The organism is Bacillus sp. MT(2024), from assembly GCF_036362845.1.
GTDB classification, from domain to species: domain Bacteria; phylum Bacillota; class Bacilli; order Bacillales; family Bacillaceae; genus Bacillus; species Bacillus velezensis.
In genome coordinates this window covers 1-230,686 of sequence record NZ_CP143632.1, presented here as the reverse complement: position 1 = coordinate 230,686, position 230,686 = coordinate 1, and the positions used below count along the sequence as shown (strand labels likewise).

At 45.8% G+C, this 230,686-nt stretch carries 210 protein-coding genes, 26 tRNA genes, 18 rRNA genes, 1 other RNA gene, 3 pseudogenes and 3 other annotated features; of the genes and pseudogenes, 29 read left to right on the top strand and 229 right to left on the bottom strand.

Annotated features, from left to right (window positions below):
* Window positions 1-85: 85 nt before the first annotated feature.
* A complete protein-coding gene (locus VP472_RS01290; RefSeq protein WP_063174902.1) occupies window positions 86-973 on the top strand; it encodes a glycerophosphodiester phosphodiesterase in 888 nt (295 codons plus the stop codon).
* 181 nt (window positions 974-1,154) lie between these two features.
* Here VP472_RS01290 and VP472_RS01285 read toward each other — a convergent pair whose 3' ends face one another.
* The 4 genes from VP472_RS01285 to VP472_RS01270 all read right to left on the bottom strand — a co-directional run bounded on the left by VP472_RS01285 (window position 1,155) and on the right by VP472_RS01270 (window position 5,513).
* The gene (locus VP472_RS01285) at window positions 1,155-1,403 is read right to left on the bottom strand and encodes a DUF2651 family protein (protein ID WP_077721735.1); all 249 of its coding nucleotides are present in this window, start codon (window positions 1,401-1,403) and stop codon (window positions 1,155-1,157) included.
* A 67-nt stretch (window positions 1,404-1,470) separates the two neighbouring features.
* Window positions 1,471-2,673, bottom strand: a complete 1,203-nt coding sequence (locus VP472_RS01280; protein WP_063174900.1) for a hypothetical protein — start codon at window positions 2,671-2,673, stop codon at window positions 1,471-1,473.
* Between the two features lie 61 nt (window positions 2,674-2,734).
* Window positions 2,735-3,478 (bottom strand): hypothetical protein, encoded by a 744-nt coding sequence (locus VP472_RS01275; RefSeq protein WP_070081304.1) that lies wholly within the window; start codon window positions 3,476-3,478, stop codon window positions 2,735-2,737.
* 415 nt (window positions 3,479-3,893) lie between these two features.
* Window positions 3,894-5,513 carry a glutamate/serine transporter AimA gene (locus VP472_RS01270; protein ID WP_063174899.1) on the bottom strand — a complete coding sequence of 540 codons (1,620 nt, stop codon included), beginning with the start codon at window positions 5,511-5,513 and terminating at the stop codon, window positions 3,894-3,896.
* Between the two features lie 185 nt (window positions 5,514-5,698).
* Here VP472_RS01270 and VP472_RS01265 point away from each other — a divergent pair, with 185 nt between their 5' ends.
* Window positions 5,699-5,959: a hypothetical protein gene (locus VP472_RS01265; RefSeq protein WP_003156732.1), complete on the top strand. Its 261-nt coding sequence runs from the start codon at window positions 5,699-5,701 to the stop codon at window positions 5,957-5,959.
* Between the two features lie 44 nt (window positions 5,960-6,003).
* On the opposite strand, the gene VP472_RS01260 is transcribed toward VP472_RS01265, so the two are convergent.
* From VP472_RS01260 to VP472_RS01205, 12 genes are all read right to left on the bottom strand, one after another.
* A complete protein-coding gene (locus VP472_RS01260) occupies window positions 6,004-6,702 on the bottom strand; it encodes a YqeB family protein (RefSeq protein WP_063174898.1) in 699 nt (232 codons plus the stop codon).
* A gap of 110 nt (window positions 6,703-6,812) precedes the next feature.
* Window positions 6,813-7,061, bottom strand: a complete 249-nt coding sequence (locus VP472_RS01255) for a sigma-G-dependent sporulation-specific acid-soluble spore protein CsgA (protein ID WP_146277436.1) — start codon at window positions 7,059-7,061, stop codon at window positions 6,813-6,815.
* An 80-nt stretch (window positions 7,062-7,141) separates the two neighbouring features.
* Window positions 7,142-7,618, bottom strand: a complete 477-nt coding sequence (locus VP472_RS01250) for a DUF4879 domain-containing protein (RefSeq protein ID WP_014304250.1) — start codon at window positions 7,616-7,618, stop codon at window positions 7,142-7,144.
* Between the two features lie 103 nt (window positions 7,619-7,721).
* Window positions 7,722-7,901, bottom strand: a complete 180-nt coding sequence (locus tag VP472_RS01245) for a hypothetical protein (RefSeq protein ID WP_003156739.1) — start codon at window positions 7,899-7,901, stop codon at window positions 7,722-7,724.
* Between the two features lie 13 nt (window positions 7,902-7,914).
* On the bottom strand, window positions 7,915-9,060 hold the full coding sequence (locus tag VP472_RS01240; protein ID WP_146276033.1) for an ABC transporter permease: 1,146 nt from the start codon (window positions 9,058-9,060) through the stop codon (window positions 7,915-7,917).
* Window positions 9,057-10,232, bottom strand: a complete 1,176-nt coding sequence (locus VP472_RS01235; RefSeq protein ID WP_146276031.1) for an ABC transporter permease — start codon at window positions 10,230-10,232, stop codon at window positions 9,057-9,059. The genes VP472_RS01240 and VP472_RS01235 overlap by 4 nt, the downstream gene beginning before the upstream one ends.
* Window positions 10,233-10,240: 8 nt before the next feature.
* Entirely contained in the window at window positions 10,241-11,176 is a 936-nt protein-coding gene (locus VP472_RS01230; protein WP_146276029.1) for an ABC transporter ATP-binding protein, read from the bottom strand.
* A 141-nt stretch (window positions 11,177-11,317) separates the two neighbouring features.
* The gene (locus VP472_RS01225) at window positions 11,318-11,962 is read right to left on the bottom strand and encodes a response regulator (protein WP_017419306.1); all 645 of its coding nucleotides are present in this window, start codon (window positions 11,960-11,962) and stop codon (window positions 11,318-11,320) included.
* 4 nt (window positions 11,963-11,966) lie between these two features.
* Entirely contained in the window at window positions 11,967-13,097 is a 1,131-nt protein-coding gene (locus tag VP472_RS01220) for a sensor histidine kinase (protein ID WP_070081299.1), read from the bottom strand.
* Between the two features lie 10 nt (window positions 13,098-13,107).
* Complete coding sequence (locus VP472_RS01215) at window positions 13,108-13,821, bottom strand: YjjG family noncanonical pyrimidine nucleotidase (protein WP_146276027.1); 714 nt, start codon at window positions 13,819-13,821, stop codon at window positions 13,108-13,110.
* A 92-nt stretch (window positions 13,822-13,913) separates the two neighbouring features.
* On the bottom strand, window positions 13,914-15,299 hold the full coding sequence (locus tag VP472_RS01210) for an amino acid permease (RefSeq protein ID WP_003156747.1): 1,386 nt from the start codon (window positions 15,297-15,299) through the stop codon (window positions 13,914-13,916).
* A 425-nt stretch (window positions 15,300-15,724) separates the two neighbouring features.
* Window positions 15,725-16,156, bottom strand: coding sequence for a MarR family winged helix-turn-helix transcriptional regulator (locus VP472_RS01205; protein WP_003156749.1), 432 nt, complete (start codon window positions 16,154-16,156; stop codon window positions 15,725-15,727).
* Between the two features lie 194 nt (window positions 16,157-16,350).
* Here VP472_RS01205 and VP472_RS01200 point away from each other — a divergent pair, with 194 nt between their 5' ends.
* The 3 genes from VP472_RS01200 (at window position 16,351) to VP472_RS01190 (ending at window position 18,373) form a co-directional block, all read left to right on the top strand.
* Entirely contained in the window at window positions 16,351-16,755 is a 405-nt protein-coding gene (locus tag VP472_RS01200; protein ID WP_070081296.1) for a CidA/LrgA family holin-like protein, read from the top strand.
* Entirely contained in the window at window positions 16,725-17,417 is a 693-nt protein-coding gene (locus VP472_RS01195) for an LrgB family protein (RefSeq protein ID WP_070081295.1), read from the top strand. The genes VP472_RS01200 and VP472_RS01195 overlap by 31 nt, the downstream gene beginning before the upstream one ends.
* A 110-nt stretch (window positions 17,418-17,527) precedes the next feature.
* Complete coding sequence (locus VP472_RS01190) at window positions 17,528-18,373, top strand: aldo/keto reductase (RefSeq protein WP_079890943.1); 846 nt, start codon at window positions 17,528-17,530, stop codon at window positions 18,371-18,373.
* A 52-nt stretch (window positions 18,374-18,425) separates the two neighbouring features.
* Here the strand turns inward: VP472_RS01190 and VP472_RS01185 are convergent, their stop codons facing one another.
* The gene (locus VP472_RS01185) at window positions 18,426-19,592 is read right to left on the bottom strand and encodes a DUF4885 family protein (protein ID WP_146276025.1); all 1,167 of its coding nucleotides are present in this window, start codon (window positions 19,590-19,592) and stop codon (window positions 18,426-18,428) included.
* Between the two features lie 135 nt (window positions 19,593-19,727).
* Here VP472_RS01185 and VP472_RS01180 point away from each other — a divergent pair.
* Window positions 19,728-20,608: pseudogene (locus VP472_RS01180) on the top strand (hypothetical protein).
* 114 nt (window positions 20,609-20,722) lie between these two features.
* On the opposite strand, the gene VP472_RS01175 reads toward VP472_RS01180, so the two are convergent.
* The 13 genes from VP472_RS01175 to VP472_RS01115 all read right to left on the bottom strand — a co-directional run bounded on the left by VP472_RS01175 (window position 20,723) and on the right by VP472_RS01115 (window position 30,511).
* Window positions 20,723-21,376, bottom strand: coding sequence for an ABC-2 transporter permease (locus VP472_RS01175; protein WP_146276023.1), 654 nt, complete (start codon window positions 21,374-21,376; stop codon window positions 20,723-20,725).
* Window positions 21,354-22,226 carry an ABC transporter ATP-binding protein gene (locus tag VP472_RS01170; protein WP_146276021.1) on the bottom strand — a complete coding sequence of 291 codons (873 nt, stop codon included), beginning with the start codon at window positions 22,224-22,226 and terminating at the stop codon, window positions 21,354-21,356. The genes VP472_RS01175 and VP472_RS01170 overlap by 23 nt, the downstream gene beginning before the upstream one ends.
* A gap of 423 nt (window positions 22,227-22,649) precedes the next feature.
* Window positions 22,650-24,452, bottom strand: a complete 1,803-nt coding sequence (gene glmS / locus VP472_RS01165; protein WP_003156758.1) for a glutamine--fructose-6-phosphate transaminase (isomerizing) — start codon at window positions 24,450-24,452, stop codon at window positions 22,650-22,652.
* A 431-nt stretch (window positions 24,453-24,883) separates the two neighbouring features.
* Window positions 24,884-26,230 carry a phosphoglucosamine mutase gene (gene glmM / locus VP472_RS01160; RefSeq protein ID WP_007408011.1) on the bottom strand — a complete coding sequence of 449 codons (1,347 nt, stop codon included), beginning with the start codon at window positions 26,228-26,230 and terminating at the stop codon, window positions 24,884-24,886.
* 17 nt (window positions 26,231-26,247) lie between these two features.
* Complete coding sequence (locus tag VP472_RS01155; RefSeq protein WP_003156761.1) at window positions 26,248-27,687, bottom strand: CdaA regulatory protein CdaR; 1,440 nt, start codon at window positions 27,685-27,687, stop codon at window positions 26,248-26,250.
* Window positions 27,680-28,501 carry a diadenylate cyclase CdaA gene (cdaA, locus tag VP472_RS01150; RefSeq protein WP_017419295.1) on the bottom strand — a complete coding sequence of 274 codons (822 nt, stop codon included), beginning with the start codon at window positions 28,499-28,501 and terminating at the stop codon, window positions 27,680-27,682. The genes VP472_RS01155 and cdaA overlap by 8 nt, the downstream gene beginning before the upstream one ends.
* Before the next feature lie 167 nt (window positions 28,502-28,668).
* A complete protein-coding gene (rsiW, locus tag VP472_RS01145) occupies window positions 28,669-29,295 on the bottom strand; it encodes an anti-sigma-W factor RsiW (RefSeq protein ID WP_065180897.1) in 627 nt (208 codons plus the stop codon).
* Between the two features lie 13 nt (window positions 29,296-29,308).
* Complete coding sequence (gene sigW / locus VP472_RS01140) at window positions 29,309-29,872, bottom strand: RNA polymerase sigma factor SigW (protein ID WP_003156766.1); 564 nt, start codon at window positions 29,870-29,872, stop codon at window positions 29,309-29,311.
* A gap of 230 nt (window positions 29,873-30,102) precedes the next feature.
* Window positions 30,103-30,174 (bottom strand) — tRNA-Gln (locus VP472_RS01135).
* 4 nt (window positions 30,175-30,178) lie between these two features.
* Window positions 30,179-30,263 (bottom strand) — tRNA-Tyr (locus VP472_RS01130).
* A gap of 19 nt (window positions 30,264-30,282) precedes the next feature.
* A tRNA-Thr gene (locus tag VP472_RS01125) sits at window positions 30,283-30,355 on the bottom strand.
* Between the two features lie 5 nt (window positions 30,356-30,360).
* A tRNA-Val gene (locus VP472_RS01120) sits at window positions 30,361-30,436 on the bottom strand.
* Between the two features lie 3 nt (window positions 30,437-30,439).
* A tRNA-Glu gene (locus tag VP472_RS01115) sits at window positions 30,440-30,511 on the bottom strand.
* Window positions 30,512-30,691: 180 nt separating this feature from the next.
* Between VP472_RS01115 and VP472_RS01110 the strand changes: the two genes are divergently transcribed.
* The 12 genes from VP472_RS01110 to VP472_RS01055 all read left to right on the top strand — a co-directional run bounded on the left by VP472_RS01110 (window position 30,692) and on the right by VP472_RS01055 (window position 44,251).
* Window positions 30,692-31,144, top strand: a complete 453-nt coding sequence (locus VP472_RS01110; protein WP_003156767.1) for a 2-thiouracil desulfurase family protein — start codon at window positions 30,692-30,694, stop codon at window positions 31,142-31,144.
* An 18-nt stretch (window positions 31,145-31,162) separates the two neighbouring features.
* A complete protein-coding gene (locus VP472_RS01105) occupies window positions 31,163-31,639 on the top strand; it encodes a GNAT family N-acetyltransferase (protein WP_014304238.1) in 477 nt (158 codons plus the stop codon).
* Window positions 31,640-31,738: 99 nt separating this feature from the next.
* Entirely contained in the window at window positions 31,739-32,668 is a 930-nt protein-coding gene (gene murQ / locus VP472_RS01100; protein ID WP_070081289.1) for an N-acetylmuramic acid 6-phosphate etherase, read from the top strand.
* Window positions 32,669-32,796: 128 nt separating this feature from the next.
* Entirely contained in the window at window positions 32,797-34,164 is a 1,368-nt protein-coding gene (locus VP472_RS01095) for a PTS transporter subunit EIIC (protein WP_003156771.1), read from the top strand.
* 18 nt (window positions 34,165-34,182) lie between these two features.
* Window positions 34,183-35,466, top strand: a complete 1,284-nt coding sequence (gene pbp4b / locus VP472_RS01090) for a penicillin binding protein PBP4B (protein WP_146276019.1) — start codon at window positions 34,183-34,185, stop codon at window positions 35,464-35,466.
* Between the two features lie 46 nt (window positions 35,467-35,512).
* Window positions 35,513-37,426 carry a glycoside hydrolase family 3 protein gene (locus tag VP472_RS01085; RefSeq protein WP_146276017.1) on the top strand — a complete coding sequence of 638 codons (1,914 nt, stop codon included), beginning with the start codon at window positions 35,513-35,515 and terminating at the stop codon, window positions 37,424-37,426.
* Between the two features lie 15 nt (window positions 37,427-37,441).
* Window positions 37,442-38,686 (top strand): exo-beta-N-acetylmuramidase NamZ family protein, encoded by a 1,245-nt coding sequence (locus tag VP472_RS01080; protein WP_146276015.1) that lies wholly within the window; start codon window positions 37,442-37,444, stop codon window positions 38,684-38,686.
* Window positions 38,687-38,823: 137 nt separating this feature from the next.
* Window positions 38,824-40,419, top strand: a complete 1,596-nt coding sequence (gene btr, locus VP472_RS01075; protein WP_146276013.1) for a bacillibactin transport transcriptional regulator Btr — start codon at window positions 38,824-38,826, stop codon at window positions 40,417-40,419.
* An 87-nt stretch (window positions 40,420-40,506) separates the two neighbouring features.
* Entirely contained in the window at window positions 40,507-41,463 is a 957-nt protein-coding gene (locus VP472_RS01070) for an ABC transporter substrate-binding protein (RefSeq protein ID WP_146276011.1), read from the top strand.
* Window positions 41,464-41,482: 19 nt separating this feature from the next.
* Window positions 41,483-42,490: a FecCD family ABC transporter permease gene (locus VP472_RS01065; protein WP_007609051.1), complete on the top strand. Its 1,008-nt coding sequence runs from the start codon at window positions 41,483-41,485 to the stop codon at window positions 42,488-42,490.
* Window position 42,491: 1 nt separating this feature from the next.
* The gene (gene feuC, locus VP472_RS01060) at window positions 42,492-43,502 is read left to right on the top strand and encodes an iron ABC transporter permease FeuC (RefSeq protein ID WP_032872817.1); all 1,011 of its coding nucleotides are present in this window, start codon (window positions 42,492-42,494) and stop codon (window positions 43,500-43,502) included.
* Window positions 43,499-44,251, top strand: coding sequence for an alpha/beta hydrolase (locus VP472_RS01055; protein ID WP_146276009.1), 753 nt, complete (start codon window positions 43,499-43,501; stop codon window positions 44,249-44,251). Before feuC ends, VP472_RS01055 begins: the two co-directional genes overlap by 4 nt.
* On the opposite strand, the gene VP472_RS01050 is transcribed toward VP472_RS01055, so the two are convergent.
* From VP472_RS01050 to VP472_RS01030, 5 genes are all read right to left on the bottom strand, one after another.
* Entirely contained in the window at window positions 44,240-45,181 is a 942-nt protein-coding gene (locus tag VP472_RS01050) for a bile acid:sodium symporter family protein (RefSeq protein WP_102421956.1), read from the bottom strand. The two genes, VP472_RS01055 and VP472_RS01050, sit on opposite strands and share 12 nt — an antisense overlap.
* Window positions 45,182-45,331: 150 nt before the next feature.
* A complete protein-coding gene (locus VP472_RS01045; RefSeq protein ID WP_024084805.1) occupies window positions 45,332-46,765 on the bottom strand; it encodes a SulP family inorganic anion transporter in 1,434 nt (477 codons plus the stop codon).
* 231 nt (window positions 46,766-46,996) lie between these two features.
* Window positions 46,997-48,043 carry a zinc-dependent alcohol dehydrogenase gene (locus VP472_RS01040; protein WP_003156784.1) on the bottom strand — a complete coding sequence of 349 codons (1,047 nt, stop codon included), beginning with the start codon at window positions 48,041-48,043 and terminating at the stop codon, window positions 46,997-46,999.
* Complete coding sequence (locus VP472_RS01035; RefSeq protein ID WP_128574938.1) at window positions 48,018-48,968, bottom strand: inositol monophosphatase family protein; 951 nt, start codon at window positions 48,966-48,968, stop codon at window positions 48,018-48,020. Before VP472_RS01035 ends, VP472_RS01040 begins: the two co-directional genes overlap by 26 nt.
* Window positions 48,965-50,233, bottom strand: a complete 1,269-nt coding sequence (locus tag VP472_RS01030) for an aspartate aminotransferase family protein (protein ID WP_039252950.1) — start codon at window positions 50,231-50,233, stop codon at window positions 48,965-48,967. The genes VP472_RS01035 and VP472_RS01030 overlap by 4 nt, the downstream gene beginning before the upstream one ends.
* A gap of 228 nt (window positions 50,234-50,461) precedes the next feature.
* Here VP472_RS01030 and VP472_RS01025 point away from each other — a divergent pair, with 228 nt between their 5' ends.
* Window positions 50,462-51,673, top strand: a complete 1,212-nt coding sequence (locus VP472_RS01025) for an MFS transporter (protein ID WP_192897770.1) — start codon at window positions 50,462-50,464, stop codon at window positions 51,671-51,673.
* 95 nt (window positions 51,674-51,768) lie between these two features.
* Here VP472_RS01025 and rrf (VP472_RS01020) read toward each other — a convergent pair.
* From rrf (VP472_RS01020) to VP472_RS00970, 11 genes are all read right to left on the bottom strand, one after another.
* Window positions 51,769-51,884 (bottom strand): 5S ribosomal RNA (gene rrf, locus VP472_RS01020).
* Between the two features lie 50 nt (window positions 51,885-51,934).
* Window positions 51,935-54,855 (bottom strand): 23S ribosomal RNA (locus VP472_RS01015).
* A 233-nt stretch (window positions 54,856-55,088) separates the two neighbouring features.
* Window positions 55,089-56,633 (bottom strand): 16S ribosomal RNA (locus VP472_RS01010).
* 300 nt (window positions 56,634-56,933) lie between these two features.
* Window positions 56,934-57,010: transfer RNA gene (locus VP472_RS01005), tRNA-Pro, on the bottom strand.
* Window positions 57,011-57,026: 16 nt separating this feature from the next.
* A tRNA-Arg gene (locus VP472_RS01000) sits at window positions 57,027-57,103 on the bottom strand.
* A 32-nt stretch (window positions 57,104-57,135) separates the two neighbouring features.
* Window positions 57,136-57,210 (bottom strand) — tRNA-Gly (locus VP472_RS00995).
* Window positions 57,211-57,505: 295 nt separating this feature from the next.
* A tRNA-Thr gene (locus tag VP472_RS00990) sits at window positions 57,506-57,578 on the bottom strand.
* 2 nt (window positions 57,579-57,580) lie between these two features.
* Window positions 57,581-57,655: transfer RNA gene (locus VP472_RS00985), tRNA-Asn, on the bottom strand.
* Window positions 57,656-57,700: 45 nt separating this feature from the next.
* Window positions 57,701-57,816 (bottom strand): 5S ribosomal RNA (gene rrf / locus VP472_RS00980).
* A gap of 50 nt (window positions 57,817-57,866) precedes the next feature.
* Window positions 57,867-60,783 (bottom strand): 23S ribosomal RNA (locus VP472_RS00975).
* 229 nt (window positions 60,784-61,012) lie between these two features.
* A 16S ribosomal RNA gene (locus VP472_RS00970) occupies window positions 61,013-62,555 on the bottom strand.
* Together the 16S, 23S and 5S rRNA genes with 5 tRNA genes alongside form the textbook arrangement of a ribosomal RNA operon.
* 334 nt (window positions 62,556-62,889) lie before the next feature.
* Here VP472_RS00970 and pdaB point away from each other — a divergent pair.
* Window positions 62,890-63,654, top strand: a complete 765-nt coding sequence (gene pdaB / locus VP472_RS00965) for a polysaccharide deacetylase family sporulation protein PdaB (protein ID WP_065180728.1) — start codon at window positions 62,890-62,892, stop codon at window positions 63,652-63,654.
* On the opposite strand, the gene kbaA is transcribed toward pdaB, so the two are convergent.
* The gene (gene kbaA, locus VP472_RS00960) at window positions 63,655-64,251 is read right to left on the bottom strand and encodes a KinB-signaling pathway activation protein (protein WP_094247297.1); all 597 of its coding nucleotides are present in this window, start codon (window positions 64,249-64,251) and stop codon (window positions 63,655-63,657) included.
* Window positions 64,252-64,358: 107 nt separating this feature from the next.
* Here kbaA and gerD point away from each other — a divergent pair, with 107 nt between their 5' ends.
* Window positions 64,359-64,916: a spore germination lipoprotein GerD gene (gene gerD, locus VP472_RS00955; RefSeq protein WP_007615280.1), complete on the top strand. Its 558-nt coding sequence runs from the start codon at window positions 64,359-64,361 to the stop codon at window positions 64,914-64,916.
* Between the two features lie 32 nt (window positions 64,917-64,948).
* On the opposite strand, the gene VP472_RS00950 is transcribed toward gerD, so the two are convergent.
* From VP472_RS00950 to VP472_RS00940, 3 genes are all read right to left on the bottom strand, one after another.
* Entirely contained in the window at window positions 64,949-66,001 is a 1,053-nt protein-coding gene (locus tag VP472_RS00950; protein ID WP_003156567.1) for an Mrp/NBP35 family ATP-binding protein, read from the bottom strand.
* Between the two features lie 79 nt (window positions 66,002-66,080).
* Complete coding sequence (cwlD, locus tag VP472_RS00945; RefSeq protein ID WP_070081277.1) at window positions 66,081-66,794, bottom strand: N-acetylmuramoyl-L-alanine amidase CwlD; 714 nt, start codon at window positions 66,792-66,794, stop codon at window positions 66,081-66,083.
* 60 nt (window positions 66,795-66,854) lie between these two features.
* A complete protein-coding gene (locus VP472_RS00940) occupies window positions 66,855-67,298 on the bottom strand; it encodes a DUF2521 family protein (RefSeq protein ID WP_061861089.1) in 444 nt (147 codons plus the stop codon).
* 130 nt (window positions 67,299-67,428) lie between these two features.
* On the opposite strand from VP472_RS00940, the gene VP472_RS00935 reads away from it, so the two are divergent.
* Window positions 67,429-67,902: a DinB family protein gene (locus tag VP472_RS00935; RefSeq protein WP_077721698.1), complete on the top strand. Its 474-nt coding sequence runs from the start codon at window positions 67,429-67,431 to the stop codon at window positions 67,900-67,902.
* 13 nt (window positions 67,903-67,915) lie between these two features.
* Here the strand turns inward: VP472_RS00935 and VP472_RS00930 are convergent, their stop codons facing one another.
* The 136 genes and pseudogenes from VP472_RS00930 to metG form a co-directional block, all read right to left on the bottom strand.
* Window positions 67,916-68,683: a class I SAM-dependent methyltransferase gene (locus tag VP472_RS00930; RefSeq protein ID WP_146276005.1), complete on the bottom strand. Its 768-nt coding sequence runs from the start codon at window positions 68,681-68,683 to the stop codon at window positions 67,916-67,918.
* A gap of 137 nt (window positions 68,684-68,820) precedes the next feature.
* Window positions 68,821-69,213, bottom strand: coding sequence for a 30S ribosomal protein S9 (gene rpsI, locus VP472_RS00925; RefSeq protein ID WP_003225846.1), 393 nt, complete (start codon window positions 69,211-69,213; stop codon window positions 68,821-68,823).
* 20 nt (window positions 69,214-69,233) lie between these two features.
* Window positions 69,234-69,671, bottom strand: coding sequence for a 50S ribosomal protein L13 (rplM, locus tag VP472_RS00920; RefSeq protein ID WP_003156556.1), 438 nt, complete (start codon window positions 69,669-69,671; stop codon window positions 69,234-69,236).
* A gap of 159 nt (window positions 69,672-69,830) precedes the next feature.
* On the bottom strand, window positions 69,831-70,574 hold the full coding sequence (gene truA, locus VP472_RS00915) for a tRNA pseudouridine(38-40) synthase TruA (RefSeq protein WP_070081274.1): 744 nt from the start codon (window positions 70,572-70,574) through the stop codon (window positions 69,831-69,833).
* Between the two features lie 12 nt (window positions 70,575-70,586).
* Window positions 70,587-71,384 carry an energy-coupling factor transporter transmembrane component T family protein gene (locus VP472_RS00910; RefSeq protein WP_014304219.1) on the bottom strand — a complete coding sequence of 266 codons (798 nt, stop codon included), beginning with the start codon at window positions 71,382-71,384 and terminating at the stop codon, window positions 70,587-70,589.
* On the bottom strand, window positions 71,381-72,250 hold the full coding sequence (locus VP472_RS00905) for an energy-coupling factor ABC transporter ATP-binding protein (RefSeq protein ID WP_014416754.1): 870 nt from the start codon (window positions 72,248-72,250) through the stop codon (window positions 71,381-71,383). The genes VP472_RS00910 and VP472_RS00905 overlap by 4 nt, the downstream gene beginning before the upstream one ends.
* Complete coding sequence (locus VP472_RS00900; RefSeq protein ID WP_007615256.1) at window positions 72,226-73,071, bottom strand: energy-coupling factor ABC transporter ATP-binding protein; 846 nt, start codon at window positions 73,069-73,071, stop codon at window positions 72,226-72,228. The genes VP472_RS00905 and VP472_RS00900 overlap by 25 nt, the downstream gene beginning before the upstream one ends.
* Before the next feature lie 131 nt (window positions 73,072-73,202).
* Entirely contained in the window at window positions 73,203-73,565 is a 363-nt protein-coding gene (gene rplQ / locus VP472_RS00895) for a 50S ribosomal protein L17 (protein WP_003156550.1), read from the bottom strand.
* A gap of 77 nt (window positions 73,566-73,642) precedes the next feature.
* A complete protein-coding gene (locus tag VP472_RS00890) occupies window positions 73,643-74,587 on the bottom strand; it encodes a DNA-directed RNA polymerase subunit alpha (RefSeq protein WP_003156549.1) in 945 nt (314 codons plus the stop codon).
* Window positions 74,588-74,763: 176 nt separating this feature from the next.
* The gene (rpsK, locus tag VP472_RS00885; protein ID WP_003156547.1) at window positions 74,764-75,159 is read right to left on the bottom strand and encodes a 30S ribosomal protein S11; all 396 of its coding nucleotides are present in this window, start codon (window positions 75,157-75,159) and stop codon (window positions 74,764-74,766) included.
* A 20-nt stretch (window positions 75,160-75,179) separates the two neighbouring features.
* Window positions 75,180-75,545 carry a 30S ribosomal protein S13 gene (rpsM, locus tag VP472_RS00880; RefSeq protein WP_003156545.1) on the bottom strand — a complete coding sequence of 122 codons (366 nt, stop codon included), beginning with the start codon at window positions 75,543-75,545 and terminating at the stop codon, window positions 75,180-75,182.
* A gap of 22 nt (window positions 75,546-75,567) precedes the next feature.
* A complete protein-coding gene (rpmJ, locus tag VP472_RS00875; RefSeq protein ID WP_003156543.1) occupies window positions 75,568-75,681 on the bottom strand; it encodes a 50S ribosomal protein L36 in 114 nt (37 codons plus the stop codon).
* 33 nt (window positions 75,682-75,714) lie between these two features.
* Window positions 75,715-75,933, bottom strand: coding sequence for a translation initiation factor IF-1 (gene infA, locus VP472_RS00870; RefSeq protein ID WP_003156508.1), 219 nt, complete (start codon window positions 75,931-75,933; stop codon window positions 75,715-75,717).
* Window positions 75,911-76,193: pseudogene (locus VP472_RS00865) on the bottom strand (KOW domain-containing RNA-binding protein). The gene infA and the pseudogene VP472_RS00865 overlap by 23 nt, the downstream one beginning before the upstream one ends.
* Before the next feature lie 64 nt (window positions 76,194-76,257).
* A complete protein-coding gene (map, locus tag VP472_RS00860) occupies window positions 76,258-77,004 on the bottom strand; it encodes a type I methionyl aminopeptidase (RefSeq protein WP_003156505.1) in 747 nt (248 codons plus the stop codon).
* Window positions 77,001-77,654, bottom strand: coding sequence for an adenylate kinase (locus VP472_RS00855; protein ID WP_007410407.1), 654 nt, complete (start codon window positions 77,652-77,654; stop codon window positions 77,001-77,003). The genes map and VP472_RS00855 overlap by 4 nt, the downstream gene beginning before the upstream one ends.
* Before the next feature lie 51 nt (window positions 77,655-77,705).
* Window positions 77,706-79,001, bottom strand: coding sequence for a preprotein translocase subunit SecY (gene secY, locus VP472_RS00850; RefSeq protein ID WP_003156501.1), 1,296 nt, complete (start codon window positions 78,999-79,001; stop codon window positions 77,706-77,708).
* Between the two features lies 1 nt (window position 79,002).
* Window positions 79,003-79,443, bottom strand: a complete 441-nt coding sequence (gene rplO, locus VP472_RS00845; RefSeq protein WP_003156499.1) for a 50S ribosomal protein L15 — start codon at window positions 79,441-79,443, stop codon at window positions 79,003-79,005.
* A gap of 30 nt (window positions 79,444-79,473) precedes the next feature.
* Window positions 79,474-79,653, bottom strand: a complete 180-nt coding sequence (rpmD, locus tag VP472_RS00840; protein ID WP_003156497.1) for a 50S ribosomal protein L30 — start codon at window positions 79,651-79,653, stop codon at window positions 79,474-79,476.
* 13 nt (window positions 79,654-79,666) lie between these two features.
* Window positions 79,667-80,167 (bottom strand): 30S ribosomal protein S5, encoded by a 501-nt coding sequence (gene rpsE, locus VP472_RS00835; protein WP_003328273.1) that lies wholly within the window; start codon window positions 80,165-80,167, stop codon window positions 79,667-79,669.
* Window positions 80,168-80,191: 24 nt separating this feature from the next.
* A complete protein-coding gene (rplR, locus tag VP472_RS00830; RefSeq protein WP_003156492.1) occupies window positions 80,192-80,554 on the bottom strand; it encodes a 50S ribosomal protein L18 in 363 nt (120 codons plus the stop codon).
* A 34-nt stretch (window positions 80,555-80,588) separates the two neighbouring features.
* A complete protein-coding gene (gene rplF / locus VP472_RS00825; protein ID WP_003156490.1) occupies window positions 80,589-81,128 on the bottom strand; it encodes a 50S ribosomal protein L6 in 540 nt (179 codons plus the stop codon).
* 30 nt (window positions 81,129-81,158) lie between these two features.
* On the bottom strand, window positions 81,159-81,557 hold the full coding sequence (rpsH, locus tag VP472_RS00820; RefSeq protein ID WP_003156489.1) for a 30S ribosomal protein S8: 399 nt from the start codon (window positions 81,555-81,557) through the stop codon (window positions 81,159-81,161).
* Between the two features lie 31 nt (window positions 81,558-81,588).
* Window positions 81,589-81,774 (bottom strand): 30S ribosomal protein S14, encoded by a 186-nt coding sequence (gene rpsN / locus VP472_RS00815; protein WP_003156488.1) that lies wholly within the window; start codon window positions 81,772-81,774, stop codon window positions 81,589-81,591.
* A 22-nt stretch (window positions 81,775-81,796) separates the two neighbouring features.
* A complete protein-coding gene (gene rplE, locus VP472_RS00810) occupies window positions 81,797-82,336 on the bottom strand; it encodes a 50S ribosomal protein L5 (protein WP_003156487.1) in 540 nt (179 codons plus the stop codon).
* A gap of 26 nt (window positions 82,337-82,362) precedes the next feature.
* Window positions 82,363-82,674 (bottom strand): 50S ribosomal protein L24, encoded by a 312-nt coding sequence (rplX, locus tag VP472_RS00805; RefSeq protein WP_003156486.1) that lies wholly within the window; start codon window positions 82,672-82,674, stop codon window positions 82,363-82,365.
* A 36-nt stretch (window positions 82,675-82,710) separates the two neighbouring features.
* A complete protein-coding gene (gene rplN / locus VP472_RS00800) occupies window positions 82,711-83,079 on the bottom strand; it encodes a 50S ribosomal protein L14 (RefSeq protein ID WP_007410404.1) in 369 nt (122 codons plus the stop codon).
* Between the two features lie 40 nt (window positions 83,080-83,119).
* Window positions 83,120-83,383 carry a 30S ribosomal protein S17 gene (gene rpsQ, locus VP472_RS00795; RefSeq protein ID WP_003156484.1) on the bottom strand — a complete coding sequence of 88 codons (264 nt, stop codon included), beginning with the start codon at window positions 83,381-83,383 and terminating at the stop codon, window positions 83,120-83,122.
* A 22-nt stretch (window positions 83,384-83,405) separates the two neighbouring features.
* Entirely contained in the window at window positions 83,406-83,606 is a 201-nt protein-coding gene (gene rpmC, locus VP472_RS00790; RefSeq protein WP_003156482.1) for a 50S ribosomal protein L29, read from the bottom strand.
* Window positions 83,596-84,030, bottom strand: coding sequence for a 50S ribosomal protein L16 (rplP, locus tag VP472_RS00785; protein ID WP_003156478.1), 435 nt, complete (start codon window positions 84,028-84,030; stop codon window positions 83,596-83,598). The genes rpmC and rplP overlap by 11 nt, the downstream gene beginning before the upstream one ends.
* A 1-nt stretch (window position 84,031) precedes the next feature.
* Window positions 84,032-84,688 carry a 30S ribosomal protein S3 gene (gene rpsC, locus VP472_RS00780; protein ID WP_003156476.1) on the bottom strand — a complete coding sequence of 219 codons (657 nt, stop codon included), beginning with the start codon at window positions 84,686-84,688 and terminating at the stop codon, window positions 84,032-84,034.
* Between the two features lie 3 nt (window positions 84,689-84,691).
* Window positions 84,692-85,033 (bottom strand): 50S ribosomal protein L22, encoded by a 342-nt coding sequence (rplV, locus tag VP472_RS00775; RefSeq protein WP_003156475.1) that lies wholly within the window; start codon window positions 85,031-85,033, stop codon window positions 84,692-84,694.
* Between the two features lie 16 nt (window positions 85,034-85,049).
* A complete protein-coding gene (rpsS, locus tag VP472_RS00770) occupies window positions 85,050-85,328 on the bottom strand; it encodes a 30S ribosomal protein S19 (RefSeq protein ID WP_003156472.1) in 279 nt (92 codons plus the stop codon).
* A gap of 57 nt (window positions 85,329-85,385) precedes the next feature.
* Window positions 85,386-86,219: a 50S ribosomal protein L2 gene (gene rplB / locus VP472_RS00765; RefSeq protein ID WP_003156470.1), complete on the bottom strand. Its 834-nt coding sequence runs from the start codon at window positions 86,217-86,219 to the stop codon at window positions 85,386-85,388.
* A gap of 31 nt (window positions 86,220-86,250) precedes the next feature.
* Window positions 86,251-86,538, bottom strand: a complete 288-nt coding sequence (gene rplW, locus VP472_RS00760; RefSeq protein WP_003156467.1) for a 50S ribosomal protein L23 — start codon at window positions 86,536-86,538, stop codon at window positions 86,251-86,253.
* Window positions 86,538-87,161 (bottom strand): 50S ribosomal protein L4, encoded by a 624-nt coding sequence (gene rplD, locus VP472_RS00755; RefSeq protein WP_146276003.1) that lies wholly within the window; start codon window positions 87,159-87,161, stop codon window positions 86,538-86,540. Before rplD ends, rplW begins: the two co-directional genes overlap by 1 nt.
* 27 nt (window positions 87,162-87,188) lie before the next feature.
* Window positions 87,189-87,818, bottom strand: coding sequence for a 50S ribosomal protein L3 (gene rplC, locus VP472_RS00750; RefSeq protein WP_003156465.1), 630 nt, complete (start codon window positions 87,816-87,818; stop codon window positions 87,189-87,191).
* A 39-nt stretch (window positions 87,819-87,857) separates the two neighbouring features.
* Window positions 87,858-88,166 carry a 30S ribosomal protein S10 gene (gene rpsJ, locus VP472_RS00745; RefSeq protein WP_003156464.1) on the bottom strand — a complete coding sequence of 103 codons (309 nt, stop codon included), beginning with the start codon at window positions 88,164-88,166 and terminating at the stop codon, window positions 87,858-87,860.
* A 248-nt stretch (window positions 88,167-88,414) separates the two neighbouring features.
* On the bottom strand, window positions 88,415-89,380 hold the full coding sequence (locus tag VP472_RS00740; protein WP_146276001.1) for an alpha/beta fold hydrolase: 966 nt from the start codon (window positions 89,378-89,380) through the stop codon (window positions 88,415-88,417).
* Window positions 89,381-89,483: 103 nt separating this feature from the next.
* On the bottom strand, window positions 89,484-90,674 hold the full coding sequence (gene tuf, locus VP472_RS00735; RefSeq protein ID WP_003156451.1) for an elongation factor Tu: 1,191 nt from the start codon (window positions 90,672-90,674) through the stop codon (window positions 89,484-89,486).
* 119 nt (window positions 90,675-90,793) lie between these two features.
* Entirely contained in the window at window positions 90,794-92,872 is a 2,079-nt protein-coding gene (gene fusA / locus VP472_RS00730) for an elongation factor G (protein ID WP_007410399.1), read from the bottom strand.
* Between the two features lie 52 nt (window positions 92,873-92,924).
* On the bottom strand, window positions 92,925-93,395 hold the full coding sequence (gene rpsG / locus VP472_RS00725; protein WP_003156447.1) for a 30S ribosomal protein S7: 471 nt from the start codon (window positions 93,393-93,395) through the stop codon (window positions 92,925-92,927).
* A gap of 40 nt (window positions 93,396-93,435) precedes the next feature.
* On the bottom strand, window positions 93,436-93,852 hold the full coding sequence (gene rpsL / locus VP472_RS00720) for a 30S ribosomal protein S12 (RefSeq protein WP_003156445.1): 417 nt from the start codon (window positions 93,850-93,852) through the stop codon (window positions 93,436-93,438).
* A 115-nt stretch (window positions 93,853-93,967) separates the two neighbouring features.
* Window positions 93,968-94,216, bottom strand: coding sequence for a 50S ribosomal protein L7ae-like protein (locus VP472_RS00715; protein ID WP_003156443.1), 249 nt, complete (start codon window positions 94,214-94,216; stop codon window positions 93,968-93,970).
* A 168-nt stretch (window positions 94,217-94,384) separates the two neighbouring features.
* Window positions 94,385-97,984: a DNA-directed RNA polymerase subunit beta' gene (gene rpoC, locus VP472_RS00710; protein WP_016935905.1), complete on the bottom strand. Its 3,600-nt coding sequence runs from the start codon at window positions 97,982-97,984 to the stop codon at window positions 94,385-94,387.
* A 62-nt stretch (window positions 97,985-98,046) separates the two neighbouring features.
* On the bottom strand, window positions 98,047-101,628 hold the full coding sequence (gene rpoB, locus VP472_RS00705) for a DNA-directed RNA polymerase subunit beta (protein ID WP_003156440.1): 3,582 nt from the start codon (window positions 101,626-101,628) through the stop codon (window positions 98,047-98,049).
* Between the two features lie 244 nt (window positions 101,629-101,872).
* Window positions 101,873-102,478 (bottom strand): class I SAM-dependent methyltransferase, encoded by a 606-nt coding sequence (locus VP472_RS00700; protein WP_015388780.1) that lies wholly within the window; start codon window positions 102,476-102,478, stop codon window positions 101,873-101,875.
* A 91-nt stretch (window positions 102,479-102,569) separates the two neighbouring features.
* Window positions 102,570-102,941, bottom strand: coding sequence for a 50S ribosomal protein L7/L12 (gene rplL, locus VP472_RS00695; protein WP_003156436.1), 372 nt, complete (start codon window positions 102,939-102,941; stop codon window positions 102,570-102,572).
* Between the two features lie 41 nt (window positions 102,942-102,982).
* The gene (gene rplJ, locus VP472_RS00690) at window positions 102,983-103,483 is read right to left on the bottom strand and encodes a 50S ribosomal protein L10 (RefSeq protein ID WP_003156433.1); all 501 of its coding nucleotides are present in this window, start codon (window positions 103,481-103,483) and stop codon (window positions 102,983-102,985) included.
* 63 nt (window positions 103,484-103,546) lie between these two features.
* Window positions 103,547-103,689: a sequence feature (ribosomal protein L10 leader region), on the bottom strand.
* A 48-nt stretch (window positions 103,690-103,737) separates the two neighbouring features.
* Window positions 103,738-104,436: a 50S ribosomal protein L1 gene (gene rplA, locus VP472_RS00685; RefSeq protein ID WP_003156431.1), complete on the bottom strand. Its 699-nt coding sequence runs from the start codon at window positions 104,434-104,436 to the stop codon at window positions 103,738-103,740.
* Between the two features lie 94 nt (window positions 104,437-104,530).
* The gene (gene rplK, locus VP472_RS00680; protein ID WP_003156430.1) at window positions 104,531-104,956 is read right to left on the bottom strand and encodes a 50S ribosomal protein L11; all 426 of its coding nucleotides are present in this window, start codon (window positions 104,954-104,956) and stop codon (window positions 104,531-104,533) included.
* Window positions 104,957-105,123: 167 nt separating this feature from the next.
* Window positions 105,124-105,657 carry a transcription termination/antitermination protein NusG gene (gene nusG / locus VP472_RS00675; protein WP_003156423.1) on the bottom strand — a complete coding sequence of 178 codons (534 nt, stop codon included), beginning with the start codon at window positions 105,655-105,657 and terminating at the stop codon, window positions 105,124-105,126.
* 164 nt (window positions 105,658-105,821) lie between these two features.
* Window positions 105,822-106,001, bottom strand: a complete 180-nt coding sequence (gene secE, locus VP472_RS00670) for a preprotein translocase subunit SecE (RefSeq protein ID WP_003156422.1) — start codon at window positions 105,999-106,001, stop codon at window positions 105,822-105,824.
* Between the two features lie 32 nt (window positions 106,002-106,033).
* Window positions 106,034-106,183, bottom strand: a complete 150-nt coding sequence (rpmG, locus tag VP472_RS00665) for a 50S ribosomal protein L33 (protein ID WP_003156421.1) — start codon at window positions 106,181-106,183, stop codon at window positions 106,034-106,036.
* An 85-nt stretch (window positions 106,184-106,268) separates the two neighbouring features.
* Window positions 106,269-106,925, bottom strand: a complete 657-nt coding sequence (gene sigH / locus VP472_RS00660) for an RNA polymerase sporulation sigma factor SigH (protein ID WP_003156415.1) — start codon at window positions 106,923-106,925, stop codon at window positions 106,269-106,271.
* 62 nt (window positions 106,926-106,987) lie between these two features.
* On the bottom strand, window positions 106,988-107,500 hold the full coding sequence (rae1, locus tag VP472_RS00655) for a ribosome-dependent mRNA decay endonuclease Rae1/YacP (RefSeq protein WP_003156414.1): 513 nt from the start codon (window positions 107,498-107,500) through the stop codon (window positions 106,988-106,990).
* Between the two features lie 6 nt (window positions 107,501-107,506).
* Window positions 107,507-108,256, bottom strand: coding sequence for a 23S rRNA (guanosine(2251)-2'-O)-methyltransferase RlmB (gene rlmB, locus VP472_RS00650; protein ID WP_003156413.1), 750 nt, complete (start codon window positions 108,254-108,256; stop codon window positions 107,507-107,509).
* Complete coding sequence (locus tag VP472_RS00645; protein ID WP_003156412.1) at window positions 108,240-108,671, bottom strand: Mini-ribonuclease 3; 432 nt, start codon at window positions 108,669-108,671, stop codon at window positions 108,240-108,242. The genes rlmB and VP472_RS00645 overlap by 17 nt, the downstream gene beginning before the upstream one ends.
* A 4-nt stretch (window positions 108,672-108,675) precedes the next feature.
* The gene (cysS, locus tag VP472_RS00640; protein WP_003156411.1) at window positions 108,676-110,076 is read right to left on the bottom strand and encodes a cysteine--tRNA ligase; all 1,401 of its coding nucleotides are present in this window, start codon (window positions 110,074-110,076) and stop codon (window positions 108,676-108,678) included.
* Window positions 110,073-110,726, bottom strand: coding sequence for a serine O-acetyltransferase (gene cysE / locus VP472_RS00635; protein WP_003156410.1), 654 nt, complete (start codon window positions 110,724-110,726; stop codon window positions 110,073-110,075). The genes cysS and cysE overlap by 4 nt, the downstream gene beginning before the upstream one ends.
* Window positions 110,727-110,801: 75 nt before the next feature.
* Window positions 110,802-111,035, bottom strand: a binding site (T-box leader).
* Window positions 111,036-111,037: 2 nt separating this feature from the next.
* On the bottom strand, window positions 111,038-112,489 hold the full coding sequence (gene gltX, locus VP472_RS00630) for a glutamate--tRNA ligase (protein WP_015388783.1): 1,452 nt from the start codon (window positions 112,487-112,489) through the stop codon (window positions 111,038-111,040).
* A 91-nt stretch (window positions 112,490-112,580) separates the two neighbouring features.
* Window positions 112,581-113,057: a 2-C-methyl-D-erythritol 2,4-cyclodiphosphate synthase gene (gene ispF, locus VP472_RS00625; protein WP_146275999.1), complete on the bottom strand. Its 477-nt coding sequence runs from the start codon at window positions 113,055-113,057 to the stop codon at window positions 112,581-112,583.
* A complete protein-coding gene (gene ispD, locus VP472_RS00620; RefSeq protein ID WP_146275997.1) occupies window positions 113,050-113,748 on the bottom strand; it encodes a 2-C-methyl-D-erythritol 4-phosphate cytidylyltransferase in 699 nt (232 codons plus the stop codon). Before ispD ends, ispF begins: the two co-directional genes overlap by 8 nt.
* Window positions 113,749-113,760: 12 nt before the next feature.
* Window positions 113,761-114,861 (bottom strand): PIN/TRAM domain-containing protein, encoded by a 1,101-nt coding sequence (locus VP472_RS00615; RefSeq protein WP_003156403.1) that lies wholly within the window; start codon window positions 114,859-114,861, stop codon window positions 113,761-113,763.
* Window positions 114,862-114,974: 113 nt separating this feature from the next.
* Window positions 114,975-116,057, bottom strand: coding sequence for a DNA integrity scanning diadenylate cyclase DisA (gene disA, locus VP472_RS00610; protein WP_003156401.1), 1,083 nt, complete (start codon window positions 116,055-116,057; stop codon window positions 114,975-114,977).
* 3 nt (window positions 116,058-116,060) lie between these two features.
* Entirely contained in the window at window positions 116,061-117,440 is a 1,380-nt protein-coding gene (gene radA / locus VP472_RS00605) for a DNA repair protein RadA (RefSeq protein ID WP_014416742.1), read from the bottom strand.
* Window positions 117,441-117,557: 117 nt separating this feature from the next.
* Complete coding sequence (locus VP472_RS00600) at window positions 117,558-118,595, bottom strand: S8 family serine peptidase (RefSeq protein WP_052587033.1); 1,038 nt, start codon at window positions 118,593-118,595, stop codon at window positions 117,558-117,560.
* Between the two features lie 5 nt (window positions 118,596-118,600).
* The gene (locus tag VP472_RS00595; RefSeq protein WP_102421958.1) at window positions 118,601-120,319 is read right to left on the bottom strand and encodes an ABC transporter ATP-binding protein; all 1,719 of its coding nucleotides are present in this window, start codon (window positions 120,317-120,319) and stop codon (window positions 118,601-118,603) included.
* A 47-nt stretch (window positions 120,320-120,366) separates the two neighbouring features.
* Window positions 120,367-123,408 (bottom strand): type 2 lanthipeptide synthetase LanM family protein, encoded by a 3,042-nt coding sequence (locus VP472_RS00590; RefSeq protein ID WP_102421957.1) that lies wholly within the window; start codon window positions 123,406-123,408, stop codon window positions 120,367-120,369.
* Between the two features lie 56 nt (window positions 123,409-123,464).
* Window positions 123,465-123,701, bottom strand: a complete 237-nt coding sequence (locus tag VP472_RS00585) for a mersacidin/lichenicidin family type 2 lantibiotic (RefSeq protein ID WP_052587026.1) — start codon at window positions 123,699-123,701, stop codon at window positions 123,465-123,467.
* A 250-nt stretch (window positions 123,702-123,951) separates the two neighbouring features.
* Entirely contained in the window at window positions 123,952-126,390 is a 2,439-nt protein-coding gene (gene clpC / locus VP472_RS00580; RefSeq protein ID WP_052587023.1) for an ATP-dependent protease ATP-binding subunit ClpC, read from the bottom strand.
* A pseudogene (locus VP472_RS00575) lies at window positions 126,387-127,478 on the bottom strand (protein arginine kinase). Before VP472_RS00575 ends, clpC begins: the two are co-directional and overlap by 4 nt.
* Window positions 127,478-128,035 (bottom strand): protein-arginine kinase activator protein McsA, encoded by a 558-nt coding sequence (locus VP472_RS00570; RefSeq protein ID WP_003156397.1) that lies wholly within the window; start codon window positions 128,033-128,035, stop codon window positions 127,478-127,480. The pseudogene VP472_RS00575 and the gene VP472_RS00570 overlap by 1 nt, the downstream one beginning before the upstream one ends.
* 13 nt (window positions 128,036-128,048) lie before the next feature.
* Window positions 128,049-128,513 carry a transcriptional regulator CtsR gene (ctsR, locus tag VP472_RS00565; protein WP_016935919.1) on the bottom strand — a complete coding sequence of 155 codons (465 nt, stop codon included), beginning with the start codon at window positions 128,511-128,513 and terminating at the stop codon, window positions 128,049-128,051.
* A 227-nt stretch (window positions 128,514-128,740) separates the two neighbouring features.
* Window positions 128,741-128,856, bottom strand: a 5S ribosomal RNA gene (gene rrf, locus VP472_RS00560).
* Window positions 128,857-128,906: 50 nt separating this feature from the next.
* Window positions 128,907-131,833: ribosomal RNA gene (locus VP472_RS00555) — 23S ribosomal RNA — on the bottom strand.
* Window positions 131,834-132,066: 233 nt separating this feature from the next.
* A 16S ribosomal RNA gene (locus VP472_RS00550) occupies window positions 132,067-133,612 on the bottom strand.
* Window positions 133,613-133,777: 165 nt separating this feature from the next.
* A tRNA-Ala gene (locus VP472_RS00545) sits at window positions 133,778-133,853 on the bottom strand.
* A 4-nt stretch (window positions 133,854-133,857) separates the two neighbouring features.
* A tRNA-Pro gene (locus VP472_RS00540) sits at window positions 133,858-133,934 on the bottom strand.
* Between the two features lie 16 nt (window positions 133,935-133,950).
* A tRNA-Arg gene (locus tag VP472_RS00535) sits at window positions 133,951-134,027 on the bottom strand.
* 11 nt (window positions 134,028-134,038) lie between these two features.
* Window positions 134,039-134,124: transfer RNA gene (locus VP472_RS00530), tRNA-Leu, on the bottom strand.
* A 14-nt stretch (window positions 134,125-134,138) separates the two neighbouring features.
* Window positions 134,139-134,213: transfer RNA gene (locus VP472_RS00525), tRNA-Gly, on the bottom strand.
* A 24-nt stretch (window positions 134,214-134,237) separates the two neighbouring features.
* Window positions 134,238-134,319 (bottom strand) — tRNA-Leu (locus VP472_RS00520).
* A gap of 6 nt (window positions 134,320-134,325) precedes the next feature.
* Window positions 134,326-134,401, bottom strand: a tRNA-Lys gene (locus tag VP472_RS00515).
* Window positions 134,402-134,437: 36 nt separating this feature from the next.
* Window positions 134,438-134,513: transfer RNA gene (locus tag VP472_RS00510), tRNA-Thr, on the bottom strand.
* Between the two features lie 5 nt (window positions 134,514-134,518).
* Window positions 134,519-134,594, bottom strand: a tRNA-Val gene (locus tag VP472_RS00505).
* 23 nt (window positions 134,595-134,617) lie between these two features.
* Window positions 134,618-134,733: ribosomal RNA gene (gene rrf, locus VP472_RS00500) — 5S ribosomal RNA — on the bottom strand.
* A 50-nt stretch (window positions 134,734-134,783) separates the two neighbouring features.
* Window positions 134,784-137,701 (bottom strand): 23S ribosomal RNA (locus VP472_RS00495).
* 233 nt (window positions 137,702-137,934) lie between these two features.
* Window positions 137,935-139,485, bottom strand: a 16S ribosomal RNA gene (locus VP472_RS00490).
* A gap of 392 nt (window positions 139,486-139,877) precedes the next feature.
* Window positions 139,878-141,377 carry a lysine--tRNA ligase gene (gene lysS / locus VP472_RS00485; RefSeq protein ID WP_014416740.1) on the bottom strand — a complete coding sequence of 500 codons (1,500 nt, stop codon included), beginning with the start codon at window positions 141,375-141,377 and terminating at the stop codon, window positions 139,878-139,880.
* 89 nt (window positions 141,378-141,466) lie between these two features.
* Window positions 141,467-142,468 carry a tRNA dihydrouridine synthase DusB gene (dusB, locus tag VP472_RS00480; protein ID WP_014304210.1) on the bottom strand — a complete coding sequence of 334 codons (1,002 nt, stop codon included), beginning with the start codon at window positions 142,466-142,468 and terminating at the stop codon, window positions 141,467-141,469.
* Between the two features lie 21 nt (window positions 142,469-142,489).
* Window positions 142,490-142,699: a helix-turn-helix domain-containing protein gene (locus VP472_RS00475; protein ID WP_003150668.1), complete on the bottom strand. Its 210-nt coding sequence runs from the start codon at window positions 142,697-142,699 to the stop codon at window positions 142,490-142,492.
* A complete protein-coding gene (gene folK, locus VP472_RS00470) occupies window positions 142,651-143,154 on the bottom strand; it encodes a 2-amino-4-hydroxy-6-hydroxymethyldihydropteridine diphosphokinase (protein WP_025854071.1) in 504 nt (167 codons plus the stop codon). Before folK ends, VP472_RS00475 begins: the two co-directional genes overlap by 49 nt.
* Window positions 143,151-143,513 (bottom strand): dihydroneopterin aldolase, encoded by a 363-nt coding sequence (folB, locus tag VP472_RS00465; protein WP_003150671.1) that lies wholly within the window; start codon window positions 143,511-143,513, stop codon window positions 143,151-143,153. Before folB ends, folK begins: the two co-directional genes overlap by 4 nt.
* A complete protein-coding gene (folP, locus tag VP472_RS00460; protein WP_007409946.1) occupies window positions 143,506-144,363 on the bottom strand; it encodes a dihydropteroate synthase in 858 nt (285 codons plus the stop codon). Before folP ends, folB begins: the two co-directional genes overlap by 8 nt.
* On the bottom strand, window positions 144,344-145,228 hold the full coding sequence (pabC, locus tag VP472_RS00455) for an aminodeoxychorismate lyase (protein ID WP_146275994.1): 885 nt from the start codon (window positions 145,226-145,228) through the stop codon (window positions 144,344-144,346). Before pabC ends, folP begins: the two co-directional genes overlap by 20 nt.
* On the bottom strand, window positions 145,225-145,812 hold the full coding sequence (gene pabA, locus VP472_RS00450; RefSeq protein ID WP_146275992.1) for an aminodeoxychorismate/anthranilate synthase component II: 588 nt from the start codon (window positions 145,810-145,812) through the stop codon (window positions 145,225-145,227). Before pabA ends, pabC begins: the two co-directional genes overlap by 4 nt.
* Before the next feature lie 6 nt (window positions 145,813-145,818).
* A complete protein-coding gene (pabB, locus tag VP472_RS00445) occupies window positions 145,819-147,240 on the bottom strand; it encodes an aminodeoxychorismate synthase, component I (RefSeq protein WP_032872212.1) in 1,422 nt (473 codons plus the stop codon).
* Window positions 147,241-147,407: 167 nt separating this feature from the next.
* Window positions 147,408-148,334 (bottom strand): cysteine synthase A, encoded by a 927-nt coding sequence (gene cysK / locus VP472_RS00440; RefSeq protein WP_004264603.1) that lies wholly within the window; start codon window positions 148,332-148,334, stop codon window positions 147,408-147,410.
* A gap of 75 nt (window positions 148,335-148,409) precedes the next feature.
* Window positions 148,410-149,300, bottom strand: a complete 891-nt coding sequence (locus VP472_RS00435; RefSeq protein WP_060561971.1) for a peptidyl-prolyl cis-trans isomerase — start codon at window positions 149,298-149,300, stop codon at window positions 148,410-148,412.
* A gap of 45 nt (window positions 149,301-149,345) precedes the next feature.
* Window positions 149,346-150,221: an Hsp33 family molecular chaperone HslO gene (gene hslO, locus VP472_RS00430; protein ID WP_004264606.1), complete on the bottom strand. Its 876-nt coding sequence runs from the start codon at window positions 150,219-150,221 to the stop codon at window positions 149,346-149,348.
* 10 nt (window positions 150,222-150,231) lie between these two features.
* Complete coding sequence (locus VP472_RS00425; RefSeq protein ID WP_013350777.1) at window positions 150,232-151,008, bottom strand: type III pantothenate kinase; 777 nt, start codon at window positions 151,006-151,008, stop codon at window positions 150,232-150,234.
* Between the two features lie 148 nt (window positions 151,009-151,156).
* Window positions 151,157-153,076, bottom strand: coding sequence for an ATP-dependent zinc metalloprotease FtsH (gene ftsH, locus VP472_RS00420; protein WP_060561972.1), 1,920 nt, complete (start codon window positions 153,074-153,076; stop codon window positions 151,157-151,159).
* 97 nt (window positions 153,077-153,173) lie between these two features.
* Window positions 153,174-153,713 carry a hypoxanthine phosphoribosyltransferase gene (gene hpt / locus VP472_RS00415; RefSeq protein ID WP_004264611.1) on the bottom strand — a complete coding sequence of 180 codons (540 nt, stop codon included), beginning with the start codon at window positions 153,711-153,713 and terminating at the stop codon, window positions 153,174-153,176.
* Window positions 153,710-155,128, bottom strand: a complete 1,419-nt coding sequence (gene tilS / locus VP472_RS00410) for a tRNA lysidine(34) synthetase TilS (protein ID WP_070082679.1) — start codon at window positions 155,126-155,128, stop codon at window positions 153,710-153,712. The genes hpt and tilS overlap by 4 nt, the downstream gene beginning before the upstream one ends.
* A gap of 104 nt (window positions 155,129-155,232) precedes the next feature.
* Window positions 155,233-156,234: a protein kinase domain-containing protein gene (locus tag VP472_RS00405; RefSeq protein WP_070081267.1), complete on the bottom strand. Its 1,002-nt coding sequence runs from the start codon at window positions 156,232-156,234 to the stop codon at window positions 155,233-155,235.
* Window positions 156,200-156,937: a vWA domain-containing protein gene (locus VP472_RS00400; protein WP_004264624.1), complete on the bottom strand. Its 738-nt coding sequence runs from the start codon at window positions 156,935-156,937 to the stop codon at window positions 156,200-156,202. Before VP472_RS00400 ends, VP472_RS00405 begins: the two co-directional genes overlap by 35 nt.
* 67 nt (window positions 156,938-157,004) lie before the next feature.
* Window positions 157,005-159,494, bottom strand: coding sequence for a stage II sporulation protein E (gene spoIIE, locus VP472_RS00395; RefSeq protein ID WP_004264625.1), 2,490 nt, complete (start codon window positions 159,492-159,494; stop codon window positions 157,005-157,007).
* Between the two features lie 209 nt (window positions 159,495-159,703).
* Window positions 159,704-159,775 (bottom strand) — tRNA-Glu (locus VP472_RS00390).
* A gap of 9 nt (window positions 159,776-159,784) precedes the next feature.
* Window positions 159,785-159,861, bottom strand: a tRNA-Met gene (locus tag VP472_RS00385).
* A gap of 157 nt (window positions 159,862-160,018) precedes the next feature.
* Entirely contained in the window at window positions 160,019-160,405 is a 387-nt protein-coding gene (locus VP472_RS00380; protein ID WP_004264630.1) for a S1 domain-containing RNA-binding protein, read from the bottom strand.
* Window positions 160,406-160,485: 80 nt separating this feature from the next.
* On the bottom strand, window positions 160,486-160,863 hold the full coding sequence (gene divIC, locus VP472_RS00375; protein ID WP_016936533.1) for a cell division protein DivIC: 378 nt from the start codon (window positions 160,861-160,863) through the stop codon (window positions 160,486-160,488).
* Between the two features lie 17 nt (window positions 160,864-160,880).
* Window positions 160,881-161,516, bottom strand: a complete 636-nt coding sequence (gene yabQ, locus VP472_RS00370; RefSeq protein WP_004264635.1) for a spore cortex biosynthesis protein YabQ — start codon at window positions 161,514-161,516, stop codon at window positions 160,881-160,883.
* Window positions 161,513-161,815 carry a sporulation protein YabP gene (yabP, locus tag VP472_RS00365; protein ID WP_004264638.1) on the bottom strand — a complete coding sequence of 101 codons (303 nt, stop codon included), beginning with the start codon at window positions 161,813-161,815 and terminating at the stop codon, window positions 161,513-161,515. Before yabP ends, yabQ begins: the two co-directional genes overlap by 4 nt.
* Window positions 161,816-161,893: 78 nt before the next feature.
* The gene (locus tag VP472_RS00360) at window positions 161,894-162,154 is read right to left on the bottom strand and encodes an RNA-binding S4 domain-containing protein (protein ID WP_004264639.1); all 261 of its coding nucleotides are present in this window, start codon (window positions 162,152-162,154) and stop codon (window positions 161,894-161,896) included.
* A 1-nt stretch (window position 162,155) separates the two neighbouring features.
* Window positions 162,156-163,631: a bifunctional methyltransferase/pyrophosphohydrolase YabN gene (mazG, locus tag VP472_RS00355; protein ID WP_077721690.1), complete on the bottom strand. Its 1,476-nt coding sequence runs from the start codon at window positions 163,629-163,631 to the stop codon at window positions 162,156-162,158.
* Window positions 163,621-165,201, bottom strand: a complete 1,581-nt coding sequence (locus tag VP472_RS00350; RefSeq protein ID WP_146275988.1) for a putative polysaccharide biosynthesis protein — start codon at window positions 165,199-165,201, stop codon at window positions 163,621-163,623. The genes mazG and VP472_RS00350 overlap by 11 nt, the downstream gene beginning before the upstream one ends.
* 168 nt (window positions 165,202-165,369) lie before the next feature.
* Window positions 165,370-165,906, bottom strand: a complete 537-nt coding sequence (gene spoVT / locus VP472_RS00345) for a stage V sporulation protein T (RefSeq protein WP_015416660.1) — start codon at window positions 165,904-165,906, stop codon at window positions 165,370-165,372.
* 136 nt (window positions 165,907-166,042) lie between these two features.
* The gene (gene mfd, locus VP472_RS00340; RefSeq protein ID WP_071392212.1) at window positions 166,043-169,576 is read right to left on the bottom strand and encodes a transcription-repair coupling factor; all 3,534 of its coding nucleotides are present in this window, start codon (window positions 169,574-169,576) and stop codon (window positions 166,043-166,045) included.
* Between the two features lie 69 nt (window positions 169,577-169,645).
* A complete protein-coding gene (locus VP472_RS00335) occupies window positions 169,646-169,876 on the bottom strand; it encodes an anti-sigma-F factor Fin (protein WP_004264650.1) in 231 nt (76 codons plus the stop codon).
* A gap of 61 nt (window positions 169,877-169,937) precedes the next feature.
* On the bottom strand, window positions 169,938-170,504 hold the full coding sequence (pth, locus tag VP472_RS00330; protein WP_004264652.1) for an aminoacyl-tRNA hydrolase: 567 nt from the start codon (window positions 170,502-170,504) through the stop codon (window positions 169,938-169,940).
* Between the two features lie 84 nt (window positions 170,505-170,588).
* On the bottom strand, window positions 170,589-171,197 hold the full coding sequence (locus VP472_RS00325; RefSeq protein WP_004264654.1) for a 50S ribosomal protein L25/general stress protein Ctc: 609 nt from the start codon (window positions 171,195-171,197) through the stop codon (window positions 170,589-170,591).
* Between the two features lie 84 nt (window positions 171,198-171,281).
* A complete protein-coding gene (locus tag VP472_RS00320; RefSeq protein WP_004264656.1) occupies window positions 171,282-172,235 on the bottom strand; it encodes a ribose-phosphate diphosphokinase in 954 nt (317 codons plus the stop codon).
* Window positions 172,236-172,256: 21 nt separating this feature from the next.
* Window positions 172,257-173,627 carry a bifunctional UDP-N-acetylglucosamine diphosphorylase/glucosamine-1-phosphate N-acetyltransferase GlmU gene (gene glmU, locus VP472_RS00315; protein WP_070081261.1) on the bottom strand — a complete coding sequence of 457 codons (1,371 nt, stop codon included), beginning with the start codon at window positions 173,625-173,627 and terminating at the stop codon, window positions 172,257-172,259.
* A gap of 191 nt (window positions 173,628-173,818) precedes the next feature.
* Window positions 173,819-174,112: a septation regulator SpoVG gene (gene spoVG / locus VP472_RS00310; RefSeq protein ID WP_004264660.1), complete on the bottom strand. Its 294-nt coding sequence runs from the start codon at window positions 174,110-174,112 to the stop codon at window positions 173,819-173,821.
* A gap of 194 nt (window positions 174,113-174,306) precedes the next feature.
* Complete coding sequence (gene ridA / locus VP472_RS00305) at window positions 174,307-174,687, bottom strand: 2-iminobutanoate/2-iminopropanoate deaminase (protein ID WP_004264663.1); 381 nt, start codon at window positions 174,685-174,687, stop codon at window positions 174,307-174,309.
* Window positions 174,684-175,541, bottom strand: a complete 858-nt coding sequence (gene purR, locus VP472_RS00300; protein ID WP_004264666.1) for a pur operon repressor — start codon at window positions 175,539-175,541, stop codon at window positions 174,684-174,686. Before purR ends, ridA begins: the two co-directional genes overlap by 4 nt.
* 55 nt (window positions 175,542-175,596) lie before the next feature.
* Complete coding sequence (gene ispE / locus VP472_RS00295) at window positions 175,597-176,466, bottom strand: 4-(cytidine 5'-diphospho)-2-C-methyl-D-erythritol kinase (RefSeq protein WP_004264668.1); 870 nt, start codon at window positions 176,464-176,466, stop codon at window positions 175,597-175,599.
* A gap of 143 nt (window positions 176,467-176,609) precedes the next feature.
* On the bottom strand, window positions 176,610-176,798 hold the full coding sequence (locus tag VP472_RS00290; protein ID WP_011996172.1) for a small, acid-soluble spore protein, alpha/beta type: 189 nt from the start codon (window positions 176,796-176,798) through the stop codon (window positions 176,610-176,612).
* A 162-nt stretch (window positions 176,799-176,960) separates the two neighbouring features.
* Window positions 176,961-177,221 (bottom strand): biofilm formation stimulator Veg, encoded by a 261-nt coding sequence (gene veg / locus VP472_RS00285; RefSeq protein WP_003218330.1) that lies wholly within the window; start codon window positions 177,219-177,221, stop codon window positions 176,961-176,963.
* 211 nt (window positions 177,222-177,432) lie between these two features.
* A complete protein-coding gene (gene yabG / locus VP472_RS00280) occupies window positions 177,433-178,308 on the bottom strand; it encodes a sporulation peptidase YabG (protein WP_070081260.1) in 876 nt (291 codons plus the stop codon).
* Between the two features lie 172 nt (window positions 178,309-178,480).
* Window positions 178,481-179,362 carry a 16S rRNA (adenine(1518)-N(6)/adenine(1519)-N(6))-dimethyltransferase RsmA gene (gene rsmA, locus VP472_RS00275; RefSeq protein ID WP_004264694.1) on the bottom strand — a complete coding sequence of 294 codons (882 nt, stop codon included), beginning with the start codon at window positions 179,360-179,362 and terminating at the stop codon, window positions 178,481-178,483.
* A complete protein-coding gene (gene rnmV / locus VP472_RS00270) occupies window positions 179,352-179,915 on the bottom strand; it encodes a ribonuclease M5 (protein WP_004264696.1) in 564 nt (187 codons plus the stop codon). Before rnmV ends, rsmA begins: the two co-directional genes overlap by 11 nt.
* A gap of 134 nt (window positions 179,916-180,049) precedes the next feature.
* Window positions 180,050-181,375: a resuscitation-promoting factor gene (locus VP472_RS00265; protein ID WP_088005470.1), complete on the bottom strand. Its 1,326-nt coding sequence runs from the start codon at window positions 181,373-181,375 to the stop codon at window positions 180,050-180,052.
* Window positions 181,376-181,509: 134 nt separating this feature from the next.
* Window positions 181,510-182,277 carry a TatD family hydrolase gene (locus VP472_RS00260; protein WP_032868379.1) on the bottom strand — a complete coding sequence of 256 codons (768 nt, stop codon included), beginning with the start codon at window positions 182,275-182,277 and terminating at the stop codon, window positions 181,510-181,512.
* 75 nt (window positions 182,278-182,352) lie between these two features.
* Window positions 182,353-184,344 carry a methionine--tRNA ligase gene (gene metG / locus VP472_RS00255; protein ID WP_053573816.1) on the bottom strand — a complete coding sequence of 664 codons (1,992 nt, stop codon included), beginning with the start codon at window positions 184,342-184,344 and terminating at the stop codon, window positions 182,353-182,355.
* Between the two features lie 482 nt (window positions 184,345-184,826).
* Here metG and abrB point away from each other — a divergent pair, with 482 nt between their 5' ends.
* On the top strand, window positions 184,827-185,117 hold the full coding sequence (gene abrB, locus VP472_RS00250; protein WP_169510469.1) for a transition state genes transcriptional regulator AbrB: 291 nt from the start codon (window positions 184,827-184,829) through the stop codon (window positions 185,115-185,117).
* Window positions 185,118-185,166: 49 nt separating this feature from the next.
* On the opposite strand, the gene rsmI is transcribed toward abrB, so the two are convergent.
* From rsmI to tadA, 25 genes are all read right to left on the bottom strand, one after another.
* Window positions 185,167-186,048 (bottom strand): 16S rRNA (cytidine(1402)-2'-O)-methyltransferase, encoded by an 882-nt coding sequence (gene rsmI, locus VP472_RS00245; protein WP_070081259.1) that lies wholly within the window; start codon window positions 186,046-186,048, stop codon window positions 185,167-185,169.
* Window positions 186,023-186,322: a GIY-YIG nuclease family protein gene (locus tag VP472_RS00240; protein WP_007409921.1), complete on the bottom strand. Its 300-nt coding sequence runs from the start codon at window positions 186,320-186,322 to the stop codon at window positions 186,023-186,025. Before VP472_RS00240 ends, rsmI begins: the two co-directional genes overlap by 26 nt.
* Window positions 186,309-187,052: a tRNA1(Val) (adenine(37)-N6)-methyltransferase gene (locus VP472_RS00235; protein ID WP_004264717.1), complete on the bottom strand. Its 744-nt coding sequence runs from the start codon at window positions 187,050-187,052 to the stop codon at window positions 186,309-186,311. The genes VP472_RS00240 and VP472_RS00235 overlap by 14 nt, the downstream gene beginning before the upstream one ends.
* 60 nt (window positions 187,053-187,112) lie before the next feature.
* Entirely contained in the window at window positions 187,113-187,472 is a 360-nt protein-coding gene (gene yabA / locus VP472_RS00230; protein WP_004264720.1) for a replication initiation-control protein YabA, read from the bottom strand.
* A gap of 14 nt (window positions 187,473-187,486) precedes the next feature.
* Window positions 187,487-188,314: a competence/sporulation regulator complex protein RicT gene (gene ricT / locus VP472_RS00225; protein ID WP_004264723.1), complete on the bottom strand. Its 828-nt coding sequence runs from the start codon at window positions 188,312-188,314 to the stop codon at window positions 187,487-187,489.
* 2 nt (window positions 188,315-188,316) lie between these two features.
* A complete protein-coding gene (gene holB / locus VP472_RS00220) occupies window positions 188,317-189,306 on the bottom strand; it encodes a DNA polymerase III subunit delta' (RefSeq protein ID WP_128574753.1) in 990 nt (329 codons plus the stop codon).
* A gap of 11 nt (window positions 189,307-189,317) precedes the next feature.
* A complete protein-coding gene (locus VP472_RS00215; protein WP_004264730.1) occupies window positions 189,318-189,758 on the bottom strand; it encodes a YaaR family protein in 441 nt (146 codons plus the stop codon).
* Window positions 189,759-189,770: 12 nt separating this feature from the next.
* Complete coding sequence (darA, locus tag VP472_RS00210) at window positions 189,771-190,100, bottom strand: cyclic di-AMP receptor DarA (protein WP_004264734.1); 330 nt, start codon at window positions 190,098-190,100, stop codon at window positions 189,771-189,773.
* A 70-nt stretch (window positions 190,101-190,170) separates the two neighbouring features.
* Window positions 190,171-190,809 (bottom strand): dTMP kinase, encoded by a 639-nt coding sequence (tmk, locus tag VP472_RS00205; protein ID WP_102422420.1) that lies wholly within the window; start codon window positions 190,807-190,809, stop codon window positions 190,171-190,173.
* Window positions 190,806-192,239 carry an aminotransferase class I/II-fold pyridoxal phosphate-dependent enzyme gene (locus VP472_RS00200; protein ID WP_095318603.1) on the bottom strand — a complete coding sequence of 478 codons (1,434 nt, stop codon included), beginning with the start codon at window positions 192,237-192,239 and terminating at the stop codon, window positions 190,806-190,808. The genes tmk and VP472_RS00200 overlap by 4 nt, the downstream gene beginning before the upstream one ends.
* Before the next feature lie 77 nt (window positions 192,240-192,316).
* Entirely contained in the window at window positions 192,317-193,435 is a 1,119-nt protein-coding gene (locus VP472_RS00195) for a toxic anion resistance protein (RefSeq protein WP_070081256.1), read from the bottom strand.
* A 15-nt stretch (window positions 193,436-193,450) separates the two neighbouring features.
* Window positions 193,451-194,065 carry a 5-bromo-4-chloroindolyl phosphate hydrolysis family protein gene (locus VP472_RS00190; protein ID WP_070081255.1) on the bottom strand — a complete coding sequence of 205 codons (615 nt, stop codon included), beginning with the start codon at window positions 194,063-194,065 and terminating at the stop codon, window positions 193,451-193,453.
* Between the two features lie 148 nt (window positions 194,066-194,213).
* Window positions 194,214-194,408 (bottom strand): sigma factor G inhibitor Gin, encoded by a 195-nt coding sequence (locus VP472_RS00185; RefSeq protein ID WP_004264749.1) that lies wholly within the window; start codon window positions 194,406-194,408, stop codon window positions 194,214-194,216.
* Between the two features lie 174 nt (window positions 194,409-194,582).
* Window positions 194,583-194,698, bottom strand: a 5S ribosomal RNA gene (gene rrf, locus VP472_RS00180).
* Window positions 194,699-194,748: 50 nt separating this feature from the next.
* Window positions 194,749-197,663: ribosomal RNA gene (locus tag VP472_RS00175) — 23S ribosomal RNA — on the bottom strand.
* 82 nt (window positions 197,664-197,745) lie between these two features.
* A tRNA-Ala gene (locus VP472_RS00170) sits at window positions 197,746-197,821 on the bottom strand.
* A 14-nt stretch (window positions 197,822-197,835) separates the two neighbouring features.
* A tRNA-Ile gene (locus VP472_RS00165) sits at window positions 197,836-197,912 on the bottom strand.
* Between the two features lie 100 nt (window positions 197,913-198,012).
* Window positions 198,013-199,556 (bottom strand): 16S ribosomal RNA (locus tag VP472_RS00160).
* A gap of 313 nt (window positions 199,557-199,869) precedes the next feature.
* Complete coding sequence (locus VP472_RS00155; RefSeq protein WP_003150686.1) at window positions 199,870-200,133, bottom strand: pro-sigmaK processing inhibitor BofA family protein; 264 nt, start codon at window positions 200,131-200,133, stop codon at window positions 199,870-199,872.
* A gap of 60 nt (window positions 200,134-200,193) precedes the next feature.
* Window positions 200,194-200,418 carry a YaaL family protein gene (locus VP472_RS00150; protein WP_007408755.1) on the bottom strand — a complete coding sequence of 75 codons (225 nt, stop codon included), beginning with the start codon at window positions 200,416-200,418 and terminating at the stop codon, window positions 200,194-200,196.
* An 18-nt stretch (window positions 200,419-200,436) separates the two neighbouring features.
* Window positions 200,437-201,033 (bottom strand): recombination protein RecR, encoded by a 597-nt coding sequence (gene recR / locus VP472_RS00145; RefSeq protein ID WP_003150697.1) that lies wholly within the window; start codon window positions 201,031-201,033, stop codon window positions 200,437-200,439.
* A gap of 14 nt (window positions 201,034-201,047) precedes the next feature.
* Entirely contained in the window at window positions 201,048-201,371 is a 324-nt protein-coding gene (locus VP472_RS00140; protein ID WP_003150700.1) for a YbaB/EbfC family nucleoid-associated protein, read from the bottom strand.
* 24 nt (window positions 201,372-201,395) lie between these two features.
* Window positions 201,396-203,087 carry a DNA polymerase III subunit gamma/tau gene (dnaX, locus tag VP472_RS00135; protein WP_003150701.1) on the bottom strand — a complete coding sequence of 564 codons (1,692 nt, stop codon included), beginning with the start codon at window positions 203,085-203,087 and terminating at the stop codon, window positions 201,396-201,398.
* Between the two features lie 133 nt (window positions 203,088-203,220).
* An RNA gene (ffs, locus tag VP472_RS00130) (signal recognition particle sRNA large type) lies at window positions 203,221-203,485 on the bottom strand.
* A gap of 84 nt (window positions 203,486-203,569) precedes the next feature.
* Window positions 203,570-204,052, bottom strand: coding sequence for a tRNA adenosine(34) deaminase TadA (gene tadA, locus VP472_RS00125; protein WP_003150702.1), 483 nt, complete (start codon window positions 204,050-204,052; stop codon window positions 203,570-203,572).
* Window positions 204,053-204,134: 82 nt separating this feature from the next.
* Here tadA and VP472_RS00120 point away from each other — a divergent pair, with 82 nt between their 5' ends.
* The 4 genes from VP472_RS00120 (at window position 204,135) to dck (ending at window position 207,410) form a co-directional block, all read left to right on the top strand.
* On the top strand, window positions 204,135-204,686 hold the full coding sequence (locus VP472_RS00120; RefSeq protein ID WP_014304186.1) for a cysteine hydrolase family protein: 552 nt from the start codon (window positions 204,135-204,137) through the stop codon (window positions 204,684-204,686).
* A 71-nt stretch (window positions 204,687-204,757) separates the two neighbouring features.
* Window positions 204,758-206,041, top strand: coding sequence for a glycoside hydrolase family 18 protein (locus VP472_RS00115; RefSeq protein WP_032858525.1), 1,284 nt, complete (start codon window positions 204,758-204,760; stop codon window positions 206,039-206,041).
* A 95-nt stretch (window positions 206,042-206,136) separates the two neighbouring features.
* Window positions 206,137-206,760 carry a deoxyguanosine kinase gene (gene dgk / locus VP472_RS00110; RefSeq protein ID WP_003150705.1) on the top strand — a complete coding sequence of 208 codons (624 nt, stop codon included), beginning with the start codon at window positions 206,137-206,139 and terminating at the stop codon, window positions 206,758-206,760.
* Window positions 206,757-207,410 carry a deoxyadenosine/deoxycytidine kinase gene (gene dck, locus VP472_RS00105; protein ID WP_015388792.1) on the top strand — a complete coding sequence of 218 codons (654 nt, stop codon included), beginning with the start codon at window positions 206,757-206,759 and terminating at the stop codon, window positions 207,408-207,410. The genes dgk and dck overlap by 4 nt, the downstream gene beginning before the upstream one ends.
* Before the next feature lie 130 nt (window positions 207,411-207,540).
* On the opposite strand, the gene VP472_RS00100 is transcribed toward dck, so the two are convergent.
* Window positions 207,541-207,633: transfer RNA gene (locus VP472_RS00100), tRNA-Ser, on the bottom strand.
* Between the two features lie 217 nt (window positions 207,634-207,850).
* On the opposite strand from VP472_RS00100, the gene VP472_RS00095 reads away from it, so the two are divergent.
* Window positions 207,851-208,996, top strand: coding sequence for a glycerate kinase (locus VP472_RS00095; RefSeq protein ID WP_146275986.1), 1,146 nt, complete (start codon window positions 207,851-207,853; stop codon window positions 208,994-208,996).
* A gap of 11 nt (window positions 208,997-209,007) precedes the next feature.
* Here the strand turns inward: VP472_RS00095 and serS are convergent, their stop codons facing one another.
* The 5 genes from serS to guaB all read right to left on the bottom strand — a co-directional run bounded on the left by serS (window position 209,008) and on the right by guaB (window position 215,249).
* The gene (gene serS / locus VP472_RS00090; RefSeq protein WP_003150709.1) at window positions 209,008-210,285 is read right to left on the bottom strand and encodes a serine--tRNA ligase; all 1,278 of its coding nucleotides are present in this window, start codon (window positions 210,283-210,285) and stop codon (window positions 209,008-209,010) included.
* Between the two features lie 54 nt (window positions 210,286-210,339).
* Window positions 210,340-210,552: a binding site (T-box leader), on the bottom strand.
* 52 nt (window positions 210,553-210,604) lie between these two features.
* Window positions 210,605-211,195: a pyridoxal 5'-phosphate synthase glutaminase subunit PdxT gene (gene pdxT / locus VP472_RS00085; protein ID WP_007615126.1), complete on the bottom strand. Its 591-nt coding sequence runs from the start codon at window positions 211,193-211,195 to the stop codon at window positions 210,605-210,607.
* Between the two features lie 21 nt (window positions 211,196-211,216).
* Window positions 211,217-212,101, bottom strand: a complete 885-nt coding sequence (gene pdxS / locus VP472_RS00080) for a pyridoxal 5'-phosphate synthase lyase subunit PdxS (RefSeq protein ID WP_003150714.1) — start codon at window positions 212,099-212,101, stop codon at window positions 211,217-211,219.
* Between the two features lie 197 nt (window positions 212,102-212,298).
* Window positions 212,299-213,630 carry a D-alanyl-D-alanine carboxypeptidase gene (gene dacA, locus VP472_RS00075; RefSeq protein ID WP_128574452.1) on the bottom strand — a complete coding sequence of 444 codons (1,332 nt, stop codon included), beginning with the start codon at window positions 213,628-213,630 and terminating at the stop codon, window positions 212,299-212,301.
* Between the two features lie 152 nt (window positions 213,631-213,782).
* On the bottom strand, window positions 213,783-215,249 hold the full coding sequence (guaB, locus tag VP472_RS00070) for an IMP dehydrogenase (RefSeq protein ID WP_003150717.1): 1,467 nt from the start codon (window positions 215,247-215,249) through the stop codon (window positions 213,783-213,785).
* Between the two features lie 120 nt (window positions 215,250-215,369).
* Here guaB and VP472_RS00065 point away from each other — a divergent pair, with 120 nt between their 5' ends.
* Window positions 215,370-216,320 (top strand): YaaC family protein, encoded by a 951-nt coding sequence (locus tag VP472_RS00065; RefSeq protein WP_146277434.1) that lies wholly within the window; start codon window positions 215,370-215,372, stop codon window positions 216,318-216,320.
* 44 nt (window positions 216,321-216,364) lie between these two features.
* On the opposite strand, the gene rrf (VP472_RS00060) is transcribed toward VP472_RS00065, so the two are convergent.
* The 12 genes from rrf (VP472_RS00060) to dnaA all read right to left on the bottom strand — a co-directional run bounded on the left by rrf (VP472_RS00060) (window position 216,365) and on the right by dnaA (window position 230,686).
* Window positions 216,365-216,480, bottom strand: a 5S ribosomal RNA gene (rrf, locus tag VP472_RS00060).
* 50 nt (window positions 216,481-216,530) lie between these two features.
* Window positions 216,531-219,441 (bottom strand): 23S ribosomal RNA (locus VP472_RS00055).
* 82 nt (window positions 219,442-219,523) lie between these two features.
* Window positions 219,524-219,599 (bottom strand) — tRNA-Ala (locus VP472_RS00050).
* 14 nt (window positions 219,600-219,613) lie between these two features.
* Window positions 219,614-219,690 (bottom strand) — tRNA-Ile (locus VP472_RS00045).
* Window positions 219,691-219,790: 100 nt separating this feature from the next.
* Window positions 219,791-221,333, bottom strand: a 16S ribosomal RNA gene (locus VP472_RS00040).
* Between the two features lie 299 nt (window positions 221,334-221,632).
* On the bottom strand, window positions 221,633-224,092 hold the full coding sequence (gene gyrA, locus VP472_RS00035; RefSeq protein WP_004392898.1) for a DNA gyrase subunit A: 2,460 nt from the start codon (window positions 224,090-224,092) through the stop codon (window positions 221,633-221,635).
* A 215-nt stretch (window positions 224,093-224,307) separates the two neighbouring features.
* On the bottom strand, window positions 224,308-226,224 hold the full coding sequence (gyrB, locus tag VP472_RS00030) for a DNA topoisomerase (ATP-hydrolyzing) subunit B (RefSeq protein ID WP_004392900.1): 1,917 nt from the start codon (window positions 226,222-226,224) through the stop codon (window positions 224,308-224,310).
* A gap of 59 nt (window positions 226,225-226,283) precedes the next feature.
* A complete protein-coding gene (gene remB, locus VP472_RS00025; protein ID WP_004392908.1) occupies window positions 226,284-226,529 on the bottom strand; it encodes an extracellular matrix regulator RemB in 246 nt (81 codons plus the stop codon).
* 17 nt (window positions 226,530-226,546) lie between these two features.
* Window positions 226,547-227,659, bottom strand: coding sequence for a DNA replication/repair protein RecF (gene recF / locus VP472_RS00020; protein ID WP_094247314.1), 1,113 nt, complete (start codon window positions 227,657-227,659; stop codon window positions 226,547-226,549).
* A 15-nt stretch (window positions 227,660-227,674) separates the two neighbouring features.
* Entirely contained in the window at window positions 227,675-227,890 is a 216-nt protein-coding gene (rlbA, locus tag VP472_RS00015; protein ID WP_004392910.1) for a ribosome maturation protein RlbA, read from the bottom strand.
* A gap of 134 nt (window positions 227,891-228,024) precedes the next feature.
* Complete coding sequence (gene dnaN, locus VP472_RS00010; RefSeq protein WP_007409909.1) at window positions 228,025-229,161, bottom strand: DNA polymerase III subunit beta; 1,137 nt, start codon at window positions 229,159-229,161, stop codon at window positions 228,025-228,027.
* Between the two features lie 184 nt (window positions 229,162-229,345).
* Window positions 229,346-230,686 (bottom strand): chromosomal replication initiator protein DnaA, encoded by a 1,341-nt coding sequence (gene dnaA / locus VP472_RS00005; RefSeq protein WP_004392913.1) that lies wholly within the window; start codon window positions 230,684-230,686, stop codon window positions 229,346-229,348.

The window sequence follows — 230,686 nt, the reverse complement described above, 5'->3', positions numbered from 1 at the left end:
TAAAAGATTAATATTTTTGCAGTACAGCATTTACAACGATTTTCTACGCTAGAGACAGATATTGATTTTTAAGGGGGAAGAAAACATGCGGAAACATAAGTTGTTTGCTTTGGTATTGCTTTCATTCGGTTTATTGTCATTCATCGTCACGCCTGTATCGGCGGCGGGAAAAGGAAACCTCTTGTCTCCTGACAGAATTTTAACCATTGCCCATCGCGGTGCTTCGGGGTATGTCCCGGAGCACACGATCCTTTCTTATGAAACTGCGCAAAAAATGAAGGCTGACTATATTGAGCTGGATTTACAAATGACAAAAGACGGCAAGCTGATCGTCATGCATGATGAAAAGCTGGACCGCACCACAAACGGACAAGGCTGGGTGAAGGATCATACATTAGCCGAGATTCAAAAGCTCGACGCCGGTTCTTGGTTCAATAAGGCCTATCCGGAAAAAGCAAAACCGCAATACGCCGGACTTCGCGTTCCCACACTTGATGACGTGTTAAAACGGTTCGGCAGACATGCAAACTATTATATTGAAACAAAGGCGCCTGAAACATATCCGGGTATGGAAGAAAAACTGATCGCTTCACTGAAAAAATATAAATTGGCAGGAAAGCATGCGAAACTTGGACAAGTGATCATTCAGTCTTTCAGCAGGGACAGCCTTCTGAAAATCAAACAGCTCGATCCGAAACTTCCCGCCGTCCAATTGCTTGAAGCGGAACAGATGACGTCAATGACTGACGCAGATTTAACGGACATCAAAACATATGCCGTCGGAATCGGACCGGATTACAAAGCGCTGAACGCTCAAAACGTCCGGAACATACGCAGCCACGGCCTACTGCTTCACCCTTACACCGTGAACAGCGAGACGGACATGCGCCGTCTGCTGAATTGGGGCGTAACCGGTGTGTTTACCAACTATGCGGATATATTCCAAAAGGTCAAAAAAGAATACAAATCATAAAGCCAGCATGGGTTCGGAGATAATGCCGAACCCATGTTTTTTTGCCCGATAATACAAACGCCATCATGGGTTATGTAACGGGCGGAGCATATTAGTAAAGCTTAAATTCACCTTTATATTAATTAAAGGTATCACTGTAATTGTGAATTACCTGTGATACCTTACAAACAAAAGGATTTAATTATTTATTTCTATTATCTATTTTCTTTCTTATACTATTTGTAATATATGATAATATTATTGATACTAAACCATAGACAACAACCCATCCCCAGAAAGATAGATTAAAAACAGTAAACATTAGTATGACAGAAACAACTATGCTGACAAGCGGCATTATATACACTTTTTTGAAAATATACGTGAATATAATCGATAAGACAATAATAGAAAGTGGTAAAATACCAAAAGCAATATCTAGCTCATCCATTATTATTCTCCTTTGTGAATTTAATTTCCCCTTAAGTATACTCACTCAGCTGTCTAGCCATTTATATCTAATCACTCCATACTTCTTTGTTTTTCTTAATCATAAAAAAGTCATATTCAGAAACATGGGTATTGTTAATAATTTTTTCAAGTCCTCTGATAGGAGTAGATTTTAATTTTTTTCCGTTTTTATAAGAGTAAGAATTAATCACATATTTCCCGCCCTTGCTTATTTCTAACAAGAAAATTTCAGACTCGTCAAAATAAGTGAATTTTGCTTGGTTTTCAAATTTTGTTGACCTATGTAATGGGAGTTTTTTCTTCGGCTTCATACTTTTCAGATCGAAAGTATAAAGTATTGAATTAGCTGCCAAATGATATAAAGTGTCATTTTTTACAAAAAAGTTATTAGTGGAAAGAGGAATAGCCAGCTGAGAAATTTCATCAGGGATATGATAACTGCCTAAAGGATATGCACCTTTAAACTTATTATGCTTTAAATCAATTTTTGCTACTTTGAATTGTACTTTGTTTGATTTATCCGTTTGGTTATATAGTATAAAAAAGGCTGAGCTTTTTTTAACTATTATCTGTGAATAAACACTCCAATTTTCTTCATTTAATATAGGAATTGTTGTTCCTTTCCCAACTGTAACTTTATCTTTATCTATTTTAATACCCTGAAAAGTCGGTGTTTTGATTGAAGAATCTTCATTTATCACGTAAATATATTCACCGTCATTACCGGTACTTGTATAGAAACCCGGAATAACTTTTTCATGAAATCCACTGCTGTTACCCCATCTGATTAAACTATTATAATGGTTTTCACCGACTCCTTGATTATTCAAAAAATAAAAGATATTTTCTTTTATTAAATGGCCTGATGATTGCCCATAACTTGTATGTACTTGATGCTGCATCGGGAATTTTTTAAAGTTATCGCCTATCATATAAACTTCTTTTTTGTCCTGTCTAACTATGTTTTTTTCATCTTGTGCAATGGTTCCAACTTCAATAGCATCTCCTTTTACAGCTGTTGCTTTTCCTTTTTCATCAATATATACAGTATAACTCCCATCTTTAGGGTAATCTATTGTAGCTGAATAATATATAGCTGCAATTTTATCATTCAAGAAATTCTTTTCTTTTTCTGTTTCAGTTTGTTTAACATCAGAAACTGTATTAGTATATTTAAAAGTTCCGATACATATAAATATACCTATTAATACTATGACCGCAATTATTATTAACCACTTAATCTTGTTCAAATATAATCTCACTCCTTAAAATAATATGACTCCCTAAATAAACTTAGGGAGTGAAAATAATTCATCTAATTGTTTTAATAGTTTTTGTATAACCGGAATCTCTGATGTCTCTAGGGTAGACGCCCAGTCCTTTATCCTTATCCATATCTATGCCAGCCTTCAGCTTAAAAGCTGACCATAATAGTTTTGAACAGTTTTTATCACCATAATGACTTGATTTTCTATTTGTTGCAAAATTATATGAATAACCATCCTTCCCAACCCTGCTATAACCCCAATTTACTGAATTATTTTTTTTAGAACTAGAAACTTTTACATTTTGAATTACAGCGTTTTTTTCGACCTTACGTTTCGAGGATGCTATTGCACGAACACCTTTTTTAGGAACCGATTCGACAATTTGATTTCCCTTATAGTACATACCAACATGTCCATGTGGAAGCCCAAAAGTAGATGCAGGTGTATAGTAAACATTACCTTTGGAGCTTGATCCTATAATTTTTGGCCCGCTATTCTTGCCCATTGTGCTCATTCTATTACTTTTATCTTCTTCTTTATCTAGCTTTTCTTGCTTCTTTAATTCTGTTTTAATTTCCTCTAAGATTTCATTAGATGTTTTATTATCTTGTTTAACTAGATCATTAACGGATTCAATTAATTCTTTTTTCGCCAGATTCGGATTCATTTTCAATATGTAGTTTACTGTTTCTGAATTATACGAGTCCACAGCCTTAACACTCGTAAAACTTCCAAACACTAAGGGAGTAACGATGCATAACGTTGCAAAAAATTTTCGCGTTTTCATACTTATTACCTCGTGCTATTTGTTTATTATCCTATATTTTAATTTATTATACAATTATTGTAATCTAAACTTACGTACTGTATTTTTTCTGTGGTTAATTATTTGTTTTGTCTCTAAAACTTTGACTTTAGAGTACAGGAAAAAGGATGAAGCATGGAGAAGAAGAAACATAAAAGATTAATAGTTGCCCAACATATATTTTACATTCATTGTTTAGTATGGAAGGCAGTTATTGATAAGGCGGAGAAATCATGAAAAAAAAGAATACTGGCCTTGGTTTTCGTCGTTAGGCTTGCTCTCAATCATCGTCAGCCTGTATCGAGCGAGCATGGGTTCGGGGATGATGCCGAACCCATGTTTTTTTGCCCGATAAAAAAACCTTGCGGGAACGTTACCGCAAGGTTTTTATCAATCATTATTCTTTTCCGGCGGCGGCTTCCGCCTGTCCGCCTTTTAATTGATCGTTGATTGCTTTGGCGTCTTTCAAATACTCAGTCTTGAATCCGCTCTTCAGCGCCCACGCATAGAAGGCAAGGGCAACGATTGCGATCAGCCCCATATCCCATCCGTACGGAATGATGTTCAGACCGCCGAATTTTTCACTTCCGAGCCATGAAATGACCATCATGCTGAGCAGATAGACAACCATCCAGACGCCGCCTTTAAAGTTTCTGCGGAATCCTTTCCACTTCACTTTCGCTTGGTAGTAGAAATAAATCGGAAGGCCGATCAAAATGATAAACAGCACCTGCCCTGTTAACGGCCAGCGCGCCCAATACAGCACGAGAGACGCGAACACGAAGCCGAGCGGTGCAACCACGCTGAGGCCTTTCAGACGGAGAGGCCTGTACAAATCCGCCGCCGTCCGCCGCAGCGTCATCACCGTCACTGGACCCGTGATATAAGAAATCAGCGTCGCAACGGAAATGATTTCAGCAAGCACGCCCCATCCTCTGAATAAAAATAGAAAGATAAACGATACGATCAGGTTGAAAATCATCGCTTGGCGCGGCACGCCGTACAGCGGATGAAGCTTTCCGAAAATGCTCGGCATATATTTATTTTTTTCCATGCCGTAAATCATGCGGGACGTCGTAGCGGTATAAGTGATACCCGTTCCCGACGGAGATACGAACGCATCCGCATAAAGAATAATGACAAGCCAATTGATATTCAATGCGATCGCCAAATCGGCAAATGGAGAGTTAAAGTTCAGGTGACTCCAGCCGTGAACGATCATGGAAGGTTCAACCGCACCGATAAATGCGATTTGCAATAGGACGTAAATGACGGTTGCGACCAACAGCGAACCGACAACCGCAATCGGAATCGATTTGCCGGGATTTTTTGCTTCTCCGGCCATGTTAATCGGGCTTTGAAACCCGTTAAACGCAAATACGATACCTGATGTGGCCACCGCCGTCAGCACGCTCGCCCAGCCGTTCGGCGCAATGCTTGAACCGGATGTGAAGTTTCCGCCGTGAAAACCGGTAAACAGCAGCGCTCCGATTGTCAGCCCCGGAATAATAATTTTAAAGATGGTAATCAATGAATTCGCTTTTGAAAACAAGTTAACTGTCCAATAATTCAGTAAAAAGTAAATAATCAGCAATACGGATGCGAAGCCGAGCCCCTCTCCCGTAAGTGTGCCGTTGTGAACGAGATTGCTTGTCCACTTTGCCCAGTCCCACGGCCATGAGCTCATATATTGAACAGACGCAACCGCCTCCACCGGAATAACGGAAACAATCGCAATCCAGTTTGCCCATCCTGCGATAAATCCAATAAATGATCCATGAGAATATTGAGTATATTTTACCATTCCCCCGGCTTCCGGGAACATTGAACCCAATTCACTGTAAGAAAGTGCGATAAACAAAATTACGATCATACCGATAATCCAGGAAATAATTGCGGCAGGTCCCGCAATCTGAGCCGCCCGCCACGCCCCGAATAACCAACCGGAGCCAATCATCGACCCAAGTCCGACCATCATGAGTGCAAACGTTCCCATTCTGCGATGTAATTGATTCATAAAGTTAACACCTTTCAATTAAAATATGACTCCAGCGCTATCATATATTTATAATATTATTCTGAAAATAGTTTTGTCAATCTTTATCGCATTAAAGCGGCAAGCCAAAATTAACCTTCCGATGTTTAAACAGCCGTTAAGCGGGAATAACTACTGCAAGCCAGAAATAGAAAGGAGTTTTTATCGTGAAACAAAAACTGCTCATTTCAGGACTTGCCGTGTCGACTGTCGGAGTGACTTCCTACCTGCTCAAAGATAAATCAAACCGCCAAAAGGTGATGAACTTTATCCGCAATATGAAAACATCGCTCTCCGGGAAGCAGGATATTGAATCATTCCCCGTCAACAAAGCAGGCAATCCGCATCCCGAAGATATTGAAGACAACAAAATGGTATCCGAAGGCTCCATGTACCCGGTTCAATATTATGATGACAAGAAGAAATAATCTGTTCCCGGGCTGCCCGGCCGTATCAAACGGCGGCAGCTTTTTTATGCAGACGGCGTTTTATAGATCCGCCAATATTGGCGCGATCCTTTCTCCCGCACAGTAATGCCCAGTTTGGATATTTCCGCTTTCAGCTCTTTCGCATCTGCCTTTTCCTCCTCTTTCAGCGCCTTTTCTCTCGCTTTTAAAAGAGCATTTGCCCCAGGCTCCAAATCCGGCGTGTCCGGCACCCACCGTTTGTATTCTTCTTTAAAAGGATCTTCCGTCCCCAGCCAGACATACCCATGCGCGCGAAACGCATCAGCCGCTTTTTCAACCGCCGGCTCAAGCTTCTCCCGAAAAAGCTCCTGTCCTTCAGTGCCTAATAAGACAAGATACTTCCCATCCGTAAACACACCGGAAATGCTGTCTTTCGAAAACACGCTTTCTTCATTATATATGGTTAAGGACACCTCGCTGTCCGTCACGACTGCGACAAGACTTTCTTTAAAAGCTGCCTGCGTCAGCCACACTCCCCCAATTAAGCCGATAACGGCAGTTGCAGCCGCAGCCTTCCATCCGTGAAAGGAAGCGATTATTTCCAGCGGCCCGTGAAAAGGCAGCCAATCCAATGTTACGGCCCACTTCGCAATGACCGGCAGAAACCATCCGATGACCAGCCCTAATAATGGCGGCACCAGAAAAACCAAAGCTTTTTCAACCGATGACAACTCAAGAACCGTCTGTTTTTTTATTTCGTTCATGATTCTCCTCCGTCTGTGTTTTTCACAACTATCCATTATACAAAGGGTTGGATGATTCTGTAAACTGTTTCCGAAACAATAAAAAAGCCTCCCGGCCGCCGGGAGGCTTTTTAAAACAGGAGCTCATATACTTCATTCAATTCCATCGTGCGCTTCTCATCCTGCTCGTTCTCAGCATATTTGATTTCCTTTTCAAGCACCTGATTCAGCGCATCCATTTCCAGATCATTTAGATCTTTCACGAACTCGCCTTCATTTGCATAATGCTTCACCTGAAGCTTTTTATAAATCCCCCGGCACACATCATGCTCCAAGTGGTTCGAAAGCGACTCATGCAAATATCCGAGTGTCCTGTCCATCATGTAAGCCCTCCCTTTTCTTTAGGAATAGCTTCCCGGAAAGAGAGAAAAACTATACATGAAAGCACCGGGCGGCTGTTTTAACTCTGTACCTGAATGGAGAAAAATCCGCTGCTTAACGGCGTGTACGGCCCGTTCAGTCCCGTTGCGGAGAAAGAGAACGTTCCTGAACTGACATAAGAAAGAGGAACGCTGTAATATTTAATATAGCCTGTAACGATATTGCCGTTTTTCGTATATTCATCTTCCAGCGCTTTTGACGTAAGATTTGTAATATTCGTTCCGTTGTTAAACGCCTGAATCGTGTTATTGTTCGGATACCCTTGGAAATATACGGCTAAATAACCCGTTGTCCCCTTCATCGGTTTTGATGCGCTGATTTGGTTCGGCCCGATATTTTCCCATTGGTAATTCTGACCGTCAGACGTCACACCGATAATACGGATTTGTGTTAAAGCAGGAGCCGGCGCCGCAGACGCTGACGGAGCCCACAACCCGCTCACAAGCAACAAAGCAGCGGCGGCCGCGGCAAATAGCATAACGAGTCTCTTTTTCATGTTTCTTCCTCCTCTTAATCTTTTCGTAGAATCCTATACTATTTTACATGATTCCCAAGGAAAAAGATTACATTTTATAAAAGAGTCCGGAATATTTTGTGAACTAGATATGAAACGCTCTGGAAACGCCATTGATTATGAGAAAGATGCCGCAGATTCTTAACACGACTCTTGAACTTCTGTCATCCTTACCGAAAAAGGTTTTTCCGAGCCAGCCGATCCATACGTTCATTGCGGCTCCAGCGAGCACTTCTATGATTCCGATGATTTCTGCCATATACAAAGCAGCCATCCTCCTAACTGTGTTTTTTCATATTACGGTTTATCAAATAGAGTGATAAAACCAATGACGCTGCACCGGCGGCAAGAAACAGGCTCAGCGGCACTATCTGCATGCTGTCTCCGCCATTGTTTTGAAACGCGCCGATCGCCCATTTTTCAGGGGTAAACAATGACAGCATCCGCATGTACTCCGGAGCCGTGTCTAATGTGAAGAAAGCCCCTCCCAATAAACCCGTGACAGCTATAAAAACGGAAGCAAGCGACGTGAATTGCTTTTGGCTTTTCATGAACGGTATCACGGCCATCGTTACAGCAGTCAGCGCAAACGAGCAGGCCGCAAGCACCGCTCCAGCAGCAAAAACATGATCAGCAAAACGGATGTGCAGCATGAATGTTCCGGCAGCGAGAATCACGATAATATGGAGAAGTCCGAAAAGATACGCCGCCGCAAACTTAGAGATGGCATATGCCGTATAGGAAACGGGCGTGCTCAGCAATCTGTCGTATGTATGATTTTCTTGTTCATCTATAAATGATCGCAGGCTTTGGACTGCAACGAACCAGATAAACATCACTAAAAATCCGATGAGTCTGTCAGCCGCCTGCCCGCCTGCATAAACGTGATGGCGGTCAACGGTGACGGCGGAATGACCCTGAATATCCTTCAAGAGATTAGCTGCCGCCTGCTTCCCATCGGTGTGCAGCGTACGGGATATCACTTTTGCATCGCGGACTATTTTTTTCAGCGCGCCCGCCTGCTGCGCAATCAGCTGCTCTGTCAAAACAGCATCACCCTTTTCTTCATTCTGAATAAATGAAACGTTCAATTCATCTCCGGAAAATAATGTCTCTTCAAAATGAGAGCCGATCAGCAATCCAAAGGATATATCCTGATGATTAACCTTTGTTTTTAATACGTCCTCCGTGACCTTCGTGACTTTTATATGGCCGGCTGTCTGAATCATTTTCATAATAAATTGCGCTGAATAGGCGCTCTGATCCTCATCAGCTACATATACTTCCTTCTGCTGACTGCCTTCCGCAGAAAAGGAAAAGAAATATGTGAGAAGGAGCGGAGCGGAAATCGTCGCAAAGATGGCAGCCCGATTTTGCAGCATCAGTTTCAGCTGATGTCTGATCATGAATAACAGCTGCATCATGAAACAGCCTCCTTCCGTTTAAACACCCAGACGGTCAAACATAAAAACACGGCGCCGATGGCAGCAAGCTCTGCCAAATCCGCCGCAATACCGCTCAGACCGGCATGCTGCGTGACACTGATATAGCTGTTGATCGCTTTGCCGTTCGGTATCAGCTCCTGCACGATTTTCAAACTGTCAGGCAAGCCGTCTTTTGCGATAAAACTTCCGCCTAAAAAACTGAAGCCATACAGAATAGGAGCCGCCATGCTTGAGACGGTCTCGTGGTTTTTTGCAGTAACCCCCCAAAGGAGCACAATACTGCCGATCGCAAATGAATAAACGATCGTCACCAGCAATACTTCAAACAAATTGCCCCATTTTACCTGATATAAGATGCTGCTTGCGATGATGACAGCAGCCATTTGCATCAGGATGGCAAACATGATTCCCAAAAGCTTACCCGCCACGTATTGGATACGTAAAACAGGCATTGATTTGATTCTGAATAACGTGTGCTGCTGTCTCTCTTCCACTATCCCGTGAATGAGCGCAAACGCGGTCATAATGGAGAACATGACGACCATTGCGATTGAATAATACTGCATCGCATCAATCGGAGCCGCGTGATTGCCTGCGGACTGTTTCGGAATGGTGACAGCCTGTCCACGTTCACCCGAAAGGCCGCTGACATCTCTCTTTGACAGATGTCCCGACTGCTTCAGCACCGCTTTTTCTTCGCTGAATTCCGCTTTTACTCTGGTGACAAACGAATCGGCCATCATTTCCACAATGTCTCCGTTTACAGAGCCTTGTTGGTCCGAGATGACTTTGATACTTGTTTTTTCATTGTGTTCCGCCGCTTTTGCAAAGCCTTTCGGCACGTATACAAAAACGGAGACTTTGCCGCTTTCGACCAGCTGTTTCCCTTCTTGATAACTGCCTATATCTTTTACACGGATGCGATCATTTTGGTTCAGCACGTCATTCTTTAATTGGTCACCCAAAGAACTCTCCGCGTGATCCGCATTATAAAACGCGGTCTGAAATGGCTTCACTTTCGAATCGCCGTGAAAAACCGTTCCTAAAATGAAAATCATCAGCACCGGAAACAGAAGCAGTTTTATATAGAAAGACTTTGCGCCGGCCAATAACCGAAAATCTAATAAGATCAGCCTGAATAATATTTTCATGACGCCCCCTATGAATCCCGCAGCGTTTTGCCGGTGAGCCGGAGGAAAATGCTTTCCAGATTGGCTTCCTCGAAATGAATGCCCTTAATGGTGATACCGGTTTTCCTGATATCATCCGCAATATCAAGGATATTGCGATCTGCCGCAGAGACGAGCATCGTAATGGTCTGCCGGCTGACAGCAGCCTCGGCAACACCGGGAATGCGGCGGATTTTTTTAACGGCATCATCATTCAGCCCCTCTGCATTCACGGTCAGGGTATCAGAGGCTTTGGCTGACTGCTTCAATTCGTCTTTCGTCCCGCAGGCAATGATTGAGCCGTGATCCATGATCGCCGCTTTTTCACAGAGGTATTCGACCTCTTCCATGTAATGGCTCGTGTAGATGACGGTCATCCCTTTTTCTTGATTTAACGTCTTCACGGTTTCAAGAATGTGGTGTCTGGATTGCGGATCAATTCCGACGGTCGGTTCATCTAAAATGAATAGTTTCGGTTCATTCATTAGCGCAGCACCGATATTCACCCGTCTTTTCATGCCGCCCGAAAACTCAGATATCCTTTGATTTCGCTGTTCCTGTAATTCGATGATGTCCAGCACTTCATCAACCCGTTTACAAAGTTCCTTACCGGAAAGTCCGTACAGACTTCCAAAAAAAGCCAAATTATCCTTTGCGCTTAACGCTTGATATAAAGCGATTTCCTGCGGGACGACTCCCATCACTTTTTTTATGGCCGCAGGGTGCTCCTGCAATGAGGCTCCGTCAATACAGATTGTTCCGCCCGTCGGCGGGAGCACGGTGCTGATCATCGACACCGTTGTTGATTTACCGGCGCCGTTTGGCCCCAGCAGACCGAATATCTCTCCTTTTTCGATGCGCAGTGATATATGATTGACAGCGGTAAAATCGCCGTACTTTTTTGTCAAATCCGTTAATTCGAGCATTCGTGCAGCACTCCTTGTGTCATGTCTGCACTTATTCTACTCTTGGCGATCCTTGTTTTCTATTCACTTTCGTACTCGATATGGGTATTACTTTCGTCATATGTTTAGTGATAAAAAGGGAGAGAGGAGGGTGAAGCGGGGTTATAGCAATTTTTGCAAATATAAGGTAAGCTCGGTTCTGTTTGACACTTCAAGTTTATCGAGGATTCTGGATACATAGTTTTTCACAGTGCCTTCAGTCAGAAATAAGTCTGCGGCAATGCGTTTATTGCTTTTGCCTTCCATAATGTGTTTCGCCACATCAAGCTCTCTCGGCGTGAGAATCTCCTTCAGCTTTGACCGCGGCTCTTCCTGCACCGCAGGGATCTCCAAATTGTTCAGCGCTTTTACGACGGAAACCGTGATTTTGGGATTCAGCATCATCTTCCCTTCATAAACGGCTTGAAGGGAGGCGGTAATTTCATCTGAATCAGCATCCTTCAAGAGATAGCCGTCGGCTCCGCTTTTCAGCCCGGCAAAAATATAGTGATCATCTTCAAACGTTGTCAGAATGATGACTTTTACGGAAGGATATCGCACTTTTACCGCTTTTGTCGTTTCGATTCCGTCCATACCGGGCATTCTGATATCCATCAAAATCACATCGGTTTCGGTTTGAGAAAGCAGCCGGAGTACCTCTTCGCCGCAAGAAGCCTCTCCCGATATTTGAATTCCTTCGTGAAGACTCAGAATCATTTTCAGCCCCTCTCTCACAATGGACTGGTCGTCTGCAATCATGACATTCACTTGATTATTCCTCCTTGCATGGAATCCTTATTTTCACGTCAAAACCCGTTTCCTTCCCGGAAGAGAAAACAGCCTCTCCGCCAAGTGCGGCCGCTCTTTTCTCAATTCCTTTCAGACCATTTGATTTTATGATCGTTCCGCAGGCTGAGCCGTTATTATGAATATGCGCCAATATCATGTTTCGGTTTTTTTGAATCCGGACAGAAACATATGAAGCATGTCCATGCTTTATCGCATTCGTAATCGTTTCCTGAACGGATTGATAAAGACAATGCTTCACATCCGGCTGTTCCGCTTCTATGGCCGCGTCCGTCTCCAGCTCGAAGCGAATGCCTCCCGCCTCTTGAAAATGACTGAAAATGTCACGGAGCTCTTGCTCAAACGCCCGCCCGGACAAAGAGCCCTGCAGCAGCGTAACCGCCTGGCGAAGCTTTAAAATGGATTCTTTCGTAAGATCATGCGCCTTATGAATGATCTGCTTCACTTTGTCCGGCTGATGCCCGGCTTTCTTCCCGGCAAATTCTAAATTCATTTTCAGAGCAGCCAGATAATGACCGAGCGAATCATGCAGCTCCTGCGCAATTCTTGTTCTTTCTTTCGTAACGGCCAGTTCCTCAATCCGGTCTGAATATTCCTTCAGTGTGTCATTAGCGGTTTTCAGCTCTCGGTTCAGCAATTCTACCTTCGACTTCTCCTGCAGGTTTTTCCGATATAAATAAATCACCGCAAACATGATGAAGTAAGGGAGCACGATATCACTGACACCCGCTCCGGAGGCGTATAAAGCTGCGGCAAATGCGGCGGCATTCATCGTTAACAAAACAGCCGGAATCTGCTGATCAGTAATAAGCACCTCCGCCAATAAAAGCACCATTACGGCCTGTGTCCCCACACTATAGACATTGTACAAAAGAACTCCCGCGATAACGTTGCTCAGGAGAAAAGAGCCTTGATATACAGCAGGCCTTCTCTTCATATATAGCGGCCGCAGGCAGTCATTAGCCGTCAGCATCATCACGAGCACAGACAAAAAAACCTTCAGCTCCCCCCGGCCGGGAGGAAGCTGAAGAATCGCATGAAAGATTGATAGTAATGCAAAACCCCTGATCAGTAACTTCGTATGTGCAATCTTCATCGTATTCTCCTTACAGATGAGCGGCGGTTTTTCGCTCCACGTTCAGCACATCATACAGCTCATCAAGCGAATGAATTTCATACGTCGGGATGATCCCGGACTCATTTGCTTTCTTTCCGGGATTAAACCAGCACGTATCCATTCCCGCCATCTGACCGCCTTTTATGTCCGCGCTCAATGAATCGCCGATAATAAGCCCGTGCCCGGCAGAAAAACCGGGAATTCTCGCAAATACATAATCAAAGTATTCCTTCATCGGCTTTTGAAAACCCGTGTCCTCAGATACAAACACATCTTTAAAAAACGGATACAGACCGGAGTCGCCCAGCCGCTTATATTGTGATCTTGAGACGCCGTTCGTCACGATGTATAAATCAAATAAAGGACTCAGCCGTTCAATCAGCTCATAAGCTCCGTCTATCATCTGGTGCCCTTCTTCTAAGTATTGGCGGTACGCCTGATTCATCAGCACGCCGTCGGCTTCAAGGCCGTATTCTTTAAACAAAAGGGCAAACCGTGTATTCACCACTTCATCGCGGGTCATTTCCCCCTCTTCAAACGCCTTCCACAGCCCTTGATTTAACGCTTTATAACGGGCTTCCACCTCTGCCGTCAGCTCCAGCTTTGAACCTTGGAACAATTTTTGAAGAGCATCGGTTTCTGAAGCGGTAAAATCCAGCAGCGTATTGTCTATATCAAATAATAACGTACGGTAATGACTCATCGATGTTTCCCCCGGTTCTGCTTTTTTTAACCAGTATACCACTCGCGGACAAGCCGAAAAAGACACCCCTGTAAGAGAGGTGTCTTTTTGAATTATACAGCGTCTTCTATTTTCGATTTTTCACCAGGCATGCGCTTGCCGATACCGAACGCATAATAGCTGACCGTCACAATCGCCAGGAAAATCACCCCGACAACCAAAGAAATCCGCGTATCTTTGTTAAACCACATGCCGATCAATACCATGAGTAAGAAAGCGATCGTCAAATAGTTTGTAAACGGCGCAAAAGGCATTTTAAACGGATGCTTATCAAGCTCAGCGCCCTTCGCTCTTCTGAAACCGAGATGGCTGATTAAAATGACGAACCACGGAATCATTCCCGGCAGCACACTCGCGCTGTACACATAAACAAAAATTTTCGGAGGCGCGATGTAGTTCAGCACGACACCGATCACAAGTCCGATTAATACCGCAAGCGTACCGAATATCGGCACACCGCTCGAAGAAACTTTCTTAAAGAATTTCGGCGCCTGTCCGTTCACGCCTAACGTATAAAGCATACGTCCCGCACTGAATATCCCGCTGTTGCATCCGGACATCGCAGCGGTAATCACCACAAAGTTAATCAGACCGGCCGCCGCCGTAATCCCGACTTTCGCAAATGTCGAAACAAACGGACTGCCGAGTGAGTGAAGCTCATTCCACGGATATACGGTAACGATTACGAAAATCGCACCGATGTAGAAAATTAAAATCCGCCAGATAATACTCTGAATCGCGCTTCGCAGCGTTTTTTGCGGGTCCTTCGCTTCCCCTGCCGTAATTCCGATCAGCTCGACCCCTTGATAGGCCGCAACAACCAAAGACAAAGCAAAGAAAAATCCTGAAAAACCATTTGTAAAGAAACCGCCGTGCGACCATAAATTAGATAATCCGATCGCATGCCCTCCGTTACCGAAACCGAAGAAAATAATTCCGATTCCGGCCACAATCATCAGAATAATGGTGACGATTTTGATCATGGCAAACCAAAATTCAAACTCACCGAAAGATTTTACTGAAATTAAATTCGCCGCACCGAGAATGGCCATGGCGATAATGCCGGGAATCCATGCCGGCAGATCAGGAAACCAATATTTCATATACGAACCGACGGCGATAATTTCAGACATCCCGACGATCACCCATTGAAACCAGTTGCTCCACGCCGTCATATAGCCGGCTAACGGATGTATATACTTATGGCCGAATGTCGCAAACGACCCTGTACTCGGCTCTACATAGAGCATTTCGCCCATCGCACGCATGATAAAAAAGATAAAGATACCCGAGATCGCATAAGCCAGCAGGACAGACGGCCCGGTCCATCCGATCGTGCTGGATGACCCCATGAATAAACCGACACCGATCGTGCCGCCCAGCGCAATCATCTGTATATGACGCGCGCCTAAGCCTCTCTTTAATTCTTTGTTTGCCACTTCGCTTCCTCCTCTTAACAGCTCTGATATATGTGAAATAATGAAGCAGAAGGTGCACCTGTTGACCCTAACTCAATCTTCATTTCCCGCAATATTAGAAACATTCTATCTTCCTATCGTTATATAATCTCCAATTTCCTTATTCCATCATAATAAATTTTCGTGGAAAATACAATTGTTTTTTTCAGGCAAACACCTTACACTCTGGACCACCGGAGTAAAAATAAAGCGCTTTCATTTTCATTGAATTATGAATATTGAGATAATAAATGCCGCAGCCTCCGAGAAACATTATTTCCCAGGAGAAACGTTTTCCGCCCCCTATTCAATATTATTTTTGCTAAGCAGAATGGCGTAAAACCTTACTCTGTTCCATTCTCCCTTGTATACGCCATAATCCTGCTTAACCCGGCAAAAATCATGCATTAATCGATAAATGCCTCATTCAGCCGCAGCAAAAGCCGGCCGAACATTTCTTTTTCATCGCCGGACCAATCGTCAAGCATACGATGATACCGCTCAAGGCGCATCTTTTTATCAGCTTTTAACCTCTGTTTGCCAAGCTTCGTAATCGCAAACAGACTGACCCGCCCGTCAGAAGGATCAGAAAAACGCTGGATCAGCTCTTTCGACTCCAAGGCCGCTGCCTGGCGTGACAATGTAGAAATATCCAGCTTAAATGATTCGGCCAATTCCTTCACACGCGCAGGCCCGAATTCATCCAGCTGCCGTAGTAACAAATACGCAGCCCTTTCCAGATGTCCGATTTTACGGTCGGAGTTATCAAGATAAACAGCTCTCCTGATAAAAGTGGTGAGCTCATATTCAATTAATTCAATCGGATCTTGTTTTGACAAACGCCTCACTCCTTACATTGACAACAGCAACATTAGTTGTATAATACAAACATATGCACATTTACTCAGAAAACATATAGAAATATTTTGCATACATATATTTGTATAGTACAAATATATGTGCCAAAAGTAAAGAAACTTATAGAAACATCAAGAAAGGGGGAAGCTGCTCTTCTCCAAAGAACAGCATTGTCGTGAAAGTCATACGCATCATCTTGCAAATCATTATTTTATTCGCATTTTCCTTTATCGGGGGAACCGTTCAGCAGTTCTTTCACCTGCCCATTCCCGGAAGCATCATCGGTTTGATCCTGCTGATCATATGTTTATCGGTTAAGATCATTCCCGTCAAAATGATTGAAGACGGAGCCGGATTTTTGCTGTCTTTTCTTCCGCTCTTATTCATTCCGGCCATGACGGGCGTCATCAATTACCCGTCACTGTTTTCCGCCAGCGGGGCTGCTCTGTTTCTGATCATCGTGCTGAGCACCATCGTCACAATGATCGCCGCAGGATACGCGAGCCAGCTGTTAGAGCACAAAGCCAATCAGAGAAAGGAGAAAAAGAAGTGCAGCAAGCATGTATCGCAATCGTTATAATTTTGTTCACGGCCGCCGCCTATCTGGCTATGGTGAGATTATATGTGCGCTTTCCATATCCCTTTCTCATACCGGTTTTGACCACTACGATTTTCATTATCGCCGTGCTGCTTGTTTTTCATATTCCGTATAAAGCGTATATGATCGGCGGACAATGGATCAATTCACTGCTCGGACCCGCCGTGGTGGCTTTGGCATACCCGCTTTATAAGCAGCGCCGGGTGTTAATCAAGTATATGTTTCCGATCATCGGCGGCGTGTTGGCCGGTTTATTCTCCGGAATGGTCAGCGGCCTGCTATTTGCAGAGCTGTTCGGCATCAGCCGGAGTTTGATTTTGTCAATTATCCCAAAATCAATTACGACGCCTGTCGCCATACAGATTGCGTCCGGTATCGGCGGTGTCCCTTCCATGACAGTCGTGTTCGTCATGATCGCAGGGTTTTCCGGCGTTATCTTAGGACCGCTGCTTCTCAAGTGGATCCGCATCCGCAGCTCACTCGGGAAAGGAATTGCATTCGGGAGCGCTTCCCATGCGCTCGGCACCTCAAAAGCAATGGAGTACGGAGAATTAACGGTCTCCATGAGTTCTGTTTCCATGACGCTCTGCGCCGTGTTAGGGTCGGTCTTCGGCCCCGTTGTAGCATGGATGTTTCAAATTTAAAGCCGGCGGTTCTCCGTCAGCTTTTTTCATGTGCGGATCATCTCATTTCCTTCCATTATTATGTTTCATTTGTAAGAATAATGGTAAAGTAGAAAACAAGGAGGGATTTAATGATGACTGGGACAATTCCGCAAAAGAAACTGCTGGATGGGACAAGCATTCCCGCGATCGGCTTCGGTACATACGCTCTTAATGGAAACAATGGCGTTCATGCCATTACCAGCGCCATTGATATCGGCTACCGTCTGATTGACACCGCTTATAACTATGAAAATGAAGGGACGGTCGGAGAAGCCATCCGCAGAAGTTCTGTTCCGAGAGAACAGCTATACGTGACGTCCAAGCTGCCCGGGCGCTACCATGACTATGACAAAGCTGTACAAACCATCCAAGAATCTTTATACCGCGCCGGTCTGGACTACTATGACCTGTATCTCGTCCATTGGCCGAATCCGAAACAAGACCGCTACACGGAAGCATGGCAGGCACTGATTGATGCGAAAAAATGGGGCCTGATCCGATCCATCGGCGTCTGCAATTTCCTGCCTGAGCATATCGAACGGCTCGAACGTGAAACCGGCGTAAAGCCAGGCATCAACCAAATTGAACTGCATCCCGCTTTTAATCAGCAGCAGCAGCGCCAATGGCACGAAGAACAGGGTATCGTGACAGAATCATGGAGTCCGTTATCCCGCGCCGGTGAAGTATTAAACGATCAAAAACTCGGACAGATTGCGGACAAATACGGCAAAACCATTTCTCAAGTCATTTTGCGCTGGCATATCCAGCTGGGCGCCATCCCGATTCCAAAATCAGCATCGCCCGAGCGCCAGCTTGAAAACATCTCTGTTTTTGATTTCTCCCTTGATGAAAACGACATGAACATCATCGACTCGCTTACCCGCCCCGACGGACGCATAAACGGCCAAGACCCGGCGGAGTATGAGGAGTTTTAAGAAAACACATAAAGAAAAGCTGACGGCATCATTCGTCAGCTTTTTTCTCATTTTATATACGCACACCCAGCTCCCGTTTCCATTCAGAAAGCCAATCTGTATCCCCAGATCCGTATTGCCTGCTTTGACCGGCATCACGCAGAGATCCGTTTTTATACTCAATGGACAGCACCAAATCAGGAATGGCGTCATAACCCGTTCTCGCAAGCTTCGTGAGCGCCTGTCCGTAATGGGCGGCCGCTTCTGCCGCCGTATGTTTCAGCAAAGGATCGTGCTGCAGCGCTTCCTTATAGACGTCTAAAAGGTCACGGCCGTCTTCTGTGACGTACTTTCCGTCCACGATCTGCAAGTCTTTCAGATGATAGCCGGTCACCTCATACATTTCCCGAACGACTTGATATTTCTCATATGTTTCCGGCGTAAACTGCGAGGAGTCATCACTCCGGCTGCGAATGATGTGCGCAAACAGCTCTTTGCTGTTTTCCCCGGAGTTTAAGACGGCTTCAATCTGCTGAGTGAGCTCTTTATCGTCAATCCCGCTCACTTTTAACAGATAATCAATCGGTGATATCGTAAATGTAAGATTCGCACCCTCCGGAATCTGAATATGATTCCGATGAAAAAGCACACCGATTTGCTGATTGACCTGCCCTCTCTGAAACATCTTTTCATTTTCTCCTTGAATCTCTCCGTTGAGCGTTTCACCCCGAAACGCCGCATCACGGAAATCATAGCTCTGGGCTTTCCCCTTAAACAGCCATTCCGTTTCATTATGATAAGCAGCCTGACGCTCCGATTCTGATAAATCACTTCTGAAATAAGGTGAATCGGCACGCTGGTATTTGTCCTTAATATAATGCAAAGGATCTGGTTTTCGTTTATTGATTTCATTGATACGGCTGTATTTCTCATCAAGAATCTTGCTCGCAATATCACTCTCAGACTCATACCGATTATTAGCGTCTATTACCGTCTCATTCCCATTATCCGTAATCGTTTTCTGATTTGCGGATTGATATAAACGGGACAGACTGCTCCCTTTCTCAGTGACACCGCTCCTTGAATAATTCACCTGGCTGAGATCGCGGGTGCCGCTTGCCTGAATCAATAAGCTGTCCGGCCCTTTTGCCGCATCTTTCACATTTGTTTTGGAAGAATACCGCTGAAGCGCTTGCTGAGCCATTATTTGATTTTTTATATAACGAGCGTTTAGGCGCATGTTTTTAACCTCCGCTTGAGATAATGTTCTAGTGTTTGTATCGGCTGTTTTCCAGTTGATTTTAACCTAAAATAACAAATGTTTACATTATGGGGGTTTTTTATGTATGATGTAGTCAAAAAGGGGGATTTTTCCATGAAAAAGTATATATCTATACTATTTGTCAGTGCAATCGTATTATCAGGCGTATTGTTTGCACCTTCAGCCTCTGCCTCTGCGTCTCAAAAGAACTCATCACAAATAAGCGCTATTACAGGAAATCACTCATTTGAAACTGCCAATCCGGTAGGCTACTGGAAATATAAAAATATTGATACAGCCATATTGCCGGAAGGGGAAAAAGAATCGTACTTCACTTTCACGGCAAATAAGGGAGAAAGACTCTATGTCAGGAGCTCAACAAGAAGTGAATACAAGGGAATGAGCATTGAAATTTATAATAAAAATAAAGTGCTGGTCAGTAAAGGCACAGAAGTGATAAACCCTGATACGCCGCTTCCTTTTATCTATGCCCTTACAGATGCGAAAGAGAATAACGAGATGTTCTACGTGAAAATGTCCCGCGGCTCATACACTGATGATATATACTTTACACTCTCCATTTACGATCGAATCAAAGCTGGAAGCGAGACCTTCGCATTCAGCGGCGCAGCTGAAAATAAAGGAAATACAAGCCTCAGTCCGAACGGATCAGATTCAACCGTTCTCAGGCTCGACTTAACCAAACAGACAAGCATTCCAAAAGACGCCATAGTGAAAAGAATCGGCACCGCCGCGACTCAAATACCAAGTCAAGGAAACACAAGACACTGCATAATGTCAGAAGAAAATAAAGTGTGGCACCGCGCACTCGCAAACAGCTCCACTCAAGGAAATTACGATATCACACTGGAAGATAACCTCTCAGTCTCAAGCATCTGGAATTTTAAATACAACACACTCGCAACAGCAAAATCGGCTATGAAAAATGTGAAATTGAAGATGATTATGAGTACGATATGACAACGCAGTTTTAATTAGAAGAACTGCCGCCCATTGTGCGGGCGGCTGTCTCCTTGGAGTTAAAGTGAATTTATGAGCCCGTGCCATGCCTTATCCTGTTGTCACAGCATAAAACATTAAACACGCTGCTAAAATTCTTTTTTATGATATATAGCTGCGGCGATGAAAAATGAAATGATATATAAGATAACGCCGATCATGAGATATATAATCGGGACATATAAAGAAGGATTTATGTGCAAAAATGACAGCGGTACTTGTTCTGCTACATACCCAACGACACTTTGCAATCCAAAGGTAGTAAAAAGTCCCCCCATTGCCCCTCCAATCACGATAGCATCGGATTTTTCCGGGCCTATCATGTAGAGAAGAGGATAAACGATTGCACCGGCAAAGAGAACGATGAACGTTCCAAAAGAGACAATATTAAATATGCCGTCAATTGGTTCATCAGAACCCAGGCTGTATACAACGAAAATACCATAAGATATTACAGCTCCGATCACAACAATCAAAAGATAAAAGAAATAGTGACTTTGAACAATATTTGTTCTGCTGACCGGTAAAGTCAGGACATACCTGTCATAGCCAGACTTGCTCTCATACTTTATAACCTCAAGTGCGGGCATAACGACAAACAAAATAATCAGCATAGCAACAAAACGATGCATTGAAGCATCCCCAAAATAAAAAATGACTGCTGATACCAATATGGCCAACCCTGTGTATGCAAAGAAACTCCGATAAACCAAGTAATAGTTAGTCAGTAACAGACCTCTCAATGTTTTCACTCCTCGTTAAAAAGACGCTGATTTCTTCTATGGAAATGGTGTTGGCCGTTACGCCATTCGGCAACTTCTGTTGATCCGATACAAGCACACTCCAATAAGATCCATGATTCCTTTTTGCTAGAACGATATCTTCGTCAAGCTCAGCCAATTGGCCTTCATCAACATCTATAACGGTATAGCTTTCAAGAACCTTATCTTTCTCTTCATTTAATAAAATTTCGCCATCTTTCATCATAATGATATGGCTGGCTATCTTCTCGACATCAGTCATAATGTGCGATGAAAGTAAAATACCGCCGTTGCTTTTACTCACAAAGCTTTTTAATTCATTTAACAGATCATCTCTTGAAGAAGGATCAAGCCCTCCCGTTGCTTCATCCAGAAGTAATAATTTTGCATGATGCGACAAAGCAACAGCTACGGATAACTTCATTGACATGCCGCGCGAGAATGTATTCACTTTTTTGTCCATAGGTAAAGAGAAAGAATGAACCAACCGGTAAAAATGATCTTGGTCCCAAGCGTCGAATAGTTTCTTAAATACATGGTTCAGCTGCTTTATCGTAAGGTGCGCGGGCAGATTCATCGCATCAAATACGACCCCAATATCTTCTTTAAACTTTATATGTTTATCCAGATTCTCCTCACCAAAGATTTTCACTTTTCCTCTATCTTGAGAGATTAACCCTAATATCGTTTTAAATGTTGTTGATTTGCCTGCGCCGTTATCACCGATAAAACCGACAATTGATCCGGCAGGCACATTGAATGTAACATCCTTTAAAACAGCTTTATGACCAAAAGATTTGCTGATGTTTCTGATTTCTAAAAGATTTGACATCATTCCACTCCTATCATTGTTGTCAGGACTTTTTTAAGAATTGAACCGGATTATTGCAAAAATGTTGTGATTTTCATATCTAGTCTAGGTATTCATAATGGATCAGGAGCCGACAAATACAAAAGGGATTTTAAAGTCTTTTTTAATCATAATTTGGAAGTGTAATCGATTGATTACATTTATATAATGGATATTCATGATGAAAATTACTGGAGGTGATTACTTTTCGATGAGACATACACAAAAATGATTTACTAATGATTACATTTATGGATGTTAACCGGAATGCATCTCGTATTATAAAGCAGGTGTTATTCCTTTTCAATATATAAAAGGGGATTTCTTTACAATCGCAAAGAGTATGTATTTCTCATTTCCGCATTAAAAAACCCCTCTGGCTAATAACCAAAGGGGTTAAATATATTATTCCACCGTAACACTCTTCGCAAGGTTGCGCGGTTTATCAACGTCACAGCCGCGGTGCAGTGCAGCGTAGTAAGCGATCAGCTGCAATGGCACAACAGATACCAACGGGGCAAGCGCAGGGTTGACTTCCGGCAGGATGAATCTGTCGTCTGCGTCTTCTAAGCCTTTCAGCGAGATGATGCAAGTGTTGGCGCCGCGGGCTGCGACTTCCTTCACGTTTCCGCGGATGCTCAGGTTGACGTGTTCTTGTGTCGCAAGCGCAAAGACCGGTGTTCCTTCTTCAATGAGAGCGATTGTTCCATGCTTCAGCTCGCCGCCGGCGAAGCCTTCCGCCTGGATGTAAGAAATCTCTTTCAGCTTCAGGGCGCCTTCGACACATACGAAGTAGTCAAGGCCGCGGCCGATGAAGAAAGCGTTTCTTGAAACAGTCAGGTACTCACGCGCGATCATTTCCATTTCGTCCTTCTGGTCGCAGAGGGCTTCCATGGCGTTTGCCGCGATACCTAATTCTTTGACTAAATCAAAACCGATATCAACGCCGTTGCGTTCTGCTGCAACGGACGCAAGGATCGCGAGGACGGCAATCTGAGCCGTATACGCTTTTGTTGATGCCACGGCGATCTCAGGGCCTGCGTGCAGAAGCAATGTGTAATCCGCTTCACGGGAAAGCGTTGATCCCGGAACGTTTGTAATCGTCAGCGCTTTGTGACCCAGCGCTTTGACTTGAACAAGCACGGCACGGCTGTCCGCTGTTTCTCCGCTTTGAGAAAGGAAGATAAAGAGCGGCTTCTTAGACAGAAGCGGCATGTTGTAAGAGAATTCACTCGCTACATGCACTTCAACCGGTACGTTTGCCCACATTTCAATATATTGTTTCCCGACAAGACCGGCGTGGTAGCTCGTTCCGCAAGCCACGATATAAATGCGGTCCGCTTCCGCCACGGCGTCAGCGACATCGCCCGCCACGGCCAGTCTGCCGTTTTCGTCCTGATACGTTTGGATGATTTTGCGCATAACAAGCGGCTGCTCATCCGTTTCTTTTAACATGTAGTGAGGGTATGTGCCTTTTTCGATATCACTGGCGTCAAGCTCAGCGATATAAGACGCACGTGTCATGACTTCACCGTCAAGGTTTTTAATCACGGCTTCGTCTTTTGTCACGATCACCATTTCTTTGTCCAAAAGCTCAACGTATTCATTCGTTACTTGAAGCATAGCCATCGCGTCAGATGCCACGACGTTAAACGTATCTCCAAGACCGATTAACAGAGGGCTTTTGTTTTTTGCAACGTAAATGGTGTCTGTGTTTTCACCGTCAAATAATGCAATTGCGTAAGAGCCTTTTAACAGAGTCAGTGTTTTACGGAACGCTTCTTCTGTGCTGAGTCCTCCCGCCACAAATTGCTCAATCATTTGAACGACTACTTCAGTGTCCGTGTCGCTTTTCAGTTCAACGTTTTCAAGATACTCGCGCTTCAGCTGAACATAGTTCTCGATCACACCGTTATGAACAAGTGTAAAGCGGCCGAGTGCGCTTTGATGCGGGTGAGCGTTCAGGAAGCTTGGTTCGCCGTGAGTCGCCCAGCGTGTATGGCCGATTCCCGCTTGAGATTCAACCGTGTGATCCACCACTTCACGAAGGTCGGCGATGCGGCCTTTTTCTTTGTACACATGCACGCCCTGCTCATTCGCCACAGCGATACCGGCAGAGTCATAGCCGCGGTACTCCAGCTTCTCTAATCCTTTTAACAAAATCTCTTTCGCATCAAGCTGACCGATGTAACCTACAATTCCACACATATTTTCTTCCTCCTAAAGGTGTAAAAGGAGACGAAGAAAGTCAAATTACAAGGGGACTTTCAATCGTCCCCTCCCACATGTTTTTTTGGAAGATCATGTGATTTCTCTTTGTTCGGAGAGTCGCCCCTCCGGTTTGAAGAAATCCTTACGGCTGTGATCTAAATGAATCAGCCGGGAGGCATCCGCCGAAAATTCGATAACCTCCATCCTCGTCAACTAAGCCGTTTTTCGGGCGCTTAGTTCGGGCGCTGTAATTATAAAAGATGCAAACAATCCCGCCTTTCCTGCAAGTGAAAAACAAAGGCTGAACAAGCTTGATTTTACAGCATGTGCCAAGGACGGTCAATTATTTTTTGCCGCCCCGGCATCATGTTTACTATCATTTTATGCTGATCGCACTTGTCTTGTTCGCTCTCTGCTTATAAACTTCGCTACTCCGCTCCCATTTCTGTCCGCACGACATCCACGATTTTTGTGACATATTCGTCACAAAGCTCTTTTGTTCTCGCTTCCGCCATCACGCGTACGAGCGGTTCGGTGCCTGACGGGCGCACTAAAATCCGGCCGTCTCCGTTCATTTCTTTTTCCACTTCAGAAATAACGGCCTTCACCTTAGCGTTTTCTTCTACCTTATATTTATCCGTCACTTTCACGTTCACTAAGAGCTGCGGGAATTTTTTCATTTCATCCGCAAGTTCTGAAAGGGTTTTGCCGGACGCCTTCAGCGTATTCACAAGCATGATCGCGGACAAGAGACCGTCGCCGGTAGTGTTGTAATCAAGGAAAATAAGGTGCCCTGACTGCTCGCCGCCGACATTATAGCCGTCTTTTTTCATCGCTTCTACGACATAGCGGTCGCCGACTGCCGTTTGAACGCTTTTGATTTCTTCTTTTTCAAGCGCTTTGTAGAAACCGAGGTTGCTCATCACGGTCGATACGACGGTATCATCCTTCAGACGGCCTTCTGATTTCAAATACTTCGCGCATATGTACATAATCTGATCGCCGTCGACGATGTTTCCTTTTTCATCAACGGCAATGAGGCGGTCGCCGTCTCCGTCAAACGCAAGGCCGATATCGGCGTTTTTTTCTTTGACGAAAGCACTCAGCGCTTCCGGGTGTGTAGAACCGACGCCATCATTAATGTTTAATCCGTTCGGAGACGTCCCCATTGTAGATACGTCAGCATCGAGATCGGCAAAAAGGTGCGTCGCAATGGAAGATGTCGCACCATGGGCGCAGTCAAGCGCTACATGAATGCCCGTAAAATCTTCGTCCGCCGTCTGCTTTAAAAATTGCAGATACTTTTGAACGCCTTCAAAATAATCGTTCACAAGCCCGAGGTCCGCGCCTGTCGGTCTCGGCAGCTTATCTTCCGGTTCATCCATGAGACGTTCAATCTCGGCCTCCTGCTCATCAGAAAGCTTAAAGCCATCCCCTCCGAAAAATTTAATTCCGTTATCCTGTACGGGGTTGTGAGAAGCGGAGATCATGACGCCCGCCTCAGCATCCATGGCTTTCGTTAAATAGGATACCCCCGGCGTAGAAATAACGCCGAGGCGCATCACTTCAGCTCCGATCGATAAAAGTCCGGCGACAAGGGCTCCCTCCAGCATATGTCCGGAGATACGTGTATCACGGCCGATCAGCACTTTCGGGCGCTGCTTATCTTTGGTCAGGACATAACCGCCAAAACGCCCCACTTTAAAGGCCAGCTCTGGCGTAAGCTCGCTGTTGGCAACACCTCTTACACCATCTGTTCCAAAATACTTGCCCATTTTGTATCGCTCCTTTTTCATTCTGTTGAAGAAGAATCAGCGCTTGATCCGTCTTCATCCTGGTCTTGATTTTGATCCTGGTTTTGACTTTTATTCTGATCGCTGTCAGTGTCGTCTTCCCGGTTCTTGCTCTTGTCTTTGTCTGCGTCTCCGCTTGTGCCGTTCTTATTGCCGGAATCAGCGGAGCCGCCGTCATTTTTATTTGAACTTGTGTTTTTCTTAGAAGTCAGCTTGATCTTAACCGTGTCTTTTGACAGGGACCATGTGACGTTTTGCGGGCCGTTTACTTCAAGCTTTACAGAGTGCTCTCCGTCATCCAAGTCCGAGACATTGGCATACAGTTCAATGTCCGACTTTTTCAGCGCCTTAATGTTGGCGGGAGAGCCTTTGGCCGTAATATTTATCGCCTGCGATTCAGGGTCGAGAAACTCAATCTGCTGTGAGCCTCCCAGTCCGACCGTCTTGATTGCGACATTGTCAAAATCCTTTTTGTCTTCACTGTCCACTTTAACATGAAGCGTGATTTTTTCCGGTGATACCTTAGTGACACCCTTAGGAAGCGGGATATCGGCATTGATATCGGTATCTTTATCAATTTTGCCTAAATCAAGAGATACGCCGTCAATAAATTCAAGTGAATCCAACACATCCTGCGGGCCGTAAACCGTCACCTCACTCGGGTTCGAGTCAATGCTCGCAACGCTCACCCCGTCCGGAAGACTTCCCTTCCTTTCAATTTTGAAAGGAAGCTTTTTACTCGGACTGGCTACGGGAACCGTCACTTTAATGACTGACGGTTCAACATCAACAGGAAGTGCGTTGCCGTCTTTGTCATAGACGGTCACCTTCACTTCCTTTTCAATGGTCTCATTTGCATTTTCAAGGTTAACAGATGCTTTGACAAGTGAAATGTTATCAATCACATTTTTCGACCCTGTAATCTGCACGTTTTTCGGGCTGATAATCGGCTGCTGAGGGGTATATCCCTTTTTCATTTTGCTTTTATTGTAGTATTCAACTTCCACGGGAAAACTCTCAGCTGTTTTTTCCTGAATCGTAACCGTCGTGACTGACGGGTTAATGGAGATCGTCAGTCCGTCCGATACGTTTTTCGCCTTCAATTCGACCTTATGAGTCCCGGTCTTCAGCTTATTCATATCGGCGTATATCTCAAAATTCTTCGTCTGTCTCGCCTTTTTCACCGCGCTTGTCGAGCCTTTAATCGTGACATTTACGGTCTGGGGCACACCGGTGACGACATAGTTCGCTTCATCATAGTATGCTTTTACAGGAATATCAGTAAGCGTAGCCTCGTCAGTCGTTGATGTCGGAAAAAAGGATTCCCCCGGCTTTTTCGGAGTCGGCGCCTGGTTGTTGTTAACCGCAACGTAAAGCAGCAGCGCCAAGAGCAATGCAATGATCTTTACAGCCCAGCGGTTGTTTAAGAATTTATCCATTTTTCTTGCCCCTCCAGTACCAGCGGTTAGAAGAAGTATCTCTGGCGTTCTTCTTAAACTCGGCTTCAAGCATTTCTTTCAGTTCTTCTTCCGTCAATTCTCTGTGAAGGTCTCCGTTTTTGGCCACACTGATGGCGCCCGTCTCTTCAGATACAATAATGGTTAAGCTGTCCGTCACTTCACTGATGCCGACAGCCGCTCTGTGACGTGTCCCCAGCTCCTTTGAAATAAACGGGCTTTCAGAAAGCGGCAGATAACAGGCTGCCGCCGCAATCTCGTTATTTTTCATAATGACCGCTCCATCATGCAGCGGTGTATTCGGGATGAAGATATTAATCAAAAGCTCCGAGCTGACCTGCGCATTAAGCGGGATGCCCGTCTCAATATAATCGCCCATTCCCGTATCGCGCTCAATGGCGATGAGTGCGCCGATGCGGCGTTTCGCCATGTAGCTGATCGATTTTGTAATCGCTTCAATTGTCTTATGCTGCGCTTCCTCCACGGGGGTTCCGCTCCTGGAAAAGAACCGACCCCGTCCGAGCTGTTCAAGCGCCCGTCTCAGCTCAGGCTGGAATATAATGATGATCGCTAAAAATCCCCATGTTATCGCTTGGTCCATCAGCCACTGAAGCGTGCTGAGTCCCAAATATGAACTGGCCATCCGGACCAATACGATGACGACGATTCCTTTTAAAAGCTGAACCGCCTTCGTCCCGCGTATGACCATGATTAATTTATATATCACATACCAAACAAGGAGAATATCAACGGCATTGCCGAGGTATTGCAAAAATGGGATGTCCTCAAAAGCCATTTCCTCGTCCTCCAAGAATTCAGTCATTTCGTTTTTTCCGTTATGAATTGTGCTGCATGAGCAATATGTACATCATATAGCGTGCTCATTATACCACATTTTGATTTCTCAAGTGAAATGGGCCAGCACGGCGATGCATAAAAAAAAGAGTAAAGCGATTATACGCTTTACTCATCTTCATTCGGATCCAAAGCGCTCACGACGCCCTGGCCCGCCGATTTCAGTTCATACCAGACCCAGTCAAACAATTGGTTAATCTCTTCAATCTGCCCGGTGACTTGTCCGGCTGAGGCCATGTATTTTTCTCCGTTGACGACGGTCACATTGCCGTCGACTTTTCCTTCAATGAACAGCTTGCCGTTTTTTACTGTGACATCGCCCTTTACGGTCTCGCCTTCAGGGACGGTGACCGTGTGATTCTGCACGATAAGGTTCGGCTGTTTGGACACACTGAAATTGTGGTCATTATGCCAGCTGTTGAAAAAACCGCCGCCCATTAAAATCACAAAAACCGCTGCGGCTGCAATCATCGGATGAGTTTTGATCCATCGTTTTACAGAAGCGCGTTTTTTCTCTTTTGGAAGATTCGCCATAACTTTGGCAGTAAAATCAGCAGGGGCCGTGACATGCGATGTGCTTCGGACGAGTGCTACGGATTTCTCCATTTCATGAAAATGCCGTTTGCAATTCCCGCATGACTGCAAATGTTGTTTTAATACGTTTTCATCTTCAGGAAGGATATCTCCATCAAGATGCTTATGCATAAGCTGCACAATCTGTTCAGGACAGCTCATTTCATCACCCCACTTAAAGATCCCTCAATTGTTTTCTAAGAGCCTCTCTGCCTCTGTGTATCCTTGTCTTGACGGTGCCGACAGGGATATTCAGAATCTCCCCGATTTCAATTAAAGAGAGTTCGTCAATATACTTTAATACAATAACTGTTCTGTACTTGTCCGGCAGCTTTAAAATCTTTTTCTGAATTGTGTCCGACAGCTCCAATGACAATACGGCGTCTTCAGGGAGAACCCCGTCTGCGGCGATCTGCGAATACATCGTCAGACCTTCTGCTCCCGCTACTTCTGCGTCCAGATAGTAATCAGGCTTTTTCTTGCGGATGCGGTCAATGGTCAGGTTGGTCGCAATTCTGTAAAGCCACGTTGAAAACTTTCTGTTGATATCGAAACTGTCGATATTGACATACGCTCTGATAAAAGCTTCCTGCGCAATATCTTCCGCTTCGTGAACATTGCCGAGCATGCGGTAGCAAAGCTGGTAAATCTTATCTTTATAAAGGTCAACGATTTCTGCAAACGCATTTTGATCGCCTTTTTTGACTTGCTTGATTCTTTTTTTAATCAGGTTTTCCATGTTTTATCTTACCTCTGCCCTTCACCGGTCTGTATCTATACGTTGATTGTTTTAAAAGGTTTCATTTTTTTTATTACATTTATTTTACCAAATTTCAGGCAGGGTGTAGATGGAAAATACAGAATATACTGCCTTAACAGCAGCTTAAAAATAGTATATCTGATGAACAATCAAAAATCGAAACAAAATGCTGATAAAAAAAGACACCTTTATGCAAAAGGTGTCTGATACTGGGCTAGCTGGATTCGAACCAACGCATGACGGAGTCAAAGTCCGTTGCCTTACCGCTTGGCTATAGCCCAAAAATGGTGGAGGGGGGCAGATTCGAACTGCCGAACCCTGAGGGAGCGGATTTACAGTCCGCCGCGTTTAGCCACTTCGCTACCCCTCCGTATTTTTTTGGAAAACAGTGCCGGCCAGAGGACTTGAACCCCCAACCTACTGATTACAAGTCAGTTGCTCTACCAATTGAGCTAGGCCGGCAAATATGGTGGAGGATGACGGGCTCGAACCGCCGACCCTCTGCTTGTAAGGCAGATGCTCTCCCAGCTGAGCTAATCCTCCATATGACCCGTACGGGATTCGAACCCGTGTTACCGCCGTGAAAGGGCGGTGTCTTAACCGCTTGACCAACGGGCCGTTGTGTCCGCGTCGATCTGACAAAAGTTATTATATACAGGTTGCACCCCATTTGTAAAGAGAAAAAATATTTTTTTTATTTTCAAACTTTTTTACCCGTTTTTTAACTGAAAAACTCATCCCTCCTCTCTTATTTCATTTATGATGAAAGTATCAAAATATTGAAGGGAATGGACACAGATGATCTTAGTCAGCTCTTGTCTCGGCGGTATCGAATGCAGATATAACGGCTCTCACGCCGCTTCGGAAAAAATCCGCAGACTCGTAGAAGAAAAGAAAGCTGTTATGGTCTGCCCCGAACTTTTGGGCGGCTTCACCACTCCCCGCGAACCGGCGGAAATCATCGGCGGCACGGGTGAAGACGTGCTGAACGGAACGGCAAGAATCGTAACGGCATCAGGCGAAGACGTTACAGCTTTATATATGGACGGCGCGGAAAAAACGTTAGCATACGCAAAAGAAATAGGCGCCGCAACGGTCATCCTTAAAGAAAACAGTCCGTCCTGCGGCAGCAGCTTTATCTATGACGGCACTTTCTCAGGAAAAAAAATACTCGGAGACGGCATCACTTCCGCTCTTTTAAAACGGGCAGGCTGCCGTGTTCTATCAGAAGATGAATTGGATCAATTATAAAAAAGGAGAGTAGATATCATGGATGTAGCCCTGTCCTTTTATAAACCGGAGCATGCAGACGGGCTGAACGGGTTTGTGCTGAGTGAAGAAGATAAAAAGTTCACAGCTCTGCCGATAGATGTCCTGCCGCAGGCGCTTGTCATCCGGGATCGCTACCCGACAGTCATTTTAAAAGAAGACCGTCCCGTCGGTTTTTTTATTTTACATACCTCAAAAGAAACCATTGCCCCGTATTCGAACAATGTGTCTGCCATTTTGCTGAGTGCGCTGTCATTACATGCGCCGCATCAGGGAAAAGGTTATGCCAAACAAGCGATGCTGCAGCTCCCCGCTTTTGTCGCAAATTATTTTCCTTGGTGTGATGAAATCGTGCTTGCTGTAAACCATCGCAATCAACGTGCAAAGAACCTGTACCGGTCTTCCGGTTTTATTGACAAAGGGCGGCGCAGGATCGGCCCGATCGGTGAACAGCACATTCTGCATCATTTTTTGTGAAAGCGCTTGATTATTCATCTCATCCCTGCCGATTTTTCTTGAAACATCTATTCAGAAGCCCATATACTTCAAGTATTAACGACTTGGGAGGGTACAATCATGACAGACCGACTTAACATTCACAGATTGACCACAGAAACCAGAAACCCGCAGACCGCTTCAATCCATCAGGCAGACACGATGGAAATTCTCCGCATCATTAACGAAGAGGATTTCAAAGTGGCTGAAGCCGTTCAGCAGGTGCTGCCCGATATTCAGATTGCCGTTCAATTCGCCCATCAGTCCTTACGGCGAAACGGCAGGCTGATTTATGCGGGAGCGGGCACAAGCGGCAGACTCGGTGTACTGGATGCGGTTGAATGCCCGCCTACATACAGCGTAAGCCCCGACACCGTCATCGGTCTGATGGCCGGAGGGGCAGACGCCTTTTTGCAAGCGGCTGAAGGTATAGAAGACAGCGAGGAAACCGGCGCTCTCGATCTCAAAACGATCGGGCTTACCGCAGAAGACACCGTGATCGCCATCGCGGCAAGCGGGCGCACGCCGTATGCGGCCGGTGCACTGAAATATGCAAAAACAATCGGCGCCAAAACCGTCGCGCTCACATGCAATAAGAACTCATTGATCAGCACCTTTGCCGATCACAGCATTGAAGTCATTGTCGGCCCCGAAGTGATTACAGGGTCAACACGAATGAAAGCCGCGACGGCACATAAAATGATTCTGAACATGATTTCCACGGCCGTGATGATTAAAAGCGGCAAAGTGTACGAAAATTTAATGGTGGACGTTCATGTCAGCAACGAAAAATTGAAAGAACGCGCAATCGGCATTATCCAAAGCATCACTGGCGTTCCGTACGACAAGGCAAAAGAAACGCTTGAGGCCGCAGGCAGCCATGTCAAAACGGCAATCGTCATGCTGAAGACGAATTCGGACGAAACACACGCGAAGGCACTGCTCAAAGAATCAGAAGGATTCATTGATAAAGCCATTGAACAGCACGTTTCAAGAGAAAAAGAACGCTGATCGTTCTTTGGTGAAAAATAATGTGCTTTTACGAGCCCGCGCCGTTTTCATGTTCGGCGCAGGCGCTTTTAGGACGCGTTTCAGGCATAGCTCCCCGGGAAAAATCGTACGGAAAAAGGAGGATCTCCATGAGCAAAGAGGCATTTTATCAGTCACTGGCCAAAGATATCCTGGACAATTGCGGCGGTTCATCGAATATTTCAGGCTTTACCCACTGTATGACACGCCTGAGGATTACACCTTTAGATCGGGACAAAACGGATATTGAGGCGCTGAAACGGCTTGACGGGGTAATAGGCGTCGTCGAAGCTGAAACACTGCAGATCATTCTCGGCACGGGTGTCGTCAATCATGTCGCCGACGCTTTCGCAAAACTTATGCCATCCGGAAAAAACATTGATTTAAAAGAAGCCGCCTCACGGAAAAAAGCCGATCTCAACAGAAAAAACACCACACCCATCAAATTGTTTCTGAGAAAAATATCAAGCATCTTCATTCCCCTTATTCCCGCACTCATTGCATCAGGTTTAATCACCGGTATTACGAAAGCCGTCATTCAGGCCGGCTGGCTCCCGAAAGAATCTCAAATCGCACTTATTTTAACGGTTATCGGTTCAGGCTTGTTCGCTTACCTCGGCGTCCTTGTCGGCATCAATGCGGCGAAGGAATTCGGCGGGACACCCGCGATGGGCGGCCTTGCGGGCATATTGATCCTTAACCCTGAGATCGCCAATATCAGTTTGTTCGGAGAGAATCTGCTCCCTGGCAGGGGAGGATTAATCGGCGTTCTTTTCGCTGCGGTTTTTATCGCTTATACCGAACGGTTTATCAGAAAGTACGTCCATCAATCCATCGACATTATCGTCACGCCTACATTGTCTTTACTTATCACCGGGCTGGTGACATATGTCGTTTTTATCCCTGCAGGCGGTTTTATTTCTGATCTGATTACATCAGGTTTATTGTCGCTGCTGAATGTCGGGGGAGTGCTCTCAGGGTTTGTACTGGGAGCCGCCTTCCTGCCGCTTGTCGTCACCGGCCTGCATCAGGGCTTGACTCCCGTACATTTGGAATTAATCCGATCAATCGGAGATGACCCGCTTCTTCCGATTCTCGCGATGGGAGGCGCGGGTCAAGTAGGCGCGGCCTTCGCCATCTTTATGAAAACAAAAAAAGCCTCATTAAAAAGAGCGATCGGCGGCGGACTTCCATCCGGTCTGCTCGGAATCGGGGAGCCGCTTATCTTCGGCGTCACGCTCCCGCTCGGCCGGCCGTTTTTGACGGCGTGTTTAGGGGCGGGAATCGGCGGCGCTTTTCAAGCCCATTTTCAAGTGGCTACTTTTTCAATCGGTGTCTCCGGCCTTCCGCTCTCGTTTCTCGTACAGCCGGCTCAAATCGTTTTGTATATCATCGGTCTCTTCATCTCTTACGCGGCGGGCTTTGTCTTCACTTATGCGTTCGGATTTAAGGATGACATGGCTGCTGAATTTGAATAAACCGGGAGGGATCAGAATATGAAAACACTGACAGCCGCCATACTCACAATGGTCATGAGCCTCTCTTTTCTGCCGCAGCACAAAGCCGAAGCCCAATCCAAATTATACGACGCAGCAAAGCTCAGAAAGGTTGATCAAATGATTGAAAAAGACATCGCAGCAGGATTCCCCGGAGCCGTCCTCGTCGTCGTAAAGGACGGACGGGTGATCAAAAAGAAAGCATACGGCTACAGCAAAAAATATGACGGGAACACCCTTTTATCCCGTCCGAAAAAAATGAAAACATCAACCATGTTTGATTTAGCTTCCAATACAAAAATGTACGCGGCCAATTTTGCACTACAGCGACTCGTCAGCCAGGGAAAGCTTGATGTGTATCAAAAAGTCTCGGCTTACCTTCCTGATTTCAAAGACAGAAAAAGCGATCCGATTCAAGGAAAAGACCGCATACGCGTCATCGATGTGCTCCAGCATCAATCCGGTCTGCCGGCAAGCTTTTATTTCTATCAGCCGGACACCGCAGGCCCTTTATATTCACAAGAACGGGATAAAACGATCCGTTTTCTCAACCAAATCCCGCTTGAATACAAGCCGGGAACAAAACACGTATACAGCGATATCGGTTACATGCTTCTCGGCTGCATCATTGAAAACATAACCGGAAAAACCCTTGATACCTATGCGGAACAAGAACTGTACAAACCGCTGAAACTGACGCACACACTGTTCAATCCGCTGCAAAAAGGTTTTAAAGAAAAAGCATTCGCAGCTACTGAACGTTTAGGCAACACACGTGACGGAGTCATCCATTTCCCTCACATCAGGACGTATACGCTGCAGGGGGAGGTTCACGATGAAAAAGCATTTTACTCAATGGGAGGGGTGTCCGGTCACGCCGGGCTGTTTTCCAGAGCTGATGATATGGCCGTCCTTCTTCAAGTCATGCTGAACGGCGGCAGTTATAACCACGTTTCTCTCTTCAATAAAAGAACGGCCGATTTGTTCACAACGGCGGCATCCTCTGATCCGACTTTCGCTCTCGGCTGGCGGAAAAACGGCAGCCCGGATATGGAGTGGATGTTCGGACCTTATGCAAGCAGGCAGGCATACGGCCATACGGGATGGACCGGCACCATCACGATTATTGATCCCGCTTATAAGCTGGGGATCGCACTTTTGACCAATAAAAAGCATTCCCCCGTCGTCAGCCCCGGTGAAAACCCGAATGTTTTTGAAGGGGATCTTTTCCCGACCGGAAGCTACGGCAGCGTCATAAAAGCGATTTATGAAGCCATTGAATGACAACCCATGTCTTTTGTCCAAACTATGACGGCAGGAGGGCACCATTATGAAACTTTTCATCTCAGCTGTATTACTGTTGTTTATTGTTTTCGGCACGCATCACGCATCGACAAAACCGGATATTCCGTCACAGGCGGAACAAGCGGTATCCCGTATGACATTAGATGAAAAATTAGGGCAGATGCTCATGCCTGATTTTCGTAATTGGCAAAAAAAGGGGCAGTCATCACCTGAGGCTCTTACCCAAATGAATGACGAAGTCGCAAGGCTTATTCAAAAGTACCGGTTCGGCGGCGTTATCTTATTTGCAGAAAATCTAAAAAATACTGAGCAAACGGTACGCCTGACAGATGCCTTTCAAAAGGCGAGCCCTGACATTCCGCTATTATTAAGCATTGATCAGGAGGGCGGCATCGTAACTAGACTTGGTGAGGGCACTCATTTCCCAGGCAATATGGCGCTCGGGGCTGCTAGAAAAACAGCCTACGCGTCCCAGACCGGCGCCATTATCGGGAAAGAACTGAAAGCACTGGGCATTAATACGAATTTCGCTCCCGTTCTCGATATCAATAATAATCCTGGAAACCCTGTCATCGGCGTCAGGTCGTTCAGTTCAGACCGTGATCTGACAGCTTCACTCGGCCTTGCCTCAATGAAGGCTCAGCAAAAGCAGAATGTCGCTGCCGCCGTCAAACATTTCCCGGGACACGGCGACACGGATGTCGATAGCCACTACGGTCTTCCGCTTGTCACCCACAATCAAGAAAGGCTGCGTCAAATTGAACTTTATCCGTTCCGGCAGGCCATTCAGGCCGGAGCTGATATGATCATGACAGCCCATGTGCAATTTCCCGCTTTTGACGATACAACCTATAAAAGCAAGCTGGACGGTTCAGACATCCTCGTACCCGCCACACTCTCGAAAAAAGTGATGACTCATCTTCTCCGTGAGGAAATGGGATTTAACGGCGTCATCGTTACGGATGCATTAAATATGAAAGCCATTGCCGATCATTTCGGCCAGGAAGAGGCGGTCGTCATGGCAGTAAAAGCAGGAGTCGATATTGCCCTGATGCCGGCCCAAGTGACATCGCTGCAAACAGAAAACCGCTTTGCCCGGGTTCATTCCGCTTTAAAACAGGCGGTACAAAAAGGGGAAATTCCGCTGCAGCAAATTAACAAATCAGTTGAACGCATCATTTCCCTGAAAATAAAACGAGGGATATATCCCGCACCGAAAGAGACAAATCTGAAAAAGAAGATTGCAAAAGCAAAGAAAACCGTCGGCAGTAAAAATCACCTAAAAACTGAAAAACAAATCGCGGAAAGATCCGTCACCGTCTTACAAAACAAAAACCGCACGCTCCCATTCAAACCGAAAAAGAACAGCCGCGTTCTCATTGCCGCTCCTTATGAAGATCAAACAGTGGCAATGGAACAAACCATTCAGCAGCTCATCAAGAAGAAAAAAATCCGGCCGGTAACCATCAGTAAAATGAACTTCGCCGAGCGCACATTTCATGATGAACACAAAAAGCTGGTATCCGACGCGGATTACGTGATTACAGGCTCCTATGTCGTGAAAAATGACCCTGTCGTAAACGACGGCGTGATTGACGATTCCGTCACAGATCCCGGCAAGTGGACGACTGCATTTCCGCGCGCCGTCATGAAAGCCGCACAATCGAACCAAAAACCCTTTGTGCTGATGAGCCTGCGTAATCCTTACGACGCCGCGAATTTTGAAGAAGCTGAAGCCCTTATCGCAGTCTACGGTTTTAAAGGATATACAGACGGACAATTCCTCCAGCCAAACATTCCGGCAGGCATTGAAGCGATATTCGGACAGACAGCACCGCAAGGCAGGCTGCCCGCTGACATTCCTTCCGTCACGCATCCGGGAACGACACTGTATCCTTATGGTTTCGGTATCAATCTGAAGACCGGAAAACCGCTTTAAACAGGAGGGCTGATTATGAAAACACATACGGCTGCACTTCTCGCCGGACTTGTCGTCATCAGTGCTATGACGGCAGTCTCGGCGGCTTCTGACAGAAACCTTCATACCGCCAAGAAACCAAGCATCCAAACAGGCATCGACCGCCTGCTGAAAGATTATAAACAGGAACTGAAGGGAAAAAGGGTCGGGCTGATCACCAACCCGACCGGTGTGAACGCATCATTGAAAAGCAGCGTTGACGTGCTGTATGAGGCGCCAGACATCCATTTGACGGCATTATTCGGACCGGAGCACGGTGTCCGCGGCGACGCTCAGGCCGGAGACAAAGTCACATCCTATATAGACGAAAAAACAGGACTTCCCGTCTACAGCCTATACGGGGAAACGAGGAAACCGACGCCTGACATGCTGAAAGATACAGATGTGCTGATTTTCGATATTCAGGATGTCGGAACGCGGTACTACACGTACATTTATACAATGGCCTATGCCATGGAAGCGGCCAAAGAAAAAGGCATTCCTTTTTATGTCTTGGACCGGCCGAATCCGCAAGGCGGACGAAATCCGGACGGCCCGGTTCTTGAACCGGATTACGCTTCATTTGTCGGACTGTATCCGATCCCGCTGAAGCACGGCATGACGATCGGTGAGCTTGCTCTTTTATTCAATAAAGAGTTTCATATTGGCGCCGACCTCACCGTCGTAAAAATGAAGCGCTGGAAGCGGACGATGACGATTGAAGATACCGGTCTGCCGTTCGTCCTCCCTTCGCCTAATATCCCGACCCCGGACAGCATATTCGCATATTCGGCGACAGGACTAATCGAAGGCACAAACGTATCGGAAGGAAGGGGCACGACAAAGCCGTTTGAACTTATCGGCGCGCCTTATATGAAAAGCACCGGGCTCGAAGAACGCCTGAACAGTCTCAAGCTTCCGGGCGTCACCTTCAGAGCCGCTTCATTTATCCCCAGCTTCTCCAAACACCAGGGCAAGCTGTGCCACGGCGTACAAGTCTACGTAACAAACAGAAACACATTTGAAGCGGCAAGAACAGGGCTCTCCATTCTGAAAACCATGCATGACTTATATCCGAATGACTTTTCATTCTTGCCGACAGGCTCTTTTGACAAGCTGATCGGTAACGGCTGGGTACGCAAAAAAATAGAAAAAGGCGCTTCCATTGAAGACATCACCGGCACATATCAACGCCGGCTGGACCAATTCAAAACTCTAAGAAAACAATACCTCATATACTGACAACATTCGTGTTACACGTGTAACATTTTGTCGCATTTCACATTTCCGCTTTTTATAGGAAAACATTCATTTATTTGGTACAATTCAATTGATAACAGTTATCATTTAAATGAATGTTTCCTAAAAGGTGGTTTCTCATGAAAAACACATTATTCTTTCAGCCCATTGATATCATCTCCGTAAAAAAAACAGCCGACCTTCTGTCAGAGCACCAGCTCACTGATTCCCCCGTATTGATCTTTCATGTGAAAGGCGAGGGACAAATTGATATCGGCACAGACAGCTTTCCGCTGCAGAAGGAAACGCTCTACATCTGTCCTTGTGATGAGACATTCAATATTGCCCCTATATCGTCAGGCGGCATCCATTTGTATATCGTCAGACTCCGTGTTTTCTCCTATTCCTCAGATGATGAAGCGATGCTTCCGGATAACGGGGAAGACATCTTCCACGGACTTCAGCAAATGAATTTACAAACGATTGATCATTTGACAAGCCGGCTTCAATCACTTTCTGAAAACGTGCGATCGGCGGATGGATTGCAGAAAATGAAATATACAGCCGACTTTCAGCAGCTGATGTACGACCTTTATGCCGCAAAAGTATGCCATCAAAATAATACGAAAGCGGCGATCGAACAGACAAAACAATTCATACATGCTCAGTCCGACACAAAAATCACGCTCACCCAGCTCGCTCATATGGCGGGAATCAGTCCCAAGCATTACAGTGAAACCTTTAAAAAACTATACGGACAGAGCGTAACTGAATATATCACAGACATCCGCATAACCAATGCGAAAAAACTGATGGCCAAGGCAAGCTGCAAACTGCGGGAAATCGCTCATCAAATCGGCTACCAGGACGAATTTTATTTCAGCCGCATCTTTAAAAAACATACCGGCAGCTCACCTACAAGCTATATGAAAAAAAGGCGCACAAAAATGGCCGCGTACGGAAAAGAAACGATGGGGCATCTGATTCCTCTGCATCACGTGCCTTACGCTGCGGCGCTGCACCCGAAATGGACGGCCTATTATTACAAACAATTCTCTTCCGATATTCCGGTTCACCTGAGCGCTTACCGCTATAATGCAAATTGGGAAGAGAACCTGCACACGCTGTCTCAAGCTGCCCCGGACATCATTTTCAGTCTCGATTCTGTCAGTGAAGAAGAAAAACAGCGCCTGAATGACATCACTGAAGTTTTTTATCTTCCGGCTCAAGAGAATTGGAGAGACCAGTTTCTTCGCACTGCCGCATATCTGAATGAAGAGCAGGAAGCGCGGCACTGGCTTAATACTTATCAAAGTCTCGCCCATTCAGCGAAAGATGCTCTTAAACACGTGCGGCATCAGCGGTTCTTATTTGTCCGTGTATATAAAGAAAATATGTACATCGCCCATAACAACAGTATTGAGGAAGTCTTCTTCGGTGATTTAGACTTTGCCTCCGCAAAACCGGAATCTTTTGCTCCTGACGAAAAGATTTCCTTGGAAATGCTGGCGGATTGCCAGGCTGACTGCATCATGCTTTTCACTTGTAAAGAACCGGAAACGCTTCGCTATTTTCAGCGGATTCAGCAGACCGGGATATGGCAGAACCTTAGTGCCGTCAGCAATAAACGCGTGTTTCCCATTTCATCTGACCCGTGGATTGAATATTCTCCAAGCGGACATCAGCGGATGATCGAGCAAAGCATTTCCATTTTATCCGAAGATCGTCCATGGTAATGCCGGAAATTATCCATGGTCTTATCCCTGTTCATTCTCTATAATTCCAATTGATAATAGTTATCAATTGAACAGGAGGAACAATAGATGAAGAAATTGGCATTCGCTTTCATGATTTTGCTTTTGGCTTTCACGGCCGCGGCTTGCGGAAGCTCAGAAACATCTGATACAGCAAGTAAAGGAAAGGACGCTTCTTCAGATAAAAAGAAAATCGAATATCTCGGAAAAACATATGAAGTCAAAGCGCCGACTGACAAAATCGCCATTACAGGCAGCGTAGAATCAATGGAAGACGCCAAATTGCTTGACGTTCATCCGGCAGGAGCAATTTCTTTCTCCGGCAAATTCCCGGAACTGTTTAAAGATATTACAGATAAATCCGTATCAACGGGAGAAAAAATGCAGCCGAATATGGAAAAAATTCTTGAGCTGCAGCCGGACGTCATTCTGGCATCAACCAAATTCCCGGAAAAAACGTTGAAAAAATTGAGCGGCACCGCTGAAACCATCCCTGTCTCTCATATCTCATCAAACTGGAAAGAAAACATGATGCTGCTCGCCCAGCTTACAGATAAAGAGAAAAAAGCGAAAAAAATTATCGCAGATTACGAACAGGAGCTGAAAAAGACAAAAACAAAGATCAACAGCAAAGCGAAACAGTCAAACGCGCTGGTCATCAGAATCAGACAAGGCAATATCTATATTTATCCTGAACAAGTTTATTTCAACTCCACGCTTTACGGTGATTTAGGCCTGAAGGCGCCGGACGAAGTCAAAGCGGCGAAAGCGCAGGAGCTGATTTCTCTTGAAAAATTAAGCGAAATGAACCCCGACCATATATTCGTACAATTTTCTGATGATGAAAACGCAGATAAGCCGGATGCTTTGAAGGACTTAGAGAAAAATCCGATTTGGAAGAGCCTGACGGCAGTCAAAAAAGACCATGTATACGTCAATACGATCGATCCATTAGCCCAAGGCGGTACCGCTTGGAGTAAAATCCGCTTCTTACAGGTTGCGGCTGACAAATTGACTCAAGACTAATAAAGAGTAGGTTTTTCACATGTATGCAAAACGGCGGACACACATTATTATCATCGCTTCACCGATTGCCATTGTTCTGTCACTGCTGCTTTCCGTTTTATACGGTGCAAAGCAGCTTGACTTCCATACCGTGTTCTCCGCATTGCTGCACTTTAATCCGGAGAATACCGACCATCAGATCATATGGCATTCAAGAATCCCGAGGGCTGCCGGCGCTATGTTTATCGGCGCCGCCCTTGCTGTTTCCGGAGCGCTCATGCAGGGAATCACACGGAACTATCTGGCCTCGCCTTCGATCATGGGTGTGTCGGACGGCTCCGCTTTTATCATCACCCTTTGCATGGTATTGCTCCCTCAATCGACATCCATTGAAATGATCATATACTCGTTTATCGGTTCCGCATTCGGCGCGGCTCTTGTTTTCGGGCTGGCCTCCATTCTTCCCGGCGGTTTTACCCCTGTGCAGCTTGCCATTATCGGAACGGTAACCAGTATGCTTCTCAGCAGTCTGTCGGCTGCGCTTTCGATTTATTTTCAAATTTCGCAGGATCTCAGTTTTTGGTACAGTGCGAGACTGCATCAAATGAACCCTGATTTTTTGAAACTGGCCGTCCCATTTTTTGCGATCGGAATCATCACGGCCATGATTCTCAGCAAAAAGGTCACTGCCGTATCATTAGGAGACGACATTTCAAAAAGTCTGGGACAGCAGAAAAGAACCATCAAACTCATGGCGATGGCAGCCGTTGTCATATTGACCGGAAGCTCGGTGGCGCTCGCCGGAAAAATTGCCTTTGTCGGTTTGGTCGTTCCGCACATCACACGTTTTCTCGTCGGATCGGACTACAGCAGGCTGATCCCATGCGCGTGCATCATCGGCGGCGTCTTCCTGACCCTTTGCGATCTTGCCAGCCGATTCATCAATTACCCGTTTGAGACGCCTATTGAAGTCGTCACTTCTATCATCGGTGTTCCTTTCTTTCTTTATTTGATTAAAAGAAAAGGAGGGGATCAGCGTGGTGCGTAAAATGGCCGGAATTTATATCATTCTGATTGCTCTCATATTGCTCGTAAGCTATTTCAGCATGACAAGCGGTTCTTTTTCCGCAAAGCCGGGTGAACTGCTCAGTACGCTTTTCCGCATCCATCCGAATCCGCAATATGACATTTTGCTGTTTCAGCTGAGGCTGCCGCGCATAGTCATGGCTGCTGCCATCGGACTCGGATTGGGGATAGCCGGAGCCGTTATTCAGGCCATTACCAAAAACGGTCTTGCCGATCCCGGTATTTTGGGCATTAATGCAGGAGCCGGAGCGGGAATCGTCACGTTTATGCTTCTGTTTCAGGGACAATCTGAAGCGACGGCACTTGCCTCTGCGATGGGTATGCCTGTCTTCGGCCTCATCGGAGGATTGATGGCGGCCGTGCTGATCTATATTTTCGCCTGGCACCGGGGGCATCTGGAATCGGGCAGAATTATTCTCGTCGGAATCGCCATGAATTCCGGATTCAGCGCGCTGTCTTTATTTCTATCATTAAAAATGGACCCGCAGGATTATGAGATGGCGATGGTTTGGAAAAACGGCAGCATCTGGTCGGCAAACTGGATGACCATTACGGCAATCCTTCCGTGGCTGATCTTGTTCATTCCTCTTCTTATGGCGAAAACGTCATTGCTGGATACCATTCGTTTCGATGAGGACACGGTGAAAAGCCTCGGTGTTTCAACCAATAAAGAAAAAACCATTTTACTCATTGCCTGCATCGCTTTGATCAGCGCATGTGTAACCGCAGCGGGCAGCATGGCATTTGTCGGACTGATCGCGCCCCATATTTCCCGCAGGCTCGCCGGCATTGAGCACAGATACTCATTACCGGTCAGCGGACTGGTCGGTATGCTCCTCGTCATATCCGCCGACTTTGCGGGCAAATTGTTCTTTCAGCCTTCAGAAGTGCCGGCGGGAATTATTCTTGCGATTCTCGGCGTTCCTTATTTCTTTTTTCTTCTGTTTAAGCAAAAGAAGGGGCTGGACGCATGAGAGGCACCCTTACAGAACACCGGATAAACGGAAGGGAATGCACTGTGTATCTTCCTCCGTCCTATTCGGTTCAAACGGGGGCTTTACCCTGTGTGTACGTACTTGACGGAGGATCTTTGTTTTTAGAACAGATAGATAAGCTTGAATTCCAATTTGCAGACGGAACACTTTCCGAATTGATTTTCATCGGCATCAAACCGGCTGACAGACTCGATGAGTACACACCGTGGCCCGCGCCTTCCCTGAGCCCTGCGTTTCATGATTTCGGCGGCAAAGGGAGGCTCTTTCTTGAGGAGCTGACAAATGTCATCATTCCAACTGTTGAAGATATGCATCACATTTCTGCACATTCGGAAACGAGAGGACTGATCGGCGCGTCATTAGGCGGACTGTTTTCGATATACGCGATGCTGCAAAAGCCTGAAATATTCGGCAGAATCGGCTGTATTTCCGGTTCCTTCTGGTATGAAAAATCAGCAGATTATGTCCGCTCCGCACCTTTGCGGCCGGCACGGCGGCGTATCTATATGTCTGTCGGCAGCCGTGAAGCAGAGCAAAAATGTAACATCCAAAACACCATGATCGGACAAAATAAAGGCGTGTACAAAAGCCTGAGGCAAAAAGGCTTTTCTCAATCTCAGCTCTCATTTACGATCGAAGAGGGTGCCGTGCACCATCAAGAAGCGTTCAAACGACAATTCAATTCAGCACTAAGCTGGCTGTACGGAAAAAACCGCTCACGTGACTGAGCGGTTTTTTTCATACTTGATCACGACCGGCTTAAGTTCAAAGCGTCTCAGCAAATAGCCGAACAAAGCGGCAAGGATTTGCTGAAAGAGCATCCCGATGACGACCGGAACCGCCACTTGAGACGGAAAAAAAGACACGGCGAGAACAGCTCCGGCGCTGATATTGCGCATGCCCCCCGTATAAATCAGAGACACGATTTCATCCTGGCTCCGCTTCATCAGTCTTCCGATCAGCCAAGCCACGGCATAACCCGTCATGGCAATAAAAAATACCATGCCAGCGATGCCCGCAAATTTGATATCCACATGCGTGACATACGGCGCGATTTCCGAACTGTTAATGGCAATGACAATCATCAGACAGATTTTTGAAAAAGGAGACAATGACCGGCTTATCGCCTGAGTCCTTACCGGCGGGGAAAACTGGTTGACCATCATCCCTGCGATGGACGGAATCACCACCATCTCCGCCAGCCCTTTCATCATGCCCCACACATCCATCTGAACATTCGCCCCGGCCAGGACAGACAGGCTTAACGGTACGATAAAAGGAGAAAGTACGGTATCAACCAGGATAATAGACAGCGTCAATCCGACATTTCCCTTATACATCGCAGCCCAAATCAAACTCGTAATTCCGGTCGGGATCACCACACCCATAATCAGCCCCGTCACAGTTAAAGGGTCACCGCTGAAAATCAGATGGCCGCTTCCCCATGCAAAAACAGGCATGAAAATATGCAGAACAAACAATGCCATGATCATCGGGAGCGGCTTCTCGATACTGCGCTTCAGCGATTGAAAATTGGCACTCAGACTGCCCGTAAATGTAATAAATGCAAATATCCACGGCACAGCGCCGGCCATCCAGCTGATATGCTGAGATAACAGCACACCCGCCGCCACACTTGACGGAGTCAAAAGCGGCATGATTCTCCCCAACACTTGGTTCAACTTCTGAAGCCACATCATATGCAAGTCTCCTATATACGGTTTTCAAGTCTCATTCATTATAACAATGCACATCGCCAAATTTAACCGAAAAAAAGCCCGGATATATTCATCCGGACTTCACAAATTCTATGCCATTTGCTTCATTAAATCTCGGCTTTTCTGATTTAATCCCTTTAATTCAGCCTCAATTCCGTATTCTTTACATTTGGCGACAATCTTCTCAAGAGCCGCCGCTCCCGAATCATCCCACACATGGGCATCGGTCAAATCGATGATAATCCGTTTCACGTCTTCATCATAAACGATGGCATTCATCAGTTCAGACACGGAAGCAAAAAAGATTTGTCCCGTGACCTTATAAGTTCTGACATCTTTCTGTTCGGAATGTGACACAATCTTCAGCTTAGAAATTTTCGCCGTAAAAAAGATTGCACTTAGCAGCACACCCGCGAAAACACCCTTCGATAAATCATTTGTCAGAACGACTGTCACGACGGTAATCACCATAACGATCGAATCAGTAAGGGGCGCTTTCCGCAAACCTTTAATCGATGACCAGTCAAACGTGCCGATGGACACCATAACCATCACGGCCACGAGCGCAGCCATCGGAATTTTCACGACGATACCGCTTAATACAGCAATTAAAAACATTAAAAACGCTCCGGCCGTAAAAGCCGACAACCGGCCGCGACCGCCGGCTTTGGTATTAATGACAGACTGGCCGATCATGGCGCATCCGGCCATGCCTCCGAAAAATCCGTTCACAATATTGGCGATGCCTTGTCCGCGGCTTTCTTTGTTCTTATCACTATCCGTATCCGTCATTTCGTCAATGATCTGGGCCGTCAGCAACGACTCAAGCAATCCGACGAATGCAAGCGCCAGTGAATACGGGAAAATAATCCGCAATGTCTCAAACGTCCACGGAACATCCGGTATCAAGAAATGCGGAAGTGAACTTGTAATCCCGCCCATATCACCGACCGTGCGGACATCCGCATGGAAGACCACCGCAATGATCGTCATGACAATAATCGCCACCAGCGGAGACGGCACAGCCGTCGTAACCTTCGGCAAAAGATATATGATAGCCAGTGATCCGGCAAGCATGGCGTACATGACCCATGAAGCTCCTTTGAACTGCGGCAGCTGCGCAGAAAAAATCAAGATCGCCAAAGCATTCACAAATCCGATCATGACCGAACGCGGAATAAATTTCATCAATTTCGCTATCTTACTGACACCAAGAATAAATTGAATAATACCTGTCAAAATGGTTGCCGCAAACAAATACTGCAGCCCGTAATCAGCCACCAATGTCACCATGACAACCGCCATTGAACCCGTAGCGGCTGAAATCATTCCCGGTCTGCCGCCGAAGATAGAAATAATAATCGCGATACAAAATGATGCATAAAGCCCGACCATCGGATCGACACCTGCAATAATTGAAAATCCGATCGCCTCAGGGATCAGAGCGAGAGCAACCAGAATACCGGCCAGAATGTCTTTACGGACATTTCCGAACCATTGCTGCTGTAACGTATAATCTTTCAAATGATAACGACTCCTTTTCACTATAAAAATCCGCACCTTATCAGTTGGAAACATTGATTTTTATCTGGGGAATATGAGGCAAGCTTACGGGGAAAAAGGGGACACGCTCAGAGTATAATGTCGTTGAGGAAAGGAATGGTTAACAAAGAGTATCATATTAAACTTTAAAGAAATGTGCAAGACCGTATAAATAAGAAAAGAAAACGGCTCTCACTGGAGCCGTTTCCGCTTTTATAAAAGTTCCGGATCAGACACAAGAATCGTTTTTATTGCGCTGATATCCTTTCTTTCTTTTGTCACCGGGTCGATGCCCATGAGATGATCAATGGCTTCTTCATAATTCTTCAGTTCCGTCTTTTCCGTAATAAAATCATAGAGCTGCGGAAGGTCGGACGCGCATGCTAACGCAGCCTCCATGATCTGACGGGCTTCACCTGTGCCCACAATCGTTACGCCGTTTGACAGCAGCTGGTACGGCCTGACTGTCATCTCATACGTATCATCAAAGCCCATCGGCACGATTCTGCCTCCCTTTTCAATAAAAGGATAAGCCCAATCAAGCTGATTGCCGATCGCGTCAAAAATCACATCAAATTTTCTTCCTTGATTAATCCGTTTCACTTCATCCACGGTTAATGCTTCAGGGTGGTAGACATAATCCGATATCCGGCTCGCCGCCTCGCTTCGGAAACTGCCTATTTCAGTCGCAACCGTCAATCGCGCCAGTTTTTTCACCATCATTTGCACAAGCAGTCCGATCGGTCCGGACCCCAAAACCAAGACCGAGTCCTCCGGCTGAATCGAAGCTTTGTCCACAACATTCAGCACACAGGAGAGAGGCTCAACCAATGTGGCCCGCTCCCATTCCATTGAATCCGGAATTCTGTACATGAACCTGTCTTCTCCCACGTAATATTCCGCAAACGTTCCGTGCGCCCCGATTCCGAGCTGCCAATCCTCGAAGGTTTCGCAATAACACGTCAGCCCTCTCCGGCAATAATGACATTTCCCGCAAAACTGCGTAGGATCTATCACGACGCGGTCTCCGACTTTTACATTTGTCACGTCCGGTCCGATTTCCACGACCGCTCCCACCGATTCATGCCCCATAATCATATGATGGGTTGCATTCATTTTTCCTTTCAGCACATTTAAATCCGTTCCGCATATACCGGTGCCGAAAATTTTCACTTTCACATCATTGGATTTCCGAATTTGAGGCTCGTCCACCTCTTGATATTCAAGCTTATCATTAGGAGTCCAGACCAGCGCCTTCATATTTCTCTTCCTTTCTGCCCCAGCGGATTTGGTCTAACAATGTTTGATGAAGCTCCTTCGTTGATGCCGCAATACATGATTGCTGGTTCTGATAACTTAAATCTGTCAGAAGCGTTTCGTCCAAAGACCGGCCGTATGCATCCGTAATGACCACTCCCGCTTTCTTCGCCAAAAAGACGCTTGCGGCAATATCATAAGGAAACAAATGCAGCACCTGTCCGTTCCCAACCTGCTGAAAATCTGAAAGCAGCTTCGGATCATCTTTCAGCAGACGATTGCCGATATCCACATAAGCATCCATCTGCCCCGTGATAATTCGTGAAATCGAATAAGAAGCGCTGTTGAAAACAAAAACCCCGCCATTATTAGCCGATTGGTCAATCAGATGGCCGTATGCGTCCGTCATCAGCTTCGCCGGATGCCCGTTAAATTCAAGGCTCCAAAACATATTCTTAATATCCCGCACTCCGCTCAAATTCGGCAAATCTCCCTGATACCCCTCAAATTGAATGACATCGCTGTAAATATCACCGTACATATAAGAGCCCGATTTCAATTCAAGCAAAAAAGCAAATTCGATATCCTTAATCTTTGCGTTTGGCTTATATGAAGCAAGCGCAATCGAAATACACGACATTTCAAGCCCCGCGGCGGCCGGGCGCGTTCCGTCTATCGGATCTACAATTAAAATATATTGCGGATCTTCTCCAATCAGCTTCAGGCCGCCATCCTCCGTGTAAAAAGCAACCGGATGGCCCTTTTCTTGAATATAATCCAGCACCGCCTCCTCAGCAGCGGCGTCTATGTTAAATTGGGCGTCGCCTCCCGGAGAATAGCCGTTTACGAGCCGGTTTTTCAGCGTGCCTTTTTGATTTTTCACCTTATGATAAACAAATTGTCCAAGCTCAATGATATAGTCTCTCACTTGATTTCCTCCAATAGCTTGCGAAGTCTGTAGCAGAGCACTTCGGCTTCACTAAGTGTAATGGTTAAAGGCGGACGGATTTTAAATACATTTCCGAACCCGTAACGGGATGTCCGGAGAATCAGCCCGTAATCCATTGCCCGTTTTGCAATATAATTGGTCAGCTCCACATCCGGTTCATTGTTCTCTTTTACAATCTCCACACCGATCATAAGACCGACGCCTCTTACCTCAGAAATAAAAGCGAACTCCTCTTTCATCGTTTCTAAGCGATCCATAATATAATGACCGACCGTCGTTACATTTTCCAAAAATCCCGGACGCTGCATGATATCTATGGTTTTACACGCGGCAGCGGCGGCCATCACATTTGAGCCGTACGTGAAGGAGTGCGTATACCCCGGAAGCCCGGTATACTTGTCCTCCGTCAGAGTGGCGGCGACTTGGAAGCCTGTGCCCCCGAGCCCTTTTGCTACCGTCATCATATTAGGTTTCACATCGAAGTGGTCCGCGGCAAACATTTTGCCCGTCCGTCCGAACCCGGTCTGAATTTCATCAAAAATCAGGGCGATATCGTGTTCATCACAAAGCTGTCTCAGCTGTTTAAAATACTCTTTAGGCGGAACGACGTTTCCACCGTTTCCGGATATCGGTTCAATAATCATGGCGGCAATTTTTCCATTGCTCGCATACTCAATAAAATCATTAATTCTTTCTACGCACAGCATACCGCATGAATCAGGTTTCTGATTATAAAAACAGCGGCTGCAATACGGATCAGGGACTTGAAGGCCAAAAGAAATTTGCGGCGGGAAAGGTTCTTTTCTGAATGAGTTGCCGGACAAAGCGGAAGTCATATACGTTTGTCCGAGGTGGCTTCGAAATAAGGAGATGACATCGGTTTTTCCGGAGTAATACTGAGCCATTTTAATAGCTCCTTCATTTGCACCGGAACCGCTGCTGACTTTAGGGTGTACTTTTGTGAGATTATCGGGGGCGATTTCTACTAGTTTTTCTGCCAGTTTATTTACAGCGTCTGTTTGAAAAGATGATGTCACATGGATCAGCTTATCGGCTTGTTCTTTAACCGTATCAATGACTTCTTTGTTACCGTATCCTAAATTCAAGTTAAATGTGGCAGAAGCGCAATCAATGTACTCATTCCCCTCTTGATCGTACAGGTAAATCCCTTCTCCGCGCTCCATTACTACATCGTCAACACTGTAATACAAGCTGTCTGGATTCGTGATTTCCTTCGTTCCCACAAATACCACCCCTATGAAATTATTAGAATTTCGCTTTTTATCGTATTAATTATTGAAAATAATGTCAACGATCTTTCTTGTAAAAAATGTTAACAATTTGTTAACGTTACCATAAGGGATGTATGAGAAAAAGTTATGTGATATAGTAACAATACTTGGATTTTTTGTAAAAACGTCATGTCATACGAGTAGAGAGAAATATTATTTTACCAATAAGGAGATAAAATGATGAAAACTCGTCTGCTGTGGATAAGCTGTTTTTCTTATGGATCGATTGCTTTTACACTTGTTATTCTGGGAGCCGTACTGCCTGAGTTACTCACACATTATTCACAAAGCTACAGTAATGGCGGTGTATTGGTATTCTCTCAGTTCATGGGCTTTCTCATCGGTGTCATCGGAATGCCTTACATGGTGAAAAAGCTTGGGCGCAAAAACGTCGTTATCTTTGGCATGGCACTCATCAGCTGTGAAATGTTCATCACCTTCCTGCCGCCCTGGCCGCTGCTCTTTCTTCTCGTCAACATCGCGGGGCTTGGCGCCGGATTGGTGGAATCCTGTGTAGGCACGATCATCCTCACCGCTATTAAAGAAAGACAGGCTGTGGCCATGAGCAAGATGGAAGTGGCCTACGGATTAGGCGCGCTTTTCATGCCTCTGCTCTCAGGCTTTCTTATCAACAACCACATGTGGACAATTGCTTTTTTAGTATTAGGGTTATCCAGTTTTGCACTTTTAATCGCATGGAAGCAGATGAGTTTCGGCAGTATTGATCAGCTTCTCATCCGAAAAGAGGTCTCTTCCGATGACACTAAAAAAGAAAGCACCGGTTATCAGTCACACGGATTGCTTTTTATTACCTTGGCGGGGGCTTACTTCTTCTTTTACGGCGGCAGTGAAGTTTCAATTGTACATTTTATCCCCTCCATTTTCGCTGAGAAATGGGATATCCCCAACTCTTTGGCAACGATAACAGTTACAGTGTATTGGACGGGGATGATCATCGGAAGGTTATTAACAGGCCCGGTATCAGAAAAGCTGACATATCACCGTTATCTTCGTCTCATAAGCATTGGCGGTCTGGCTGCACTTACCGTATTGGCACTAAGTAAAAACGTATGGTTCGGCTTTGCCCTTTGCTTCTTTTTAGGGCTGTTCATGGCAGGCATGTTTGCAATAGCCCTAATCATCACGAATCATTTTTATCCCGGAAAGACAGAAACGACTACCAGTATTCTGCTCGCTTCAAACGGATTAGGAGGTTCACTCCTTCCGATCGCCGTCGGCTGGAGCTTAGATGAATATCCCGCACAAACTGCATTCTGGCTGTTTACTGCACTGATGGTCCTTATGCTGCTGATTGTGTTCAGTTTAAGAATACTCGAGACAATAAAATCAAACAATCTTCAAAATCACAACAGCAAAGCAAAATCAATGTAAACAAAAAAGCTAATGCCTTTCAAAGGCATTAGCTTTTTATATCTATGTGATCTTTCATATAAAAAAACCAGTTCATCATGAACTGGTTTAAGACAGCTTGGCGGCGTCCTACTCTCACAGGGGGAAACCCCCGACTACCATCGGCGCTGAAGAGCTTAACTTCCGTGTTCGGCATGGGAACGGGTGTGACCTCTTCGCTATCGCCACCAAACCATTGAGAGTGTTCTCTCAAAACTAGATAACAGTAAGCATACATTCAAATTGGTTAAGTCCTCGATCGATTAGTATCTGTCAGCTCCATGTGTCGCCACACTTCCACCTCAGACCTATCAACCTGATCATCTTTCAGGGATCTTACTTCCTTGCGGAATGGGAAATCTCATCTTGAGGGGGGCTTCATGCTTAGATGCTTTCAGCACTTATCCCGTCCGCACATAGCTACCCAGCGATGCCCTTGGCAGAACAACTGGTACACCAGCGGTGCGTCCATCCCGGTCCTCTCGTACTAAGGACAGCTCCTCTCAAATTTCCTGCGCCCGCGACGGATAGGGACCGAACTGTCTCACGACGTTCTGAACCCAGCTCGCGTACCGCTTTAATGGGCGAACAGCCCAACCCTTGGGACCGACTACAGCCCCAGGATGCGATGAGCCGACATCGAGGTGCCAAACCTCCCCGTCGATGTGGACTCTTGGGGGAGATAAGCCTGTTATCCCCGGGGTAGCTTTTATCCGTTGAGCGATGGCCCTTCCATGCGGAACCACCGGATCACTAAGCCCGACTTTCGTCCCTGCTCGACTTGTAGGTCTCGCAGTCAAGCTCCCTTGTGCCTTTACACTCTGCGAATGATTTCCAACCATTCTGAGGGAACCTTTGGGCGCCTCCGTTACCTTTTAGGAGGCGACCGCCCCAGTCAAACTGCCCACCTGACACTGTCTCCCCGCCCGATAAGGGCGGCGGGTTAGAAGGTCAATACAGCCAGGGTAGTATCCCACCGATGCCTCCACCGAAGCTGGCGCTCCGGTTTCCAAGGCTCCTACCTATCCTGTACAAGCTGTACCAACATTCAATATCAGGCTGCAGTAAAGCTCCACGGGGTCTTTCCGTCCTGTCGCGGGTAACCTGCATCTTCACAGGTACTATAATTTCACCGAGTCTCTCGTTGAGACAGTGCCCAGATCGTTGCGCCTTTCGTGCGGGTCGGAACTTACCCGACAAGGAATTTCGCTACCTTAGGACCGTTATAGTTACGGCCGCCGTTTACTGGGGCTTCAATTCGCACCTTCGCTTACGCTAAGCGCTCCTCTTAACCTTCCAGCACCGGGCAGGCGTCAGCCCTATACTTCGCCTTACGGCTTCGCAGAGACCTGTGTTTTTGCTAAACAGTCGCCTGGGCCTATTCACTGCGGCTCTCTCGGGCTTGCACCCTAACAGAGCACCCCTTCTCCCGAAGTTACGGGGTCATTTTGCCGAGTTCCTTAACGAGAGTTCTCTCGATCACCTTAGGATTCTCTCCTCGCCTACCTGTGTCGGTTTGCGGTACGGGCACCTCTCACCTCGCTAGAGGCTTTTCTTGGCAGTGTGGAATCAGGAACTTCGCTACTATAATTCGCTCGCCATCACAGCTCAGCCTTCACGGGAAACGGATTTGCCTATTTCCCAGCCTAACTGCTTGGACGCGGATATCCAATACCGCGCTTACCCTATCCTCCTGCGTCCCCCCATTGCTCAAATGGTGAGGAGGTGGTACAGGAATATCAACCTGTTATCCATCGCCTACGCCTTTCGGCCTCGGCTTAGGTCCCGACTAACCCTGAGCGGACGAGCCTTCCTCAGGAAACCTTAGGCATTCGGTGGAGGGATTCTCACCCTCTTTCGCTACTCATACCGGCATTCTCACTTCTAAGCGCTCCACAAGTCCTTCCGGTCTTGCTTCACAGCCCTTAGAACGCTCTCCTACCACTGTTCGAAGAACAGTCCGCGCTTCGGTGATACGTTTAGCCCCGGTACATTTTCGGCGCAGAGTCACTCGACCAGTGAGCTATTACGCACTCTTTAAATGGTGGTGCTTCTAAGCCAACATCCTGGTTGTCTAAGCAACTCCACATCCTTTTCCACTTAACGTATACTTTGGGACCTTAGCTGGCGGTCTGGGCTGTTTCCCTTTCGACTACGGATCTTATCACTCGCAGTCTGACTCCCAAGGATAAGTCATCGGCATTCGGAGTTTGACTGAATTCGGTAACCCGGTAGGGGCCCCTAGTCCAATCAGTGCTCTACCTCCGAGACTCTTACCTTGAGGCTAGCCCTAAAGCTATTTCGGAGAGAACCAGCTATCTCCAGGTTCGATTGGCATTTCACCCTACCACACCTCATCCCCGCACTTTTCAACGTGCGTGGGTTCGGCCTCCATTCAGTGTTACCTGAACTTCACCCTGGACATGGGTAGATCACCTGGTTTCGGGTCTACGACCACGTACTCAATTCGCCCTATTCAGACTCGCTTTCGCTGCGGCTCCGCATCTTCTGCTTAACCTTGCACGGGATCGTAACTCGCCGGTTCATTCTACAAAAGGCACGCCATCACCCGTTAACGGGCTCTGACTACTTGTAGGCACACGGTTTCAGGATCTCTTTCACTCCCCTTCCGGGGTGCTTTTCACCTTTCCCTCACGGTACTGGTTCACTATCGGTCACTAGGGAGTATTTAGCCTTGGGAGATGGTCCTCCCGGATTCCGACGGAATTTCACGTGTTCCGCCGTACTCAGGATCCACTCAGGAGAGAACGAAGTTTTGACTACAGGGCTGTTACCTCCTATGGCGGGCCTTTCCAGACCTCTTCATCTACCTCGTTCCTTTGTAACTCCATACAGAGTGTCCTACAACCCCAAGAGGCAAGCCTCTTGGTTTGGGCTGGTCCCGTTTCGCTCGCCGCTACTCAGGGAATCGCATTTGCTTTCTCTTCCTCCGGGTACTTAGATGTTTCAGTTCCCCGGGTCTGCCTTCTCATATCCTATGTATTCAGATATGGATACCACTCCATTACAGTGGTGGGTTTCCCCATTCGGAAATCTCCGGATCAAAGCTTGCTTACAGCTCCCCGAAGCATATCGGTGTTCGTCCCGTCCTTCATCGGCTCCTAGTGCCAAGGCATCCACCGTGCGCCCTTTCTAACTTAACCGTTAAAAAGAATCACTACGTGATATCTTGCATTACTAATTGAATGTGAATTACTTCTGTTATCTAGTTTTCAAAGAACAACGCATAGGACATGCTAACACATGCGTTGCCACAGGAAGTGGCGCATTTAGCAGGTGTTCCTATGTTTTGAAGGAATGATCCTTCAAAACTAAACAAGACAGGGAACGTTCTGTTTATAAGACCCAAGGTCTTATATTCCGTTAAAATCCTTAGAAAGGAGGTGATCCAGCCGCACCTTCCGATACGGCTACCTTGTTACGACTTCACCCCAATCATCTGTCCCACCTTCGGCGGCTGGCTCCATAAAGGTTACCTCACCGACTTCGGGTGTTACAAACTCTCGTGGTGTGACGGGCGGTGTGTACAAGGCCCGGAACGTATTCACCGCGGCATGCTGATCCGCGATTACTAGCGATTCCAGCTTCACGCAGTCGAGTTGCAGACTGCGATCCGAACTGAGAACAGATTTGTGGGATTGGCTTAACCTCGCGGTTTCGCTGCCCTTTGTTCTGTCCATTGTAGCACGTGTGTAGCCCAGGTCATAAGGGGCATGATGATTTGACGTCATCCCCACCTTCCTCCGGTTTGTCACCGGCAGTCACCTTAGAGTGCCCAACTGAATGCTGGCAACTAAGATCAAGGGTTGCGCTCGTTGCGGGACTTAACCCAACATCTCACGACACGAGCTGACGACAACCATGCACCACCTGTCACTCTGCCCCCGAAGGGGACGTCCTATCTCTAGGATTGTCAGAGGATGTCAAGACCTGGTAAGGTTCTTCGCGTTGCTTCGAATTAAACCACATGCTCCACCGCTTGTGCGGGCCCCGTCAATTCCTTTGAGTTTCAGTCTTGCGACCGTACTCCCCAGGCGGAGTGCTTAATGCGTTAGCTGCGGCACTAAGGGGCGGAAACCCCTAACACTTAGCACTCATCGTTTACGGCGTGGACTACCAGGGTATCTAATCCTGTTCGCTCCCCACGCTTTCGCTCCTCAGCGTCAGTTACAGACCAGAGAGTCGCCTTCGCCACTGGTGTTCCTCCACATCTCTACGCATTTCACCGCTACACGTGGAATTCCACTCTCCTCTTCTGCACTCAAGTTCCCCAGTTTCCAATGACCCTCCCGGTTGAGCCGGGGCTTTCACATCAGACTTAAGAAACCGCCTGCGAGCCCTTTACGCCCAATAATTCCGGACAACGCTTGCCACCTACGTATTACCGCGGCTGCTGGCACGTAGTTAGCCGTGGCTTTCTGGTTAGGTACCGTCAAGGTGCCGCCCTATTTGAACGGCACTTGTTCTTCCCTAACAACAGAGCTTTACGATCCGAAAACCTTCATCACTCACGCGGCGTTGCTCCGTCAGACTTTCGTCCATTGCGGAAGATTCCCTACTGCTGCCTCCCGTAGGAGTCTGGGCCGTGTCTCAGTCCCAGTGTGGCCGATCACCCTCTCAGGTCGGCTACGCATCGTCGCCTTGGTGAGCCGTTACCTCACCAACTAGCTAATGCGCCGCGGGTCCATCTGTAAGTGGTAGCCGAAGCCACCTTTTATGTCTGAACCATGCGGTTCAAACAACCATCCGGTATTAGCCCCGGTTTCCCGGAGTTATCCCAGTCTTACAGGCAGGTTACCCACGTGTTACTCACCCGTCCGCCGCTAACATCAGGGAGCAAGCTCCCATCTGTCCGCTCGACTTGCATGTATTAGGCACGCCGCCAGCGTTCGTCCTGAGCCAGGATCAAACTCTCCGATAAAGTAGTTTGACTGACTACGCACATCGCTGTGCGATTTATTTAAAACTTTGAATTAACAGGTACGTTTTGTCTTGTTTAGTTTTCAAAGATCATTACCGCTTGTTGAAGCAGCTTTATTATCTTACCACCCAGCTTCTTTTATGTCAACAACTTTTTTAAGTTGTTTCCGAAGCTTTTTGTTGTTGTCTGCTGTCCATCAGCGACGTTTAATAATATACCACGGTGCTTCTCTATAAATCAAGCATTTTTTTAAAAAAGAGAAAAAAAGAAAACCAGTATATTATCTTTAAAGCTTGAGAATGGTCGGGAAGACAGGATTCGAACCTGCGACCCCATGGTCCCAAACCATGTGCTCTACCAAGCTGAGCTACTTCCCGATTTTTTAAAATATTATGGCGCGCCCGAGAGGAGTCGAACCCCTAACCTTTTGATCCGTAGTCAAACGCTCTATCCAATTGAGCTACGGGCGCAATTAATTTCACAATATCCCGTTGGGATAAAATGGAGCGGAAGACGGGATTCGAACCCGCGACCCCCACCTTGGCAAGGTGGTGTTCTACCACTGAACTACTTCCGCAAGTAAAAATGTAATGCATGGCCAGAATACAGCCTCAGATGGCGGTAAACCGTATTGTTATTTATACTGTTCATTATGACAAAAGTAATTATATCAAGGTTTTGATAAAAGTCAATACCGTTTAACAATTAATTATGTTAATCTCTTTTGCATCATTGAAGAAAGGCTTCATCAGAAGACGCGCTAAATACCTATACCTTAACTGGTACAATCAGCAACAGATTTTTACTGAACTAAACAAAAAATAACAGTTCCATAACATTCGGAAACTGCTTCAGATCAACGTATTTAGATAAGCTTCCAAGCGGGCTCGAACCGCTGACCTCTTCCTTACCATGGAAGTGCTCTACCTGCTGAGCTATGGAAGCAATGGCTCCGCAGGTAGGACTCGAACCTACGACCGATCGGTTAACAGCCGATAGCTCTACCACTGAGCTACTGCGGAATATTATAAGCTTCATAAACAAAAACATGGTAGATAAAATAAAAAGCTTGGCGGCGTCCTACTCTCACAGGGGGAAACCCCCGACTACCATCGGCGCTGAAGAGCTTAACTTCCGTGTTCGGCATGGGAACGGGTGTGACCTCTTCGCTATCGCCACCAAACCATTGAGAGTGTTCTCTCAAAACTAGATAACAGTAAGCATACATTCAAATTGGTTAAGTCCTCGATCGATTAGTATCTGTCAGCTCCATGTGTCGCCACACTTCCACCTCAGACCTATCAACCTGATCATCTTTCAGGGATCTTACTTCCTTGCGGAATGGGAAATCTCATCTTGAGGGGGGCTTCATGCTTAGATGCTTTCAGCACTTATCCCGTCCGCACATAGCTACCCAGCGATGCCCTTGGCAGAACAACTGGTACACCAGCGGTGCGTCCATCCCGGTCCTCTCGTACTAAGGACAGCTCCTCTCAAATTTCCTGCGCCCGCGACGGATAGGGACCGAACTGTCTCACGACGTTCTGAACCCAGCTCGCGTACCGCTTTAATGGGCGAACAGCCCAACCCTTGGGACCGACTACAGCCCCAGGATGCGATGAGCCGACATCGAGGTGCCAAACCTCCCCGTCGATGTGGACTCTTGGGGGAGATAAGCCTGTTATCCCCGGGGTAGCTTTTATCCGTTGAGCGATGGCCCTTCCATGCGGAACCACCGGATCACTAAGCCCGACTTTCGTCCCTGCTCGACTTGTAGGTCTCGCAGTCAAGCTCCCTTGTGCCTTTACACTCTGCGAATGATTTCCAACCATTCTGAGGGAACCTTTGGGCGCCTCCGTTACCTTTTAGGAGGCGACCGCCCCAGTCAAACTGCCCACCTGACACTGTCTCCCCGCCCGATAAGGGCGGCGGGTTAGAAGGTCAATACAGCCAGGGTAGTATCCCACCGATGCCTCCACCGAAGCTGGCGCTCCGGTTTCCAAGGCTCCTACCTATCCTGTACAAGCTGTACCAACATTCAATATCAGGTGCAGTAAAGCTCCACGGGGTCTTTCCGTCCTGTCGCGGGTAACCTGCATCTTCACAGGTACTATAATTTCACCGAGTCTCTCGTTGAGACAGTGCCCAGATCGTTGCGCCTTTCGTGCGGGTCGGAACTTACCCGACAAGGAATTTCGCTACCTTAGGACCGTTATAGTTACGGCCGCCGTTTACTGGGGCTTCAATTCGCACCTTCGCTTACGCTAAGCGCTCCTCTTAACCTTCCAGCACCGGGCAGGCGTCAGCCCTATACTTCGCCTTACGGCTTCGCAGAGACCTGTGTTTTGCTAAACAGTCGCCTGGGCCTATTCACTGCGGCTCTCTCGGGCTTGCACCCTAACAGAGCACCCCTCTCCCGAAGTTACGGGGTCATTTTGCCGAGTTCCTTAACGAGAGTTCTCTCGATCACCTTAGGATTCTCTCCTCGCCTACCTGTGTCGGTTTGCGGTACGGGCACCTCTCACCTCGCTAGAGGCTTTTCTTGGCAGTGTGGAATCAGGAACTTCGCTACTATAATTCGCTCGCCATCACAGCTCAGCCTTCACGGGAAACGGATTTGCCTATTTCCCAGCCTAACTGCTTGGACGCGGATATCCAATACCGCGCTTACCCTATCCTCCTGCGTCCCCCCATTGCTCAAATGGTGAGGAGGTGGTACAGGAATATCAACCTGTTATCCATCGCCTACGCCTTTCGGCCTCGGCTTAGGTCCCGACTAACCCTGAGCGGACGAGCCTTCCTCAGGAAACCTTAGGCATTCGGTGGAGGGGATTCTCACCCCTCTTTCGCTACTCATACCGGCATTCTCACTTCTAAGCGCTCCACAAGTCCTTCCGGTCTTGCTTCACAGCCCTTAGAACGCTCTCCTACCACTGTTCGAAGAACAGTCCGCAGCTTCGGTGATACGTTTAGCCCCGGTACATTTTCGGCGCAGAGTCACTCGACCAGTGAGCTATTACGCACTCTTTAAATGGTGGCGCTTCTAAGCCAACATCCTGGTTGTCTAAGCAACTCCACATCCTTTTCCACTTAACGTATACTTTGGGACCTTAGCTGGCGGTCTGGGCTGTTTCCCTTTCGACTACGGATCTTATCACTCGCAGTCTGACTCCCAAGGATAAGTCATCGGCATTCGGAGTTTGACTGAATTCGGTAACCCGGTAGGGGCCCCTAGTCCAATCAGTGCTCTACCTCCGAGACTCTTACCTTGAGGCTAGCCCTAAAGCTATTTCGGAGAGAACCAGCTATCTCCAGGTTCGATTGGCATTTCACCCCTACCCACCTCATCCCCGCACTTTTCAACGTGCGTGGGTTCGAGCCTCCATTCAGTGTTACCTGAACTTCACCCTGGACATGGGTAGATCACCTGGTTTCGGGTCTACGACCACGTACTCAATTCGCCCTATTCAGACTCGCTTTCGCTGCGGCTCCGCATCTTCTGCTTAACCTTGCACGGGATCGTAACTCGCCGGTTCATTCTACAAAAGGCACGCCATCACCCGTTAACGGGCTCTGACTACTTGTAGGCACACGGTTTCAGGATCTCTTTCACCCCTTCCGGGGTGCTTTTCACCTTTCCCTCACGGTACTGGTTCACTATCGGTCACTAGGGAGTATTTAGCCTTGGGAGATGGTCCTCCCGGATTCCGACGGAATTTCACGTGTTCCGCCGTACTCAGGATCCACTCAGGAGAGAACGAAGTTTTGACTACAGGGCTGTTACCTCCTATGGCGGGCCTTTCCAGACCTCTTCATCTACCTCGTTCCTTTGTAACTCCATACAGAGTGTCCTACAACCCCAAGAGGCAAGCCTCTTGGTTTGGGCTGGTCCCGTTTCGCTCGCCGCTACTCAGGGAATCGCATTTGCTTTCTCTTCCTCCGGGTACTTAGATGTTTCAGTTCCCGGGTCTGCCTTCTCATATCCTATGTATTCAGATATGGATACCACTCCATTACAGTGGTGGGTTTCCATTCGGAAATCTCCGGATCAAAGCTTGCTTACAGCTCCCCGAAGCATATCGGTGTTCGTCCCGTCCTTCATCGGCTCCTAGTGCCAAGGCATCCACCGTGCGCCCTTTCTAACTTAACCGTTAAAAAGAATCACTACGTGATATCTTGCATTACTAATTGAATGTGAATTACTTCTGTTATCTAGTTTTCAAAGAACAACGCATAGGACATGCTAACACATGCGTTGCCACAGGAAGTGGCGCATTTAGTGTTCCTATGTTTTGAAGGAATGATCCTTCAAAACTAAACAAGACAGGGAACGTTCTGTTTATAAGACCCAAGGTCTTATATTCCGTTAAAATCCTTAGAAAGGAGGTGATCCAGCCGCACCTTCCGATACGGCTACCTTGTTACGACTTCACCCCAATCATCTGTCCCACCTTCGGCGGCTGGCTCCATAAAGGTTACCTCACCGACTTCGGGTGTTACAAACTCTCGTGGTGTGACGGGCGGTGTGTACAAGGCCCGGAACGTATTCACCGCGGCATGCTGATCCGCGATTACTAGCGATTCCAGCTTCACGCAGTCGAGTTGCAGACTGCGATCCGAACTGAGAACAGATTTGTGGGATTGGCTTAACCTCGCGGTTTCGCTGCCCTTTGTTCTGTCCATTGTAGCACGTGTGTAGCCCAGGTCATAAGGGGCATGATGATTTGACGTCATCCCCACCTTCCTCCGGTTTGTCACCGGCAGTCACCTTAGAGTGCCCAACTGAATGCTGGCAACTAAGATCAAGGGTTGCGCTCGTTGCGGGACTTAACCCAACATCTCACGACACGAGCTGACGACAACCATGCACCACCTGTCACTCTGCCCCCGAAGGGGACGTCCTATCTCTAGGATTGTCAGAGGATGTCAAGACCTGGTAAGGTTCTTCGCGTTGCTTCGAATTAAACCACATGCTCCACCGCTTGTGCGGGCCCCGTCAATTCCTTTGAGTTTCAGTCTTGCGACCGTACTCCCCAGGCGGAGTGCTTAATGCGTTAGCTGCAGCACTAAGGGCGGAAACCCCTAACACTTAGCACTCATCGTTTACGGCGTGGACTACCAGGGTATCTAATCCTGTTCGCTCCCCACGCTTTCGCTCCTCAGCGTCAGTTACAGACCAGAGAGTCGCCTTCGCCACTGGTGTTCCTCCACATCTCTACGCATTTCACCGCTACACGTGGAATTCCACTCTCCTCTTCTGCACTCAAGTTCCCCAGTTTCCAATGACCCTCCCGGTTGAGCCGGGGCTTTCACATCAGACTTAAGAAACCGCCTGCGAGCCCTTTACGCCCAATAATTCCGGACAACGCTTGCCACCTACGTATTACCGCGGCTGCTGGCACGTAGTTAGCCGTGGCTTTCTGGTTAGGTACCGTCAAGGTGCCGCCCTATTTGAACGGCACTTGTTCTTCCCTAACAACAGAGCTTTACGATCCGAAAACCTTCATCACTCACGCGGCGTTGCTCCGTCAGACTTTCGTCCATTGCGGAAGATTCCTACTGCTGCCTCCCGTAGGAGTCTGGGCCGTGTCTCAGTCCCAGTGTGGCCGATCACCCTCTCAGGTCGGCTACGCATCGTCGCCTTGGTGAGCCGTTACCTCACCAACTAGCTAATGCGCCGCGGGTCCATCTGTAAGTGGTAGCCGAAGCCACCTTTTATGTCTGAACCATGCGGTTCAAACAACCATCCGGTATTAGCCCCGGTTTCCCGGAGTTATCCCAGTCTTACAGGCAGGTTACCCACGTGTTACTCACCCGTCCGCCGCTAACATCAGGGAGCAAGCTCCCATCTGTCCGCTCGACTTGCATGTATTAGGCACGCCGCCAGCGTTCGTCCTGAGCCAGGATCAAACTCTCCGATAAAGTAGTTTGACTGACTACGCACATCGCTGTGCGATTTATTTAAAAATTAACAGGTACGTTTTGTCTTGTTTAGTTTTCAAAGATCATTACCGCTTGTTGAAGCAGCTTTATTATCTTACCACCCAGCTTCTTTTATGTCAACAACTTTTTTTAAGTTGTTTCCGAAGCTTTTTGTTGTTGTCTGCTGTCCATCAGCGACGTTTAATAATATACCATGCATCGGCTGAATTTAGCAAGTATTTTTTTCGTTTTTTTTGAAACGTATTTCGTTATATTCATCTCCGCCGCGGCATACGATGTAATCAAGCATGGACAAGATAAGGAGGCGTCATCAGTGAACCACTTCTACGTGTGGCACATCAGAAGGATAAAACAGCTGCTTATTATTATCATTGCCGCATTTGCAGCAGCCAGCTTTTTTTATATACAGAGAGCCGTCCCCCTTCCTGTATTTTTAACTGATAGCGGCCCGAAGGCTATTTCAAAAGGGGAAACGAAAGCGGGCGAAGTCGCATTAACATTCGATATCAGCTGGGGCGACGAAAAAGCGGTTCCGATTCTGAACGCGCTAAAAGCAAACGGTATTAAAAACGCCACTTTTTTTCTGTCAGCTTCTTGGGCGGAACGGCACCCGGACACAGTTGAACGTATGGTAAAAGACGGACATCAAATCGGCAGCATGGGATATGCGTATAAGAATTATACCAACCTAGAGGACAATGAAATAAAAAAAGACATCCTCCGGGCCCAGACCGCATTTAAAAAGCTGGGTGTGAAGAATGTTCATTTACTCCGCCCGCCGACCGGACAATTTAATAAAAAGGTTCTTACCATTGCACAGCAGTACCGCTATTCAGTTGTTCATTACAGCGTTAACTCGCAGGATTGGACAAATCCCGGTCCTGATAAAATCATTGAAAATGTAAACAGTCATATAAAAGGCGGCGACATTGTCCTGCTGCACGCCTCTGATTCAGCAACACAGACCGAAGAAGCGCTCCCCGCCATCATTCACAATTTAAAGCAAAAAGGACTGAAAAACGTGACAGTCGGCGACCTGATCGCAAATACTGACGTCAAGTCATCAGAAGTGAAATAACTACCTCTGGGCAAACTTCGGCAGCATTAACAGCTGAAACGCATTGCAGCCCATCAGCGGAATCAGCATCAAATAAAGCCAGTCCTCATTATTCACTCTTAGCGCAGGAACCCATTCAAGCGCTGTAATAACGACCATTAAAAATAATGATGAAACGAACGTATTTTTTGAGGACTGCTTTTGTTTTATATACGCCGTCAACAGGCCGACGGCAAGCAGAGCCAGCGGCAGCCAGACAAACCCCGCAATCGAGTCATCCCGCTTACCGAAAAACAAAAATCTGACGTACATTAAATCAAAAGCGACAAACAGAATGATAAACAGCTGAAGCAGATTCCAAAGCGAGTTTGATCTGAGAATTTCAAGGGCAAACCGGTGCACTGTCAGAAAAACGAAGAATCCCATCTGGCTGATCACACTGAAAATCATGCCTACCCCGATAAACCAGATCAGAACAGAGAAAATCTGACCGGCCTCAAAATTCAGAAAGAACCCCTTGTACTCCCCCCACTTCAGTGCAAATCCCACGACGCTTGTAATAAGAGCGCCCACAGCTAAAATCGAAAAGAAAAATCGAACAAGCCCGCGGCTTTTCATCTCTTATTCATCCCCCTGACAATCGCGTTCAGCGATATTTTGTTATGTATAAATCCATTCCGATGAATCATATTAAAAATAAGTACAAGTAAGGAAGGAGCTTATGCATGTCAAAAGCCAAAACGCTATTGATAAGCTGTTTTGTTGTATTATCTGTAACAGCTTGTGCTCCAAAAGACCAAGCAGCGGATATGGATTATGACCAGACTAAAAAAATGGTTGTTGATATATTAAAGACAGATGATGGAAAAAAAGCAATTAAGGAAATATTAAATGATGATGCGATGAATGAGGCATTGGTGATTGATCAAAATGCCATTAAAGGCACAATAGAGAAAACCCTCACCTCTAAAAAAGGGGCGGAGTTCTGGAAAACCATCTTTGAAGACTCAAAGTTCGCCGAGAGCTTTGCAAAAACGCTTCAGCCCGAGCACGAAAAAATCATAAAAAAACTGATGAAAGACCCTGATTATCAGAAAAGTTTTATGCAGATCATGCAGGACCCCGGCATGGATAAAAAATACTATGAGCTGGTGAAAAGCCAAAAGTTCCGCAGTTACTTAGAAGATGTAATTACAGAGACACTTTCCAGCCCGCTTTTCAAAAAGCAATTCGAGGATGAATTGAAAAAAGCGGCTTCAAGCTCTGAAAAAGAAAGCCAATAAAAGGCCGGGCCGTGTTGATCCCGGCCCCTTTTTTATTCAGCTGTTTTTTCAATGACTTTCTGGGCGATTCCCATATAAATTTCCCCGATCGGATGACTTCTGTCATAGACAGAAGGCGCAAACTGGTCCTTGTCCCAATCAGGCTGTTTTAAAGGAATTCTGCCAAGCAGCGGCACCTGCAATTCCTCTGCAAGCTTGTCTCCCCCGCCTTGACCGAACACATATTCTCTCTCGCCGGTTTTTGCACTTTCATAATAAGCCATATTTTCAATGACCCCTACAACTTCATGATCGGTCTTAATCGCCATAGAACCCGCTCTCGCCGCTACAAATGCGGCTGTAGGGTGCGGCGTTGATACGATAATCTCTTTGCAGCTCGGAAGCATCGTGTGTACATCGAGCGCCACATCACCCGTGCCGGGCGGCAGATCGAGAACGATATAGTCAACCTCTCCCCAGTCAACCTCATGGAAGAAGTTATTCAGCATCTTGCCCAGCATCGGCCCTCTCCACACAACCGGAGCGTTTTCTTCGACGAAAAAGCCCATCGACATAACCTTTACTCCAAATCTTTCGACAGGAAGCAGTTTTTCTCCTTCAACTGTCGGGCGAACTGTAATACCCATCATGTCCGGCACGCTGAATCCGTATATATCCGCGTCGATCAAGCCGACTTTTTTGCCGAGCCGCGCAAGAGAAATGGCCAGGTTGACGGAAACCGTTGATTTGCCGACACCGCCTTTTCCGCTTGCCACCGCAAGAAAGACCGGCGGATGTTTCCTATTCAGCAGAGTTTCGCTTTCAGCAGCAGGCCGGCTGAATTTCGCCAATGTTTCTTCCGGCAGCTCTTCAAACCGCAGTCCGACAGTTTCCGCACCCGCTTCTTTCAAAACGGATACGATTTCCTGCTGAATGCCCATCTGTTCAGCCGTCCCCGTTTTTGCCAATGCAATTTTTACACTGACATGCCGTTTTTCCGGCTTGACCTTTACTTCTTTAATGGCATCCAATTCTCCCAGCGGTCTATGAAGAAAAGGTTCGCGCATGTTTCCGACTATATTTCTTACTTCATCTTCTCTTATCATCGAACCCTCACCCTTTGTGTATTCGTTTACAAATGGTATTATACCATATATTAAACGCAGAATCGGCGAAAAACCCTCCTTACTCGGGAGGGTCTCCTTTCTCTGTGAAATATCTCAATACGCCCTTATACACGGAAGAAGCGATTTTGTCCTGATATTTAGGCTGGCCGAGCCTTTTCGCTTCCGCGGGATTGGACAGAAATCCGATTTCCACCAGCGCGCCCGGTTTGGTTACATTCTGCATTAAGTAAATGCCGTGTATCCGTTTTGCCTTTCTCGTTGTATTCTCCAAATTGATTCTCAATTCGTCCTGTATATATTTGGCCACTTTTTCATTCTCTTCGTATTTTCCATAGTAGAAGCTTTGGGCGCCGCTCCATCTCGGTGACGGTATGGCGTTCAGATGAATGCTGATATAAAGCTCCGCCTCTGAACGGTTGATGATCTCCACGCGCTTTCTCAGATCTTCCGCTTTGCGTCGGCTGTAGCCTCTCGTCCCTTCAGGAGCTAAATCAGTATCCGTCTCCCGCGTCATAATAACCAAAGCTCCCTGCTCCTGCAAATAGTCTCTGACCCTGGAGGCCACTTCGAGAGTAATGTCCTTTTCAAGGTGACTGCCTCCCGTGGCGCCTCCGTCCGGCCCGCCGTGTCCCGGATCGAGATAGATGATTTTCCCGCTCAGCGGCAGGCTCCACGGCCGCCAGGAATCATCATTATGGAATTGAAACCGGAATAAACACAATAATATGATAAAGCCAAGTAAAAAACCGAGCCATTTCAGCTTTTTTGTCATAGCTTTCCCTCCCGCTTGTCCCCGTTATTAATAAGTATGGGACAAGGGAGGAAATTATGATTACCTCATGCGGAGCTTACATTGTTTTTCCCTTTGCAGAAATCCTTCCGTCCACCAGCTGTTGATAAACCGGCAGGACGCTTCATAGATTTCTTTTTGTTCAACGGAAGAATATTGCTCATGCGTCCAATTGCAAAGATATTCAAAAAAATCGGCCGTCAGTTCTTCCTCTTCTTCAGCCGAACGGGCGTTTGCCCTCTGCAAAGACTCACCATAATAGCCAAAGACGCCGAACCTGCCGCCTAATAAATACGCTTCAATTGCAAAATCTATGCATCCTTCACTCAGAATGCCGTTTTCGTCTTGAAGAAAGGGAAACAAAGGGGTAAGACATGCTTTTACGGACTGAATGATCTGCGTCAGTGACAGCTCCTTTAGTAAACTCTTCTCAAGCTCAAAATCCTTCTGCCGTTTCACGTCTGAAAAAGATAATACTTCTGCCATTGCCAGCCACGCTCCTTTTTACTGTTATTTTGAAAGGAAAAGGGAAAAAGCATGCTTTGTTGATAGTGGAAATCCTCCCAAATGAAGGAGTTTCATGTTAACTGGAAGAATAAAGAGCTGAGGTGACGTGATGAAAAAGCTGTTTCAATACAATTGGACGGTGCGTGACGAGTGGTTTATGATATGTGAAAAGCTGAGCCGGGAGGAACTGACGAAAACCCGGACGGGCGGAATGGAGAGCATCTTGCGGACTTTATTTCATATCATTGATGTCGAGATCAGCTGGGCTCGTGCCATTTTAGGTAAAGATGATGTTTTACCCGCTGAGTCTGGCTATACGAGCATTCAGGATCTCAGAAAGCTGTCTGAACAGTATCGGGAGGATGTCATTCATGCGGTCTCCCGCAAAGGGGCGGATCTTGTTAAGCCGGACTGGATGGACCAAACCTTTCCTAAAGAAGATATTCTCCGCCACATCCTTGCGCATGAGATTCACCATATGGGACAACTGTCGGTTTGGGCCAGAGAAATTGGAATAGAACCGGTTTCGGCTAATGTGATCAGCCGTCCGCAGGAAAAAGCCGCAAAAAAACAGCACCTCTGACGGGATGCCGTTTTTATATTTTAATGCTTCTTGTTACGGAGTATGTATTAATGTATTCATCCAGCACGAGGCCGCCTTTGTCCTCGTAAAAACCGGCAACCATAAAGCCTGCGTCAATCTGACCTTTAATTTGATCCTCCAGCGTATGGCCGAATTCAAGCGCTTCATGATTATCAATAAGTTCCTTTACCTTTTTCTTACTCAGATCTTTTTCATCCGAAAACGGAATGGAATACTTTACTTTTAGTACGCCTTCCTGCTCTAAATCCATATCAAATAAGAACACGACGGGATTTACAAAACCGGAGACTAAAGACCCGCCTTTTTTCAATACGCGATGAGCTTCTTTCCATACCGGAAGAACCGTATCAACAAAGCAATTCGATACCGGGTGCACGATAAAATCAAATGTCTCATCATCAAAACAGCTCAGATCATTCATGCTGCCTTTGACAGTCCGAAGCGTAAGATCGTCCCGCCCGGCAACCATTCTGTCTTGCGCAAGCTGTTTTTCCGAATTGTCAAAGATGGTGACGTCCGCTCCTGCAGCAGCAAGGACCGGCCCTTGCTGTCCTCCTCCTGAAGCAAGACAAAGAACCTTCAGACCGTCTATGGGCGGAAACCAATCCGCCGGCACATCTTTTCCGGGGGTCATTCTGATGCTCCAATTGCCTTTTTTTGCTTCACCAATCGTATGAGAATCAACCGCAACCGTCCATTCATTGCCTGTTTCGACTTTTTTATCCCATGCCTTGCTGTTATGTATGACTAACTTATTCATTATAACTGCGCTCCTTATTGGTAATGAATAGAGTATAACAAACAATTCTAGAAAAACATCGGATAACCTCTTCGATATGAGAAAAAAATACAAAAAAACCACAACCAAGAAGTTGTGGTTTTTGCAATCCAAAACGATTAACGTTTTGAGAACTGAGGTGCACGACGAGCGCCTTTAAGACCGTATTTTTTACGTTCTTTCATACGAGCGTCACGAGTCAGAAGACCAGCACGTTTAAGTGTTGCACGGTATTCTGGATCTGCTTCAAGCAAAGCACGAGCGATACCGTGACGGATTGCTCCAGCTTGACCAGATAAGCCGCCTCCATGTACGTTTACTAAAACATCATAAGTACCAGCTGTTTCAGTTAAAGTTAATGGTTGTTTGATATCTTCGATTAGAGCCGGAGATGGAATGTGCTCGCTGATTTCACGATTATTAACGACGATACGACCTTCTCCTGGAACTAAGCGCACACGCGCTACAGAACTTTTACGACGGCCAGTACCGTAATATTGAACCTGTGCCAAATTGGTAACCTCCTTTTTAATTAACCGCGAAGTTCGTAAACTTCAGGTTTTTGTGCTTCATGTGGATGCTCAGAACCACGGTATACGTTCAATTTCTTGAACATTTGACGACCTAGAGAACCTTTTGGAAGCATGCCTTTGATAGCAAGCTCAAGCATTTTCTCAGGGTAGTTTGTACGCATTTCAAGAGCTGTTCTTGATTTCAGACCGCCTGGGTGCATTGTGTGACGGTAGTAGATTTTATCAGTTAACTTTTTACCAGTTAACTCGATTTTTTCAGCGTTGATGATGATCACATGATCTCCAGTATCAACGTGCGGTGTGTAAGTCGGTTTGTGTTTCCCGCGAAGGATAGATGCAACTTCTGTAGAAAGACGTCCTAAAGTCTTGCCTGCTGCATCAACAACTAACCACTTGCGTTCAATAGTACTTGCGTTAGCCATAGGTGTTGTACGCATTTAATTCCCTCCTAAATGATCTGTCATTTTTTCATAAACTTCTGTTACGTTCTATTTCACAACACAATAAGTTCCGGGGCTTATCGTGGGGTTGAAATACATACCATATGATATCTTATAACTTTATGCAGACTCTGTCAAGAAAATGTTACACCTGGTTTAGTTGTCATAGCAAACGCTCCATAAATACAGCCCGTGCCCCGGTGCGGTGCGCCCCGCGGCTTCGCGATCCTTCGCTTTGAGCATTGCTTTTACATCATCGGGAGAAAATTTTCCAGCTCCTGTATCCAATAACGTTCCGGCAATGATTCTGACCATATTATAGAGAAAACCGTTTCCGGTGATCCTCATCTGCAGGCCGTCTCCGGTCTCAGTCCAATCCAGCTCGTAAATCGTTCTGACCTTATCCTGAACCGCGGTATCAGCCGCGCAAAAGCTTGTGAAATCATGTGTCCCGATGAGGTGCCTTGAAGCTTCCCTCATTTTCTGCACATTAAGCTGATATGCAAAATGGTAAGCGTAATGTCGTTTAAATACGTCCGGGTGTTTCTCCGTATATACAAAGTAGCGATATTCCTTTTGGACCGCGCTAAATCGTGCATGGAACCCATCATCCGCAATCTCTGCTGTTTTGACGGCAATATCATCAGGCAGCAGGGCATTGAGCGCAAACGGCCATTTCTCAGCCGGGATGGACAGCGGCGTATCAAAATGAATGACCTGCCCGGCAGCATGAACATCGCTGTCCGTGCGGCCCGATGAGATAACAGGCACCCTGCCATCCGTTTTGTGGATGACGGCCAGCGCTTTTTCCAATTCACTTTGAACGGTCCGCTTTCCAGGCTGAACCTGATATCCGTTAAATAAATGCCCGTCATAAGCAATGGTACATTTCACTCTCATTCAGCAGCACCTCTAACTTCTTAAGAAAAACAATAACACGGCTAATACGATGATGAGCAGAATGGCTCCGGTATCCTTTCCGGTCCAGACGAGCTTTCTGTATTTCGTTCTCCCCTCACCGCCCTGGTAGCCTCTCGCCTCCATGGCGACCGCAAGCTCTTCCGCGCGTTTAAAGGCGCTGACAAACAGCGGGACAAGCAGCGGAACAACCGCTTTGATTCTGTCTTTCACCGGGCCGCTTGTAAAGTCCGCACCCCTCGCCATTTGCGCCTTCATGATTTTATCTGTCTCTTCCATCAATGTCGGGATAAATCGTAATGATATCGACATCATCAATGCGAGTTCGTGTACAGGCAGCTTCACCTTTTTAAAAGGATTCAAGAGCTGCTCCATTCCATCCGTTATTTCAATCGGCGTTGTTGTCAGCGTCAGCAGCGTTGTCATAAAGATAAGGTAAACGAAACGGAGGGAGATAAAAATCCCCTGTATAAGTCCGCCCTCATACACTTTAAACCAGCCAAGCTGAAAAATGACAGATCCTTCATGCGTCATGAAAATGTGTAATAAAAAGGTAAACGCCACAATCCAGATAATCGGCTTAAGTCCCTTCAGCAAAAAGCTGAACGGCACTCGTGTTAAGGCGATCACCCCGAATGTAAACAAACCGAGCAAAGCGTACGTCTGTACGTTGTTTGCCAAAAAAACGATACATACAAAAAGAAAGATGCTGACAAGTTTTGTTCGCGGGTCCAATCGGTGAATAAGCGATGATCCGGGAACATACTTTCCGATAATCATGCTGTCCATCATTGGTCCTTTTCCTCCTGAAAGAAAGCCTTAATTTCACTGGCGGCATCCTGCAGGGTCAGCATGGGTTTCTCATACTTGACTCCGAGAGCCTTCTCAAGCCGTCTCTGAAACTTCACCGACTCAGGAAGATCCAGTCCCATTTCGGCCATCTCTTCACCTTTTACAAACAAGTCACGCGGACTTCCCGTCGCTTTAATGGTTCCTTTGTGCATGACGATCATTTCGTCAGCATAGCGGGCGGCGTCCTCCATGCTGTGGGTGACGAGAACGGTAGTCAGGTTTCCCCGCTGATGAAGCGCATAGAACATGTCCATAATGTCCTGGCGCCCTCTCGGATCAAGACCGGCCGTCGGTTCATCCAAAACCAGCACTTCCGGCTCCATCGCGAGAACGCCGGCAATCGCCACTCTGCGCATCTGGCCGCCGCTGAGCTCGAACGGTGAACGATCCAAAATGTCTTCCGGAAGGCCCACAAGCCCCAGCATTTCTTTTGCTTTCCGTTCAGCATCTTCTTTTTTTACACCGAAATTCATCGGTCCGAATGCGATGTCTTTCAGCACAGTCTCTTCAAACAGCTGATGTTCGGGAAATTGGAAAACGATTCCGACTTTTTTTCGCAAAGTCTTAAGGTCTTTATTTTTTTTACCGGCTGCCAGAATCGTGCTCCCGAGCTCAAGCTGTCCTTTAGTCGGTTTCAGCAAACCGTTTAAATGCTGCAGGAGCGTCGATTTGCCCGACCCTGTATGCCCGATGACGGCAACGTAGCTGCCCTCTTTTATCACGGCATTGATATCATACAGAGCAAGCCGTTCAAACGGTGTCTTCATTTGATAGCGGTGTTCTACATCTTTGATTTTAATGTCCACAGCTCATTCACCAGCCCTTCCTGAGTCAGATGGTTTTTCGTTAACGCCAGTCCGCTTTCTTTCAAAAGCAGGCTGAGCTGGAATGAGAAAGGCAAATCAAGACCGATGCGAACCAAGTCTTCATTTAATTTAAAAATCTCTTCAGGCGTGCCCTCTGCATATTTCCTGCCGCCGTTCATCACAATGATCCTGTCCGCCCTTGCGGCTTCTTCCAGGTCATGTGTTATCGAAATGACGGTGGCCATGCCCTGATCTTTTAAGCGTCTGACAGTATCAAGGACTTCTTCTCTCCCAATCGGGTCAAGCATGGATGTCGCTTCATCCAAAATCATAATATCAGGACGCGCGGCAATAATTCCCGCGATCGCCACTCTTTGTTTTTGACCTCCGGAGAGATGGTGCGGCTCTTGATCAAGAAAATCCTGCATATTGACTTGTGTGACAGCCCAATCTACTCTCTCAATCATTTCTTCGCGCGGAACACCATTGTTTTCTAAACCAAAAGCCACATCATCGCGAACAGTCGTTCCGACAAATTGGTTATCGGGATTCTGAAAGACCATCCCTATTTTTTTTCGCACATCCCACACGGTATCCTCAGTCAGCTTGATGCCGCCGACTTCAATTTCTCCGGCCTCAGGCAAAATCAGCCCGTTCAGCGCTCTGGCCAAAGTCGACTTCCCTGAACCGTTGTGGCCTACGATAGCAAGCCATTCTCCTTCGTATACCTCCAGACTCACACCGTCCAGCGCCGGTCTTTCTGCATCTTTGCGGTAACGGAATAGAATGTCTTTTACGGATATAAGCTGTTTTTGATCCACGGGCGCCTGACCTCCTCTCAGCTATAGCTCTGCTTTTCTGTCTCATGATAAAAAGTTCTGATATCTAAAAAAAGGGCATAGATCCAGTTAGAAACTGTCCCGCCCTTCTTTAGATACACAAAAATATGTGATTAAACCAATTCGATGATTGCCATTGGTGCACCGTCACCACGGCGAGGACCAAGCTTCATAATACGTGTGTATCCGCCTTGGCGCTCCTCGTAACGAGTTGCAATGTCAGAGAATAATTTTTGAAGTGCATCTTGGTTATTTTCTTCATTAGCAACCTCGTTGCGAATGTATGCAGCAGCTTGACGACGAGCATGCAAGTCACCGCGCTTACCAAGAGTGATCATCTTTTCAACAACAGAGCGAAGTTCTTTCGCACGTGTTTCAGTTGTTTCAATTCTTTCGTTGATGATCAAATCTGTTGTAAGATCACGAAGCATAGCTTTACGCTGTGAACTCGTACGTCCTAGTTTTCTGTATGACATGTGATGTCCCCTCCTTTAATGGAATGCTGTTTCTAATTAAAAAACACACGAAAATCCTAGTTCACATGGAAACTAGATCAATCGTCTTTGCGAAGGCCGAGTCCAAGTTCTTCAAGTTTCGCTTTCACTTCTTCAAGTGATTTGCGTCCCAGGTTGCGAACTTTCATCATATCTTCTTCCGTCTTGTTCGCAAGTTCTTGAACCGTGTTAATGCCCGCACGCTTCAAGCAGTTGTAAGAACGGACAGAAAGATCAAGTTCCTCAATCGTCATTTCAAGAACTTTTTCTTTTTGGTCCTCTTCTTTTTCAACCATGATTTCAGCATGCTGAGCTTCGTCAGTTAAACCGACGAATATATTAAGGTGTTCAGTTAAAATCTTTGAACCGAGAGCAATTGCTTCCTTCGGTCCAGTGCTTCCGTCAGTCCAAACATCAAGTGTAAGTTTGTCATAGTTTGCAACCTGGCCTACACGAGTGTTTTCTACCTGATAAGATAAACGAGAAACTGGCGTAAAGATTGAATCGATCGGAATCACGCCGATTGGCTGATCGTCTCTTTTGTTCGAATCAGCAGGTGTATACCCACGTCCTCTTTGTGCAGTAAGGCGAACTCGGAAACTCGCATTCTCACCAAGAGTCGCGATATGAAGATCCGGATTAAGGATTTCAACATCGCTGTCGTGTGTAATATCAGCTGCTGTGACAGTTCCTTCGCCCTGTACATCAATTTCAAGCGTCTTCTCTTCATCAGAGTAGATTTTCAATGCAAGCTTTTTAATGTGCAAGATTATCGTTGTAACATCTTCCACAACGCCTTCGATTGTCGAGAATTCGTGCAGTACACCATCTATCTGGATCGATGTTACAGCGGCACCAGGGAGTGAGGATAAGAGGATACGACGTAAGGAGTTACCCAGAGTTGTACCATATCCACGCTCAAGCGGCTCTACGACAAACTTACCAAATTTGGCATCGTCGCTGATTTCAACCGTTTCGATTTTTGGTTTTTCAATCTCGATCATTACTTAAAACCCTCCTTCAAAACGTCGAAACCTCGAATAGAATCATATGAGATTCCATCCGAAATTCCCCATTGTTTAGTCCCGTATGTGCTCAGGCAACGAGTCGGTGCATTCGTTTCATAAATAACTGTATCATAACCCATTATTGACAGGGACACAAAATCTATACAAACAAATTACACGCGGCGACGTTTTGGTGGACGGCATCCATTATGAGGAACAGGAGTTACGTCTCTGATAGCTGTAACTTCAAGTCCGGCAGCTTGTAAAGCACGGATTGCAGCTTCACGGCCAGAACCTGGTCCTTTAACAGTTACTTCAAGAGTTTTAAGTCCGTGTTCGATTGAACCTTTAGCAGCTGTTTCAGCAGCCATTTGCGCAGCAAAAGGAGTCGATTTACGAGAACCTCTGAATCCTAGAGCTCCGGCACTTGACCAAGAAATAGCATTACCATGAGTATCAGTGATCGTAACGATCGTGTTGTTGAAAGTTGAACGAATATGAGCGATTCCTGACTCAATATTCTTTTTCACGCGACGTTTACGCGTGTTTTGTTTACGAGCAGCAGCCATTGTTTAGGTACCTCCCTTACTTATTTTTTCTTGTTAGCTACAGTACGACGCGGACCTTTACGAGTACGCGCATTGTTTTTAGAGTTTTGTCCGCGAACAGGCAAACCTCTGCGATGGCGGATTCCGCGGTAGCTTCCGATTTCGATCAGACGCTTGATGTTAAGAGAAACTTCACGGCGAAGGTCACCTTCTACTTTCAGTTTGTCAATAACATCACGGATTTTACCAAGTTCTTCTTCAGTAAGATCACGCACACGAGTATCTTCAGAAACACCAGCCTCTTTCAAGACTTGCTGAGCCGTTGTGCGGCCAATTCCGAAGACATATGTTAAAGAAATAACAACACGTTTGTCACGTGGGATATCTACACCAGCAATACGAGCCATTCTCTGGGCACCTCCTTATTAATTATCCTTGTTTTTGTTTATGCTTTGGATTTTCACAGATCACCATTACTTTTCCTTTTCTGCGAATAACTTTACATTTCTCGCAGATTGGTTTAACTGATGGTCTCACTTTCATGTGTTTCCAACCTCCTTCAGTTTCCGGAGTGCTTTATTTGTAACGGTACGTAATCCTGCCACGAGTTAAGTCATATGGAGATAATTCTACCGTAACTTTGTCTCCAGGTAAAATGCGAATGAAGTGCATGCGGATTTTACCAGATACGTGAGCCAAAACCGTATGGCCATTTTCGAGTTCAACTTTGAACATCGCGTTTGGCAGAGTTTCGACTATCGTACCTTCCACTTCAATTACATCGTCTTTCGCCATTCAAGTGTTCTCCCTTCTTCAAATCAGTAACTTGCTCTCTGACAAATTTCAAAAGAGAAAATCTCAGTTATCCGTTTGTCACACGCCCTGTTTCGTTTATACTGTTCTGAACTTCCGGAGATACGCAATCATAAAGGGTGAATGATTGATATTCTTTTTCTAAGGAGAATGAAATGTACGCTTTTCTCCGTCTGCTTTAGTACATGATGATGAATCGTCATTCCGATAACAGCAGCTAGCCGGTTTTTCCTCCGACCAATTGTAAACCTACAATCTGCCCAGGTGCGGAATGAAAAACATGTGTCACGGAATTCATTTCATCATCTAGACTTTTGTCAGTATATCAAAACCCGTTTCCGTAATCGCAATCGTATGTTCAAAATGAGCACACTTTTTCCCATCTACCGTTACAACCGTCCAGTTATCAGCCAATGTTTTCACATATCGGCTGCCAGCGTTAACCATCGGTTCTATAGCGAGAACCATACCAGGCTTCAGCCTAGGTCCTTTGTTTGGCGGACCGTAATGAGGAATTTGCGGATCCTCATGCAAGTCTTGACCAACACCATGTCCGACATACTCCCTAACAACTGAAAACTGCTCATTTTCGACATACGTTTGTATTGCGTGGGAAATATTCGACAAACGTTCACCTGGTTTTGCTTCCTTCAAGCCTTTATATAAAGACTCCTCTGTCACTTCCAGCAGTCGTTTATCATCATCACTGATGTTTCCTACCGGATATGTCCAAGCAGAGTCACCATGATAACCATTTAATTTAGCACCGATATCAATGCTGATAATGTCACCGTCACGCAAAACCCTTTTACCGGGAATTCCGTGAACGAGTTCTTCATTAACTGATACACAGATGCTCCCGCGAAACCCATTATACCCCTTAAAAGATGGGATTGCACCCTGCTTCTCAATAAAACGTTCGGCAATTTGATCCAATTCTTTTGTCGAGATTCCTGGTTTAATGTGCTTTTTCATCTCTTCATGAGTCAAAGCCACGATTCGCCCTGCCTCCCGCATGATGCTAAGCTCACGAGGGGTCTTACAGATAATCATTTGCTCAATCCTCCAAGAAGCTCTTTCACATCTTTGTACACGTCGTTAATGTCCTGCTGGCCATTGACGTTGACAAGATACCCTTTCTCAGAATAAAAATCGAGTAAAGGCTGAGTCTGCTTCATGTTGACCTCAAGCCGTTTTGAGACGGTTTCCTCATTATCATCTGCCCGTTGATAAAGGTCTCCTCCGTCTTTATCACAAACACCCGGCGTTTTCGGCGGATTGAAAACCAAATGATAGGTTGTGCCGCAAACACTGCAAATTCTGCGTCCAGTCAAACGTTCCATTAAAGAGTCTTTGTCTACTTTAATGTTAATGACATAATCAATCGGCTTGCCGTATTCCTCAAGAATGTTTTCAAGAGCTTCAGCCTGAGCGACTGTTCGCGGAAATCCGTCCAGAAGAAAACCTCTTTCACAATCATCTTTGCCTAGTCTTTCTTTGACAATGCCGATTGTGACTTCGTCCGGTACGAGCTCGCCTTTATCAATATAAGACTTTGCTTCGAGTCCGAGTGGTGTTTCTTCTTTCATAGCAGCACGGAACATATCTCCCGTTGAGATATGAGGTATCCCATAATCCTCAACAATTCGTTCTCCCTGTGTGCCTTTACCGGCTCCAGGAAGTCCCATTAAGACTAAGTTCATTCGGATTTCCCCCGTCCTCTCTTATTTAGAGGAATGGTTAAAACCAGTCCTCTAATTTTTCATAAATCCTCGGTAATTACGTTTCACTAACTGGCTCTCCAGCTGCTTCATTGTCTCCAAGGCTACCCCGACGACAATTAACAATGATGTTCCGCCAATCTGTGCACTTTGAGGCAATCCAGCGAATTGAATGAAAAAGATAGGAAGAATGGAAATCACGGCTAAGAATATAGAACCCACAAACGTAAGTCGATACAAAATGCTCGTAATTCTATCTTGAGTCATTTTCCCTGGACGAACCCCCGGGATATAGCCACCCTGTTTTTTAAGGTTATCAGCCATTTGTTCAGGGTTTACCTGCACAAAAGCATAGAAGTACGTAAAGGCGATAATTAATGCGACATAAACCGTCATGCCCACCGGATGTGTATTGTCAAAGTTGGCTTGAATCCACTTTGTCACATCGTTTTCTCCGAAAAATGACGCGATAGTACGCGGCGTAATAAGGAACGCAACCGCAAAGATTACCGGAATAACCCCTGCCGGATTCACTTTAAGCGGAAGGTGAGTTGACTGGCCTCCGCCAACAGGTGAACGACCTTGCCCTTTTGCATATTGAATCGCGATTTTGCGTACGGCCTGCTGAATGAAAATAACACCAACAATAACGGCCAAAATCGCAATCACCAGTAAAGCGATTTTTACAATATGAATAAACAGCTGATCGCTGCTGCCGACAAATTGAGTCTCATAAATCTGCCCAACAGTTTTCGGAATACTAGCCACAATCCCCGCGAAGATGATGATCGAAATTCCGTTACCTACTCCATTGGAAGTAATTTGTTCTCCCAGCCACATTAAAAAAGCAGTTCCTCCAGTGAGTACTAAAGCAATAATCAGATATGTCGATATGCCGGATTTTTCAATCAGCATACCGTTTGCCAGGTTGTTAAACCCGTAAGACATACCTAATGCCTGGATAAAACCAAGCACAATCGTAAAATATCTCGTGAACTGAGCTAATTTACGGCGGCCGACTTCACCTTGCTTAGACCACTCGGTAAACTTCGGCACAACATCCATCTGAAGCAGCTGAATGATGATCGAAGCAGTGATGTAAGGTGTAATTCCCATCGCAAAAATGGAGAACTGATAAAGCGCACCGCCGCCAAATGTGTTAAGGAGATCAAAAACCCCCATCGAACTTTGTGTCTGCAACGCCTGAGCATTTACATATGGCACAGGGATAAACGCACCTATGCGAAAGACGATAAGCATGAGTAATGTAAAAATGATTTTATTCCGAATATCACTCACACGCATAAAGTTGGAGATTGTCTTAAACAAGTTAGATCACCTCAGCTGTACCGCCAGCAGCTTCAACAGCTTCTTTCGCAGAAGCAGAGAATTTATTGGCTTTTACAGTTAATTTTTTCTCTAATTTACCGTTGCCAAGAATCTTTACTCCTGCATTAAGTTTGCTAATAACACCAGTCTCAAGAAGAAGTTCAGGAGTGACTTCCGTTCCTTCCGCAAAACCGTTCAATTTGTCTACGTTCACAATAGCGTATTCCTTACGGTTGATGTTTGTAAAACCGCGCTTAGGAAGACGTTGGAATAAAGGCATTTGTCCCCCCTCGAATCCAGGGCGTACACCGCCGCCAGAACGAGCGTTTTGACCTTTGTGACCTTTACCAGCTGTTTTACCGTTACCAGAACCAATACCACGACCTACGCGATTGCGTACTTTACGTGAACCTTCTGAAGGCTTTAATTCATGAAGTTTCATTAGGACACCTCCTTAGCCTATAATTTATTTTTATTGTTCTTTAACAGAAACTAGATGAGATACTTTATTAATCATACCGCGGATCGCAGCGTTATCTTCATGAACGACAGTTTGGTTTGTTTTCTTTAAACCAAGTGTTCTTACAGTAACGCGCTGATCTTCCGGGCGACCGATTACACTGCGTTTGAGGGTAATTTCTAATTTAGCCATTAATGTTCCCTCCTTATCCTAACAGTTCTTCTACAGATTTTCCACGAAGCTTCGCAACGTCTTCGGCACGTTTAAGCTCACTTAAACCTTGAAGTGTTGCACGGATCATGTTGATCGGTGTGTTAGAACCTAAAGACTTAGAAAGGATATCAGCAACGCCAGCAAGCTCAAGTACCGCACGTACAGGGCCTCCAGCGATAACTCCAGTACCTTCAGAAGCAGGTTTCAACAAGATATTGCCTGCACCGAAACGTCCGATGATTTCGTGTGGAATCGTAGTTCCAACCATTGGTACTTCAATCAAATTCTTTTTCGCATCTTCAACAGCTTTGCGGATTGCTTCAGGTACTTCTTGTGCTTTACCAGTACCGAAACCTACGTGACCGTTTTTGTCACCGACAACGACTAGAGCTGCGAAACGGAAACGACGACCACCTTTAACAACTTTCGCTACGCGGTTAACCGTAACTAAGCGTTCTTCTAACTCTAATTTGCTTGGGTCAATACGACGCATAATCATGTGTCCCTCCTTTTTTTATTAAAATTTCAGTCCGGCTTCACGAGCTGCATCGGCCAGAGCTTTTACACGTCCATGGTATAAGTATCCGCCGCGGTCAAATACTACGTCAGAAACACCTTTCTCAGAAGCGCGTTTCGCAACGAGTTCACCGACTTTAGCAGCAGCAGCGCTGTCACCAGTGCTTTCCACGTTCAAATCTTTATCGAGAGTAGAGGCACTAGCAAGTGTAACACCATTTACATCATCGATGATTTGAGCATAAATGTGTTTGTTTGAACGGAACACATTCAGACGAGGTCTTTCAGCTGTGCCTGAAAGTTTAGCACGAACACGGGCATGTCTTTTTTGACGAGCAGCATTTTTGCTAGTTTTCGTAATCATCCTTAGGTCACTCCTTTCTTCACTTTAAGCGGTCTTACTTAGCAGATTTACCTTCTTTACGGCGAACAACTTCACCTTCGTAGCGGATTCCTTTACCTTTGTAAGGCTCTGGAGAACGTACAGCGCGGATGTTAGCAGCGATAGCTCCTACACGCTCTTTGTCTGTACCTTTTACAACTACTTTAGTTTGAGAAGGAACTTCGATTTCGATGCCCTCTTCAGGAACGATCTCAACAGGGTGAGAGTATCCAACGTTTAAAACAAGTTTGTTTCCGGATTTAGCCGCACGATAACCGACACCGACTAATTCCAAACCTCTTTCAAATCCTTTAGATACGCCTTCAACCATGTTTCCAAGCAGACTGCGAGTCGTACCATGCAGCGCACGGTGCTCTTTGTGATCAGAAGGACGAGTAACTGTAAGCACGTTGTCCTCAATTTTGATTTCCATATCAGGATGGAAAGTACGAGTTAATTCTCCTTTTGGTCCTTTTACAGCTACAGTGTTGCCTTCGTTCAGCGTTACTGTAACTCCAGAAGGGATCTCAAGCAGTTTTTTACCTACACGAGACATACTAAAACACCTCCATTCTTGTTAAACTTCTTACCAAACGTATGCTAGAACTTCTCCACCAGCTTGTTTTGCACGGGCTTCTTTGTCCGTTAAAACACCTTGTGATGTAGAAATAATCGCGATTCCAAGACCGTTAAGTACGCGAGGTACTTCATTTGATTTAGCGTATACACGCAAACCTGGTTTGCTGATTCTTTTAAGACCAGTGATAACGCGCTCGTTGTTTTGTCCGTATTTCAAGAAAACGCGGATGATACCTTGTTTGCTGTCTTCTACGAACTCAACGTCACGAATGAAACCTTCACGCTTTAAAATGTCAGCAATTTCTCTTTTCAATTTAGAAGCAGGAATTTCAAGCTTCTCATGACGTACCATGTTTGCATTGCGAATACGAGTCAGCATATCTGCAATTGGATCTGTCATAACCATTATATAATTACCTCCTTCCCATTCTTGGGGATTACCAGCTGGCTTTTTTCACGCCAGGAATTTGTCCTTTATATGCAAGCTCACGGAAACAAATACGGCAAAGTTTAAATTTACGAATGACTGAGTGCGGACGTCCGCAGCGTTCACAGCGAGTGTACTCTTGCACTTTAAACTTTGGTGTACGTTGTTGTTTCGCAATCATTGACTTTTTAGCCACGATTTCGCCTCCCTTTCATTGATTATTTCTGGAACGGCATACCTACTTGAGTTAATAGCTCACGAGCCTCTTCGTCAGAGTTAGCAGTCGTTACGATAACGATGTCCATTCCGCGAACCTTTGTTACTTTATCGTAGTCAATTTCAGGGAAGATTAACTGTTCTTTGATACCAAGAGTGTAGTTTCCGCGACCGTCGAAAGATTTCTTAGAAATCCCGCGGAAGTCACGTACACGCGGTAAAGATACAGAAATAAGTTTATCAAGGAAATCATACATGCGCTCTCCGCGAAGAGTTACTTTCGCACCGATAGGCATTCCCTCACGAAGACGGAATCCAGCAATTGATTTCTTCGCACGAGTAACGACAGGTTTTTGACCTGCGATAAACGTTAATTCTTCAACAGCACTGTCGATTGCTTTTGCGTTTTGAACAGCATCACCGACACCCATGTTGATTACGATTTTTTCGATTTTTGGCACCTGCATAACAGAGTCGTAGTTGAACTTCGTCATTAAAGCAGGTGAAATTTCTTTATTGTACTTTTCTTTAAGGCGGTTCATGAGATAGACCTCCCTTCCTTTAAATACTATTTATCTAAGACTTGCCCAGATTTTTTTGCAACACGAACTTTTTTGCCATCTTCCACTTTGTATCCTACGCGAGTCACTTCACCTGTTTTAGGATCGAGCGGCATAACGTTTGATACATGAATTGGCGCCTCTTGATTAGAAATACCGCCTTGAGGGTTTGCTTGAGTTGGTTTAGAGTGCTTCTTCACCATGTTTACGCCCTCAACTAGAACGCGGTCCTTTTTAGGGAAAGCAGCAAGGATCGTACCTTGTTTGCCTTTATCTTTACCAGAGATAACCATTACTTTATCGCCTTTTTTCACATGCATCCTGATCGCACCTCCTTGAGTAAGGCATTTATTTCATTAGATAACTTCTGGAGCCAGAGAAACAATTTTCATGAAGTTGTTTTCACGTAATTCACGGGCAACCGGTCCGAAGATACGAGTTCCACGCGGGCTCTTGTCGTCACGGATGATAACACATGCATTCTCATCGAAGCTGATGTATGATCCGTCAGTTCTGCGTGCTCCGCTTTTTGTGCGAACGATAACAGCTCTTACGACTTCACCTTTTTTGACAACGCCTCCTGGTGTTGCTTGTTTAACCGTGCAAACAATTACATCACCAATGTTAGCCGTTTTACGTCCAGAACCGCCAAGAACTTTAATAGTAAGTACCTCACGCGCACCGGAGTTGTCAGCAACTTTTAAACGAGTCTCTTGTTGAATCATTATTTGTTACCTCCCTTCGGAAAAAGAATTCCGAACTTTATTAGATAATAACAGCTTCTTCGACAACTTCTACTAGACGAAAACGCTTAGTTGCAGATAATGGACGAGTTTCCATGATCTTTACGATGTCTCCGATTTTAGCTTGGTTATTTTCATCATGTGCTTTGAATTTCTTTGAGTATTTTACGCGTTTACCGTAAATAGGATCCTTTTTGTATGTTTCAACAACAACAGTGATGGTTTTATCCATTTTGTCAGAAACAACACGGCCTTGGTAAACTTTGCGTTGGTTACGTTCGCTCATGCTCACGACCTCCCCTCAGTGATTATTTGTTGGCAGCAATTTCTCTTTCACGAATCACAGTTTTCATGCGCGCGATAGCTTTGCGCACTTCACGAATGCGAGCAGTATTTTCAAGTTGTCCTGTCGCTAATTGAAAGCGAAGATTGAAAAGTTCTTCTTTAAGAGACTTTACTTTTTGTTCAATTTCAGCAGTGGTAAGGTCACGAATTTCATTAGCTTTCATTTGATTCACCACCAATTTCTTCACGTTTTACGAACTTCGTTTTAATTGGCAATTTGTGAGATGCAAGACGAAGAGCTTCACGAGCTACCTCTTCAGACACACCAGAAATTTCAAATAAAACTTTGCCCGGTTTTACAACAGCTACCCAGCCTTCAGGAGCCCCTTTACCGGAACCCATCCGTACCTCAAGCGGTTTAGCAGTGTAAGGTTTTGAAGGGAAAATTTTGATCCAAACTTTACCGCCACGTTTCATGTAACGAGTCATCGCAATACGTGCAGCTTCGATTTGGCGGTTCGTGATCCAAGAAGCTTCAAGAGCCTGGATACCGTACTCACCAAAATGTACTTCAGTACCGCCTTTAGCGCGACCGCGCATTTTTCCGCGATGCTCTCTGCGATATTTAACGCGTTTTGGTAATAACATATTATTTTCCTCCTTCCTCAGTTTTCTTCTTAGTAGGAAGAACCTCTCCACGATAGATCCAGACTTTTACACCAAGCTTACCGTAAGTTGTGTCAGCTTCAGATGTTGCATAGTCGATGTCAGCACGTAAAGTGTGCAATGGAACAGTTCCTTCACTGTAGTATTCAGAACGAGCGATATCAGCTCCGCCAAGACGGCCGGAAACCATTGTTTTCACACCTTGTGCTCCAGCACGCATAGTGCGTTGGATTTGTTGTTTCTGCGCACGGCGGAAAGAAATACGGTTTTCTAGTTGACGAGCGATGTTGTCAGCTACAAGCTGAGCATCAAGATCTGCTCTTTTGATTTCAAGAATGTTAATGTGTACACGCTTGCCAGTAAGGCTGTTAAGGGCTTTACGAAGTGCTTCAACTTCAGATCCGCCTTTACCGATTACCATACCAGGCTTAGCAGTGTGGATCGTAATGTTAACGCGGTTTGCTGCACGCTCGATTTCTACTTTAGAAACAGAAGCGTCAGAAAGGCGTTTGCTAATGAATTCACGAATTTTTAAATCTTCGTGCAGGAAGTCAGCGTAATCTTTACCAGCGTACCACTTAGATTCCCAATCACGAATGACTCCGATACGAAGACCGACTGGATTTACCTTTTGACCCACTACTTATCCCTCCTTCTTTTCTGATACAACGATTGTAATGTGGCTCGTACGTTTGTTGATTTGGCTCGCACGTCCCATAGCACGCGGGCGGAATCTTTTTAACGTTGGGCCTTCGTCAACAAATGCCTGAGAAATAACCAGATTGTTAGCGTCCATCTCGTAGTTGTGCTCAGCATTTGCGATAGCAGATTTTAAAACTTTTTCGATGATCGGAGAAGCAGCTCTCGGAGTTAGGTTCAAGATAGATACTGCTTCGCCTACTTGCTTACCTCGAATCAGGTCCATTACTAGACGTGCTTTACGAGGAGCAATACGGACTGTTCTTGCAACAGCTTTAGCTTGCATTTAAAAGCCTCCTCTCTTAGCGTCTTGTTTTTTTATCGTCACTGGCGTGGCCTTTGTAAGTACGAGTCGGTGCGAATTCGCCCAACTTGTGGCCTACCATGTCTTCAGAAATGAATACAGGCACGTGTTTACGTCCGTCATATACTGCGATAGTGTGACCGATAAATTGTGGGAAAATAGTTGAACGGCGAGACCAAGTTTTTACAACTTGTTTCTTGTCCGTTTCATTTAATTTCTCGATTTTTGTCATCAAGTGTCCATCGACAAATGGTCCTTTTTTCAAGCTGCGAGCCATTTTGGAACCTCCCTTCGTGATTGCACTACGGTCCGAAATGAACCGTAGACAACCCCGTTATTTATTTTTACGACGACGTACGATAAATTTATCAGATTTGTTCTTTTTCTTACGTGTCTTGAATCCAAGAGTCGGTTTGCCCCAAGGAGACATTGGTGATTTACGTCCGATTGGCGCGCGACCTTCACCACCACCGTGCGGGTGATCGTTAGGGTTCATTACAGAACCGCGGACTGTAGGGCGGATGCCTTTCCAGCGAGAGCGTCCTGCTTTACCAACGTTGATAAGTTCGTGCTGCTCGTTACCTACTTGACCGATAGAAGCGCGGCAAGCAGAAAGGATCATGCGAACTTCACCAGAGTTAAGACGTACAAGAACGTATTTGCCTTCTTTACCAAGAACCTGAGCAGATGTACCAGCTGAACGTACAAGCTGTCCGCCTTTACCAGGTTTTAATTCAATGTTATGCACAACTGTACCAACAGGGATGTTGATAAGGGGAAGTGCGTTACCTACTTTGATGTCAGCTTCAGGGCCGGACATGATTTCAGTACCTACTTGAATTCCTTTTGGAGCAAGAATGTAACGTTTTTCTCCGTCTACATAGTTGATTAGTGCAATGTTAGCTGAACGGTTTGGATCGTACTCAACTGTAGCAACGCGTCCAGGTATACCATCTTTATCGCGTTTGAAGTCGATAACACGGTATTGGCGTTTGTGTCCGCCACCTTGGTGACGTACAGTCAATTTACCTTGGTTGTTACGTCCGCCTTTTTTGTGAAGGGGCGCAAGCAAGGATTTTTCCGGCTGGTCAGTCGTGATTTCAGCAAAATCTGAAGTTGTCATGCCACGACGTCCGTTAGAGGTCGGTTTATACTTTTTAATCGCCATTTTGAATTTCCCTCCTTCTTTTTACAGATAATTAAGCTTCAAAAATTTCGATTTCTTTGCTGTCTGCAGTAAGTTTTACGATCGCTTTTCTGCGACGGCTAGTCATACCAGTATAGCGGCCGACACGTTTTGATTTCCCTTTGTAGTTCATGATGTTGACTTTGTCAACTTTCACTCCAAAGATACTTTCAACTGCATCTTTCACTTCTGTTTTATTAGCTCTTACATCAACTTCAAAAGTATATTTTTTTTCAGTCATTAAATCAGCAGAACGTTCAGTAATGACGGGGCGCTTAAGAACATCACGAGGATCTTTCATTATGCAAGCACCTCCTCTACTTTTTCAACCGCAGCTTTTGTAATCAGAAGCTTCTCGTGGTTGACAACGTCTAACACGTTGATTCCGTTAGCTTGAACAACTGAAACTCCAGGGATGTTGCGTGCAGAAAGAGATACTGCTTCGTTTGCATCCGCAGTTACGATTAAAGCTTTTTTCTCAACAGATAATCCTTTAAGGACAGCTGCCATTTCTTTTGTTTTAACCGTATCAAGAGTAAGATCTTCAAGAACAATAATGTTGTTGTCGTTCACTTTAGAAGACAATACTGATTTGATTGCCAAGCGGCGAACTTTTTTAGGTAATTTGTAAGAATAGCTGCGTGGTGTTGGGCCGAATACGACACCACCTCCGCGCCATTGCGGTGAACGGATTGAACCTTGACGGGCACGACCTGTACCTTTTTGACGCCATGGTTTGCGACCTCCGCCGCGTACTTCAGAACGATTTTTTACTTTGTGAGATCCTTGACGTAAGGAAGCTCTTTGCATAAGAATAGCGTCGAATACTACGCTCTCATTTGGCTCAATTCCAAATACAGAAGCGTTTAATTCGATATCACCAGCAGTAGAACCGTTTTGGTTGTATAATGCTACTTTTGGCATGATCAATTTCCTCCTTTCCTAAGAGACTTATTTAGATTTAACAGCACTTTTAACAGTGATTAAAGCTTTTCTCGCACCAGGTACGTTACCTTTAATCAAAAGAAGATTGCGCTCAGCATCTACTTTTACGACTTCAAGGTTTTGGACAGTGATTTGATCTCCGCCCATGCGTCCAGGTAATAGTTTACCTTTGAATACACGGTTAGGATCTACAGGTCCCATTGAACCAGGACGACGGTGGTAGCGTGAACCGTGAGACATAGGTCCGCGAGATTGTCCGTGGCGCTTGATTGCACCTTGGAAACCTTTACCTTTAGATACTCCTGTTACATCTACGATTTCTCCTGCAGAGAAAATTTCAACCTTGACTTCCTGACCAATTTCATACGCATCCATATCCACGCCGCGTAATTCTTTAACGAAGCGCTTAGGAGCAGTTTCCGCTTTTGCAACGTGTCCTTTTTCCGGTTTGTTTGAAAGCTTTTCGCGCTTATCGTCAAAACCAAGCTGGATCGCTTCATAGCCATCATTTTCAGCTGTTTTCTTTTGAAGAACAACGTTTGGAGCTGCTTCAATAACAGTTACCGGGATAAGATCACCGTTCTCTGCGAATACTTGCGTCATACCAATTTTTCTTCCTAAGATTCCTTTGGTCATTCGTCACACCTCCTATTAAGATCATTCTATATTTTAGAATTAAAGTTTGATTTCGATATCGACACCAGATGGTAAGTCTAATCGCATGAGAGCATCAACAGTTTGTGGTGTTGGGTTCACAATGTCGATTAAACGTTTATGTGTACGCATTTCAAATTGCTCACGAGAATCTTTGTATTTGTGCACCGCACGAAGGATTGTGTAAACTGATTTTTCAGTTGGCAACGGAATCGGACCAGATACGCTGGCACCAGAACGTTTTGCCGTTTCAACAATCTTCTCTGCAGATTGATCAAGGATTCTATGATCATATGCTTTTAAACGAATACGAATTTTTTGTTTTGCCATTATTTTCCCTCCTTTTCGCCTACATCACGTTAGACAGTTCTCCGTGAGAAAAACCTGATCACCTTGCCATGGCAAAGCGGCCGGGTGTGTCAGCAACCTCTCACTTCATCGCAGTCAAAGACCAACATACACTATTATACAGAAAATAGACGCATGTTGCAAGGTTTATTTAAAGAACCTTGTGGTTTTCACACTTTGATTATTATACAGGTGATACCATGATTAATCAAGGATATGACTGTTTTCTTTCAGAGATGGAACGATGCGAACCGGCTGACAACTTCGGCAAAACGATCCGGTTCCTCCAAGTGAGGCGAATGGGCTGAGTTCTCAAACCAATGCCATTCTTTATACGGCGCATCAACCTTCTGATAATATTCATAAGACGTCGTCCCCGGAACCGTCAAATCGTATCTCCCTGACATAAAACAGCACGGTATTACAATAGAAGAAACTGATTCCCCTGCATCAAAGGAAATGAGATCCTCCCACAGGTGTTTCAGGCTGAACATTTGTCCCCGCGCGGCTAAGAAGCTCCCCCTCACACCGTACGGTTCACCAAACAGCATTCGCCCCCCTGCTTTAAGAGCGCCGATCGGATGATGGGTAAAGCCCCCTCCCCTCATCTCGATACAAAGCAGAAACAACGTTCGCTGCAGCTGTTTCTCCCATGGAGGTGCTCCGATAAAGCTCAGCGTCTTTTCCAGCAGGATATGTTTGTGTTGCCTGCTCCATTCCATCATCAGCCGGTAGGCTTCCGTTTCTTCCTTTTGAATATTAACCACCTGACTGATACCGATATACGCATAATACAAATCAGGTTTTTCTTGAAGAACATGAAGCGCCAGAACTGAGCCCCACGAATAGCCGGCGATATATATTTTTTGCCTGCTGAATTGCTTGCATAAGCGTTCGGTCAGCTGAATGGTGTCAGCTGTCAGCTGATCCAAAGTCATAGATGAACCCGGAATTTCCTTTGAATAAGAGAGACCCGCCCCTCTCTGATCCCAGTTCACAACGGTGAAATGCTTTTCCAGCTTATTTTGGTATTTTCTCGCATAGCCGATTTGAGGCGTGCCGGGACCGCCGTGCAAAAACAAAAGCAGCGGATTACTCCTGTCATCACCATTAATCATAATGGTTTGTTCACTGCCATTAATCAGCAATTGCTGAAGCATTGAAATACGATTGGTTTTCTTGAAGTTATCGTCCATCGGTCTTCTCCTAAAATTTGTATACGTTCTATTATACATGGAATCAGCGGGGAAACAAAAAAACGAGGCCCCATAAGGGACCCCGCATTAATGAACGAGTCGATTACTCAGTGATTGTAGAAACAACGCCTGAACCAACTGTACGTCCGCCTTCACGAATAGAGAAACGAGTTCCTTCTTCGATAGCGATTGTAGAGATAAGTTCAACGATCATTTCAGTGTTATCTCCAGGCATAACCATTTCTACGCCTTCTGGAAGATTGATGATACCAGTTACGTCAGTTGTACGGAAGTAGAACTGAGGACGGTAGTTAGAGAAGAATGGAGTATGACGTCCACCCTCTTCTTTAGAAAGAACGTAAACTTCAGCTTTGAATTTGCTGTGTGGAGTGATTGTACCTGGTTTAGCAAGTACTTGTCCACGTTGGATGTCTTCACGAGCTACACCGCGAAGAAGTGCACCGATGTTGTCTCCAGCTTCAGCGTAGTCAAGAAGCTTACGGAACATTTCAACACCTGTAACAGTTGTTTTGCTGTTTTCTTCTTGAAGACCGATGATTTCAACTTCGTCACCGACTTTAACTTGTCCGCGTTCTACACGGCCAGTAGCAACTGTACCACGACCAGTGATTGAGAATACGTCCTCAACTGGCATCATGAATGGTTTTTCAGTGTCGCGTTCTGGAGTTGGGATGTACTCATCAACTGCAGCCATAAGTTCAAGAATTTTTTCTTCGTACTCAGCATCGCCTTCAAGAGCTTTAAGAGCAGAACCTTTAACAACTGGTACATCATCACCAGGGAAGTCGTATTCGCTAAGAAGATCGCGAACTTCCATTTCAACAAGCTCAAGAAGCTCTTCGTCGTCTACCATGTCGCATTTGTTAAGGAATACTACGATGTATGGTACACCAACGTTTTTAGAAAGAAGGATGTGCTCACGAGTTTGCGGCATTGGACCATCAGCAGCAGATACTACAAGGATAGCTCCGTCCATTTGCGCAGCACCAGTGATCATGTTTTTAACATAGTCAGCGTGTCCTGGGCAGTCAACGTGTGCATAGTGACGAGTGTCAGTTTCGTACTCAACGTGTGCAGTAGAGATTGTGATACCGCGCTCACGTTCTTCTGGAGCACCATCAATTTGATCGTACGCCATAGCTGTACCTTTACCAGATTTCTTATGAAGTACTGTTGAGATAGCAGCAGTTAATGTTGTTTTACCATGGTCAACGTGTCCAATTGTACCGATATTGGCATGTGATTTGGAACGGTCGAATTTTTCTTTAGCCATTCTAAAATCCTCCTTAAGAGCTTTTAATTAGTAATGTATAGAGTGATAGAAAGTGAAAGCAAGCTCTCACTTCCTCATCTTACAATAGTAGTTATACTTGAGTTAAGTGGCAAAATCAATTATTCGCCTTTATTTTTTTTGATAATTTCTTCAGCGATGCTCTTCGGCACTTCTTCGTAGTGATCCATGAACATTGTGAACGTACCGCGTCCTTGCGTGTTAGAACGAAGGGCAGTAGCGTAACCGAACATTTCAGCAAGAGGTACCATCGCACGCACAACTTGAGCGTTACCGCGAGCTTCCATACCTTCTACGCGTCCGCGACGAGAAGTAACATCACCCATGATGTCTCCCATGTATTCTTCAGGAATAACAACTTCAACTTTCATGATTGGTTCAAGAAGAACTGGGTTACATTTGCTGACTGCATTTTTCAATGCCATAGAAGCAGCGACTTTAAACGCCATTTCGTTTGAGTCAACATCATGGTAAGATCCATCAAAAAGTTTCGCCTTGATGTCGATTAGCGGGAATCCGGCTAGGACACCATTTTCAAGAGAGTCTTCAAGACCTGCTTGTACGGCTGGGATGTATTCACGAGGAACAACACCACCGACGATTGCGTTTTCGAATTCAAAGCCAGCGCCTTCTTCGTTCGGTTCAAATTCGATCCAAACGTGACCGAACTGACCGCGTCCGCCTGATTGACGTACGAATTTACCTTCAACTTTTGCACCGGTACGGAATGTCTCACGGTACGCAACTTGAGGAGCACCAACGTTAGCTTCAACTTTGAACTCACGCTTCATACGATCAACAATGATATCAAGGTGAAGCTCACCCATACCAGAGATGATTGTTTGACCCGTTTCAGGGTTTGTTTGTGTACGGAATGTAGGATCTTCTTCAGCAAGTTTCGCTAAAGCGATACCCATTTTATCTTGGTCAGCTTTTGATTTAGGCTCAATCGCTACGTCGATAACAGGCTCTGGGAATTCCATTGATTCAAGGATTACAAGATCCTTTTCATCACATAGAGTATCTCCAGTAGAAGTATCTTTTAGACCTACAGCAGCTGCGATGTCTCCAGCGTAAACAGTAGAGATCTCTTCACGGCTGTTAGCGTGCATTTGAAGGATACGTCCTACGCGCTCACGCTTGCCTTTTGTAGAGTTCTTTACATATGAACCGGAATCAAGTGTACCGGAATATACGCGGAAGAATGTCAGCTTACCGACATAAGGGTCAGTCATAACTTTAAATGCAAGTGCAGAGAACGGCTCTTCATCAGAAGAATGACGAACGATCTCTTCATCTGTGTCAGGACGTACACCTTTGATTGCAGCAACATCAGTTGGCGCAGGAAGGTAGTCAAGAACAGCATCAAGTACAAGCTGAACACCTTTGTTTTTGAAAGCAGAACCAACAAGTACAGGGTAGAATTCAACATTCAGTGTACCTTTACGGATAGCAGCTTTCAGTTCAGGGATAGTGATTTCTTCACCTTCAAGGTACTTTTCCATAAGCTCTTCATCAAGCTCAGCTACAGCTTCAATCAGGCTGCTGCGAAGCTCTTCAGCTTGCTCTTTGTACTCTTCAGGGATTTCTTTCGCATCTGAACGAGTTCCAAGGTCATCTTCGTAGAAATACGCAACGTTTTCTACTAAGTCGATGATACCTTCGAAGTTGTCTTCAGCGCCGATCGGCAATTGAATTGCGTGAGCGTTAGCTTGAAGACGGTCTCTTAAAGTGCCTACAGAGTAAAGGAAGTCTGCGCCGATTTTGTCCATTTTGTTGACAAATACAACACGCGGTACTCCGTAAGTTGTTGCTTGGCGCCATACTGTTTCTGTCTGAGGCTCAACACCTGATTGAGCATCAAGTACGGCAACCGCACCATCAAGTACACGGAGTGAACGTTCAACTTCAACTGTGAAGTCTACGTGTCCCGGTGTATCGATGATGTTTACACGGTAACCTTTCCACTGTGCAGTCGTTGCTGCAGAAGTGATTGTGATACCGCGTTCTTGTTCCTGCTCCATCCAGTCCATTTGCGAAGCACCTTCGTGAGTTTCGCCAATTTTGTGGATACGGCCTGTGTAGAACAAGATCCGTTCTGTAGTAGTCGTTTTACCGGCATCGATGTGAGCCATGATCCCGATATTACGAGTTTTTTCTAAGGAGAACTCTCTTGCCATTGGGTAATTTCTCCTTCCTTATTAGGGAATTATTATTTTGATTATATGAATCCTACCAGCGGTAGTGAGCAAATGCTTTGTTCGCTTCTGCCATCTTGTGAGTGTCTTCACGTTTCTTAACGGCAGCACCAGTGTTGTTAGCTGCATCAAGAATTTCGTTAGCCAGGCGCTCTTCCATTGTTTTTTCTCCGCGAAGACGCGCATAGTTAACCAACCAGCGAAGACCAAGAGTTGTACGGCGTTCAGGACGAACTTCTACAGGCACTTGGTAGTTAGCTCCACCTACACGGCGTGCTTTTACTTCAAGTACAGGCATGATGTTTTTCAATGCTTGTTCGAAAACCTCCATTGCATCATTGCCAGTGCGTTCTTTAATGATATCGAATGACTTGTATAGGATTGTTTGAGATTTACCTTTTTTACCGTCGATCATCATTTTGTTGATCAGGCGGGATACCAGCTTAGAGTTGTAAAGCGGATCAGGTAAAACATCTCTTTTTGCTACAGGACCTTTACGTGGCATCTGAATATCCTCCCTTCATAGTTTTAATGATTTATTATTATTACTTTGCTTTAGGACGTTTTGTACCGTATTTAGAACGGCCTTGCGCACGGTTTTCAACTCCGGCAGTATCAAGCGCGCCACGAACGATGTGGTAGCGTACCCCCGGTAAGTCTTTTACACGTCCGCCGCGGATCAGTACAACGCTGTGCTCTTGCAGGTTGTGACCGATACCAGGAATGTAGGCAGTAACCTCGATTCCGTTAGTCAAACGAACACGAGCATATTTACGAAGTGCTGAGTTCGGTTTTTTCGGTGTCATTGTACCCACACGAGTACATACCCCGCGTTTTTGTGGAGAAGATACGTTAGTGTGCTCTTTTTTAAAGCTGTTGTATCCTTTGTTTAGTGCAGGTGACTTAGAGTTTTCAACTTTGCTCACGCGTCCCTTGCGAATTAGCTGATTAATTGTAGGCATGTTGTGTTCCTCCCTTCATTACGTTTTATAACCCACATACCCAGGTGGTTCATCATTAGGCAAAAAACAATGTCTTTACACAAGATTGATATCTTATATAAAAACAAAAAGTACGCTATAACATAATGGCAACAGCTGCTGCTCCCACTTCAATTCCGCAGGCTTTGCCGAGCTTTTTCATGGAATCCACCATACAGACAGCGGTATTTTGGTTCTTTGCAAGCTGGATAACGCCAGCCGTAAGAACTGAATCCGCATCTTTTGCCACGACGACTTCCTTCACTGAACCTCGTTTTAGAGCTTTCACTGTTTGCTTCGTACCAATAATAATTGATTTGGCCTGTGATACTTTATCATAAGACATAAACATATCCTCCAAAGTAACAGGTTTTATTTCGAGCACCTTGGTTATATTATCACTCTGCGGGACGGATGTCAACAACGTATGACATTTTTTAGTGCAGTCCCCCGCCAGAATAATTGTAATACTGAGGAAAAGCTGTCGAAACAGCCTTTCCTGCAGCAGTTTCTGTTATTCAGCCGGAACCATATCTTCTGAAGGCTGAACGTTTGAAACAGGTTTTACTTTTCTGTAATTCATCATACCGGTACCGGCCGGAACCAGTTTACCGATGATAACATTCTCTTTCAGGCCGAGAAGTTCATCGCGCTTGCCTTTAATCGCAGCATCTGTAAGAACGCGTGTTGTTTCCTGGAATGATGCGGCAGACAAGAATGAATCCGTCTCGAGTGAAGCTTTCGTGATACCGAGAAGGACAGGACGGCCTGTAGCAGGTCGATTGCCTTCAAGCAGCACTTTTTTGTTCGCTTCTGTAAATTGGTGAATATCAAGCAATGTGCCAGGGAGAACATCAGTATCTCCGGCATCGATTACACGGACTTTGCGAAGCATTTGGCGAACCATTACTTCTACGTGTTTATCGCCGATTTCAACCCCCTGCATACGGTAAACCTTCTGAACCTCATGCAGAAGATATTCCTGAACCGTTGTCAGGTCAGTGACTTTAAGAAGTTCTTTCGGATCGATTGAACCTTCTGTCAGCACTTGACCGCGGGTAATCTGATCACCCTCAGCCACTTTCAGGCGTGAGTTGTAAGGTGCCGTGTATGAACGGGTCTCAACAGCGCCCTGAACAACAATCTCCTGCTGTTTGTCGCGGACTTCATTGATTTCGGCAATTGTACCGTCAATCTCAGAAATCGTCGCTTGACCTTTAGGATTACGCGCTTCGAAAAGCTCTTGGATACGCGGAAGACCTTGTGTAATATCGTCTCCGGCAACCCCGCCTGTGTGGAACGTACGCATCGTTAACTGTGTTCCAGGCTCACCGATAGATTGAGCGGCGATAATACCTACTGCTTCGCCGACTTCAACATCAGTTCCGGTTGCAAGGTTACGTCCGTAGCATCTTTTACATACACCATGAGGAGTGTTACATGTGAACGCGGAACGGATCCACACTTCTTCGATTCCGGCTTCAACGATTTCCAGCGCTTTATCTTCATCGATCAATTCATTTTCGTTAATGAGCACAGCACCCGTTTCAGGATGTTTGATCTGTTTTCTGGCGAAACGTCCGATCAGACGCTCTTCCAGACGCTCGATGATTTCCGTGCCTTCTTTGAGCGGTTTTGCAAGAATACCGCGGTCTGTTCCGCAATCTGTTTCACGAATGATAACATCCTGCGCAACATCAACAAGACGGCGTGTAAGGTAACCTGAGTCAGCAGTTTTCAGGGCGGTATCGGCAAGACCTTTACGCGCACCGTGAGTGGAGATAAAGTACTCCAATACCGTCAGACCTTCACGGAAACTTGATTTAATCGGCAATTCAATGATTCGTCCAGCCGGGTTGGCCATCAGACCGCGCATACCCGCAAGCTGCGTAAAGTTAGATGCGTTACCACGGGCTCCTGAATCACTCATCATGTAGATCGGGTTGACTTCGTCTAATGATTTCATCAGTTTGCCTTGGATAACATCTTTCGCTGAACTCCAAATTGAAATGACTCTTTCATATCGTTCTTCTTCGGTGATTAAACCGCGTCTGAACTGTTTCAAGACATTATCAACTTTGCTTTGTGCCTCTTCGAGGATTTCCTGCTTATCATCGAGAACGACGATATCAGAAACCCCTACCGTGATACCGGCTTTCGTTGAATATCTGAAACCGAGGTTTTTCATGCGGTCAAGCATCTTAGACGTTTCCGTGATATGGAATCGTTTAAAGATTTCCGCGATGATTTTACCCAAAATACCTTTTTTAAACGGTGCGTTGATCGGCTGCTCTGCAATCACAGCTTTTACGTCAGCACCTTTATCTAAGAAGAAACGGTCAGGTGTCTTCTCTTCAATGTTGCTCTTCGTAGGTTCATTCATGTAAGGGAATGACTCAGGAAGAATTTCATTGAAGACCAACTTACCGACTGTAGTAATTAACAGTTTTGAACGCTGCTCATCCGTAAATGTCACATTCTTCAGGGAGTTCGCTGCAACAGCTACTCTCGTATGAAGGTGAACATAACCGTTTTGATAAGCAAGAAGCGCTTCGTCCGTATTTTTGAAGACCATACCCTCGCCGACTGCTCCGGCACGCTCAAGTGTCAGGTAGTAGTTTCCTAATACCATATCCTGAGACGGCGTAACAACCGGTTTACCATCTTTAGGGTTCAAGATGTTTTGGGCCGCAAGCATCAGAATGCGGGCCTCAGCTTGAGCCTCAGCTGATAAAGGTACGTGAACCGCCATTTGGTCACCGTCAAAGTCAGCGTTATAAGCCGTACATACTAACGGGTGAAGACGGATGGCGCGTCCTTCAACGAGCGTAGGTTCAAAAGCCTGGATACCTAATCTGTGAAGCGTAGGGGCACGGTTCAGTAAGACCGGATGCTCCTTAATGACAGATTCAAGTACATCCCATACTTCTGGCTGCACACGTTCGATTTTGCGTTTTGCGCTCTTGATGTTGTGAGCAAGGCCTTTTTCAACAAGCTCTTTCATGACGAAAGGCTTGAAGAGCTCAAGCGCCATTTCCTTCGGCAAACCGCACTGATACATTTTCAGATGCGGGCCTACGACGATAACGGAACGGCCTGAGTAGTCTACACGTTTACCGAGAAGGTTCTGACGGAAACGCCCTTGTTTCCCTTTCAGCATGTGAGAAAGAGATTTAAGCGGACGGTTACCCGGTCCGGTAACCGGACGGCCGCGGCGTCCGTTGTCAATCAGAGCGTCGACTGCTTCCTGAAGCATACGTTTTTCGTTCTGAACGATGATGCTTGGCGCGCCGAGGTCTAACAGACGTTTTAAACGGTTATTACGGTTGATGACACGACGGTAAAGGTCGTTCAGGTCAGACGTTGCGAAACGTCCGCCGTCAAGCTGAACCATCGGTCTTAATTCAGGCGGAATAACCGGAAGCACGTCAAGGATCATCCAAGACGGCTTGTTTCCTGAATTACGGAAGGCTTCAAGCACTTCAAGGCGTTTGATCGCACGTGTACGGCGCTGTCCTTGAGAAGTCTTCAGCTCTTCTTTTAACATATCAACTTCTTTGACAAGGTCGATGTCCTGCAGAAGTTTATTAATGGCTTCCGCACCCATAGAGGCTTGGAATTTGTTTCCGTACTTATCCAGATACGCACGGTATTCCTTTTCAGATAAAAGCTGTTTCTTTTCGAGCGGTGTATTGGCCGGGTCAGTTACGACGTAAGAAGCAAAGTAAATAACTTCTTCCAGCGCACGCGGTGACATATCCAATACAAGACCCATACGGCTCGGAATACCTTTGAAATACCAAATGTGAGAAACCGGGGCAGCCAGTTCAATATGCCCCATTCTCTCACGACGGACTTTAGCCCGCGTTACTTCAACTCCGCAACGGTCACAAACTACGCCTTTATAACGAACCCGCTTGTACTTGCCGCAATGACATTCCCAGTCCTTAGTCGGTCCGAAAATGCGTTCGCAGAACAGGCCGTCCTTTTCAGGTTTCAACGTACGATAGTTTATCGTTTCAGGCTTTTTCACTTCACCAAAAGACCATGAACGGATTTTATCCGGTGAAGCAAGACCGATGTTCATATACTCAAAATTGTTCACATCTAGCAAGGGGCCTACCTCCCTTTTTATCTTCGGATTAACCGATGTCACTTGCCTTTATCAATCAGAGACTATTCTTTCGTTACTGCGTCACGTTCAACGTCTGGAGATGCTGTTTCTTCCGGCGCTTCATCACCTGATAATGCAAGGCCGTCAGCCTGTTTCGCATCTTCCTCGTCTTCTAGATCTCTCATTTCTATTTCTTCTTCATCGCCTGAGAGGATTTTTACGTCCATACCTAAGCTTTGAAGCTCTTTGATCAATACTTTGAATGATTCCGGAACACCAGGCTCTGGAACATTGTCGCCTTTGACGATGGCTTCATATGTTTTCACACGTCCGACCACGTCATCGGACTTCACAGTCAGGATTTCTTGAAGCGTGTAAGCTGCGCCGTAAGCTTCAAGCGCCCAAACCTCCATCTCACCGAAACGCTGTCCGCCGAATTGGGCTTTACCGCCGAGAGGCTGCTGCGTAACAAGTGAGTAAGGACCTGTAGAACGGGCATGAAGTTTATCATCAACCATGTGTGCCAGTTTGATCATGTACATGATTCCGACAGATACACGGTTGTCGAACGGTTCTCCCGTACGGCCGTCATAAAGAACTGTTTTAGCGTCTCTTGACATGCCTGCTTCTTCAAGTGTTTCCCACACATCTTCTTCACGCGCGCCGTCAAATACAGGTGACGCGATGTGAATGCCGAGGTAGCGGGCAGCCATACCCATGTGAAGTTCTAATACCTGACCGATATTCATACGTGATGGTACACCCAGCGGGTTAAGCATGATATCGATCGGCGTGCCGTCAGGAAGGTAAGGCATATCTTCTTCAGGAAGAATCTTCGAGATAACCCCTTTGTTTCCGTGACGTCCGGCCATTTTATCACCTTCAGAAATCTTACGTTTCTGAACGATATATACGCGTACAAGCTGGTTCACTCCCGGAGGAAGTTCGTCGCCGTCTTCACGGTTGAAGACTTTTACGTCGTGGATAATTCCGCCGCCGCCGTGAGGCACACGGAGAGAAGTATCACGGACCTCACGCGCTTTTTCTCCAAAGATCGCATGAAGAAGGCGTTCTTCAGCCGTAAGCTCAGTTACACCTTTAGGCGTTACTTTACCTACGAGAAGGTCTCCGTCGTTGACTTCCGCACCGATACGGATAATTCCGCGGTCATCAAGGTTGCGAAGCGCGTCTTCCCCTACGTTTGGAATATCGCGGGTGATCTCTTCCGGTCCAAGCTTTGTATCACGTGCTTCTGATTCATATTCTTCAATGTGAATAGATGTGTATACATCATCTTTCACAAGGCGTTCACTCATGATGATGGCATCCTCATAGTTGTAACCGTCCCATGTCATGAAGCCGACCATTACGTTGCGGCCGAGAGCAAGTTCACCAAGCTCCATTGAAGGTCCGTCAGCAAGGATTTCTCCTTTGACTACTTCATCGCCGACACTGACGATCGGACGCTGGTTGTAGCACGTACCTTGGTTGGAGCGGACAAATTTCAGCAAGCTGTACTTATCCAGGTTGCCTTTTACTTTTTGGCCGTCAATTTCTTCATAGCGGCGCACCCATACGTTTTTCGCTTCCACCCGTTCTACGATACCAGGGTGTTTACAAATAACGGCTGCACCGGAGTCTTTACCGGATACGTATTCCATACCCGTTCCGACGATCGGAGCTTCCGGCTGCATCAAAGGCACAGCCTGACGCTGCATGTTCGCTCCCATGAGGGCGCGGTTCGAGTCATCGTTTTCCAAGAACGGAATACATGCTGTCGCAGCAGATACAACCTGTTTAGGAGATACGTCCATGTAATCCACGCGGTTGCGGGCTACAACGGTGTTTTCCCCTCTGAAACGCGCTACGATGCTGTCATCCAAGAAAGAACCGTCATCGCTCAGCTTAGCATTCGCTTGGGCTACGACATAGTTATCCTCTTCATCAGCAGTCAGGTAGTCGATTCTAGGCGTTACTTTTCCTGTTTCAGGATCAACGCGGCGGTATGGCGTCTCAATGAAACCAAAGCGGTTTACTTTCGCAAATGATGACAATGAGTTGATCAAACCGATGTTAGGGCCCTCAGGCGTTTCAATCGGACACATACGGCCGTAGTGAGAGTAGTGAACGTCACGTACTTCCATACCTGCGCGCTCACGTGTCAAACCGCCCGGTCCGAGAGCTGACAGACGGCGTTTGTGCGTCAATTCAGCAAGCGGGTTCGTCTGATCCATGAATTGAGAAAGCTGTGAGCTTCCGAAGAACTCTTTAATAGACGCAATAACAGGTCTGATGTTAATCAGCTGCTGCGGCGTAATTGTATTCGTGTCTTGAATAGACATTCTTTCACGTACGACACGTTCCATCCGGCTTAAACCGATACGGAATTGGTTTTGCAGGAGCTCACCTACAGAACGCAGACGGCGGTTTCCGAGATGGTCGATATCATCAGTGTCGCCCACTCCGTGCAGGAGGTTGAAGAAGTAGCTGATAGAAGAAATAATATCAGCAGGCGTAATGTTTTTAATCGCCTCTTCGATGTAAGCATTGCCGATCACATTGATCGTCTGCTCTCCTTCTGCATCAGTAGGAGCATAGATTTTAATGGATTGAAGCATCACTTCATCCTCGACAACGCCGCCGTTAGGATAAAGCTTTCTGAAGCCGATTCCATTTTCTAAGTATGGCAGTACTTTATCAAGTGTTCTTCTGTCAAGAATCTGCCCTTTTTCAGCGAGAATTTCACCGGTTTCCGGATCCACCAGTGTTTCTGCAAGGCGCTGGTTAAACAGGCGGTTCTTGATATGAAGCTTTTTATTAATTTTATAGCGTCCTACATTCGCAAGGTCGTATCGCTTCGGATCGAAGAAACGGGAATCCAGCAAGCTTTTTGCGTTTTCTACTGTAGGCGGCTCTCCGGGACGAAGGCGCTCATAGATTTCAAGAAGCGCTTTGTCACTGTTTTCGGTGTTGTCCTTATCCAGTGTATTGCGGAGATATTCGTTCTCACCAATGAGATCGAGAATCTCTTGGTCGGAACCGAAGCCGAGAGCACGCAAAAGAACCGTAACCGGCAACTTACGTGTGCGATCAATGCGGACATACACAACATCTTTCGCATCAGTTTCGTATTCTAACCATGCGCCACGGTTTGGAATGACAGTCGCGGTAAAACCTTTTTTACCGTTTTTGTCTACTTTACCACTGAAATATACACTTGGAGACCGAACAAGCTGAGATACGATAACACGTTCTGCACCGTTGATGATAAAAGTGCCGGTATCTGTCATAATAGGGAAATCACCCATGAAGACATCCTGGTCTTTTACCTCTCCAGTTTCTTTGTTAATTAAACGAACCTTCACTCTTAGCGGAGCTGAGTAAGTCACATCACGTTCTTTTGACTCTTCAACGGGATACTTAGGATCTCCTAAACTGTAGTCAATGAACTCTAGAGAGAGGTTACCAGTGAAATCCTCAATTGGTGATATGTCTTGAAACATCTCTCTAAGACCCTCATCAAGAAACCACTGATAAGAAGAGGTTTGAATTTCAATGAGATTTGGTAATTCTAACACTTCGCTAATGCGAGCATAGCTTCTGCGCTGGCGGTGTCGTCCATACTGAACTAGTTGACCTGTCAACTGATTCACCCCTCAAATCATGCGTATTATATGTGTAATAAGCATCTCTTACGATAAAGAAATACTTTTACAAGACAAAAGAAAAAAGGGTTTCTAATTAAGAAAACCACATCCAAAAACAAATACCGATTTTATTAGCATTTCCATGTTTGTATAATTTATACATGCACTATGATTATTTGAGCATATCATGCAAAATATATACATTGGCATTTTACAATATTAACATAGCTGAAAATTCAAGTCAAACTTTTTTTGCTTTTATGATATAATAGCCTTTCTTTTTTTGAACTACAGAAACTTCGTCAAAAAGCTCCTTCAGTTTTTCAATGGCAGAAGGCCCGCCCTGTTTTTTCTGTATAACGATCCACAATTCACCTGAAGCCCTTAAATGCTCAGCGCTTTTTTCAAAAATGGCATGGACAACTTTTTTTCCGGCGCGGATTGGGGGGTTTGTAATAATAGAAGCAAATGTTTGAGCAGAATCTATATTTGAAAATAAATCACTCTGATAAATCCGAACGTTTTTTATTCCGTTTTTTTCTGCATTTTCATTTGACAGCTCTACGGCTCTTTCATTCACGTCAATCATGTGCACGGTCCGGTCTGTAAATGCACCGGCGAGCGACAGACCGATCGGGCCGTAACCGCAGCCTGCATCCAGGAAGTCACCATCGATCTCCGGCTCTTCAAACGCTTCAATTAAGACACGCGAACCGAAATCAACTTCCTTTTTCGAGAAAACGCCGCTGTCACTTGTGAATGTATAAGATCTGTTCCGCAGTGTAAATGACCATGTCTGTTTATCGCTTTTAACTGAAGGTTTTTCTGAATAATAGTGTTCACTCATTATTAGAACCTCCTTTTTTAATTGCACTTAAAGAAAAGCAAAGAAAAAGCCCGCCTCATAAAAGCGAGCTTCCCCTACAGGCAAGTGAAGATTACTTAACTTCTACAGAAGCGCCAACTTCTTCAAGTTTAGCTTTAAGCTCTTCAGCTTCTTCTTTCGCAATACCTTCTTTAAGTGGTTTTGGAGTGTTGTCAACAAGTTCTTTAGCTTCTTTCAAGCCAAGACCAGTGATTTCACGAACAACTTTGATAACTTTGATTTTCTGAGAACCTGCACCAGCAAGGATAAGGTCGAATTCGCTTTGCTCTTCAGCAGCGCCGCCAGCAGCAGCTCCGCCAGCTACAGCTACAGGAGCAGCAGCAGTTACGCCAAATTCTTCTTCGATTGCTTTTACTAGGTCGTTCAATTCAAGTACAGTTGCTTCTTTAACGGAAGCAATGATTTCTTCGATATTTAAAGCCATTTGAAATTCCTCCATTTGTTTTATTTTAGGGTAAAATCAGATTAAGCGCCTTGTTCTTCCTTTTGGTCTGCAACTGCTTTAGCTGCTAGTGCAAGGTTGCGAACTGGAGCTTGAAGTACGCTAAGCAACATAGAAAGTAAGCCATCGCGTGAAGGAAGTTCAGCAAGAGCTTTCACTTCTTCAACAGAAGATACTTTTCCTTCGATAACGCCCGCTTTGATTTCCAGAGCTTCGTGATTTTTCGCGAACTCGTTAAGAACTTTTGCCGGAGCGACAACATCTTCAGTACTGAATGCGATCGCATTCGGTCCAGTTAAGACATCATTCAAACCATCAAGTTCAGCTTGTTCAACCGCACGGCGAGTCATTGTGTTTTTGTACACTTTGAACTCTACGTTAGCTTCGCGAAGCTGTTTACGGAGTTCAGTTACTTCAGAAACGTTAAGTCCGCGGTAGTCAACGATGATCGTTGATTTGCTTTCTTTCAGTTTAGAAGCAATCTCTTCAACAACAACTTTTTTTGTATCAATTGCGCTGCTCATGGTTACACCTCCTGTAGATTTTGTGTAACACTTATACCGCTAGGTGATCACGACTGTGACGACGATTTCATATAAAAAGCCTCCATGTGGACATGGAGGCTGTATATACAAGCATACGTAACGTAATAGCTGTGATATATATACACCTCGGCAGGATATTAAGCCTCAACGGCCCCTGCTGTCTACGGTATAAATGACATATTATATTTTACAACATTTTGAATCATATCAGAATGCTGATCTAAAGTCAAATATTATTTTACGTTGAAAGTAGAAGCGTCTACTTTGACACCAGGGCCCATAGTAGAAGTAACGGCAACGTTTTTCACGTAAACACCTTTAGCCGCAGCCGGTTTTGCTTTCAGGATTGTATCATACATTGTTGTGAAGTTCTCAACAAGTTTTTCATCCTCGAAAGAAACTTTTCCGATCGGAACATGGATGTTACCAGCTTTGTCAACGCGGTATTCTACTTTACCAGCTTTGATTTCGCCGATTGCTTTTTCTACTTCGAATGTAACAGTTCCTGTTTTAGGGTTTGGCATAAGACCTTTTGGTCCAAGCACACGACCGATTTTACCGACTTCACCCATCATGTCAGGAGTCGCAACGATTACATCGAATTCGAACCAGCCTTGCTGGATTTTCGCGATGTAATCAGAATCGCCGACGTAGTCTGCACCGGCAGCTTCAGCTTCTTTTGCTTTTTCGCCTTTAGCGAATACAAGCACGCGCTGAGTTTTACCAGTTCCGTTAGGAAGTACAACTGCACCGCGGATTTGCTGATCGTTTTTACGAGGGTCAACCCCTAAACGAAAAGCAACTTCAACTGTAGCGTCGAATTTAGCTGTGTTTGTTTTTTTAGTAAGCGCCACTGCTTCAGCGACGTCGTAAGCTTTCGCACGGTCTACAAGCTTCGCAGCTTCAACGTACTTTTTACCTTTTTTAGCCATTTTAAAATTTCCTCCTTATGTGGTTATAGCGGAATAACCTCCCACGAATAAGGGTTGCGAACTTGTGAAAACTCGCAACCCGACAAGAAACAAATTAATCCTCGATAACGATACCCATACTGCGGGCAGTACCTTCAACCATGCGCATTGCCGCTTCAACGTCTGCTGCGTTTAAGTCAGGCATTTTCGTTTCAGCGATTTCGCGAACCTTATCGCGCTTAACGGTTGCCACTTTATTACGGTTTGGTTCACCAGAACCAGACTCAATTCCAGCTGCTTTTTTAAGTAATACTGCAGCAGGCGGAGTTTTTGTAATAAATGTAAATGAACGGTCTTCGTAAACCGAAATTTCAACAGGAATGATTAAACCAGCTTGGTCAGCTGTACGAGCGTTAAACTCCTTACAGAATCCCATGATATTTACACCGGCTTGACCTAGTGCAGGTCCAACTGGCGGCGCTGGGTTAGCTTTTCCAGCAGGAATTTGCAATTTTACAACTTTTACTACTTTTTTAGCCACGAGACACACCTCCTTAAGTCCGTGATGTGGTAATAGGGTAAACCCTCCCACTCAAGGTTTCATTCTTTATATGAATGACGAAATATCAAGCTAGCTGCCTTGGATTAGTCCAAGACGTACCTTTGCTATATTATCATTAATATATAGCAATTTCAAGTTTTTTCACATTACAATTTGTCGATCTGGGTAAATTCCAGCTCAACCGGCGTTTCACGGCCGAACATGTTAACGAATACTTTCACTTTGCTCTTATCATAATCAATCTCTTCAATTGATCCTGTAAAGTTGGCGAAAGGTCCGTCTATGACTTTGACTGTCTCATTCAATTCAAAATCAATGTCGGTTTTCCGCTCATCCATGCCCATGCGTTTTAAGATGGTTTCCGCTTCGCCAGGAAGAAGCGGAGTCGGCTTTGAGCCTGAACCGGCTGATCCGACGAATCCGGTAACGCCCGGCGTGTTGCGGACCACATACCAGGAATCATCAGTCATGACGATTTCAACAAGCACATAACCCGGGAACACTTTCTTTTTGACTACTTTTTTCTTGCCGTTCTTAATATCAGTCTCTTCCTCTTCAGGGACGACAACGCGGAAAATTTTATCCTGCATTCCCATTGATTCCACACGTTTTTCAAGGTTCGCTTTTACTTTGTTTTCATAACCGGAATACGTATGAACAACATACCAATTCTTTTCCATTCTATCAGGACTCTGCAGTCCTTCCCTCCCCGCATTTAAAAATGAAGTGTAAAACAAAAAATAGGCTCAGAGCCTATGAATCCTTTTTTCAACACAATAAAAAACCCGCTGAACGGGTTTTGGCAAACGATATTATGATCTATTATAGCACGTATTGCTGATCATTATTCAACTATTAAACGAATTAATTGAGAAATTCCTGTATCAAGGAGGGCAAAAAAGATAACAAAAAAGATAACCGTTGAAATCACCGTGATCGTATAGCGCGTTAACTCTTTGCCTTTAGGCCAGCTAACCTTTTTCATTTCTTTCCCAACATCTTTAAAGAAACTCATCATGCGCATGTAAAAGACCTCCACAATTTAAAAAGCGAACACTATTTTGTTTCTAAATGAGCTGTATGTGAATTGCAAGTGCTGCAGTACTTCTTAACTTCTAACCGCTCAGCCGCTGATGCAGAGCTTTTCATTGTCGTATAATTACGATTTCCGCATGTTTTGCATGCCAGCGTAATCTTTTTTCTCATGTCGTTACACCTTTTCCTAAACAATCATTTATCTTAATAAAATAGCACAGTCAGAAAAATTCTGTCAATATGACACAGAAACCTGCTACAGACTGATTTCTCTTATTTCCAAATACTTTTCAAGCTTGCGCTTTACGCGCTGCAGGGCATTATCGATTGATTTTACGTGTCGGTTTAAGTCATCTGAAATTTCCTGGTAACTTCTTCCGTCCAAGTACAGAACAAGCACCTTTCTCTCCAGATCGCTCAGCAGTTCTCCCATTTTCATTTCGATATCATCAAATTCTTCCTGATTAATAATCATCTCTTCAGGATTTAACGTTTTAGCGCCTGAAATGACATCAAGCAGTGTTCTGTCGGATTCTTCATCAAAAATAGGTTTGTCTAAAGAAACATAGGAATTTAAAGGAATGTGTTTCTGACGGGTAGCTGTCTTTATTGCGGTAATAATCTGGCGGGTAATGCATAATTCTGCAAAAGCTTTAAATGAAGTAAGCTTGTCCTCTCTAAAGTCTCGGATAGACTTATATAAGCCTATCATCCCTTCCTGTACAATATCTTCTCTGTCGGCCCCTATTAAAAAATAAGACCTTGCTTTCGCCCGTACAAAATTACGGTACTTCGTAATCAAGTAATCTAACGCATCACTGTCCCCAACATGAACCTTTTCAATGACCTGCTCGTCCTCCAACTGGCAAAATTGCACTTTGTTGAACTTTCCCTTGCTGTTCTGTAGATTCACTGCGATCCCCCCGGCGCACGTAGATAGAAATATTATACATTAATGGGCGAAAAAGCGTCAACCTAATCCAGACCGCCTCGGCGCCACTTTTCAAACGTTTTCAAAACCTCTTCGGACAGCTCGATTTTACCCGGCGGTTTTTCAGAAGTGATCTTTGAAACCCGCCTTTGAATCCGCCGTTCTATCGTATCCACTTCCCTCAGAAGCTCCCGGGCGGATTTGCGGAGAGCCCCTTGTCCGAAAATCGCCCACTGCTCCGTATAATCGGAGGTTGCGACATGAATCTGTGTCGCAATATTATTCAGCGCCTGGGCAAGCTTCTCGATCCGCTCATCCGCCGTCTCATTCTCCCGTGTAAAAATCACTTCGACTCTGTGATTCGTTTGTTTTTTCTCTATGCCTTTTACCAGATGTGCGTCAAACACCACAATGACTCTGATTCCCGTGTAGGACTGATATTCCGCCATCTTCTGGATCAGTACATCTCTCGCTTCTTCAAAACTGTTCGCTTTTAAATCCTTTAGCTGCGGCCAAGCTCCAATCATGTTGTATCCGTCTACTAACAGGATGTCCATCTGTCTTCATTCCCCTAAAGGATTGCGCTTCCGGTAGACTTCATACATGAGAAGGCCGGCCGCTACCGACGCATTCAGAGACGTGACTTTTCCGGCCATCGGAAGTTTAATGAGAAAATCACATTTCTCTTTCACAAGCCGGCCCATTCCTCTGCCTTCGCTTCCGATAACGAGCGCCAAAGGCATCTTGCCGTCCATAGAGCGGTAGTCTTCCCGGGCGGATGCATCCGTTCCGACGACCCAAATCCCCCGCTCCTTCATTTCATCAAGTGTCCGGGCAAGGTTGGTCACCTTCACGACGGGAATGTGTTCAATCGCACCGGTCGAAGCTTTTGCGACCGTCGACGTCAGTCCGACCGCTCTGCGTTTCGGAATCACAATGCCGTGTGCACCGACAGCGTCAGCCGTTCTCATGATGGAACCGAGATTATGAGGGTCTTCCAGCTCGTCCAATATGAGAAAGAAAGGCTGTTCGTTTCTCTCTTCCGCTCTTTTATATAATTCGTCTAATTGTGCATATTCATATGCCGCCACCTGGGCGACAACACCCTGATGCTGCCCCTCCACCATCTGATCAAGTTTTTTCCTCGGTACAAATTGAATGGTGACGCCGCGCTTTTTAGCAAGCTCCATAACTTGCTGCGCCTGTCCTTTTACTGTGTTTTCCGCCATCCATAACTTATACAGCTTGCGATCTGACTTTAACGTCTCAATCACAGCGTTTTTTCCTATGACGTAATCATGTTGCTGACTCATTTGTTTTCCTCCCTGACGTCCCGACTTGTATAGCCTCAGCAATCAGCTGATTCAGTCTTTCTTCTCTTTTCTCAAGAAAAAGGTATCCGAGTAAAGCCTCAAAAGCTGTACTATGGCGGTACGTCTGTACATCTGTGTTTTTAGGCGTCGTCCCTGATTTCGCGTTTCTGCCTCTTCTCAGCACGGCTTCCTCTTCCTCCGTGAAAAAGGATTCGTCCTGAAGGCGGAACAATATGTCTGCCTGTGATTTTGCCGATACAATCCGGCTCGCCTTCTTATGAAGGTCATTCGGTTTCGTAAAGCCCTGCTTAAGCAGGTGATGCCGGACGTATATTTCAAAAATGGCATCACCCATATAAGCGAGCGCAAGACCGTTTAACTGCTTTGAATCTTTGATTTGTTCAAATTGAAGCATCCGCTTATTCTCCCCGCTTCCAGCGAGTTCCCTGGGCCGTATCTTCAAGAATGATATTCATGCTTTTCAGCTGATCGCGAATCTGGTCTGACAAAGCAAAATCGCGATTGCGGCGGGCTTCATTTCTCTTCTCAATCAACTCTTCAATCTCTTCGTCGACAAGCTCTTCTTCGCCGAGCGTAAGTCCGAGAACAGATCCGATTCTGTCAAACATGCTGATAAAGGCTTTAATCACGTGATCCGCCGTATTGTCTTCCTGCATGTAGTAATTGGCGAGCTTCGCCAGATCAAACCAAACGGAAATCGCATTCGCCGTATTAAAATCATCATCCATTGCTTCTTCAAACGCAGTGCGGTGCTCTTCGATTTTAGCGAGCCATTCCTCATCATTGTCAGTCAGATTCGTGCTGCTAATCAAACGATGGTTTAAATTACTGTATGCCGTCTTCAGGCGGTTAAACGCGTTTTTTGTTTTCTCAAGCAGCTCTTCCGAATAGTTGATCGGGTGGCGGTAATGAACGGACAGCATGAAAAATCTCAAAAGCTGCGGGTCATATTGCTTAATGATATCGTGCACCAAAACAAAGTTGCCGAGCGATTTTGACATTTTCTCATTATCGATATTGATATATCCGTTATGAAGCCAGTATTTTGCGAATGTCTTGCCTGTTAATGCTTCAGATTGCGCGATTTCGTTTTCATGGTGCGGGAATGTCAGGTCCTGACCGCCGGCGTGAATATCGATTTCGTCACCCAAATACTTTTTCACCATTGCGGAGCATTCAATATGCCAGCCCGGGCGGCCTTTTCCCCAAGGGCTATCCCATGAAATTTCTCCGTCCTTAGCAGCTTTCCAAAGCGCAAAGTCCAGCGCATCCTCTTTCTTCTCGCCGACACGGATACGCGCGCCTGATCTGAGTTCATCAATTGATTGCTGAGATAGCTTGCCGTAGCCTTCGAAGGCCCTTGTTTTGAAATAGACGTCGCCTTCTGATTCATAAGCGTAACCTTTTTTAATCAGCTCGCTGACAAATTCAATAATGGCGTCCATGTTTTCCATGACCCGGGGGTGAAGATCCGCTTTCCGGCATCCGAGGGCGCCCACGTCTTCAAAATACGCTTTAATGAACCGTTCAGAAACGGTCGGGACGTCCTCGCCGAGCTCGTTGGCCGCCTTAATCAGTTTGTCGTCAACATCGGTGAAATTCGATACGTATTGAACATCGTATCCTTTATACTCCAAATAGTTGCGTACGGTATCATACACAATCGCCGGACGGGCGTTTCCGATATGAATATAGTTGTATACAGTCGGTCCGCACACGTACATTTTTACTTTGCCTTCCTCAAGAGGAACGAATGTTTCTTTTTTCCGTGTCAATGTATTATAAAGTGTAATGGTCATTTTTGGTTGATCCTTTCTTTTTTATCTTCCAGTTCAGCCTGCAGTTCAAAAATCTGCTGCTCCAATGCTCTAAACCGGTCAGCAACCGGATCGGGCAAGTCTTGGTGATTGAGATCGCGTTTGATTTTTCTTCCGTTCTGAATGACGACTTTCCCCGGTATGCCGACAACGGTCGAAAAGTCGGGAACATCACGAAGCACAACGGAGCCGGCCCCTACTTTAGAACCCTGCCCGACCGTAATAGAGCCGAGCACCTTCGCTCCGGTTGCAATTAAAGCATCATCTTTTATGGTCGGATGCCGCTTTCCCTTTTCTTTTCCCGTCCCACCAAGAGTGACACCTTGGAATACCGTCACGTTATTGCCGATTTCACATGTTTCCCCTATGACGACCCCCATACCGTGATCAATGAAAAACCTTCTCCCGATGGTCGCGCCGGGATGGATTTCAATTCCGGTAAAGAAACGGGCAATCTGTGATATCAGGCGCGCCAGGAAGAAAAATCTCCGTTTATATAAAGCATGTGCAATCCGATGCGCCCATATAGCATGTAAACCAGAATAAGTTAAAACAACTTCGAAATAGCTTCTTGCTGCCGGATCTTGATCGAACACTGTATCTATGTCTTCTTTTAGCATTTTAAAAAACACATGCTTCCCCCCATTCTCTCCCCGCTCCAGTCTGTTTTTCCGCCTATAAAAAAAAGCGCCTCTGCATGTAAACATGACAGAGACGCTTTTACCGCGCGGTTCCACTCTGTTTGAAAAACAAGTCACTGTTTTCCCAACTTAAAAGCCGGTAACGGCGGCGGCCGCCTTTAAATACTGATTTCCGCAGAAATGTTCTTCAAAGGTCTTAAGGGCGCACTTCTAAAACATGACGCATGAATCTCTCTCAGCCGACGAAGATTCTTTCTGTAATGGTCATTGTTTTATACTCTTCCCTGTCAACAATCGTATATTTAAATGCTTTTCAGGCGTCTGACGGCTGTTTCTCTGCCGATCAGCTCAATGGCCTGCGGAAGCTCCGGACCGTGTGTCTGACCGGTAACCGCTACACGAATCGGCATGAACAGCTTTTTGCCTTTATGGCCTGTTTCTTTCTGAACAGCTTTGATTGAGGCTTTGATCAGCTCAGGCGTAAATTCTTCAAGCTCTTCAAGCTTCGCAGCAAATACGCTGAGCACTTCAGGCACCTGTTCTTCTTCCAGAACGGCTTTTGCCTCTTGATTATACTCGATCTCATCTTTAAAGAACAAATCAGTCAGCTCGACAATTTCAGCGCCGTAGCTCAATTGCTCATGGTAAAGAGAGATTAATTTACGAACCCATTCCTGTTCTTCGGCAGAAAGCTCAGTGCCGACTTTTCCTGCTTTTTGCAGGTGCGGCAGGGTCAGCTCAACCACTTGATCAAGATCCAGCGCTTTGACGTATTGGTTGTTGACCCATTTCAGTTTATGCATATCAAACAGAGCCGGTGACTTAGACAAACGATTTACATCAAAAATTTCAATGAATTGTTCTCTTGTGAAAAGCTCTTCTTCACCGACGGGAGACCAGCCGAGAAGTCCGATAAAGTTAAACAGCGCTTCAGGCAGGTAACCCAGCTCATCATACTGCTCAATAAACTGGATAATTGATTCATCACGTTTACTTAATTTTTTGCGGCTTTCGTTTACGATAAGCGTCATATGTCCGAAGACAGGAATATCCCAGCCGAATGCCTGGAAAATCATGATCTGTTTCGGTGTATTTGAAATGTGATCCTCACCGCGGAGCACGTGCGTCATTTTCATTAAGTAATCGTCAATCGCGACAGCAAAGTTATACGTCGGTGTTCCGTCTTTTTTGACGATGACAAAGTCGCCGATGCCGTCTGATTCAAAAGAAATCTCGCCTTTTACGATATCGTTAAATGCGATGATTTTCCCTTCCGGCACGCGGAAACGGATGCTCGGCTGTCTGCCTTCGGCTAAAAACTGCTCCTGCTCTTCCTGAGTCAGGTTTCTGTGTTTGCCGGAATAGCGCGGCATTTCCCCGCGGGCGATTTGCTCTTCACGTTCTTTCTCAAGTTCTTCTTCCGTACAGAAACATTTATAAGCTAGCCCTTTTTCAAGAAGCTCTTCATAGTACTCTTTGTAAATGTCGTTACGCTCAGACTGGCGGTACGGGCCGTATTCTCCGCCGACATCCACACTTTCATCCCAGTCCATGCCGAGCCATTTCAAATAGTTGAGCTGGCTTTGCTCTCCGCCTTCAATATTTCGCTTTTTGTCCGTATCCTCAATCCGGATAATAAACTTTCCGCCTTGGCTGCGGGCAAATAAATAGTTAAAAAGCGCCGTTCTGGCGTTACCGATATGCAAATGTCCGGTCGGACTCGGTGCATAACGAACGCGTACTTCATTTCCCATGTTCAAATACTTCCTTTCATCTCGTCTGTAGCCTCTAGCCGAATATATGTATCTATTCTACCACCAAATAGACCCGGCATCAAAACAATGATCAGGCTTTTTGGATCAGAACGGTTGCCTGAGCGGCAATTCCTTCGGCTCTTCCGGTAAACCCGAGCTTTTCGGTCGTCGTCGCTTTTACGTTTACTTGAGAGACGTCCGCCTCAAGGCCTTCAGCTATCCGTTTTCTCATAGCATCAATATGCGGCGCCATTTTCGGCTTTTGCGCAATAATCGTGCAGTCTATATTTCCGAGTACGTACCCTTTTTCTTTTACAATGTTCCAGACATGCTGAAGCAGCTTAAAAGAATCCGCATCCTTGAATTCCAGATCAGTATCCGGGAAATGTTTGCCGATATCTCCTTCACCTGCCGCTCCGAGACACGCGTCTGCGACTGTATGCAGCAATACATCAGCATCTGAATGTCCGAGCAGCCCCTTTTCATAAGGAATTTCAATTCCGCCGATGATGAGAGGACGGCCTTCCGTTAATTGATGCACATCAAATCCTTGTCCGATTCTAAACATTATGATTCCCACTTTCCGCTTTCATGATTGCTTCCGCAAATATCAGGTCATCCGGCGTTGTCAGCTTAATATTGGTATAGCTGCCTTCAACGATACTCACCTGATATCCATCAAGACGCTCGACGAGGCTGGCGTCATCCGTACCTAAGAAGCCTTTGTTTTCCGCTTCCATATGCGCCGTCTTCAATAAAGAAAGACGAAAAGCTTGCGGCGTTTGAACGGCCCACAAGCTTGAACGGTCAAAGGTCTCCGCAACCCGGGAGCCTTCCGCCCGTTTTATCGTGTCTTTCACAGGAACAGCCAGGACAGCCGCTCCTGCCTCCTCTGCTGTTTCAACGAGCTTATCGATATGCTGATGTGTGACAAACGGGCGCGCTCCGTCATGAACAAGGACGACCGATTCCTTATCAATCACTTTCAGTCCTTCGTATACACTGTGCTGACGCTCCGCACCTCCGGTAACAAGCTCAACTTCCGTCTGAATCGGAAATTGGGCCAGCAGCTGGCGAAAATCTTCCCGTTCACTCTCGTTTATCACCAGGATTATTTTCTGACAGGGTGCGTGGCTTTCAAAAACCCGCAGTGTGTGCATAATAACAGGCGCACCTTTTAAGCTGATGAACAGCTTATTTTTCCCGGCTTTCATCCGTTTTCCTTGTCCGGCAGCCGGAATAACGACAACATACTCCATATGAACTCCCTCTTAAAGAGCTTTCTCAAGCAGCTTGGGCTTGGCAAAAATCATTCGTCCCGCCGCTGTCTGCAGTACGCTGGTTACGAGCACATCAATATGTTTCCCTATATAATTGCGGCCTTCTTCCACAACAATCATCGTGCCGTCATCCAAGTAAGCCACACCTTGATTATGCTCTTTCCCGTCCTTAATCACCTGCACATTCATCTCTTCGCCCGGAAGCACAACCGGCTTCACCGCGTTTGCAAGGTCATTAATATTCAGTACTGCAACCTTTTGAAGCTCGCATACTTTATTTAAATTAAAATCATTCGTCACAACGACACCGGATGTCAGCTTCGCAAGTTTGACAAGCTTGCTGTCAACCTCCTGAATGTCTTCGAAGTCGCCTTCATAAATTTCAACCGTAATATCCAGTTCCTTTTGAATGCGATTCAAGATATCCAGTCCGCGGCGTCCTCTGTTACGTTTTAAAACATCTGAAGAATCAGCGATATGCTGTAATTCCTCCAGCACAAATTGAGGAATGACAATGACGCCTTCTAAAAAGCCCGTCTGACAAATATCTGCAATTCTCCCATCAATAATAACACTTGTATCCAAGATTTTCAGCCTTTTATCCTGTTCTTCCTGCTCCTCATCAGCACTTCCCTTTTTCTTCTGCATTCTTGCAGAAATGGAGAAAAGACTGATCAGTTCATCCTTTTTCTTAAATCCGACTTGGAAGCCCAGATAACCGAGAAAGAAAGCCAGAAAGACCGGAATGATGGTGCTGAATATACGGTACGGAATATTGTCCAGCGGAATCACGTTTACAATGAGATATGCGATGATAAGTCCAAAAACCAATCCGAGACTCCCGAATAACAGATCCGGCACCGGAGCTCTCAGCAAAGAATCTTCAATCCATTTTACCCAATTAATCACATATTCTGTCGTCCATATACTGATGAGAAAAAAGATAATAGCACCAATTGCAGCAGACGTATATGCGTTTGTTATTAAAGGTATGTCCTGTATATTTGACAGCACAAACAATTCAGGTATTAAAAAGATACCGACAACGCCGCCCACAATAATGAAGAACGCCTGAACTATTCGTTTTAACATACCTCCACCTCCTTTTAAGTAGCATTTTTTCAGCAGACTGTCAGAGCCTACAAATTCAGAATAAACAAAAACTAACAATAATATACCCGGATTCCGACAGGTTTAAGCGATACTTAAAGCTGTCTATCTATATAGTGTTTTTCCTGAAGGCGTTTTAAGCCTTTTTTGATTTTTTGGGCGCGCACTTCGCCGATACCCTCGACATCATCAAGCTCTTCTACAGTGGCTTCCGTTATGCTTGGCAAAAATCCGAACGCCTCAACCACATTTTCAACAATCGGCATCGGCAGACGCGGAATTTTGTTCAGCAGCCTGTATCCTCTCGGGAGCACATAATCATCAAGATTCGTAGAAGCCGGATATCCAAGCAGTTTAAACAGAATGGAATCATCAAGCAGATCATAGCTGGACATATCCTGAAGCTCTTTTAACAGCACGAACGGATCTTTGATTTTTTCTTTGACATAGTCTTTGATGAAAAGTGCCGCCTCTTCTTCCATGTCCGTAATCAGTTCAATCACCTGCAGACGGATTAAGTGTCCTTCCGTTCCGAGTTCTTTAATATACATATTGATTTCATTTTTTATTCGAAGCACCATTTCATACCGATGCATGACAGACAGCACGTCACTGAATGTCACAAGCTCCTCAAACTCTAATGCGTTTAAAGCCGTAATCGTTTTGTCTAAAATGGTTTTATACTTCTCGAGCGTTTGAATCGCCTGATTTGCCTTTGTTAAAATAAAACCTATGTCCTTTAGTGTGTACTTCATGCTGTCCTGATATAACGTAATGACATTTCTGCGCTCAGAAATGGCGATGACGAGACAGCCGGTCTGCTTCGCCACCCGTTCCGCCGTACGGTGCCTCATTCCCGTTTCTGAAGAAGAAATGGTCGCCTCCGGCATAAGCTGCGTATTCGCATAAAGAATTTTCTGGCCGGAATCACTTAAAATAATGGCACCGTCCATTTTGGCCAGCTCGTATAAGTGAGCGGGCGCAAATGATGTATTAATATGAAAACCGCCATCCACGACTTGCTTTACCTTATCATTGTATCCGACAACAATCAGGCCGCCTGTATTTGCCCGAAGTACATTCTCTATCCCGGCTCTGAGCGGGGTGCCCGGTGCAACGAACTGCAGAATTGCAGACAGGTCAAGCTCTTGTTTCGCCCCTTTTTTCTCTTTTTCCATCTATTATGATCCTCCTAATGAAGTACGAAGCGCTTCTGCAACATTTGCTACTCCGACAACCTCAATCCCTTTTGGTATTGTCCACCCGTCTGCATTCGCCTCAGGTATGATCATGCGCTTGAAGCCGAGTTTTGCCGCTTCTTTTACGCGCTGTTCGATTCTTGACACCCTGCGGACTTCTCCTGTCAGTCCCACTTCACCGATAAAGCAATCTGCGGGATTCGGCGGTGTATCTCTGAAGCTTGAGGCAATGCTGACGGCTACTGCCAAATCAATCGCCGGTTCATCCAGTTTGACCCCGCCGGCGACCTTTAAATATGCATCTTGATTTTGAAGCAAAAGACCCACCCGCTTCTCAAGCACAGCCATAATTAACGACACCCTGTTGTGGTCAATGCCTGTAGCCATACGGCGCGGGTTTCCAAAACTGGTCGGTGATATGAGCGCCTGGATTTCAACCAGGATCGGTCTCGTTCCTTCCATTGACGCAACGATACTCGAGCCCGATGCCCCGGCAGAACGCTCTTCCAAGAAAATTTCAGAAGGGTTCAGCACTTCCGTAAGCCCCTCTTCCCGCATTTCAAAGATGCCCATTTCATTTGTTGAGCCGAACCGGTTTTTTACAGCCCGCAAAATACGGAATGTATGGTGCCGCTCTCCTTCAAAGTATAGAACGGTATCGACCATGTGCTCAAGCAATCTCGGCCCTGCGATCGATCCTTCTTTTGTGACGTGTCCGACGATAAAAATAGGTATGCCGTTTGTTTTCGCGATTTTCATCAATTCGGCCGTACACTCTCTTACTTGCGATACACTGCCGGGAGCTGAGGTGATATCACTTTGGTAAACGGTCTGAATGGAGTCTACGACAACAAATGCGGGTTTCATCTCTTGTATAGCAGACGAAATATACTCCATATCGGTTTCAGATAAAACATGTAACATTTGGCTGTTGATTCCAAGTCTGTCGGCACGCAGCTTCGTTTGCTTCACGGATTCCTCCCCTGAAATGTAAAGCACGCTGCCGGCTGTATCTGCTAATTGTGCGGATACTTGGAGAAGGAGCGTTGATTTTCCGATCCCGGGATCGCCGCCGATCAATACTAACGAGCCTTTCACAACGCCGCCGCCAAGCACTCTGTTGAATTCTTCGAGCTTTGTGTGAACGCGGGGTTCTTCTGATGTTTCAATTGATGTAATGGGTGATGGTTTCTGGACGGTTTGAACGGAGTGGGAGAAAGCCGCCCGCCGATTCGCCGGCGCTTTTTTTATGGTTTCTTCCACCATTGTATTCCAAGCCCCGCAGCCCGGGCACTTTCCCATCCATTTTGCGGATTCATAACCGCATGAGTGGCAGATGAATTTTGTTTTTGATTTAGCCATATATGAATCTTCCTCTTACTATAAAATTAAGACATACCGTAATATATGTATGTCTTTAAAAAGTTCGTGCTGTGTATTGTTTTTACGACAGAATAATGATCTGTAGTTTTATTATATTCAATAGTTATCGATAAGCATTAAACTATTGTATGCATTTACAATTCGAGTTCCCGCTTCATTTACCTCTTTAAAATTTTGAGAGTTTGAAACAGCTCCTCTTATAAGGAGCTTTAATACATCTTCAAATTCATATTTCTTTTTATTCTTTTTTAATTTTGATAAAATTAATCCTATTGTGGCTGTAACTTGAGCAGTTGCGATGCTTGTTCCATAAGTTAGGTCATAACCTCTTGGTAGATCCAATGCTTTTCCGATAACAGAAGGTTCTTTAGCTAACGGAAATGTGGTTAAAACCATTTGCCTTATATCAAAAATTTTATTTGTATTCCAAGAGTCTCCTAACTCTCCCCCATAGCCACATATAGTTATGCAATCTCCATAATTAGAGTAATTAACTAAATCCATATTTTTCTTTACAGAGGCTACACCTACAACACCGTCTAGAGAAGCAGGCATTATATATAAATCGCCCGTCTTATATTCTGAATTATACTTGAAAACTTTCCGTTGATCGTTTCCAATGGATGATACTATAAATGTATTCATATCCAACAGTTTCTTAACAATTTTATTATATTCTCTTATTTCAACTAAATCTTTCTGGTTTTTTAGAGCATTATATGCCCCTAAACTTAAGTTAATTATATCTACATTTTCATCATATGCCTTATAGAGAGCTTGTAATACAAAACTTGCACTTGAAGACTTATCCCTTATAACTTTGTATGGGATAATTTTTAACTCAGGACCGATTCCTAATAATCTTCCATTAGCTGCAATGATTCCAGCAATTTGAGTACCATGACCAATTTTATCATCAATTGAATCGTCTATAAAAGACATTGCTTTTTCCAAAAGAATGTTCTCTTTTAAATCTGGATGATCCGTATCAATACCGCTATCTATAATTGCTATTTTAACATCTTGACTCCCTTTTTCTGAATAAAAGGTTTTCCCATTGTCTGTTACTAAATCTACAGCCCATCCCCACTTTTGATATAAATCAGCGTTTTGTATTAACTCTATAGTTTTCATTAAATCTACTTAACCTCCGATAGGTCAAACTGTAGATCTACTAACCTTTTATATAAAGGATGCATTTCATATAGATCTTTATGAGTACCTGACCCAGAAACACGACCATTTTCTAGTATAATGATATTGTCCGCAGTTAATATTGTAGATAATCTATGCGCAATAACCAAACTAGTTTTCTCCCCCATTAAGTAGTCTAGAGTTTTTTTGATTATTTCCTCTGAATGACTATCTAGATTCGATGTTGCTTCATCCAACAATAATAGTTTGGGATCTCTAAGAATTACCCGAGCTATTGCAATTCTTTGTCTTTGTCCAGCAGACAATTTCATCCCCTTTTCTCCAACTTCAGTGTGTATTCCCTTAGAGAAACCTCCAACATCTTTTTTTAAATACGTTCTTTCAAGAACACTATCTATTTGTTCCTTTGTAAAATCACCCTTTGTTCCGTATAATATATTGTCTAGTATGGTTCCATCGATTATTGGAGTCTCCTGAGTTACATAACCAATTTGTTTTCTCCACTCTTGTAATTCATATTCAGAAATTAATTTATTATTTAAAAAAATCCCTCCATTTTTAGGCTCATATAAACGCTCTAACAGGGAAAATATAGTGGTTTTTCCTGCTCCACTGGGGCCAACTAAGGCTGTAACAGTACCTGGTTTCAAACTAAAGGATATATCTTTTAAAGTTTCCTTCTCCTCGTTATAGCTAAAACTTACATTTTTAAAAAGTATGTTGGTATTAGGTTCGCTGTATTTCAGCCCTTCTTTTTTTTCTACTTCTTTATTGAATATTAGATCATTAACTCTGTTAATTGCCCCTAATGACTTTTTATAAGTAACAAAAAACTCCCCAATAGAACTCACAGGAATTATTATTTGAATCAAATACATTATAAACGCCATCAAATCCCCGCTTGTTAAAGTATGTGATGAAACTCTATAACCCCCATACATAATTATACTAACAATAATCAGCATTAAAACTAAACTAATCAGTGGCGTTAATATAGAAAAAATTTTCGCTTCTTTTATTGACTCTCTATAGATGTGTGTAGCATTTTCAATACCTTTTTTTTCTTCATGGCTTTCTGTATTGGATATCTTTATTAATTTAATATTATCCAAAACTCGGTTCAAAAAAGATGTTAAAGATCCCACATAATGTTGTTGTCTCTGGGATATCGAAAGAACTTTTCCGCCCATTGGTAATAAAAATAATGATATTAAAGGTATTGATACAATTAAAACTAAAGTTAATCTCCAATCCAAAACTATCAATATTATTATCGAACCAATAACAGCTATAATACCAGATATAAAAGATATTAAATCGCTTCCAAAGAAATCTTTAATAATTAAGGTATCATTAGTTATTTTGCTTATAATATCCCCAGATTTGTTTTTCTCAAAAAAACCCATATTAAAAGTGAATATTTTTTTGATACCCTTCACCCGTATAGATTTGACTACTTTTTGTCCAATGCGGTTCAAGAGATACAATAAAATACCTGAAAGAAAGGTTTGGAATAGTAATACTAGAGTTAAAACAATAATCTTAGTAAAATCAAGACCTTTTGAAAAACTATCCACCAACTCCCTTGTAAGAAGTGGTATTGATAAGCTAAATGCTGTCTCTAGTAAACTCAATAGTAAACATATCATCAATACATATTTCGGTAATTCTATAACCTTTAATAACTTGTAAACTTGTTTCACAATATCACCACAAATTTGAATTTTGTAAGCCTTCTAAATATAGAAGGCTACAATATAGGTTGCTCTAAGGTAAGGATGTTCGGCATACCTAAAAAGTCATTTCCATAAAGTAGGGCATATCCTACTCCTGCAGCTCCTGTCATTAATCCAAAGTCTAGTTCAAATTTTTGTTTAATACTATTTAAATTCAGAGACCTTTCTATTTCCTCTATAGTATCAGATACTAAATGAATTAACGTTTGATTGTTTTGTTTTTTTGCTAATTCCAAAATTATCAATTGAACTCCTAACTTCCCATGACATAGAGTTATATCTTTATATTTTTTAGATAATAACTTATCTATTATTATTTTTTGTTCTGCACCGTCAAAATTTAAATTCATATTACTTCTAGCTAATAAGATGCCAGGTGCTCCATGGCACCAGAAATTTTGATATTCATTATTTAGATTCCTTAAATCTCTCCAATTTTTCTTTTCTTTTGAATAATAGTAATCCTCGTATTCTATTAACATATTGATGTAATTTTCATAGATCTTATCTCCGGTAACGTCTTCAAGCTTTTTTAGAGCTAAAGCAATACCCGAGGCACCATGAGAAATTCCTGTAAGCATTTTAAACTCATCTTTTTCAATACTACTGTCTATATACTCAAGAACAAAGTTACCAAAAGATTTTGCCAAACTCAGTGCATCTTCTATACGTAATGTACAGTAGATATTCAATAGAACAATGATAGATCCTGCATAACCACCTATAAAATCAAGTTCATCATTATAATTATGTTTAAAAGAATCAAGTTTATTAAGAATCATCTTTATATCTTCAGCAAATTCTCTCTTTTTTTCAGGAAAAAAGTAAATGTAATGGTTAAGAACATATAAGTATGAGCATAATCCATAAAACGCTGAAATATTGTCGTTCTCGTGAATTTTAATTTTCGCACTATTTATACACCTCAGTGCCATATTTTTATATTCATCTTTATTATATTGTCTATTTAAGTAAAGAAAAAATAAACCGATGCCTAAAAGGCCCTCATACAAACTTTCATCTATCGGAGATAATATGAACTTTTCACTATCTATTTGTTTTTTTGAAATAAAAGTTACAAAATTATTATCAACGTCTGTAATGGACTTGCTTATAAGAAAATCACCTATTAATTCTGGAAGAGTTTTACCTACACTTTTTTCTAAATTCTCGCTGTATTTTAAATTGGATTGGGTTTCACTTAAATTAGAAAAACACTGTCTTATAAATTCAATTTGATGCTTGCAATCCTTTGTACTAAGTTGTTTTATTCTTTCTTTTACTATAGTTAAAGACTCTTTCTCAAAAAAATGTGAAATTCTTTCTCCTCTTGATGTAATTAAATCTTTTGAATTAATACCTGCATAAAAGTAAGGTATATCATGGTTTAATAAATCATTATATTCACTGAATATAATATCTAAATTTCGAAGATATTTTTTATTCCATATATTTTCAAAAAGTAGACTTCTATCTAAACCGTTCATTAAATAATCAGGATGTAAACTCCATTCTAAGAACTCAGCATAAGTCGCTGTATTCCGATAAATAAATCTAAAATGTACGTCTTTAAAAGCTTCAATAGGCCCATCTTCATTTAAGAGTTCTTTTTTGTTTTCTTTAAACAAATTATATAAGGATGTAAAGCCTTTAATAATTGAGTTTATGTATTTACTAGGCTGAATCGCGTCATTTGAAGTAAGTGGTTGATTTTGAGAACCTTTATACTCTTGTTTTGTTTTAACAAGCTTCATATTATCTGTTCCAACATTTTGAAAATCAAACGATTCAAAAGGAAGTTCTTGGTTTCCACTTCCTCCAATTCCACTTAAATCAAATTCAACACCCGTATAATTACTAACAGGTAACATCCCTGTTAAAATCACTGAATTATTAATTTTATCCCAAGCTAATTCATCAACTACATTATAACTTTTATGTTCAATCTTATTTTGGAAGAGCGATTCAAGGTCAACTAAAATAGGATAAGCAGAATGGGCAATCATGTTTTCCAAATGGAAATCTGTAGCATTAAGTATATATAATAAGGCAGTATATGCACCTTGCCGTTCATAAAATAATTCGATGTCTTTTTCTTTATTACATGCTCTATAATTAATAAATTTCTGCCATCCGTAGCTCTTTTTATCAATTGACTTAGCATATTTTAATTCAGGTTGAAAATTTTTTTGATTAATCCATGTAATAAGTTCTTCAAATTTCTTATCCATATGTAATGATCTTGGTTTATAGATGAGTTTATGACCGTTATCAAATTTTAAACACATTATACTTCTACCATTATTATGATCATCACCCAATCCCTTATCTAAAGAAACAAGAACGCTATCTGAAATGAACTTTTTCTCTATAAGATCACGTCTATCACTAATGTAACGTGATAAGGTCTCTTTAAAATTATTTATATTTTTTTCAACAGAGCTTACAATCAATCTCGCTAAAACTGAATACTCTTTCAATACTTTTAAGATTTCTTTTGGACTCTCTAAAAATTTTTTTGAATAGGAATGATACCTTTCATCTGAGGTTTTTCCAACTAAGTTTCCTTTTAACCTTTCAATATTTAGATCAAGTATAAGAGTTCTTGAAACTAGTGAATCCAGGTTTTCTTGTATTGCGTTTATTAAAGAACCACGTAACTTTACCGCGTTAATGTAACTATAGTCGAAGATATGTTTGAATTCAAAGTCTATTTTTTGTAGAGCCCAATCTAAAAATGGATAAGTAAAGTAGTAAAAAACTGATTGTTTATAGGAATGGTTACCATTATATTTACAAGTTTCTTTAAAAATTTCATTTAACCTATCTATCCACAATCTATCACTAATTTCAAAATCACATCTGGAAGAAATTATCTTACTAAAAATGTTGAAACCCTTATAATATTTCTCTATTTTCTCTTCAAATGCTTCTTTTTTTAAACCTGAAGTTAATACCCATTTTTCATATTGGTCATGGATGATTTCGATACCTCTATCCGGAATTCTCTCACTTATATATGAACCATTTTTGAATTCATCAAATAAATCAGACATATGTACATTCTCCTCTCAAAAAAGAGGACTCCACGAGCCCTCTTTTTAAGTAAGTTTTAAACTTTACATTTTATTTTAAATGTAGGACAGACTTTCAAACTTACTCGAATAACTACAGTTGGTGCAGGACTAACTGGGGTTGTCATAGGGTTAACATTATCCTCACTACCAAGCATTGATAATTGGCGAGCTTCAATAGACCCAGATGGATGATCTGCTACATCCGATAAAGTTTTTCTAAATTCAGGATCTTTCCATGCTCTAATGGTTCTTTCAATCTGCTTTTCTGACATATTTTTACCTCCCTGTAATTTGATACAATAAAATTATAATATATTTCCAATTAAATCGCAACAATTATCACAAAATTCTATTTTCAGATTAGTGCTTCTATGCCTCGCTTCCTATTTACTGACTGATGGTTTCGTATGTTCACACACTTAAACCTTGTGCTAACGATCTAACACTTAATAATAACTTTACCTTTTAAAAAAGACGTGCAAGATTAGCTGCACGTCTTCTCATATTTAATTTAATAACATTTTAAGCATCGGTTTTAGCAGTTGTTTTTACGACAAATTCGCCGTCCTCAACATCAAGAACAATGTGCTGGCCTTTATCAATATTGCCTCTGAGGAGTTCTTCTGATAACCGGTCCTCCACATGCTTTTGAATCGCTCTTCTTAACGGACGTGCGCCGTATTCCAAATCGACGCCCTCTTCTGCTACTTTTGCTTTTGCAGCATCCGTCAGCTCGATAGAGAGATCTTGTTCTTTCAGACGTTTTGTTAACTGATCAGACATAAGCGACACGATGTCTGTAAGATGTTTTTTCTCAAGGGAGTGGAAGACGATAATTTCGTCAATCCGGTTGATAAACTCAGGTCTGAAGGCACGCTTCAGCTCTCCCATGACTTTGTCTTTCATATCTTTATGGTTTTGTGATTCATCCTGGACATTGAAGCCCACATATTTGTTGCGCTTCAGCTCGCTCGCCCCGACGTTTGACGTCATAATCAGGATCGTGTTGCGGAAATCCACAGTGCGTCCTTTTGAATCAGTCAAGCGTCCGTCTTCAAGCACTTGCAGGAGAATGTTAAACACATCAGGGTGCGCTTTTTCAATTTCATCAAGCAATACGACAGAGTAAGGTTTTCTTCTCACTTTTTCTGTCAGCTGGCCGCCTTCATCATAGCCGACATATCCCGGAGGAGAACCGACAAGACGTGAAGTCGAGTGTTTCTCCATGTATTCGGACATATCCACTCTGATCATCGCTTCCTCATCACCGAAAATGGATTCCGCCAGCGCTCTTGCCAGCTCTGTCTTCCCAACGCCTGTAGGGCCTAAGAAGATGAATGAACCAATCGGACGTTTCGGGTCCTTCAGTCCGGCTCTTGCACGTCTGACAGCCTTTGCCACGGCTACAACGGCTTCATCCTGGCCGATGACGCGGGAATGCAGAATGCTTTCCATATTGAGAAGCTTATCTGTTTCCGTTTGGGCAATTTTAGATACGGGCACCCCGGTCCAGCTGGATACAACCATCGCGATATCCTCTACAGAAACTTCGGAGTTCTCCTGGCCTTGTTTTTCTTTCCAGGTTTTTTTCGTGTCTTCCACCTGTTCTCTCAGGCGCTGCTCCGTATCACGAAGGGAAGCCGCTTTTTCAAACTCCTGGCTCTGAACGGCAGCGTCTTTTTCCTTGCGAACTTCATCGAGTTTCTGCTCAAGCTCTTTTAAGTTCGGAGGCGTTGTGAAAGAACGGAGACGCACTTTTGAACCGGCTTCATCAATTAAATCGATCGCTTTATCCGGAAGGAAGCGGTCAGAAATATAACGGTCGGACAATTTAACCGCGGCTTCGATCGCTTCATCGGTAATGGATACGCGGTGATGCGCTTCATAGCGGTCACGGAGCCCTTTTAAAATTTGAATGCTTTCATCGGCTGACGGCTGATCCACCTGAATCGGCTGGAAACGGCGCTCGAGAGCCGCGTCTTTTTCGATATATTTACGGTATTCATCAAGCGTTGTGGCACCGATGCATTGAAGCTCTCCGCGGGCCAGTGAAGGTTTTAAGATATTCGATGCATCAATCGCACCTTCTGCTCCCCCCGCTCCGATCAGTGTATGCAGTTCGTCAATGAATAAAATAATATTGCCGGCCTGACGTATTTCATCCATTACTTTTTTCAAGCGGTCTTCAAATTCTCCGCGGTATTTCGTACCGGCTACAACCGTACCCATGTCTAACGTCATTACGCGTTTATCACGTAATATTTCCGGCACTTCATTATTGATGATCTGCTGTGCAAGGCCTTCAGCAATCGCAGTTTTACCTACACCCGGTTCTCCGATAAGAACGGGATTATTTTTCGTTCTGCGGCTTAATACCTCAATAACACGCTGAATTTCTTTGCTTCGCCCGATAACCGGATCAAGACTGTCTTCCTTCGCAATCGCAGTTAAATCACGCGCCAGACTGTCAAGCGTCGGCGTGTTTGCATTGCTGTTGGTACCGGATGCAGAAGATCCCGTCTCATTGCTTCCCAGAAGCTGCAGCACTTGCTGTCTCGCTTTATTCAAGCTGACACCGAGATTATTCAGAACTCTCGCCGCCACGCCTTCTCCTTCACGAATCAATCCGAGAAGTATGTGTTCTGTTCCCACATAAGAATGTCCTAGCTTTCTGGCTTCATCCATTGATAGCTCTATTACCTTTTTGGCTCGAGGTGTGTAATGAGGAACAGAGGTGGCACTTTCCTGCCCTCGACCGATCAAACTTTCCACTTCTTTCTGCATTTTATCTGAATTAAGGCCAAGAGCTTCTAAAGCTTTAAATGCGATCCCTTCACCTTCACGGACTAACCCTAATAGTATATGTTCAGTTCCGATATTTGTATGGCCTAAGCGCAGTGCTTCTTCCTGTGCCAGTGCCAATACCTTTTGAGCTCGCTCTGTAAACCTTCCAAACATCATATCGAATCATCCTCCTGTCTATTTGCACTCATTTCTAAATGCAGCCTTTCCCTGATAAGAGCCGCTCTTCTCGCGTCTCTTTCGTTCGGCCGTAATGCACCGCCCGAATATTGCTGGAGAAAACCCGGCTGTGTCAAAATCATCAGTTCATTAAGTATATTGCTTGATAGCCCTTTAATGATCCCCAGATCTATCCCCAGCCGAACGTCAGAAAGGCATTTCGCCGTTTCCTTTGATTCAATCATACGGCAGTTGGATAAAACGCCGTAAGATCTGAATACCCGGTCCTCCAATTAAATTTTCGAGGTTTGGTAAAGCGCTTCTCGGGCTGAACGTTCCTGCTCAATCAGCTGGGCAGCCACACTGTTTAAATCATCTACAATGTCCTGTTCTGATTTTCCGAGTGTGATTTGATTTGAAATTTGAAAGATATTTCCTAATGCTTCGCTGCCTTCACCGTAAATTCCTCTAACAACTAAGCCTAATTGGTTAATTGCCGGTATAATTCGATTCATTTGCCTAGTTAATACAAGGCCCGGCAAATGCATCATGACTGAAGCCCTTAGTCCCGTCCCTACATTTGTAGGACAGCTTGTTAAGTACCCTCTCTTCTCTCCAAAGGCGTAATCCACTTTCTCCTCAATCCAGTCATCAACCTGGTTTGCCGCTTTTATGGCGTTGAGAAGCTGGAAGCCGGGGAAGAGGCATTGAATTCTGATATGATCTTCTTCATTTAACATAATGCTGACTTCTTCATTTTCAGAAAGCAGACAGCCGCCAAAAGGAGATTCCGTTAAATTCGGGCTGATCAGATGTTTCTCCATCAGCACCCGTTTTTCCAAAGGCTGAGCTTCACTCATTCTGATTAAATGAAATTGACCGATATCAGGCAGTTCCTTACCTGAAAAATGATCTTCGAATTGCTGAATGATGGATGAGGCTTCTTCATTCGTATACCGGGCGGGAAACTTTATATTTTCAAAGTTTCGGGCCAACCGTATACGGCTGCTGAGTACAATGTCACTTTCAGGTCCCTTTTGCTTCATCCAATTGCTTAGTGCGTCCTGAATAAAATGCTTGAGCGACATTACCCTTGTTCCCCCTCACTGTCTGTACTTTTTAATTCCTGCTCTAACGATCGGATCTGATCCCTGACCTCCGCTGCTCTTTCAAACTCCTCGTGGTGTATTAAAGATTCAAGTTCTTTTTTTAACATTTCCATTTGCCGTCTTACATGCAGGTTTCCGCCTATTCGTTTTGGAATTTTCCCGGCATGCACCGTATTCCCGCTGTGAACTTTTCGCAAGATCGGCGTAATTTGGCTGTAGAACGTATCGTAACATTCCGCACAGCCGAAACGCCCTGTTTTTCTCAGCTGCTGAAACGTCATACCGCATTTCTTACAAGCTGTCCCTTGCTCTGAGTAGCCGAACATTTGAGAACCGGTGTTTTGAAATGAGGACTCCATATTCAGCAGCCCTGATAATAAATTATGAATCGAGAACCCTTGGTTTCCACTTATACTGTATGAATCGCTATTTTCTTTTGCACATTGTTCACAAATATGAACTTCTTGCTTTTCTCCATTAACAACTTTCGTAAAGTGAAAAGTGGCCGGTCTCTCATTGCATTCTTGACAAATCAATCTTTTCACCCGCTTACTTTAGTTTTAAAGATGTGAGCATTGCTTTCATCATTCTGGCTCTTAGTTCATCCCGTTCGGGCAAATCAATATATAGAACTGAACGATCCATTACACTCACCATCATTTTAGCTTCTCTTTCCGAAATAACTCCGTCCTCTAACAGTCTGAGAATAATGTCATCAGAGGCTGCCTGGGACAAGTGGGTATGAATCTGCGAAATAATATTATTGATGAGGACGACTTCGTTATTCATTTTAACTTTGATAATACGAATATAACCGCCGCCTCCCCGTTTACTTTCAACAATATATCCTCTTTCACTTGTAAATCTGGTGTTGATGACATAATTTATTTGGGAAGGAACACATTGAAATTTATCAGCGATTTCACTGCGTTTGATCTCTAAAATTTCTTTGCCATTTTGATCTAATACTTGTTTCAAGTACTGTTCAATGATGTCAGAAATATTATGTCCCACTCAACCCCCTCCTTTATTGACTTTGACTATATTTGACTTTAATCTTACTATAAGGCGTTTCGCAAAATTTTTCAACTGTATCGCTCTATCTCTATTATTTCCACTTTGCACAAGCATAAAACCTGCTTTTGCAAAAAGGCATATCGTTACGTTTCTCATATTATATAACGTATGCAGAAAAACACAAAAAAGGCAGCTCATGATGAGCTGCCTTTACCGAAATGATAGCTTGGCGGCGTCCTACTCTCACAGGGGGAAACCCCCGACTACCATCGGCGCTGAAGAGCTTAACTTCCGTGTTCGGCATGGGAACGGGTGTGACCTCTTCGCTATCGCCACCAAACCATTGAGAGTGTTCTCTCAAAACTAGATAACAGTAAGTATACATTCAAATTGGTTAAGTCCTCGATCGATTAGTATCTGTCAGCTCCATGTGTCGCCACACTTCCACCTCAGACCTATCAACCTGATCATCTTTCAGGGATCTTACTTCCTTGCGGAATGGGAAATCTCATCTTGAGGGGGGCTTCATGCTTAGATGCTTTCAGCACTTATCCCGTCCGCACATAGCTACCCAGCGATGCCCTTGGCAGAACAACTGGTACACCAGCGGTGCGTCCATCCCGGTCCTCTCGTACTAAGGACAGCTCCTCTCAAATTTCCTGCGCCCGCGACGGATAGGGACCGAACTGTCTCACGACGTTCTGAACCCAGCTCGCGTACCGCTTTAATGGGCGAACAGCCCAACCCTTGGGACCGACTACAGCCCCAGGATGCGATGAGCCGACATCGAGGTGCCAAACCTCCCCGTCGATGTGGACTCTTGGGGGAGATAAGCCTGTTATCCCCGGGGTAGCTTTTATCCGTTGAGCGATGGCCCTTCCATGCGGAACCACCGGATCACTAAGCCCGACTTTCGTCCCTGCTCGACTTGTAGGTCTCGCAGTCAAGCTCCCTTGTGCCTTTACACTCTGCGAATGATTTCCAACCATTCTGAGGGAACCTTTGGGCGCCTCCGTTACCTTTTAGGAGGCGACCGCCCCAGTCAAACTGCCCACCTGACACTGTCTCCCCGCCCGATAAGGGCGGCGGGTTAGAAGGTCAATACAGCCAGGGTAGTATCCCACCGATGCCTCCACCGAAGCTGGCGCTCCGGTTTCCAAGGCTCCTACCTATCCTGTACAAGCTGTACCAACATTCAATATCAGGCTGCAGTAAAGCTCCACGGGGTCTTTCCGTCCTGTCGCGGGTAACCTGCATCTTCACAGGTACTATAATTTCACCGAGTCTCTCGTTGAGACAGTGCCCAGATCGTTGCGCCTTTCGTGCGGGTCGGAACTTACCCGACAAGGAATTTCGCTACCTTAGGACCGTTATAGTTACGGCCGCCGTTTACTGGGGCTTCAATTCGCACCTTCGCTTACGCTAAGCGCTCCTCTTAACCTTCCAGCACCGGGCAGGCGTCAGCCCCTATACTTCGCCTTGCGGCTTCGCAGAGACCTGTGTTTTTGCTAAACAGTCGCCTGGGCCTATTCACTGCGGCTCTCTCGGGCTTGCACCCTAACAGAGCACCCCTTCTCCCGAAGTTACGGGGTCATTTTGCCGAGTTCCTTAACGAGAGTTCTCTCGATCACCTTAGGATTCTCTCCTCGCCTACCTGTGTCGGTTTGCGGTACGGGCACCTCTCACCTCGCTAGAGGCTTTTCTTGGCAGTGTGGAATCAGGAACTTCGCTACTATAATTCGCTCGCCATCACAGCTCAGCCTTCACGGGAAACGGATTTGCCTATTTCCCAGCCTAACTGCTTGGACGCGGATATCCAATACCGCGCTTACCCTATCCTCCTGCGTCCCCCCCATTGCTCAAATGGTGAGGAGGTGGTACAGGAATATCAACCTGTTATCCATCGCCTACGCCTTTCGGCCTCGGCTTAGGTCCCGACTAACCCTGAGCGGACGAGCCTTCCTCAGGAAACCTTAGGCATTCGGTGGAGGGGATTCTCACCCCTCTTTCGCTACTCATACCGGCATTCTCACTTCTAAGCGCTCCACAAGTCCTTCCGGTCTTGCTTCACAGCCCTTAGAACGCTCTCCTACCACTGTTCGAAGAACAGTCCGCAGCTTCGGTGATACGTTTAGCCCCGGTACATTTTCGGCGCAGAGTCACTCGACCAGTGAGCTATTACGCACTCTTTAAATGGTGGCTGCTTCTAAGCCAACATCCTGGTTGTCTAAGCAACTCCACATCCTTTTCCACTTAACGTATACTTTGGGACCTTAGCTGGCGGTCTGGGCTGTTTCCCTTTCGACTACGGATCTTATCACTCGCAGTCTGACTCCCAAGGATAAGTCATCGGCATTCGGAGTTTGACTGAATTCGGTAACCCGGTAGGGGCCCCTAGTCCAATCAGTGCTCTACCTCCGAGACTCTTACCTTGAGGCTAGCCCTAAAGCTATTTCGGAGAGAACCAGCTATCTCCAGGTTCGATTGGCATTTCACCCTACCACACCTCATCCCCGCACTTTTCAACGTGCGTGGGTTCGGCCTCCATTCAGTGTTACCTGAACTTCACCCTGGACATGGGTAGATCACCTGGTTTCGGGTCTACGACCACGTACTCAATTCGCCCTATTCAGACTCGCTTTCGCTGCGGCTCCGCATCTTCTGCTTAACCTTGCACGGGATCGTAACTCGCCGGTTCATTCTACAAAAGGCACGCCATCACCCGTTAACGGGCTCTGACTACTTGTAGGCACACGGTTTCAGGATCTCTTTCACTCCCCTTCCGGGTGCTTTTCACCTTTCCCTCACGGTACTGGTTCACTATCGGTCACTAGGGAGTATTTAGCCTTGGGAGATGGTCCTCCCGGATTCCGACGGAATTTCACGTGTTCCGCCGTACTCAGGATCCACTCAGGAGAGAACGAAGTTTTGACTACAGGGCTGTTACCTCCTATGGCGGGCCTTTCCAGACCTCTTCATCTACCTCGTTCCTTTGTAACTCCGTACAGAGTGTCCTACAACCCCAAGAGGCAAGCCTCTTGGTTTGGGCTGGTCCCGTTTCGCTCGCCGCTACTCAGGGAATCGCATTTGCTTTCTCTTCCTCCGGGTACTTAGATGTTTCAGTTCCCCGGGTCTGCCTTCTCATATCCTATGTATTCAGATATGGATACCACTCCATTACGAGTGGTGGGTTTCCCCATTCGGAAATCTCCGGATCAAAGCTTGCTTACAGCTCCCCGAAGCATATCGGTGTTCGTCCCGTCCTTCATCGGCTCCTAGTGCCAAGGCATCCACCGTGCGCCCTTTCTAACTTAACCGTTAAAAAGAATCACTACGTGATATCTTGCATTACTAATTGAATGTGAATTACTTCTGTTATCTAGTTTTCAAAGAACAACGCATAGGACATGCTAACACATGCGTTGCCACAGGAAGTGGAGCATTTAGCAGGTGTTCCTATGTTTTGAAGGAATAATCCTTCAAAACTAAACAAGACAGGGAACGTTCTGTTTATAAGACCCACGGTCTTATATTCCGTTAAAATCCTTAGAAAGGAGGTGATCCAGCCGCACCTTCCGATACGGCTACCTTGTTACGACTTCACCCCAATCATCTGTCCCACCTTCGGCGGCTGGCTCCATAAAGGTTACCTCACCGACTTCGGGTGTTACAAACTCTCGTGGTGTGACGGGCGGTGTGTACAAGGCCCGGGAACGTATTCACCGCGGCATGCTGATCCGCGATTACTAGCGATTCCAGCTTCACGCAGTCGAGTTGCAGACTGCGATCCGAACTGAGAACAGATTTGTGGGATTGGCTTAACCTCGCGGTTTCGCTGCCCTTTGTTCTGTCCATTGTAGCACGTGTGTAGCCCAGGTCATAAGGGGCATGATGATTTGACGTCATCCCCACCTTCCTCCGGTTTGTCACCGGCAGTCACCTTAGAGTGCCCAACTGAATGCTGGCAACTAAGATCAAGGGTTGCGCTCGTTGCGGGACTTAACCCAACATCTCACGACACGAGCTGACGACAACCATGCACCACCTGTCACTCTGCCCCCCGAAGGGGACGTCCTATCTCTAGGATTGTCAGAGGATGTCAAGACCTGGTAAGGTTCTTCGCGTTGCTTCGAATTAAACCACATGCTCCACCGCTTGTGCGGGCCCCCGTCAATTCCTTTGAGTTTCAGTCTTGCGACCGTACTCCCCAGGCGGAGTGCTTAATGCGTTAGCTGCAGCACTAAGGGGCGGAAACCCCCCTAACACTTAGCACTCATCGTTTACGGCGTGGACTACCAGGGTATCTAATCCTGTTCGCTCCCCACGCTTTCGCTCCTCAGCGTCAGTTACAGACCAGAGAGTCGCCTTCGCCACTGGTGTTCCTCCACATCTCTACGCATTTCACCGCTACACGTGGAATTCCTCCTCTTCTGCACTCAAGTTCCCCAGTTTCCAATGACCCTCCCGGTTGAGCCGGGGCTTTCACATCAGACTTAAGAAACCGCCTGCGAGCCCTTTACGCCCAATAATTCCGGACAACGCTTGCCACCTACGTATTACCGCGGCTGCTGGCACGTAGTTAGCCGTGGCTTTCTGGTTAGGTACCGTCAAGGTGCCGCCCTATTTGAACGGCACTTGTTCTTCCCTAACAACAGAGCTTTACGATCCGAAAACCTTCATCACTCACGCGGCGTTGCTCCGTCAGACTTTCGTCCATTGCGGAAGATTCCCTACTGCTGCCTCCCGTAGGAGTCTGGGCCGTGTCTCAGTCCCAGTGTGGCCGATCACCCTCTCAGGTCGGCTACGCATCGTCGCCTTGGTGAGCCGTTACCTCACCAACTAGCTAATGCGCCGCGGGTCCATCTGTAAGTGGTAGCCGAAGCCACCTTTTATGTCTGAACCATGCGGTTCAAACAACCATCCGGTATTAGCCCCGGTTTCCCGGAGTTATCCCAGTCTTACAGGCAGGTTACCCACGTGTTACTCACCCGTCCGCCGCTAACATCAGGGAGCAAGCTCCCATCTGTCCGCTCGACTTGCATGTATTAGGCACGCCGCCAGCGTTCGTCCTGAGCCAGGATCAAACTCTCCGATAAAGTAGTTTGACTGACTACGCACATCGCTGTGCGATTTATTTAAAACTTTGAATTAACAGGTACGTTTTGTCTTGTTTAGTTTTCAAAGATCATTTTGTTCACTTTCTCAAGCAACTTTTTAAGTATATAATAAGTTTCTCTCAAAGTCAACATTTTTTTTATAAATGGTGGAGCCTAGCGGGATCGAACCGCTGACCTCCTGCGTGCAAAGCAGGCGCTCTCCCAGCTGAGCTAAGGCCCCGAAGTGGTCGGGAAGACAGGATTCGAACCTGCGACCCCATGGTCCCAAACCATGTGCTCTACCAAGCTGAGCTACTTCCCGATTTTTCAAAAAATTATGGCGCGCCCGAGAGGAGTCGAACCCCTAACCTTTTGATCCGTAGTCAAACGCTCTATCCAATTGAGCTACGGGCGCATAATAATGAATGCCGAGGGCCGGACTTGAACCGGCACGGTAGTCACCTACCGCAGGATTTTAAGTCCTGTGTGTCTGCCAATTCCACCACCCCGGCGTGGATGGTATAGTTGGAGCGGAAGACGGGATTCGAACCCGCGACCCCCACCTTGGCAAGGTGGTGTTCTACCACTGAACTACTTCCGCATACAGGATAACTATCCTGTATAATGCGGGTGAAGGGACTTGAACCCCCACGTCATAAGACACTAGATCCTAAGTCTAGCGCGTCTGCCAATTCCGCCACACCCGCGTAACATGGTGAGCCATGAAGGACTCGAACCTTCGACCCTCTGATTAAAAGTCAGATGCTCTACCAACTGAGCTAATGGCTCTTTTTAAAAGACTTGTGTTATTATCTTGTCCAAAAATGGTGCCGGCCAGAGGACTTGAACCCCCAACCTACTGATTACAAGTCAGTTGCTCTACCAATTGAGCTAGGCCGGCAAATATGGTGGAGGATGACGGGCTCGAACCGCCGACCCTCTGCTTGTAAGGCAGATGCTCTCCCAGCTGAGCTAATCCTCCATATATTACACTTACGTGTAATGGCTTGGCGGCGTCCTACTCTCACAGGGGGAAACCCCCGACTACCATCGGCGCTGAAGAGCTTAACTTCCGTGTTCGGCATGGGAACGGGTGTGACCTCTTCGCTATCGCCACCAAACCATTGAGAGTGTTCTCTCAAAACTAGATAACAGTAAGTATACATTCAAATTGGTTAAGTCCTCGATCGATTAGTATCTGTCAGCTCCATGTGTCGCCACACTTCCACCTCAGACCTATCAACCTGATCATCTTTCAGGGATCTTACTTCCTTGCGGAATGGGAAATCTCATCTTGAGGGGGGCTTCATGCTTAGATGCTTTCAGCACTTATCCCGTCCGCACATAGCTACCCAGCGATGCCCTTGGCAGAACAACTGGTACACCAGCGGTGCGTCCATCCCGGTCCTCTCGTACTAAGGACAGCTCCTCTCAAATTTCCTGCGCCCGCGACGGATAGGGACCGAACTGTCTCACGACGTTCTGAACCCAGCTCGCGTACCGCTTTAATGGGCGAACAGCCCAACCCTTGGGACCGACTACAGCCCCAGGATGCGATGAGCCGACATCGAGGTGCCAAACCTCCCCGTCGATGTGGACTCTTGGGGGAGATAAGCCTGTTATCCCCGGGGTAGCTTTTATCCGTTGAGCGATGGCCCTTCCATGCGGAACCACCGGATCACTAAGCCCGACTTTCGTCCCTGCTCGACTTGTAGGTCTCGCAGTCAAGCTCCCTTGTGCCTTTACACTCTGCGAATGATTTCCAACCATTCTGAGGGAACCTTTGGGCGCCTCCGTTACCTTTTAGGAGGCGACCGCCCCAGTCAAACTGCCCACCTGACACTGTCTCCCCGCCCGATAAGGGCGGCGGGTTAGAAGGTCAATACAGCCAGGGTAGTATCCCACCGATGCCTCCACCGAAGCTGGCGCTCCGGTTTCCAAGGCTCCTACCTATCCTGTACAAGCTGTACCAACATTCAATATCAGGCTGCAGTAAAGCTCCACGGGGTCTTTCCGTCCTGTCGCGGGTAACCTGCATCTTCACAGGTACTATAATTTCACCGAGTCTCTCGTTGAGACAGTGCCCAGATCGTTGCGCCTTTCGTGCGGGTCGGAACTTACCCGACAAGGAATTTCGCTACCTTAGGACCGTTATAGTTACGGCCGCCGTTTACTGGGGCTTCAATTCGCACCTTCGCTTACGCTAAGCGCTCCTCTTAACCTTCCAGCACCGGGCAGGCGTCAGCCCCTATACTTCGCCTTGCGGCTTCGCAGAGACCTGTGTTTTTGCTAAACAGTCGCCTGGGCCTATTCACTGCGGCTCTCTCGGGCTTGCACCCTAACAGAGCACCCCTTCTCCCGAAGTTACGGGGTCATTTTGCCGAGTTCCTTAACGAGAGTTCTCTCGATCACCTTAGGATTCTCTCCTCGCCTACCTGTGTCGGTTTGCGGTACGGGCACCTCTCACCTCGCTAGAGGCTTTTCTTGGCAGTGTGGAATCAGGAACTTCGCTACTATAATTCGCTCGCCATCACAGCTCAGCCTTCACGGGAAACGGATTTGCCTATTTCCCAGCCTAACTGCTTGGACGCGGATATCCAATACCGCGCTTACCCTATCCTCCTGCGTCCCCCCATTGCTCAAATGGTGAGGAGGTGGTACAGGAATATCAACCTGTTATCCATCGCCTACGCCTTTCGGCCTCGGCTTAGGTCCCGACTAACCCTGAGCGGACGAGCCTTCCTCAGGAAACCTTAGGCATTCGGTGGAGGATTCTCACCCTCTTTCGCTACTCATACCGGCATTCTCACTTCTAAGCGCTCCACAAGTCCTTCCGGTCTTGCTTCACAGCCCTTAGAACGCTCTCCTACCACTGTTCGAAGAACAGTCCGCAGCTCGGTGATACGTTTAGCCCCGGTACATTTTCGGCGCAGAGTCACTCGACCAGTGAGCTATTACGCACTCTTTAAATGGTGGCTGCTTCTAAGCCAACATCCTGGTTGTCTAAGCAACTCCACATCCTTTTCCACTTAACGTATACTTTGGGACCTTAGCTGGCGGTCTGGGCTGTTTCCCTTTCGACTACGGATCTTATCACTCGCAGTCTGACTCCCAAGGATAAGTCATCGGCATTCGGAGTTTGACTGAATTCGGTAACCCGGTAGGGCCCCTAGTCCAATCAGTGCTCTACCTCCGAGACTCTTACCTTGAGGCTAGCCCTAAAGCTATTTCGGAGAGAACCAGCTATCTCCAGGTTCGATTGGCATTTCACCCCTACCACACCTCATCCCCGCACTTTTCAACGTGCGTGGGTTCGGCCTCCATTCAGTGTTACCTGAACTTCACCCTGGACATGGGTAGATCACCTGGTTTCGGGTCTACGACCACGTACTCAATTCGCCCTATTCAGACTCGCTTTCGCGCGGCTCCGCATCTTCTGCTTAACCTTGCACGGGATCGTAACTCGCCGGTTCATTCTACAAAAGGCACGCCATCACCCGTTAACGGGCTCTGACTACTTGTAGGCACACGGTTTCAGGATCTCTTTCACTCCCCTTCCGGGTGCTTTTCACCTTTCCCTCACGGTACTGGTTCACTATCGGTCACTAGGGAGTATTTAGCCTTGGGAGATGGTCCTCCCGGATTCCGACGGAATTTCACGTGTTCCGCCGTACTCAGGATCCACTCAGGAGAGAACGAAGTTTTGACTACAGGGCTGTTACCTCCTATGGCGGGCCTTTCCAGACCTCTTCATCTACCTCGTTCCTTTGTAACTCCGTACAGAGTGTCCTACAACCCCAAGAGGCAAGCCTCTTGGTTTGGGCTGGTCCCGTTTCGCTCGCCGCTACTCAGGGAATCGCATTTGCTTTCTCTTCCTCCGGGTACTTAGATGTTTCAGTTCCCGGGTCTGCCTTCTCATATCCTATGTATTCAGATATGGATACCACTCCATTACGAGTGGTGGGTTTCCCCATTCGGAAATCTCCGGATCAAAGCTTGCTTACAGCTCCCGAAGCATATCGGTGTTCGTCCGTCCTTCATCGGCTCCTAGTGCCAAGGCATCCACCGTGCGCCCTTTCTAACTTAACCGTTAAAAAGAATCACTACGTGATATCTTGCATTACTAATTGAATGTGAATTACTTCTGTTATCTAGTTTTCAAAGAACAACGCATAGGACATGCTAACACATGCGTTGCCACAGGAAGTGGCGCATTTAGCAGGTGTTCCTATGTTTTGAAGGAATGATCCTTCAAAACTAAACAAGACAGGGAACGTTCTGTTTATAAGACCCAAGGTCTTATATTCCGTTAAAATCCTTAGAAAGGAGGTGATCCAGCCGCACCTTCCGATACGGCTACCTTGTTACGACTTCACCCCAATCATCTGTCCCACCTTCGGCGGCTGGCTCCATAAAGGTTACCTCACCGACTTCGGGTGTTACAAACTCTCGTGGTGTGACGGGCGGTGTGTACAAGGCCCGGGAACGTATTCACCGCGGCATGCTGATCCGCGATTACTAGCGATTCCAGCTTCACGCAGTCGAGTTGCAGACTGCGATCCGAACTGAGAACAGATTTGTGGGATTGGCTTAACCTTGCGGTTTCGCTGCCCTTTGTTCTGTCCATTGTAGCACGTGTGTAGCCCAGGTCATAAGGGGCATGATGATTTGACGTCATCCCCACCTTCCTCCGGTTTGTCACCGGCAGTCACCTTAGAGTGCCCAACTGAATGCTGGCAACTAAGATCAAGGGTTGCGCTCGTTGCGGGACTTAACCCAACATCTCACGACACGAGCTGACGACAACCATGCACCACCTGTCACTCTGCCCCCCGAAGGGGACGTCCTATCTCTAGGATTGTCAGAGGATGTCAAGACCTGGTAAGGTTCTTCGCGTTGCTTCGAATTAAACCACATGCTCCACCGCTTGTGCGGGCCCCCGTCAATTCCTTTGAGTTTCAGTCTTGCGACCGTACTCCCCAGGCGGAGTGCTTAATGCGTTAGCTGCAGCACTAAGGGGCGGAAACCCCCTAACACTTAGCACTCATCGTTTACGGCGTGGACTACCAGGGTATCTAATCCTGTTCGCTCCCCACGCTTTCGCTCCTCAGCGTCAGTTACAGACCAGAGAGTCGCCTTCGCCACTGGTGTTCCTCCACATCTCTACGCATTTCACCGCTACACGTGGAATTCCACTCTCCTCTTCTGCACTCAAGTTCCCCAGTTTCCAATGACCCTCCCCGGTTGAGCCGGGGGCTTTCACATCAGACTTAAGAAACCGCCTGCGAGCCCTTTACGCCCAATAATTCCGGACAACGCTTGCCACCTACGTATTACCGCGGCTGCTGGCACGTAGTTAGCCGTGGCTTTCTGGTTAGGTACCGTCAAGGTGCCGCCCTATTCGAACGGCACTTGTTCTTCCCTAACAACAGAGCTTTACGATCCGAAAACCTTCATCACTCACGCGGCGTTGCTCCGTCAGACTTTCGTCCATTGCGGAAGATTCCCTACTGCTGCCTCCCGTAGGAGTCTGGGCCGTGTCTCAGTCCCAGTGTGGCCGATCACCCTCTCAGGTCGGCTACGCATCGTCGCCTTGGTGAGCCGTTACCTCACCAACTAGCTAATGCGCCGCGGGTCCATCTGTAAGTGGTAGCCGAAGCCACCTTTTATGTCTGAACCATGCGGTTCAAACAACCATCCGGTATTAGCCCCGGTTTCCCGGAGTTATCCCAGTCTTACAGGCAGGTTACCCACGTGTTACTCACCCGTCCGCCGCTAACATCAGGGAGCAAGCTCCCATCTGTCCGCTCGACTTGCATGTATTAGGCACGCCGCCAGCGTTCGTCCTGAGCCAGGATCAAACTCTCCGATAAATGGATCACAGACTAAGTTCACTGCATCCTGCAGTAACGTCTGTGTGATCTGCATCATGCAGACCTTAGTTTGACTGACTACGCACATTGCTGTGCGATTTATTTAAAACTTTGAATTAACAGGTACGTTTTGTCTTGTTTAGTTTTCAAAGATCATTTTGTCTTTCGTTCAAGCGACTTTATTATTATATCTTATCAATCTCTTGAAGTCAACAACTTTTTAAATTTCTTTTTTTCGTCAGCGCCTTGTTTAGCGGCAACGAATAATAATATACCACCTCACAAATAATAGTGCAATAGTTTTTTAAAAGAAAATCAAAAAAGTTTTACGAGCGGCTTGTTTCTAAAAAAGCGCCGTACTGCGATAAGCAGAAACGGCGCCTTCCCTTTTATTAGCGTTGTCTCATTTGAGGGAATAATAAAACGTCTCTGATAGACGGAGCATTTGTTAACAGCATGACAAGGCGGTCGATACCGATACCCAATCCCCCAGTCGGCGGCATGCCGTATTCAAGAGCTTCAACGAAGTCTTCATCCATCATATGCGCTTCATCGTTTCCTTCTTCTCTTTCTTTTAATTGCGCTTCAAAGCGTTCCCTCTGGTCAATAGGGTCATTCAGCTCCGTAAACGCATTAGCGTGCTCACGGCCGACGATAAACAGCTCAAAACGGTCTGTAAAGCGAGGGTCCTCCGGATTTTTCTTAGCAAGAGGAGAAATCTCTACAGGGTGGCCGTAAATAAATGTAGGCTGAATGAGTGTTTCTTCAATTTTTTGTTCGAAGAATTCATTGATGATATGACCCACCGTCATTGAGTTTGTGATCTCGATACCATGCTCTTTTGCATGACCGCGTGCTTCTTCAACAGTCATCTCATTCCAGAAATCTACGCCTGTCGCTTCTTTGACCGCATCTACCATGTGGAGTCGTTTCCATTCAGGTTTCAGATCAATCTGCTCTTCGCCGTACTGGATTGTGGTGCTTCCAAGCACTTCCTGCGCAATATGTGCTACGAGGTTTTCCGTAAGACTCATAATATCTTTATAATCGGCGTACGCTTCATACAGCTCGATCATCGTGAATTCAGGGTTATGGCGTGTAGAAACACCTTCGTTACGGAACACGCGGCCGATTTCGTAGACTTTTTCCAATCCGCCGACAATCAGGCGTTTCAGGTGCAGTTCAATCGCAATACGCATATAAAGCGGCATGTCGAGCGCGTTATGGTGCGTGATGAACGGGCGTGCAGACGCTCCTCCCGGTATGCTGTGCATCGTAGGTGTTTCAACTTCTAAGTATCCATGGTCATCTAAGTATCTTCTCATCGCTTGAATGATTTTGCTGCGTGTGATAAACGTTTGTTTGCTGTCAGGGTTTACGATGAGATCGAGATAGCGCTGGCGGTAACGCTGTTCAACGTCTTTTAACCCATGATATTTATCAGGAAGAGGACGCAGTGCTTTTGTCAGCAGTTCAAAAGATGTCGCTTTGACAGAAAGCTCGCCTACGTTTGTTTTGAAAACTTTCCCCGTGATGCCGATAACGTCTCCGAGGTCTGAAGATTTAAAGATTTCATATTGTTCTTCGCCGACACTGTCTTTTCTTACGTAGATTTGAATTTGACCTTCTAAGTCCTGCAGATGCGCAAAGCCGGCTTTCCCTTTTCCGCGCTTTGTCATCATACGGCCTGCAATGGTCACTTCGATCGCTTTTTCTTCCAGTTCTTCTTTAGAAAGCTCCTGGTAGGCGTCAATGATCTGTTGAGATTGATGCGTTCTCTCGAAACGTTCGCCGAAAGGGTCAATGCCGTTTTCTCTCAGCTGGTTCATTTTATCTCGTCTGACTTGCAGCTGGTCGTTCAATTCCTCATGATTTTGCTCTTCTTGACTCATTGGTATCACTCCGTTACATTTTGATTTCACGAAAAAGCAGAAAAACTGCCAGCGGTAAGCTGGCAGTGAGCAGCAATAGAGGGTGTATATTAACCTACTTTTGCATCTTGAAGCTCTTTTGCCTCTGCTTCGGCGGTAAATGCATCTAAAAGCTGCACAAATTCTTCACGCGTCTCACATTGGTTAATTTCATTGCGTACATTCGCATTGCCTCTGACACCTTTCAGATACCAGGCAGCGTGTTTTCTCATTTCTCTGACTGCCACATTTTCGCCTTTTAACTTAATCAGGCGGTCTAAGTGCAGTTTGCATACCGACATTTTTTCACGGACTTTCGGCTCGTCTTTTAACTCACCGGTTTCAAGGTACTGCACCGTACGGTAAATCATCCACGGGTTGCCGAGTGCAGCCCGGCCGATCATGACGCCGTCAACTCCTGTTTCCTCAAGCATGCGTTTCGCGTCCTGAGGCGTTTTGACATCACCGTTTCCGATGACGGGAATGGATACGGATTGCTTCACTTCTTTAATGATATCCCAGTTCGCAGTGCCTTCATACATTTGCACTCTTGTGCGGCCGTGAAGAGCAACGGCTTTTCCGCCGGCACGTTCAACGGCTTGGGCGTTTTTCACCGCATAAATGTGATCTTCATCCCAACCCATTCTCATCTTCACTGTAACCGGCTTATCAACAGCATCTACTACTGCGGATACCATTTCATAAATCTTATCAGGATCGAGAAGCCATTTGGCGCCCGCATCACATTTTGTAATCTTTGGTACGGGACATCCCATGTTAATATCAATAATATCAGCAGTCGTGTTTTGATCTACAAACTTCGCCGCTTCCACAAGGGTTTCCTTTTTCCCTCCAAAAATCTGAAGGCTGAGCGGTTTTTCACGTTCATCAATGTAAAGCATCCCCATTGTTCTTGCGTTGTTGTAAAGAATCGCTTTGTCACTGACCATTTCAGCGCATACTAATCCGGCTCCGAATTCCTTTACAGTCAATCTGAACGCTGAGTTGCAGACACCGGCCATAGGGGCAAGCACAACCCGGTTTTTCAATTGAATATCACCGATTTTAAACATTTTTCCCCTCCTTTCATTTGTCTATTTTTCAGGCGGGGCCAATTCGTCCGCACTTATATTTAAAACATCTGCCGCATCTTGAATGATGGCATCTGACGGCAATCGGTTTCCGCGTTCAATTTCACCGACAATAGAAACTGATATACCTAATGCTTTTGCAAATCCTTCTTGAGTATAACCTTTCAGCTTTCTGAATGCACGAATTCGCCTACCCCAGATTTCTGCTTCCATACTCTTACACCTTCTTGGTTTGTTTCAGCGCTTATCGTGATATGATCCGCCTGCGGACATATTTCTTTTAACGGCGCAAGGACAAATAAGCGCTCATACATTCTCGGATGCGGAACAATCAGCCGCTCTGTTTCAATATTTTCACGATTATACAGCAAAATGTCAAGGTCTGCCGTCCGCGGTCCCCAGCGAATCTCTCTCGTTCTGCCTAATTCAGCTTCAATGCTCTGCGTTACGTCAAGAAGTTCAAAAGGAGATAACGCCGTTTTCACTTCAACCGCCATATTGAGAAACTGATCTTGATCCTCATAACCCACGGGATCTGTTTCATATATGGAGGACACCTTTGACACCGTCACGCCATGATGCCGGCTGAGCATGGCCACTGCCTGGCGCAAATAATGTTCACGGTCGCCCATATTGGAACCGAGGCCGATATATGCCGTATTGTTCATGATTTCTTTCTCGTCATTTCTATGGCTACTGATTTATAATGGCCGGGAATCGGCGGGTCAGGCTTAACAACCTTTACCGTACATTGCTGCACCGGCTCAAATTTCTCAAGGACGGTGTCTGCGATCCGTTCCGCAAGAGTCTCGACCAAATTAACGGGCTCGCCCTCAACGATGCCGCGGCAGACACTGTACAATTCCGCATAGTTAATGGTATAAGAAAGGTCATCCGTTTTTCCCGCTTTGCTCAAATCCAGTTCGGCAGTCAGGTCTACTTTGAAGCGCTGGCCGAGTTTGTTTTCTTCCTCGAACACGCCGTGATATCCGTAAAACTCCATACCTTCCACATATACTTTATCCATAATGCACGCCTCCTTTGTTCAGCATAGCATCCATCATCTTAGTCATTCTTGCGATCTCTTTGACATCGTGCACCCTCACAATGTCGCAGCCTTTTTGGACGCCAAGGCATACTGTCGCTCCCGTTCCCTCGGCACGTTCTTCAGGGGGAAGGTCAAGCACACGGCCGATGAACCTTTTTCTCGATGTCGCCAGGAGCAGCGGATACCCTAACCCGCTGAACACCTCCAGCTTGTTCATGACAGCCAGATTGTCCTCATAGTTTTTCGCAAAGCCGATCCCCGGATCCAGAATCATATTTTCATCTGTGACACCGGCTTCTGCGGCAATTTTTACGCTTTCCATCAAGTCTGCAAGCATATCAGGAATAAGATCGTTATAGTTTCTTTCCATACGATTATGCATTAAGATAATCGGAACTCCGTGTGCGGCGGCTACTGACGCCATGTCAGGGTCACCTTTCGCCCCCCAGATGTCATTAAGGATAGAGGCTCCCGCTTTGACCGCTTCGTCTGCCACGGACGCTTTGTACGTATCGATTGAAAGCGGAATGTCCAGCTCGCTTGTGATCCGTTCTATGACGGGGATGACTCGTGACATTTCCTCATCAGCCGAAACGAGTGATGCGCCGGGCCTTGTCGATTCGCCGCCGATATCTATGATATGCGCCCCTTCTTCAGCCATCTTCGCCGCATGCAGAAGCGCCCTTTCCGTACTGTCGTATTTGCCGCCGTCAGAGAAGGAGTCTGGCGTTACATTTAATATCCCCATAACGAGCGTCTTCTCTTTATAGGACAGAGCGCCTTTTTTTGTATGAATCAGTTTAGGCTGTTCAATTGTTTGCTGCGCCATTTTGTTCCTCCTCCTGTACATTCATTTTGTTTATTTCCTGCTGATACTGCTTACGGAGCAATTGCACCGTTTTTCCGCTCATTCCGGGCAGCGGCACTTCCTCTATTTTAGAAAACGGGATGATTTCAAGCACGGAGTTTGTCAACCATGCTTCATCCGCTTCAAGCATTGATTGAAAACGGAATCGGCCTTCGGTGACTTCTGTCCCCTGCCGTTTCAATTCATCAATGACAAACTGTCTTGTTACACCGTCGAGAATTCCCGTATCCAAAGATGGCGTAAAGACCTTGTCTCCTTTTCGCCAAAACACGTTGGAGACAATGCCTTCCGCGACATCTCCTTCTCCGGTCAGGAAAATCCCTTCAAGATTGGGATCATTCCCGATCTCCCGTTTAGCGTACATGTTGTTTAAATAGTGATGGGATTTTAACCGAAAAGTTCCTTCAGGCGTATTTCTCCGGACAGAGAGAAGCCTGCCTTCTTTTTGAACAGGCAGAGTTTCCGGATTGAGCCGGCTGACGAAACAAAGAACGGTCGGCTTTTCATAAGTCTGCGCGGCAAATCCCTTATCGCTGACGCCTGCCGAGATGTTAAGCCGGACACGCGCGCTGCCGTCCTTTATGTCATTGAGGAGCAACAGTCTCCGAAGCATATCAAGCAGCTCCTGTTTGTTCACCTCATATGCAATCTGCAGATCCCGAAGCGCCCTGTTGAGTCTGGCGACATGCGCATCCGGCAGAAACGGCCGGCCGCTGTAAAGCCTGAACGTTTCGAACGCGCCGATCCCGTACAGATAACCATGGTCAAAAGGAGAAAGCGCCGCTTCTTTCTCCTCTATATATTGACCATTCAAATATATAATCACACCGATACTTCCTTTTTGCGGTGTGTCTCTATAAAGTTTCTGAGCATCTCTTTGCCGAAGGAGGTCATGATGGATTCCGGATGGAACTGAACACCTTCAACAGGCAGCTCATTATGGCGGATTGCCATAATTTCTCCTTCTTTGGTTTGAGCGGATACCGTAAAACAATCCGGCAGCGTGTCCGCTTTGACAATAAGTGAATGGTACCGGGTGGCGACCAGCGGATTTTGCAGGCCTTTAAAAATCGTCTGGCCGTCATGCATGACTTCTGACGTTTTGCCATGCATGAGCCGCTCTGCTCTGACGACATCGCCGCCGAATACTTGCGCAATCGACTGATGCCCGAGACATACGCCGAAAATAGGAATACTGCCGGCAAAATGTTTGATGGCTTCGAGGCTGATCCCCGCTTCATCAGGACTGCACGGCCCGGGAGAAATCATTAAGAAGTCCGGACCCAGCTCTTCAATCTGCTCAATCGTAATCTCGTCATTCCGTCTGACGATCAGTTCCTCCCCGAGCTCACCCAAATATTGAACCAAGTTGTACGTAAATGAATCATAATTGTCAATCATTAAAATCATCTCTGCTCACCTCGTCTGATTTTTTGTCTCTTCTTCACTCAGCTCTAACGCCTTTTTCATCGCAAAAGCTTTTTTGAACGATTCCTTGTATTCATGCTTCGGAACCGAATCAATAACCACTCCTGCTCCGGACTGCATAAAAGCATGTCCGCCGGCTGCATAGATCGTCCGGATCACAATGTTAAACTGCAAATCTCCGTTAAATCCGAACCAGCCTATAGATCCAGTATAAAGCCCCCGTCTTGTCGGCTCAAGCTCTTCTATAATTTCCATCGTTCTCACTTTGGGCGCTCCCGTGATGGTGCCCCCCGGGAACACCGCATGAATAATGTCTGTCGCGTCATATCCGTCCTGCAGCTCTCCCTGTACGTTTGACACGATATGCATGACGTGGGAATACTTTTCGATCGCCATAAACTCGTTAACCCGCACGGAACCGTAGCGCGATACGCGCCCGAGGTCATTACGCTCAAGATCAACAAGCATGACGTGTTCCGCACGTTCTTTTTCGTTGTGAATTAATTCATCAGCCAAAGCCTTGTCTTCAGCATCGTCTTTTCCTCTTGAACGCGTACCTGCGATCGGTCTCGTTTCAAGCTTCTTCCCCTTCTTTGTCACCAATAGCTCCGGCGACCCGCATATCACTTGAAACCCCGGTGTCTCGAGATAGGCCATGTAAGGAGACGGATTGACGTTTCTCAAGTGTTTATACACCTCATACGGATGAACGGATAAAGACTGAGACTGCCTGATGGACAAATTAACCTGGAACACATCGCCGCTCGCGATATATTGTTTAATTTGTTCTACAGCCTGTGAAAATCCTTCCTCAGTGAACGGAGCGGCGTACGATCCGTCCCCATTCCGATTCAGCGGTGAAAAAGGCTCGTCCGCCGTTTGGAGGGAACACCACATGTCCTCTAAGCCGGACAGCTTTTCTTTTGCAAGATCCGCTTCTTCCGCTTCAGTATGGGTAATGAGCCATAACGCCTCTTCCTCATGGTCATAAACGGCCACATCATCAAAAACAAGAAAGTAAATATCGGGTGTTTCCAGATCATCTAACGACAGCATCTTAAAATTCTCAATATATCGGGCATAGTCGTAACTGATAAAACCAATCGCACCGCCCTGAAAGTCCGGAAATTCAACGTTTGTTTCCGTTCCGAGCGTTCCAAACCATTCATGAAAGGCCCGCAGCGGGTCACCTTCTTTAAACAGTGTTTCTCCCTCATGCTTGATCGTTGTAATTCCGTCTTTCCCTCTGACGGATGCAATCGGATCTAGACCGGCTATACTGAATCTTCCCCCTCTCGCGCTTTCGAGCAGAACATGCCGTTTTCTCGATTTCGAAAGGTTTTCATATCGCTGTAAAAATGCTTGTTTCGTAAAAGGTATTTTTCTTCCTGCCGGTCTGCGTTGTGCCATCATATCAATCCTCTGCTTCGTTTTACTGTAGTTTTATTTTAAAGCAATCACACTGGTGAAAAAAGTGAATTTCACTTCCAACCATAAAATTCGAAACGTTTTTTGGATTTTCGATACTTCAGGCACAAAAAAACTCCCGGATACAGCCGGGAGCCGTGTGTATGTCTCTATTCAAACTGATAAAGCGGTGTGCTTAAGTAACGTTCTCCGTTACTAGGGATGATCGCAAGCACTTTCTTGCCTTTCCCGAGTTTTTTCGCGATTTCCAGTGCCGCGTAAATGGCCGCTCCGGAAGAAATACCGCCGAGAATCCCTTCTTCTTTTGCCGTTTTACGGGCATATTCAAATGCATCCTCGTTTTTGACGGGAATGATTTGATCATAGATGTCCGTATTCAATGTTTCAGGGACAAATCCCGCTCCGATACCCTGAATTTTATGCGGACCCGGTTTTCCGCCGGAAAGAACCGGAGAATCCGCCGGCTCTACCGCATAGATTTTGATGGATGGATATGCTTCTTTCAGCACTTCGCCCGCTCCCGTGATGGTTCCGCCGGTACCGATTCCGGCCACGAACGCATCAAGCTGGTCGTCACCAAACTGTTCTACGATTTCTTTCCCCGTCGTTTGGCGGTGAATTTCCGGGTTTGCCGCATTGTTGAATTGCTGAGGCACAAAGTATCCGTGTTCCTCCGCAAGTTCTTCCGCCTTTTTAATGGCGCCCTTCATTCCTTCTGCGCCGGGAGTCAGCACAAGCTCCGCTCCGTATGCGCGCAGCAGATTGCGTCGTTCCATACTCATTGTATCAGGCATAACGAGAATGGCTCTGAGACCTTTAGCCGCTGCCACCATCGCAAGACCGATCCCTGTATTTCCGCTTGTCGGTTCAATGATTGTGTCGCCGGCTTTTAATTTTCCTTCTTTTTCAGCCGCTTCAATCATCGCCGCTCCGATACGGTCTTTTACGCTGCTGCCCGGATTCATGTATTCAAGCTTCAGATATACATCTGCACTGTTTTCATCCGTCAGGCGATTCAATTTCACAATAGGAGTATTTCCGATTAGTTCAGTAATAGAATTTGCAATACGCACCATGTTGGCCACCTCAATTTCCGACTAAATTTATTGGTATTATAAATATAAGTTATCAATTTCAAAATTTTTTGTCAATCATTTAGTTCTTTTTTCCCCGTAGAACCAAGAGACCCCCGCCTCTTTCCACAGCGTTTTGACTGTCGCCTTGTCACCTAATTGATCCATCGCGATCTGGCGTCTGATTTGACTCTTCACTTCATTGTATGAGAAAGTTCTCGCTTTAAGCTTTTCTTTCAGCTGAATGACGGCATATCCTGAAGAAACTTTAATCGGTTCAGCGGACCATTCATCTTCTTTGAGATTTTTAGCTTCTGTGATATATGCCTGCGGGATATTTTCCTGGTTTTCTGTCACAAAGCCGAGGTCTCCGCCGTACTGAGACGTGTATCTGTCCGTGGAACGCTCAGCGGCGACGGCTTCAAAGCTGGAACCGCCTTTCAAATCAGCAAGCACCCTGTCCGCCTCTTCCTTGTTTTTGACGACAATGTGCCTGATTCTGTAGGAATCATCGAAATGATACAGTTCTTTATTTTTATTATAAAATGATTGCATTTCCTTATCCGATATATCGATGTCCTTCGTCAGCAGTTCTTCAAGAAGAATGTTGTAGCGGATCTGGTCTCTCCATTCTTTTTCGGTAATATGGCTGTCTTCATAAAATGAATTATTCACCGCTTTGATTAAAAGAAATTCCCGCTCCAATTCGCTGTTTGAAACTGTGAGTTTATTCTTTTTCGCAAGCTCTTCCACTACTTGTGCATTAATCATGTCTTCCAGAGTTGATTTTCCGTATTCGTCTTCCATCTTTTTCATCCAGTCCTGCCGTGTGATATGTTTATCACCGATTGTCGCGATGGATTCTTCAGATGACCCCGCGGCTTGGGATTTTGTTAACTTATACGCCACTGCCACACTGCATACCAGCAGCGCCGCTACAATAATCGTTAAAAGTGTTCTCGATTTCAAAATCTACCCCATCCCTTTTATAAAATAGAACAACCCGCTAAAGAGCTAGCGGGTTGTTTCGTCACGAAGCTCTTCCAGTTCTTCTTTTGTAAATAAATATTTCTCATTACAAAAATGGCAAACCGCTTCGGCTTTTCCGTCTTCTTCTATCATATCTTGTATTTCTTTTTTGCCTAGTCCTAAAATGGCCGTTTCGAATCGATCTTTTGAACAAGAACAGTGAAATTTGACCGGCATTGTTTCGAGAACGTCCGGTTTTTGACCCAGAACTTCTTCTAAGATTTCTTCCGGTGTCAGGCCTTTTTGAATCAATTTTGAAATCGGTTCGATTTGAGATAATTGCTTTTCAATTGTTGAAATGGTTTCTTCATCAGTCCCCGGAAGAAGCTGAATGATGAATCCGCCCGCAGCGAGAATCGTGTTATCAGGATTTACTAGAACACCTACGCCGACAGATGAAGGGACTTGTTCAGAAGAAACAAGGTAATACGTGAAGTCATCACCGAGTTCACCCGAGACAATCTCTACTTGTCCCGTAAAATAATCACGCAAGCCCAAATCTTTTACGACACTGAGTGTTCCGTCAGTTCCGACCGCCCGTCTGACATCCAGTTTCCCTTGTTCATTGAGATCAAAATGAACATGCGGGTTTGATACGTATGCTCTTACCTCACCCTTTGCGTTCGCATCTGCGACAATGGCTCCGATCGGGCCGCCGCCTTCTATTTTGACTGTCAGCTTATCTTCACCCTTAAGCATCGCTCCGAGCATCAGAGACGCTGTCATCGTCCGGCCGATTGCGGCTGATGCCGTCGGCCACGTGTCATGCCTTCTTTGCGCTTCATTTACCATATCTGTCGTTCTGGCTGCATAAGCCCGCACTTTACCATCATATGCAATTGCTTTAATTAAATAATCCATCGTTTACCTCCTATACGTGACCCACGCGATTTCGCTCATAAATGATTTCCAGCCCTTTTAAAGTAAGAAACGGGTCAACAATATCAATACAGTCTGATTCATTTGCGATTAATGACGCAAGCCCGCCTGTCGCAATGACTTTCGGTTCTTGTTTGGCCTGCCATTTCATCCGCTTTACAATGCCTTCAACTTGTCCGACATAGCCGAAAAGGATGCCGGACTGCATGGCGCTTACCGTGTTTTTGCCGATGATATTGTCCGGTCGGGCGATTTCAATTCTCGGAAGCTTGGCCGCGCGTGAGTACAGCGCTTCCGTTGAAATTGTAATGCCGGGAGCAATCGCGCCGCCCATATATTGTTTGTTTTCATCAATGTAGCAATACGTCGTCGCCGTTCCGAAATCAACAACAATTAAGGGGCCGCCATACTGCTGAATCGCCGCAACGGCATTGACGATTCTGTCAGCTCCCACTTCTTTCGGATTGTCATATTTTATATTTAAACCTGTTTTCATTCCCGGGCCGACAACTTGCGGCTCGATGTGAAAGTATTTTGTGCACATTCTTTCTAAAGAGAACATAATCGGCGGCACTACGGATGAGATGATAATCCCTTCAATCTGTTCAAACATCAGTCCGGAATGTTCAAATAAGGAGCGGAGCAGCATGCCGAATTCGTCTTCTGTTTTGTGCCTGCTCGTTTCTATGCGCCAATGATATTCTAGTTCCCCATCATGATATACACCAATCACGGTGTTGGTGTTCCCCACATCTATAACCAGTAACAACCTCTATCACCACTTTTGAATAGTTTCTAATCATAACATTTTCAACATTCTACAATACCATACACGATCTGCGGCTCTTTTGTAAACAAAACGAAACCAGTAAAAAAACCGCCGGTATACGCCGGCGGTTTTCATATCAGAAAGCGAACTATTCTTTCGGCTCGTCTTTCTTTTCTTCTTCTGTTTTAGACAGGATGTTTACTTTCACATCGTCTTTTTGAAGATGGTCATCTGAGAAATTGCGCTCAGGGAGTTTTCCGTGATCCACGAGATGCTTGATTTGTTCCGCATCTAATGTTTCCACATCAAGCAATGTCTGAGCAATCAATTCAAGCTTATCGCGATTTTCAGTCAGGATGGTTTTCGCACGCTCATAACATTCTTTAATGATGCGCTGAATTTCCTGATCGATTTCGTAAGCGATCTGATCACTGTAGTTTTGCTCATTGTTGAAATCCCGGCCCAAGAATACTTGACCGCCTTGAGATTGACCGAACTGAAGCGGTCCGAGTTTTTCTGACATACCGAACTCTGTCACCATTCTTCTGGCAATGTTCGTTGCCCGCTGGAAGTCATTGTGAGCCCCCGTGCTGACTTCGCCGAAGATAATTTCCTCCGCAACACGTCCGCCCAGAAGACCGACAATTTTATCGAGAAGTTCAGGTTTTGTCTGGAAGTAACGGTCTTCTCTCGGAAGCATGACCGCGTATCCGCCCGCCTGCCCCCTCGGAACGATCGTTACTTTATGAACCATATCGGCTTCATCCAGCACAAGTCCGATAACGGTGTGACCGCCCTCGTGGTACGCCACGATATTGCGTTCTTTTTTCGAGATGACACGGCTCTTCTTCGCAGGACCCGCAATGACACGGTCCGTTGCTTCATCAATGTCGCGCATATCAATTTTCTTCTTGTTTTGACGGGCAGCAACGAGTGCCGCTTCGTTAAGAAGGTTTTCTAAATCTGCGCCTGAGAAACCGGGTGTTCTTGAAGCGATTGCTTTTAAGTTCACCGTCTCATCAAGCGGTTTGTTTCTCGCATGCACCTGCAATACGGCTTCACGGCCGATGACATCCGGACGGTCTACCGTAATCTGACGGTCAAAACGTCCCGGACGGAGCAATGCAGGGTCAAGAATGTCCGCACGGTTTGTCGCAGCGATAATAATGATTCCTTCATTCGCACTGAAACCGTCCATCTCAACAAGCAGCTGGTTCAGCGTCTGTTCGCGTTCATCATGCCCGCCTCCAAGACCGGCGCCGCGCTGTCGTCCTACCGCGTCGATCTCATCAATAAAGATCAGGCAAGGCGCATTCTTTTTCGCATTTTCGAATAAATCACGCACACGGGAAGCACCGACACCGACAAACATTTCAACGAAGTCAGATCCGCTGATGCTGAAGAAAGGAACGCCCGCTTCACCGGCTGAGGCTCTCGCAAGCAATGTCTTACCGGTTCCCGGAGGTCCGACCAGCAGCACGCCTTTAGGGATTCTGGCGCCAAGCTCGGCGAATTTGCGGGGATCTTTCAGAAACTCAACAACCTCAACGAGCTCCTGCTTCTCCTCATCCGCGCCGGCTACATCTTTAAACTTCACGCGTTTCTTTTCTTCCGTATACAGCTTCGCTTTGCTCTTTCCGAAGTTCATGACACGACTTCCGCCGCCCTGAGCCTGATTGAGCAGGAAGAAAAACAGAATAAAGATGATGACAAACGGAATGATCGTCGTTAAGAACGTCACCCACCCGCTTGTTTCCTGTGCGGGATCAACTTTTACGTCAGTCTTTTTAATTGCGTCAAATATCTGGTCTGCTCCTTTTCCTTCAGGAACATGTGTTAAAAAGTACTGGTCTTTATCGTATTTTTTCAGCTGTCCTTTTACCTCATAAACACCTCTGACAGGCTGAACCGATACGCTATCAACTTTCCCTTCATCGAGGTTCTTGATAAACGTACTGTACGACATATTTTCTGTTTTCGGGTTTGAGGTCTGGAAGTAACTCACAACCCCGATTACTACTAATAAAATAAGTAAATAAAAAATGGTATTACGGAAGACCCGATTCATTCCTTACCTCCTCCCACAGTAAGCACAACTATGTTCAATAGTACCATAGAAAATCATTCCAATACAACCGATAACCATCTCGGAAGCAGGCAGCCGATCAGCTTTCATAAATCGCCGGTTTTAATACTCCGATGTAAGGCAGATTGCGATAGCGCTCGGCATAATCAAGTCCGTAACCCACAACAAACGCGTCAGGAACTTCAAAGCCTACGAAGTCTGCTTTAATGTCCGCTTTTCTTCCGCTTGGTTTATCCAACAGGGTAACAATCTTAATTGATTTCGCTTTACGATATCGGAAGAGTTCTACGAGATAGCTCAAGGTTAACCCACTGTCGATAATATCTTCAATGATTAAGATGTCCCGGCCTTCTACAGATGTATCCAAATCTTTGATGATTTTGACTTCTCCGGAAGAAACCGTGGAATTTCCGTAGCTTGATACATCCATGAAGTCCATTTCCAAATATGTATCAATATGCTTTATAAGATCAGCCATAAAAGGGAGCGCTCCCTTTAACACACCGATTGCCAACGGAAACGTGTCGCTGTACTCGCTTGTTAATTGTTCTCCAAGCTGTTTTACTTTCTGCTGGATCTCATCTTCTGAGATCAGCACTTTTTCGATATCCTGTTTCATGTTAATGCTTGCCCCCTACACTTTTCATGCTGTCTATATTGTAATACAATGCGGTCACTGTTTGAAATCACAAGATCGTCAAAGATGGATTTTTTCAAGCCAGGCAGCCAGATAATTTCACCGCTCGCATCCGTTACAATCGGCCATTCGTCCCGATCCCGCAGAGGCAGTTTATGATCAATAAATATATCTTTTACCTTTTTCGAGCCATTCATCCCTTTAAGTTTAATCCGGTCGCCGATTTTTCTCGTCCGGATTGTTAAAGGAAATTGCACCTTATTTCTGCTTGTCATAAAAACAGCATTCCCATTTTTGATATGAGGGTCAGCCTGATCGGCCACCTCTATCATAAAGCCGTTGGGGAGAACAGCAGTCTCGCCTTCCGCTCCTTGCAGCTGCAGCTCAAAGGGAACCTTTTCACATTGCCATTGTTCAAATGTAAACAAACATGTCTGATATGATTTGACCACCTTCAGCCCTTTCGGAAAATCAAGCACTCCCGAGGCGCTTCCATTTTCCGCCCATTCCAGAAACTGCTGTATGTGGCGGGCGGAAAACGACGATGGAACGTTTTCATAAAGATAGTTTAATATTAGTTGAACTCCTCTTCTTTGTAAAGGTATCGGAAGGGCAAGCAATTGAGAGGAATCGACTTCAACCGATGTGTCAGACTTGCTTGTAATAACCTTATTCATTCGTTCTTTCGTTAATGACTGCAAGTATTGTTCGTCTTCTGTCAGTGCTTCACTCACCTTTTGAAACATTTTATGAACGTCAGGTGATTCTTGTTTTAAAAAAGGAAGCACGGTCTTTCTGAATCTGTTTCTTGTATAATCGTCTTTTGCATTGCTCTCATCCGTTCTGTAGCTGAGCCCTTCTTGACGGCAGTATTCTAGGATTTCATCCTTTTCCGCATAGAGGAAAGGCCTGATCAGCCAGCCGGATGCAAATTCGCGGACGGGCTGCATTCCCGCGAGCCCTGCCCCGAGCGTACCTTTCGCAAGCCTCATGAGCATTGTCTCAACCTGGTCATCGCCGTGATGAGCCAGCGCCATAAACTTCGCTTGGTGTTTTGCCATCAGATCTTCGAAAAACTGATATCTGCAATCACGCGCGGCAGCCTGCTTGTTCAGCTTATTCTTCTTTGCGTATGCAGAAACATCAATCTGTACCGTTTCGCAGAGGATGTGTTCCGCTTCGCAATATGACTGCACAAACTTCATATCTTCTTCAGATTCAGGACCCCTGAACTGATGGTCGACATGCGCCGCTATGATAACGGAAGAATGCCCGAAGTGCTTATTCAGCATACTGAGAAGCGCCATTGAATCAGGGCCTCCGGAGACCCCGGCAATAATCGTTTCTCCCTCCGCCTGAAGATGATATGTTTTGAAAAAATCTTCCACGCTTTTCACAATGTCCCCCTCACAATGAGCAGGTTTTTTAAAGATATACATATCCTATCACTTTCATTCCCTCCAAGCAAAGAAGAAGCATGAGCGCAGGCGTCCGGCCGGCATTAGATGAGAAAAAAGACGATGTAAGCGAAATAAAGGGCGAGAACGCTGATTAAAATAAGTGTTGTTTCAAACAAACCATTGTGCTTTGCGGGTTTTTGTTTAGGTTTATACCGCGTTTGAGATACAGCGCCCTGCCGCGGTTTTGATTGCGGCAGCTTAGGCTTGGCGGCGGCTTTCCTTTTACTCCCGGCGCTCTGCCCCGCCGTCAGGATGTCATGCTTCATGGCTTCCGCAGACGGATATTGGCCGTTTAAAGCAGAAAACAGAACCTTCTTATACTTATTCAGAAACGGGTGGCCTTCAATGATAGAACGAAGCTGTTCTTTCGGCTGTCCTGACTTTTTGCACTCTTTCTTCTGGACACAGTGGATCATGATCATTGCGACAGCAAACAGGTCATAGGATGGTTCTGCTTTTCTTGTTCCATACCCCCAATAGCCCCTGTCGTAAAACTCCGTATACTCTTTAATCGCGCGGCCTTGTTTTGTCGTTCCCCCTACATCAATGCAGCGGATGGCAGCCGGAGGTCCGGTTACAATGAGATTGTCCGGTTTGAGGTCGCCAAAAACCCACCCTTGCTGATGAAGGACTGACAGGCTGGAAAGAAGCTGCACCATCAGCACCGGAATCCACTCCGCTCCCTTACTGCTGATATATTGCGGAAGAAGCGGCCCTTCTATGTACTCCATCACGTAAAAAGAGACATTTTTATTCAGCTGAGGAATAAACGCATCGTCCGCATCAAAAAAAGAAGGCCCCATCGTTTGCGACCGGGCCTTTGAAAAGGATTTTAAGACATTCACTTCAGAGGTAACAGACATGCTGTCGCTGCTTATTTTCAAAGCGACCTGTCCGCCTGATGCTTCTGCCAGATATACAATACCGTTAGCCCCTTTTCCAAGCTGTTTGAGCAATCTGTAGGATTTGCCGTTCCATTTGCCCTGAATTGCCGTCCCCGGTGCCAGACTACATGCCAAACTCGTTAAAGCGTCGTTCATCATCTGCCAACATGCTCCTTCTTGAGCGGATTCTCTCAAACTGCTGCGTCGCTTCCCGGATAGCGGGGCCCGTAGGGGTGATACCGCCGGTCGACAGCTTCGCAAAGAGTGCAGAAAGGGATTCAAGCTTCGGCGTCCAATTCAGCACAAGCTCAACTTCCTGGCTTTTCCCGGGAAATATACACATGGCAAATTCATTTTGTCCGGCCCGGGAATTTAAACTGATGGAAAGATCGATCAGCGCTTCTTTCACCGTCGGCAGTTTCGGCGCCATACTCGCACTCGTATCAACCAGCACAAGCACCTGCAGATGAACTGTTTCTCCGAGTTCATCAACCACTTCCATCACTTCGCCGCGTTTTTCCGGAGAAAGCTCTTCCATTTCAACGTTTTTCCCTAAGATTTGTTTAAGCTCTTGATTGACGACACCTTGCAGCGTCTGGGTCATTGCTTTTTTCGTTACCATTTGAACCGTCTGAGACAATTGTGACGCGTACACAACTTGATGGACGCCGCCTCCGGCCATGGCGATGCCTTCAACTTCCTTCATTGCCTCTTGGTCAATCGCATTTTCTTCCATAATCCCTATAACATTCACCGTAATCCCCTGCTCCTTGGCGAAAGCCGCCATTGCAATCGGGTCTTCACCATGATTGGAGCAGCCATCTGTAATCAGCAGAACTTGATTTAAATGTCCCTTATTCACATACATTCCTCCCGGTGATACGATTAGTCCCATCTTCGCCAGAAGGAAAGTGATTTATACGAAAGGATTAAGAAATCTCCTTTTTATTTTGGAATACCGCCGGCACCGGTATGGAAGCCCATTTCGGCGTGTTGTGATCAATCCGGACAACAACCACCGTCATATCGTCTTCGATTTGGCCGGAACGCGTTCTGATGACCTCTTCCATTAATATATCAGCGATTTCCTGCGGATCTTCGGTTTTCAGCCCTTTCATTTTCCGTTTCATCCACAGGTCATGGTTTTCAACGTGCTTCGGTCCTTCAAAAATACCGTCACTCATCATGACGAGCAGATCTCCCGCTTTTAACTGTTCACTTACAACCTCCACATCAAATTCATTGATGATACCGATCGGCAGATTGCTGGCCTGCACTTTCATGACTTGATCTCCCCGCTTGATAAAACTCGGCGTTGAACCGACCTTCAAGAATTTGCAGCTTGCATCCTGAAGATCAATGATAGAAAGATCGAGAGTTGAGTAGATTTCATCTGTCGTCCGTAAAGACAGAATACTGTTGATCGTTTTGATCGCTATTTTTTCATCAATACCTGATTCGAGAATTTTTTCGAGCAGCTTAATCGTTTCATTGCTCTCATAATGGGCCCTCGCCCCATTGCCCATACCGTCACTGATCGCGGCCGCATATTTTCTCGCCCCCAGTTCCATCATGCTGTAGCTGTCGCCGGAGACAAGGCCGCCGCCTTTAGCCGCATGAGCCGCGCCTGTCGATACCCGGTACGATTTGGTCGAACCGAACGCAACATGGCTGTAGCCATTCGGATGAGCCGAGTGCTGTTCGCTTTTGACAAGTATCTGCTCCTCAAGAATGTCAGACAGCATCGGGGCGATAATTTTCTCACTCTCACCGTGTCCTCCGCTGAACGGGATTGTCATTTCGATATCAATATTGCCCTGCTCCAAGCTGTATATCTCGACATGCTGAATCTCGATTCCGAAATGCTGAAGCGCCTCTATCATTTGTTCTTCCTGAATAAAATGCTGCTCCCTCTCCCGTTTTATTTCCCGAGAAAAGTCCGCCATGACCTCAGAAACCCCCAACAGCTGCTCGGCAACAAGCCTCCTGCTGTCCTGAACTTTTCTCTTCAGTGTCAGATGGGCGTGATGGTGGGCAAGTTCGTCCTCAATCAGCTCTTCCACCTGTCTGGATTTGGAACAGTGCTGTTGAAACTCTTTTTTTAATCTGCGGTTTGAGGCATACTGTTTTTCCTCTGTTTCATGCATAACTTGTTTCATTAAGTCATATGTTTTATCAAAGTTTTGAACCCAGCATTTGCTTTTCTTATAGCAGGATTGGCAGGAATGCTCGGTGATTTTGCTTAAAAAGAGATCCACTTCCCCTTCTTCCGCCTGCTCATCGGAAGACGTCTGATGAAAGGTGGCGAAGCTCTCCGACAAGGCATGAAACACATTGGAGAACTGGTCTACTTTCTGGGCGGTGACATCTCTGATTTTCCTCGCGTACTGCTGCTGTTCCTGACTGTGCTCAGCAGTGCCCGGTATGTATCGCGCCACCTTTTTCGTAATCGATTGGGGCGTAATCAAAAACAAAACAACGGCAATCAAAGATTCATAAAGAGTGGTCATTAATCCGGCAGACCCTTCTCCATATAATGAAATCAGCAGTGAGCCGATCACCAATCCGACTGCGGCGCCGGCTTTCTTTCCTTCTTTCAGCAGCCCGCCAAGAAGCCCGGAAAACGCAAGCAGACTCATTTGATAGAGATTCCCGATATTCGCAAGCCCGAGGATCAGTCCGGTCACAACACCGACCGTACAGCCGATGCTTGCCCCGCCGACAAAGGAAAAACTCAGCACGACATAGCGGGCCAGGATATGCTCAGCCTGCATTCCCTGAAATGAAACACCGGCAAGCCCGGTTAAAACAGATGCGATCAAGATCATAAAACAGATGATTTCTTCTATTTTTAACGATTGCTTCACTTTTTTGATCGTGAAAATCGGCAGGCTTTGTAAAAAGATCAGCGTCAAAATAAAGGCCAGGCCCGCCTCGACAACAGCCATCACATAATCATAGGTTGTAAAAGCGCCGCTTTCAAAATAAACAAATCCGATTCTCGCGGCAGCCATTGAGAAAAACACCACGATCGGCAGCATCTTCACCCGGTCCTGCACGATATATGTACCGATTTTTGAAAATAGAGTGAAGACGGCCAAAGCTGTGAGAATCAATAAAGAGTGTTTCGGCGAAATGGTTAAAGCGCCCGCAAGCAAAGACAGACAAGCATAGAAGGCTTTATCTCTTCTGATCAAAAGCATCGCTCCGAAAAACGGCAGTGCAAACGGAAGAACCTCAGATAATATGAAAGCCCGTCCAAGTAAAAAACCGATCACGACATAAATGAAACCCTTATAGAAAAAAAGTGAATGCGCTTGATGGACTGTAAGCTTTGCCGCCTTTTCAAAAAACGATTGCAGTTTTTCCAGAGCTTGTCCCGCCATCGGCCCGTTCACTCTTCTTTCCGCTTTTTCCATTGCTCTCATCCCCCACCTGTTTTATTCGTTGCTTGTCATTATAAATGAAAGCCCAGATAGGATTTTGTCAAAAGAAGGTAACAATTCCAAAGAACTCTTCGACGCTTTCTCCCTTGTTCCCCTTTCCTTTCGTATTTCCTCCGACATTTCTCAAAAAGTTGTCTAAATATGAAAAAATCGGCTTCTGCAACAGAAGCCGATTCGCTTGATGACCCGTACGGGATTCGAACCCGTGTTACCGCCGTGAAAGGGCGGTGTCTTAACCGCTTGACCAACGGGCCAGATATATATGGTAGCGGCGGAGGGGATCGAACCCCCGACCTCACGGGTATGAACCGTACGCTCTAGCCAGCTGAGCTACACCGCCATATAGGTGCTTATAAGCACAAGTTATATAATACAAAGGTTTCTTCATTCCGTCAACAGAAACTTCAAAGTTTTAATTTTCTGACTATAAAGGCGCATACAAAAAAAGCACCCGCTGGGATAGACGGATGCTCCATGTATTTATAGAAAGCAGCAAGTTATCCTCTTCTTGCTCCGCGCCCTCCACGTTTTGATTCCGTGTTTCGTTTTAAAGATGATAAGCGGTCTTCGCTATCTTTAAGAAACTTGTTCATTTTCTGTTCAAAAGATTCTTTCGGACGGAAATCATTTCTAGGTCTGGCTTGCGGACGGTCTTTAGCTTTTTTAATTGATAAACCAATTTTCCCGTCTTTTTCAACGTTGATGACTTTCACTTCAACTTGATCGCCGACTTTTAAATGCTCGTTAATGTCTTTTACATAATTATCGGCTACCTCACTGATATGAACGAGACCGGTTGAGCCTCCAGGCAATTCAACAAATGCTCCGAAATTTGTAATACCTGTTATTTTCCCTTGCAACTTGCTGCCAACTTCAATCGACATAAAAAAAGTGCTCCTCCTTAGGCTTATAAAAAGATCGTTTGTTTAATTATACCTAAATAAAAATTTAAGTGTCAACAAGGCTACTTGCTCTTCTTTTCTACATTAAAGAGAATCTCACCATTTCCTGACATAAACAAGTCTCTTCTGGCAAGCTCTGTGACGTAATCCTCATCCTTTAATTTGGAAATTTCATCTTTTAAATCAGCCTGTTTCGCATCCAATTCTTTTACTTGTTTTTCCAGCTGAGCCTTTTTTTCTTCGTTTGCGCTAAGGGAAGAGGTCTGTGACCACAGAGAACCCGCTAAGACAATAGCCGTCAACAACACAAGGGCGCCGAATACGATCAACCGTCTGAAAAGCCCTTTCCGCCTTCTTTTCATAAGCTGGGATTGCCGTTCAACCTGCTCTTTATAGTCGTTTTGAATTTCAGTTATTGTACGTTCTCTAGATAGATTCAAACCAGACGGTCCTCCTTTCACCTTTTCAAAATACGTATCATGGTCGATCTGATTGTTATGATTAGTTTCTTGCTCTTTTGTAAAAATCCTGCACTTTTTTGAAAATATCGTTTGAAAGTAAGACGCCACTTTTCAGGAAGAAGTTTCAATAATTGTTTCAACAGGAAAAACAGCGGATACAGCAAAAACGCTACGATCTTAAAAAGACACTTCGCAAAAAAGGCACTCACCCGATAGGAGTATAAAGAAATAACCGTGATCAGCCCGATGAGCAGCTTAAAGAGCAGAAGCACCGGACGGAACAGCACGTGCTGAATGAGCTTTTTTGCGAATTGGTAAAGAGACACCGCAAGATGAATGGCAAATTTCAGTATTTTTATATACATTCGTTTAAACAGGCTTTGGTACGTCGCAATACCCAGTAAGACAGCCAAGAAAATGTATACCCTGAGTTCTCCTTCATTCACGTTGAGCAGCACATAGAAAAACAGCAGACCTTGTACAATCCAAAAGAGAATGTCATGAATGAATAACAGCCATCTGGCCGTTTTGGCGCGGCTGACAAACAGCCTGTATGTATCAAGCGACGCTCCGAGCCAGGCGCCCATACCGGTCATTGCCAGCATCGTATAAAATTGGGTCGTCAGCGTCATTTAAACAACTTGCTAAAAAACCCTTTAGCTTTATCCCCTTGCTGCTCGTCTAAATATACAAGGTCAAACACCCTGCCTTTTATAGATACAATCCCTTTTTCCACATCAAGGTTTTTCATCTGCAGGTTCTCGCCTCTGACGGAAAGCATTCCCATAACCGTTTCCAGCAAAAACTCTTCGTTATCAAAACTTTCCACATGCTTGACGCCCGAAATGTCTAAATGCTTTCTCCCTTTCATCGTTACATCATGCTGTTCCGGAACAGAAGAAGAACCTTTTTGCTCATAATATGAATTCATCTATTCAGCCCCCATATCCTCGATACTTTTAGCATTATTACTGCATTGTATGAGGCGGGAGCCTTGTTTAGAACAAGCCTATTCGCCGAGTTTTTCTTCTTTGACGATTGTATACATGCCCGCGGCTTCTTCTTTTTTCGTTGTTTCTTTCAATTCATTTACCTTCACGGTGACAAGCTTCTGCCCGAAGCGGACCTTCAGTTCATCACCGGCTTTTACGTCTGAGCTGGCTTTCGCCTGATTCCCGTTAACGGTGATTCTCCCTTGATCGGCGACCTCTTTCGCCAATGTGCGGCGTTTAATTAATCTGGATACTTTTAAAAACTTATCAAGTCTCATATCAGAATCTCCTCTCCATTTCTTTTGCTTCATCCCACAATTTGTCCATTTCCTCAAGTGACATTGCGGTCAATTCAAGGCCCTTTGCTGCCGCTTCTTTCTCAATATAAGCAAAGCGTCTGCGGAATTTGTCATTTGTCATGGCGAGCGCTTCCTCAGGCTCAATTTTATAGTATCGGCCGATATTGACCAATGCAAATAAAACATCGCCGAATTCAGCTTTTAAGCTGATTTCATCTGCTGATTCGGCGGAAGCCTCTGCAGAAAATTCCTTCAGCTCTTCATTTACTTTATCCCATATGTCCTGAACGTTATCCCAGTCAAAGCCGGTTTTTGCGGCTTTTTTCTGAAGCTTGGCGGCTTTCGCAAGAGAAGGCAGGGTTTTCGGCACGGCATCCAGCAATGAAGAGGATGTTGTTTGCTTTTCCGCCTTTTTGATTTCTTCCCAGTTGGCGACGACATCATGTTCATCCTGAACCTTAACATCCTTAAACACATGCGGGTGCCGTCTGACCATCTTCGCACTGATGTCTCTGATGACATCATCAATTGAGAAATACCCCTCGTCTTCTCCGATCTGGGCGTGCAGCATAACCTGAAGCATGACGTCCCCGAGTTCTTCTATCATGTGATCCGTGTCCTCTTCGTCAATGGCCTCAAGCAGTTCGTAGCATTCCTCAATCATATATTTCTTTAATGACTGGTGTGTCTGCTTTTGATCCCACGGACAGCCGTTCGGCCCGCGAAGCTCGCGAATAATACTTCGGAATGCAGAAAATTCCTGGTAAAGGAGTTCTTCTTTTTTAATCGGCGGAACATACACGCTTGTTAAGTTATTTATTTCTACATTGCGGTCAAGTTCAAACAAAGGCACCTTGGTCATCTTTTCTCCCTGGCTCCCGGCTGCCGTAACGATGACCACTTCATAGTCGTCAGGCAATTTCTCCATGAGCGTCAGCTTCACCTCAGAGGCCGTCATTTGGTCATAAACCTGGCAGATGATCAGGTGATGCCGGAGTTCGAGCTCATCCGGCGTCATTGTTTGCGCATCCGTAAATTGAAACCCTTCAATCGGATCAATTCGCAATGCATTAAAAGTGGCATCCAGAAAGCTTTGCCCTCCGGCAGTATGAACAGCTATCTGTTGTTCTTCCCGGCGTTCAAATAACAGCTGAACGGTTTTCTCAGCGACAAACGGATGCCCGGGTACAGCGTAGACGACATCTTCTTGCTTCGCTTTTTCAAACAGAATGTCCGTGATCTCTTCATAGACTGCTTCAAACTGATCATGTTTTTCATAAATATCATCAAAATACCGGATGTCCGCTTCCGTCTCTTGCTCTAATTCCGAAATCAAAGGGTGGTCTTTCGTTCTTATATATAAATGCTTCGCCTGAGTCAGCAGCTTATGTACGCCCACTGTCAACTGATCCATGTCTCCGGCGCCGAGACCGACGACCGTGATATTACCTGCCATGTTTTTCTCTCCTCTTTTTCAATTTGCTTAAAGCACTGCCAAAAGGAAGGCCGCTCAGCTCTTCGTCCGTGAAAATCTTCATTCTTATCATACAATAAATAAACAATAGCCCTCCGATGATTGACGCAGACAGACTCTCACCTACAGCTCCGACCCTGCTGACAGGAACAAATAACTGCCAAAGCTTCATATATACGAGCAAAAAGAAGACCATCAGCAGACTGCACCAGCACAGACGGACAATCACGCCGCCGATATTCGTCAGCCAGCCCTTCGACCAAATTCTCCGGAGATTCAAGCACGCAACTGCGGCGAATGCCAAGACGGTCGCCAGTGCCGCTCCTGTAATACCCCAGCCGGGGACCAGCCAAACATTCAGCACCCATTTCAGCGCCCCTCCCGCCAAAACGGATACGGCGGGGAAAACGGTATGTCCCGCTCCTTGCAGAATCGCGGCTGCCGTAAGCGCAATTGAGGCAAAAAAGATAGATAAGCTGAATATTTGTAAGGTCTGCGTCCCCTCACTGTTTTGGAAAAGCATGATATTCACCGGTTCTAAAATGCAAAAAAGCCCGGCCGATGCGCCGATCCCTACCGCAAGGCAGAGCTTGACGGCTGATGTCGCTTTCTCTTTTATGATAAACGGCTTGTTCCCATGCACCGCTTTTGAAATGGAAGGAACAAGAGATGCGGCGATACTGACGGCAAACACGGTTCCCAGCTGAAGGAGCGGCTGTCCGCGGTCATATATGCCTTTCAGCTGTTTCGCGGCATGGCTCTCCGTCCCGTCTGAAAGCAGTGAATATAAGTTCAAGGCGTCTACAAGCTGAATCAAAAGCATGAGTACACTGCTGATACAGATGGTGACTGAATAAAGCAGCAGCTTTTTTACAATGACGGCCGTTTTGATATGTCCGCCGTCTTTCTTTGTTTCTTCCCGCTTATACCAGAAAACAGCCAATACACAAAGGGCCGCAAAGCTCCCGGCTATTGATCCCGAGACCGCCCCCGCACCCGCCGCGTATAATGAACGGCCGCTTTTCAAAAGCCAGAAGGATAAACCGAGAAGCACCGCCACCCGAAGAAACTGTTCCGTAATCTGGGATAAGGCTGACGGCATCATATCATGCACGCCTTGGAAATACCCCCGGATAACCGCCGTAAACGGAAACAGTATGAAAGCGAACGCCGCGACCCTTATCAGCATCACAAGGCGGGCGTCACCCATAAAACCGGCCAACGGCGCCGCGCCGGCATACATGAGCGCAAACAGAACAAGTCCGGCCGCCGTGACATAAAGGGCGGAAATTTTCATTATTTTTTGTTTATGACCGCTATAATCGTTCATTAATTTTGAGATGATCACCGGAAAACCGGATGTTGACAGCATGACCGCGATCCCTAAAAACGGATACACCTGCTGATAAATGTAAAACCCGACGTCACCGACAATATTCTGAAAAGGAACCCTGTACACGGCGCTTAATATCTTCGTCACGATGCCCGCAACGACGAGCACAAAAGCACCTTTCCATGCCGATTGCCGTTTGGCGCCAACTGAATCGTTCATCCAAAAGCTCCTTCCAGCCGCTAGAAAATTACGTCTATAAAACGAGCTTATTATATCACAATCCTAACGGCCGAACCGATAGAGAGCACATATGAATATGAAAAAGAACAGCACTTGTATAAGAGCTGCTCTTTCTCCGTTTTCTTATTTCAATAATGGTAATAAGACCTACTGCTCCATCTGCCTCGCCAAAAAACTGGCTGCCGTTTCTACCGCTTTATGTTCTACCTCTCCAAGCGCCTGTTCCTTGGAAAAGATGACCACGGCACCGATAGGATCGCCATTTGCCACGATCGGAGCGATTGTATAGGAGCTCATATCTTCATCAACGTCATTCACAAGCTGCGCGGACTTTACGTCGTTTTCTACCACTGAGCTGCGCTGATCCATCGTTTTTTCGAGCAAATCGCTGATGGATTTGTTCAGAAATTCTTTTTTCGAACTGCCTGAAACGGCAATATACGCGTCACGGTCGCAAATCAAGACGGAATGGCCGAGACTGTCATACAATGCATCTGCATATTCTTTCGCAAAATCGCCAAGCTCACTGATAGGAGAATATTTTTTCAGTATAACTTCTCCGTCGCGGTCAACGAATATTTCAAGCGGGTCTCCTTCCCTGATTCGCAGTGTTCTCCGAATTTCTTTAGGAATGACGACCCGTCCTAGATCATCAATACGACGTACGATACCTGTAGCTTTCATCTCTCTGGTGCCTCTCTTTCATGTGATGATATTTAAGGGAAAGTACTAAAGCTCTTTACTTTATGTAGCTTCCGCCACTCGCTTGAAATTAGTATCCGTCACATCAAATGTAATATACACCAGAGAGTAACAATTTTTATGAAGACGCGATTGTTTCTTTCTTCACATTCTGAAGGCCTTTCAGCATGCCGAGCACGGTCTCCAGCCACTCTTCCGTTTTGCGGCCTTTCGTCTGTACTGAGATTTTCAGCTTTTTCCCTTCCATTCCCAGTCCGATCTGCCGGCCGTATTTATTGCCGAGTTCGAATAATTTCTGGCCGTCAATCTGTGCGCTGGCCTCTTCAGAAATGGTAAATCTGATCGCGTCTTTATCCTGCTTGATGAGTTCGACGCGTTCATATTTTCCGTATACCTTCATCTCAGCAACCGTAAACAGCCATTCAACTTCTTTAGGGTAGCTGCCGAACCTGTCGATGATTTCATCTTGGAGCTCATTTTTCTCCTCAATTGTGGCGATTGACCTGAAGCGTTTATACATGTCGATTTTTTGCTTGCCGTCTTGTATATAGTTTTCGGGAATATACGCGTCAAGCTCGATATCGATTTCTGTCTCAAACTGTTCGCTTTTCGGAATATCGCCTTTCCGCTCTTCAATCGCTTCCTTGAGCATTTGCGAGTACAGGTCAAAACCGACTGAGTCGATAAAGCCGTGCTGCTGGGCGCCGAGAAGGTTCCCCGCTCCCCTGATCGTCAAGTCACGCATGGCGATTTTAAAGCCTGATCCCAGCTCGGTAAATTCTTTAATCGCCTGCAGCCGTTTTTCCGCCACCTCAGTAAGCACTTTGTCTCTGCGGTACGTAAAATACGCGTAAGCGACGCGGTTGGAACGGCCGACCCGTCCTCTCAGCTGATACAGCTGAGACAGCCCCATTTTGTCTCCGTCGAACACAATCAAGGTATTGACATTTGGTATATCTACGCCTGTCTCAATAATAGTCGTGCTGACAAGGACGTCTGATTCCCCTTCCAGAAAATTGAGCATGACGCTTTCCAATTCATTTTCAGTCATTTTTCCGTGGGCATATGCCACTTTCGCATCGGGAACAAGCATGGAAATTTCATCAGCCTTCCGCTCGATGTCATCCACGCGGTTGTACAAGAAATATACCTGTCCTCCGCGCGCCAGTTCTCTTTCGATAGCTTCTCGTACAAGCGCGCCGTTGTATTCCACGACATATGTCTGAACAGGGAAACGGTTTTCCGGCGGCGTTTCAATAACGGATAAGTCCCGCACACCGAGCATGGACATATGAAGCGTACGCGGAATCGGCGTCGCTGTAAGAGTCAGCACATCGACATTGGCTTTGATCTGTTTGATTTTTTCTTTATGCGTTACGCCGAAGCGCTGCTCTTCATCAATGATGAGCAAGCCGAGATCTTTATAGACGACGTCTTTAGATAAGAGCCTGTGGGTTCCGATTACGATGTCTACCGTTCCGTTTTTCAGGCCTTTAATCGTTTCATTGGATTCTTTTCTCGTTCTGAATCGGCTGAGAAGACCGATGTTAATCGGATAGTCCTGAAAACGCTCCATAATGGTTTCATAATGCTGCTGCGCGAGTATTGTCGTCGGCACAAGAAGCGCGACCTGCTTTCCGTCTGCGATCGCTTTAAAGGCCGCTCGGATGGCTACCTCCGTCTTCCCGTAACCCACATCACCGCAAAGCAAACGGTCCATCGGGCGTTCTCTTTCCATATCCTTTTTAATCTCCTGAATGGAACGGAGCTGGTCCTCTGTTTCCTGATAAGGGAAAGCAGATTCGAACTGCCGCTGCATTTCATGATCGGGCGAGAACGCATAGCCTTTGCTTGCTTCCCGTTCCGCATAAAGCTTAATCAGATCATCGGCAATATCCTGAACGGAGTTTTCAACTTTTTTCTTCACCCGTTTCCATTCACTGCCGCCCAGTTTATAAAGCTTCGGTTCTTTTCCTTCAGAGCCGACGTACTTCTGCACCTGATCGATTTGTTCTACAGGGACGTACAGCTTATCGCTGCCCTGATAATGAATGTTGAGGTAATCTTTATGAATGCCTTTGATTTCTAGTGTTTCGATCCCCAAATACTTACCGATCCCGTGGTTGACGTGGACGACATAGTCACCGACCTGAAGCTCGGAATAGCTTTTGATCCGTTCGGCATTTGTCAGCTTCTGCTTTCTCGGCTTTTTCTTAATTCGGTTTTTGAACAGCTCTTCCTCCGTAATGACGGCCAGCTTCATCAGCGGCAGTTCAAAACCGGATTGCAGCTCGCCTTCCATGACATAGACCTGTCCTTGCACAAGCGCTTTGGAGCTGTCCGTTTTTGCGGCTTCAATTTCGTAATCAGCCAGCACGGATGCCAATCTGTCGGTTCTGTCCTTATTTGCGCCTAAAAAGACGACGGTGAAGTTTGATTTCTTGAAGCGCTCCATTTCACCTGCGAGCACATTCATCTGCCCGTGAAAACTCTGCATCTGCCTGCTTGTCACATTCACGATATTCTGAGGGCTTGTATGCTGGACATGACGCAAAAATAATGAATAATAAATAGCCGGGCGCCGCTTTTCGCTCATAAGCTCCTGAAAGCTGAAGGATAAATGAATGTCATGCAGAATTTTCCCTTCCTCGAGCAGACTTGTCGTAAATTCGGCCTCTTCTTTTTGCAGCTGATCCTCCATTTCATGAATGCGGCTGACCTCGTCTAACAGTAACAACGTGTCTGCCGGTGTATAATCTAGCAAACTAGCAGGTTTTTCGTAAAAGTACGAGAGATACTTCACAAGTTCCTGATCAGTCTGTCCCGTTGATAACCGTTCTTTATCATGTGAGATATTGATATGAAGCATTTCCTTTTGTTTGTCCTGCTTCAGCTTTTTCAGACTGTCGGCAAGCCCTTTATCAAGCCTTTCCATTGCCCGGGCTTTTTCTTCCGCCCTGATGATCAATTCCTTCGCCGGTCCGATCGCCACATGTTTGAGCGTCTCGATTGATCTCTGGTCATCAGAATTGAAGCTTCTGATGGAATCGACCTCCGTATCAAACAGTTCAATTCGCACCGGATGCTCCGACGTCAGCGGATAAATGTCGATAATTCCGCCGCGAATACTGAATTCACCGGGTGCAGAAACCATATCGGAACGCTCATACCCCACCTCTACAAGGCGCGCGGACAGCTGATCCGGTTCTATATCGTCTCCGAGTGAAATGACGAGCTGGCTGCTTTTCCACAGCTCCTTCGGCGGAAGCATTCTTCTCACTGCCGCAACGGGCGCCACAACGACCGGCGCTTCTCCGTTTGTTAATCTATTAATGACATCAAGCCGCTGAGCGCGCAGTTCAGGACTGGCTACCGCAATTTCTGAAGAAATCAATTCATTCACGGGGTATAAAAAAACAGATTGATCCCCGAGAAGCGCCGTCAGATCTTCCGTCACTTTTTGGGCCTGATATAAATTATGGGTGATAAAGAAAATCGGCCTTTTCGTTTCTTGTGCAAGGGCGGAGGTAAAAACAGAACGCGCGGAACCTGACAGACCCGCAAGCAGCTGTTCCTTCAGCCCCTCATGTAAACCGTTGACAATGGATTTAAAATCATCGCTTTCTTTAATAAAGGTTTGAATGTTGTCCATATGGGCCCTCCTCTCTATTTTCTGCAAGAACAGAAAAACGCTTTGGTCTAGAATCTACACCAAAGCTTCTTATTGAATAAATGTGTTGTGTTCATGGTAGTGCGGATTGCGTTCCAGCGCCTCTTGGCAGTCTTCACAAATTGTAAGAACATGGACATCTCCATTGTCTTTATATGAAATCATATCGTTTCTTTCCTCATTTGTTAAGTGCTGAAATCCAAGTGACTGTGTCGGCACCGTCGAATATTCCAGGCTCCCTACCTTAAAGCCGCAGTGGCGGCAGAAATAATGCAAAGCCATACGTTGGACCTCCTGATGTGAAAAAATCATTTTTCCCTAGTATGGTCTCCCATTATTTATCTTATACATTTGCATTAAATTCGTTCATGACTTCTAAAAATGGTTTCGTTAAGGAAGCTTCGCAGGCTTTTACGGTTTTTGAGACGGCATCATTGATATGCGGCGCTTCTTCCTTCGTAAAAGCTCCCAGTACATAGTCAACGACTTTCATTCCGTTAACGGGGCGGCCGATTCCGATTCTGACCCGGTCAAATTCAGGGGTTCCGAGGTGCTGTATAAGCGATTTAATTCCGTTATGTCCGCCTGCGCTCCCCTTCGTCCGGAGCCTGATTTTTCCCGTCGGAAGATCAAGGTCATCGTATATGACTTTCAGATCTTCATGATCGGCATCATAATAATCCAGCAGCGGCCGCAAACATTCCCCTGATAAATTCATATATGTAAGCGGTTTAACAAGTAGAACTTTTTTTCCGGAAACAAACCCCATTCCGTAAAGTCCGTTGAATTTCGTTTTATTCAGTTCAATATTCCATTCTTTAGAAAGCTCGTCAATGGCCATAAAGCCGACATTATGTCTCGTGTTCTCATAGGTTTTTCCCGGGTTACCGAGACCGGCAATCACAAGCATCGTAAATCCTCCCTCAACATCGCTGTAATTCTTCTCATTCTAGCACAAAAGACGTAACCTCGGGCGGGTTACGTCTTAAAGCGCTTATTGATTTTCTCCTTCGGGCTCTTCCTCAGGAGACGGTTCTGCATCTTCTTCGAATGCTTCCTGCTTAGGAGGAAGGATGGAAGCCACGACTTCTTCCGGGTCGTTTGTAAATGTATAATTGCCGTCAGCAGTCAGATCTGCGATGGTCAGCACATCATTCATTTCAAGCCCGGAAATATCAACATTGATTGTCTGAGGGATGTCCTTCGGCTTAGCCTTGATCGAAAGCTCATGCAGCGGCTGCTGGATAACGCCTCCGTCTTTGACTCCTTTCGCCTCTCCCGTCAGCTGAATCGGCACCTCGGCCTCCAGCTCCTCACTCATATTCACGACTTGAAAATCGGCGTGCGTCAATTCGTTTTTGAGCGGGTCTGTCTGAAGATCAGTCACCATAACCGATTGCTGATTTCCGTTGACATCAATTGTGATAATCGTGTTTTTTCCTTCGTCCCGCAATGTTTTAAGCAATTCGACACTGTCTAAAGAGACAGGCGTATTCGTTATTTCTTTACCGTATATAATCCCTGGAACATGTCCTGAATGACGGATTTTCCGAAGCGTCGAACGTTTAAAATCTGTTCTTTCATTTGCTTTTAAAGTTGCCATATTCAGCACCATCCTAATTATCGTTTTATCGTCCTATTAGAACAATACCCACAATAACTGGGATTTAAACCTTAAAGTTTCGGTTTAGCTGAATAAATAGCTGACAGATTGTTTCTCGTGAACGCGGATAATCGCTTCAGCCAGAAGCGGTCCGACAGAAAGCTGCTTAAAGCGGTCGATTTTTTTCTCATCAGGAAGCTTAATGCTGTTCGTTACGACAAGCTCCTTGATTTTAGAGTTATTGATCCGCTCAACGGCAGGGCCTGACAATACAGGGTGCGTACAGCATGCATACACTTCTGCAGCTCCGTTTTCAACCAGCGCGTTAGCGGCAAGTGTGATTGTGCCGGCCGTATCAATAATATCATCGATCAGAATCGCTGTTTTTCCTTCCACGTTACCGACGATGTTCATCACTTCTACCTCATTCGGTCTAGGACGGCGTTTGTCGATAATCGCGATCGGCGCTTTCAGACGGTCCGCAAGTTTGCGGGCACGCGTCACACCGCCGTGGTCAGGAGAAACAATAACGATATCTTTCAAGTCTTTACCTTCAAAGTAATGGCCTAAAATCGGAACACCCATTAAGTGGTCAATCGGAATATCAAAGAAACCTTGAATTTGCGGCGCGTGTAAATCAAGCGCAATCACGCGTGTCGCACCCGCTGTTTCAAGCAGGTTTGCAAAAAGTTTTGCCGTAATCGGTTCACGTGATCTTGCTTTTCTGTCCTGGCGCGCATAACCGTAGTACGGAATCACAATGTTGATTGTTTTCGCGGAAGCGCGCTTTAGAGCGTCAACCATAATCAGCAATTCCATAATGTGCTCATTAACCGGCGCACTTGTAGACTGAATGATATAGCAATCACAGCCGCGAATACTTTCTTCTATGTTGATCTGGACCTCTCCGTCACTGAATCTTGTAACAGAGCACTTTCCTAATTGAACCCCTACATTATCCGCGATTTCTTTTGCAAGTTCTGGATTTGAATTCAAAGAAAAAATCTTTAAATTCTTATCTCCGTATTCGTTAGACATGGTAAACCTCCGATTTTAGGATTATTTTTTATGAATATTTTTCACATAATCTTCTTTATTTACTTGTCTTGCTCTGGCAATGGCAAGCGCTTCGCCCGGCACATCTTCAGTTACGGTTGAACCCGCAGCGACGTACGCGCCTTCTCCCACTGTGACAGGTGCGACCAGATTGGAGTTGCAGCCTATAAAAGCGCCGTCTTCAATCTTGGTTAAATATTTTTTCTTCCCATCATAATTGACCGTGATGGAGCCGCAGCCCAGATTCACATCCGTGCCCACTTCGGCATCACCGATATAGCTTAAATGAGATGCTTTGCTTCGGTCGCCGAATTTTGTTTTCTTAATTTCAACAAAGTTTCCGATCTTCACTTCATTGCCGATTGCGGAATCGGGTCTGATGTGAGCAAAAGGACCGATATTTACATCATTCCCAACTTTGCTGCGGTTGACAACGGATTGTTTAATCACGGTGCGGCTGCCGATTGAACTGTCCTCTATCTCAGTGTGAGGGCCGATGACACATTCATCGCCGATTTCAGCTTGTCCCTTTAACACAGTTCCGGGATAAATAACTGTATCTTGTCCGATACGCGCGTCAGGTGAGATGTACGTATTCATCGGATCGATTAAAGTGACTCCGTTCTGCATATGCCGTTTGTTAATACGCTCTTTCATATACATTTCAGCCTGAGAAAGAGCGACTCTATCATTCACTCCGAGCGTCTCTTGGAAGTTACCAGTCTGGTAAGCGGCAACAGTTTCGCCTTCGTCTTTGAGGATTTCGATCACATCCGGCAGATAATACTCGCCTTGGGCATTTTCATTCGAAACCTGTTCGATGACACGAAAAAGAGCCTCGTTATCAAAACAGTACGTTCCCGTGTTGATTTCTTTCACAAGACGTTCTTGCTCCGAAGCATCCTTGTGCTCCACGATTTTTTGAACGGCGCCGTCTTCACTGCGGATGATTCTTCCGTATCCGGCGGGATCGTCGGCAACGGCCGTTAACACCGTGGCTTTTGCACCTTTGTCTGTATGTTCATTCAGCATGGCTTCCATCGTCTCCGCCGTCAGAAGCGGTGTATCGCCGCAAATAACGATCGTGACACCCTTTTCTCCGTGAAGAAATGGTTTTGCCTGCTTGACCGCATGAGCCGTACCGAGCTGTTCTGCTTGGAGAGCGTAATCGCTTTTCTGTCCGAGCTGCTTCTTCACATCTTCGGCGCCGTGTCCTACGATGGTGACAAGCTTCGCTAAAGATAATTTCAGAGCTTCGTCTGCGACGTGCTCTACCATAGGCTTTCCGCATACCGGATGAAGGACCTTATAAAGCTTCGATTTCATTCTCGTTCCTTTTCCGGCAGCTAAAATCACTGCAAACCGCTTATCCATTTAATGGCCTCCAATATCCCTTTTATCCATAGAAAAATATATCCTAAATAGCTGTTGATTTCAAGAAGACATCAAAAAGTGCAAGAATTTTCTATGTAATCGCTTTATTACTGAAAAATCAGATTTAAAAAAGGACTGCCGGAAAAGGCCTTGTGTCAGCCTTTATCAGCAGTCCTTACATTTTGTTATGTTTAAGAAGCCCCGGCTTCTTCATATTCTAATGCTTCAGAATCACCCAAACGATGATACTCATTTAAAACAGCATCCTGGATCTTGCCCCGCGTGCTGGAATTAATAGGATGAGCAATATCGCGGAATTCTCCATCAGGGGTGCGTTTACTCGGCATCGCAACGAAAAGACCATTGTTTCCATCAATCACACGAATATCATGTACGACAAATTCGTGATCCAGCGTGATGGATGCAATCGCTCTCATGCGACCATCGGTATTCACGCGGCGTAATCTTACGTCAGTAACTTCCACAGTAGTTCACCACCTTTTCCCTATATAAAAGCATTAGTCTAACAATTCCACGATTCTTTTTAAATTCCTGCACGTTTCAAAAAGTTTTTTTGAAAATATAGGATATACATACACAATTAGGTGATAAACCATATTTGGGGATCATATACTGCATAAAAAAAGTGATCCCGGAGACCGGAACCACTTTCTGAGATTTAAGATTTCACCAGCGCAATGACTTCAATTTCCACGAGAGCGTCTTTCGGCAGTCTCGCCACTTCCACACAAGACCTTGCCGGCTTATGTACATCAAAGTATTGTCCGTACACTTCATTCACTTCCGCAAACTGCTCCATATCAGCAATAAATACCGTTGCTTTGACAACCGTCTCGAGAGAAGCGCCCGCTTCTTTCAGCACAGCTTTTAAATTGCTGAACACCTGATGCGTTTGTTCTGTGATATCACCGTTTACCATTTCTCCTTCAGCAGTAAGAGGAATCTGGCCTGAGCTGTAAAACATGTTGTTTACGATGATTCCCTGTGAATATGGCCCGATCGCTGCCGGCGCGTGTTTCGTATGGATTGCTTTTGTCATTTTTCTGTCTCCCCATTCTTTAAATGCTGTTCTTTAAAAAATCGCAGAAAATTGCCGTTTTGAATCTCAATCGTTTTGTCTTTCATATTGATGGTTGAAAGCGTGAGCAGTGACATGTATTCATCGACAAGCCGTTCATTCACTCCCTCGGCTTCAACCAAGACGCCTATTCCCGCGACGTTTGCATTAAACTCATCAAGCAGGCTGATCATGCCGTTAATGGTGCCGCCGGCTTTCATAAAGTCGTCAATAATCAAAACGTTCGAACCCGTAGCCAAACTTCTTTTCGCAAGCGACATTGTTTGAATGCGGTTAGACGACCCTGATACATAATTGATGCTCACCGTGGAGCCTTCAGTCACTTTATTGTCCTTTCGCACGATGACAACCGGAACGTTCAGATAACTGGCCGCTGCGTAAGCAAGAGGGATTCCTTTTGTCGCAACGGTCATCACCACATCAATCTCCCGCTCCGCAAAAACGGAAGCAAAAAGCCTGCCTACATGAGAGAGGACAGATGGTTTTCCTAAGATATCCGTTAAATATACATAACCGCCCGGAAGGATACGCTCAGGATTTACTAAAGACTGTCCCAGCTCCTGTATAAACGCTTCTGCTTCAGCCTGTTTCACTTTCGGAATGTATTTGACACCTCCGGCAGCTCCCGGCACTGTAAGCAGCGTCCCAATGCCTTGCTGTTCAAAGGTCTGTTTAATAATCGTTAAATCTTCACTGATTGATGACTTTGCTGATTGATACCGTTCTGAGAAAAACGTTAACGGTATTAATTCATGCGGATGGGTTAACAAATAATTTGTTAAGTCCACCAATCTGCCGCTGCGACGAAACTTCATGAACTTACCCCCAAAATCCGAATAATTTAAAAATAATATAACTTAACATACGGATTTAATCAAGAGCATTCTGTTCGCCGATCATCCGCACCGCGTACACTTGATCACAGAAACCTCTTAACCCGTTATAAATCCGCTGCACCTTAGATTCGTATTGAACCAAACCGAATACAGTCGGTCCGCTTCCGCTCATTAACACCGCATCAGCGCCGAAGCGTTTCATTTGATTTTTAATCATCGCCACCTCGGGATGGAGGCTGAGCGTAACCGACTCCAATACGTTCCCTAATTGTCCGCATACCTTTTGGAAGCTTTTTTCTTCAATCGCGTCAATCATCGCCTGCACATCAGGATGCCGAACCTGCTGTAAGTTCAGCCGGCGGTACACTTCGGCAGTCGATACCCCGATCGTCGGTTTGGCGAGCATGACCCAGCAATGAGGCGGAGCACTGATGTGCCTGATCTTCTCACCGCGTCCGGTTGCCAGGGCAGTGCCTCCGTATACACAGAAGGACACGTCTGAACCGATTTCAGCTCCAAGCTCTGCAAGCTCTTCGACAGAAAGCTTTAAATCCCAAAGCCTGTTCAGCCCTCTGAGCGTGGCTGCCGCATCGCTGCTTCCGCCGGCAAGCCCTGCCGCTACAGGGATCACCTTTGTAATCATAATCGAAACGCCTTTTTTGACTTGAAACCGTTCTTTAAGCAGTTTGGCTGCCTGATAAGCCAGATTCCTTTGATCATCCGGAACAAAGCGATTATGCGACGCCACTCTGATAACGTTTTCGGGCAGTTCTGTCAGTTCAATCCGATCTGCCAAATCAATTGTCGTCATGATCATCTCCACTTCGTGATAACCATCCGGGCGTTTACTCGTCACATCGAGGGACAGATTGATTTTGGCCGGCGCTTTTTCTAAAATACGCATAGCTTTCACCTACTTCTCCATCTAAACATAAGTATGAACATTGTATCACATTTGGAGACCCGGAGGTACTTATCCGAAATTGACGCCGGTTTTGACAGCCGATAGAAAAAACCGGGGAACGGATTGTCCCCCGGGCCACTGCATTATCGGTTATTTTGGTTCTGAGCCGCCATCTGCTGTTCGGCAATCTCGATCGCGCGCTTTACCATATTCCCGGCGTCACGCGCCCGAATGCCTCCCCAGCCCTCGTTTTTCACCGTATCGTAAAAACCAAGGTCCTTCGCCAGCTCATATTTGAACTCATCTGACATAACTCCACGACGTCTGCCCAAACGAAACAACCCCTTTTATAGAATTGATCACCATTCGTGCACGCCACGATAAAACATGTGACACCTATAGCTTCCGTTTAATCGGCTGAAACTTTCGAGGGAATAATTAGAAGAGCTTTAGAAGGCAAAACAAAAAGCAGTAAACAAAAGGTTCACTGCCCATTAAAATGCTACTGAGCTTGCCGCATCGTCATTGAATGTCAATTCAACAGTCTCAGTCAGAATATCAGCATAACTGTATGAAACTCTTTCAAACGAATTCTCGTCTTGATCTAGTTGTATCACAAAAACAGAAGGGTACGTCTCAGCTAAAATGCCCGAACGCTCAATCGTTTTTCGGCGGCCGCCGTTTGCTTTTAACGTAAGCCGTTTACCTAAATTCCCATCAAGCGATCTTTTTATATCGGACAACGTCTTCGCCATTGCATCCACCTCACTACATTTATTGTACAACAAGAGCCCAATTTTGTCAAATAAAATTTAAATTATATCAACGTTAATAAGTCATTGTCAACAAAATTATTTTGACAAAATTCTATTGATTTCTGCGTTATTTTTCACAAGTTCCGGAAATTTATGTATCAATATGTAAAATAATTAACCCGCATAGCGAAATATATGCGGGTTTTATCACTCATCCATTTGATTTATACGGCATACCGACACGCAGCACACCCTTCGTTTCAATTCCTCCCAGCCCTTTCTCTCTCGTCAGCGTATTTCTCAGGACATCCCATACATTGATCCGCTCCATAAACGGAGTGAAGCTGATTTTCGCGACAATATATACCGGGTCAAGCGCATGAATATTGACGCGTGACGGCGAACTTGCGAAATTCGCGCCCGCTCTGATTAAAGACTCGAAATGAGATTGGCAGGCCCCCGCGAATATGACCAGCTGATCCAAATGAGGGACTTTACGCCTCGCTCTCTGAACGGTTTCGACAAAGTGTTTGGAATGCCTGTAGGCGCTTAAATCGTTCACGTCTCCCTTATGCTTGGAATATGCATCATGGCCGGTGATGACTAAAATATCCGGCCTGTATTTATCAAGCAGCTCGTCAATTGACGCCGGCATTTTTTTTTCATGGCAATGAATTCCGTATACCGGCACACCGATTTTTTCATAAAAGTTCAGGCACTTTTTCAAATAGGCCTCATCGCCGTCCAGATGCAATACCTTTCCGGGCATATGAAAGTAGTGCTCCTGATGCTGATATTGATTTGTCGCATAATATTCCTGTTTTTCCCGAAGCAGCTTATAATCCTGGCGGAGCAGCTCGAGAGATTCATTCATCCTGCTTTCATCTCTTTTCTTTCTCATGGCCTGTTCGTCTTTTCTGACAGGCTCCAAATCAGAAAAATCAGCATCCGCAATCAATCTGACTTCGTCACCATGCAGGATGGCAATTGAATTTCCATTGCTTGTTTGCTCTATACCGATAATGCGAAATAAAACATCCATTTGATAGGATTTCCTGGCTACCATATCTCCTATTTGAAATTGCACGTTACCCACTCCACAAATAGACTAAGCCTCATCATGAAAGAAGTCTTGGCAAATGCACCTCTTTCCGCTGCGGCGCTTGATGTTTCAAGCTTTTCTTGCAGTTGAATGAATAAGGTTCTCCTCTAGCCTATGTAGCGGCAGTCCAAGTGGTGACGCAAAACAAAAAGCCCTCTTAGAAAAGGGCTTTATGCAATCCGTTGGACAAGAGCGCGAATTCTTCTATGGACAGGGATTCACCGCGCCGCTTTCCGTCAATATTCGTTTCTTGAAGAACTTCTTCAATTTGAGCTTTTTTCTCTTTCCCGCCCGGAAGATTGTTCACAAGGTTGTTCAGCAAGGTTTTCCGGCGCTGTGCGAAGCTTGCTTTAATCAGCTGGAAGAAAAACGGTTCATTATCGACGTCAACCGCCGGGCCGTCACGAAGCAAGAGACGGATGACGGCGGAATCGACATTAGGCTGAGGCACAAACACTGTTTTCGGGACGGTCATGACGGTTTTGGCCTCCGTATAGAACTGAACCGCAATGGAAAGCGATCCGTACTCCTTAGAGGAAGGATCAGCGGCCATCCGCTCAGCGACCTCTTTTTGCAGCATCACGACAATTCCTTTTAACGGAAGATGTTCTTCCAAAAGCTTCATGATGATCGGCGTCGTCACATAATATGGGAGATTCGCCGTCACCATAATTTCATCACAATCCTGAAACTGCTCTTCAATGACGGATTTGACGTCTGCTTTCAGCACATCTTGATGAATGATCGTTACATTGTCATATGGAGACAGCGTATCATTGAGAATGGGCAGCAGGCGCTGATCAATTTCAAACGCGACGACCTTTTTCGCCCGTTTGGCAAGCTGCTCTGTCAGCGCGCCGATTCCGGGCCCGATTTCAATGACTCCGGTCCGATCCGTAATTTCCGCATGGTCCACAATTCTGTCCAATATATTTGTATCAATTAAGAAATTCTGTCCCAGACTCTTTTTAAAAGAGAAACCGTACTTTTTCAGAATTTCCTTCGTTCTGATAGGTGTCGCGATATCTTTATTGTTCATCCTGTTCCTCCTGCCTCATAGCATCGAGCGCATCAATAAAATCACTTCTTTTGATTTGAAACATTTGCAGCCGTTTTTGAAGCTGCTTGCCGTTTGTATAGCCGATCTTCAGCAGGTCGCCCAATCGTTCGCGGCGTCTTTTGGCAGCCGGTCCGCCGATCAGACCGGCCTGTATGACATCTTCAGCTGAAATCTCACTCGGCTTTGCCTCCATCTCTTCATGCACATTTTCCAGACATGCTCTGATGCTTTCAATGGATGCGTGCTCAACGCCAATGCCGCGCTTGTTTTTCGGTTTGGCAAGATGTTTGGGCAGAAATGCGTGTTTACAGCCGGGTACTGCTTCAGAAATGGTTTTCCGGATCTTCTCCCCCGGAAAATCCGGGTCCGTCAGCACGATAACCCCTCTCGTTTCCTGCGCCAGCCGAATCTGCCTGATGACTTCGTCTCCGATTGCGGAACCGTTTGTCTCGATCGTATCCGCATCAACGGCAAGTTTTATGCGCGCAGTGTCATCGCGTCCCTCGACTACTATAATTTCTTTAATTTTCATTACTTCCTCCAAAAAAACTTTTTATATCCAAAACGAAACCTTTGCTTGCATGTCACGTCTAATATACTGAAAATACACTTTACCTATTATAACGAAAAAAACAGAGGGCGCAAAACCCTCTGAATGAATCGGAATTAATTTAAGATTTTTATTTTGACCTGTTTCTTTCCCCAGCGGTAAGCTGAAGATTTTTCAGGGAAAAAGACATCAATCCGTCTTCCTTTAATGGCTGAGCCTGTATCAGCGGCCACGGCATCCCCGTATCCGTCTACGTGGACTCTTGTGCCGAGCGGGATGACGCTTGGGTCTACCGCAATGACTTTGGCATTCGGATTGCTTGTCAGGTTAACGCCTGTAGCCGTTTGGCCGGAACAGCCGCTGCAGCTTGCGGTATAAGCCGTGGAAGACACGGTAATCACTTTACCGGAAGATCCGGTTTCGCCCGAAGATGCCTTCACAGGTGCACTGAGCTGCTCAATCTTGGGACTGTGCCGCTTTGTGCCGACCGCAATGATCTGATCTTTGCTTTTTTCAGATGTTTCTTCTTTGACAAGCTTTCTTGATACTTCTTTTCCGTTTTCTTTGACAACGTGAAAATGCTTTTTAAGTTTGCCTTCTTTTCCTTTTTGAACGATCTTTTCTTTCCCGCTGTCGAGAGACGCATCTTCTTTTTCTTTCACTTGATACGCTATTTTTTCCTCAACTACATCGGTGACTTTTTCGATACGAGTGATTTGTATGCCGGCCTGATTTTTTGTGAGCTTTTCGTGTAATGCCGGTTTTACTTTATCTTCGTCTTTCATGTCCATCTTATGCTGCGTTAAAAAGTCAGCGACCGTAGTCGAAGTCGTCCATATTTTCTTTTTCTTTCCCGCATCATTTACAGTGACCTGAAAAGCCGGGTCGACCGTGACTTTCATGCCGTTTGTCACTTTCGTATCTGCTGCTGGATCTATTTTATCGTGCTGATTCACAGGTGTATGCTGTTCGTTCAGAAATGCGCCGACTGTTTTTGCCGTTGACCATAAAGTCTTTTCTTCTCCGCCTCTTGTCACACGGATCTGCTTTGCAGCATCATACACGACATTCATGTTGTCTGCCAATGCTGTCTGCTTAGACGGGGTAATCCGGTCTTCATTTCTCGTCTCTATATGTAAATCTTCCAGAAGTTCCCCAACCGTTTTTGCATGAGTGCGTATTTGCTTTTTCTTGCCGTTGATGGAAACAGAAACTGATTGTTTTGAGAGCTCATGTGCCCCGTATGCAGTCCCGGTTCCGCCCAGCAGAATAATAGCTGCAATAAGAATAACCTTGCTTTTACCAAGCTTTACGGAAAACAGTTTTTTCATTTTTTGTGTGATGAAAAACGCCTCCTTCTCCTCGGAGAGATTATATAGAGTATCTAAAATGCTGTCAACCCTCCCATCTCGAAGATGAAAAACCTTCAGCGTATCCCTCATTATGCAAAAACAAAGCAAAAAAAGGAAGAGAGACATATCGACAACCTATCTTATGAGGAGAAGGAAGCTTGTAGAACCGTTATACATATCCACTGAATCGGACAAGCTTTTACACGTTATGACAGCGCATTCTGTCAGTTCATGCGGAAAAGTCTTTTTGCGTTTTCGGTTGTAATTGAGGCAATTTCTTCATATGTCAGCCCTTTTAATTCAGCGAGCTGTTCAGCAACATATTTTACGTAGCTTGGCTCATTTCGTTTGCCGCGGAAAGGATGCGGTGTCAGGAAAGGACAGTCCGTTTCAATCAGCAAACGGTCATTCGGAATTTCCTTTGCTACTTCTTTTGGTTTCTTCGCGTTTTTGAAGGTAACCGGTCCGCCGAATGAAATATAGAAATTCATATCCATACACTGCCGCGCAACCTCCGCGCTCCCTGTAAAGCAGTGCATAATGCCGCCGACTTCTTCCGCTCCCTCTTCTTTCAAAATTGTGACAACATCTTCCGTTGCATCACGATTATGAATGATAATTGGAAGGTTCACTTCTTTGGCGAGAGCGATTTGTTTCCGAAATACTTCTTTTTGAATGTCTTTTGGTGATTTATCCCAGTGGTAATCAAGGCCCATCTCTCCGATCGCCACGACTTTTTCGTGAGAGGACAGTTCCTTAATCCATGATAAATCTTCCTCTGTCATGTCAATTGCGTCTACCGGATGCCAGCCGATCGCAGCGTATATAAAGTCATATTCCTCAATCAGCTCCATCGCACGCGTGATAGTGGGTTTGTCGAACCCGACAACGACGATTCGTTCAACTTTTTCAGCCTTTGCACGCGCAATGACTTCCTCTAAGTCTGTGTCAAATTGCTCGGCATTTAAGTGCGCATGTGTATCAAAAAGCATCATAAAAACTCCTTTCTTGTTGAAAAACAAAAGGTGTTCGACGGAATGTTACACGTGAAACACCTTTTGCCCCTATTATTTAATTCGAGTGCCTTTCGGTAATGACTGGTCGACAGCTACAACTTTGAGAACGCCGTCCGATTCTCCTGCCAGTATCATTCCTTGAGAAAGCTCGCCTCTCAGTTTTACCGGTTTTAAATTCGTTACACAAATGATCTTCATTCCCACAAGCTGATCCGGTGTGTAATGCTTCGCGATACCTGATACAACTTGGCGCTGTTCAAAGCCCAGATCAATTTGCAATTTCAGCAGCCGATCTGCTTTTTTCACCGGCTCTGCGGACAAGACTTCTGCGACGCGAAGTTCTGTATCCATAAATTGATCAAACGTAATTTCAGGAAGACGCTCTGCTTCTTGCGGCTCTTCCGCCTTTTCTTCTTTAGCAGGAGCAGTTCCTTGCATTTTTTGCTTGATATAAGCTACTTCTTCTTCAGCTTCAAGACGAGGGAAAAGCGGTTCCCCTTTTTTCACTTTCGCGTTCTTCAATTGGCCGAATGTCTGAATGCTGTCCCAAGCTTTAAGAGACTGATCCTCAACTCCGAGCTGGGCAAACATTTTTTCAGGTGTCTGCGTCAAGAAAGGCTGGAGCAATACGGCCGAAATACGCAATGATTCAGCTAAATGATACATGACAGAACGTAATTCTTTTTCTTTTTCCTGATCTTTAGCAAGCACCCACGGAGCAGTTTCATCAATATATTTGTTCGTACGGCTGATTAATTGCCATAGCGTTGATAAAGCGACTGAGAACTCCATGTTTTCCATTGCCTTTTCATAAGCTTTAACCGTTTCACCGGCTACAGAAGAAAGCTCTGAATCAAAATCGGTCACATTTCCTTCATATGAACCAATCTCGCCGTCAAAATATTTTTGGATCATTGCGACTGTACGATTCAGAAGGTTTCCTAAGTCGTTCGCCAAGTCATAATTAATCCGTTCTACGAAACCTTCCGGCGTAAAGACACCGTCTGAACCGAACGGTACTTCGCGAAGCAGGTAATAACGAAGTTCATCCAAGCCGTAGCGTTCAATTAACGTTACCGGATCAACGACATTTCCTTTTGATTTCGACATTTTTCCGTCTTTCATCAATAACCAGCCATGCGCGAATACTTGCTTAGGCAGCGGTAGATCAAGCGCCATCAGCATAATCGGCCAGTAAATGGTATGAAAACGGACAATTTCTTTACCGACAAGGTGAACGTCAGCCGGCCAGTACTTTTTGTAAAGCTCATCATTTTCCGTATCGTAACCGAGCGCTGTAATATAGTTGAACAGTGCGTCAATCCATACATACACGACATGCTTCGGATTTCCCGGCACTTTTACGCCCCAGTCGAACGTCGTTCTGGAAACGGCCAAATCTTCAAGCCCCGGTTTAATGAAGTTGTTAATCATTTCATTTTTGCGTGATTCAGGCTGGATGAAAGAAGGATTGTCCTCATAAAACTTCAGCAGGCGATCTGCATATTTGCTCATGCGGAAGAAGTATGACTCCTCTTTGATTAATTCGACCGGGTGGCCGCTGTCAGGGCTTTTTCCGCCGACAACCTCACCCTTCTCATTTCGTTCCACATCCACCAGCTGTGTTTCCGTATAGAATGTTTCATCAGGGATGCTGTACCAGCCCTCATACTCATCCAGGTAAATGTCACCATTATCAAGAAGTTTTTGAAACACTTTCTCGATAATTTCTTTGTGCCGGCTTTCCGTCGTCCGGATGAAATCATCGTGAGAAATGTCGAGCTGCTTCCATAGTTTTTGGATTTCAGCAACTGCGCGATCCACATAAGCTTGAGGCGTGATATTCTCTTCCTCCGCTTTCTGCTGGATTTTCTGTCCGTGCTCATCCGTTCCGGTTAAGTAGCGTACGTCAAATCCTTTTAATCTTTTGTAACGCGCCATCGCATCGCCGGCCACGGTAGTATAAGCATGGCCGATATGTAATTTTCCGCTCGGATAATATATCGGGGTCGTAATATAAAAAGTATTATTGTCTTGCGGCATGTTGCAACCTCCCATTCAGAATGTCGAAAAGCTCACGCCCAAAGGACGAGAGCGGTTTTATTTGATATACAATATTGATATTTGTCCTCTATCTATGATACCATCTTAGCCTTTAAGATCAAGGATATATACGTACTGCGCGTAAAAGAGTAAATAAAATTAAAAATTTTTATTGAAATTAAAAAAAGTCTTAACATGTCGAAATTTGTCGTATATAATCTACTAATATAAAACATCTTGGTTCGAAAGTCTTGATTTAAAAGGATTTTCAGTAGGATAATAGGTTCGAAAAAGCAGTCAAAAAGCCTGTTATTTCAGGATTTCCAAGGCTTTACTTACTATAAGAACTAATTCTTACAAACAATAGCAAACAAAAAGATTGACGATTATTGGAAACCTTGTTATGCTAGGAATGTAAGGAATTTTGTCGAATAATGACGAAGAAAAATATAAACTACAAATAATTATCTCTCGGGAGGAGACTGTTAATGAAATCTACTGGTATCGTACGTAAAGTTGATGAACTTGGACGCGTCGTTATCCCTATCGAACTTCGCCGTACACTGGGCATCGCAGAAAAAGACGCTCTTGAAATTTATGTTGATGATGAAAAAATCATCCTTAAAAAATATAAACCAAACATGACTTGCCAAGTAACTGGTGAAGTTTCTGATGATAACCTTAAACTTGCCGGCGGTAAATTGGTACTCAGCAAAGAAGGCGCTGAGCAAATCATCTCTGAAATTCAAAACCAGCTTCAAAACCAAAAATAAGCTATTTCATACAAAAACCGTTCTTGTTACGACACAAGAACGGTTTTTTTTATGATTGAATGTGATAAGCGTCATAAATCTCGCGTTTCGGTACGTCCCGATCTACCGCTGTTTGTTTTATGGCCTGTTTGGAAGAGGATCCTTCATTTATGTAATGCTCCACATGTTCTTTCTCAGAAAGCTCCGTCCACCAAGGCTTTTCCTCTTCATCCGGTTCATCGCCTTGATTGCCTTCGACAACGAGACAGAACTCACCGCGGATTTGATCTTCATTTGCCCATTCAAGCACCTCGGCGATGGTTCCTCTGATGAATTCCTCGTACTTTTTCGTTAATTCCCTCGTGACGGCGATGGTTCGATTACCCAAAACGTCATGCATTGCTGTTAATGTTTCTTTTAATCTGTGCGGCGCTTCGTAAAATATCATCGTTTCCTGCCGTTTTTTCAGGAGTTCGAGTTCTTTCTTCTTTTCTTTTTTCTGTCTGTTTAAGAATCCGTAGAAGAAAAACGGCTGCGGGGTGATCCCTGATGCGGTCAGCGCGGTTAATGCCGCATTTGCACCCGGAAGCGGAACGACATATCCGCCGATTTGGGTGAAATCTCTCACAATCTCAGCCCCCGGGTCGGAAATTGTCGGCATACCGGCATCACTGACCAATGCCACATTCTTTCCGCTTTTCAGCCATTCAATGATTTTATGGCCGCTGCTTTCTTTATTATGTTCATGATAGCTGATGAGAGATGTTTCTATGTCATAAACATGGCACAGCTTTTTCGTCTGTCTCGTATCTTCGGCAGCTATGACATCGGCCGATTTCAGCGTCTCTACTGCACGAAAGGTCATGTCCTCCAAATTGCCGATCGGTGTAGGAACAAGGTACAGAGTTCCCATTTCAGATTTTCCGTTAAAACTCATCTGGCGTCTTAACATATACAGCCTCCTTGCTGCGTCGTTTTTCTTCTATATATTGCTCTTTTTTCTTTCGGGTCAGCTGTTTAAAACGGTATTCCGCCTGCATCGCTTCCCGTTTTGTTTCAAATGATTCCGCATGGCATAACGAAACCGGCCTTCTCGCCCTTGTATATTTCGCGCCCTTTCCCTCATTGTGGGTTTTCAGCCGTTTTTGCAGATCATTTGTATAACCGGCATACAGACTGTTGTCATTGCACAGCAGCACATAAAAGAAATGGCTATTTGTCTCCATATAAAATCGTGCGGATCTCTTTCGTATATTCATTTTGTTCATTGTATACAAAGAGCGGGGGAAGAATTTTGAGATCAGGGCGGCCGCCTTTAATTCCTTCAACCAAAATGGTATTCGCTTCTTTACCTTGTTTCGGATAAATAAACTGAACCCGTTTCGGTTCTATTCGGTATGCTTTCATTAATTCAAAGATTTCCAGAAGCCTCCCCGGCCGATGAACGAGAGCCGCTTTTCCGCCTTGCTTCAGCAGTTTGCTGCTGACGGAAATCACATCTTCAAGCGTGCAAAGGATTTCGTGCCTTGCGATTCTGAGATGCTCGTTCAGGTTCTGCTCCGCCTCTTTCGGTGTTTTAAAATAAGGCGGATTGCAGGTGACAACATCATATTTATTATGTCCGAGTCTTTCCGGCATATTTTTCAGATCATCATGAATGAGACTGATCTGACCGCCCAGCCCGTTGTATTCCACGCTTCGGAGCGCCATATCATACAAGCGTTCCTGAATTTCAACCCCGGTGATATCGGCTTTTGACCTTGTGCTGAGCAAAAGCGGCACAATGCCGTTCCCCGTGCATAAATCAACGATGTTCCCCTTTTGAATCGGAACGTATGCAAACTTAGACAGCAGCACGGCATCTAATGAAAAAGCGAAAACCGTCGGACTCTGTACTATTTTCATATCCTCTGCTAATAAGTAATCCAATCTTTCATCATCACGTAATGAAACCATAATCTTATTCCTTTCGGCACTCTTTGAAAAAGGCTTCCGACATCAGCGGAAGCCTTTTCCTTATTTTTTATTTAAGAAGGACAGACAAAAAAGGCAATCTCCCTTGCGGACGCTCCCATAATGGACGTTGCAAATATGAAAGCCTTCTTGATACAGCCGGGCCAGATTGTCGTACCCTTCTCCTATATCACTCTGCTCTGCCTTCTGTGTTTTTGTTTCTTTCTGATCGGCTTTGAATTTCTCAATTTGCTCCGTCGTGTCATCAAGCCGCTTACGCAAATGCTTATTTTCAAGCTGAAGATGGTGATTCTCTTCAATCATTTCGCCGATATGCTGCTTTAAGTCACCCAGCTGACGGTACAGCGAACCGATTTGTTCCTCCAGGTTTATGACAGTATCAAATAACTCTTTTTTATCCAAGGTTCCACACCTCGTTAATCTGTGGTTTGTGCGGATACGACGCCCTCTTCCAAGAGCTCTTCCCAAGTATATTCTATCACTTTTTCACGATTCTTCAGTTCCACCTGAAGCACCCGTTCCAGAATATTAAGACCGACAACCTTTGCGGGGCCGTTTGCCGTCGTAATCATTTCGCCTAAATCCGGCAGCTGTTCTTTTGCCGTCTCATACTCATCATTTTCGTACTTCAAACAGCACATCAAACGGCCGCACAGACCGGAAATCTTCGTTGGGTTCAACGATAAATTTTGATCCTTCGCCATTTTGATGGACACCGGTTCAAAATCACCGAGGAACGTGGAGCAGCAAAGCATTCTCCCGCATGGTCCGATACCGCCGAGCATTTTCGCCTCGTCCCTTACCCCGATTTGGCGCAATTCGATTCTCGTTTTAAAGATAGAAGCCAAGTCTTTGACCAATTCCCTGAAATCAACCCGTCCGTCTGCCGTAAAGTAAAAAATGACTTTATTGCGGTCAAACGTAAATTCAACATCAACCAGCTTCATATCTAAGCCGTGGTCAGCCACTTTTTTCTGACAGACTTCAAAAGCGGACAGGGCCTCCTGTTTGTTTTCTTCTACAATGAGAAGATCGCGTTCATCAGCAACGCGAATGACCTTTCGAAGCGGAAGCACAACATCATGCTCGTCCACTTGTTTATTTGCGATGACAACCTGCCCGTATTCGACACCTCTTACGGTTTCAACAATGACGCAGCTGTCTTGTTCTATATCAAATCCGTTCGGATCAAAATAATAAATTTTCCCCGCTTTTTTAAAGCGGACGCCTATTACGTTGTACAAGCTTATCCCTCCTGCAACGTTAACACCAAGTGCTCCATTAATCCCTGCACATTCACATTGGAATGAAGCCGTTTTTTTGCTTCTAAAACAGCGAGAATTTGGTTCGTAACGCTTTGTTGTGTAAATTGCAGCGCATGCTGTTTTATTGATTGGAATAAGTCTTGATAAATCAGTTTATCTTCATTTCCAATTTGGATGGATAATACATCACGGTATATCAATAAGAGCATATCAAGACCCATTTCTTGATGGGTTTTTTCTTTGAAAAAGGGCACCCACTGATCCTGAATGAAGAAAAAGGCATGTCCTTTCCGCTGATGTAAGACTTCATACAATTTTATCACTTTCGCTCTGGACTCTGCAAACTCATCATTTCGACTTAATTCGACTGCTTCTGCAATATTATTTGTCATATTTGCTAAGAGCCGGGCCATGTGAGGGCTCACTTCCTGTTCAATCAGTCTTTCTTCTATGGCTTTCGGCTGAAGCGGCTGGAACGGAAGAACCTGACATCTCGAAACGATGGTATCCAGTATTCGGTGGAGCTGCTCAGTAAGCAGAATTGCGATGGTGTCTTGACTCGGCTCCTCTAAAAACTTCAGCAGACTGTTTGCCGCATTTGTCGTCATTTGATCCGCATGGGATATAATGTACAGCTTTTTATGCGATTCCAGCCCCGTTTTGGAAAACTCTTCCTGAAGCGATTGGATCTGAGCCTTTTTAATGGATAATCCGTCGGGCTGAACCACATGCAGGTCGGGATGGTTTCCGGATTCGATACGCTTACAGTTCCGGCACTCTCCGCAAGGCTCAGTCCCGTCTTCAAGGCAAAAAAAGCTTTTTGCGAGAAGCAGTGCGGCATCCAATTTGCCCGTACCTTTTTTGCCTTCAAACAGATATGCGTGAGAAAGCCTTTTCTTTTCAATGCTGTTATGCAAAAGCCTCATCACTCTGGGCTGCTGCCCGGTCATTTCCTTCCATGATATTGCCATTGTATCACTCTCTATGTGTAAAGGTTAATCAATAAACCTTTTATTTCTCCGATTCGATCCAGCAAATCAATTGCCGGTTTTTCCTGATCTAACATTTCTTCCGTCAGCTGAAGCAGTTTTTCATCTATTTCTTTCACAAGCCCCAGGGTCCGGCTGCTGCCGTACAGGTCAAAGCTTTTCTCCGTCTCATGCGATAATCCGCTGTCTACGGCCTCTTTTACAAAACGTTTTACCAATCCTTTGAATTTCGCTAAGTCTTTGAAGTTTCTCGACTTCGTCAGCCTTTTCCCGAACGTTTCTATATCCGTTAAGAACCTGCTCAGCTGATCAAATTTCAGCTTGCTGCTTTGGCTGTCCATTGAACTTTTAAACGTTCCGGAAAGCTCTGCCGCTTTATAAGCAGGCTGCTGCTTTTTCTCAATAAATGTACGTAAGTCAGAATTTATTTTCACGTCGTCAAATCCTTAAAATTGATGAAATTCATCGACCGGGAGGACAAAGACCGTCGCTCCGCCGACTTCCACTTCGACGGGATATGGAACGTAGGAATCCGCATTCCCGCCCATCGGGGATACCGGGGCAATCATCTGATCACGTTTACAGCCATTCTCTTTAATGAGGCTGAGCGCTTTATCGACACGGATATCTTCCACCCCGATCATAAACGTCGTATTGCCTGATTTAAGGAATCCGCCTGTTGTCGCAAGCTTCGTCACCCTGAAGTTGTGGTCGGTTAATACTTTCAAAAGCCTGTTGCTGTCCTGATCCTGCACCACTGCCACTATTAATTTCATTCTCTAGGCCCCCTTTAGGTTGGAAAGAACATTGTCGTTACATTCATTATAGCAACTTATGAGAAACAGGTCACAACTGAATTTTTTTCAATGCTTCATTTATCACTTGAAGTACGTCCTGAATGACGAGTTCCTTCTTTTTCGATGCGTCGATTGTATGGAATCTTTCCGGAAAACGCTGCATAACCTTTTGGTATCCTTCCCGTACTTTCGTGTGAAAGTGCAGGGCCTCAAGATCGAGACGATTCTTTTCTCTTGAATCATTCGACGTAATCCGTTTCAACCCTTCTTCAGGCTCAATAGAAAAATAGATGGTGACATCAGGCATCGTATCGCCGATTGCAAACTGGTTGATAGAAAGAACTTCATCAATGCCGAGCCCTCTCGCATAGCCTTGATAAGCCAGCGAACTGTCGATGAAACGATCACACAGCACAATGCGCCCTTCTTTCAATGCAGGCTGCACCTTTTCGGTTAAATGCTGTCTTCTCGCCGCGGCGTAAAGCAGCGCCTCCGTTTTTGCATCCATCAGTGTATTGTTTTTATTTAAGATCACTTCTCTGATCTGTTCCGCAATGTCGATGCCGCCCGGTTCTCTTGTCGCTGTCACCGGGAGCCCCTCTGCCGACAGAATCTCTTTCAGTTCCTGAAGCACAGTCGTTTTCCCTGCACCTTCAGGACCTTCAAATGTTATAAATAAACCGCTCATGATTTCTCCTCTTCTATATAGACAAGTAATTGTTCCCCGTTTAACAAGCCTTGAATATGCGCGTCCATGCCGATTAAACGGGAAAGCTTCTGTACGATCTCTTCTGTTATCCGTTCGCCGTCCATGATCAGCGGAATTCCGGGCGGATAAGGAATAATGTTCCCCGCATGCAAGCGCCCGGCCGCCTTATTTATATCTGCAGGCTCTTTTGTAAACTTCCGCATCTCATTTTGCGGATATTCAAGTGTCGAAATGGACGGAAATGTCCAATTCACGGCATCCGGCAATTTATCGGGCGGTGTATTCTCCAGTTTCTGCTGTATGTTTCTTACGGCTGCCTGTTCTATCATCCGCCGGCCGCCTATCGGCAGTACGAGCAATACTTGGTACTCGTCAGCCAGCTCGGCAACAATGCCTTCACTCTCCAAAATGCGTTGTAATGAATAGCCGGAATGTCCGAGCTTTGACCGAAGTATTAATTTTAACGGGTCCGCCCGCAGCCCATATCCGGAAGGCTCAATTATTTCAATAGAAGAAATTGATGCGAACCTTCGTTTGATTTTCTCAATGTGCTCCATATGGACGGGAAGTGTCCCTTTTTCAGCAATGTCCTGCACATAAGCACGCGCCGTATCTAAAGATGCCATAATCGGGTATGACGGGCTGCTGCTTTGCAAACTGCTTACATAATAAGTTAATCGATCTCTGTCAATTCGGGTGCTGTTTAAATGAAAGTAAGATCCCATCGTCATAGCTGGAAGCGTTTTGTGAGCCGATTGAACAACGGCGTCCGCCCCCATAGCCAATGATGAAGGCGGGAAAGGCTGGCCTAACACAAAGTGAGCCCCATGAGCCTCATCCACCAGTACAGGAACACCGTATGAATGGGCTTTTTTAACTGCCGCAGTCAAATCGGCGGCGTGTCCGTAGTAAGTCGGATTGGTCAAAACAAGTCCTTTCGCGTTCGGATATGACGCCAGCGCTTTTTCGATGACTGAAAGGGATACATGTGCCGGCACATGCATGTTTTCATCGATTTCCGGCGCCAAATAAACCGGCTTGGCTCCGGCCAATGCCACCGCATGGAAAACAGACTTGTGACAATTACGCTGGATCAGAATGGGTTCACCCGGTTCACAAACAGCTAAAATCATCGCCAGATTGCCGGCGGTCGTTCCATTGACGAGAAAGAAGCTTTCCTGAGAGCCGTACAATCTGCTCACCAAATCCTGCGCTTCCTTAATGACCCCCGTCGGGTGATGCAAGTCATCAAGACCCGTGATCTCAGTCATATCTATAGATAAAAGAGATTGATATACAGATTTGGCTTCATCAAAAAAGACATCTCCATTGTGATGTCCCGGAACATGAAAAGAATACGTATTTCGGTGCGCATGCTTCATCAGCGCTGTATATAAAGGTGTGTCCATTTTTAAACAAATCCTTTGCCTGTCTTTCTTATTATATCGTGCCGGCGAGCCAACTTAAAGCTAAGACTTTTTGCCATCTAGCCGTTATCCCGGCCGGACCTCATATCAAGCAGCTTCTTTTTTAAATCGCCTTCCATGATAACAAGCTCCTCCTCGGCACGCCTGCGTTTCATCCTGCCTTCTTCTTGAATAGACATGATTTCTTCAAGTGTGCTGACTAAGCTTTCCTGCACTTTTTTGAGGGTGTCTGCCTCAACAAGTCCGCGCTCATTGGCTTTGGCGGTCTCGACTGTGCTTGTTTTCAGAAGTTCGGCGTTTTTCAGCAGCAATTGATTTGTCGTATCCGCCGCCTTCTGCTGCACATCTGCCGCACTCCGCTGCCTCATAAGCGTCAGCGCGATGGCGACTTGATTCTTCCATAAAGGAATAGCCGTAACAATGGAGGACTGAATTTTCTCTGCCAGTGCCTGATTCGTGTTTTGAATCAGACGGATTTGCGGCGCACTCTGAAGCGTAATCTGCCTGCTCAGCAGCAGATCATGCACCCTCTTATCCAGACGGTCGGCAAACTGGCGAAGATCATTCACTTCCTGCGCGTCCATTTGATTGTGTTCTCGTAATTCGGCTTTTCTTGCCGCTTCGGGAATAAGCTTTGTTTTCAGCTCATCTAATTTTAATTCACCCGCTGCTATATACATAGTTAAATCAGAAAAGTATTGTTTATTTTGGGCGTACAGCTGATCTAACCATTTATTGTCACTCAACAGCACATTTTTAGAATGTTCCAGCCTTCTGCTGATACGGTCAATCTGCACACTTGTCTTTTGATATTTCGAAAGCACTTCCTGCACAGATCCGGATACCCTTTTAAACAGCCGGGCGAAAAATCCTTTGTTCTTTACCTGCAGATCATCGGGGTTTACCTGGTCAAGCTTCAGCATCAGATCAGCCAATATCTGTCCCATCTCTCCTGCATCTTTTCTTTGCACGTGCTCTATCATCGTGTGGGAAAATTCCAGAAGATTCGCTTGCGCCTGTGAACCAAACAGAACAATGCTTTGCATGTTCCCAGGGTCCAGTTTTTCAGCGAGCTGAAGTGCCGCTTCTCTTTTTTCTTCCGGCAGCGTATCTGCAAGCTTTAGATGAGTCTGGTCATTTTGGGCGCCCATACTGTCGTCGGAACGGTCTTTGGCCATTTCCTTCTTCCTTTCTTATTTTCTCAGTGAATGCTTTGCCATATCTAATTCAAAGTGCAGGTTGTCGATGTCCTCCTTCATCAGTTCATGAAGATCCTCTTCCAGCCTTCTGGAAAGCTCCGCCAGAGTCATCCTCGTCTCACTCAAGGACATTGATAAATCTTTATTTTTTCGCGGCTGTGATGAGAGCAAAGCATACTTTTCCGTCAGTTCCACAACAGAATCAAGCGTTTGATAATAGAAACGCTCTGCCTGATAAAAACGCTTCGGCTCCTGCTTTGTGAGCAGATATATTCGTCGGGTTATCCGCAGTATCTCTGCATTCTGCTTCAGCATTTGTATACTTTTAGAGCGGAAAAGCGCCCTGCGTAATCGGATGATTTTACCCTTTGCTTCCTCAAGATTTTCCTTGATATAAGCATATTCTTTTCTTGTCAGCCGGTGTTTTTTTAAAAAGAGACGCTTCGCATTCCACAAGCCGGACGCACTGACTGCGGCTCCGCCGGCTGCCCCGTATAAAAGCGAATACAGAAAAGGCTGATGCCCTATCGTAAAGAAGGTTATCCCCGCTAATACAAAAACTGCGCTGCCGCAAAACGTCCATTTCATATATTGAATAAACGGTTTCATACTTGATCGACTCCTATTTATTCACTTTTATCAGTATTATCTATTACATTCCATGTCTAAACAAGTTCCTCTTCTTATCGTATCAGTTCTTTTATAAAAAGTGAAAAAACTCCTCTGATTTCAGGCAAAAAAAAGACCCTTTTCAGGGTTAAGAATATAACGTCGGTGTATGAAGGCTTTTCAGTTTACGAACGAAAAATTCATAATTCGGATCAGAGGTCGGAGTGGAAACTACTTTCTTCTCACACTCTAAACATATAAATTTCGTATAAATATGGATTCCCCTGCTTTTCTTGGTTTCACACACAATACATGTTTCTTCATGGCCGGACGTTTCATTCATTTTGCCCACCTCCGTATGAATAGCCTTCCCTTAAGCTGTTGATTGTATACACAATTTGGATCTTTTTGAAGTTTGCAATTAGTATATGGGCGTTCCCGTATTTCGGTGTTTGTTTTGTTTTTATTCAAAAACAAAAAAGGCAGCTCATGATGAGCTGCCTTTACCGAAATGATAGCTTGGCGGCGTCCTACTCTCACAGGGGGAAACCCCCGACTACCATCGGCGCTGAAGAGCTTAACTTCCGTGTTCGGCATGGGAACGGGTGTGACCTCTTCGCTATCGCCACCAAACCATTGAGAGTGTTCTCTCAAAACTAGATAACAGTAAGCATACATTCAAATTGGTTAAGTCCTCGATCGATTAGTATCTGTCAGCTCCATGTGTCGCCACACTTCCACCTCAGACCTATCAACCTGATCATCTTTCAGGGATCTTACTTCCTTGCGGAATGGGAAATCTCATCTTGAGGGGGGCTTCATGCTTAGATGCTTTCAGCACTTATCCCGTCCGCACATAGCTACCCAGCGATGCCCTTGGCAGAACAACTGGTACACCAGCGGTGCGTCCATCCCGGTCCTCTCGTACTAAGGACAGCTCCTCTCAAATTTCCTGCGCCCGCGACGGATAGGGACCGAACTGTCTCACGACGTTCTGAACCCAGCTCGCGTACCGCTTTAATGGGCGAACAGCCCAACCCTTGGGACCGACTACAGCCCCAGGATGCGATGAGCCGACATCGAGGTGCCAAACCTCCCCGTCGATGTGGACTCTTGGGGGAGATAAGCCTGTTATCCCCGGGGTAGCTTTTATCCGTTGAGCGATGGCCCTTCCATGCGGAACCACCGGATCACTAAGCCCGACTTTCGTCCCTGCTCGACTTGTAGGTCTCGCAGTCAAGCTCCCTTGTGCCTTTACACTCTGCGAATGATTTCCAACCATTCTGAGGGAACCTTTGGGCGCCTCCGTTACCTTTTAGGAGGCGACCGCCCCAGTCAAACTGCCCACCTGACACTGTCTCCCCGCCCGATAAGGGCGGCGGGTTAGAAGGTCAATACAGCCAGGGTAGTATCCCACCGATGCCTCCACCGAAGCTGGCGCTCCGGTTTCCAAGGCTCCTACCTATCCTGTACAAGCTGTACCAACATTCAATATCAGGCTGCAGTAAAGCTCCACGGGGTCTTTCCGTCCTGTCGCGGGTAACCTGCATCTTCACAGGTACTATAATTTCACCGAGTCTCTCGTTGAGACAGTGCCCAGATCGTTGCGCCTTTCGTGCGGGTCGGAACTTACCCGACAAGGAATTTCGCTACCTTAGGACCGTTATAGTTACGGCCGCCGTTTACTGGGGCTTCAATTCGCACCTTCGCTTACGCTAAGCGCTCCTCTTAACCTTCCAGCACCGGGCAGGCGTCAGCCCCTATACTTCGCCTTGCGGCTTCGCAGAGACCTGTGTTTTTGCTAAACAGTCGCCTGGGCCTATTCACTGCGGCTCTCTCGGGCTTGCACCCTAACAGAGCACCCTTCTCCCGAAGTTACGGGGTCATTTTGCCGAGTTCCTTAACGAGAGTTCTCTCGATCACCTTAGGATTCTCTCCTCGCCTACCTGTGTCGGTTTGCGGTACGGGCACCTCTCACCTCGCTAGAGGCTTTTCTTGGCAGTGTGGAATCAGGAACTTCGCTACTATAATTCGCTCGCCATCACAGCTCAGCCTTCACGGGAAACGGATTTGCCTATTTCCCAGCCTAACTGCTTGGACGCGGATATCCAATACCGCGCTTACCCTATCCTCCTGCGTCCCCCCATTGCTCAAATGGTGAGGAGGTGGTACAGGAATATCAACCTGTTATCCATCGCCTACGCCTTTCGGCCTCGGCTTAGGTCCCGACTAACCCTGAGCGGACGAGCCTTCCTCAGGAAACCTTAGGCATTCGGTGGAGGGATTCTCACCCTCTTTCGCTACTCATACCGGCATTCTCACTTCTAAGCGCTCCACAAGTCCTTCCGGTCTTGCTTCACAGCCCTTAGAACGCTCTCCTACCACTGTTCGAAGAACAGTCCGCGCTTCGGTGATACGTTTAGCCCCGGTACATTTTCGGCGCAGAGTCACTCGACCAGTGAGCTATTACGCACTCTTTAAATGGTGGGCTTCTAAGCCAACATCCTGGTTGTCTAAGCAACTCCACATCCTTTTCCACTTAACGTATACTTTGGGACCTTAGCTGGCGGTCTGGGCTGTTTCCCTTTCGACTACGGATCTTATCACTCGCAGTCTGACTCCCAAGGATAAGTCATCGGCATTCGGAGTTTGACTGAATTCGGTAACCCGGTAGGGGCCCCTAGTCCAATCAGTGCTCTACCTCCGAGACTCTTACCTTGAGGCTAGCCCTAAAGCTATTTCGGAGAGAACCAGCTATCTCCAGGTTCGATTGGCATTTCACCCCTACCCACACCTCATCCCCGCACTTTTCAACGTGCGTGGGTTCGGCCTCCATTCAGTGTTACCTGAACTTCACCCTGGACATGGGTAGATCACCTGGTTTCGGGTCTACGACCACGTACTCAATTCGCCCTATTCAGACTCGCTTTCGCGGCTCCGCATCTTCTGCTTAACCTTGCACGGGATCGTAACTCGCCGGTTCATTCTACAAAGGCACGCCATCACCCGTTAACGGGCTCTGACTACTTGTAGGCACACGGTTTCAGGATCTCTTTCACCCCTTCCGGGGTGCTTTTCACCTTCCCTCACGGTACTGGTTCACTATCGGTCACTAGGGAGTATTTAGCCTTGGGAGATGGTCCTCCCGGATTCCGACGGAATTTCACGTGTTCCGCCGTACTCAGGATCCACTCAGGAGAGAACGAAGTTTTGACTACAGGGCTGTTACCTCCTATGGCGGGCCTTTCCAGACCTCTTCATCTACCTCGTTCCTTTGTAACTCCGTACAGAGTGTCCTACAACCCCAAGAGGCAAGCCTCTTGGTTTGGGCTGGTCCCGTTTCGCTCGCCGCTACTCAGGGAATCGCATTTGCTTTCTCTTCCTCCGGGTACTTAGATGTTTCAGTTCCCCGGGTCTGCCTTCTCATATCCTATGTATTCAGATATGGATACCACTCCATTACGAGTGGTGGGTTTCCCATTCGGAAATCTCCGGATCAAAGCTTGCTTACAGCTCCCCGAAGCATATCGGTGTTCGTCCCGTCCTTCATCGGCTCCTAGTGCCAAGGCATCCACCGTGCGCCCTTTCTAACTTAACCGTTAAAAAGAATCACTACGTGATATCTTGCATTACTAATTGAATGTGAATTACTTCTGTTATCTAGTTTTCAAAGAACACGTTGGTGGAGCCTAGCGGGATCGAACCGCTGACCTCCTGCGTGCAAAGCAGGCGCTCTCCCAGCTGAGCTAAGGCCCCGTATTGGGTAAAGATGGTGGGCCTGAGTGGACTCGAACCACCGACCTCACGCTTATCAGGCGTGCGCTCTAACCAGCTGAGCTACAGGCCCATCTACCATATGAAAGAATCAAAGTTCCTTCAAAACTAAACAAGACAGGGAACGTTCTGTTTATAAGACCCAAGATCTTATATTCCGTTAAAATCCTTAGAAAGGAGGTGATCCAGCCGCACCTTCCGATACGGCTACCTTGTTACGACTTCACCCCAATCATCTGTCCCACCTTCGGCGGCTGGCTCCATAAAGGTTACCTCACCGACTTCGGGTGTTACAAACTCTCGTGGTGTGACGGGCGGTGTGTACAAGGCCCGGGAACGTATTCACCGCGGCATGCTGATCCGCGATTACTAGCGATTCCAGCTTCACGCAGTCGAGTTGCAGACTGCGATCCGAACTGAGAACAGATTTGTGGGATTGGCTTAACCTCGCGGTTTCGCTGCCCTTTGTTCTGTCCATTGTAGCACGTGTGTAGCCCAGGTCATAAGGGGCATGATGATTTGACGTCATCCCCACCTTCCTCCGGTTTGTCACCGGCAGTCACCTTAGAGTGCCCAACTGAATGCTGGCAACTAAGATCAAGGGTTGCGCTCGTTGCGGGACTTAACCCAACATCTCACGACACGAGCTGACGACAACCATGCACCACCTGTCACTCTGCCCCCGAAGGGGACGTCCTATCTCTAGGATTGTCAGAGGATGTCAAGACCTGGTAAGGTTCTTCGCGTTGCTTCGAATTAAACCACATGCTCCACCGCTTGTGCGGGCCCCGTCAATTCCTTTGAGTTTCAGTCTTGCGACCGTACTCCCCAGGCGGAGTGCTTAATGCGTTAGCTGCAGCACTAAGGGGCGGAACCCCTAACACTTAGCACTCATCGTTTACGGCGTGGACTACCAGGGTATCTAATCCTGTTCGCTCCCCACGCTTTCGCTCCTCAGCGTCAGTTACAGACCAGAGAGTCGCCTTCGCCACTGGTGTTCCTCCACATCTCTACGCATTTCACCGCTACACGTGGAATTCCACTCTCCTCTTCTGCACTCAAGTTCCCCAGTTTCCAATGACCCTCCCGGTTGAGCCGGGGCTTTCACATCAGACTTAAGAAACCGCCTGCGAGCCCTTTACGCCCAATAATTCCGGACAACGCTTGCCACCTACGTATTACCGCGGCTGCTGGCACGTAGTTAGCCGTGGCTTTCTGGTTAGGTACCGTCAAGGTGCCGCCCTATTCGAACGGCACTTGTTCTTCCCTAACAACAGAGCTTTACGATCCGAAAACCTTCATCACTCACGCGGCGTTGCTCCGTCAGACTTTCGTCCATTGCGGAAGATTCCCTACTGCTGCCTCCCGTAGGAGTCTGGGCCGTGTCTCAGTCCCAGTGTGGCCGATCACCCTCTCAGGTCGGCTACGCATCGTCGCCTTGGTGAGCCGTTACCTCACCAACTAGCTAATGCGCCGCGGGTCCATCTGTAAGTGGTAGCCGAAGCCACCTTTATGTCTGAACCATGCGGTTCAAACAACCATCCGGTATTAGCCCCGGTTTCCCGGAGTTATCCCAGTCTTACAGGCAGGTTACCCACGTGTTACTCACCCGTCCGCCGCTAACATCAGGGAGCAAGCTCCCATCTGTCCGCTCGACTTGCATGTATTAGGCACGCCGCCAGCGTTCGTCCTGAGCCAGGATCAAACTCTCCGATAAATGGATCACAGACTAAGTTCACTGCATCCTGCAGTAACGTCTGTGTGATCTGCATCATGCAGACCTTAGTTTGACTGACTACGCACATCGCTGTGCGATTTATTTAAAACTTTGAATTAACAGGTACGTTTTGTCTTGTTTAGTTTTCAAAGAACTTTGTCCATCGCTCTTGAAGCGACTTAATTATTATAACATCTCAGTGTCAGTATCGTCAATAACTTTTTAAAATTTCTTTTTCAAGAATTCGTTTCGTCATCAGCGACGTATATTAGAATACCACCCATGATCCAACATGTCAACAATAATCGACAAATTAAATGATGAAGCGTTTAATGACTATCAAAGCCGCAATGCCGGGAATTCCCAGAATCCCGCTGATGCCCGTTGTAATCAGGTTAACAGGGATATGAATACCGAGACTGCCCCCGAACAAGTTCACACCCACCAACAGAATCGCGCCGGCAATAAACTTAATGGCAGTCACACCAATCCACCTTAACGGTTTTGAAGATACTCCCCATAAAAAAAGCAAAGCAACCAGACCGACAATCAAACCGATAATGAAAAAAGGCTCCATGAATCTTCCCCCTCGCTTGTTTAGTACAAGCTTATGAGAAGATTCCGGAGAATAGACCTCTTACTTCCATCTGCTCATTTTCAAATTCCGCTGCTTCGCTTCTTTCAAATAAAAAAAGTACTTAGATTCAGCGACTTTCAGCTCAAACAACACTTCAGCGGAGGGCTCTAGACTTTTCTCGACCAGACTCTTCTGTCTGTTCCATTCTTCTTTTTGTTTAAAGAGCTGTTCTATCAGCTTCTCGTCAAACTCTTTTCTTAATGTATTTCTGCGAAGAAAACCCATGCCTTGCCTTTTCCTCCCTTACAATTCACGTCTTCCTTCAAGAGCTTTTGAAAGAGTGACCTCATCAGCATATTCCAAATCACCGCCGACGGGCAGACCGTGGGCAATACGGGAGAGCTTGATGCCTGAGGGCTTTAACAGCCTTGATATATACATCGCTGTTGCTTCCCCTTCAATATTAGGGTTGGTTGCGAGAATAACTTCTGTCACTTGATCATCCTGAAGACGTTTCAGCAGCTCCGGAATCTTAATATCCTCCGGGCCGATGCCGTCCATTGGTGAAATCGCGCCGTGAAGAACATGATACTGGCCGTTATATTCCTTCATTTTCTCCATTGCGATCACATCCTTAGGGTCCTGCACGACACAAATAACAGACTTATCCCTTCTTGTGTCCTCACATATATAACAAGGGTCCTGATCTGTAATATGTCCGCAAATCGAGCAATATGTCAGATTCCGCTTCGCATTGACAAGCGCCTTAGCAAAATCCAATACTGTGTCTTCTTTCATACCTAGAACAAAAAAAGCCAGACGAACCGCTGTTTTCGGTCCGATCCCTGGCAATTTCATAAAGCTGTCAATCAGCTTTGATATTGGTTCAGGATACTGCATGTTTATTTATCCCCCTAGAATAAACCCGGTATGTTCATTCCTTTTGTAAATTGTCCCATTGTCTCATTCGTCATGTCATCCACTTTTTTGAGGGCGTCGTTTGTCGCAGCAAGAACCAGGTCCTGAAGCATTTCGATATCTTCCGGATCAACAACTTCTTCTTTAATGGCAACGTCTACAACTTCTTTTTGGCCGTTGACTTTTACAGTCACCATACCGCCGCCCGCTGTGCCTTCAAGCACTTTTTCAGCAAGTTCCTCCTGAGCCTTCGCCATATCCTTTTGCATTTTTTGCATTTGTTTCATCATTTTTTGCATGTTTCCCATTCCGCCACGCATATTCAATCACTCTCTTTCATCTTATTAGTCTTTTATTTCGATTAAATCCGCTCCGACAAGTTTTTTCGCCTCTGCAATCAGCGGATCTTCTTCAGCCGGTTCGTTTGATCCTTCACTTTCCTGCTGGTGATCATTTAAAAATTCTTCTCTTATTTTACCCCATTGTGCTTCCGGAACGCCAATCAAATCCATTCTTTTCCCGAGCATTGATTCGAGAATCTGTTCAAGATTCGTACGGACTCCGTTATTGTCTTCTGCAACCATTTTACAATGGATTTCGTATTTAAATTTAAGCACAAATGCCTTTTGAGCAGCGGCCACCGGTTCACTGTCATTCAAAAGAGCCGCATGAGATACCTTATTCTGCTGTTTCAGGTGTGCCAGCAGCTTGCCCCAGCTGCTTTTAAGCTGTTCAAGATCAGGTCTTGTGGCTTCCTTCAGTATCTCATGAATTCTTCCGACCGGGGCTTTATAATGGCTTTTTCCGCCTTTTTGAGGACGCGGAGCTTCTTTCGGAGCGCTTTCCATCTGAACCTTCACACCGGAGGTTTTCAGCCTTTCTACTTCCTGCTCAAGCTGCTGGATCTTATTCATCAGCATGCCGACCTCAGGGATGTCTCCGGCGGATTGCTGTGCCGTCTGGCATATTTTCACGACAGCCACTTCAAAAAAGATTCTTGGGTGGTTCGTCCACTTCATTTCCTGATGGCTTTTATTCAGGATATCAATCATCTCATATAAAGCGGGGGCCGGTATGTCACCGCTTAGATTCCGAAACGTTTCATCGACCTTCACCTTCTCCAGGACTCCTTCTAAACCGGGAGCGGCCTGGTACAAGAGCATATCCCTGAAATAGAAAATCATATCTTCAATCAGTTTGGCCGCATCTTTCCCCTGCTGGAGCAATTCATTCAGTGTTTCCAATGCCTCGGAAACCTGTTTGCGGTGTAGAGCAGATGCCAGTTTTCCAATATAGTGCTGAGAAACGGCTCCGGTAATGAGCAAAGCGTCATCCACCGACAGCTCCTCGCCGCTGAATGATACAGCTTGATCGAGCAGGCTCAGCGCGTCCCTCATTCCTCCGTCCGCAGCACTCGCTATGATATCAAGGGCTCCTTCTTCCACCTTCAGCTGCTCTGCATCGACGATTGTCTTCATTCGTCCGACAATTGCTTTGGATGTAATCCGTTTGAAGTCAAAACGCTGACATCTGGAGATAATGGTTAAAGGAATCTTATGAGGCTCAGTCGTAGCTAATATGAAAATGCAATGTGCCGGCGGTTCTTCCAGCGTTTTCAGAAGCGCATTGAATGCGCCGATAGAGAGCATATGCACCTCATCTATAATATATACCTTGTAAGTAACGGCCGACGGGGCGAATTTTACTTTGTCACGGATGTCGCGGATTTCGTCTACGCCGTTATTCGACGCCGCATCTATTTCAATCACATCTGATATAGAGCCATTTGTGATCCCCTTGCACGCCGCGCACTCATTGCACGGTTCTTCTACAGGGGCGTGCTCACAGTTGACTGCTTTCGCAAATATTTTAGCTGCACTGGTTTTTCCCGTTCCCCGCGGTCCAGAAAACAGATATGCATGAGAAAATTTCTTTTGCAAAAGGGCATTTTGCAGCGTTTTCGTAATGTGTTCCTGTCCGACCACATCTTCAAACTGCTGAGGCCTAAATACTCGATATAAAGCTTGGTAACCCACAGGATGCGCCCTCCTCTGTTATTCATCATGTTTATTATACATGAACGTGCTTTTAACGCCAAAACCCGTTTTTCATATACGAAAAAACTCACCTGCCATAAACAGGTGAGTCTGAAATTTGATGATTGATTTACCGTGCACCTTCTGTCGATTCGCTACCCTAAGCGTTACTTAAGCAGTTAGCTCAGCCCAGGCAACCCTGCGGCACATGAGAGGTTTCACTTAATGCTGCTTCCTTCCGGACCTGACATGGTTCATGAATTCCCATTGCGCAGGACCCAGACGTCAACGCCACTTACTTAAGGCAGACCTTACAGTAAACGAACCTCGAGAAGGGATTCGGCCCCGCTAGAGCGGATTGCGGGTACAGGGCACCGCTACCTCCCCGCTTAGCACGGCAAAATAAATATCAAATTTTGATATGCGCACCATTCATGATGCACACATAAGTATATCTGCTTCAGGCAGAAAATGCAACCGTACTACTCAGACAACTTTTTCCTCATGTCTTTCTTTTGCCGGCGCAGCTTTCTGAAAAAAGCGCTGAGCATTTCTCCGCACTCTTCTCCGAGCACGCCGCTCACCACTTCCGCTTGGTGGTTGAACCGCTCTTCCTGCAAGAGGTTCATCAGCGTTCCTGTACAGCCCCCCTTGGGATCAAATGCGCCGAATACGACCTTGTCGACTCTCGAAAGCACGACGGCTCCCGCGCACATCGGACACGGCTCCAAAGTGACATAAAGAACGGCATCCTCAAGTCTCCATGTCCCCAGCTTACGGCACGCTTCGTCTATCGCCAGCATTTCGGCGTGGGCAAGCGATCGCTGTTCAGTCTCCCGCAGATTATGCGCCCGCGCCACAATCTCATCGTGCAGAACAAGAACTGCTCCGATCGGCACTTCACCTTTCTCTTCGGCTTTCTTCGCTTCTTTTATGGCTTCTCTCATATAATATTCATCATTCATAGGTTCGAGCTCTCTTCTTAAGTTTTTTCATGTCTCATAAAGGTTAAAATAGGAATACCCCAGCAGAAAGGAGTTGCCGGTATTGTCTGAACCTAACAACACAGCCCTTCTGATTGTCGATATGATCAACAATTTTCAATTTGATATGGGCGAACGTCTTGCTGAAAAAACCAAACAAATTGTCCCCCGTATTTTATCATTAAAGAAGCATGCAAAACAAAGCAACTGGCCGATTATTTATATTAATGATCATTACGGGCTCTGGAAGGCTGATATTGATGCCATCAGGGAGGAATGCAGCAACGACAGAAGCGCCTCCATTATAAAAGATATTTCGCCTCAGCCGGATGATTATTTTCTCATTAAACCGAAGCATTCCGCTTTTTACGAAACGGCGCTTCACACCCTTCTGACCGAATTACAAGTGAACCGATTAATCATCACGGGGATTGCCGGGAACATTTGTGTGCTGTTCACGGCCAACGACGCTTATATGAGAGAATACAGCATTGCCATTCCGAAAGACTGCACCGCTTCCAATAACGACGAAGACAATGATTTCGCTTTGACCATGATGGAGAATGTTCTCTTCGCAGAAATAACCACGGAAAAACAAATTACCGCCGAAAAATAAACATGATCAGCCTCCTTTTTTCATATATTTGATAGCGGATATGAAAGGAGGCGTTTTTCATTCAGATCTATATAGTGAAACGGGGCGACACGCTTTCCGCTATTGCGGCGCGCTACCGGACAGCCGCAAATGTCATTGCGGAAGCAAATAAACTGCCTAATCCCAATACATTGGTTGTCGGACAAACCCTTGTCATCCCGATTGAGGGTCAATATTACGAAGTAAAACAAGGTGATACTCTCGCGTCAATCGCCGGCCGTTTTCATATATCGGCCGCGGAGCTTGCGAGGGTGAACGGAATTCAGCCCGGCACCACATTGAGAGTCGGAACCCGCCTTTACATTCCACAGCAGGCGAATAAGCCCGATATCGAATCAAACGCATATATAGAACCGCGGGGAACGAGCGTAAGCGCTAATCTGCAGCAGGCGGCAAGGGAGGCCTCTCCTTATTTAACATACCTCGGCGCATTCAGTTTTCAAGTGCAGCGGAACGGGACTTTAAAGGAACCGCCTCTGACCAATTTAAAAAGCATCAGTGACAGGCACAACACCACACTGATGATGATCATCACCAACCTTGAAAATGACGCATTCAGCGATGAACTCGGGCGGCTCATCTTGAATGACAATACAGTGAAAACAAAACTCTTTCAGGAAATCGTCTCCACGGCTAAAAAGTACGGCTTTCGCGATATTCACTTTGATTTCGAATATTTACGTCCACAGGACAGGGAAGCTTACAATCGCTTTTTACGTGAAGCGAGAACGATTTTTCATCGGGAAGGCTGGAAGATTTCAACGGCGCTTGCTCCGAAAACGAGCGCGACTCAGGCCGGCAAATGGTACGAAGCTCATGACTATAGGGCACATGGAGAAATCGTCGATTTTGTCGTGATTATGACATATGAGTGGGGGTACAGCGGAGGCCCGGCTCAGGCCGTATCACCTATCGGCCCTGTAAGAAATGTCATAGAGTACGCGCTGACGGAAATGCCTTCTTCAAAAATCGTCATGGGCCAGAATATGTACGGCTATGATTGGACACTGCCTTTTAAACAGGGAACGACAGCGAAAGCCGTCAGTCCTCAGCAGGCAATCGCTCTGGCCGCACGCTATAAAGTCGACATTCAATATGACGAAACCGCCCAGGCTCCCTTCTTCCGATACACGGATGCAAATCAGAAACGGCATGAAGTATGGTTTGAAGACGCACGATCCATTCAAGCGAAATTCAATTTAATTAAAGAACTTCATTTAAGAGGAATCAGCTATTGGAAACTCGGCCTTTCTTTCCCGCAAAACTGGCTTTTGCTCGGCGATCAATTTCATATTGTAAAAGAGACGTTTCGTTAATTGGAAGCGTCTTTTTTCATGGGCTTTTCTGTGAGTGTGATACAATATAAAGGCCGGCAGCTGACGGATGTTTGCAGAATTAAGGAGGATTTTCAATGAACAGAGCCCCTTTTATCGCGGTAGAAGGTCCTATCGGGGCAGGAAAAACGACACTCGCTACAATGCTTTCTGAAGAGCTCGGTTTTCCTATGATTAATGAGATTGTGGAAGACAACCCTTATCTCGATAAGTTTTATGACAATATCGAGGAGTGGAGTTTCCAGCTTGAAATGTTTTTTCTATGTCACAGGTATAAACAGCTTGAAGACACCGATCGAGATTATTTAAAACAAGGACAGCCCGTTTTGTCCGATTATCATATTTATAAAAATGTTATTTTCGCAGAGCGTACATTGCACGGCCAAAAGCTTGAGAAGTATAAGCAGATCTATCATCTGCTCACCCACGACCTGCCGAAGCCCAATATCATTGTATACATAAAGGCAAGCCTGCCGACATTGCTTCAACGCATTGAAAAACGCGGGCGCCCGTTTGAGAAAAATATCGAACATCAATATCTGGAACATCTCATTGCAGATTACGACACAGCCATCAGACAGCTTCAGGAAGAAGATCCGGATATATCTGTACTGACCATTGACGGTGATACTGAAGACTTTGTGTTGAATAAGACAGACTATGAAAGAATTGCCCGTCAGGTAAAGGAGCTAATTAAATGAAAGACATTCACATTCCAAACAATGCCATTATAACAGTAGCAGGAACGGTAGGAGTCGGAAAATCGACTTTGACCAAAGCTTTAGCAAAACGGCTCGGGTTTCATACCTCACTTGAGGAAGTGGATGAAAACCCTTATTTAGAGAAGTTTTATCACGATTTTGAACGCTGGAGCTTCCATTTGCAAATTTATTTTCTGGCTGAGCGGTTCAAAGAGCAGAAAAACATGTTTGAATCTGGCGGCGGATTCGTGCAGGACCGTTCGATTTATGAAGATACAGGCATATTCGCAAAAATGCATGCGGATAAAGGAACCATGTCGCTGACAGATTACACAACATACACAAGCCTATTTGAGGCGATGGTCATGACGCCGTATTTCCCGCATCCTGATGTTTTGATCTACTTAGAAGGCGACCTTGAATACATTATAAGCCGGATTGAAAAGCGGGGCCGCGAGATGGAGCTGCAGACAAACCGCTCTTATTGGGAAGAGATGTATACACGGTACGAAGACTGGATCAGCGGTTTTAACGCCTGCCCTGTGCTGAAAGTACGCATTGAAGATTATGACCTTGAAGCTGATGAACAGTCACTGGAACCTTTGATCGAAAAAATCAGTCACGTGATCAACGAAAACAGAAACAAATAAAAATAGCAAAGCGATTTTCCCCGAACAGAGAAAATCGCTTTTTTTGCATATAAAAAATCCGCTGCATCACATGCAGCGGACAAAACAATCTCCAATATATGCTCGAGTTTCATTAGGTTTAAAATCAATATGGCGGAGGAAGAGGGATTCGAACCCCCGCGGGCTTTGACACCCCTGTCGGTTTTCAAGACCGATCCCTTCAGCCAGACTTGGGTATTCCTCCGTATCGACATTTAATAATATACCACATGACCCAAATTTCAGTCAAGCGCTTTTTCATATTTTTTATTTCATTTCTTAAACAGCTTTTCCGTCAGCTTTACTATCATACAAAAGTCTTGCGTCCAATTCAACCTCAGTATGCCATACGGGCAGGAAAACACAATAAAAATCAAGAATAGATTCAAACAGATAACCTGATCATAAAGGTGGAGAACATAGTGAAAATCATCATTGCACCCGATTCTTTCAAAGAAAGCATGACATCAAAAGAAGCAGCTGACAGCATAGAAAAAGGATTCAAAGCGGTCTTCCCTGACGCGGAATATATCAAGATACCCGCGGCTGATGGCGGAGAAGGAACCGTTCAGGCTTTGACGGATGCCACTGGCGGAAGCATCATCAAAAAAACTGTGACCGGTCCGCTGGGAACACCGGTAAACGCCGCATATGGACTTCTGGGAGACGGACGCACGGCAGTCATTGAAATGGCGGAAGCATCGGGACTCCATCTCGTTCCCCGCCACCTCAGAGATCCGTTGAACACAACGACAAGAGGAACGGGTGAACTAATAGCAGATGCAGCCTCCCGCGGGGCGAGTGAGATCATCATCGGGCTTGGCGGGAGTGCAACCAATGACGGCGGAACAGGAATGGCGAGCGCGCTCGGTGTGCGTTTCTTAAATGAGGAAGGTCAGGAGATACCTGACGGCGGAGGCGCTCTGCACACCCTAGCTTCTATTGATATAAGCGGGCTCTCCCCTGATTTGAAACATATCCGTTTTCGTGCCGCATGTGATGTCGAAAATCCCCTGACCGGTGAAAACGGCGCGTCATATGTCTTCGGCCCGCAAAAAGGGGCGTCCGAGAAGACTAAAGTTGTATTGGATCGCAATTTACGCCATTTCGCTGATGTATTGAGACGTCAGCACGATATCGAAGCGGATACCGTAAAAGGCGCGGGCGCCGCAGGTGGGCTGGGCGCTGGACTGATCGCTTTCTTACAGGCAGAACTTCAAAGCGGGATTGACGTTGTATTAGATACACTGTCCTTCTCAGATCAGATAAGAGATGCTGACCTTGTCATTACCGGAGAGGGCCAGATTGACGGACAAACGATATTCGGCAAAACCCCCGCCGGGATCGCCGCACGCGCAGCTGCTCAAGAAATTCCCGTTATCGCATTGGCGGGCTCCTTAGGCGAAAATTTCGAGCATGTTTACAGCGCAGGAATAACAGCTGTATTTTCTATCGTGCCCGGTGCTGTAAGTCTTGAAGACGCCTTAGCATCCGGCCGTTTTAACCTTGAAAGCACAGCTCGGAATGCCGCCGCTCTATACCGGGCAGCAAAAAAGGCGCGCCACTAGGGCGCACCTTTTTATGGTTTGATGACTTCTTTATTTCCCATATAAGGACGAAGCACTTTCGGAATGATGACACTTCCGTCTTCCTGCTGGTAGTTTTCCAAGATGGCAGCTACTGTTCGGCCGACTGCAAGACCTGAACCGTTTAATGTATGCACATGCTCCGGCTTGCCTTTCGCTTCGCGTCTGAATCGAATGTTTGCACGTCTCGCCTGGAAGGCCTCAAAGTTGCTGCAAGAAGAAATTTCACGATATGTGTCTTGGCTTGGAATCCAAACCTCGATATCGTACTTTTTCGCAGCTGTAAAGCCGAGATCACCGGTACACATGCTCATGACACGATACGGCAGTTCAAGCAGCTGAAGCACCCGCTCAGCTTGATTTGTCAGTTTTTCAAGCTCCTCATAAGAATCTTCCGGCTTCACGAACTTTACTAGCTCAACCTTGTTGAACTGATGCTGACGGATCAAACCGCGTGTATCACGGCCGGCGGATCCCGCTTCTGAACGGAAGCAGGCGCTGAACGCGGCATAATTGATCGGCAGGTTCTCACCGGATAAGATTTCATCGCGGTGCATATTTGTAATCGGCACTTCCGCCGTCGGAATTAAGAAATAATCCTCTTCTCTGATTTTAAAAGCATCCTCTTCAAATTTAGGAAGCTGTCCCGTACCTGTCATGCTCGTACGGTTTACCATATAAGGAGGAATGACTTCCGTGTAATCATATTCATCAACGTGAAGATCCAGCATAAAGTTGTAGAGCGCGCGTTCGAGGCGGGCGCCTAATCCTTTATAAAACACAAACCGGCTGCCTGTTACTTTTGAAGCGCGTTCGAAATCAAGAATGTTTAAGCGGTCTGCGATATCCCAATGCGGTTTCGGCTCATATGAAAATGCCGGCGCCTCTCCCCACTTGCGAATTTCAATGTTATCATCTTCCGTTTCTCCGACGGGCACTGAATCGTGCGGGATGTTCGGAATAGACAGAAGGATGGTTTCGAGCGTCGTTTCGACAGTACGAAGCTCTTCATCAAGCTTCTTAATTTCTTCGCCTACTTCACGCATCTCTTTAATAATATGATCAGCGTCTTTTTTCTCCCGTTTCAAAACGGCGACCTGCTGAGACACTTCATTGCGTTTTCCCTTCAGTTCTTCTACTTTACCGATAAGCTCTCTTCTCTTTTCATCCAGCTCTTCAAACTTGTCAAAGTCAGATAAGTCTTCGCCTTTTGGAATGAGCTTCGCTTTTACCTCTTGAAAATTGGCTCTCAGCACCTTCGTATCAATCATGCCTAACAACTCCTATCTGTTTTTATCGAAAATAAAAAAGAGCCCTCATCCCCTAAAAGGGACGAGAGCTCTCGCGTTGCCACCCTGATTGAAAACAAGCTCACACTTGCTTCCCGCTTTAACACATAACGGTTTTCCCGTAAATGCCTACTTGTTTTCAGCATTTCGCTCAAGGACGGATTCGGACAGCATCTTTCACCGATTCGCACCACCCATCGGCTCTCTTTGAAAGAGGGGCTCCCTACTGCTTCCTGTCAACGCTTTTCGATCTTTATTTGTGATTATAATGTACTATAAGTATCAGCGGTTTTCAACTGTTTTATACAGCTGTTTCCTGCTTATGCTTTTCCGCCATCTTCACAAACAGCTCTGTCACCCGGTGATCATCCGTCAGTTCAGGATGGAACGAGCAGCCGAGGAAATTTCCCTGCTTTGCAGCCACGATGCGTCCGTTATGCTCACAAAGCACTTCAACATCTTCTCCGGCTTCTAAAATATGCGGCGCGCGAATAAATACACCCGTAAACGGCTCATCAAGGCCTTTAATCGTCAGATCAGCTTCAAAGCTGTCGACCTGACGGCCAAAGGAATTACGCTCGACAACAACGTTCAACAGCCCTAAATGAGCATTATCCGTTCCCGCTATCTCTTTGGCTAAGATAATCAGACCGGCGCATGTGCCGAACATCGGCTTGCCTTGGGCGGCAAACTCGCGAAGCGGCTCCATAAAATGATACGTATCCATTAAACGCCGCATTGTCGTGCTTTCCCCTCCCGGCAGGATTAAGCCGTCGATGTCATTCAGCTGTTCAGGACGCTTAATGACGACACCTTTTGAACCACATGCTTCAATTGAACGAATATGTTCTCTTACTGCTCCTTGAAGTCCAAGTACACCAATTGTTAACATGCTTCCAGCTCTCCTATGGTTTTACCAGCCGCGTTCTTGCATACGCTGTTCCGGCAATAGATTTGAGATTTCGATTCCTTTCATTGCTGTGCCTAATTCTTTAGAAAGCTCAGCGATCAGTTTGTAGTCTGTGTAATGAGTCGTTGCTTCAACAATTGCTTTGGCGAATTTAGCAGGGTTGTCTGATTTGAAAATACCTGAACCGACAAATACGCCGTCAGCGCCAAGCTGCATCATCAATGCCGCGTCAGCAGGCGTCGCTACTCCGCCGGCAGCAAAGTTCACTACAGGCAGTTTGCCGTCACGTTTGATTTGAAGAAGCAGTTCATAAGGAGCGCCGAGGTTTTTAGCTTCAGTCATCAGCTCATCATCGCTCATCGCAACAACTTTGCGCACTTGCGCGTTTACTTTTCTCATATGGCGGACAGCTTCCACAATGTTTCCTGTTCCCGGTTCGCCTTTTGTACGAAGCATGGAAGCTCCTTCGGCGATACGACGAGTTGCTTCGCCGAGATCACGGCAGCCACATACGAACGGGACTGTATATTCATTTTTATTTAAATGAAATTCTTCGTCAGCCGGAGTCAGAACTTCACTTTCATCGATGTAATCTACCCCCATTGCTTCAAGGACACGCGCTTCAACGATATGTCCGATACGCGCTTTTGCCATTACGGGAATGGATACAGCATTCATTACTTCTTCAACGATTGTCGGATCAGCCATGCGGGCAACACCGCCGGCAGCGCGAATATCAGCCGGAACGCGTTCTAACGCCATTACGGCAACAGCTCCCGCCTCTTCCGCAATCTTCGCTTGTTCAGCATTTACAACGTCCATGATGACGCCGCCTTTTTGCATTTCCGCCATGCCGCGTTTTACACGATCAGTACCTGTTTGAGCCATTATTTGGTCCCCCTAGTCAATGTATAGTTAGATAATGTCTATCTCTTATTGTATCCCAGAAATACAATATTTCATATGGGTATTCTTATTTTACAGCGAGATAAATAAGATAGATATCATTTTTTTACTAATAATTTGGTTTTTTCAGTATATTAAGCAAAAGAGCCCTAACTTTCATCAGAGCTCTTTCTTATTTCTTAAAACCAGCCTGTTACCGTGTCAACGGCGCTGTTCCAGATACCGGAGAAGAATCCGCCGATGCCGCGCATCATCTGAACAAACCAGTTTGCTTTATCTACATCATTTTTCGTTACAAGATTCACGCTGAACTCTTTGGATTTGAGGAAGCCATAGTCTTTGTCACTGCCTTTGTATGTAACTGTCAGCGTTCCGACTTTCGTTCCCTTTTTCACAGGAGCCGTGATTTCTTTTTTATCTATATTCACTTCGGCTTTATAGTTCTTTTCATCCCCGCTTTTCACAGGAATAGAAAGCGCCTTGTCAGTAACAATATCAACTTGCTTGTCTTTCCCTTTTTCAACGTCAACCGTTTTGTGCCCTTTTACTTGAGAGCCTTCAGGGTAAAGATCTTTCATTGAGAAATTGCTGTTAAATGCGTAATCGAGCATTTTTTTCGTTTCATCAAAACGTCCGGTATGCAGGTTGCCTTTTGCGTTTAATACAACGGTGATGACCCGCATTCCGTTCCGCTGTGCTGTGCTTGTAAAACAAGATCCCGCAGAATCAGTAGAACCCGTTTTTAAGCCGTCAACGCCAGGGTATTCAGAAACAAGACCTTTTAACATGAAGTTCCAGTTCGGCATGTCCATTTCATCATCAGTGCCGGCTCTGAATTTTGTTTTAGCGATGCTTGTTGTTTTGAGAACTTCCGGATAATCAGTGATCAGGCGGTCTGCAAGAAGCGCCATGTCTTTAGCAGAAACTTCACTCTCTTCTTTAACGCCTTCTCCTTGCGGCTGCTTGCCGTGAAGGTCTTCATTCACAAGCCCTGTGGCATTTTTAAAATCATAGTTTGTCATGCCTAATTCTTTGGCTTTCGCATTCATTTCATCGACAAATTTCGTTTCAGTTCCGGCAAGAATTTCGGCAACTGCAATCGCGGCTCCGTTAGCAGAGTAAATCGCCATAGCCTGATACAGTTCTTTAACCGTGTATTTGCCGTCTTTTCGAAGGGGGACGTTTGATAAACTGTTGTCTTGAGAAATTTCATAGACATAATCATCAGGAGTATACGTTTGATCCCATTTCACTTTTCCTTCTTTAATGGCTTCCAGAAGCAGATATTCAGTCATCATTTTTGTCATGCTGGCAATCGGCAGTCTTTTGTCTGCATTTTTACTGTATAAAATTTTCCCCGATGAAGCCTCAATCATTATCGCAGCTGATGCGTTGACATCAATCGGGTCATTGCCGGCTGCCTCCGCTTTAGACATCGGAACAAAGCAAGTTGCGGCCAGTGCCAGTACCACTAATGACACCAACAGCTGTTTCCATTTCGTGATGTTCAATCTTACGACCTCCGTCATTCATTTTAAATCTATAATTAAGCCGTTAAGGACATATTCAAATTCAAAACACAACAGTATAAATTTTATCACACTCGATATAAAAAAAATAGACAGAGTCAGCGACCCTGTCAAATGTTTTTTATTTGTAACAATTATGAGATTGTGTAGTTTGGTGATTCTTTCGTAATCTGGACATCATGCGGATGACTTTCGCGAAGACCGGCACCTGTCATACGGATGAATTGAGCCTCTTCTCTTAAAGCGCGCAAGTCTTTTGAACCGCAATATCCCATACCTGAACGAAGACCGCCGACAAGTTGATACACTGTTTCTTCTACAGGACCTTTGTACGGAGTCCGTCCTTCGATACCTTCAGGGACGAATTTCTTATTTTCTTCTTGGAAATATCGGTCTTTACTGCCTTTTTCCATGGCAGCGACAGAACCCATACCGCGATATACTTTAAATCTTCTGCCCTGATAGATTTCAGTCTCTCCCGGGCTTTCTGAAGTACCGGCAAGCAGGCTTCCGAGCATTACGGCATGTCCGCCTGAAGCCAACGCTTTCGTAATATCTCCGGAGAATTTAATACCGCCGTCTGCGATGATTGTCGCGCCGTGTTTTCTCGCTTCAGTGGCACAATCATAAATGGCAGTGATCTGCGGTACGCCTACACCTGCAACGACGCGTGTCGTACAGATAGAACCAGGCCCGATTCCCACTTTGACAATATTTGCTCCGGCTTCAATCAGAGCTTTTGTCGCTTCAGCCGTTGCAACATTTCCTGCGATAATGTTCAGTTCAGGATATGTTTCACGGATTTTCGCAACTGTGTTCAGTACGCCTCTGGAATGTCCGTGAGCCGTATCAACCACGATAACGTCGACATTCGCTTCAACAAGCTTGCTGACGCGTGTCATTGTATCGCCTGTCACGCCTACCGCAGCGCCGACAATAAGGCGTCCGTGTTCATCTTTAGATGAATTCGGGAATTCGATAACCTTTTCAATATCTTTGATCGTGATAAGACCTTTTAATTTGTTTTGGTCATCCACTAACGGAAGTTTTTCAATTTTATGTTTCTGTAAGATTTTTTCTGCTTCGTCTAATGTGGTTCCCACTGGAGCCGTAACCAGCTCTTCTTTTGTCATGACATCACTGATTTTCATTGAATAATCAGAGATAAAGCGAAGATCACGGTTTGTAATGATACCGACAAGCTTTTGATCATCTTTATTATCTACGATCGGAACACCGGAAATTCTGTATTTCCCCATCAAATGCTCCGCATCGAATACTTGATGATCAGGTGTTAAAAAGAAGGGATTTGTAATAACGCCCCGTTCAGAACGTTTGACTTTGTCAACATGTTCAGCCTGCTGTTCGATGGACATGTTTTTATGGATAATGCCTAAGCCGCCCTGTCTGGCCATCGCAATCGCCATTGCTGATTCTGTTACTGTATCCATTCCCGCACTGATGACAGGAATATTAAGCTTTAACGTTTTTGTCAGTTCAACAGATAAATCCACATCACGCGGAAGTACGTCTGATTGAGCCGGTACGAGCAGTACATCATCGAACGTTAAGCCTTCTTTTGAAAATTTACTTTCCCACATTAGTAAATCCCCCTCTTTTCGGCAAAATATTATATGTAGATTATCAACTAGAAAACAGCATGTCAAGGAAGCGAAAAAGAGTTGAAATATTTAGATAAAGGAAAGGGTTTAAAAATACATATGAGAGATCATGAGTGGAAAGAGTTATCATTATTTTATTCCGTAGAATCTTCCCAGAAATTTCTAAATAAAGTCTATACAGAAAGCGGCATGGAAGAACCAAAACGATATGCGTTTAAGAACAGTGAGCGCTTCATATTCTTTATCAAACACGCCGAGTCCTTCTATAAGCAGGCATCTCTTTCACCTTTAGAAATTAAGCCTATTCTGTTGTTTTACGGGATGTCACAATTGCTGAAAGCCTGCCTTCTGACCACAGATCCAAGCTATCCAAGCCACGCTTCAGTACTCGCACATGGCGTGACTGCCCGGAAACGCAAAAAGCAAAATTACTCCTTTAGAGATGATGAAGTGAAGGTGCAGCGCAATGGCTTATGTATTCATGTAATGAAGCACTTATTCGGAATAGCTGGTCTTGAGGAAGAACGGTACACAATGAAGAAATTGCTGACAGCCATACCTGAATTGCATACTGTCTTTTACTTCCAAGAGAAAAAGAATTGGCTGACCCAAGTAGAGCTGAAAGATGACCTTATTTCAGTGCCTGAGCATGCGGTCATTCATTACAATATGTCTGATTCCCGCTTTGCTGAATATATCAGCCATCATTTGAAATGGTCTTTTCTGAGGAAAGACCATAACCACTTGGTTTTTGAGGCTGACCCGATAGAAAGAGAACCTTGGTCTTCTCCAAATTTATTGTTTCACTTGGAGAAAAATCAATATTACATTCCCTCTCAGCGTGATCACTTCCTGCATCTTCCGGAAATGATTATTCATTATTTGGTCCTCTACAATATCGGGATGATTGCAAGATATGAAACGGAGTGGTGGTATGAACTGCTGACACAGCATGTCAGTGATGATTATGTGATGATCCGCCGGTTCTTAGAGGTAACGGAACGCAAATTTCCGTATTACGTTTCTAATTTCCTGAAGCAATACTTATAAATAAAAAAGGCAGCTCATGATGAGCTGCCTTTACCGTAATAATAGCTTGGCGGCGTCCTACTCTCACAGGGGGAAACCCCCGACTACCATCGGCGCTGAAGAGCTTAACTTCCGTGTTCGGCATGGGAACGGGTGTGACCTCTTCGCTATCGCCACCAAACCATTGAGAGTGTTCTCTCAAAACTAGATAACAGTAAGCATACATTCAAATTGGTTAAGTCCTCGATCGATTAGTATCTGTCAGCTCCATGTGTCGCCACACTTCCACCTCAGACCTATCAACCTGATCATCTTTCAGGGATCTTACTTCCTTGCGGAATGGGAAATCTCATCTTGAGGGGGGCTTCATGCTTAGATGCTTTCAGCACTTATCCCGTCCGCACATAGCTACCCAGCGATGCCCTTGGCAGAACAACTGGTACACCAGCGGTGCGTCCATCCCGGTCCTCTCGTACTAAGGACAGCTCCTCTCAAATTTCCTGCGCCCGCGACGGATAGGGACCGAACTGTCTCACGACGTTCTGAACCCAGCTCGCGTACCGCTTTAATGGGCGAACAGCCCAACCCTTGGGACCGACTACAGCCCCAGGATGCGATGAGCCGACATCGAGGTGCCAAACCTCCCCGTCGATGTGGACTCTTGGGGGAGATAAGCCTGTTATCCCCGGGGTAGCTTTTATCCGTTGAGCGATGGCCCTTCCATGCGGAACCACCGGATCACTAAGCCCGACTTTCGTCCCTGCTCGACTTGTAGGTCTCGCAGTCAAGCTCCCTTGTGCCTTTACACTCTGCGAATGATTTCCAACCATTCTGAGGGAACCTTTGGGCGCCTCCGTTACCTTTTAGGAGGCGACCGCCCCAGTCAAACTGCCCACCTGACACTGTCTCCCCGCCCGATAAGGGCGGCGGGTTAGAAGGTCAATACAGCCAGGGTAGTATCCCACCGATGCCTCCACCGAAGCTGGCGCTCCGGTTTCCAAGGCTCCTACCTATCCTGTACAAGCTGTACCAACATTCAATATCAGGTGCAGTAAAGCTCCACGGGGTCTTTCCGTCCTGTCGCGGGTAACCTGCATCTTCACAGGTACTATAATTTCACCGAGTCTCTCGTTGAGACAGTGCCCAGATCGTTGCGCCTTTCGTGCGGGTCGGAACTTACCCGACAAGGAATTTCGCTACCTTAGGACCGTTATAGTTACGGCCGCCGTTTACTGGGGCTTCAATTCGCACCTTCGCTTACGCTAAGCGCTCCTCTTAACCTTCCAGCACCGGGCAGGCGTCAGCCCCTATACTTCGCCTTGCGGCTTCGCAGAGACCTGTGTTTTTGCTAAACAGTCGCCTGGGCCTATTCACTGCGGCTCTCTCGGGCTTGCACCCTAACAGAGCACCCTTCTCCCGAAGTTACGGGGTCATTTTGCCGAGTTCCTTAACGAGAGTTCTCTCGATCACCTTAGGATTCTCTCCTCGCCTACCTGTGTCGGTTTGCGGTACGGGCACCTCTCACCTCGCTAGAGGCTTTTCTTGGCAGTGTGGAATCAGGAACTTCGCTACTATAATTCGCTCGCCATCACAGCTCAGCCTTCACGGGAAACGGATTTGCCTATTTCCCAGCCTAACTGCTTGGACGCGGATATCCAATACCGCGCTTACCCTATCCTCCTGCGTCCCCCCATTGCTCAAATGGTGAGGAGGTGGTACAGGAATATCAACCTGTTATCCATCGCCTACGCCTTTCGGCCTCGGCTTAGGTCCCGACTAACCCTGAGCGGACGAGCCTTCCTCAGGAAACCTTAGGCATTCGGTGGAGGGATTCTCACCCTCTTTCGCTACTCATACCGGCATTCTCACTTCTAAGCGCTCCACAAGTCCTTCCGGTCTTGCTTCACAGCCCTTAGAACGCTCTCCTACCACTGTTCGAAGAACAGTCCGCGCTTCGGTGATACGTTTAGCCCCGGTACATTTTCGGCGCAGAGTCACTCGACCAGTGAGCTATTACGCACTCTTTAAATGGTGGTCGCTTCTAAGCCAACATCCTGGTTGTCTAAGCAACTCCACATCCTTTTCCACTTAACGTATACTTTGGGACCTTAGCTGGCGGTCTGGGCCCTTTCGACTACGGATCTTATCACTCGCAGTCTGACTCCCAAGGATAAGTCATCGGCATTCGGAGTTTGACTGAATTCGGTAACCCGGTAGGGGCCCCTAGTCCAATCAGTGCTCTACCTCCGAGACTCTTACCTTGAGGCTAGCCCTAAAGCTATTTCGGAGAGAACCAGCTATCTCCAGGTTCGATTGGCATTTCACCCCTACCACACCTCATCCCCGCACTTTTCAACGTGCGTGGGTTCGGCCTCCATTCAGTGTTACCTGAACTTCACCCTGGACATGGGTAGATCACCTGGTTTCGGGTCTACGACCACGTACTCAATTCGCCCTATTCAGACTCGCTTTCCGCGGCTCCGCATCTTCTGCTTAACCTTGCACGGGATCGTAACTCGCCGGTTCATTCTACAAAGGCACGCCATCACCCGTTAACGGGCTCTGACTACTTGTAGGCACACGGTTTCAGGATCTCTTTCACCCCTTCCGGGGTGCTTTTCACCTTCCCTCACGGTACTGGTTCACTATCGGTCACTAGGGAGTATTTAGCCTTGGGAGATGGTCCTCCCGGATTCCGACGGAATTTCACGTGTTCCGCCGTACTCAGGATCCACTCAGGAGAGAACGAAGTTTTGACTACAGGGCTGTTACCTCCTATGGCGGGCCTTTCCAGACCTCTTCATCTACCTCGTTCCTTTGTAACTCCGTACAGAGTGTCCTACAACCCCAAGAGGCAAGCCTCTTGGTTTGGGCTGGTCCCGTTTCGCTCGCCGCTACTCAGGGAATCGCATTTGCTTTCTCTTCCTCCGGGTACTTAGATGTTTCAGTTCCCCGGGTCTGCCTTCTCATATCCTATGTATTCAGATATGGATACCACTCCATTACGAGTGGTGGGTTTCCCCATTCGGAAATCTCCGGATCAAAGCTTGCTTACAGCTCCCCGAAGCATATCGGTGTTCGTCCCGTCCTTCATCGGCTCCTAGTGCCAAGGCATCCACCGTGCGCCCTTTCTAACTTAACCGTTAAAAAGAATCACTACGTGATATCTTGCATTACTAATTGAATGTGAATTACTTCTGTTATCTAGTTTTCAAAGAACACGTTGGTGGAGCCTAGCGGGATCGAACCGCTGACCTCCTGCGTGCAAAGCAGGCGCTCTCCCAGCTGAGCTAAGGCCCCGTATTGGGTAAAGATGGTGGGCCTGAGTGGACTCGAACCACCGACCTCACGCTTATCAGGCGTGCGCTCTAACCAGCTGAGCTACAGGCCCATCTACCATATGAAAGAATCAAAATTCCTTCAAAACTAAACAAGACAGGGAACGTTCTGTTTATAAGACCCAAGGTCTTATATTCCGTTAAAATCCTTAGAAAGGAGGTGATCCAGCCGCACCTTCCGATACGGCTACCTTGTTACGACTTCACCCCAATCATCTGTCCCACCTTCGGCGGCTGGCTCCATAAAGGTTACCTCACCGACTTCGGGTGTTACAAACTCTCGTGGTGTGACGGGCGGTGTGTACAAGGCCCGGGAACGTATTCACCGCGGCATGCTGATCCGCGATTACTAGCGATTCCAGCTTCACGCAGTCGAGTTGCAGACTGCGATCCGAACTGAGAACAGATTTGTGGGATTGGCTTAACCTCGCGGTTTCGCTGCCCTTTGTTCTGTCCATTGTAGCACGTGTAGCCCAGGTCATAAGGGGCATGATGATTTGACGTCATCCCCACCTTCCTCCGGTTTGTCACCGGCAGTCACCTTAGAGTGCCCAACTGAATGCTGGCAACTAAGATCAAGGGTTGCGCTCGTTGCGGGACTTAACCCAACATCTCACGACACGAGCTGACGACAACCATGCACCACCTGTCACTCTGCCCCCGAAGGGGACGTCCTATCTCTAGGATTGTCAGAGGATGTCAAGACCTGGTAAGGTTCTTCGCGTTGCTTCGAATTAAACCACATGCTCCACCGCTTGTGCGGGCCCCCGTCAATTCCTTTGAGTTTCAGTCTTGCGACCGTACTCCCCAGGCGGAGTGCTTAATGCGTTAGCTGCAGCACTAAGGGGCGGAAACCCCCTAACACTTAGCACTCATCGTTTACGGCGTGGACTACCAGGGTATCTAATCCTGTTCGCTCCCACGCTTTCGCTCCTCAGCGTCAGTTACAGACCAGAGAGTCGCCTTCGCCACTGGTGTTCCTCCACATCTCTACGCATTTCACCGCTACACGTGGAATTCCACTCCTCTTCTGCACTCAAGTTCCCCAGTTTCCAATGACCCTCCCGGTTGAGCCGGGGCTTTCACATCAGACTTAAGAAACCGCCTGCGAGCCCTTTACGCCCAATAATTCCGGACAACGCTTGCCACCTACGTATTACCGCGGCTGCTGGCACGTAGTTAGCCGTGGCTTTCTGGTTAGGTACCGTCAAGGTGCCGCCCTATTCGAACGGCACTTGTTCTTCCCTAACAACAGAGCTTTACGATCCGAAAACCTTCATCACTCACGCGGCGTTGCTCCGTCAGACTTTCGTCCATTGCGGAAGATTCCCTACTGCTGCCTCCCGTAGGAGTCTGGGCCGTGTCTCAGTCCCAGTGTGGCCGATCACCCTCTCAGGTCGGCTACGCATCGTCGCCTTGGTGAGCCGTTACCTCACCAACTAGCTAATGCGCCGCGGGTCCATCTGTAAGTGGTAGCCGAAGCCACCTTTTATGTCTGAACCATGCGGTTCAAACAACCATCCGGTATTAGCCCCGGTTTCCCGGAGTTATCCCAGTCTTACAGGCAGGTTACCCACGTGTTACTCACCCGTCCGCCGCTAACATCAGGGAGCAAGCTCCCATCTGTCCGCTCGACTTGCATGTATTAGGCACGCCGCCAGCGTTCGTCCTGAGCCAGGATCAAACTCTCCGATAAAGTAGTTTGACTGACTACGCACATCGCTGTGCGATTTATTTAAAACTTTGAATTAACAGGTACGTTTTGTCTTGTTTAGTTTTCAAAGAACTTTTCCCACTTCTCTCGAAGCGACCTCTTAATCATAACATTTTCAGTTTGCTAGGTCAATACTTTTTTAAAAAATATTTCCGCTAGGCTTGCCTTTCTATTAAAAAGACAACAAAAAGAATTATATCAGCATCATCACTATGTGTCAAAGCTTTTTTTCATTTCTTTATATAGTAAAAGCGCAGCCTGTTGCAGCTGCGCTTTTACGTTTATACTTCTTCCGTTTCTTCCGGCTCTTCTTCATTCTTTTCGACAAGCGCCACAGTGGCTACATGCTCTTGATCAGACATGCGGATCAGACGGACGCCTTGAGTTACGCGTCCCGTAGTGGAGATATCATTAATATCCATTCTGATTAACACGCCGCTTGCCGTAATAATCATTAAGTCCTCTTCGCCTTTTGTTGCTTTCACGGTTACTAACGGACCGTTGCTGTCAGTGATTTTACATGTTTTAAGGCCTTTTCCGCCCCGGCTTTGAACTCTGTATTCTGAAGCCGGTGTGCGTTTGCCGTAGCCGTTTTCTGTCACTATGAGGACATGAGAGTCTTCTTCAAGAATCTCCATGCCTACAACGACATCATCGTCTGTCAGCGTGATGCCTTTAACACCCGCAGCTGTGCGTCCCATTTGTCTTACATCTTCTTCAGGGAAACGGATCAGTAAACCGTTCTTCGTTCCGATGATGATTTGTTTCTTGCCGTCAGTCAGGCGGACGGCCATCAGTTCATCGTCTTCCCGGAGACCTAGGGCGATCAGCCCGTTATTCCGTATATTCGCAAACTGGGACAGTGCCGTACGTTTCGACACCCCTTGTTTGGTCGTAAAGAAGAGGTATTGCTCCTCATCAAACGTGCTGACCGGAATAATGGCATTAATCCATTCGCCTTTTTCAACTTCCAGAAGGTTAATAATCGGAATGCCTTTTGCCGTTCGGCCGTATTCAGGGATTTCATATCCTTTAGAACGGTATACCTTCCCTTTATTAGAGAAGAACAGGATCGTATCGTGCGTTGATGTGGAAATTAAGTGTTCCACAAAGTCATCTTCATTCGTTCCCATTCCCTGTACGCCTTTTCCGCCCCGTTTTTGGCTGCGGTATGTGGACGCCGGGAGACGTTTAACATAGCCGTTATGGGTCAGTGTGATGACGATATTTTCTCTCTCGATAAGATCTTCATCTTCAATTGTTTCAAGACCGGACGTCACAATTTCAGTGCGTCTCTCATCATTGAAACGCTCTTTGATTTCATTAAGTTCTTCACGGATGATCTCAAGAACTCTTTCTTCATTGGCTAAAATATCTTTCAGCTCAGCGATAAGCGCAACAAGTGATTGATATTCCTCTTCAATCTTTTCGCGCTCCAGACCGGTTAATCGCTGAAGGCGCATATCCAGAATGGCTTGCGCTTGTTTTTCAGTCAGTGAGAATTGTTCGATCAAACCCGTTCTCGCAATTTCAGCCGTCTGGGAATTGCGGATAAGAGAAATAACGGCATCTAAATGATCGAGAGCAATTCTTAAACCTTCCAAAATGTGAGCTCTCGCTTCCGCTTTGCGGAGTTCGTAAGCCGTTCTGCGCCGGATCACAACCTTTTGGTGATCAAGATAATGCTCCAGACATTGTTTCAGGCTTAGTACCTTCGGCTGTCCGTCAACGAGCGCCAGCAGGTTGATTCCGAAAGACGTCTGCAGGGCCGTTTGTTTGTACAGGTTATTCAAAATGACGTGAGCATTGGCGTCACGGCGGATCTCAATGACAATTCTCATTCCGTTACGGTCGGATTCGTCTCGCAGATCGGTAATTCCTTCGATTTTTTTGTCCCGGACAAGATCCGCGATTTTTTCAATTAATCTCGCTTTGTTCACCTGATAAGGAAGTTCCGTGACAATAATTCTTTCTTTTCCCGATGAAGTCTCTTCGATTTCAGCCTTAGCCCGGATTGTGATTGATCCCCGTCCGGATTCATATGCCTTGCGGATGCCGCTCCGGCCCAAAATCTGACCTGCAGTCGGAAAATCCGGGCCCGGGATGTACTCCATCAGCTCCTGGTTTGTAATCTCAGGATTCTCACTTACGGCAAGCACGCCTTCAATGACTTCCCCAAGCTGATGCGGGGGAATGTTTGTCGCCATTCCGACCGCAATACCGGCAGCCCCGTTTACGAGCAGATTCGGAAATCTCGAAGGCATGACGGCAGGCTCTCTTTCTGAACCGTCATAGTTATCTTGATAGTCAATCGTGTCTTTCGTAATGTCACGCAGAATTTCCATTGCGATTTTTGACATTCTCGCTTCTGTGTAACGCATCGCGGCCGCTGAGTCGCCGTCAACCGAACCGAAGTTGCCGTGTCCGTCAACAAGCATGTAGCGGTAGTTAAAATCCTGCGCCATTCTGACCATTGATTCGTAAACCGCTGAGTCACCGTGCGGGTGGTACTTACCGATAACTTCACCGACGATACGGGCAGATTTTTTATATGGTTTGTCACTGGTCATGCCTAAATCATTCATTGCGTACAAAATCCGTCTGTGAACCGGCTTCAGACCGTCACGCACATCCGGAAGCGCCCGGGATACGATAACGCTCATTGCATAGTCCAGGAAGGATGTCCGCATTTCCTGACTGATATTGACTTCACGTACTTGTGGTGTGTTTTGTTCACTCATTAAAAAAACCTCCCTGAAGTATCACATGAAATAATGTGGGAGTAGATTGTCCATTATGATCTTCAATACGATTTCACTATTCTCCATTATATCAATAAACTTGTGTTTATACACATTAATTTAGTAGAATATACGGGTTTTGCGGGTTTTCAGAGGCTTTAGAAGCCGCTTTGAGAAAAAAGCCTTATTTCTTAACGAAAATAAGGCTTTCTTGGTTAAATATCAAGATTTTTCACGTATCTGGCGTTTGCTTCTATGAAGTTTCTCCGCGGTTCTACTTTGTCACCCATCAGCATTTCAAAAGTCTCGTCAGCGTCCATTGCATCTTCAAGATTGACTTGCAGAAGCGTTCTGGTCGCAGGGTCCATTGTCGTTTCCCAAAGCTGAGTCGCGTTCATTTCTCCAAGACCTTTATAACGCTGGAGGCCGGGCTTAGGTGATTGCGGAAGCTCTTTTAACAGCTCATCAAGCTGCTTATCGTTATAAGCGTATTCCACCCGTTTTCCCTGCTGCACTTTATAAAGCGGCGGCTGGGCAATGTAGACATAGCCGTTTTCGATGATTTCCCGCATGTATCTGTAGAAGAACGTTAATAAAAGCGTTCTGATATGGGCGCCGTCAACATCGGCATCCGTCATGATGACCACTTTATGATAACGCGCTTTTTCAAGATTAAAATCTTCTCCGATTCCTGTTCCGAGGGCCGTGATCATTGATCTGACCTCATTGTTTGAGAGAATCTTATCAAGTCTGGCTTTCTCAACGTTCAGAATCTTACCGCGCAGCGGCAGAATGGCTTGGAAATGACGGTCCCGTCCCTGTTTCGCTGATCCGCCCGCAGAGTCACCCTCTACGATATACAGCTCGGAAATGCTCGGATCTTTAGAAGAACAGTCCGCCAGTTTGCCCGGCAGATTGGAAATCTCAAGCGCACTTTTGCGGCGGGTCAATTCCCGGGCTTTTTTCGCTGCCATCCGCGCTCTTGCGGCCATTAAACCTTTTTCAACGATTTTGCGGGCTGAGTCCGGATTTTCAAGAAGGAATGTTTCCAGCGCAGAAGAAAACAGCGTATCAGTGATCGTTCTCGCTTCGGAGTTGCCGAGCTTCGTTTTCGTCTGCCCTTCGAATTGCGGATCAGGGTGCTTAATTGAAATAATGGCAGTCAGCCCTTCTCTCACATCATCCCCGCTTAAATTCGGATCATTTTCTTTGAAAATCCCTTTTCTTCTTGCATAGTCGTTTATGACACGGGTCAGACCGGTTTTAAATCCGGCCTCGTGCGTGCCGCCTTCGTATGTGTTGATATTATTTGTGAAAGAATAAATATTGCTTGTATAGCTGTCGTTGTATTGCAATGCAACTTCAACCGTTATGCCGTCTTTCTCGCCTTCGATATAAATCGGCTCTTCATGAACGACTTCTTTGGAACGGTTTAAGTACTCAACATAGCTTTTGATTCCGCCTTCGTAGTGGTACTCGTTTTTCCGTTCTTGTCCTTCACGTTTGTCTTCAATCGTGATGTTTACGCCTTTTGTCAGGAAGGCCAATTCCCGGACACGGTTTGAAAGCAGATCATAGTCATATACAGTTGTTTCTTTGAAAATTTCCGGGTCCGGAACGAAGTGCGTAATCGTTCCGGTCTTATCAGTTTCGCCGATCACTTCAAGATCGGCCACAGGTACACCGCGCTCGTACGCCTGATAATGGATTTTTCCGTCACGATGAACCGTAACGTCAAGAGTGGTCGACAAGGCGTTTACGACGGACGCCCCTACACCGTGAAGACCGCCGGATACTTTATATCCGCTTCCGTCAAATTTACCGCCGGCGTGGAGAACGGTCATGATGACTTCAACCGCAGGGCGGCCCATCTTCTCCTGGATACCGACCGGAATTCCGCGCCCGTTGTCCTTAACGGTAATGCTGTTATCTTTTTCAATCTCGATGTTAATATCTGTACAATAACCGGCCAGGGCTTCGTCAATACTGTTGTCGACGATTTCCCACACCAAATGGTGAAGGCCTTTGCTGTTAGTTGATCCGATGTACATCCCCGGTCTCTTTCGAACAGCTTCCAAACCTTCTAATACCTGTATCTGATTCTCATCATAACTATTTTGCTGCTGTTCCATAGCCATGCACATTCACCTACACTTTTCTTAAACGATAATATATTCATTGTAAAGATCCGCTAAGAATCTATTTCTAACATAAATTGCGCACGTTTCTTCAGTGTGCCGGAAGATAAGGGAGAGTAATATATATTCTCAGTCGTGACTACGATAGACTTTGGCGTGCCGTTTACGGACGGCACTACTTTTTCTTTCTGTCTGTCCAGAAATTCTTCAACGATCGGCGATACATTGACCTTGCAGTCAAAAATGCCGACGATATCGCGGGTTGAAACGACAAAGTCGTCACCTAAATGAATATACAATCGCTCACCTCATTTCTTCACTTCACTAACGCACCGTTTTCCACACGGAACATTCCTGCTTGATGTAAGGTATCGTGGTCAATGCCATCCACGCTCGTCGTGGTGACAAATGTCTGCACACGGCCTTGGATCGTATGAAGCAAATGGGACTGCCGGTAATCATCCAGCTCGCTTAGTACATCATCCAAAAGTAAAATGGGGTATTCTCCGATTTCTTCATGAATCAAATCTATTTCAGCCAGCTTCAGAGACAAAGCCGTCGTACGCTGCTGTCCCTGCGAACCGTAAGTCTGCACATCGCGTCCGTTCACATAAAAAAGGACATCATCCCGATGCGGTCCGAATAATGTGACGCCTCGTTCTATTTCTTTTTCTTTTAATTTCGAAAAAGACTCCTGGTAGCTGTTACCTATTTTCGACAAATCTTTAGGATCTGATACATCAAGCGCCGTGTGATACTTAAGCGTCAGTTCTTCAAGTCCCCGGGAAATGCCGGAATGGATCGGCTGCGCCCATTTTTCAAGCTGCGCCGTAAACTGCAGACGTTTGGCGACAACTTTTGCGGCTGCTTCAATCAGCTGATCAGTGAGAACGTCAAGCATGGTCCGGTCAGTCTGTTTCCGGCTTTGCAGCTGTTTCAGAAAATGATTCCGCTGTGAAAGGATTTTTTGATAAAGAGATAAATCATACAGATAAACGGCAGAAACCTGCCCGATCTCCATATCGAGAAATCTTCTCCTCACCTGAGGGCTTCCTTTGACGAGATTTAAATCCTCAGGGGCAAACATAATGGTGTTCAGCGCTCCGACATACTGACTGAGTTTTTGCTGCTCTATATGATTGACCTTGCCCTTTTTACCTTTTTTGGAGATGACAAGCTGCATCGGGATGTCCCCGTTGCGCTTCATCACTCTTCCTTCTATTTTAGCATAGTCTTCGTCCCACCGTATAAGTTCTTTGTCATTTGAGGTGCGGTGTGATTTTGCCATCGAAAGGACATAGATGGCTTCCATCAGATTGGTTTTGCCTTGGGCATTTTCCCCGATGATCACATTCACCTTGTTTTCGAATTGAAGCTCAGCGCGCTCATAATTACGGTAGGATGTTAATTCTAAATTTTGGATATACAACCGCTGTCACCCGCTTTAATTGACGACTTGAAATGAACCAAATCCTTCAATCGCGACCACGTCTCCAACGTAAAGCTTTCTGCCGCGGCGATTGTCAGGTTCATTGTTGACAGTCACCTCATGCTCGCTCAGAAACCACTTCGCCATGCCGCCGGACTGAATCACATCGGCTAATTTTAAAAACTGGCCAAGCGTAATCATTTCTGTATCAATCGAAATCGGATTTGCCATAATATCGACCTCTTTCAAATATCACTAATATCTAATTGTACTAAAAAATCCTGAAATAAGGAAAGGGAAAACTTGAGGGAGCGGCTGATGAATAGAAAAGCTGCCGAACTAAGCCGGCAGCACATTCTGTTTGATTAATACGTTCTGACCGGAAGGATGAGCTGAACGATGGTCTCATCATTCGGCGTACGGATAAGAAACGGTCTCATCGCTCCCGTAAAGCTGATGCGGATGTCCGCTCCTTCAAGTACTTTCAGTGCGTCCATCATATATTTTGGACTGAATGAAATATTTAATTCCTCGCCGTCAATCTGGTCAGCCAGCACAGCTTCGACCACTTTCCCGATTTCCGGAGAATTTGATGAAATCTCAAGCGAATCCGCCGGTTTGGCAGAAAGCTTTACAACGTTGTTGCGGCCTTCTCTCGCCAATAAAGAAGCACGGTCTATCGCCTGTAAAAATTCCTTCGTGTTCACGACGATTTCCGTTTTGCTTTCCTGCGGAATTAAGCTGGTCGTGTCCGGATAGTTTCCGTCAAGCAATCTTGAGAAGAACAATACGTTTTTCGCTTTGAACAGAACTTGGGTTTCTGTAATGACGATATCCACCAGCTCTTGGTTGTCATCAAGAATTTTACTCAGCTCGGTTAAGCTTTTCCCGGGAATGACGACGTTATAAGAGCTGTCTTCCGGAATATCAAGCTTCGCTTTTCTTAAAGCGAGTCGGTGGCTATCCGTGGCAGTGCATAATAATTCACCGTTTTCAACTTTCCAGTTTACACCTGTCAAGATAGGGCGTGTTTCTGAGGCGGACACAGCGAACACGGTTTGGCGGATCAGGTTTTTCAAAAGATCCGTCGGAATCTGAATGGCGTGATGCTCTTCGATTTGCGGTAGATGCGGATATTCATCTGCATCAAGGCCGTTTAAATTAAATTCGGCTTTTCCGGAACGGATAATCGTTAAATATTGATTTTGAACTTCGATTTCAACAGTCGCCATCGGCAGTTTTTTAACGATTTCGCTGAAGAAACGCGCTTGCAGCACGATACTTCCCGGCTGATCGATCGTCACGATTTCTTTATCATCATCTTCTTTCGGAATGAATGACTCAATTGAAATATCAGAGTCACTTCCTGTGAAAGATACTCCTTCATCTGAGGCGACGATCTTAATACCGGTGAGAATGGGAATTGTGGTTCTGGATGAAACGGCTTTTAGAACGTCTTGTACACTTTCGACTAACCGATCTTTTTGAATCGTAAATTTCATGTTTATCCTCCTAACGGATAATATAATTAATATATTTTAAAAATAGCAGTAGTAATAGTAGGGCCTGTGGATTTGTGGATAAGTTGTGAAAAAGACAGGAAACACAGCCTATCCACATGTGGACAGACTGTGCATGGCTATGAAAAAGTTATTCACACTTTCCCCGATTCATCCGAGGGCACTATTATTTAAGCAGTTCTTTTATTTCTTTCACCTGCTGCTGAAGCTGCTCGTCATCAATCAGCAGTTTTGAAATCTTTTCGTGGGCGTGAATGACGGTTGTATGGTCTCTCCCGCCAAATTCTTCCCCGATTTTAGGCAAAGAAGAATCCGTCATTTCTCTTGAAAGATACATCGCAATTTGTCTTGGGAAAGCCACGGATTTCGTACGCTTTTTTGCTTTGAAATCTTCAAGCTTAATGTTGAACTGCTGTCCGACAATCCGCTGAATCTCTTTTATCGTAATGACCTTCGGCTTAGAAGACGGAATAATATCTTTCAATGCTTCTGCTGCCAGGTCTGCGTTAATGTCTTTATTGATTAAGGATGAATAGGCGACAACCCGGATTAATGCCCCTTCCAGTTCGCGGATGTTGCTGTCAATCTGATTGGCGATGTAAAGCATGACCTCGTTCGGAATATCAAGGCCCTCCGCCTTCGCTTTCTTTCTCAGAATGGCAATCCGCGTTTCCAGATCCGGCGGTGTGATATCCGTAATCAATCCCCATTCGAACCGCGAACGCAGGCGGTCTTCAAGGGTCGGGATCTCTTTCGGCGGTCTGTCACTGGAAATCACGATTTGTTTGCTTTCCTCATGAAGCGTGTTGAATGTATGGAAAAACTCTTCCTGTGTTTGTTCTTTTCCGGCTAAAAATTGAATATCATCTATCAAAAGTACATCAACGTTCCGGTAGCGGTTGCGGAAATCAACGGCTTTATTATCGCGGATTGAGTTGATGAATTCATTTGTGAATTTTTCAGAAGACAGGTACACCACTTTGGCTGAAGGATTATGATCAATGACATAATGGCCGATCGCGTGCATTAAGTGGGTTTTTCCTAAGCCGACTCCCCCGTATATAAATAAAGGGTTGTACGCTTTAGCGGGTGCTTCCGCCACAGCCAGTGATGCTGCATGGGCGAATCGGTTTCCCGATCCGATGACGAATGTGTCGAATGTATATTTCGGGTTGAGCATGCTTTGGGGAAAATCAGACGGTTCCTCTTTTGCCGCTTTTTTCACTTGCGGTTTCGGCAAAAAGTCTTCTTCGTCCTGATTTTGAGGAATGACAAATTTGACGCTCAATTCTTCCCCGGTTAATTCATATATGGTATCTGCAATGAGATGTAAGTACCTGGACTCCAGCCAGTCTCTGGCAAATTCATTGGGAGCGGTGATGGTTAAGGTATCTCCTTGCAGCGAATGGGCTTTCGTCGACTTCATCCAAGTTTCGAAACTCGGTTTGCTTAGCTTTTTCTCAATTTGAGCTAGAGCTTGATTCCAAAGATCCAATATATTCTCCAT

What these genes read in the sequence shown, in the direction of transcription:
- VP472_RS01290 (WP_063174902.1), top strand. Translation starts at nt 86, where the DNA reads ATGCGGAAACATAAGTTGTTTGCTTTGGTATTGCTTTCATTCGGTTTA.
- VP472_RS01285 (WP_077721735.1), bottom strand. Translation starts at nt 1,403, where the DNA reads ATGGATGAGCTAGATATTGCTTTTGGTATTTTACCACTTTCTATTATT.
- VP472_RS01275 (WP_070081304.1), bottom strand. Translation starts at nt 3,478, where the DNA reads ATGAAAACGCGAAAATTTTTTGCAACGTTATGCATCGTTACTCCCTTA.
- VP472_RS01270 (WP_063174899.1), bottom strand. Translation starts at nt 5,513, where the DNA reads ATGAATCAATTACATCGCAGAATGGGAACGTTTGCACTCATGATGGTC.
- VP472_RS01260 (WP_063174898.1), bottom strand. Translation starts at nt 6,702, where the DNA reads ATGAACGAAATAAAAAAACAGACGGTTCTTGAGTTGTCATCGGTTGAA.
- VP472_RS01255 (WP_146277436.1), bottom strand. Translation starts at nt 7,061, where the DNA reads ATGGACAGGACACTCGGATATTTGCATGAGTCGCTTTCGAACCACTTG.
- VP472_RS01250 (WP_014304250.1), bottom strand. Translation starts at nt 7,618, where the DNA reads ATGAAAAAGAGACTCGTTATGCTATTTGCCGCGGCCGCCGCTGCTTTG.
- VP472_RS01240 (WP_146276033.1), bottom strand. Translation starts at nt 9,060, where the DNA reads ATGATGCAGCTGTTATTCATGATCAGACATCAGCTGAAACTGATGCTG.
- VP472_RS01235 (WP_146276031.1), bottom strand. Translation starts at nt 10,232, where the DNA reads ATGAAAATATTATTCAGGCTGATCTTATTAGATTTTCGGTTATTGGCC.
- VP472_RS01230 (WP_146276029.1), bottom strand. Translation starts at nt 11,176, where the DNA reads ATGCTCGAATTAACGGATTTGACAAAAAAGTACGGCGATTTTACCGCT.
- VP472_RS01220 (WP_070081299.1), bottom strand. Translation starts at nt 13,097, where the DNA reads ATGAAGATTGCACATACGAAGTTACTGATCAGGGGTTTTGCATTACTA.
- VP472_RS01215 (WP_146276027.1), bottom strand. Translation starts at nt 13,821, where the DNA reads ATGAGTCATTACCGTACGTTATTATTTGATATAGACAATACGCTGCTG.
- VP472_RS01190 (WP_079890943.1), top strand. Translation starts at nt 17,528, where the DNA reads ATGATGACTGGGACAATTCCGCAAAAGAAACTGCTGGATGGGACAAGC.
- VP472_RS01185 (WP_146276025.1), bottom strand. Translation starts at nt 19,592, where the DNA reads ATGCGCCTAAACGCTCGTTATATAAAAAATCAAATAATGGCTCAGCAA.
- VP472_RS01170 (WP_146276021.1), bottom strand. Translation starts at nt 22,226, where the DNA reads ATGTCAAATCTTTTAGAAATCAGAAACATCAGCAAATCTTTTGGTCAT.
- glmS (WP_003156758.1), bottom strand. Translation starts at nt 24,452, where the DNA reads ATGTGTGGAATTGTAGGTTACATCGGTCAGCTTGATGCGAAAGAGATT.
- glmM (WP_007408011.1), bottom strand. Translation starts at nt 26,230, where the DNA reads ATGGGCAAGTATTTTGGAACAGATGGTGTAAGAGGTGTTGCCAACAGC.
- VP472_RS01155 (WP_003156761.1), bottom strand. Translation starts at nt 27,687, where the DNA reads ATGGATAAATTCTTAAACAACCGCTGGGCTGTAAAGATCATTGCATTG.
- cdaA (WP_017419295.1), bottom strand. Translation starts at nt 28,501, where the DNA reads ATGGCTTTTGAGGACATCCCATTTTTGCAATACCTCGGCAATGCCGTT.
- rsiW (WP_065180897.1), bottom strand. Translation starts at nt 29,295, where the DNA reads ATGAGCTGTCCTGAACAGATTGTGCAGCTTATGCATAAGCATCTTGAT.
- sigW (WP_003156766.1), bottom strand. Translation starts at nt 29,872, where the DNA reads ATGGAAAACCTGATTAAAAAAAGAATCAAGCAAGTCAAAAAAGGCGAT.
- VP472_RS01110 (WP_003156767.1), top strand. Translation starts at nt 30,692, where the DNA reads ATGATCTTAGTCAGCTCTTGTCTCGGCGGTATCGAATGCAGATATAAC.
- VP472_RS01105 (WP_014304238.1), top strand. Translation starts at nt 31,163, where the DNA reads ATGGATGTAGCCCTGTCCTTTTATAAACCGGAGCATGCAGACGGGCTG.
- murQ (WP_070081289.1), top strand. Translation starts at nt 31,739, where the DNA reads ATGACAGACCGACTTAACATTCACAGATTGACCACAGAAACCAGAAAC.
- VP472_RS01095 (WP_003156771.1), top strand. Translation starts at nt 32,797, where the DNA reads ATGAGCAAAGAGGCATTTTATCAGTCACTGGCCAAAGATATCCTGGAC.
- pbp4b (WP_146276019.1), top strand. Translation starts at nt 34,183, where the DNA reads ATGAAAACACTGACAGCCGCCATACTCACAATGGTCATGAGCCTCTCT.
- VP472_RS01085 (WP_146276017.1), top strand. Translation starts at nt 35,513, where the DNA reads ATGAAACTTTTCATCTCAGCTGTATTACTGTTGTTTATTGTTTTCGGC.
- VP472_RS01080 (WP_146276015.1), top strand. Translation starts at nt 37,442, where the DNA reads ATGAAAACACATACGGCTGCACTTCTCGCCGGACTTGTCGTCATCAGT.
- btr (WP_146276013.1), top strand. Translation starts at nt 38,824, where the DNA reads ATGAAAAACACATTATTCTTTCAGCCCATTGATATCATCTCCGTAAAA.
- VP472_RS01070 (WP_146276011.1), top strand. Translation starts at nt 40,507, where the DNA reads ATGAAGAAATTGGCATTCGCTTTCATGATTTTGCTTTTGGCTTTCACG.
- VP472_RS01065 (WP_007609051.1), top strand. Translation starts at nt 41,483, where the DNA reads ATGTATGCAAAACGGCGGACACACATTATTATCATCGCTTCACCGATT.
- feuC (WP_032872817.1), top strand. Translation starts at nt 42,492, where the DNA reads ATGGCCGGAATTTATATCATTCTGATTGCTCTCATATTGCTCGTAAGC.
- VP472_RS01055 (WP_146276009.1), top strand. Translation starts at nt 43,499, where the DNA reads ATGAGAGGCACCCTTACAGAACACCGGATAAACGGAAGGGAATGCACT.
- VP472_RS01050 (WP_102421956.1), bottom strand. Translation starts at nt 45,181, where the DNA reads ATGCCGCTTTTGACTCCGTCAAGTGTGGCGGCGGGTGTGCTGTTATCT.
- VP472_RS01040 (WP_003156784.1), bottom strand. Translation starts at nt 48,043, where the DNA reads ATGAAGGCGCTGGTCTGGACTCCTAATGATAAGCTTGAATATCAAGAG.
- VP472_RS01025 (WP_192897770.1), top strand. Translation starts at nt 50,462, where the DNA reads ATGAAAACTCGTCTGCTGTGGATAAGCTGTTTTTCTTATGGATCGATT.
- kbaA (WP_094247297.1), bottom strand. Translation starts at nt 64,251, where the DNA reads ATGAAAAGCCGCGGGCTTGTTCGATTTTTCTTTTCGATTTTAGCTGTG.
- gerD (WP_007615280.1), top strand. Translation starts at nt 64,359, where the DNA reads ATGTCAAAAGCCAAAACGCTATTGATAAGCTGTTTTGTTGTATTATCT.
- VP472_RS00950 (WP_003156567.1), bottom strand. Translation starts at nt 66,001, where the DNA reads ATGATAAGAGAAGATGAAGTAAGAAATATAGTCGGAAACATGCGCGAA.
- cwlD (WP_070081277.1), bottom strand. Translation starts at nt 66,794, where the DNA reads ATGACAAAAAAGCTGAAATGGCTCGGTTTTTTACTTGGCTTTATCATA.
- VP472_RS00940 (WP_061861089.1), bottom strand. Translation starts at nt 67,298, where the DNA reads ATGGCAGAAGTATTATCTTTTTCAGACGTGAAACGGCAGAAGGATTTT.
- VP472_RS00935 (WP_077721698.1), top strand. Translation starts at nt 67,429, where the DNA reads ATGAAAAAGCTGTTTCAATACAATTGGACGGTGCGTGACGAGTGGTTT.
- VP472_RS00930 (WP_146276005.1), bottom strand. Translation starts at nt 68,683, where the DNA reads ATGAATAAGTTAGTCATACATAACAGCAAGGCATGGGATAAAAAAGTC.
- rplM (WP_003156556.1), bottom strand. Translation starts at nt 69,671, where the DNA reads ATGCGTACAACACCTATGGCTAACGCAAGTACTATTGAACGCAAGTGG.
- truA (WP_070081274.1), bottom strand. Translation starts at nt 70,574, where the DNA reads ATGAGAGTGAAATGTACCATTGCTTATGACGGGCATTTATTTAACGGA.
- VP472_RS00910 (WP_014304219.1), bottom strand. Translation starts at nt 71,384, where the DNA reads ATGATGGACAGCATGATTATCGGAAAGTATGTTCCCGGATCATCGCTT.
- rplQ (WP_003156550.1), bottom strand. Translation starts at nt 73,565, where the DNA reads ATGTCATACAGAAAACTAGGACGTACGAGTTCACAGCGTAAAGCTATG.
- VP472_RS00890 (WP_003156549.1), bottom strand. Translation starts at nt 74,587, where the DNA reads ATGATCGAGATTGAAAAACCAAAAATCGAAACGGTTGAAATCAGCGAC.
- rpsK (WP_003156547.1), bottom strand. Translation starts at nt 75,159, where the DNA reads ATGGCTGCTGCTCGTAAACAAAACACGCGTAAACGTCGCGTGAAAAAG.
- rpsM (WP_003156545.1), bottom strand. Translation starts at nt 75,545, where the DNA reads ATGGCTCGTATTGCTGGTGTAGATATCCCACGTGACAAACGTGTTGTT.
- rpmJ (WP_003156543.1), bottom strand. Translation starts at nt 75,681, where the DNA reads ATGAAAGTGAGACCATCAGTTAAACCAATCTGCGAGAAATGTAAAGTT.
- infA (WP_003156508.1), bottom strand. Translation starts at nt 75,933, where the DNA reads ATGGCGAAAGACGATGTAATTGAAGTGGAAGGTACGATAGTCGAAACT.
- map (WP_003156505.1), bottom strand. Translation starts at nt 77,004, where the DNA reads ATGATTATCTGTAAGACCCCTCGTGAGCTTAGCATCATGCGGGAGGCA.
- VP472_RS00855 (WP_007410407.1), bottom strand. Translation starts at nt 77,654, where the DNA reads ATGAACTTAGTCTTAATGGGACTTCCTGGAGCCGGTAAAGGCACACAG.
- rplO (WP_003156499.1), bottom strand. Translation starts at nt 79,443, where the DNA reads ATGAAACTTCATGAATTAAAGCCTTCAGAAGGTTCACGTAAAGTACGC.
- rpmD (WP_003156497.1), bottom strand. Translation starts at nt 79,653, where the DNA reads ATGGCTAAATTAGAAATTACCCTCAAACGCAGTGTAATCGGTCGCCCG.
- rpsE (WP_003328273.1), bottom strand. Translation starts at nt 80,167, where the DNA reads ATGCGTCGTATTGACCCAAGCAAATTAGAGTTAGAAGAACGCTTAGTT.
- rplR (WP_003156492.1), bottom strand. Translation starts at nt 80,554, where the DNA reads ATGATTACGAAAACTAGCAAAAATGCTGCTCGTCAAAAAAGACATGCC.
- rplF (WP_003156490.1), bottom strand. Translation starts at nt 81,128, where the DNA reads ATGTCTCGTGTAGGTAAAAAACTGCTTGAGATCCCTTCTGGAGTTACA.
- rpsH (WP_003156489.1), bottom strand. Translation starts at nt 81,557, where the DNA reads ATGGTTATGACAGATCCAATTGCAGATATGCTGACTCGTATTCGCAAT.
- rplE (WP_003156487.1), bottom strand. Translation starts at nt 82,336, where the DNA reads ATGAACCGCCTTAAAGAAAAGTACAATAAAGAAATTTCACCTGCTTTA.
- rplX (WP_003156486.1), bottom strand. Translation starts at nt 82,674, where the DNA reads ATGCATGTGAAAAAAGGCGATAAAGTAATGGTTATCTCTGGTAAAGAT.
- rplN (WP_007410404.1), bottom strand. Translation starts at nt 83,079, where the DNA reads ATGATTCAACAAGAGACTCGTTTAAAAGTTGCTGACAACTCCGGTGCG.
- rpsQ (WP_003156484.1), bottom strand. Translation starts at nt 83,383, where the DNA reads ATGAGCGAACGTAACCAACGCAAAGTTTACCAAGGCCGTGTTGTTTCT.
- rpmC (WP_003156482.1), bottom strand. Translation starts at nt 83,606, where the DNA reads ATGAAAGCTAATGAAATTCGTGACCTTACCACTGCTGAAATTGAACAA.
- rplP (WP_003156478.1), bottom strand. Translation starts at nt 84,030, where the DNA reads ATGTTATTACCAAAACGCGTTAAATATCGCAGAGAGCATCGCGGAAAA.
- rplV (WP_003156475.1), bottom strand. Translation starts at nt 85,033, where the DNA reads ATGCAAGCTAAAGCTGTTGCAAGAACAGTCCGTATTGCTCCTCGTAAA.
- rpsS (WP_003156472.1), bottom strand. Translation starts at nt 85,328, where the DNA reads ATGGCTCGCAGCTTGAAAAAAGGACCATTTGTCGATGGACACTTGATG.
- rplB (WP_003156470.1), bottom strand. Translation starts at nt 86,219, where the DNA reads ATGGCGATTAAAAAGTATAAACCGACCTCTAACGGACGTCGTGGCATG.
- rplW (WP_003156467.1), bottom strand. Translation starts at nt 86,538, where the DNA reads ATGAAAGATCCTCGTGATGTTCTTAAGCGCCCCGTCATTACTGAACGT.
- rplD (WP_146276003.1), bottom strand. Translation starts at nt 87,161, where the DNA reads ATGCCAAAAGTAGCATTATACAACCAAAACGGTTCTACTGCTGGTGAT.
- rplC (WP_003156465.1), bottom strand. Translation starts at nt 87,818, where the DNA reads ATGACCAAAGGAATCTTAGGAAGAAAAATTGGTATGACGCAAGTATTC.
- rpsJ (WP_003156464.1), bottom strand. Translation starts at nt 88,166, where the DNA reads ATGGCAAAACAAAAAATTCGTATTCGTTTAAAAGCATATGATCATAGA.
- VP472_RS00740 (WP_146276001.1), bottom strand. Translation starts at nt 89,380, where the DNA reads ATGGACGATAACTTCAAGAAAACCAATCGTATTTCAATGCTTCAGCAA.
- tuf (WP_003156451.1), bottom strand. Translation starts at nt 90,674, where the DNA reads ATGGCTAAAGAAAAATTCGACCGTTCCAAATCACATGCCAATATCGGT.
- fusA (WP_007410399.1), bottom strand. Translation starts at nt 92,872, where the DNA reads ATGGCAAGAGAGTTCTCCTTAGAAAAAACTCGTAATATCGGGATCATG.
- rpsG (WP_003156447.1), bottom strand. Translation starts at nt 93,395, where the DNA reads ATGCCACGTAAAGGTCCTGTAGCAAAAAGAGATGTTTTACCTGATCCG.
- rpsL (WP_003156445.1), bottom strand. Translation starts at nt 93,852, where the DNA reads ATGCCTACAATTAATCAGCTAATTCGCAAGGGACGCGTGAGCAAAGTT.
- VP472_RS00715 (WP_003156443.1), bottom strand. Translation starts at nt 94,216, where the DNA reads ATGTCTTATGATAAAGTATCACAGGCCAAATCAATTATTATTGGTACG.
- VP472_RS00700 (WP_015388780.1), bottom strand. Translation starts at nt 102,478, where the DNA reads ATGAGTGAACACTATTATTCAGAAAAACCTTCAGTTAAAAGCGATAAA.
- rplL (WP_003156436.1), bottom strand. Translation starts at nt 102,941, where the DNA reads ATGGCTTTAAATATCGAAGAAATCATTGCTTCCGTTAAAGAAGCAACT.
- rplJ (WP_003156433.1), bottom strand. Translation starts at nt 103,483, where the DNA reads ATGAGCAGCGCAATTGATACAAAAAAAGTTGTTGTTGAAGAGATTGCT.
- rplA (WP_003156431.1), bottom strand. Translation starts at nt 104,436, where the DNA reads ATGGCTAAAAAAGGTAAAAAGTACGTTGAAGCTGCGAAGCTTGTAGAC.
- nusG (WP_003156423.1), bottom strand. Translation starts at nt 105,657, where the DNA reads ATGGAAAAGAATTGGTATGTTGTTCATACGTATTCCGGTTATGAAAAC.
- secE (WP_003156422.1), bottom strand. Translation starts at nt 106,001, where the DNA reads ATGCGCATGATGAGTTTCTTTAAAGATGTTGGGAAAGAAATGAAAAAG.
- rpmG (WP_003156421.1), bottom strand. Translation starts at nt 106,183, where the DNA reads ATGAGAAAAAAGATTACGCTGGCATGCAAAACATGCGGAAATCGTAAT.
- rae1 (WP_003156414.1), bottom strand. Translation starts at nt 107,500, where the DNA reads ATGGACATCCTGTTAGTAGACGGATACAACATGATTGGAGCTTGGCCG.
- rlmB (WP_003156413.1), bottom strand. Translation starts at nt 108,256, where the DNA reads ATGAGTCAGCAACATGATTACGTCATAGGAAAAAACGCTGTGATTGAG.
- VP472_RS00645 (WP_003156412.1), bottom strand. Translation starts at nt 108,671, where the DNA reads ATGCTTCAATTTGAACAAATCAAAGATTCAAAGCAGTTAAACGGTCTT.
- cysS (WP_003156411.1), bottom strand. Translation starts at nt 110,076, where the DNA reads ATGACCATTACACTTTATAATACATTGACACGGAAAAAAGAAACATTC.
- gltX (WP_015388783.1), bottom strand. Translation starts at nt 112,489, where the DNA reads ATGGGAAATGAAGTACGCGTTCGTTATGCACCGAGTCCGACCGGACAT.
- ispF (WP_146275999.1), bottom strand. Translation starts at nt 113,057, where the DNA reads ATGTTTAGAATCGGACAAGGATTTGATGTGCATCAATTAACGGAAGGC.
- ispD (WP_146275997.1), bottom strand. Translation starts at nt 113,748, where the DNA reads ATGGAGTATGTTGTCGTTATTCCGGCTGCCGGACAAGGAAAACGGATG.
- VP472_RS00615 (WP_003156403.1), bottom strand. Translation starts at nt 114,861, where the DNA reads ATGTTAAAACGAATAGTTCAGGCGTTCTTCATTATTGTGGGCGGCGTT.
- disA (WP_003156401.1), bottom strand. Translation starts at nt 116,057, where the DNA reads ATGGAAAAAGAGAAAAAAGGGGCGAAACAAGAGCTTGACCTGTCTGCA.
- radA (WP_014416742.1), bottom strand. Translation starts at nt 117,440, where the DNA reads ATGGCTAAATCAAAAACAAAATTCATCTGCCACTCATGCGGTTATGAA.
- VP472_RS00600 (WP_052587033.1), bottom strand. Translation starts at nt 118,595, where the DNA reads ATGAAAACTATAGAGTTAATACAAAACGCTGATTTATATCAAAAGTGG.
- VP472_RS00590 (WP_102421957.1), bottom strand. Translation starts at nt 123,408, where the DNA reads ATGTCTGATTTATTTGATGAATTCAAAAATGGTTCATATATAAGTGAG.
- VP472_RS00585 (WP_052587026.1), bottom strand. Translation starts at nt 123,701, where the DNA reads ATGTCAGAAAAGCAGATTGAAAGAACCATTAGAGCATGGAAAGATCCT.
- clpC (WP_052587023.1), bottom strand. Translation starts at nt 126,390, where the DNA reads ATGATGTTTGGAAGGTTTACAGAGCGAGCTCAAAAGGTATTGGCACTG.
- lysS (WP_014416740.1), bottom strand. Translation starts at nt 141,377, where the DNA reads ATGAGTCAAGAAGAGCAAAATCATGAGGAATTGAACGACCAGCTGCAA.
- dusB (WP_014304210.1), bottom strand. Translation starts at nt 142,468, where the DNA reads ATGTTTAAAATCGGTGATATTCAATTGAAAAACCGGGTTGTGCTTGCC.
- VP472_RS00475 (WP_003150668.1), bottom strand. Translation starts at nt 142,699, where the DNA reads ATGGAAGCAGAAATCTGGGGTAGGCGAATTCGTGCATTCAGAAAGCTG.
- folK (WP_025854071.1), bottom strand. Translation starts at nt 143,154, where the DNA reads ATGAACAATACGGCATATATCGGCCTCGGTTCCAATATGGGCGACCGT.
- folB (WP_003150671.1), bottom strand. Translation starts at nt 143,513, where the DNA reads ATGGATAAAGTATATGTGGAAGGTATGGAGTTTTACGGATATCACGGC.
- folP (WP_007409946.1), bottom strand. Translation starts at nt 144,363, where the DNA reads ATGGCGCAGCAAACAATTGAACAGCCTAAACTGATTCATACAAAAAAA.
- pabA (WP_146275992.1), bottom strand. Translation starts at nt 145,812, where the DNA reads ATGATTTTAATGATTGACAATTATGATTCATTTACGTACAACTTGGTT.
- pabB (WP_032872212.1), bottom strand. Translation starts at nt 147,240, where the DNA reads ATGGCACAACGCAGACCGGCAGGAAGAAAAATACCTTTTACGAAACAA.
- cysK (WP_004264603.1), bottom strand. Translation starts at nt 148,334, where the DNA reads ATGGTGCGTATTGCAAATTCTATTACTGAACTAATCGGAAATACTCCT.
- hslO (WP_004264606.1), bottom strand. Translation starts at nt 150,221, where the DNA reads ATGGATTATTTAATTAAAGCAATTGCATATGATGGTAAAGTGCGGGCT.
- ftsH (WP_060561972.1), bottom strand. Translation starts at nt 153,076, where the DNA reads ATGAATCGGGTCTTCCGTAATACCATTTTTTATTTACTTATTTTATTA.
- hpt (WP_004264611.1), bottom strand. Translation starts at nt 153,713, where the DNA reads ATGAAACAGGATATCGAAAAAGTGCTGATCTCAGAAGATGAGATCCAG.
- VP472_RS00405 (WP_070081267.1), bottom strand. Translation starts at nt 156,234, where the DNA reads ATGATGAACGACGCTTTAACGAGTTTGGCATGTAGTCTGGCACCGGGG.
- spoIIE (WP_004264625.1), bottom strand. Translation starts at nt 159,494, where the DNA reads ATGGAAAAAGCGGAAAGAAGAGTGAACGGGCCGATGGCGGGACAAGCT.
- VP472_RS00380 (WP_004264630.1), bottom strand. Translation starts at nt 160,405, where the DNA reads ATGTCGATTGAAGTTGGCAGCAAGTTGCAAGGGAAAATAACAGGTATT.
- yabQ (WP_004264635.1), bottom strand. Translation starts at nt 161,516, where the DNA reads ATGACGCTGACGACCCAATTTTATACGATGCTGGCAATGACCGGTATG.
- yabP (WP_004264638.1), bottom strand. Translation starts at nt 161,815, where the DNA reads ATGAATTCATATTATGAGCAAAAAGGTTCTTCTTCTGTTCCGGAACAG.
- VP472_RS00360 (WP_004264639.1), bottom strand. Translation starts at nt 162,154, where the DNA reads ATGAGACTTGATAAGTTTTTAAAAGTATCCAGATTAATTAAACGCCGC.
- mazG (WP_077721690.1), bottom strand. Translation starts at nt 163,631, where the DNA reads ATGGCAGGTAATATCACGGTCGTCGGTCTCGGCGCCGGAGACATGGAT.
- VP472_RS00350 (WP_146275988.1), bottom strand. Translation starts at nt 165,201, where the DNA reads ATGAACGATTCAGTTGGCGCCAAACGGCAATCGGCATGGAAAGGTGCT.
- spoVT (WP_015416660.1), bottom strand. Translation starts at nt 165,906, where the DNA reads ATGAAAGCTACAGGTATCGTACGTCGTATTGATGATCTAGGACGGGTC.
- mfd (WP_071392212.1), bottom strand. Translation starts at nt 169,576, where the DNA reads ATGGACAACATTCAAACCTTTATTAAAGAAAGCGATGATTTTAAATCC.
- VP472_RS00335 (WP_004264650.1), bottom strand. Translation starts at nt 169,876, where the DNA reads ATGGCTTTGCATTATTTCTGCCGCCACTGCGGCTTTAAGGTAGGGAGC.
- pth (WP_004264652.1), bottom strand. Translation starts at nt 170,504, where the DNA reads ATGCTTGTGATTGCCGGTCTCGGTAACCCGGGAAAAACCTATGAGAAC.
- VP472_RS00325 (WP_004264654.1), bottom strand. Translation starts at nt 171,197, where the DNA reads ATGGCAACTTTAAAAGCAAATGAAAGAACAGATTTTAAACGTTCGACG.
- VP472_RS00320 (WP_004264656.1), bottom strand. Translation starts at nt 172,235, where the DNA reads ATGTCTAACGAATACGGAGATAAGAATTTAAAGATTTTTTCTTTGAAT.
- glmU (WP_070081261.1), bottom strand. Translation starts at nt 173,627, where the DNA reads ATGGATAAGCGGTTTGCAGTGATTTTAGCTGCCGGAAAAGGAACGAGA.
- ridA (WP_004264663.1), bottom strand. Translation starts at nt 174,687, where the DNA reads ATGACAAAAGCAATCCATACGAAACACGCGCCGGCAGCGATCGGGCCA.
- purR (WP_004264666.1), bottom strand. Translation starts at nt 175,541, where the DNA reads ATGAAGTTTCGTCGCAGCGGCAGATTGGTGGACTTAACAAATTATTTG.
- ispE (WP_004264668.1), bottom strand. Translation starts at nt 176,466, where the DNA reads ATGCGTATTTTAGAAAAAGCGCCGGCCAAAATCAATCTGTCCCTCGAT.
- veg (WP_003218330.1), bottom strand. Translation starts at nt 177,221, where the DNA reads ATGGCGAAGACGTTGTCCGATATAAAAAGATCGCTTGATGGGAATTTA.
- rsmA (WP_004264694.1), bottom strand. Translation starts at nt 179,362, where the DNA reads ATGAACAATAAAGATATCGCGACACCTATCAGAACGAAGGAAATTCTG.
- rnmV (WP_004264696.1), bottom strand. Translation starts at nt 179,915, where the DNA reads ATGAAAATTAAAGAAATTATAGTAGTCGAGGGACGCGATGACACTGCG.
- VP472_RS00265 (WP_088005470.1), bottom strand. Translation starts at nt 181,375, where the DNA reads ATGAGGGATACGCTGAAGGTTTTTCATCTTCGAGATGGGAGGGTTGAC.
- VP472_RS00260 (WP_032868379.1), bottom strand. Translation starts at nt 182,277, where the DNA reads ATGCTTTTTGATACACATGCGCACTTAAATGCCGAGCAATTTGACACA.
- metG (WP_053573816.1), bottom strand. Translation starts at nt 184,344, where the DNA reads ATGCCGCAAGACAATAATACTTTTTATATTACGACCCCGATATATTAT.
- rsmI (WP_070081259.1), bottom strand. Translation starts at nt 186,048, where the DNA reads ATGTTAAGACGCCAGATGAGTTTTAACGGAAAATCTGAAATGGGAACT.
- VP472_RS00240 (WP_007409921.1), bottom strand. Translation starts at nt 186,322, where the DNA reads ATGGAGACAAATAGCCATTTCTTTTATGTGCTGCTGTGCAATGACAAC.
- VP472_RS00235 (WP_004264717.1), bottom strand. Translation starts at nt 187,052, where the DNA reads ATGGTTTCATTACGTGATGATGAAAGATTGGATTACTTATTAGCAGAG.
- holB (WP_128574753.1), bottom strand. Translation starts at nt 189,306, where the DNA reads ATGGCAATATCATGGAAGGAAATGACCGGGCAGCAGCCCAGAGTGATG.
- darA (WP_004264734.1), bottom strand. Translation starts at nt 190,100, where the DNA reads ATGAAATTAATAGTGGCAGTGGTGCAGGATCAGGACAGCAACAGGCTT.
- tmk (WP_102422420.1), bottom strand. Translation starts at nt 190,809, where the DNA reads ATGAGCGGTTTATTTATAACATTTGAAGGTCCTGAAGGTGCAGGGAAA.
- VP472_RS00200 (WP_095318603.1), bottom strand. Translation starts at nt 192,239, where the DNA reads ATGGACACACCTTTATATACAGCGCTGATGAAGCATGCGCACCGAAAT.
- VP472_RS00195 (WP_070081256.1), bottom strand. Translation starts at nt 193,435, where the DNA reads ATGGCCAAAGACCGTTCCGACGACAGTATGGGCGCCCAAAATGACCAG.
- VP472_RS00190 (WP_070081255.1), bottom strand. Translation starts at nt 194,065, where the DNA reads ATGAAACCGTTTATTCAATATATGAAATGGACGTTTTGCGGCAGCGCA.
- VP472_RS00185 (WP_004264749.1), bottom strand. Translation starts at nt 194,408, where the DNA reads ATGAATGAAACGTCCGGCCATGAAGAAACATGTATTGTGTGTGAAACC.
- VP472_RS00155 (WP_003150686.1), bottom strand. Translation starts at nt 200,133, where the DNA reads ATGGAGCCTTTTTTCATTATCGGTTTGATTGTCGGTCTGGTTGCTTTG.
- VP472_RS00150 (WP_007408755.1), bottom strand. Translation starts at nt 200,418, where the DNA reads ATGGGTTTTCTTCGCAGAAATACATTAAGAAAAGAGTTTGACGAGAAG.
- recR (WP_003150697.1), bottom strand. Translation starts at nt 201,033, where the DNA reads ATGCAGTATCCTGAACCAATATCAAAGCTGATTGACAGCTTTATGAAA.
- VP472_RS00140 (WP_003150700.1), bottom strand. Translation starts at nt 201,371, where the DNA reads ATGCGTGGCGGAATGGGAAACATGCAAAAAATGATGAAACAAATGCAA.
- tadA (WP_003150702.1), bottom strand. Translation starts at nt 204,052, where the DNA reads ATGAATGATGAATATTATATGAGAGAAGCCATAAAAGAAGCGAAGAAA.
- dgk (WP_003150705.1), top strand. Translation starts at nt 206,137, where the DNA reads ATGAACAGAGCCCCTTTTATCGCGGTAGAAGGTCCTATCGGGGCAGGA.
- dck (WP_015388792.1), top strand. Translation starts at nt 206,757, where the DNA reads ATGAAAGACATTCACATTCCAAACAATGCCATTATAACAGTAGCAGGA.
- serS (WP_003150709.1), bottom strand. Translation starts at nt 210,285, where the DNA reads ATGATTGATACGAAGGTGCTGAGAGCCAATTTTCAAGAGGTAAAAGCG.
- pdxT (WP_007615126.1), bottom strand. Translation starts at nt 211,195, where the DNA reads ATGTTAACAATTGGTGTACTTGGACTTCAAGGAGCAGTAAGAGAACAT.
- pdxS (WP_003150714.1), bottom strand. Translation starts at nt 212,101, where the DNA reads ATGGCTCAAACAGGTACTGATCGTGTAAAACGCGGCATGGCGGAAATG.
- guaB (WP_003150717.1), bottom strand. Translation starts at nt 215,249, where the DNA reads ATGTGGGAAAGTAAATTTTCAAAAGAAGGCTTAACGTTCGATGATGTA.
- VP472_RS00065 (WP_146277434.1), top strand. Translation starts at nt 215,370, where the DNA reads ATGAGAGATCATGAGTGGAAAGAGTTATCATTATTTTATTCCGTAGAA.
- gyrA (WP_004392898.1), bottom strand. Translation starts at nt 224,092, where the DNA reads ATGAGTGAACAAAACACACCACAAGTACGTGAAGTCAATATCAGTCAG.
- gyrB (WP_004392900.1), bottom strand. Translation starts at nt 226,224, where the DNA reads ATGGAACAGCAGCAAAATAGTTATGATGAGAATCAGATACAGGTATTA.
- rlbA (WP_004392910.1), bottom strand. Translation starts at nt 227,890, where the DNA reads ATGGCAAATCCGATTTCGATTGATACAGAAATGATTACGCTTGGCCAG.
- dnaN (WP_007409909.1), bottom strand. Translation starts at nt 229,161, where the DNA reads ATGAAATTTACGATTCAAAAAGATCGGTTAGTCGAAAGTGTACAAGAC.
- dnaA (WP_004392913.1), bottom strand. Translation starts at nt 230,686, where the DNA reads ATGGAGAATATATTGGATCTTTGGAATCAAGCTCTAGCTCAAATTGAG.